The sequence below is a fragment of the Halomonas sp. GT genome (assembly GCF_002082565.1).
Classification (GTDB): domain Bacteria; phylum Pseudomonadota; class Gammaproteobacteria; order Pseudomonadales; family Halomonadaceae; genus Vreelandella.
In genome coordinates, this window is the sequence record NZ_CP020562.1 from 2008864 (window position 1) to 2239549 (window position 230686).

Annotated in this window: 219 protein-coding genes and 2 tRNA genes; 94 read left to right on the forward strand and 127 right to left on the reverse strand. The window is 50.2% G+C overall.

The window, feature by feature from the left end:
- The first annotated feature begins 26 nt into the window (after positions 1 to 26).
- From ppnN to B6A39_RS09425, 3 genes are all read left to right on the forward strand, one after another.
- On the forward strand, positions 27 to 1409 hold the full coding sequence (gene ppnN, locus B6A39_RS09415) for a nucleotide 5'-monophosphate nucleosidase PpnN (RefSeq protein ID WP_083004503.1): 1383 nt from the start codon (positions 27 to 29) through the stop codon (positions 1407 to 1409).
- Between the two features lie 70 nt (positions 1410 to 1479).
- Complete coding sequence (locus B6A39_RS09420; RefSeq protein WP_083004507.1) at positions 1480 to 2205, forward strand: sulfite exporter TauE/SafE family protein; 726 nt, start codon at positions 1480 to 1482, stop codon at positions 2203 to 2205.
- Positions 2206 to 2329: 124 nt separating this feature from the next.
- Entirely contained in the window at positions 2330 to 2530 is a 201-nt protein-coding gene (locus tag B6A39_RS09425) for a hypothetical protein (RefSeq protein ID WP_083004510.1), read from the forward strand.
- A gap of 105 nt (positions 2531 to 2635) precedes the next feature.
- Here B6A39_RS09425 and B6A39_RS09430 read toward each other — a convergent pair whose 3' ends face one another.
- The gene (locus B6A39_RS09430; RefSeq protein WP_083004513.1) at positions 2636 to 5386 is read right to left on the reverse strand and encodes a cation-translocating P-type ATPase; all 2751 of its coding nucleotides are present in this window, start codon (positions 5384 to 5386) and stop codon (positions 2636 to 2638) included.
- 548 nt (positions 5387 to 5934) lie between these two features.
- On the opposite strand from B6A39_RS09430, the gene B6A39_RS09435 reads away from it, so the two are divergent.
- On the forward strand, positions 5935 to 6624 hold the full coding sequence (locus tag B6A39_RS09435; protein WP_198036770.1) for a Crp/Fnr family transcriptional regulator: 690 nt from the start codon (positions 5935 to 5937) through the stop codon (positions 6622 to 6624).
- Between the two features lie 36 nt (positions 6625 to 6660).
- Here the strand turns inward: B6A39_RS09435 and B6A39_RS09440 are convergent, their stop codons facing one another.
- Together B6A39_RS09440 and B6A39_RS09445 are read right to left on the reverse strand one after the other, a co-directional pair.
- The gene (locus tag B6A39_RS09440) at positions 6661 to 7692 is read right to left on the reverse strand and encodes a GGDEF domain-containing protein (RefSeq protein WP_198036771.1); all 1032 of its coding nucleotides are present in this window, start codon (positions 7690 to 7692) and stop codon (positions 6661 to 6663) included.
- A gap of 4 nt (positions 7693 to 7696) precedes the next feature.
- Positions 7697 to 8212, reverse strand: coding sequence for a hypothetical protein (locus B6A39_RS09445; RefSeq protein WP_083004524.1), 516 nt, complete (start codon positions 8210 to 8212; stop codon positions 7697 to 7699).
- 800 nt (positions 8213 to 9012) lie between these two features.
- On the opposite strand from B6A39_RS09445, the gene B6A39_RS09450 reads away from it, so the two are divergent.
- Together B6A39_RS09450 and B6A39_RS09455 are read left to right on the forward strand one after the other, a co-directional pair.
- A complete protein-coding gene (locus B6A39_RS09450) occupies positions 9013 to 9372 on the forward strand; it encodes a hypothetical protein (protein ID WP_083004527.1) in 360 nt (119 codons plus the stop codon).
- A gap of 82 nt (positions 9373 to 9454) precedes the next feature.
- Positions 9455 to 10207, forward strand: coding sequence for a VIT1/CCC1 transporter family protein (locus B6A39_RS09455; protein WP_083004531.1), 753 nt, complete (start codon positions 9455 to 9457; stop codon positions 10205 to 10207).
- Positions 10208 to 10235: 28 nt separating this feature from the next.
- On the opposite strand, the gene B6A39_RS09460 is transcribed toward B6A39_RS09455, so the two are convergent.
- Together B6A39_RS09460 and B6A39_RS09465 are read right to left on the reverse strand one after the other, a co-directional pair.
- The gene (locus B6A39_RS09460; RefSeq protein WP_198036772.1) at positions 10236 to 10964 is read right to left on the reverse strand and encodes an EAL and HDOD domain-containing protein; all 729 of its coding nucleotides are present in this window, start codon (positions 10962 to 10964) and stop codon (positions 10236 to 10238) included.
- A complete protein-coding gene (locus B6A39_RS09465; protein WP_083004538.1) occupies positions 10939 to 11454 on the reverse strand; it encodes an EAL domain-containing protein in 516 nt (171 codons plus the stop codon). The genes B6A39_RS09460 and B6A39_RS09465 overlap by 26 nt, the downstream gene beginning before the upstream one ends.
- Positions 11455 to 12127: 673 nt before the next feature.
- On the opposite strand from B6A39_RS09465, the gene B6A39_RS09470 reads away from it, so the two are divergent.
- On the forward strand, positions 12128 to 13477 hold the full coding sequence (locus B6A39_RS09470; protein ID WP_083004540.1) for a site-specific integrase: 1350 nt from the start codon (positions 12128 to 12130) through the stop codon (positions 13475 to 13477).
- 43 nt (positions 13478 to 13520) lie between these two features.
- Here the strand turns inward: B6A39_RS09470 and B6A39_RS09475 are convergent, their stop codons facing one another.
- The 5 genes from B6A39_RS09475 to B6A39_RS19140 all read right to left on the reverse strand — a co-directional run bounded on the left by B6A39_RS09475 (position 13521) and on the right by B6A39_RS19140 (position 16328).
- Positions 13521 to 13739 carry a type II toxin-antitoxin system Phd/YefM family antitoxin gene (locus B6A39_RS09475; RefSeq protein WP_083004544.1) on the reverse strand — a complete coding sequence of 73 codons (219 nt, stop codon included), beginning with the start codon at positions 13737 to 13739 and terminating at the stop codon, positions 13521 to 13523.
- 470 nt (positions 13740 to 14209) lie between these two features.
- Positions 14210 to 14286, reverse strand: a tRNA-Pro gene (locus B6A39_RS09485).
- Between the two features lie 125 nt (positions 14287 to 14411).
- Positions 14412 to 15221, reverse strand: coding sequence for an inositol monophosphatase family protein (locus B6A39_RS09490; RefSeq protein WP_083004551.1), 810 nt, complete (start codon positions 15219 to 15221; stop codon positions 14412 to 14414).
- A gap of 95 nt (positions 15222 to 15316) precedes the next feature.
- Positions 15317 to 15772, reverse strand: coding sequence for an anti-virulence regulator CigR family protein (locus B6A39_RS09495; RefSeq protein WP_083004554.1), 456 nt, complete (start codon positions 15770 to 15772; stop codon positions 15317 to 15319).
- 133 nt (positions 15773 to 15905) lie between these two features.
- Positions 15906 to 16328 (reverse strand): pilin, encoded by a 423-nt coding sequence (locus B6A39_RS19140; protein ID WP_083004557.1) that lies wholly within the window; start codon positions 16326 to 16328, stop codon positions 15906 to 15908.
- 244 nt (positions 16329 to 16572) lie between these two features.
- Here B6A39_RS19140 and pilB point away from each other — a divergent pair, with 244 nt between their 5' ends.
- The 6 genes from pilB to B6A39_RS09530 all read left to right on the forward strand — a co-directional run bounded on the left by pilB (position 16573) and on the right by B6A39_RS09530 (position 22499).
- Positions 16573 to 18327, forward strand: a complete 1755-nt coding sequence (gene pilB / locus B6A39_RS09505) for a type IV-A pilus assembly ATPase PilB (protein WP_083004560.1) — start codon at positions 16573 to 16575, stop codon at positions 18325 to 18327.
- A gap of 8 nt (positions 18328 to 18335) precedes the next feature.
- Positions 18336 to 19565, forward strand: coding sequence for a type II secretion system F family protein (locus B6A39_RS09510; protein WP_083004564.1), 1230 nt, complete (start codon positions 18336 to 18338; stop codon positions 19563 to 19565).
- A gap of 61 nt (positions 19566 to 19626) precedes the next feature.
- Positions 19627 to 20472 (forward strand): prepilin peptidase, encoded by an 846-nt coding sequence (locus B6A39_RS09515; protein WP_083004567.1) that lies wholly within the window; start codon positions 19627 to 19629, stop codon positions 20470 to 20472.
- Positions 20473 to 20511: 39 nt separating this feature from the next.
- The gene (gene coaE, locus B6A39_RS09520; RefSeq protein ID WP_083004570.1) at positions 20512 to 21108 is read left to right on the forward strand and encodes a dephospho-CoA kinase; all 597 of its coding nucleotides are present in this window, start codon (positions 20512 to 20514) and stop codon (positions 21106 to 21108) included.
- A gap of 108 nt (positions 21109 to 21216) precedes the next feature.
- The gene (gene yacG / locus B6A39_RS09525; RefSeq protein WP_083004574.1) at positions 21217 to 21450 is read left to right on the forward strand and encodes a DNA gyrase inhibitor YacG; all 234 of its coding nucleotides are present in this window, start codon (positions 21217 to 21219) and stop codon (positions 21448 to 21450) included.
- A 176-nt stretch (positions 21451 to 21626) separates the two neighbouring features.
- Positions 21627 to 22499, forward strand: coding sequence for a DNA replication terminus site-binding protein (locus B6A39_RS09530; protein ID WP_083004577.1), 873 nt, complete (start codon positions 21627 to 21629; stop codon positions 22497 to 22499).
- A 27-nt stretch (positions 22500 to 22526) separates the two neighbouring features.
- On the opposite strand, the gene B6A39_RS09535 is transcribed toward B6A39_RS09530, so the two are convergent.
- The gene (locus B6A39_RS09535; RefSeq protein WP_083004581.1) at positions 22527 to 22874 is read right to left on the reverse strand and encodes a hypothetical protein; all 348 of its coding nucleotides are present in this window, start codon (positions 22872 to 22874) and stop codon (positions 22527 to 22529) included.
- Positions 22875 to 23244: 370 nt separating this feature from the next.
- Here B6A39_RS09535 and B6A39_RS09540 point away from each other — a divergent pair, with 370 nt between their 5' ends.
- Positions 23245 to 24078, forward strand: coding sequence for a helix-turn-helix transcriptional regulator (locus tag B6A39_RS09540; RefSeq protein WP_083004584.1), 834 nt, complete (start codon positions 23245 to 23247; stop codon positions 24076 to 24078).
- Between the two features lie 77 nt (positions 24079 to 24155).
- On the opposite strand, the gene B6A39_RS09545 is transcribed toward B6A39_RS09540, so the two are convergent.
- The 8 genes from B6A39_RS09545 to B6A39_RS09580 all read right to left on the reverse strand — a co-directional run bounded on the left by B6A39_RS09545 (position 24156) and on the right by B6A39_RS09580 (position 35205).
- The gene (locus B6A39_RS09545; protein ID WP_009724762.1) at positions 24156 to 24530 is read right to left on the reverse strand and encodes a histone-like nucleoid-structuring protein, MvaT/MvaU family; all 375 of its coding nucleotides are present in this window, start codon (positions 24528 to 24530) and stop codon (positions 24156 to 24158) included.
- 285 nt (positions 24531 to 24815) lie between these two features.
- The gene (rpsA, locus tag B6A39_RS09550) at positions 24816 to 26492 is read right to left on the reverse strand and encodes a 30S ribosomal protein S1 (protein WP_009724761.1); all 1677 of its coding nucleotides are present in this window, start codon (positions 26490 to 26492) and stop codon (positions 24816 to 24818) included.
- Positions 26493 to 26676: 184 nt separating this feature from the next.
- Positions 26677 to 27366 (reverse strand): (d)CMP kinase, encoded by a 690-nt coding sequence (gene cmk, locus B6A39_RS09555; protein WP_083004588.1) that lies wholly within the window; start codon positions 27364 to 27366, stop codon positions 26677 to 26679.
- Positions 27356 to 29647 carry a bifunctional prephenate dehydrogenase/3-phosphoshikimate 1-carboxyvinyltransferase gene (locus B6A39_RS09560; protein ID WP_083004591.1) on the reverse strand — a complete coding sequence of 764 codons (2292 nt, stop codon included), beginning with the start codon at positions 29645 to 29647 and terminating at the stop codon, positions 27356 to 27358. Before B6A39_RS09560 ends, cmk begins: the two co-directional genes overlap by 11 nt.
- 11 nt (positions 29648 to 29658) lie before the next feature.
- Positions 29659 to 30750 (reverse strand): prephenate dehydratase, encoded by a 1092-nt coding sequence (pheA, locus tag B6A39_RS09565; protein ID WP_038484667.1) that lies wholly within the window; start codon positions 30748 to 30750, stop codon positions 29659 to 29661.
- Between the two features lie 5 nt (positions 30751 to 30755).
- Positions 30756 to 31859, reverse strand: a complete 1104-nt coding sequence (gene serC / locus B6A39_RS09570) for a 3-phosphoserine/phosphohydroxythreonine transaminase (RefSeq protein ID WP_083004595.1) — start codon at positions 31857 to 31859, stop codon at positions 30756 to 30758.
- Positions 31843 to 34617 (reverse strand): DNA gyrase subunit A, encoded by a 2775-nt coding sequence (gene gyrA / locus B6A39_RS09575; RefSeq protein ID WP_083004599.1) that lies wholly within the window; start codon positions 34615 to 34617, stop codon positions 31843 to 31845. Before gyrA ends, serC begins: the two co-directional genes overlap by 17 nt.
- A gap of 153 nt (positions 34618 to 34770) precedes the next feature.
- Positions 34771 to 35205: an acyl-CoA thioesterase gene (locus tag B6A39_RS09580; RefSeq protein ID WP_083004602.1), complete on the reverse strand. Its 435-nt coding sequence runs from the start codon at positions 35203 to 35205 to the stop codon at positions 34771 to 34773.
- A gap of 170 nt (positions 35206 to 35375) precedes the next feature.
- Between B6A39_RS09580 and B6A39_RS09585 the strand changes: the two genes are divergently transcribed.
- The 13 genes from B6A39_RS09585 to B6A39_RS09645 all read left to right on the forward strand — a co-directional run bounded on the left by B6A39_RS09585 (position 35376) and on the right by B6A39_RS09645 (position 48884).
- Positions 35376 to 36314, forward strand: coding sequence for a recombination-associated protein RdgC (locus B6A39_RS09585; protein WP_083004605.1), 939 nt, complete (start codon positions 35376 to 35378; stop codon positions 36312 to 36314).
- 58 nt (positions 36315 to 36372) lie between these two features.
- Positions 36373 to 37554: a 1-acyl-sn-glycerol-3-phosphate acyltransferase gene (locus tag B6A39_RS09590; protein ID WP_083004609.1), complete on the forward strand. Its 1182-nt coding sequence runs from the start codon at positions 36373 to 36375 to the stop codon at positions 37552 to 37554.
- A 231-nt stretch (positions 37555 to 37785) separates the two neighbouring features.
- Entirely contained in the window at positions 37786 to 38067 is a 282-nt protein-coding gene (locus tag B6A39_RS09595; RefSeq protein ID WP_009724752.1) for a hypothetical protein, read from the forward strand.
- Positions 38068 to 38166: 99 nt separating this feature from the next.
- Complete coding sequence (gene metG, locus B6A39_RS09600; protein ID WP_083004612.1) at positions 38167 to 40203, forward strand: methionine--tRNA ligase; 2037 nt, start codon at positions 38167 to 38169, stop codon at positions 40201 to 40203.
- Between the two features lie 92 nt (positions 40204 to 40295).
- Positions 40296 to 41897 (forward strand): sensor domain-containing diguanylate cyclase, encoded by a 1602-nt coding sequence (locus B6A39_RS09605; RefSeq protein WP_083004616.1) that lies wholly within the window; start codon positions 40296 to 40298, stop codon positions 41895 to 41897.
- Complete coding sequence (gene rsxA, locus B6A39_RS09610) at positions 41894 to 42475, forward strand: electron transport complex subunit RsxA (protein WP_083004619.1); 582 nt, start codon at positions 41894 to 41896, stop codon at positions 42473 to 42475. Before B6A39_RS09605 ends, rsxA begins: the two co-directional genes overlap by 4 nt.
- Before the next feature lie 5 nt (positions 42476 to 42480).
- Entirely contained in the window at positions 42481 to 43083 is a 603-nt protein-coding gene (gene rsxB, locus B6A39_RS09615) for an electron transport complex subunit RsxB (protein WP_083004622.1), read from the forward strand.
- Positions 43070 to 44749 carry an electron transport complex subunit RsxC gene (rsxC, locus tag B6A39_RS09620; RefSeq protein ID WP_083004625.1) on the forward strand — a complete coding sequence of 560 codons (1680 nt, stop codon included), beginning with the start codon at positions 43070 to 43072 and terminating at the stop codon, positions 44747 to 44749. Before rsxB ends, rsxC begins: the two co-directional genes overlap by 14 nt.
- The gene (locus B6A39_RS09625) at positions 44746 to 45786 is read left to right on the forward strand and encodes an RnfABCDGE type electron transport complex subunit D (RefSeq protein ID WP_083004629.1); all 1041 of its coding nucleotides are present in this window, start codon (positions 44746 to 44748) and stop codon (positions 45784 to 45786) included. Before rsxC ends, B6A39_RS09625 begins: the two co-directional genes overlap by 4 nt.
- Positions 45783 to 46430 (forward strand): electron transport complex subunit RsxG, encoded by a 648-nt coding sequence (gene rsxG, locus B6A39_RS09630; RefSeq protein ID WP_083004632.1) that lies wholly within the window; start codon positions 45783 to 45785, stop codon positions 46428 to 46430. The genes B6A39_RS09625 and rsxG overlap by 4 nt, the downstream gene beginning before the upstream one ends.
- A complete protein-coding gene (locus tag B6A39_RS09635) occupies positions 46427 to 47128 on the forward strand; it encodes an electron transport complex subunit E (protein ID WP_083004636.1) in 702 nt (233 codons plus the stop codon). Before rsxG ends, B6A39_RS09635 begins: the two co-directional genes overlap by 4 nt.
- Before the next feature lie 15 nt (positions 47129 to 47143).
- On the forward strand, positions 47144 to 47782 hold the full coding sequence (gene nth, locus B6A39_RS09640) for an endonuclease III (RefSeq protein WP_083004639.1): 639 nt from the start codon (positions 47144 to 47146) through the stop codon (positions 47780 to 47782).
- A gap of 31 nt (positions 47783 to 47813) precedes the next feature.
- Positions 47814 to 48884, forward strand: coding sequence for a hypothetical protein (locus B6A39_RS09645; protein WP_083004643.1), 1071 nt, complete (start codon positions 47814 to 47816; stop codon positions 48882 to 48884).
- A gap of 15 nt (positions 48885 to 48899) precedes the next feature.
- Here B6A39_RS09645 and B6A39_RS09650 read toward each other — a convergent pair whose 3' ends face one another.
- Complete coding sequence (locus B6A39_RS09650) at positions 48900 to 49958, reverse strand: tRNA-queuosine alpha-mannosyltransferase domain-containing protein (protein ID WP_083007885.1); 1059 nt, start codon at positions 49956 to 49958, stop codon at positions 48900 to 48902.
- A gap of 154 nt (positions 49959 to 50112) precedes the next feature.
- Between B6A39_RS09650 and B6A39_RS09655 the strand changes: the two genes are divergently transcribed.
- From B6A39_RS09655 to B6A39_RS09670, 4 genes are read left to right on the forward strand one after another with little or no spacing between them, the layout of a single operon-like run.
- The gene (locus tag B6A39_RS09655; RefSeq protein WP_038484719.1) at positions 50113 to 50487 is read left to right on the forward strand and encodes a response regulator transcription factor; all 375 of its coding nucleotides are present in this window, start codon (positions 50113 to 50115) and stop codon (positions 50485 to 50487) included.
- Positions 50484 to 52544 carry a 3'-5' exonuclease gene (locus tag B6A39_RS09660; RefSeq protein WP_083004647.1) on the forward strand — a complete coding sequence of 687 codons (2061 nt, stop codon included), beginning with the start codon at positions 50484 to 50486 and terminating at the stop codon, positions 52542 to 52544. The genes B6A39_RS09655 and B6A39_RS09660 overlap by 4 nt, the downstream gene beginning before the upstream one ends.
- Positions 52541 to 52744, forward strand: a complete 204-nt coding sequence (locus B6A39_RS09665; RefSeq protein ID WP_083004651.1) for a hypothetical protein — start codon at positions 52541 to 52543, stop codon at positions 52742 to 52744. Before B6A39_RS09660 ends, B6A39_RS09665 begins: the two co-directional genes overlap by 4 nt.
- A gap of 2 nt (positions 52745 to 52746) precedes the next feature.
- Complete coding sequence (locus B6A39_RS09670) at positions 52747 to 55515, forward strand: sensor histidine kinase (protein ID WP_083004655.1); 2769 nt, start codon at positions 52747 to 52749, stop codon at positions 55513 to 55515.
- Between the two features lie 3 nt (positions 55516 to 55518).
- Here the strand turns inward: B6A39_RS09670 and B6A39_RS09675 are convergent, their stop codons facing one another.
- The 3 genes from B6A39_RS09675 to B6A39_RS09685 are packed head-to-tail and all read right to left on the reverse strand — an operon-like array spanning position 55519 to position 58277.
- On the reverse strand, positions 55519 to 56646 hold the full coding sequence (locus tag B6A39_RS09675; RefSeq protein ID WP_083004659.1) for a DUF294 nucleotidyltransferase-like domain-containing protein: 1128 nt from the start codon (positions 56644 to 56646) through the stop codon (positions 55519 to 55521).
- A gap of 30 nt (positions 56647 to 56676) precedes the next feature.
- The gene (locus B6A39_RS09680; RefSeq protein WP_083004662.1) at positions 56677 to 57003 is read right to left on the reverse strand and encodes an HlyU family transcriptional regulator; all 327 of its coding nucleotides are present in this window, start codon (positions 57001 to 57003) and stop codon (positions 56677 to 56679) included.
- Between the two features lie 53 nt (positions 57004 to 57056).
- Positions 57057 to 58277: an argininosuccinate synthase gene (locus B6A39_RS09685; protein WP_083004665.1), complete on the reverse strand. Its 1221-nt coding sequence runs from the start codon at positions 58275 to 58277 to the stop codon at positions 57057 to 57059.
- Positions 58278 to 58486: 209 nt separating this feature from the next.
- Here B6A39_RS09685 and rnt point away from each other — a divergent pair, with 209 nt between their 5' ends.
- Positions 58487 to 59155 carry a ribonuclease T gene (gene rnt / locus B6A39_RS09690; RefSeq protein WP_038484741.1) on the forward strand — a complete coding sequence of 223 codons (669 nt, stop codon included), beginning with the start codon at positions 58487 to 58489 and terminating at the stop codon, positions 59153 to 59155.
- A 199-nt stretch (positions 59156 to 59354) separates the two neighbouring features.
- Positions 59355 to 60614 carry a 6-phosphofructokinase gene (locus tag B6A39_RS09695; protein ID WP_083004670.1) on the forward strand — a complete coding sequence of 420 codons (1260 nt, stop codon included), beginning with the start codon at positions 59355 to 59357 and terminating at the stop codon, positions 60612 to 60614.
- 88 nt (positions 60615 to 60702) lie between these two features.
- On the opposite strand, the gene B6A39_RS09700 is transcribed toward B6A39_RS09695, so the two are convergent.
- Positions 60703 to 62418 (reverse strand): bifunctional protein-serine/threonine kinase/phosphatase, encoded by a 1716-nt coding sequence (locus B6A39_RS09700; protein ID WP_083004673.1) that lies wholly within the window; start codon positions 62416 to 62418, stop codon positions 60703 to 60705.
- 257 nt (positions 62419 to 62675) lie between these two features.
- Between B6A39_RS09700 and ppa the strand changes: the two genes are divergently transcribed.
- The 8 genes from ppa to purH all read left to right on the forward strand — a co-directional run bounded on the left by ppa (position 62676) and on the right by purH (position 71576).
- A complete protein-coding gene (gene ppa / locus B6A39_RS09705; protein WP_009724723.1) occupies positions 62676 to 63206 on the forward strand; it encodes an inorganic diphosphatase in 531 nt (176 codons plus the stop codon).
- Positions 63207 to 63426: 220 nt separating this feature from the next.
- Entirely contained in the window at positions 63427 to 65304 is a 1878-nt protein-coding gene (gene dsbD, locus B6A39_RS09710; protein WP_083004676.1) for a protein-disulfide reductase DsbD, read from the forward strand.
- Between the two features lie 296 nt (positions 65305 to 65600).
- Positions 65601 to 66062 carry an acetyl-CoA carboxylase biotin carboxyl carrier protein gene (accB, locus tag B6A39_RS09715; RefSeq protein ID WP_083004679.1) on the forward strand — a complete coding sequence of 154 codons (462 nt, stop codon included), beginning with the start codon at positions 65601 to 65603 and terminating at the stop codon, positions 66060 to 66062.
- Between the two features lie 30 nt (positions 66063 to 66092).
- Entirely contained in the window at positions 66093 to 67433 is a 1341-nt protein-coding gene (gene accC, locus B6A39_RS09720; protein WP_030072764.1) for an acetyl-CoA carboxylase biotin carboxylase subunit, read from the forward strand.
- A 130-nt stretch (positions 67434 to 67563) separates the two neighbouring features.
- Positions 67564 to 68475 (forward strand): 50S ribosomal protein L11 methyltransferase, encoded by a 912-nt coding sequence (gene prmA, locus B6A39_RS09725; protein WP_083004681.1) that lies wholly within the window; start codon positions 67564 to 67566, stop codon positions 68473 to 68475.
- Positions 68476 to 68574: 99 nt separating this feature from the next.
- Positions 68575 to 69615, forward strand: coding sequence for a tRNA dihydrouridine synthase DusB (dusB, locus tag B6A39_RS09730; RefSeq protein WP_083004684.1), 1041 nt, complete (start codon positions 68575 to 68577; stop codon positions 69613 to 69615).
- Complete coding sequence (gene fis / locus B6A39_RS09735) at positions 69612 to 69935, forward strand: DNA-binding transcriptional regulator Fis (RefSeq protein ID WP_038484762.1); 324 nt, start codon at positions 69612 to 69614, stop codon at positions 69933 to 69935. Before dusB ends, fis begins: the two co-directional genes overlap by 4 nt.
- A 60-nt stretch (positions 69936 to 69995) precedes the next feature.
- Positions 69996 to 71576 (forward strand): bifunctional phosphoribosylaminoimidazolecarboxamide formyltransferase/IMP cyclohydrolase, encoded by a 1581-nt coding sequence (gene purH / locus B6A39_RS09740; RefSeq protein WP_083004687.1) that lies wholly within the window; start codon positions 69996 to 69998, stop codon positions 71574 to 71576.
- A gap of 172 nt (positions 71577 to 71748) precedes the next feature.
- On the opposite strand, the gene B6A39_RS09745 is transcribed toward purH, so the two are convergent.
- Together B6A39_RS09745 and folE are read right to left on the reverse strand one after the other, a co-directional pair.
- Positions 71749 to 73206, reverse strand: a complete 1458-nt coding sequence (locus tag B6A39_RS09745) for an NAD-dependent succinate-semialdehyde dehydrogenase (RefSeq protein WP_083004691.1) — start codon at positions 73204 to 73206, stop codon at positions 71749 to 71751.
- 119 nt (positions 73207 to 73325) lie between these two features.
- Positions 73326 to 73877: a GTP cyclohydrolase I FolE gene (gene folE / locus B6A39_RS09750; protein ID WP_083004695.1), complete on the reverse strand. Its 552-nt coding sequence runs from the start codon at positions 73875 to 73877 to the stop codon at positions 73326 to 73328.
- 298 nt (positions 73878 to 74175) lie between these two features.
- Here folE and B6A39_RS09755 point away from each other — a divergent pair, with 298 nt between their 5' ends.
- On the forward strand, positions 74176 to 74769 hold the full coding sequence (locus B6A39_RS09755) for a hypothetical protein (RefSeq protein WP_083004698.1): 594 nt from the start codon (positions 74176 to 74178) through the stop codon (positions 74767 to 74769).
- A 53-nt stretch (positions 74770 to 74822) separates the two neighbouring features.
- On the opposite strand, the gene B6A39_RS09760 is transcribed toward B6A39_RS09755, so the two are convergent.
- Together B6A39_RS09760 and B6A39_RS09765 are read right to left on the reverse strand one after the other, a co-directional pair.
- The gene (locus B6A39_RS09760) at positions 74823 to 75797 is read right to left on the reverse strand and encodes a serine/threonine protein kinase (protein WP_083004702.1); all 975 of its coding nucleotides are present in this window, start codon (positions 75795 to 75797) and stop codon (positions 74823 to 74825) included.
- A 33-nt stretch (positions 75798 to 75830) separates the two neighbouring features.
- Entirely contained in the window at positions 75831 to 76550 is a 720-nt protein-coding gene (locus tag B6A39_RS09765; protein WP_083004705.1) for a ComF family protein, read from the reverse strand.
- A gap of 86 nt (positions 76551 to 76636) precedes the next feature.
- On the opposite strand from B6A39_RS09765, the gene B6A39_RS09770 reads away from it, so the two are divergent.
- Both B6A39_RS09770 and B6A39_RS09775 read left to right on the forward strand, forming a co-directional pair.
- Positions 76637 to 76721: transfer RNA gene (locus B6A39_RS09770), tRNA-Leu, on the forward strand.
- A gap of 244 nt (positions 76722 to 76965) precedes the next feature.
- On the forward strand, positions 76966 to 77700 hold the full coding sequence (locus B6A39_RS09775) for a hypothetical protein (protein WP_083004708.1): 735 nt from the start codon (positions 76966 to 76968) through the stop codon (positions 77698 to 77700).
- Positions 77701 to 77842: 142 nt separating this feature from the next.
- On the opposite strand, the gene B6A39_RS09780 is transcribed toward B6A39_RS09775, so the two are convergent.
- The 7 genes from B6A39_RS09780 to B6A39_RS09810 all read right to left on the reverse strand — a co-directional run bounded on the left by B6A39_RS09780 (position 77843) and on the right by B6A39_RS09810 (position 88981).
- Positions 77843 to 78565 (reverse strand): hypothetical protein, encoded by a 723-nt coding sequence (locus B6A39_RS09780; protein WP_198036700.1) that lies wholly within the window; start codon positions 78563 to 78565, stop codon positions 77843 to 77845.
- On the reverse strand, positions 78558 to 79607 hold the full coding sequence (locus B6A39_RS09785; protein ID WP_083004714.1) for a GSCFA domain-containing protein: 1050 nt from the start codon (positions 79605 to 79607) through the stop codon (positions 78558 to 78560). The genes B6A39_RS09780 and B6A39_RS09785 overlap by 8 nt, the downstream gene beginning before the upstream one ends.
- A gap of 270 nt (positions 79608 to 79877) precedes the next feature.
- Positions 79878 to 80135 carry a hypothetical protein gene (locus tag B6A39_RS09790; RefSeq protein ID WP_083004718.1) on the reverse strand — a complete coding sequence of 86 codons (258 nt, stop codon included), beginning with the start codon at positions 80133 to 80135 and terminating at the stop codon, positions 79878 to 79880.
- Between the two features lie 34 nt (positions 80136 to 80169).
- A complete protein-coding gene (locus B6A39_RS09795; RefSeq protein WP_083004721.1) occupies positions 80170 to 81129 on the reverse strand; it encodes a phage tail fiber protein in 960 nt (319 codons plus the stop codon).
- 12 nt (positions 81130 to 81141) lie between these two features.
- Positions 81142 to 87669, reverse strand: a complete 6528-nt coding sequence (gene gpJ, locus B6A39_RS09800) for a TipJ family phage tail tip protein (protein ID WP_083004725.1) — start codon at positions 87667 to 87669, stop codon at positions 81142 to 81144.
- The gene (locus B6A39_RS09805) at positions 87666 to 88247 is read right to left on the reverse strand and encodes a tail assembly protein (RefSeq protein WP_156886216.1); all 582 of its coding nucleotides are present in this window, start codon (positions 88245 to 88247) and stop codon (positions 87666 to 87668) included. Before B6A39_RS09805 ends, gpJ begins: the two co-directional genes overlap by 4 nt.
- Positions 88248 to 88258: 11 nt before the next feature.
- The gene (locus B6A39_RS09810; protein WP_083004731.1) at positions 88259 to 88981 is read right to left on the reverse strand and encodes an NlpC/P60 family protein; all 723 of its coding nucleotides are present in this window, start codon (positions 88979 to 88981) and stop codon (positions 88259 to 88261) included.
- 83 nt (positions 88982 to 89064) lie between these two features.
- Here B6A39_RS09810 and B6A39_RS09815 point away from each other — a divergent pair, with 83 nt between their 5' ends.
- Positions 89065 to 89331: a hypothetical protein gene (locus B6A39_RS09815; RefSeq protein WP_083004735.1), complete on the forward strand. Its 267-nt coding sequence runs from the start codon at positions 89065 to 89067 to the stop codon at positions 89329 to 89331.
- 75 nt (positions 89332 to 89406) lie between these two features.
- Here the strand turns inward: B6A39_RS09815 and B6A39_RS09820 are convergent, their stop codons facing one another.
- Genes B6A39_RS09820 through B6A39_RS09830 form a run of 3 tightly spaced genes read right to left on the reverse strand, consistent with a single transcriptional unit; the run spans position 89407 to position 93925 of the window.
- Positions 89407 to 90105 (reverse strand): phage minor tail protein L, encoded by a 699-nt coding sequence (locus tag B6A39_RS09820; RefSeq protein ID WP_083004738.1) that lies wholly within the window; start codon positions 90103 to 90105, stop codon positions 89407 to 89409.
- Positions 90102 to 90452, reverse strand: coding sequence for a phage tail protein (locus tag B6A39_RS09825; RefSeq protein WP_083004742.1), 351 nt, complete (start codon positions 90450 to 90452; stop codon positions 90102 to 90104). Before B6A39_RS09825 ends, B6A39_RS09820 begins: the two co-directional genes overlap by 4 nt.
- Before the next feature lie 2 nt (positions 90453 to 90454).
- Entirely contained in the window at positions 90455 to 93925 is a 3471-nt protein-coding gene (locus tag B6A39_RS09830; protein ID WP_083004745.1) for a tape measure protein, read from the reverse strand.
- 173 nt (positions 93926 to 94098) lie between these two features.
- Here B6A39_RS09830 and B6A39_RS09835 point away from each other — a divergent pair, with 173 nt between their 5' ends.
- Positions 94099 to 94590 carry a hypothetical protein gene (locus tag B6A39_RS09835; RefSeq protein WP_083004749.1) on the forward strand — a complete coding sequence of 164 codons (492 nt, stop codon included), beginning with the start codon at positions 94099 to 94101 and terminating at the stop codon, positions 94588 to 94590.
- A 52-nt stretch (positions 94591 to 94642) separates the two neighbouring features.
- Here the strand turns inward: B6A39_RS09835 and B6A39_RS09840 are convergent, their stop codons facing one another.
- From B6A39_RS09840 to B6A39_RS09940, 22 genes are all read right to left on the reverse strand, one after another.
- The gene (locus B6A39_RS09840; RefSeq protein WP_083004753.1) at positions 94643 to 95011 is read right to left on the reverse strand and encodes a DUF1799 domain-containing protein; all 369 of its coding nucleotides are present in this window, start codon (positions 95009 to 95011) and stop codon (positions 94643 to 94645) included.
- The gene (locus tag B6A39_RS09845) at positions 94981 to 95325 is read right to left on the reverse strand and encodes a hypothetical protein (protein WP_083004757.1); all 345 of its coding nucleotides are present in this window, start codon (positions 95323 to 95325) and stop codon (positions 94981 to 94983) included. The genes B6A39_RS09840 and B6A39_RS09845 overlap by 31 nt, the downstream gene beginning before the upstream one ends.
- A 14-nt stretch (positions 95326 to 95339) precedes the next feature.
- Positions 95340 to 96275 (reverse strand): phage tail tube protein, encoded by a 936-nt coding sequence (locus B6A39_RS09850; RefSeq protein WP_156886217.1) that lies wholly within the window; start codon positions 96273 to 96275, stop codon positions 95340 to 95342.
- On the reverse strand, positions 96235 to 96444 hold the full coding sequence (locus tag B6A39_RS09855) for a hypothetical protein (RefSeq protein WP_083004764.1): 210 nt from the start codon (positions 96442 to 96444) through the stop codon (positions 96235 to 96237). Before B6A39_RS09855 ends, B6A39_RS09850 begins: the two co-directional genes overlap by 41 nt.
- A 16-nt stretch (positions 96445 to 96460) precedes the next feature.
- A complete protein-coding gene (locus B6A39_RS09860) occupies positions 96461 to 96868 on the reverse strand; it encodes a phage tail terminator protein (RefSeq protein ID WP_083004767.1) in 408 nt (135 codons plus the stop codon).
- Positions 96865 to 97467: a hypothetical protein gene (locus tag B6A39_RS09865; RefSeq protein ID WP_083004771.1), complete on the reverse strand. Its 603-nt coding sequence runs from the start codon at positions 97465 to 97467 to the stop codon at positions 96865 to 96867. Before B6A39_RS09865 ends, B6A39_RS09860 begins: the two co-directional genes overlap by 4 nt.
- Before the next feature lie 9 nt (positions 97468 to 97476).
- Positions 97477 to 97782 (reverse strand): head-tail joining protein, encoded by a 306-nt coding sequence (locus B6A39_RS09870; RefSeq protein ID WP_083004774.1) that lies wholly within the window; start codon positions 97780 to 97782, stop codon positions 97477 to 97479.
- The gene (locus B6A39_RS09875; RefSeq protein ID WP_083004777.1) at positions 97782 to 98075 is read right to left on the reverse strand and encodes a hypothetical protein; all 294 of its coding nucleotides are present in this window, start codon (positions 98073 to 98075) and stop codon (positions 97782 to 97784) included. Before B6A39_RS09875 ends, B6A39_RS09870 begins: the two co-directional genes overlap by 1 nt.
- Before the next feature lie 67 nt (positions 98076 to 98142).
- The gene (locus B6A39_RS09880; RefSeq protein ID WP_083004780.1) at positions 98143 to 99183 is read right to left on the reverse strand and encodes a major capsid protein; all 1041 of its coding nucleotides are present in this window, start codon (positions 99181 to 99183) and stop codon (positions 98143 to 98145) included.
- 45 nt (positions 99184 to 99228) lie between these two features.
- Complete coding sequence (locus tag B6A39_RS09885) at positions 99229 to 99579, reverse strand: head decoration protein (RefSeq protein ID WP_083004783.1); 351 nt, start codon at positions 99577 to 99579, stop codon at positions 99229 to 99231.
- 39 nt (positions 99580 to 99618) lie between these two features.
- Positions 99619 to 100842 (reverse strand): S49 family peptidase, encoded by a 1224-nt coding sequence (locus B6A39_RS09890; protein ID WP_083004787.1) that lies wholly within the window; start codon positions 100840 to 100842, stop codon positions 99619 to 99621.
- Positions 100843 to 100881: 39 nt separating this feature from the next.
- Positions 100882 to 102540, reverse strand: a complete 1659-nt coding sequence (locus B6A39_RS09895) for a phage portal protein (protein ID WP_083004790.1) — start codon at positions 102538 to 102540, stop codon at positions 100882 to 100884.
- A gap of 3 nt (positions 102541 to 102543) precedes the next feature.
- Positions 102544 to 102765: a hypothetical protein gene (locus B6A39_RS09900; protein WP_083004794.1), complete on the reverse strand. Its 222-nt coding sequence runs from the start codon at positions 102763 to 102765 to the stop codon at positions 102544 to 102546.
- A complete protein-coding gene (locus B6A39_RS09905; protein ID WP_232318689.1) occupies positions 102762 to 104687 on the reverse strand; it encodes a phage terminase large subunit family protein in 1926 nt (641 codons plus the stop codon). Before B6A39_RS09905 ends, B6A39_RS09900 begins: the two co-directional genes overlap by 4 nt.
- A 22-nt stretch (positions 104688 to 104709) precedes the next feature.
- A complete protein-coding gene (locus tag B6A39_RS09910; protein ID WP_083004800.1) occupies positions 104710 to 105264 on the reverse strand; it encodes a terminase small subunit in 555 nt (184 codons plus the stop codon).
- Between the two features lie 118 nt (positions 105265 to 105382).
- Positions 105383 to 105562 (reverse strand): hypothetical protein, encoded by a 180-nt coding sequence (locus B6A39_RS18910; RefSeq protein ID WP_442906224.1) that lies wholly within the window; start codon positions 105560 to 105562, stop codon positions 105383 to 105385.
- Complete coding sequence (locus tag B6A39_RS09915) at positions 105522 to 105953, reverse strand: hypothetical protein (protein WP_083004805.1); 432 nt, start codon at positions 105951 to 105953, stop codon at positions 105522 to 105524. Before B6A39_RS09915 ends, B6A39_RS18910 begins: the two co-directional genes overlap by 41 nt.
- Positions 105950 to 106273 carry a phage holin, lambda family gene (locus B6A39_RS09920; protein ID WP_083004808.1) on the reverse strand — a complete coding sequence of 108 codons (324 nt, stop codon included), beginning with the start codon at positions 106271 to 106273 and terminating at the stop codon, positions 105950 to 105952. Before B6A39_RS09920 ends, B6A39_RS09915 begins: the two co-directional genes overlap by 4 nt.
- Before the next feature lie 25 nt (positions 106274 to 106298).
- Complete coding sequence (locus tag B6A39_RS09925) at positions 106299 to 106877, reverse strand: N-acetylmuramoyl-L-alanine amidase (RefSeq protein ID WP_198036701.1); 579 nt, start codon at positions 106875 to 106877, stop codon at positions 106299 to 106301.
- A 258-nt stretch (positions 106878 to 107135) separates the two neighbouring features.
- On the reverse strand, positions 107136 to 107513 hold the full coding sequence (locus tag B6A39_RS09930; protein ID WP_083004813.1) for a hypothetical protein: 378 nt from the start codon (positions 107511 to 107513) through the stop codon (positions 107136 to 107138).
- A 245-nt stretch (positions 107514 to 107758) separates the two neighbouring features.
- Positions 107759 to 109222, reverse strand: coding sequence for a primase-helicase family protein (locus tag B6A39_RS09935; protein ID WP_083004816.1), 1464 nt, complete (start codon positions 109220 to 109222; stop codon positions 107759 to 107761).
- The gene (locus tag B6A39_RS09940; RefSeq protein ID WP_083004819.1) at positions 109222 to 110256 is read right to left on the reverse strand and encodes a PriCT-2 domain-containing protein; all 1035 of its coding nucleotides are present in this window, start codon (positions 110254 to 110256) and stop codon (positions 109222 to 109224) included. Before B6A39_RS09940 ends, B6A39_RS09935 begins: the two co-directional genes overlap by 1 nt.
- Before the next feature lie 64 nt (positions 110257 to 110320).
- On the opposite strand from B6A39_RS09940, the gene B6A39_RS09945 reads away from it, so the two are divergent.
- Genes B6A39_RS09945 through B6A39_RS09955 form a run of 3 tightly spaced genes read left to right on the forward strand, consistent with a single transcriptional unit; the run spans position 110321 to position 111703 of the window.
- Positions 110321 to 110833, forward strand: coding sequence for a hypothetical protein (locus tag B6A39_RS09945; RefSeq protein WP_083004821.1), 513 nt, complete (start codon positions 110321 to 110323; stop codon positions 110831 to 110833).
- 48 nt (positions 110834 to 110881) lie between these two features.
- On the forward strand, positions 110882 to 111400 hold the full coding sequence (locus B6A39_RS09950) for a hypothetical protein (protein ID WP_083004824.1): 519 nt from the start codon (positions 110882 to 110884) through the stop codon (positions 111398 to 111400).
- A gap of 12 nt (positions 111401 to 111412) precedes the next feature.
- Complete coding sequence (locus B6A39_RS09955) at positions 111413 to 111703, forward strand: hypothetical protein (protein ID WP_083004828.1); 291 nt, start codon at positions 111413 to 111415, stop codon at positions 111701 to 111703.
- 2 nt (positions 111704 to 111705) lie between these two features.
- Here the strand turns inward: B6A39_RS09955 and B6A39_RS09960 are convergent, their stop codons facing one another.
- The 3 genes from B6A39_RS09960 to B6A39_RS09970 all read right to left on the reverse strand — a co-directional run bounded on the left by B6A39_RS09960 (position 111706) and on the right by B6A39_RS09970 (position 112855).
- Positions 111706 to 111912: a TraR/DksA C4-type zinc finger protein gene (locus B6A39_RS09960; protein ID WP_156886219.1), complete on the reverse strand. Its 207-nt coding sequence runs from the start codon at positions 111910 to 111912 to the stop codon at positions 111706 to 111708.
- Positions 111905 to 112414: a phage regulatory CII family protein gene (locus B6A39_RS09965; RefSeq protein WP_083004835.1), complete on the reverse strand. Its 510-nt coding sequence runs from the start codon at positions 112412 to 112414 to the stop codon at positions 111905 to 111907. The genes B6A39_RS09960 and B6A39_RS09965 overlap by 8 nt, the downstream gene beginning before the upstream one ends.
- 189 nt (positions 112415 to 112603) lie before the next feature.
- Positions 112604 to 112855 (reverse strand): hypothetical protein, encoded by a 252-nt coding sequence (locus B6A39_RS09970; RefSeq protein ID WP_083004840.1) that lies wholly within the window; start codon positions 112853 to 112855, stop codon positions 112604 to 112606.
- Between the two features lie 88 nt (positions 112856 to 112943).
- Here B6A39_RS09970 and B6A39_RS09975 point away from each other — a divergent pair, with 88 nt between their 5' ends.
- The 14 genes from B6A39_RS09975 to B6A39_RS10035 all read left to right on the forward strand — a co-directional run bounded on the left by B6A39_RS09975 (position 112944) and on the right by B6A39_RS10035 (position 123186).
- Positions 112944 to 113576, forward strand: coding sequence for a LexA family protein (locus B6A39_RS09975; protein ID WP_198036702.1), 633 nt, complete (start codon positions 112944 to 112946; stop codon positions 113574 to 113576).
- A 9-nt stretch (positions 113577 to 113585) separates the two neighbouring features.
- On the forward strand, positions 113586 to 114590 hold the full coding sequence (locus B6A39_RS09980) for a DUF4062 domain-containing protein (RefSeq protein WP_083004848.1): 1005 nt from the start codon (positions 113586 to 113588) through the stop codon (positions 114588 to 114590).
- Between the two features lie 79 nt (positions 114591 to 114669).
- Positions 114670 to 114861, forward strand: a complete 192-nt coding sequence (locus B6A39_RS09985) for a hypothetical protein (RefSeq protein WP_083004852.1) — start codon at positions 114670 to 114672, stop codon at positions 114859 to 114861.
- On the forward strand, positions 114858 to 115187 hold the full coding sequence (locus B6A39_RS18915; RefSeq protein WP_156886220.1) for a hypothetical protein: 330 nt from the start codon (positions 114858 to 114860) through the stop codon (positions 115185 to 115187). Before B6A39_RS09985 ends, B6A39_RS18915 begins: the two co-directional genes overlap by 4 nt.
- A complete protein-coding gene (locus B6A39_RS09990; RefSeq protein WP_198036703.1) occupies positions 115184 to 115504 on the forward strand; it encodes a phage antirepressor KilAC domain-containing protein in 321 nt (106 codons plus the stop codon). The genes B6A39_RS18915 and B6A39_RS09990 overlap by 4 nt, the downstream gene beginning before the upstream one ends.
- Positions 115505 to 115594: 90 nt before the next feature.
- Positions 115595 to 115948: a hypothetical protein gene (locus B6A39_RS09995; RefSeq protein ID WP_083004860.1), complete on the forward strand. Its 354-nt coding sequence runs from the start codon at positions 115595 to 115597 to the stop codon at positions 115946 to 115948.
- A gap of 57 nt (positions 115949 to 116005) precedes the next feature.
- Positions 116006 to 116809: a DUF2303 family protein gene (locus tag B6A39_RS10000; RefSeq protein WP_198036704.1), complete on the forward strand. Its 804-nt coding sequence runs from the start codon at positions 116006 to 116008 to the stop codon at positions 116807 to 116809.
- Between the two features lie 68 nt (positions 116810 to 116877).
- A complete protein-coding gene (locus B6A39_RS10005; RefSeq protein ID WP_083004867.1) occupies positions 116878 to 117123 on the forward strand; it encodes a hypothetical protein in 246 nt (81 codons plus the stop codon).
- Positions 117120 to 117731, forward strand: coding sequence for a hypothetical protein (locus B6A39_RS10010; RefSeq protein WP_083004870.1), 612 nt, complete (start codon positions 117120 to 117122; stop codon positions 117729 to 117731). The genes B6A39_RS10005 and B6A39_RS10010 overlap by 4 nt, the downstream gene beginning before the upstream one ends.
- A complete protein-coding gene (locus B6A39_RS10015) occupies positions 117728 to 118132 on the forward strand; it encodes a hypothetical protein (protein ID WP_083004874.1) in 405 nt (134 codons plus the stop codon). Before B6A39_RS10010 ends, B6A39_RS10015 begins: the two co-directional genes overlap by 4 nt.
- The gene (locus B6A39_RS10020; RefSeq protein WP_083004877.1) at positions 118129 to 119850 is read left to right on the forward strand and encodes a DNA cytosine methyltransferase; all 1722 of its coding nucleotides are present in this window, start codon (positions 118129 to 118131) and stop codon (positions 119848 to 119850) included. The genes B6A39_RS10015 and B6A39_RS10020 overlap by 4 nt, the downstream gene beginning before the upstream one ends.
- Positions 119851 to 120095: 245 nt before the next feature.
- Complete coding sequence (locus B6A39_RS10025; protein WP_083004880.1) at positions 120096 to 121253, forward strand: site-specific integrase; 1158 nt, start codon at positions 120096 to 120098, stop codon at positions 121251 to 121253.
- Positions 121254 to 121479: 226 nt separating this feature from the next.
- Positions 121480 to 122109, forward strand: coding sequence for a hypothetical protein (locus B6A39_RS10030; protein WP_083004883.1), 630 nt, complete (start codon positions 121480 to 121482; stop codon positions 122107 to 122109).
- Positions 122110 to 122148: 39 nt separating this feature from the next.
- Entirely contained in the window at positions 122149 to 123186 is a 1038-nt protein-coding gene (locus tag B6A39_RS10035; protein WP_083004886.1) for a hypothetical protein, read from the forward strand.
- 103 nt (positions 123187 to 123289) lie between these two features.
- Here the strand turns inward: B6A39_RS10035 and B6A39_RS10040 are convergent, their stop codons facing one another.
- Entirely contained in the window at positions 123290 to 124051 is a 762-nt protein-coding gene (locus tag B6A39_RS10040; protein ID WP_083004890.1) for an SDR family oxidoreductase, read from the reverse strand.
- A gap of 229 nt (positions 124052 to 124280) precedes the next feature.
- Between B6A39_RS10040 and B6A39_RS10045 the strand changes: the two genes are divergently transcribed.
- From B6A39_RS10045 to B6A39_RS10060, 4 genes are all read left to right on the forward strand, one after another.
- Positions 124281 to 124751 carry an FxsA family protein gene (locus B6A39_RS10045; protein WP_083004893.1) on the forward strand — a complete coding sequence of 157 codons (471 nt, stop codon included), beginning with the start codon at positions 124281 to 124283 and terminating at the stop codon, positions 124749 to 124751.
- Between the two features lie 230 nt (positions 124752 to 124981).
- Complete coding sequence (locus B6A39_RS10050) at positions 124982 to 125275, forward strand: co-chaperone GroES (protein ID WP_009724706.1); 294 nt, start codon at positions 124982 to 124984, stop codon at positions 125273 to 125275.
- A 58-nt stretch (positions 125276 to 125333) separates the two neighbouring features.
- Positions 125334 to 126977 (forward strand): chaperonin GroEL, encoded by a 1644-nt coding sequence (gene groL / locus B6A39_RS10055; protein ID WP_083004896.1) that lies wholly within the window; start codon positions 125334 to 125336, stop codon positions 126975 to 126977.
- Positions 126978 to 127132: 155 nt separating this feature from the next.
- On the forward strand, positions 127133 to 127867 hold the full coding sequence (locus B6A39_RS10060; RefSeq protein ID WP_083004899.1) for an RNA methyltransferase: 735 nt from the start codon (positions 127133 to 127135) through the stop codon (positions 127865 to 127867).
- 89 nt (positions 127868 to 127956) lie between these two features.
- Here the strand turns inward: B6A39_RS10060 and B6A39_RS10065 are convergent, their stop codons facing one another.
- The 4 genes from B6A39_RS10065 to fabI all read right to left on the reverse strand — a co-directional run bounded on the left by B6A39_RS10065 (position 127957) and on the right by fabI (position 132981).
- Complete coding sequence (locus tag B6A39_RS10065; protein WP_083004902.1) at positions 127957 to 129303, reverse strand: Na+/H+ antiporter family protein; 1347 nt, start codon at positions 129301 to 129303, stop codon at positions 127957 to 127959.
- 180 nt (positions 129304 to 129483) lie between these two features.
- Positions 129484 to 130719, reverse strand: coding sequence for an acetate/propionate family kinase (locus B6A39_RS10070; RefSeq protein ID WP_083004905.1), 1236 nt, complete (start codon positions 130717 to 130719; stop codon positions 129484 to 129486).
- A 2-nt stretch (positions 130720 to 130721) separates the two neighbouring features.
- On the reverse strand, positions 130722 to 132149 hold the full coding sequence (locus tag B6A39_RS10075; protein ID WP_083004908.1) for a bifunctional enoyl-CoA hydratase/phosphate acetyltransferase: 1428 nt from the start codon (positions 132147 to 132149) through the stop codon (positions 130722 to 130724).
- A 58-nt stretch (positions 132150 to 132207) separates the two neighbouring features.
- Entirely contained in the window at positions 132208 to 132981 is a 774-nt protein-coding gene (gene fabI / locus B6A39_RS10080) for an enoyl-ACP reductase FabI (protein ID WP_083004911.1), read from the reverse strand.
- A gap of 356 nt (positions 132982 to 133337) precedes the next feature.
- Between fabI and B6A39_RS10085 the strand changes: the two genes are divergently transcribed.
- The 7 genes from B6A39_RS10085 to B6A39_RS10110 all read left to right on the forward strand — a co-directional run bounded on the left by B6A39_RS10085 (position 133338) and on the right by B6A39_RS10110 (position 138616).
- The gene (locus tag B6A39_RS10085; protein ID WP_083004914.1) at positions 133338 to 134732 is read left to right on the forward strand and encodes a GntP family permease; all 1395 of its coding nucleotides are present in this window, start codon (positions 133338 to 133340) and stop codon (positions 134730 to 134732) included.
- Positions 134733 to 134795: 63 nt separating this feature from the next.
- Positions 134796 to 136004, forward strand: a complete 1209-nt coding sequence (locus B6A39_RS10090) for an MFS transporter (RefSeq protein WP_083004917.1) — start codon at positions 134796 to 134798, stop codon at positions 136002 to 136004.
- Positions 136001 to 136132 carry a hypothetical protein gene (locus B6A39_RS19145; RefSeq protein WP_269747918.1) on the forward strand — a complete coding sequence of 44 codons (132 nt, stop codon included), beginning with the start codon at positions 136001 to 136003 and terminating at the stop codon, positions 136130 to 136132. Before B6A39_RS10090 ends, B6A39_RS19145 begins: the two co-directional genes overlap by 4 nt.
- Positions 136133 to 136266: 134 nt before the next feature.
- Positions 136267 to 137031, forward strand: coding sequence for a DUF1538 domain-containing protein (locus B6A39_RS10095; protein WP_083004919.1), 765 nt, complete (start codon positions 136267 to 136269; stop codon positions 137029 to 137031).
- Positions 137031 to 137846: a Na,Li,K/H(+) antiporter subunit UmpB gene (gene umpB / locus B6A39_RS10100; RefSeq protein ID WP_083004920.1), complete on the forward strand. Its 816-nt coding sequence runs from the start codon at positions 137031 to 137033 to the stop codon at positions 137844 to 137846. Before B6A39_RS10095 ends, umpB begins: the two co-directional genes overlap by 1 nt.
- Entirely contained in the window at positions 137836 to 138189 is a 354-nt protein-coding gene (locus B6A39_RS10105) for a P-II family nitrogen regulator (protein ID WP_083004922.1), read from the forward strand. Before umpB ends, B6A39_RS10105 begins: the two co-directional genes overlap by 11 nt.
- Before the next feature lie 10 nt (positions 138190 to 138199).
- The gene (locus tag B6A39_RS10110) at positions 138200 to 138616 is read left to right on the forward strand and encodes a CBS domain-containing protein (RefSeq protein ID WP_232318690.1); all 417 of its coding nucleotides are present in this window, start codon (positions 138200 to 138202) and stop codon (positions 138614 to 138616) included.
- On the opposite strand, the gene B6A39_RS10115 is transcribed toward B6A39_RS10110, so the two are convergent.
- From B6A39_RS10115 to B6A39_RS10125, 3 genes are read right to left on the reverse strand one after another with little or no spacing between them, the layout of a single operon-like run.
- On the reverse strand, positions 138606 to 139544 hold the full coding sequence (locus B6A39_RS10115) for a metal ABC transporter permease (protein ID WP_332308440.1): 939 nt from the start codon (positions 139542 to 139544) through the stop codon (positions 138606 to 138608). The two genes, B6A39_RS10110 and B6A39_RS10115, sit on opposite strands and share 11 nt — an antisense overlap.
- Positions 139545 to 139558: 14 nt before the next feature.
- Positions 139559 to 140383 (reverse strand): metal ABC transporter ATP-binding protein, encoded by an 825-nt coding sequence (locus tag B6A39_RS10120; protein ID WP_083004926.1) that lies wholly within the window; start codon positions 140381 to 140383, stop codon positions 139559 to 139561.
- 6 nt (positions 140384 to 140389) lie between these two features.
- Positions 140390 to 141310 carry a metal ABC transporter substrate-binding protein gene (locus B6A39_RS10125; RefSeq protein ID WP_083004927.1) on the reverse strand — a complete coding sequence of 307 codons (921 nt, stop codon included), beginning with the start codon at positions 141308 to 141310 and terminating at the stop codon, positions 140390 to 140392.
- A gap of 153 nt (positions 141311 to 141463) precedes the next feature.
- Between B6A39_RS10125 and mntR the strand changes: the two genes are divergently transcribed.
- Complete coding sequence (mntR, locus tag B6A39_RS10130; RefSeq protein ID WP_083004928.1) at positions 141464 to 141940, forward strand: manganese-binding transcriptional regulator MntR; 477 nt, start codon at positions 141464 to 141466, stop codon at positions 141938 to 141940.
- A gap of 14 nt (positions 141941 to 141954) precedes the next feature.
- Here mntR and B6A39_RS10135 read toward each other — a convergent pair whose 3' ends face one another.
- The 3 genes from B6A39_RS10135 to B6A39_RS10145 all read right to left on the reverse strand — a co-directional run bounded on the left by B6A39_RS10135 (position 141955) and on the right by B6A39_RS10145 (position 144019).
- Complete coding sequence (locus B6A39_RS10135) at positions 141955 to 142671, reverse strand: RES family NAD+ phosphorylase (protein ID WP_083004929.1); 717 nt, start codon at positions 142669 to 142671, stop codon at positions 141955 to 141957.
- Positions 142665 to 143063, reverse strand: coding sequence for an antitoxin Xre-like helix-turn-helix domain-containing protein (locus tag B6A39_RS10140; RefSeq protein WP_083007887.1), 399 nt, complete (start codon positions 143061 to 143063; stop codon positions 142665 to 142667). Before B6A39_RS10140 ends, B6A39_RS10135 begins: the two co-directional genes overlap by 7 nt.
- Positions 143064 to 143254: 191 nt before the next feature.
- Positions 143255 to 144019, reverse strand: coding sequence for a DUF3750 domain-containing protein (locus tag B6A39_RS10145; protein WP_083004931.1), 765 nt, complete (start codon positions 144017 to 144019; stop codon positions 143255 to 143257).
- Between the two features lie 282 nt (positions 144020 to 144301).
- Between B6A39_RS10145 and B6A39_RS10150 the strand changes: the two genes are divergently transcribed.
- On the forward strand, positions 144302 to 145765 hold the full coding sequence (locus tag B6A39_RS10150) for a carbohydrate porin (protein ID WP_083004935.1): 1464 nt from the start codon (positions 144302 to 144304) through the stop codon (positions 145763 to 145765).
- A gap of 258 nt (positions 145766 to 146023) precedes the next feature.
- Positions 146024 to 147064, forward strand: coding sequence for a LacI family DNA-binding transcriptional regulator (locus B6A39_RS10155; RefSeq protein ID WP_083004938.1), 1041 nt, complete (start codon positions 146024 to 146026; stop codon positions 147062 to 147064).
- On the opposite strand, the gene B6A39_RS10160 is transcribed toward B6A39_RS10155, so the two are convergent.
- The 8 genes from B6A39_RS10160 to araD are packed head-to-tail and all read right to left on the reverse strand — an operon-like array spanning position 147050 to position 156464.
- Positions 147050 to 147805: a sulfite exporter TauE/SafE family protein gene (locus B6A39_RS10160; protein ID WP_083004942.1), complete on the reverse strand. Its 756-nt coding sequence runs from the start codon at positions 147803 to 147805 to the stop codon at positions 147050 to 147052. The two genes, B6A39_RS10155 and B6A39_RS10160, sit on opposite strands and share 15 nt — an antisense overlap.
- Positions 147805 to 149826: an alpha-glucosidase gene (locus B6A39_RS10165; protein ID WP_083004945.1), complete on the reverse strand. Its 2022-nt coding sequence runs from the start codon at positions 149824 to 149826 to the stop codon at positions 147805 to 147807. Before B6A39_RS10165 ends, B6A39_RS10160 begins: the two co-directional genes overlap by 1 nt.
- A 41-nt stretch (positions 149827 to 149867) precedes the next feature.
- Entirely contained in the window at positions 149868 to 150635 is a 768-nt protein-coding gene (locus B6A39_RS10170; protein ID WP_083004948.1) for an SDR family NAD(P)-dependent oxidoreductase, read from the reverse strand.
- Between the two features lie 8 nt (positions 150636 to 150643).
- On the reverse strand, positions 150644 to 152092 hold the full coding sequence (locus B6A39_RS10175) for an NAD-dependent succinate-semialdehyde dehydrogenase (protein ID WP_083004952.1): 1449 nt from the start codon (positions 152090 to 152092) through the stop codon (positions 150644 to 150646).
- Between the two features lie 43 nt (positions 152093 to 152135).
- Positions 152136 to 153017, reverse strand: coding sequence for an SMP-30/gluconolactonase/LRE family protein (locus B6A39_RS10180; RefSeq protein ID WP_083004954.1), 882 nt, complete (start codon positions 153015 to 153017; stop codon positions 152136 to 152138).
- A complete protein-coding gene (locus tag B6A39_RS10185) occupies positions 153010 to 153915 on the reverse strand; it encodes an aldose 1-epimerase (RefSeq protein WP_198036705.1) in 906 nt (301 codons plus the stop codon). Before B6A39_RS10185 ends, B6A39_RS10180 begins: the two co-directional genes overlap by 8 nt.
- Position 153916: 1 nt before the next feature.
- Positions 153917 to 154720 carry an HpcH/HpaI aldolase family protein gene (locus B6A39_RS10190; RefSeq protein ID WP_083004958.1) on the reverse strand — a complete coding sequence of 268 codons (804 nt, stop codon included), beginning with the start codon at positions 154718 to 154720 and terminating at the stop codon, positions 153917 to 153919.
- Positions 154721 to 154733: 13 nt separating this feature from the next.
- Complete coding sequence (gene araD / locus B6A39_RS10195; RefSeq protein WP_156886221.1) at positions 154734 to 156464, reverse strand: L-arabinonate dehydratase; 1731 nt, start codon at positions 156462 to 156464, stop codon at positions 154734 to 154736.
- A gap of 352 nt (positions 156465 to 156816) precedes the next feature.
- Between araD and B6A39_RS10200 the strand changes: the two genes are divergently transcribed.
- From B6A39_RS10200 to B6A39_RS10210, 3 genes are read left to right on the forward strand one after another with little or no spacing between them, the layout of a single operon-like run.
- The gene (locus B6A39_RS10200; protein ID WP_083004961.1) at positions 156817 to 157368 is read left to right on the forward strand and encodes a TRAP transporter small permease; all 552 of its coding nucleotides are present in this window, start codon (positions 156817 to 156819) and stop codon (positions 157366 to 157368) included.
- A gap of 3 nt (positions 157369 to 157371) precedes the next feature.
- Positions 157372 to 158661 carry a TRAP transporter large permease gene (locus tag B6A39_RS10205; protein ID WP_083004963.1) on the forward strand — a complete coding sequence of 430 codons (1290 nt, stop codon included), beginning with the start codon at positions 157372 to 157374 and terminating at the stop codon, positions 158659 to 158661.
- Positions 158662 to 158693: 32 nt separating this feature from the next.
- On the forward strand, positions 158694 to 159755 hold the full coding sequence (locus tag B6A39_RS10210; protein WP_232318691.1) for a TRAP transporter substrate-binding protein: 1062 nt from the start codon (positions 158694 to 158696) through the stop codon (positions 159753 to 159755).
- A gap of 220 nt (positions 159756 to 159975) precedes the next feature.
- Here the strand turns inward: B6A39_RS10210 and B6A39_RS10215 are convergent, their stop codons facing one another.
- The 30 genes from B6A39_RS10215 to B6A39_RS10360 all read right to left on the reverse strand — a co-directional run bounded on the left by B6A39_RS10215 (position 159976) and on the right by B6A39_RS10360 (position 197984).
- Positions 159976 to 160917 carry a glycosyltransferase gene (locus B6A39_RS10215; RefSeq protein WP_198036706.1) on the reverse strand — a complete coding sequence of 314 codons (942 nt, stop codon included), beginning with the start codon at positions 160915 to 160917 and terminating at the stop codon, positions 159976 to 159978.
- A gap of 80 nt (positions 160918 to 160997) precedes the next feature.
- Entirely contained in the window at positions 160998 to 162209 is a 1212-nt protein-coding gene (locus tag B6A39_RS10220; RefSeq protein ID WP_083004977.1) for a CDP-glycerol glycerophosphotransferase family protein, read from the reverse strand.
- Positions 162210 to 162249: 40 nt separating this feature from the next.
- Complete coding sequence (gene tagD, locus B6A39_RS10225; RefSeq protein WP_083004979.1) at positions 162250 to 162711, reverse strand: glycerol-3-phosphate cytidylyltransferase; 462 nt, start codon at positions 162709 to 162711, stop codon at positions 162250 to 162252.
- 27 nt (positions 162712 to 162738) lie between these two features.
- Positions 162739 to 163659 (reverse strand): glycosyltransferase family A protein, encoded by a 921-nt coding sequence (locus B6A39_RS10230; RefSeq protein WP_083004981.1) that lies wholly within the window; start codon positions 163657 to 163659, stop codon positions 162739 to 162741.
- Positions 163660 to 163748: 89 nt separating this feature from the next.
- Positions 163749 to 164972 carry a glycosyltransferase family 4 protein gene (locus B6A39_RS10235; RefSeq protein WP_083004984.1) on the reverse strand — a complete coding sequence of 408 codons (1224 nt, stop codon included), beginning with the start codon at positions 164970 to 164972 and terminating at the stop codon, positions 163749 to 163751.
- Between the two features lie 143 nt (positions 164973 to 165115).
- Positions 165116 to 166321, reverse strand: coding sequence for a DegT/DnrJ/EryC1/StrS family aminotransferase (locus tag B6A39_RS10240; RefSeq protein ID WP_083005000.1), 1206 nt, complete (start codon positions 166319 to 166321; stop codon positions 165116 to 165118).
- Positions 166314 to 167390, reverse strand: coding sequence for a hypothetical protein (locus tag B6A39_RS18985; protein WP_198036707.1), 1077 nt, complete (start codon positions 167388 to 167390; stop codon positions 166314 to 166316). The genes B6A39_RS10240 and B6A39_RS18985 overlap by 8 nt, the downstream gene beginning before the upstream one ends.
- Entirely contained in the window at positions 167383 to 168006 is a 624-nt protein-coding gene (locus B6A39_RS10250; protein ID WP_083005003.1) for a sugar transferase, read from the reverse strand. Before B6A39_RS10250 ends, B6A39_RS18985 begins: the two co-directional genes overlap by 8 nt.
- Positions 168007 to 168035: 29 nt before the next feature.
- Complete coding sequence (locus B6A39_RS10255) at positions 168036 to 168947, reverse strand: phosphoribosyltransferase family protein (RefSeq protein WP_083005006.1); 912 nt, start codon at positions 168945 to 168947, stop codon at positions 168036 to 168038.
- A 25-nt stretch (positions 168948 to 168972) separates the two neighbouring features.
- Positions 168973 to 170355: a UDP-glucose dehydrogenase family protein gene (locus B6A39_RS10260; RefSeq protein ID WP_083005009.1), complete on the reverse strand. Its 1383-nt coding sequence runs from the start codon at positions 170353 to 170355 to the stop codon at positions 168973 to 168975.
- Between the two features lie 51 nt (positions 170356 to 170406).
- Complete coding sequence (locus B6A39_RS10265; protein ID WP_083005013.1) at positions 170407 to 171489, reverse strand: NAD-dependent epimerase; 1083 nt, start codon at positions 171487 to 171489, stop codon at positions 170407 to 170409.
- Between the two features lie 53 nt (positions 171490 to 171542).
- Positions 171543 to 172736 carry a hypothetical protein gene (locus tag B6A39_RS10270; protein ID WP_083005016.1) on the reverse strand — a complete coding sequence of 398 codons (1194 nt, stop codon included), beginning with the start codon at positions 172734 to 172736 and terminating at the stop codon, positions 171543 to 171545.
- Positions 172737 to 172951: 215 nt separating this feature from the next.
- Complete coding sequence (locus B6A39_RS10275) at positions 172952 to 173800, reverse strand: hypothetical protein (protein ID WP_083005019.1); 849 nt, start codon at positions 173798 to 173800, stop codon at positions 172952 to 172954.
- Between the two features lie 2 nt (positions 173801 to 173802).
- Positions 173803 to 175812 carry a polysaccharide biosynthesis protein gene (locus tag B6A39_RS10280; RefSeq protein WP_083005023.1) on the reverse strand — a complete coding sequence of 670 codons (2010 nt, stop codon included), beginning with the start codon at positions 175810 to 175812 and terminating at the stop codon, positions 173803 to 173805.
- 70 nt (positions 175813 to 175882) lie between these two features.
- Positions 175883 to 177022 carry a hypothetical protein gene (locus B6A39_RS10285; RefSeq protein ID WP_083005026.1) on the reverse strand — a complete coding sequence of 380 codons (1140 nt, stop codon included), beginning with the start codon at positions 177020 to 177022 and terminating at the stop codon, positions 175883 to 175885.
- Between the two features lie 38 nt (positions 177023 to 177060).
- Positions 177061 to 178878: an ABC transporter ATP-binding protein gene (locus tag B6A39_RS10290; protein ID WP_083005030.1), complete on the reverse strand. Its 1818-nt coding sequence runs from the start codon at positions 178876 to 178878 to the stop codon at positions 177061 to 177063.
- A 6-nt stretch (positions 178879 to 178884) separates the two neighbouring features.
- Positions 178885 to 181143, reverse strand: coding sequence for a polysaccharide biosynthesis tyrosine autokinase (locus B6A39_RS10295; protein ID WP_083005033.1), 2259 nt, complete (start codon positions 181141 to 181143; stop codon positions 178885 to 178887).
- Between the two features lie 42 nt (positions 181144 to 181185).
- Positions 181186 to 182337, reverse strand: coding sequence for a polysaccharide export protein (locus B6A39_RS10300; RefSeq protein ID WP_083005036.1), 1152 nt, complete (start codon positions 182335 to 182337; stop codon positions 181186 to 181188).
- Positions 182338 to 182989: 652 nt separating this feature from the next.
- Positions 182990 to 183436, reverse strand: a complete 447-nt coding sequence (locus tag B6A39_RS10305) for a low molecular weight protein-tyrosine-phosphatase (protein ID WP_083005039.1) — start codon at positions 183434 to 183436, stop codon at positions 182990 to 182992.
- Positions 183437 to 183489: 53 nt separating this feature from the next.
- Positions 183490 to 184200 carry an ElyC/SanA/YdcF family protein gene (locus B6A39_RS10310; RefSeq protein ID WP_232318692.1) on the reverse strand — a complete coding sequence of 237 codons (711 nt, stop codon included), beginning with the start codon at positions 184198 to 184200 and terminating at the stop codon, positions 183490 to 183492.
- Between the two features lie 28 nt (positions 184201 to 184228).
- Positions 184229 to 185461 carry an O-antigen ligase family protein gene (locus B6A39_RS10315; protein WP_083005045.1) on the reverse strand — a complete coding sequence of 411 codons (1233 nt, stop codon included), beginning with the start codon at positions 185459 to 185461 and terminating at the stop codon, positions 184229 to 184231.
- Between the two features lie 491 nt (positions 185462 to 185952).
- On the reverse strand, positions 185953 to 186849 hold the full coding sequence (gene menA / locus B6A39_RS10320) for a 1,4-dihydroxy-2-naphthoate octaprenyltransferase (protein WP_083005047.1): 897 nt from the start codon (positions 186847 to 186849) through the stop codon (positions 185953 to 185955).
- A 401-nt stretch (positions 186850 to 187250) separates the two neighbouring features.
- Positions 187251 to 188240 carry a GTP 3',8-cyclase MoaA gene (moaA, locus tag B6A39_RS10325; RefSeq protein ID WP_083005051.1) on the reverse strand — a complete coding sequence of 330 codons (990 nt, stop codon included), beginning with the start codon at positions 188238 to 188240 and terminating at the stop codon, positions 187251 to 187253.
- 112 nt (positions 188241 to 188352) lie between these two features.
- Positions 188353 to 189615, reverse strand: coding sequence for a molybdopterin molybdotransferase MoeA (locus tag B6A39_RS10330; protein ID WP_083005053.1), 1263 nt, complete (start codon positions 189613 to 189615; stop codon positions 188353 to 188355).
- Positions 189612 to 190190: a molybdenum cofactor biosynthesis protein B gene (moaB, locus tag B6A39_RS10335; protein ID WP_083005056.1), complete on the reverse strand. Its 579-nt coding sequence runs from the start codon at positions 190188 to 190190 to the stop codon at positions 189612 to 189614. The genes B6A39_RS10330 and moaB overlap by 4 nt, the downstream gene beginning before the upstream one ends.
- 30 nt (positions 190191 to 190220) lie before the next feature.
- Positions 190221 to 191042, reverse strand: a complete 822-nt coding sequence (locus tag B6A39_RS10340; protein ID WP_083005059.1) for a peptidylprolyl isomerase — start codon at positions 191040 to 191042, stop codon at positions 190221 to 190223.
- A 44-nt stretch (positions 191043 to 191086) separates the two neighbouring features.
- The gene (gene narI, locus B6A39_RS10345; RefSeq protein ID WP_083005062.1) at positions 191087 to 191779 is read right to left on the reverse strand and encodes a respiratory nitrate reductase subunit gamma; all 693 of its coding nucleotides are present in this window, start codon (positions 191777 to 191779) and stop codon (positions 191087 to 191089) included.
- A gap of 13 nt (positions 191780 to 191792) precedes the next feature.
- On the reverse strand, positions 191793 to 192605 hold the full coding sequence (gene narJ, locus B6A39_RS10350) for a nitrate reductase molybdenum cofactor assembly chaperone (protein ID WP_083005065.1): 813 nt from the start codon (positions 192603 to 192605) through the stop codon (positions 191793 to 191795).
- Positions 192598 to 194160 (reverse strand): nitrate reductase subunit beta, encoded by a 1563-nt coding sequence (gene narH, locus B6A39_RS10355; RefSeq protein WP_083005068.1) that lies wholly within the window; start codon positions 194158 to 194160, stop codon positions 192598 to 192600. The genes narJ and narH overlap by 8 nt, the downstream gene beginning before the upstream one ends.
- On the reverse strand, positions 194157 to 197984 hold the full coding sequence (locus B6A39_RS10360; RefSeq protein WP_083005071.1) for a nitrate reductase subunit alpha: 3828 nt from the start codon (positions 197982 to 197984) through the stop codon (positions 194157 to 194159). The genes narH and B6A39_RS10360 overlap by 4 nt, the downstream gene beginning before the upstream one ends.
- 311 nt (positions 197985 to 198295) lie before the next feature.
- On the opposite strand from B6A39_RS10360, the gene B6A39_RS10365 reads away from it, so the two are divergent.
- Positions 198296 to 198742 carry an Rrf2 family transcriptional regulator gene (locus tag B6A39_RS10365; RefSeq protein WP_009724656.1) on the forward strand — a complete coding sequence of 149 codons (447 nt, stop codon included), beginning with the start codon at positions 198296 to 198298 and terminating at the stop codon, positions 198740 to 198742.
- Between the two features lie 6 nt (positions 198743 to 198748).
- Here the strand turns inward: B6A39_RS10365 and B6A39_RS10370 are convergent, their stop codons facing one another.
- On the reverse strand, positions 198749 to 199960 hold the full coding sequence (locus tag B6A39_RS10370; RefSeq protein ID WP_083005089.1) for an NnrS family protein: 1212 nt from the start codon (positions 199958 to 199960) through the stop codon (positions 198749 to 198751).
- A gap of 158 nt (positions 199961 to 200118) precedes the next feature.
- Between B6A39_RS10370 and hmpA the strand changes: the two genes are divergently transcribed.
- Positions 200119 to 201291, forward strand: a complete 1173-nt coding sequence (hmpA, locus tag B6A39_RS10375; protein ID WP_083005093.1) for an NO-inducible flavohemoprotein — start codon at positions 200119 to 200121, stop codon at positions 201289 to 201291.
- 45 nt (positions 201292 to 201336) lie between these two features.
- Here hmpA and B6A39_RS10380 read toward each other — a convergent pair whose 3' ends face one another.
- From B6A39_RS10380 to B6A39_RS10390, 3 genes are all read right to left on the reverse strand, one after another.
- Complete coding sequence (locus B6A39_RS10380) at positions 201337 to 201723, reverse strand: SirB2 family protein (RefSeq protein ID WP_083005096.1); 387 nt, start codon at positions 201721 to 201723, stop codon at positions 201337 to 201339.
- An 11-nt stretch (positions 201724 to 201734) separates the two neighbouring features.
- The gene (locus B6A39_RS10385; protein WP_232318693.1) at positions 201735 to 202157 is read right to left on the reverse strand and encodes a ribonucleotide reductase subunit alpha; all 423 of its coding nucleotides are present in this window, start codon (positions 202155 to 202157) and stop codon (positions 201735 to 201737) included.
- A gap of 77 nt (positions 202158 to 202234) precedes the next feature.
- On the reverse strand, positions 202235 to 202804 hold the full coding sequence (locus tag B6A39_RS10390; RefSeq protein ID WP_232318694.1) for a hypothetical protein: 570 nt from the start codon (positions 202802 to 202804) through the stop codon (positions 202235 to 202237).
- Positions 202805 to 202980: 176 nt separating this feature from the next.
- Here B6A39_RS10390 and B6A39_RS10395 point away from each other — a divergent pair, with 176 nt between their 5' ends.
- The 6 genes from B6A39_RS10395 to B6A39_RS10420 all read left to right on the forward strand — a co-directional run bounded on the left by B6A39_RS10395 (position 202981) and on the right by B6A39_RS10420 (position 211315).
- Positions 202981 to 204879, forward strand: coding sequence for a type IV pili methyl-accepting chemotaxis transducer N-terminal domain-containing protein (locus tag B6A39_RS10395; protein WP_083005103.1), 1899 nt, complete (start codon positions 202981 to 202983; stop codon positions 204877 to 204879).
- A complete protein-coding gene (narL, locus tag B6A39_RS10400; protein ID WP_083005107.1) occupies positions 204879 to 205547 on the forward strand; it encodes a two-component system response regulator NarL in 669 nt (222 codons plus the stop codon). Before B6A39_RS10395 ends, narL begins: the two co-directional genes overlap by 1 nt.
- A 238-nt stretch (positions 205548 to 205785) precedes the next feature.
- On the forward strand, positions 205786 to 207378 hold the full coding sequence (locus B6A39_RS10405; RefSeq protein ID WP_083005110.1) for an antiporter: 1593 nt from the start codon (positions 205786 to 205788) through the stop codon (positions 207376 to 207378).
- A 91-nt stretch (positions 207379 to 207469) separates the two neighbouring features.
- Positions 207470 to 207928, forward strand: a complete 459-nt coding sequence (locus B6A39_RS10410) for a universal stress protein (protein ID WP_083005114.1) — start codon at positions 207470 to 207472, stop codon at positions 207926 to 207928.
- Between the two features lie 57 nt (positions 207929 to 207985).
- Positions 207986 to 209479, forward strand: a complete 1494-nt coding sequence (locus tag B6A39_RS10415; protein ID WP_009724646.1) for an MFS transporter — start codon at positions 207986 to 207988, stop codon at positions 209477 to 209479.
- 924 nt (positions 209480 to 210403) lie between these two features.
- A complete protein-coding gene (locus B6A39_RS10420; RefSeq protein WP_083005118.1) occupies positions 210404 to 211315 on the forward strand; it encodes a LysR family transcriptional regulator in 912 nt (303 codons plus the stop codon).
- Here B6A39_RS10420 and B6A39_RS10425 read toward each other — a convergent pair.
- Both B6A39_RS10425 and B6A39_RS10430 read right to left on the reverse strand, forming a co-directional pair.
- On the reverse strand, positions 211305 to 211706 hold the full coding sequence (locus tag B6A39_RS10425; RefSeq protein ID WP_083005122.1) for a RidA family protein: 402 nt from the start codon (positions 211704 to 211706) through the stop codon (positions 211305 to 211307). The genes B6A39_RS10420 and B6A39_RS10425 overlap by 11 nt on opposite strands.
- 757 nt (positions 211707 to 212463) lie before the next feature.
- A complete protein-coding gene (locus tag B6A39_RS10430; RefSeq protein ID WP_083005125.1) occupies positions 212464 to 213372 on the reverse strand; it encodes an AraC family transcriptional regulator in 909 nt (302 codons plus the stop codon).
- Between the two features lie 261 nt (positions 213373 to 213633).
- Here B6A39_RS10430 and B6A39_RS10435 point away from each other — a divergent pair, with 261 nt between their 5' ends.
- The 6 genes from B6A39_RS10435 (at position 213634) to B6A39_RS10460 (ending at position 218185) form a co-directional block, all read left to right on the forward strand.
- On the forward strand, positions 213634 to 214356 hold the full coding sequence (locus B6A39_RS10435; protein ID WP_083005129.1) for an SDR family oxidoreductase: 723 nt from the start codon (positions 213634 to 213636) through the stop codon (positions 214354 to 214356).
- A gap of 26 nt (positions 214357 to 214382) precedes the next feature.
- Complete coding sequence (locus B6A39_RS10440; protein ID WP_083005133.1) at positions 214383 to 214865, forward strand: carboxymuconolactone decarboxylase family protein; 483 nt, start codon at positions 214383 to 214385, stop codon at positions 214863 to 214865.
- A 2-nt stretch (positions 214866 to 214867) separates the two neighbouring features.
- Entirely contained in the window at positions 214868 to 215215 is a 348-nt protein-coding gene (locus tag B6A39_RS10445) for an Atu4866 domain-containing protein (RefSeq protein ID WP_083005136.1), read from the forward strand.
- A 44-nt stretch (positions 215216 to 215259) separates the two neighbouring features.
- Positions 215260 to 215532 (forward strand): EF-hand domain-containing protein, encoded by a 273-nt coding sequence (locus tag B6A39_RS10450; RefSeq protein WP_083005139.1) that lies wholly within the window; start codon positions 215260 to 215262, stop codon positions 215530 to 215532.
- Positions 215533 to 216197: 665 nt separating this feature from the next.
- Entirely contained in the window at positions 216198 to 216872 is a 675-nt protein-coding gene (locus tag B6A39_RS10455) for a response regulator transcription factor (RefSeq protein ID WP_083005143.1), read from the forward strand.
- Entirely contained in the window at positions 216869 to 218185 is a 1317-nt protein-coding gene (locus B6A39_RS10460) for a sensor histidine kinase (RefSeq protein WP_083005146.1), read from the forward strand. Before B6A39_RS10455 ends, B6A39_RS10460 begins: the two co-directional genes overlap by 4 nt.
- A 162-nt stretch (positions 218186 to 218347) precedes the next feature.
- Here B6A39_RS10460 and ampC read toward each other — a convergent pair whose 3' ends face one another.
- From ampC to B6A39_RS10510, 9 genes are all read right to left on the reverse strand, one after another.
- Entirely contained in the window at positions 218348 to 219535 is a 1188-nt protein-coding gene (gene ampC / locus B6A39_RS10465; RefSeq protein ID WP_083005149.1) for a class C beta-lactamase, read from the reverse strand.
- Positions 219536 to 220003: 468 nt separating this feature from the next.
- Positions 220004 to 222235, reverse strand: coding sequence for a prolyl oligopeptidase family serine peptidase (locus B6A39_RS10470; RefSeq protein WP_083005153.1), 2232 nt, complete (start codon positions 222233 to 222235; stop codon positions 220004 to 220006).
- Between the two features lie 1126 nt (positions 222236 to 223361).
- Complete coding sequence (locus B6A39_RS10480; protein ID WP_083005159.1) at positions 223362 to 225323, reverse strand: 2Fe-2S iron-sulfur cluster-binding protein; 1962 nt, start codon at positions 225321 to 225323, stop codon at positions 223362 to 223364.
- Between the two features lie 81 nt (positions 225324 to 225404).
- Positions 225405 to 226028: a glutathione S-transferase family protein gene (locus tag B6A39_RS10485; RefSeq protein ID WP_083005162.1), complete on the reverse strand. Its 624-nt coding sequence runs from the start codon at positions 226026 to 226028 to the stop codon at positions 225405 to 225407.
- Positions 226029 to 226154: 126 nt separating this feature from the next.
- The gene (locus B6A39_RS10490; protein ID WP_083005166.1) at positions 226155 to 227063 is read right to left on the reverse strand and encodes a LysR family transcriptional regulator; all 909 of its coding nucleotides are present in this window, start codon (positions 227061 to 227063) and stop codon (positions 226155 to 226157) included.
- 2 nt (positions 227064 to 227065) lie between these two features.
- Positions 227066 to 227959 carry a LysR substrate-binding domain-containing protein gene (locus B6A39_RS10495; RefSeq protein WP_232318696.1) on the reverse strand — a complete coding sequence of 298 codons (894 nt, stop codon included), beginning with the start codon at positions 227957 to 227959 and terminating at the stop codon, positions 227066 to 227068.
- A gap of 324 nt (positions 227960 to 228283) precedes the next feature.
- Positions 228284 to 229024 carry a CPBP family glutamic-type intramembrane protease gene (locus B6A39_RS10500; RefSeq protein ID WP_083005173.1) on the reverse strand — a complete coding sequence of 247 codons (741 nt, stop codon included), beginning with the start codon at positions 229022 to 229024 and terminating at the stop codon, positions 228284 to 228286.
- A 10-nt stretch (positions 229025 to 229034) separates the two neighbouring features.
- Complete coding sequence (locus B6A39_RS10505) at positions 229035 to 229271, reverse strand: hypothetical protein (RefSeq protein ID WP_083005176.1); 237 nt, start codon at positions 229269 to 229271, stop codon at positions 229035 to 229037.
- A 245-nt stretch (positions 229272 to 229516) separates the two neighbouring features.
- Positions 229517 to 230476: an AraC family transcriptional regulator gene (locus tag B6A39_RS10510; RefSeq protein ID WP_083005180.1), complete on the reverse strand. Its 960-nt coding sequence runs from the start codon at positions 230474 to 230476 to the stop codon at positions 229517 to 229519.
- Between the last annotated feature and the right edge of the window lie 210 nt (positions 230477 to 230686).

Sequence of the window (230686 nt, forward strand, 5' to 3'; positions counted from 1 at the left end):
CAATATGATTAGGGACAGCCAGACTAATGACGCAACTCCCAGTACCGCGCGCCACCATTTCCAGCATTATTTCCCCGGAAGGAAGCCTCGAAGTGCTTTCCCAGCATGAGGTTAACCGCTTAAAAAGCACGTCTAAAAGTGGCTTGCATGACCTGCTACGCCGCTGTGCACTTGCGGTACTTAATTGCGGCAGCCCAACAGATGATAGTTTGGCCATTATGGAGGCCTATAAAGACTTTGATATTGAAGTCCTACAGCAAGACCGCGGCATCCGTCTTAAGCTAACCAATGCTCCCGCCGAAGCCTTTGTTGACGGACGTATGATTCGTGGTATACGTGAACACTTATCATCAATTCTTCGCGACATAGTTTATGTTTACAACGAAATTCAACACCACAAGCGGTTTGATTTAACCACGGGTGAAGGCACAACTAACGCAGTGTTTCATATCCTGCGCAAGGCTGGCACGCTGAAGCCTGGACGTGACCCAAGTTTGGTAGTGTGCTGGGGTGGCCACTCGATTTCCAGAGAAGAGTATGAATACACCAAGGACGTTGGTTATCACCTTGGCTTGCGAGATCTAGACATCTGCACCGGCTGCGGTCCTGGTGCCATGAAGGGCCCCATGAAAGGGGCTAACGTTGCCCATGCAAAACAGCGCCGTAAAGATGGTCGCTATTTGGGTATTTCTGAGCCTGGTATCATTGCAGCCGAAGCACCCAATCCAATCGTTAACGAGCTGGTTGTCATGCCAGACATCGAAAAACGGCTCGAAGCATTCGTGCGTTTAGGGCACGGTATTATTGTTTTCCCCGGAGGTGTGGGTACTGCAGAAGAAATTCTTTACCTTCTAGGAATTCTGCTTCATCCAAGTAATCACGATATTCCTTTCCCACTCGTGTTTACCGGCCCAGCTGATTCAGCCGAGTACTTCCAGAAAATAGATGAATTCTTAGTTTATACGTTGGGCGAAGATATCCGCCGCTATTACACAATTATCACCGGCAATCCAGTGGCCGTCGCACGCAAAATGCGTGAAGAAATTGACGAGATCGCAGACTTCCGCCGCAAGCACCAGGACGCTTTTTACTATAACTGGCGTCTTACCATTGCGCGTGACTTTCAGGCCCCCTTCGAGCCCACCCATGAAGCTATGCGCGGTCTCGCGCTTCATCGTCAGCAACCTACCCATGAACTAGCGGCTAACTTGCGTCGTGCCTTTTCTGGCATTGTGGCAGGTAACGTTAAAGAGCCGGGCATTCGAGCAATTGAAGCCCATGGGCCTTTTGAGTTAACCGCTGAACCAGAGCTTATGCAGCGCTTAGACGAGCTATTAACCTCATTTGTCGCCCAAGGACGCATGAAACTTGATGGGCAAGCTTATACGCCCTGCTATGTTCTAAGATAACTAATTTAGCAATATTAGTATCTATCAGGCACAGCCAATTTGCTGTGCCTGATCCGCTAGGGAACTCACTGTGATTATTGCTTTTTTAACGCTAGTTGCAGCAGGCATCGTCAAAGGTGCAATCGGTTCTGGCGTACCAGTCATCGTCGTACCTGTACTCACTATGCTTTACGACGTGAAGCTGGCTATTGCCGTGTTGATTGCGCCCAATTTGTTCAGCAATGTTTTACAAGTATGGCAATATCGGCACCATCTGTTACCGCTGCGCTTTCTCGCCGCCTTCTCTCTATCAGGTGGATTAGGCATTGTGCTGGGCACATGGGGCTTAGTCGTGCTATCACCCACTCTTTTATCGCTCGGCGTGGCGGCATCGATCGTGCTCTATTTAGTTATCAAGATAGCTAGGCGAACGCTCGCCCTTCCTTTCGCTACTGCAAACCGCATCGTGTTGCCCGTCGGTTTGCTCGCTGGCGTTCTGCAAGGCGCGGCGGGGATGTCAGCACCCGCGTCTGTGACGTTTTTAAACGCAATGCAGTTAGAGCGTCGCGTGTTTATCGGCTCTATCTCTGTTTTTTTTGTTGCCATCACCTGCGTGCAAATACCCGCGCTGCTGAGTGCAGAAATACTTACACTGGAACGCACACTTTATAGTTTTATAGCACTATTCGTTATTCTCGCTGCCATGCCGATCGGCGCACAGCTCGGCAAACGCCTGCCACACCGTTGGTTTGATAATCTCATTATGCTGTTACTGGCAGGAATTGCAGTCAAAATTATTGTAGATGCTGCGCTTTAAACGATGACTACCGCCTCACTGGGCAGGAATGGTGTCTAGGCGCTACACTGATGAGGTAATCGTTACACCTTGTCCAGGCGTCAATAACAAGGTGCTAACTACCACCAAGGAAAGGATAACTAGTATGGAAATGATTGACCAACTGCGGGATGGAAAAACCAAGGCGTTCGCCAAGCACTGCTTTGAACGCTACTCCCCAGAAGAGCTGAATGCTGCCTCAGAAGGGTCGCCGGATCAGGATGAAATGGCGCACTGGGATATTACCGCAGGCCAATGGGAGGAAGCTGTCGCAGCGGCTCTTGCTGATCACAAAGCGCAAGGTTAAATAAGCGCTACCAACGAGCCCATATAAAACGCCACCTACAGCGGTTTTCAGTTGCTGTAGGTGGCGTTTAGTCTGTGCCTTAGCGTTGCTCAGTTTGTGCTTAACTTAGTTTGTGCTTAACTTAGCTTGAATCTGCTTAGACTTAAGTATACGCCACACCATTTTTTCCACTTCGATTAGCAGATAAATCACTAAGCTACCGATGAAAATAGCTATCCAATGCGTCAGGCTTAGCCCTTCACTTCCAAAAATAAGCTGCATAAAGGGCAAGTATGTAAACGCCATTTGGAGCAGCATCACCATCGCGATGGCGATCCATACCGGTCGGCTGCCAAAAATACCGGCAAACGACAGCGTACTGTTGATTAAAAAGCGGCTATTGATTAAATAGGCAGCACTGCCAGTGACCAGCATATTGACCGCCCCTGCACGCGCTAATGCTTCGTTGCCGCCTTGGTTGAGTATCCAAGAGAACATTCCGAAAACGCCAACAAGCAGCAGTACAGAGACAAAAATCACCCGCCACAATAAAAAAAGATCAAGTAGCGGTGCTTTAGGGTCTCTTGGCTTGCGCGCCATTAAGTCTTTTTCCCCCCTCTCAAACGCTAATGCCAAGCCTAGCGTAATTGCCACTACCATATTCACCCATAATGCCTGTAACGGTGTTACCGGCAACACTGAACCTGACAGCACAGCCAACATAATCGCCAAACCCTGAGCGCCGTTAGTCGGAAGAATAAAAGTGATCGTTTTACGGATGTTATCGTAGACTTTGCGACCTTCTTCAATAGCACTGACAATGGTTGCAAAGTTATCGTCTGCCAGTACCATTTCAGAAGCATCTTTCGCTGCCTCAGTCCCCTGCACACCCATAGCAACGCCGACATCAGCACGTTTTAAAGCAGGTCCATCATTTACGCCATCCCCGGTCATGGAACAAACCCCGCCCTGCGACTGCATCGCCTTAACTAAACGCAATTTGTGCTCGGGTGATGCCCGAGCAAAGACATCAATCTCTAAAATGATATCTTCTAACGCTGTATCGGACATCGCTTCAATTTCTCGCCCAGTAAGCGCTTTCTGGGTTTGCGCAAAACCAAGTTGTTTAGCAATAGCCAGCGCTGTTGAAGCATGATCACCGGTAATCATAACGGGACGAATACCCGCTTGTTGGCAACGCTTAACCGCCTCAATCGCCTCTTCTCTTGGCGGATCTAGCAAGCCAATAATTCCCAATAAGCGCAACCCGCCTTCAATATGGTGATGATCAAGCTCATCCATTTCAGCAGCAGGTTTATCCGCAATAGCTAGAACGCGTAAGCCTCGCGAGGAAAGCTCGTGAATACGCTTTTCCCATTCATTACGATCAATGTCGACAGCGCCTTGCGTGGTAGCAACGCTGTCGCACATTTCTATCAAGCGATCAGGCGCCCCCTTTACGATGACACGCTGGCCATCCGCTTCTACATGCAGAGTGGCCATGTACTTAAAGTCTGACTCAAAAGGGATCGCATCTACCCGAGGAAACTGCTGGCGCACCTCTGACGTTTTTATACCTGCTTTTTCACCGGCAACCACTAACGCGCCCTCTGTCGGGTCACCAAAAATCTGATACTGTCCCGTCTGCTGATGCAGCTCAGTGTCGTTACACAATATGCCCGCACGTAAAAAATCACTTAACGGATAAGAGCCATCCATATCGACAGGCTCTGTTTCTTTTTCACCGCTGGCACTCAATCGATAAAAAGATCCTTCGGGTGAGAATCCAATACCCTCGATGAGAAACTGCTCGTCACCCAGCCATATCGCTTGGGCCGTCATTTCATTGCGCGTCAAAGTGCCCGTCTTATCTGAAAAAATTGTCGAGATTGAGCCCAACGTTTCTACAGCAGGAAGCCGACGAATAATGGCGTTGCGCTTCGCCATGCTTTGCACACCAAGCGCGAGCCCAATGGTGACAATGGCGGGTAGCCCTTCGGGAATCGCGGCCACCGCTAGACCGACAGCAGCCATAAACATATCCGCAGCGGGTTGATCGTGAATAAGTGTGCCTAATAACGCGGTAATGGCTGCAGCACCTAAAATAAAAACTGCGAGCACCCTGCCTGCACGATCAAGCTGCTGAAGCAGCGGTGTCTTGATTTTTTCAACACCACGCAGAAGTTCTGAAATTTTACCGATTTCAGTGTGGCGACCCGTCTCAACAACCAACCCCCGAGCATTGCCTTGCACTACAATTGTGCTGGCAAACGCCATGCTGCTTCGTTCCGCAAGATCGGTATCTGCATTCACTTGGTCAGCTTGTTTCTCTACAGGAACCGACTCTCCTGTTAATGCAGCCTCGTCGGTGCGAAAGCGCCGCGCTTCAATAAGACGAACGTCCGCAGGTATCCGATCGCCACTCTCCACCAGCACAATATCCCCTGGCACTAACGCTTCGGCAGGAATGGTAGTGCGCTTACCGTCTCGTAAAACATTGGCCTGGGGGGAAAGCATGTTGCGGATGCTATCAAGTGCCTGCTCAGCTTTTCCTTCCTGGATAAAACCAATTAGCGCAATCACGGCCACTACTCCCACAATGGCCGCCGCATCGATGACATGCCCAAGCAGGAAACTGGCAATAGCAGCAACCAGCAGTATAAGAATTAAAATATTGTTGAGCTGATCCAATAAGCGCCGATACCAAGGACGCCCCAAAGCCTGCTGAAGACGATTCGGCCCGTAGCGTTCTAAACGCAAATGAGCCTCTTCCGTGGATAGGCCGTCGTCAGTGGCGGTCAGCCACTCAAGCGCTTGATTTATCGAGGCACTATGCCACTCTGGCGAAGATTTCGCGGGTGTTTGAGGGTTTTCCATCCATAAGCTCCCTTGTTAACTATACCGTCAGCTTACCGCAGGTTGCTGCGCTGCAGTACTGCTGTTACCTATTAAATAACAAGGAAATGATTCAACGCAAAAAATGCTACTCAAGCAGGATTAAAGCATTGGGTGTATTAAGTTGAATATTTTTACCGTAACGTTTTTTGATTTATTTTTGCCAATCAAAATGTCACTACGTCATAAATAATGCTACGTGATTGGGCTAGTAACTCAAATTCGAAAATTGACTTTCACAATGGTTATACAAAAAAAAACACCTGTAGTAGAAAATAAATTAAAAATCATACTGCTGAAAATTTTTTTCATGCTTAGCTAACAAATAAGAAAAAATACTACTAAATTAAAGGAATGGTCAAAATATTGTAATATTAAAGATATCGTATAAAATCAAAAAATAATTCTAAAAAATACCGACCATGAGCTTATAAATCAAACACTTGAAAACTCACCTTAATTTATATTAAAAATTCTACAAACAAAATTTGTTATAGAAAATGTATATTTTCACAAGGAGGGTTATTAAAATGAATACATCTTTTACGTCTTCGAATAATAAAAGCATTTCCGCTTCACCCTCATTTAACGATTTAAAAACACTTCTAACGTTTTCTCAACCTTTATTTACTCTACGCAAAAAAACAACACTAATAACTAATGGTGAAAAATTCAAAGGCTTATATCTTGTTCATAGTGGACTGTTAAAACAAAGCCAATTAAAAAAATCCTCAGAAAATGAGATAATTACACATTTTTTCTTCCCAGGAGATCTGATAGGACTAGATTCAATTTGTGAAGCGCATTATAGTGGCTCTGTCACATCGATAGAAACATCTGGTCTATCATTAATAAAATTCAGCAAAATAGAAGACCTACCAATAACAAAGACAAGTCATATCCAATTATTAAGAATTCTAAGCAGGTCGATGCGTAATGAACACAATCGCATGTGGCGTACACTAAGCCAGTCATCAGACTCTAGATTGGCGTATTTTTTTATTACTATGTCTAGTAAATTTCGTGAACAAGGATATTCTCCCAACGCTTTCAGGCTACCCATGTCGAGACAAGACATAGCAAATTATCTATGCATGGCTTCAGAGACAGTTAGTCGCATTATTAGCCGGTTCGAAAACGAGGGGCTACTTGCGGCTAATGGCCACGAATATTTGATATTAAACCCTGAAGGTTTAGCTAACATAGCCGAAAAAACATAAAAATATCACACTGAAAAATACTATAAAGGCCGAAAATTAAGCTGAATATTTGACTGCAATTGATTCAATTCTATTTCGCCCGCTACGTTTAGCTTTCAGAAGCAAATGATCAGCACGATGAATTAGTGCTTCAATACAAACATCATCACGCTCTAGCTTAGCAATACCGATACTTATAGTAAGTTTAACGCTATTTAAGGCTTCTCTCAATCGCTCGGCTATTAGCATAGCACCGGAAACATCTGTTTCTGGCAACACAATTATAAATTCATCACCACCATATCGGCCTACATGGTCACAATCCCGTACTGTTTCAAGGAGCGTTTTTGCGACTTCTTTAAGTGCTTCGTCTCCCACAGGATGACCCTGCTCATCATTAATTGCCTTGAAATGGTCAAGATCGAGCATCATCAAGCATAGAGATAGTCCATACCGGCGAACACGCTTAAACTCAGCATTAGCTAATTCTAAAAGATAGCGGCGATTATATGAACCAGTGAGAAAATCGTGGTTGGCTAGATAAAACAGTTCCTCGTTAGTAGCCATTAATTTAGCAGTCCGCTCCTTAACTTGCCTCTCTACTTCATTTTCGATATATTTATTAACCTCATTTACTGTATTATTCAGATTCTTTTCGTAGATAATTCCAAGCAAATGTGACAGGGAACTCTGTGCATCAGAAATTGGCAATAAAACCAGCTGGCTCCCTCCCTTAAGGCTTTTCTCATAAATATTTTTAACAGGCGACTCATAACACGCAGATGTACACTCCTCTATACATTGAGCGCAGCTTTCTACTACTTCTTCACTAACCGTTTTTGAGAAAAAATAACCAAGGTGCTTATTTTCAAATTCAATTTCGCAACTTAATCTATCATTTTTAGATGGATCTATTGCTATTATAATAAATTTATTTTTTTCGATAATTTGTACAAAAAACATCTGTCTAGGAAAAAATCCAAGCAGATTTTCCATTATTAAAAAAGCATTACTACCAAACTGATTTATATTTCTTAACGCACTCCAAAATGAAAGCATGGCCACTCCCCCCTTATTAAAAAAACTCATGCACTTATATTTCATTTATTTTAGTGGTATTCAGCTCTAAAGAGTCAGACTTCCAACACTCTCTATACTCTTTAATCACCTTCAACTCATTATTTTTTTGGTTTACGCAATTCCACAATGCTTTATGCAGTTCAGGTGTAGCATTTGTTTCCAATAGGCGATTGAAAAAAACATACGTTTCGCTAGCAGATTCTTCAGCATACTCAAGTAAATGCTGCCCCATACGTTCGTCTATGACAAAAAAATGTCGACTGCTATTTCTGTAACAGCTTGGGAGCTCCCAAGCGGGAGGATCATTCACGCAAGCATCTAGCCCTAACTGCACAGCAGCTTCATGAAGATTGCTAAGACGGTGCACACACTCTAACCCAATTGAGCTCATTAAACGGCTAACAGAAGGGTCAACAGGAAGAAAGCTAAGAGCCAACCATCTATATCGATTAAGTTCCATAGACTCATGGGAGTGCGCTAAATCGAGCTGCTCATAAGGTAGAAAATTAGGAAATACTATCTTTTCCATATACTTGTTTCTCGCTGTGAACTAAGTAGGTATAGAGTCATGAATAGCCCTATCGTAGGTCGAAACAAACTTTATTTTCTATGACATTTGTCAACTTTATTAAAAAATATGAATACAGTACACCAATAACGAAACCAATCATATTTTCGTATTATTTTTTAACTCATCAAATTTAGGATTTTATAATTATTCTAACAAAAATATTAATTAAGCATCACCGGTTTGATGTTATTCAAATTAAAACATATAGTTACAACGAAATAATGAGTAATTTCACTTATGTACTAACTATAAAAACCAGCATCGACCAAACGTAATCATTACGTAGAAGCTTATTTTCTTATCGCTTGATGTTGGCGTAAACGATGAGCACAATAATTTAATTGAACAAAATCTAATAAGCGCTCTGCTCTTCTCAAAAGGCCGTAGGTTACACTACGTTTTAATACAGAAGCCCACATACCCCACTTCTCAATTTGTACAAAAACAATACAAATAAGCTGTAAAAATAATTTATGGAAAAAAAGCAGATCCTACCTGTATAAACAATTGAAATATGGAGCAAAATAAAATGCATAGAGATAGCTCTTATATAACACATTTTAATAGCAAGCTAATCAATCGCCTGACCAATTATCACCTTAGTAGCCACTCGATATAGCTTGGCATAGAGCAAACCAAGTTAGATCTTATTGCATGAAATACAAAAAGTGACCAACGTCAAATGAATCGCTATTAATAACAAACTCCATGCTAAGCACGGCTATGCTATTTCAAACGGCACATGAGGAACCAATACAATGACAACATTACTGTTTCCAAATCTGACAGCAAAGCCCGTCAGCAACGAGTCTATGTTGGTGCTTTGGTATCAGCCTTGGGTGGAAACCACGCATTCGGCCGCCAAGCTACAACGTATCTGGCTAGAAGCGGCCAATGAAGCACTTCGCCATGAACTGGATTTTATTTCAACGGTGGCTCCCATATACAGCAAGCTAACCTACTGCATGCTCGGTTTTGAAGGACCCCAAACCCCGTCATCAATGACAACTTGCTACCACAATATTGCAGGAGATATGACAGAAGCTACTTTCAACCGAATGCGAAAAGTATCTGAACTCAGCGAAGATTTACGAGAGCGAATATGGAGTGAGCTCTGATCTGGGTAGTAGCTAAGCTAACATAAGGGCTGTTAGTCGTTATTAAACGGCCCTTTTACCCAAAAAAGCATGAGGCATCGACATGCCAACCCCAAGTCGTGAAAGCCTTCTTCGCGACCATCACCCTGATGCAGTGCGTAAGCGACTAGGCACTCCAGTAAAAGCATCAACACTGCCTGATGCTGTGCTCGGCGGTATCGATGGTTGCGTGACGACCTTCGCGGTCGTATCAGGGGCATTTGGTGCAGGTTTCTCACCACAAGTAGCACTTGTACTTGGTTTTGCTAACTTACTCGCTGACGGGTTTAGTATGGCAGTAAGTAATTACGAAGCTGGGCAAGCACAGCTAGCTCAAATCGCCAGTACTGAGCGCACCGAACGACAGCATATTGATCTGGTGCCTGAGGGCGAACGCGAAGAGATTCGCCAAATTTTTCAAGCCAAAGGGTTCGAAGGAGAACTTCTTGAACAAGTAGTGGAAACATTATGCCGGGAACCCGATAGATGGGTGACCACTATGTTACAAGAAGAGCATGGCCTTTCATCTGTTGGACTTAACCCTCTTCGCGCAGCGTTAGTTACCTTTGGTGCTTTTTTGATAGTGGGCGCTCTGCCGTTACTTCCATATACAGTATCTAACTTAGCAACCATAACGCAGTTTTTAGCCAGTCTAGGACTGGCTGGCGGCGTATTCCTCGCGATTGGTATGCTCAAAAGCGCCGTCTACGGCCTACCGGCCTGGCGCTCGGGCCTGCGTACTCTCTTCATGGGCACCACCGCGGCTGGGCTCGCCTTTGCAACAGGCTATTTCGCACAGAGTCTATTGGCAGTTTAGGCCTATGAGCCCTACCTAGCTAAAATAATCATAGTGTTTCAGAAAGCTTCACAACCTCAATTGCATGCCTGCGTGCCTGACAATATAGATCCAGCCAAGATGGCTCTAATAAGTCTATGCGCTTTAACATCACACACCGCTCAATCTTACGTGCTAATTTAAGCTGCTTACCAAGAGTTCCTGCCTCCTTGACAACTGCGTCAGCTATCGCGTTACTGACATTAACAGATTCGATAAATATTGAAGGCTCAATTTTGAGTAGTAAGTCAACACCCGACATTAGCCCCACTAGATAAGCATCAGCTCCCCGATTGCCTCGAACTCGGTGCGTTTTTGTCAGCAGTTCGCACAAATGAGCGCGTGTAAGGATTAGCTCAGCATGTTCTCGAGTACTGTCTTTCAATACACCAAAAACCAGCATCCAGCGGCGAAGATAGTCTAACCCTAACCGAGCAATCACATCGTGCACGCTTTCGAGGGGAACATGGCCGCGGTAAAGTGGGCTATTAGCAATTTTGAGCAATTTAACGGCGAGATTAGGGTCTGCAGACACCATTTCTGCAAGCTCACCAATGCCTACATTTTGATTGGATAGCGCACTCAGAATTCGTGTTAACTGTAACGAAGACGGAGGCAGTACTTTGCCATAAACGATAGACGGTTTAGCAAAATAATAACCTTGGAATAGCTCAAAACCCGCATTGTAATAAATTTCGTACTCTGCTTTGGTTTCAACGCGCTCGGCAAGCCATGTCACTGAATAATGGGAGAGCGCTTGTTTTTTTTCTGAGAACTTCCTGCGGATTGGCGCCCAACGTATCGACCTTTATATAGGAAGCAAACTCAAGAAGCGCATGCCAGCTGGGCTTAAACTCAAAATCATCCAAAGCAAAGCGAAATCCTTGCTGGTGCCAATGACGCACACTTTCGACAAGCGCTTGTGTCGGCTCTATGCGCTCAACGAGTTCAATGACTACGTTTTCAGGCGGCACAGGCAAAAATGCTCGCGACATAAGAAAATCGGCCGACACATTAATAAACACCAGTGTTTGAAAATGACTAATCTGCTCTGTGATACCTGTGCCGAGGTTATAAAGCAGCTCAGTGGTCGCCTGTTTTTCACCAATATCAAAAACGCTACGATTATCGTCGCTTCGATATAGTAACTCAGCAGCAACCATTTTTTGGTGACGATCAAAAATAGGCTGGGCTGCCATAAGTACTGCAAGCGACATTTGTTCAGCCATAACTTCTCCATTGCACTCGACTCGCAATCCCTATGCGCTAGTCTGCTTAAAGGCGGTAATGTACCTTAATTAGTTTTATTTAGCATATAATATTGATTGGTTAATGGATGCTGGCTGAACGAACGTCATAGTTTAGAATGAAAAACGTTACAGGATTAGTGCTTCATAACGCTCGACATAGGGTGCAGCGCTGGTCAACTTAAAACTGACAAGCAACTCCACGGAGGGCCTTTGAAGACAATACAGAAGAAAGGTGTAGGCTAGCCATTCAGCAGTTATGCAGATAACAACATAAGTTATATAACTGTTCGTGTAGCGTTAAACTTAAAACCAAAAACGGCCACCGCTGCAATAGCTAAGTGACCGTTTTATATGTTTGGTCGGAGTGACAGGATTCGAACCTGCGACCTTTGCAACCCCATCCTGCTAGCGCTACCTTAGGCGCCCAAGCCCCACCACCTCCTATCAGCTATAAGATATTGTTCTTAATAATCTTTTGAAAGCCTCACTATAGAAGCGCTATGTTTGAGTTGGACACCAGACGCAGCATTTACTAATCCAAAATCGCAATATTGGCGCATTTGGGATTTGTAATGGACGACTCTACGAGCCGTCCACTTCGCCAAGCTTAGGCGTCCACCGGGACTAACACCTTCGCTGAGGCTCAAACGGGATGACAAATTTTTCACTTAAGAGAAAGATCACGGAATCAGCAATTAAGCATGCTCAAAGCAAGGGCATTCGCACTATCCACGACATCGAAATTAGTGGTTTTATGTGCACAATTTACAGACGTGACCTCATAACGTTCTCGTTTCGCTACCGCTCAAAACTGACTTCCAAGCGGCCGGTCATGAAGATTGGCCGATACCCATCTGTATCTGCTGACGAAGCCAGAGAAATCGCAAAAAAAATGTCGCTGGGACTGGCCAAAGGAATAGAGCCTAGGCTCGAAGAAGATGCCGCCATCAAGGCTCAAAAGCATATCGAAGAACAACAACGCCTGCAGGATGCAACGATTATCAAAGTATTCCTTGATACCGTTTATCGGCCACACAAAGAGCGTATGAAACGAGGCAACGAAGACCTTGAAAGACTTGATCGTCATTTTAAGCCCTGGTATCAGAAACGCATGCCTGAACTCAGCAAGGCTGACGTAACTAGGTGGCACCATGAGCTTGAAAAAACAGGCTTAGCGTTTCTCACCATCAAACGTTCCTACGATGTGCTTCAAAATATGCTTAACATCGCAGTTGAAGAAAAATTCATACATGAGAACCCAATCAAGAATGTAAGGCTTAAGAGACCAGTCGCTGGGGATGATCAAGGTATTGATGCTATCCGCTCCCGCCGTGCTTTAACGGACAGAGAAATCGACGGACTCTTTAGGGGGCTTGCCATCTATACCCAAGACCGGAAGGACATGCGGCGACGTTCACGTGCGAAAAAATCTAACCGTCACCTTCCCGACTGGGATCATCTGACCTATGTCGACTATGTGGTTCCGGCAATTCTCGTTATCTACCATGCTGGTTTTCGTCCAGGTGATGTCTATGGATTACGCTGGGAGAACGTAAATTTTGAAACACAAATTATTACCAAGGTCATTGAGAAAACAGCACACCACAGCATACGACCAACCAGCTTCCCTATTTCGGAACCACTCTTGGAGGTTTTGCAGGCTTGGTGGGAGCAAAACGGGCGGCAAAGAACTGGCTATGTCTTTCCGTCACCTAAAACCGGCCGCCGCTTATCTGCCAGTGCCCTAGGACGACATCCTTGGGCAGCTGTCAAAAAATTTGGGGGGTTAGATGAAAACCTTGACCTATATACGCTGCGCCACAATTTTGCATCCCAGCTCATTATGTCAGGGGCCGATTTGATGACTGTTATGAAGCTAATGGGGCATAGAGATATTGCAACGACCATAGAGCACTACGGCCACTTAACGGCAGACCACATCCGCAACGCTCTAGATGCTTTGAATCGTCCCGCCAAAGCAAAACCGCCATTCAAATACTGAAGACCTCAACAACCTCTGCTCTAGTGCTATCAAGAGCAGAGGCTCAGTTATTCATGCCATCGAGCGGAGCATCCCATCCCTCAACATAATCAATCTCATCTTTCATGCAACCATATAGCTGTTCTACATTGTTTTTATCAGCATGCGGCACAAGCTGAACGCAAGATTCTTCACTCATAGAAATGATGACCTCTTCGCCTGCGAGAGCTTTCCGGATAAGGGAATAAAGTTGTTTTTCTGCCGCGTGAATAGACACTCTCATAATTTACAACCACCAAGTAGCATGGGCTCATCTATACATTGTGGTAGAAGAACCACCAGAGTGCGAGCAGCAGCATCCGACCGAAACATGCTCAACCAGCCAGCTGCATTTATTGGTTGGTTCCAGAGGCTAGCCGTTGTGTCTGGCAGTGGCCGAAGAATATGAGAGGCATTGGAAGCCTGATCGCTACTCAATAGCATCAAGGCAACTGTTGAATGAGCAAAAAGGCGCAAATGATCTAGTCAAGCGCAATGTAGGCGTGGGCGATATTATGGAAAAGTTAGTAGTTTTGCAGTCCAAGCTGTTCGTAAAACAGAAGGGAAACTATTCACTTAGTTCTTTGATCATGTTAAAAAAAAGCCAGCACGGTGGCTGGCTTTCTTCGGCGTCCATCTGGACTAGCAATGGATTACCGAGTCATGTTGCGGTTCATTAAGACTTTCTAGGATACCGCAACTGATTGAATTCTTTGGTCGGAGTGACAGGATTCGAACCTGCGACCTTTGCAACCCCATTGCAACGCGCTACCAAGCTGCGCCACACTCCGATGCCTTGGATATCAGCAAATGTTAACTAACATCGTTTGCCTCAAGACGGTGCGTATACTAGCGCTTTCTTAACCAAATGAAAAGCTCTTTTTGCGCTTTCTTTTCAATTGCTTGCCGCTAGCCCTTAATCAATGCTCTTGAGTAGCAATGCCATTGCATCATATACCTTAGGCGTCGTTACAAGCAGTTGTTCTGGATAGAGATCAGCGGGAATGCCGTCAGGCACCTCAGATAAATGCCCCACTTTCGCACCTGCTTCGCGAGCAATGACCCAGCCCGCGACAAAGTCCCATGGTGAAACGCTTTCGTAATACGCATCTAAACGCCCGCAAGCAACATCACACAAGTCAATTGCGGCTGCGCCATTGCGGCGAACATCCTGACAGTTCGTCAACACAGCTTCCAAACGGGGTAAAAGCTGTTTGCGAGCATCTTTATCGTAGGGAAAACCGGTGGCTACCAGGGTACTTTCCAGCGTATCCGCTTCACTTGGCTTGATCGGCTGCTGATTGCAAAACGCACCTAACCCTTGTGCGGCACTGAAGGTATCACCCAAGAAAGGTGCGTGAACAACGCCTACTTTACCAACGCCGTTTTCTATCCAGCCTATCGACACCGCCACATGCCGCAGACCTTGGGCAAAGTTGACGGTCCCATCGATAGGGTCTACCACCCACAGCTGCTCGACGGGGGTATGCAGCGCACGCTCGGGGCTCAGTTCTTCACTCAGCTTGGCTTCACCAGGAAAATGCTCCTCCAGGCGTTGGCTAATTAGTGTATCAACTGCCACATCAACATCGGTAACCAGCTCAATACCGGCTTTTAAACGTTGACTGAAGTCTTGCTGTTCACGGGCGCGGCGTATCATATCGCCTGCCTCCTCCGCAATGCGTACTGCTAGCGCCAGCCGCTCTTCTAAAGTGTAGGTCGTCATTCACGCTCCTTACTTGCTGGTTTTACATTGCCTAAACATAAGCCCAGCTTAAGCGGTGGCGCATGGCATTACCATGACAGCGGAAGAAACCATTTTTAACGAAGCGCATCTACCAGCACATCAACAACGACGCGAGTAGCGGCTTCAATGAGTACGACATCAGCACCAACACGCTCCCATTCGTAGCCGGGATATTGGGGAAGTTGAGATGCCAACGGACCATCAAAGCGTTTTGCAATTCCCGGAGGAAGGGGTTTACCGCGTTCTAAGTTACGCTGAATACCCGGCGGCAATGGCTGGGCACGCGGTGCATCGTATTGCCGCAACAGGCGTATCAGTTCACGTTCGTTGATACGAGGAAGATCCACAACGCGTTCATCGCGATGGCGCCGCTCATGTCGGCCTATATCCTGTCCGCCACGCTGACGATCGGCGTGTTGACCGTTGTCTCTAGCGCCATGGGCGGGCGCGTGGGCAGGCTGTGCAACTGCTGCCACCTGCCAAAACAGGGTGCAAACTAACAAGCAAGCGCTAAGAGGGATTGATTTCATCATCGGCTCCTTATGATCAGGAGCGTTAAGTGTAGAGAGTAAATGCGCAGGCAGTGTGGACGCTTGATATTAATAACGAAACCCCACGCAAAGTGGGGTTTAATAATCGTCTCAGCCGTTAGAACGTTTGGCTTTAATCATCTTCGCGTACAATGCTGCCGTCTGAATTGAGAGTTACATTAACTCCACGATCTGTAACCAAACCCAGAGTGGTTCCATCACCTGCGTCACCCTCAATTATAGAAATAAGTGTTGGATTATCTTCCTCAAGAGCCACACCGTCTGAGTCATCATCACCAGCAGTAAGGCAGGACTGAAATGTGAAAGAAAAATCAGTCTCTTCATTAAACGTGCTGGCTGCAGTATAACCGCTTCTAAAAGAACTCAGCTCACCCTCACAAGCAGCTGCAGATGCGCGATCCAAATAATTACCATACTGCGGCACGCCGACAGCAGCGAGCACACCAATAATCGCGACAACAATCAGCAGCTCGATCAAGGTGAAACCACGCTGCTTGAAACGGCGGGGTTGGTGCGTTTGAGTAGGTTGCATCATAAGAATCCCTTGCGGTTATTGATCGTTTATTAGTGTACGGAGCGGGCCAAATCGGCTTAGAGAAACACATCTCACATTATCCGACCCTTTCCGTATTAGCAATGAACGATCTCATGCTTTTATTACTCGCTATTCAACCCTTTGATCAATGACAGCATCACCCTTTCGTTGGGGCATGCGAGTACCTTGCGTAAGCTGAATATGGTACAAGGTGGCTTACATTTGCCATACCGCTGAGATCGCTATGAGCCAATCTGCCCCAGAGTCTACGCTGAGCCATGCGACCTTACATGGCGGCCTGCGCGGTATCGCTAAACGGCTGGTGAAACATGGCGTGCTGACCGATGCTCAGGCGACTGTCGCGGAAAGCACGGCAGCAGAGCTTGAAGTGTCGCTGTTACAGCATGTGGTCGATAGTGGGCTAGTAGAGTCAGGCGCAGCAGCACTGGCCGCTGCCTGGGAGTATGGTTTACCTGTTGTTGACCTAGATGCCATCCGTATTAATGCACTGCCTCCTGCCAACGACTACCCCGTTAAAATATTAGAGCGCCTGGATATTCTTCCCCTGGCACGCCACGGGCATCGTCTAACTGTTGCGGTGCCCTACCCCGCTACGCTTACCCAGCTGGATGAGCTGCAATTTGCCACTGGGCTAAGCGTAGATGGCGTACTGGCGCCCGCTGACCAACTTAAAAACACCCTAACGCAGTATCTGGCGCAAAATGAACGCAGCATGCTGGATGAGCTGGAAAACGTCGATGACGCCGTCAGCGCGCTGAATATTGTTCAGCTTGGCGAGGATGAGGCGACCTTTGATAAAGCGGTAAAAGATAGCGAAGACGCCCCTGTCGTTAAATTCGTTAATAAAATACTGTTAGATGCCATCAGTCGTGGCGCTTCCGATATTCACTTTGAGCCTTATGAAACCCAGTACCGGGTGCGCTTTCGCATTGATGGCATGCTAATTGAAATTGCTCGTCCGCCTTTTGCGTTACGTCACCGTATTGCGGCACGTTTGAAAATCATGTCTCGGCTGGATATTTCTGAACGGCGACTGCCTCAGGATGGCGCGATCAAGTTACAGCTTTCACGCACCCGTTCAATAGATTTTCGGGTGAACTCACTGCCCACCGTATTCGGTGAAAAAATAGTATTACGCCTGTTAGACCCGGCCTCTGCCCAGCTTGGTATCGAACAACTAGGCTTTAGCCCGGAACAACAAGCCGCCTACGAACATGCGCTAAAAAAACCCCAAGGCATGATTTTAGTTACCGGGCCGACGGGTAGCGGTAAAACAGTGACGCTTTACACAGGTATTAATATTCTCAACCAAATCGAGCGCAATATCTGTACCGCTGAAGACCCGGTAGAAATTAAAGTGTCCGGCATCAATCAGGTTAACGTTCTCCCTAAAATTGGCTTGAACTTCGCTAGTGCTTTGCGCGCCTTTCTACGCCAAGACCCTGACGTGGTGATGGTAGGTGAAATTCGTGACCTGGAAACCGCCGAAATTGCCGTAAAGGCAGCCCAAACAGGCCACTTAGTGCTATCTACGGTACATACTAACTCAGCTGCTGAAACGCTAACCCGGTTAGCGAATATGGGCGTCGCCTCCTATAACATTGCAAGCTCCGTTAGCTTGATCATTGCCCAGCGCTTGGCGCGTAAGCTGTGCAACCTGTGTAAAACACCCGCTAAGATTCCGGCCGAAGCGCTGCGTAAGGCTGGCTTTAGCCAGCAGGATATTCGCAATGGCACAATTTATTCGCCAGTTGGCTGCAAACAGTGCACCCAGGGCTACAAGGGGCGTATTGGTATTTATGAAGTAGTGCCCATTACCGATGCCATGCGCCAATTGATTATGCGTGATGGTGATGCGCTGGATATTGATCAGCAAGCCCGCCGCGAAGGCTACCCCAGCCTTCATCAGCGTTGCTTGAGTCGCGTACTGGATGGCAGTACCAGCTTGGAAGAAGTTAACCGCATCAGCAAGGAGTAACGCGCGACATGGCTAACGCTAAAGCACGCCGCACAAAGCCAGCGCCGCTACACCGCTGGAAGTGGGAAGGCAAAGGGCCACAAGAACGAGCCATGCGAGGCGAGCTAATTGGCCGTACTAAACCCGAAATCATTGAACAACTCGCTAAGCAGCGTATTGTCGCCACTAAAGTTCAAAAACGCAGCAGCTTTAGTGGACGCGGCAAAGTAACCAACGTCGACATCATGATTTTTGCACGACAAATGGCCACCATGGTGCGGGCAGGTATCCCTATTCTTCAGGCGTTACAAGCCGTTTCTGAAAGCCTTAAAAAACCCGCGATGGTGGCACTAACCCAGCAAATCATGGAAGACGTCTCCTCTGGTGACAGCCTTTCCAGCGCCATGGCAAAACATCCCAAACAGTTTGACCGCCTGTTTGTTAACCTGGTCGATGCAGGGGAGCAAGCTGGCGCACTTGACCAGATGTTGGAGCGGATAGCCAGTTATAAAGAGAAAGTTGAATCACTCAAAAATCGTGTCAAAAAAGCACTCTGGTACCCTACTGCGGTGATGACCATCGGTGTCGCCGTTACCATGCTGCTGCTCATCAAAGTCGTGCCTGAATTTGAGAGTATGTTTCAAGGTTTTGGCGCAGAGCTTCCGGCACTCACTCAGTTCACGGTTAACTTATCAGACATGGCCCAGACGTACTGGCTACAAACACTTGGCACACTAATCGGCAGCATCACGCTGTTGAAAGCTGCAGCGCGACGCTCACCACGCGTTGCTTATCAGCTAGATAGTTTAATGCTTCACCTGCCTATCCTTGGTGATATTTTGCACAAATCGGCTGTCTCTCGATTTACACGTACCTTAGCGACTACCTTTACTTCAGGCGTGCCACTTATTGAGGGACTCGAAACTGCTGCAGGAGCAGCGGATAACCGCGTGTATATCAAAGCTATTAATGAAGTGCGCCAAGATGTAACTACCGGGCAGCAGCTGCATTTTGCCATGCGTATGACCAATCGTTTTCCAGCGCTAGCCGTTCAAATGGTGAGTATTGGTGAGGAAGCCGGCTCGCTGGATGCCATGCTTAACCGGGTCGCAGATTACTACGAAGAAGAAGTCGATAACAAAGTAGACGCCCTGACCTCGTTAATGGAACCAATTATTATCGTTGTCCTTGGTGCGCTAGTGGGCGGTGTTGTTGTCTCCATGTATCTGCCTATTTTTGAAATTGGCACCGCACTGTAAATACACCGTTCACTGGCAATTTCCAACGCATACACGAACTTCCCCAAACTATAGGAATACCATGGGTTTACCGCCAAGCTTTTACCTCTTTTTTGCTTTACTGATCGGCCTCTGCTTGGGCAGTTTTCTTAACGTTGTCATCACTCGTTTACCCGTTATGCTGATGCGCCGTTGGCGCAATGAAGCACGCGTCTCTCTTGAGCTAACCGAAGAAACGTCTCCCCGCTTTAACCTTGCCACTCCAAGGTCAATGTGCCCACGCTGTGAACAACCGATTGTTTGGCACGATAACCTACCCTTAATAGGCTGGCTAAAAAGATGTGGCAAATGTGCCCATTGTCAAACACCCATCAGTGTACAGTACCCACTCGTTGAGCTAATGGGCGGCGTGCTAGCAGTCACGATTGTGGCTTTGCATGGCCCGACGCTAAGCGCACTGTTTATCTATGGCGCTTGTTTAACGCTACTTGCTTTGGCAGTGATCGATTTTCGTACCTATTTACTCCCTGATATGTTGACCCTACCGTTGTTGTGGGCTGGCTTAGCCTATCAATTGTTCTTTCAGCCTCTGCTGCTCCCCAGTGCTGTTATCGGCGCGATGGCAGGCTATCTTGTGCTTTGGACCTTTTACTGGGTATTTAAGCTCATAACAGGTAAAGAAGGCATGGGATTTGGGGATTTCAAATTACTGGCCGCCCTTGGCGCTTGGGTAGGTTGGAGCATGTTACCGCTGGTGCTTATTTTATCAGCAGGTATTGGTGCAATAGTAGGACTAGCCGCTCAGGCTCTATCTCCTCGACTGCGTGGCCAACCTCTTCCCTTTGGCCCCTTTCTTGCGCTAGCGGGCTGGATTTGTTTACTTGTGGGCAACGAGTTAATGGCACTCTACACGTCGTTGCTTTATTAATCCAAACGTCAGTTTTGTTCAATCTTTTGGGGAGCATGCATGATCATTGGGCTAACAGGTGGTATTGGATCGGGAAAGTCTACCGTTGCCCGTGCGTTTGAAGAACTCGGGGTTGGCTGGGTAGATGCCGATGATGTCGCGAGAGAAGTCGTTGCCGTTGGCGAACCTGCGCTAGCCGCTATTGCCGAACACTTTGGTGAAGACGTATTGAACTCCGACGGAACACTGAATAGATCAGCACTGCGCACCATCATTTTTGAAAATCCTGCGCAACGGCAGTGGTTAGAATCGGTCACTCATCCTAAGGTACGAGAACGCCTTCTTTTGCATCTTGACCGCCTACAGGCGCAGTCGCCCTATGTCTTGTTAGTGTCTCCTCTGCTTTTTGAGTCTGGCCAAGATAAACTGGTTCATCGTACGTTAGTCATCGATGTGCCCGAATCGCTGCAATTAGCGCGTACGCTTGCCCGGGATGGGGTGAGTGAATCCCAGGTGCGTGCTATCCTCGCCGCCCAACTTCCACGTGAAGAACGCCTTGCTAAAGGCAATGATGTCATCGATAACAGTGGTGACCATGCGGATATGATGCGCCAGGTAATCCAACTGGATTGTCGTTATCGCGCCGAGTGCACTTAACGACGTGCTTGAGCAGCACCTGAGCAGCACTTAAGCACATATTTAATACAGCACTTGATACCGCAATTGATCCCAGAAATGGGAGTACTTTTGAAACAGGAGATTGTCATGCCTACGCCAGCAAATGATTCACCGCTAGAGGTTGCTTGCCCTCAGTGTGGCAAGAAGGTTATCTGGGGGCCAGAAAGCACTTATCGCCCCTTTTGTAGCAAACGTTGCCAACTGCTTGATTTAGGCGCTTGGGCGGAAGAGTCGCATCGCATTGCAGGTGAATCTGCCATGGATGAAGCAGACTTAGACACCTTGCTTGCTCAAGCAGATAGAGACGCACCTCTTTCTTAAAAAATGCCGTAGAGTTAAATCATGACCTAGGTTTAAATACTGGATGAGGTTTAAATACTGAAGTAGACATTTGTTAATTGATTTTTTTAGTTTCTTTTAGCTGTTATCTAAGAAAGTGTTGTTGAGTGAACACCGCTGAGAGAATGTCGCTTTAACCGCTTCAAGGCCCACCCTACATGACTGACGCCACGCTGCCTCTATATCATTTACTGCATGAACTTGATATCCACTTTGACCAGCTGGTGGCCACCATTGAGCAGGCTGCAGCGCTATATGAATCAAATAAACCGCCTACTTGGCGGTTTCATCATGACGTTAGCGAGCCTATTTGGTTGCGGGATGCACTGCTGGACATGTGGCATCAGCAGGGACAGGATGGCCGCGAAACGCGTAATTATATAGCAGTCATTGCTGCTAACGATGATTTATTAGAAGCGTGTCATCAAATTAACCACGCAAAAACAAACATCAGCGATTTACTCTCACGCATTAAGCAGTCTCATCCAAACGCATTGAACGATGCCAAGTCTCGCTTACCTAACCGCCATCCACATGTCGACGAAATACTTCGTAAAAGCGGATTTGCAAGACTCCACCTAAAACAGTGCTGGCGACAACTCCCTATAGCCCCAGCGCCGGTATCCAGAGTTAGGCTAGCGTGGTACAGCAGCGGTCGCTCAATCAAAAGAGTCAGCGTTCAAGAGGCTGAGCAAAAATTATTGCAGCTAGACAGCGATGCACCACATATCCGCATACAACTACGCAAGCTCGCCAGCATTCCAAGTGGAGAAATATTGGCGCAGGTACAGACCCAAGCCCCTTTAATGCGCGCTAATCTGTTTTTTGTCGAACCGCTTGCGGATGGACACACGCGACGAGCGCTTAATATTGCATTGCCGTTAATTGTGCCCGCAAATGAAGGTCGATTACCGCATCTAAAAGCGCCAGCGGAAACGCCTCCTGCTACTCGCACAAGAGCTAAGCGGCGCGACGAAAAACTAGAAGACGACGTATATTTACCTAGTTTACGTATCTTTCGGTATCGCTAACCAGCGACCACACCTTATACGATCACGTTATTTACTTACTACAGGCACGTCATCAAGCGTCCATTTACTAGACTCAAGCAGAGCATGTATGACCTCACCAACATCTCGCTCAGACAAATCAAATTCCCTAATCAGCGCTTTTAAGCGTTGATCAAACAAGCGATCTTGCTCATGCGAGCGGGCTGCTTCGTCTGCTGCGTGGTCATCTGCCTCTAACGCCGCAATTGAACGTACTGGCGGTCCCGTTGGAATATCGAAATCGCTGTTAGGATCTTCTAACTGGCGCAGCGCCTGCGCGAAGGCATCATCCAACTCACGAAACTTACGTAGCTTTTCACGCTCATCGAGCTGTTTTTGAACCTTTTGATATTTCATCGATGTTTCATTTACACCTTACTTGAAATGGATGACAAGTCTGCTGAAACAGACCTTTTTCCGGCAAAACTGTGCCCAAACGCTTAAAACGACTGAGCAAACTTGCCTTTGCTCTCTCTTGCCAGCATAAAGGCACCACAGCTTAGTAATAAATAAGCTGCCCCCGATATAAAGCAGAATGCTCCTTCTGGAAGAGCATAAAAACGACCAGTTAAGCAACCTAAGGTCGCGCATAGGGCGGCAAATTCATCTAGTAGGCAGGAAGCAATGTTAATCGCCTATCAGATTACTAGCAACGCGAGCACCGGGAGGGTGCATTACAGGTGAGATGAGTAACGACCTGTACGACTCAAGCATAGGAGGCCAGATAATGTTCAATGCAATGATGCGAGCTGAGATCTGGCTGCAAGACACACTCGATAAGCCGTTAGGAATCGAAGACCTTGCTAACCACTTAGGATACTCAGCATCACAAGTACGCCGACAGTTCCGCCACTGCTTCAACATTTCGCCTAGCGCTTACCGAGAAAAAAGGCGTCTTGAGCGAGCCGCCGTGTTACTTTCACTCACCACACAAAATATAGCGCAAATCGCTATTCGTTGTGGATATACCAATCACTCTTCTTTTTCACGCGCGTTTCAGCGCCGTTATCAACTACCGCCGCGCGAATACCGCCAAGCGGTTAGCAGCATGTACCGTCTGAACAGGTCTGACAAAAACATTACGATTAATATTGAAAAATGCCGACCTGCACATGTTGTTTTAATGCGCTTGTACCAAGCACCAGAACGCATTCATGGGCTAGGCAACACAAAATATCATGCTAACCACTTACAGTGCTTACAAGCCCAGCTAAGCGCTTCTACCCCAGCCATGGTACTGCCAGATCTCTTGTCAGAAAAAGTGAAGGCCATTGTAGAAGAACCTGCACTAAATCACACTAGAACTGACATCGGGCTCTATCTTGAGAATAGAGATACTGCCAAACATCTAGCGCTACCTGTCACCTATCGACGGGTGGACATTCCTGCCCGCTATTATGCGAAAACATGTTTCGATAATATTTCACAATTATCTTATATAATGTCTGAAACGCTAGTGGCACTAATGGATAAAAGAAATCGGTTAAATATCAGTGGTGATGCACCGCAAGTATTATGGCAACCCCATCATATTGAGCTGAGAATACCTTTAACTGCCTAGCTCACCCTGTATAGTTTTTGCCGTTCCCAACAAACCAAAACCGGCACTTCTTTTAAGAAATGCCGGTTTAAAACGACTTAGTCTTCCATGCGCTCTAGCCAAGACTCGACGGCTTCATCACCATGCTCGTCTTTCCAGCTACGCAGGCCTTTATGGTTACCGCCGCGGGTTTCAATTACTTCACCGGTATGTGGATTTTTATAAATCTTTAAACGGCGCTTACGACGTGTAGAAGATGCTGCAGCACCTTTGGATCCACGCTGATCAGCGTTAGGGTCCAACAATGCAATGACGTCAGAAGGACGCTTACCAAACTCGTTCATTAGCGCTTCAAGCTTAGCTTTAAATTCAAGCTCGCTCTTCAAACGCTGATCACCTTCCAAGCGTTGTAAGTCTTCTTGCAGTTGTTTTAGCTGCTGTTCCTTTTGAATATACTCATTTAATAGCGACATAGGGATTCCTTTTAGCATAGGTTTAACTGCGCGAGTTAATCAATCTATCAACTCAATACGCACGAGTTCAGGATGCGCGTACATTATTGCTGCAAATGCGCTAGCTGACAATAGTCTAGTTGATTTTGGCTTAAATACTAATCGATTTTTATTGTTTACTTTGAACTATAAAAACGCGCTTTACACTCAAGTCAAACATAGGCTATTTATCTATTTCAAATCATTCAAAAGCATAAAAAACGCCGCCCTAATGGGCGGCGTTTTCACAGGCTATCAACTACTTAATTAGTCTTGGCCCATCTGCTGCTTGATTAGATCACCGATAGTGGTCGGACCACCTGCTTCCGGCTCTTGATCACGCAGTTTCTTCAGATTTTGACGAGTATCATCTTGCTCTTTCGCTTTAACCGACAGATTAATCTGACGGCTCTTACGATCAACGCTGACGATACGCGCTTCAATGCTGTCGCCTTCATTCAGCACGTTACGGGCATCTTCAATGCGATCAGCACTGATTTCAGACGCCTTGAGGATAGCAATAACATCAGTCGCTAGCTCAACGTGTGCTTCTTTGGCATCAACTTCTACGATACGGCCTGTAACGATGCTGCCTTTGTCGTTAACCGACAGGTATTCAGCTACTGGATCGGAATCCATTTGCTTAATACCTAAGGAGATACGCTCACGCTCAGGATCGATTGAAAGAATGACGGCTTCAGCTTCGTCACCTTTCTTGAAGTTACGGACAGCTTCTTCGCCAGTTTCTGTCCAAGAGATATCAGACAGATGAACCAGACCATCAATACCGCCTTCAAGGCCGATAAAGATACCAAAGTCAGTGATTGACTTGATGGTACCTGAAACACGGTCGCCCTTGTTGTATTCAGCGTTGAAAGTTTCCCAAGGATTAGCAGTACACTGCTTGATGCCCAGAGAAATACGACGACGCTCTTCATCGATGTCAAGAACCATAACGTCAACATCATCGCCCACTTGGACAACTTTAGACGGATGGATGTTCTTGTTAGTCCAGTCCATTTCTGAAACGTGAACCAGACCTTCGACGCCCTCTTCCAGCTCAGCAAAGCAGCCGTAGTCAGTCAGATTAGTGACGACTGCGTGCACTTTGGTGCCTTCCGGGTAACGGTCTTTGATGTTGACCCAAGGATCTTCACCCAGCTGCTTAAGACCTAGAGATACGCGGTTACGCTCACGGTCAAACTTCAACACTTTGACGTTGATCTCGTCGCCAACAGCAACGATTTCAGACGGATGCTTAATGCGCTTCCACGCCATATCAGTGATGTGCAGCAGACCATCAACGCCGCCTAGATCAACGAATGCACCGTAATCAGTCAGGTTCTTAACGATACCTTTGATTTGCTGACCTTCTTGCAAGGTTGCCAGCAGTGCTTCACGTTCAGCACTGTTTTCAGCTTCCAGTACAGCACGACGCGAAACAACGACGTTGTTGCGCTTCGGGTCAAGCTTGATGACTTTGAAGTCTAGCTCTTTGTTTTCCAGGTGTGCAGTGTCACGAACCGGACGAACGTCAACCAGAGAGCCCGGCAAGAAGGCACGGATAGAGTCGACGTCGACTGTGAAGCCGCCTTTGACCTTACCGTTGATCACGCCCTTGACGACTTCGTCTTTCTCGAAGGCTGCTTCCAGAATCTTCCAAGCTTCTGCGCGCTTGGCTTTTTCACGGGACAGACGCGTTTCACCGAAGCCATCTTCTACGGCTTCAAGTGCAACGTGCACGTCGTCACCGATAGCGATGGTCAGTTCACCGTTCTCATCGCGGAATTGTGACGCAGGGATCTGACCTTCAGATTTCAGACCAGCGTTAACGGTAACCCAGTCACCGTCAATGTCGACAACCTGAGCCGCGACAATTGCGCCTGGCTCCATGTTGATGTCGTTAAGAGACTGTTCAAACAGTTCAGCAAAGCTTTCGCTCATGGTTTTCCTACGTGATCAACGTTGTTGAGGCATAAATGCCTTCTCCGTACCACCAGCAAGTACGGGCCTAATGTCATTCTGCTTTTGGAGGTGTTAGCGCTGGTTAGACCTGACCGGGCTCTCTGATATGGAGTAATCGCCCTGCCACGTCGTGACACCTTTCCAAAAACGCCGCAAGGGAGAATCAGGTGCCGTTTACCATGCCACGCTGGGCCAGCAATTCGGTCAACTGATCAACCACTTCCGGTATGCTCAGGCATGTGGTATCAAGCGTTATGGCATCATCTGCCGGCTTGAGAGGAGCCACACTGCGTTGCGTATCGCGTGCATCGCGCGCCTGAATCTCCTTTAAAAGACTCGATAGACTAGCACTCACCCCTGCTTCCTGCAACTGTAGATGCCTCCGCCGAGCCCGCTCCTGCGCACTTGCGGTCAGAAAAATCTTCAATGGCGCGTCAGGAAATACTACGGTTCCCATATCACGGCCGTCGGCCACCAAGCCTGGCGATTGTTGAAAATTTCGCTGACGCTGAAGCAATGCTTCACGGACTAGAGGAAGGGCTGCCACACGGGATGCGCGCTCACCGGCCTGTTCTGTGCGTATCGCCCGGGAAACGTCTTCACCTTCTAAAAGCGTGCGAGGCTGCCCATCGAGCACTGGAAAGGCAACATCCAGCTGTGCGGCAACCAACGCCAACGACGCCTCGTCATCCAAGGCCACGTCATGCTTTAAAGCTGCCTGAGCAGTAAGCCGGTAAAGCGCACCACTGTCTAATAGGTGCCACCCCAAACGTTCAGCAACTAACCCACTGATGGTGCCTTTACCTGCACCACCCGGTCCGTCAATCGTGAGCACAGGGGCTTTAATCGGCATTAGCTCCCTCCACACTTACATGCATACCGATACGCTGTGACAATGCCACAAAATCAGGGAAAGAGGTGGCCACATTCGCACAGTCATCGATAATAATCTCATCGCTTGCACGCAAAGAGGCAATTGCAAACGCCATGGCGATCCGGTGATCACCTAAGCTATCAATACGACCGCCGCCATAGCTCGCCACGGCATCGTCAGCATTGCCAACAATATCAATACCATCTTCAACAACCGTGTGCTCAACACCCAAAGTCACTAGCCCATCGGCCATCGCCTGAATTCGATCAGACTCTTTGACCCGCAGCTCCTCAGCGCCGCGCAAGCGCGTTTTACCTTGCGCGTTTGCAGCCGCGATAAACAGTGCGGGAAATTCGTCGATAGCAAGCGGCACTTGATCAACAGGGATATCAATCCCTTTTAAAGGCGAATAGCGAATACGAATATCCGCCACTGGCTCACCGCCTACTTCGTGCTCATTCTCAAGTGTTAAGTCAGCCCCCATAAGGCTGAGGATGTTAATCACGCCAATGCGCGTTGGGTTAATACCCACGTGTTCAAGGGTAATATCTGCCCCTGGCGTAATGGCTGCTGCCACTAAGAAGAACGTGGCAGAAGATATATCAGAAGGGACATCTATCGGGCCTGCCGTTAGCTTACCGCCTCCCTGGAGCCAACAAGTATCACCCTCGCGCGAGACCTCATAGCCAAAACCATTAAGCATCCGTTCGGTGTGATCGCGAGTAGGTGCTGGCTCACGAACGCGAGTCTCGCCTTCGGCGTACATACCTGCTAATAGCAAGCAGGATTTCACCTGCGCACTGGCCATCGGCATGTCATAGTAAATACCCTTCAATGCTGCGCCACCTTTAATCTTGAGTGGCGGGCGGCCCCCTTCATCGGTGTCGATAGTCGCACCCATCAAACGCAGAGGGTCCGCGACACGTCCCATTGGCCGCTTGGTTAACGACTCATCACCGGTTAGCTCACTATCAAATGCTTGGCCTGCCAATAATCCCGCAAACAGGCGCATGGCAGTACCTGAATTCCCCACGTACAGCGGGCCTGCCGGGGCTTTCAAGCCATGCATCCCTACGCCATGGATAGTAACTCTCCCCTGATATGGACCCTCAATGGCAACACCCATTTCACGGAAGGACTGCAAAGTCGCGAGGCTATCCTCACCCTCTAAAAATCCTTTAACTTCGGTAACACCCTCTGCCAAGGCACCCAGCATAATTGAACGATGGGACATTGATTTGTCGCCTGGCACGCGAAGACGACCTTGCGCCTGGCCGCCCGGCTGCACCCGATAAGTCACTTTACCGTGTGGTTGCATATGATATTCCGCCTGATAGCTGGTTTTATTCAATAACGTATCGAAATAATGGCGTGCATGGCTGGCACGATCAAACGTTGCGATAAGGGCATCGCTATCGCCGCTTTCTACCGCCTGTCGCAACCGTGTGAGGCCTGCCTCAAAATCATCTAACGACGACAAGACGGCGTCCCGGTTGGCAATAAAGATATCTCGCCACATAACAGGGTCGCTGCCAGCGATTCGGGTAAAATCACGAAACCCACCGGCAGCATAGCGAAAAATTTCTAACCGCTCGTCTTGACGCGCCAGCGTATCGACCAGTGAAAATGCCAGTAAATGAGGCAAATGACTGGTACGTGCCAACACTTGGTCGTGCCGCTCTACACTCATTTGCAGCACATCTGCACCAGCGGCACTCCACAACGCTTCAACCCGCGCAAGCGCTCCTGCGTCGACATTCGGTTCCGGCGTTAGAATTACTTTGTGATTGATATAGAGGGTGGGATCTGCAGCTGCGACACCACTTTTTTCAGAACCAGCAATAGGATGACCCAGTACCACTGAAGGAGGCATCTTACCGAACGCACGAACAGCACAGTCACGGATCGTTGCTTTCGTGCTCCCCACATCAGTAATCACCACGCTTTCAGACGCACGGTGAAGAGCCCCCGACAAGGTAGACAACACACTCTCCATGGCTAATACCGGCACGGCCAGAACCACCATGGAGACGTCATCAAGCAGTTCTGCTAGCTGTGCCCCCCCCCCATCTATCAACCCTAACTCGATCCCCAAGGCGATTTCTGACGCATTGGAGTCGCACGCTGAAATTTGCCCTTTAAAACCTGAATGCCGCAGCGCGGCTGCCAGAGACCCCCCGATCAAGCCAAGCCCAACAATCAATAAATGTGACTCTTGGCAAGATGACCTAACGTCAGCGCGACTATCCAACACTTGCAAAGTACACTCCGTCACAGCACGCCTAAAGGATAGGAGCCAAGTACACGAAGCTCAGAAGCACGAAGCCTTACTTCTTCGAGCACTGCTGCTACCTGAGGCTCATCTCGATGCCCTTTGAAATCGATAAAGAATACATAATTCCAAACACCAGTACGTGAAGGCCGTGTTTCGATCCGCGTTAAATCAATACGGTGGCGATGGAACGGCTCAAGCAGATCATGCAGCGCACCGGGCTGGTTGCGCATAGCAACAACAATTGAGGTTTTGTCCTCGCCGGATATCGGCACATCTTGATTACCAATAATCAGAAAGCGCGTAGAGTTATCAGGTCGATCCTCAATTTTTTCAGCAATGCGTTCTAAGCCATACAGCTTAGCAGCCATGTCTCCGGCGATCGCCGCACTGTGCCATTCTGTTTTGACTAGCTTCGCGGCCTCTGCATTAGAAGAAACCGGTACCCGTTCAGCATGGGGGTAGTGAGCATCGAGCCATTTACGGCACTGGCCAAACGATTGCGGATGAGAGTAGATCCGCGAGACCTTATCACGACGCGTAGTTTCGCTAATTAACAGATGATGGTGGATACGAAGAACCACCTCGCCGCAGATCTTGATCGATGAGTCCATAAAGGTGTCGAGCGTATGATTGACGACTCCTTCGGTAGAATTTTCTACCGGCACCACCCCGTAATGAACGGCGCCTGCCTCTACTTCACGAAAGACTTCATCAATCGCCGCCATCGGCATACTGACAGCGCTCTCGCCAAAGTGTTTAAGCGCGGCCTGCTGGGTAAAAGTACCCTCAGGGCCTAAGTAGGCAACTTTGACCGGCTGCTCCAGCGCAAGACACGCCGACATAATTTCACGAAATAACCTCGCCATCTCTTCTGAATCTAGCGGGCCTTGATTCAACGACATAATACGGCGCAACACCTGCGCCTCTCGCTCAGGACGATAAAATACAGCGTCTTTATCTTGAGCAAGTTTAACGTGTGCCACCTGCTGGGCGCAGTTGGCGCGCTCACTAATCAAGCGCAGAATATCGCCATCCAACTGGTCGATACGTTGACGTAAGTCGTCTAAATTAATCGGCGTATCGGACATGATGGTTAGCCTCTTCGTTGTTCAAAGTCCGCCATAAAGGCGATTAGCGCATCAACGGCCTCTTCAGGCACCGCGTTATATAAACTCGCACGCATGCCGCCAACACTACGATGGCCCTTCAGGTTAAGAAGCCCCGCCTCGTCAGCTTCTTGCAGGAATACGTTGTCTAAACCACTATCGGCTAGCACAAACGGAACATTCATGCGGGACCGGTTACGGCTAGCAATGGGATTACTATAGAAATCACTGGCATCAATAGCAGCATAAAGCTTCTGCGCTTTGCGCTGGTTTATATCATCCATCGCCTCTAAGCCACCGATGTCATCCTTTAACCACTGGAAAACAAGGCCTGCCAAGTACCATGCAAACGTTGGCGGCGTGTTGACCATAGAACCTGCGTCCGCAAGCATCTGATAGTCAAACAGCGACGGAATGGAGCTAGGCGCTTTACCAAGCAAGTCATCACGGACAGCGACCAGTGTTAAGCCAGCCGGGCCAATGTTTTTCTGAGCTCCCGCGTAAATCACTCCAAACTGCGTTACATCGATAGGGCCAGATAGAATGTTCGAGGACATATCGCATACCAAAGGCACATCAGCACCATCTGCGCGCTGCACCCTTGGCGTATAGTCGAACTCTAAACCACCGATGGTTTCATTTGAGGTGTAATGCAAGTAAGCAGCATCGCTGCTAATCGCCAGTGCATTTTCATCAGGTACCGCCGTATGGCCATTGGATTCACTGCTCGCTGCCACATGACAGTTAAACCCTAAACGCCGGGCTTCACTAATCGCCTTTTTACCCCAAATGCCCGTTTGGATAAAATTGGCGCTTCCCCCTTGTCCAAGTAAATTCATCGGCAGCATCGAAAACTGCATGCTGGCACCGCCTTGCAAGAAGAGCACTTTGTAGTTGCTGGGAATGTCGAGCAACTGACGCAAGTCGGCTTCTGCACGGTCCGCAATAGCGACAAACTCATCACTACGATGGCTCATCTCCATGACAGACAGACCGCGCCCTTGAAAGTCCAGAAGCTCGTTGCGCGCACGTTCAAGCACGGCAACAGGCAGGGCCGCTGGCCCTGCACAAAAGTTATAATGACGTGTCATCGGTTCCCTGTTCCTGTTCGCCATCGTCAGCGTTGTCTGGCTTGCCTGGGTCAATTGTATCGCTATCAACGACATCAGTATCAGCCGCGCCGGTGTCTAGGGCGTCTGCTTCTGAAATATCTGACTCAAGCTCATCTATTTCGGCAGGCTCGTCCACACGGACAGTTTTAACTAGTTTTTCTTCTTTACCCAGGCGAATCAGCATAACCCCCTGAGTATTTCGCGAGGTCGTGGACACTTCTTCAACCCGTGTACGGACCAAGGTGCCACGATCAGTGATCAGCATCATTTCATCGCTGTCATAGACTTGCATTGCGGCTACCAGAGCGCCATTACGCTCGCTGGTTTGCATGGCAATAACGCCCTGCCCACCACGACCACGCAGCGGGAATTCTTCCAGGCGCGTACGCTTGCCGTAGCCATTCTCACTGGCCGTGAGAATATAGATTTGACCTTCCGTTTGAGCATTTTCGGTCGCGACAACCTGACTATCAGCATCTGCGTCAACGTCATCTTCTGCGTCAATTTGCTGGCTCTTAGGAATGATCAAGCTAATAACTTCGGCCGCCCCCGCCAGGCGCATGCCGCGCACACCACGGGCGGTACGGCCCATAGCGCGTACATTGCCTTCTTCGAAGCGGATAGCCTTACCGTTAGAGGAAAGCAGCATGGCGTGATCAGAGCCAGACGTAATAGCAGCCCCCACCAAACGGTCGCCCTCTTCCAAATCAATGGCAATCAAGCCAACACTACGTGGGCGAGAGAACTGCTCAAGACTGGTTCGTTTAACAGTCCCTTTCGCCGTGGCAAAGAAAATGTAGTGCTCAGGATCGTAATCACGTACCGGCAAAATGGCGTTAACGGCTTCGCCTTCTTCAAGCGGTAGCATGTTGACCAGCGGCTTGCCTCGAGAGCCACGACTGGCGTTCGGCATCTCATACACTTTCAGCCAATACACCTTACCCCTGTTAGAGAACAGCAGCACAGTGTCATGGGTAGATGCGACTAGCAGGTGTTCAATAACGTCTTCATCTTTCATCGCAGTGGCTGATTTACCTCGTCCACCACGGCGCTGAGCCTGATAATCAGACAACGGCTGAGTCTTGGCATAGCCTGAGCGGGAAACAGTGACCACCATGTCTTCTTCAGCGATTAGATCTTCAATCGACAAATCAAGATGGCTCGCCTGAATTTCTGTACGGCGGTCATCGCCATACTGTTCACGTACAGCATGCAGCTCTTCTCGAATCACTTCCATCAGACGATCTGGAGAAGCCAGGATGGTCGTAAATTCCGCGATTTTCTCAAGAATCGACAAGTATTCGTCTAACAGCTTCTCGGTTTCAAGACCTGTTAAGCGATGCAGACGAAGCTCGAGAATTGCCTGAGCCTGCGCGGGCGACAACCGATATTCCGTCGCCGCTGTATTTAGACCAAACCCTTCATCTAGCTCTTCAGGCTTACATGAGGTTGCGCCAGCGCGTTCCAACATCGCGGTAACCTGCCCAGGCTTCCACGTTTTAGCCAACAATTTTTCGCGCGCTTCAGAGGCATTGGGAGATGCCTTGATAAGCTCAATAACTTCATCAATATTGGAGATGGCAACTGCCAAACCTTCCAACAGATGCCCACGTTCACGGGCTTTTTTCAATTCATACAAGGTACGGCGAGTAACAACTTCACGGCGGTGGCGAATAAACGCCTCAAGCATCTCTTTTATGTTCAGAGTACGCGGCTGGCCATTTTCCAGCGCCACCATGTTAATCCCAAACACATTTTGTAATTGTGTTTGCGCAAACAAGTTGTTGACGACGACATCGCCCGATTCGCCGCGCTTGATCTCGATCACCACGCGCAGGCCGTCTTTATCAGACTCATCGCGGAGTTCAGCAATGCCCTCGATTTTCTTCTCTTTTACCAGCTCAGCGATTTTTTCGATCAATCGCGCTTTATTCACCTGGTAAGGCAGCTCAGTGATGATAATGTGATCTCGACCACTCTTATCATCATGCTCAATAGTGTGGCAGGCACGCACATAGATACGTCCACGCCCGGTGCGGTAAGCGTCTAAAATACCCGCGCGACCGTTGATAATGCCCCCGGTAGGGAAATCCGGCCCAGGAATGTACTGCATGAGGTCATCGACAGTGAGCGTGTAATCATCAATTAACGCCAGACACCCATCAATTATTTCCCGCATGTTATGGGGCGGGATATTAGTAGCCATGCCCACTGCAATCCCTGACGACCCGTTAATTAACAGGTTAGGAACTTTGGTTGGCAGCACGGCTGGAATGCGCTCAGTGCCGTCGTAGTTATCGACCCAATCGACGGTGTCTTTTTCCAGGTCAGCGAGTAGCTCGTGGGCAAGGCGTGCCATGCGCACTTCGGTGTAACGCATGGCAGCCGCGTTATCACCATCAATAGAACCAAAGTTACCCTGACCATCCACCAGTACGTGACGCATGGAAAAGTGCTGGGCCATACGAACGATAGTGTCATAGACCGCACTATCACCATGCGGATGGTATTTACCGATGACATCGCCGACGACACGCGCCGACTTCTTGTACGGTTTATTCCAATCGTTGCTCAGCTCGTGCATGGCAAAAAGCACGCGCCGGTGAACAGGCTTGAGGCCGTCACGCACATCGGGAAGAGCGCGACCGATAATGACACTCATCGCGTAGTCGAGGTACGACTGTTTAAGCTCGTCTTCAATATTGACGGGCAAGATTTCTCTGGCGATGTCACCCATGAAAGTCAGATCCTTTGCACTGCATTGGCACTGCGAGAGTTGAAAGCGCTTAAAAAAGCCGCCCTTGATACCACACCAAGGCGGCGCGCAGAGTCAGCACCATCATACCACTGCATAAGCACCATGGGCAGTCAGTGGCAACGGCATTACGCTTTACGCTAAAAAGGTGTCTTTATTGACCACGAGCCCCTCCAGCACCTCTCGCACGTCTCCTTCAATAGAAGCTGCCTTATTGGCCTTCATATCTAGTAGCACGAAGGTCAAATCCGCCTGGGCTACCAGCGCACCATCTTGACGCATAATACGATGATGACAAACCGCGCTACGCTCTCCCACGTCGACGATACCGGTCATAATCTGCAAATCATCGTTCTGAACAGCGGCCGCTCGATAATCAATATTCAGATTGACCACGACAAATGCGCGCCCAGCCTTATGAAGTTGATTTATCAGACGCGGATGGTCATCAAAAAAAGCCCAGCGGCCCTCTTCCATGAATTCGAGATAGCGCGCGTTATTGACGTGGCCATATCCGTCCAAATGGTAACCACGCACTCTCAGCGCCACACTGGATATCGCTGAAGACATAACTTCCCCTTTTTTTAAAGTCTGTTTTTAAAATCTGTGAATTATTCATCGAACAGCTCAAATCAAACACAAGTTTTAAACCAGTGCAACAACAAGGCAATCCCTCAAGGCGCTGGTAGGAAAGGCTTGGTTTCGCCATAATGTGCCACCTTTTAAATAGGATTGGTGACATGTGGTTTAAGCACCTACATTTGTACCGCGTTCATAGCGCTCCTGAGCTAGATAGCGAAACACTGGCGAGCGCACTAGACGAACATGCAGCCAAGCCGCTAGGCAATGCGGATGCGCGCCGATTAGGGTGGACAGCACCGGCAGGCCGATTGGGTAGTGGCCAGCGACTACATGAAATTCAGGGTCATCGGCTACTTTCTGCTCTACGCCAGGAGCGCTTACTGCCTGCTTCTGTGGTTAAAGAGGAAGTTGACGATAAAGTCGCTGATATCGAAGCCAGCGAAGGTCGCAAAGTAACGCGCAAAGAAAAAACGGCGCTAAAAGAGCAAATCACTGAGGAACTAATGCCCCGCGCATTTGTTCGCAGTCAGAAAATCGATTTATGGTGGGATACGCGTCGGCAATTAATTGGCGTCAACGCCAGCTCTCGTACACGGGCAGAAGATGTACTGGATCTACTACGTGAAACGCTGGGCAGCTTGAAAGTAACGCCGCTCACATCACAAACACTGCCTATCCGTGCGATGACGCAATGGCTGGGTGAAGCGGAAAGCCGCCCTGCGGATCTTTTGCTAGGAGATCAGGTTGAGTTAAAAGCCAAAGGCGATGATGGCGTACTGCGCGCTCGCCAAGTTGATCTAGACAGCGACGAGATCCAGCAACTGCTTGAAAGCGGACGTCAAGCCAGCAAGCTCGCGGTTAGCCTGGAAGGCCGTTTAAGCTTTGTTCTGCATGATGATCTAGCGCTGAAATCATTACGTTTTGGCGATGCATTAATAGAGGAAGCTGATCACGCAGATGATGGCGACGATGCACTTGCTCGCTTAGAAACTGATTTTATTTTGATGGCGCAGGCACTTTCTGACGATATTCCTCGCCTAATCGAGTGGCTGGGTGGTGAAGCTCAGCGCGAAGCTGCTGCGCAGCCAGACGCTTAATTCAGCCGTTAGCCTGCTGATATAAACTGTTTATTTCTGCCTATATCCAACGGATCGCATGACTCATCACAACAACGCACTTAACGCTGACACCGCCAACGACCCTTGGGCTGACATTCGCCCCTATATGGATCATGAGGTGGCCCATGTTCTTGAGCGCCTATCGCATGATAGCGAGCTTTTAAATGCATTGACTCAGTTCAGGCTCCCACGCATGGCCAAGTGGGCGCCTCCCGTTGCCCGCGCTTTAGCAGGCCATGCCGTCCGTCGTGAAGTAAAGGGCGTTACATCCGTTTATGACTTCCAGATGCGTATCGCAAGCTATATGGAACGCATGATTCGTACCACCACGGATGCCTTCGACGTCTCAGGACTTGATAAGCTCGACAGCGATAGCGCTTACCTGTTTATAGGCAACCACCGCGATATATCGCTAGACCCCGCCTTTGTAAACTATGCGCTTTACCTGGCTGGTCGCGATACAGTGCGTATTGCGATCGGAGACAACCTCCTGAAAAAGCCATACGTCACAGATCTAATGCGGTTAAACAAAAGCTTTATTGTACCGCGCAGTGCCCGAGGCAAGCGTGCCATGTTGGCAGCATATCAGCAGTTATCGGCCTACATTCGTCACTCAATTACTGTTGACCAGCACTCTATTTGGATGGCGCAACGAGAGGGGCGTGCTAAAAATGGCATTGATCGAACCGACCCCGCCATCATCAAAATGCTGACCATGGCCAGACGCAACGCTGATCGAGACATGGTATTTGGTGACGCCATCGCCGAGTTGAAACTAGTGCCGGTATCGATTAGCTACGAATACGACCCTTGTGACCAACAAAAAGCCCAGGAACTCCACGATATCGCTACAGAAGGAAGCTACGCAAAAAGCGAATTCGAAGATATTCGCTCTATCGTTTCAGGCATCACGGGCTCTAAAGGTCGAGTGCAACTGCGTTTTGGTAGCCCAGTAGGCGCTGACATGGCAACACCTGATGAAGTGGCAGCAGAGATTGACCGCCAAGTGATCGGCGGTTATCGCCTGTTTCCTAGTCATTATTTAGCACTGGAAGCCCTAGGCGAATCACCAGAACTCATTGCCCGCAAAACGATAACGCGTCAAGACAGAGAGCGTTTTAACGCTCGGTTGGCTAGCATACCTGAAGCACTGCGGCCTTATTGGTTGGAACAATACGCCAACCCCGTCAAACACAAGGCGGGGCGCCTGAGCCTTTAAAGCGCAAGGGTACGGTAACTATACAGACTGGAACTATACAGACTGGAACTATACGTACTGGAAACATACAGACTGGAAACAAGCGTACTGGAACAGCGTGCTAGTAAAAGCAAATAGACTGCATCCAATGCTTCCAGGAACCCATGCTCAGCTGCAAAAAAAGTGCTATGGTCAAAGCATTCATTGGTCTCGCTTGAACATCCCTCAAGCGCGGTCTTAAGGAGAACTCCAATGTCCGCATCAGAAATTCAAAAAACGCGTATTATTAATGAACTGCGCGGTTTTATTCGCAAGCTGCTACAAGACCCAAAAATCCTGGAACAATCCCTAGCGATTGCTCGGCAGCAGCTAGTAGAGGGCAACAGCCCTGCCGTCATGGCCAAAATTGCAAACGAAATTTCCGACACTACTAGTGTCCATATTCCCGAAGACCCTACTGAGCACTCTGAAGCTGACAAGCTTTTTTTAGAGCTTCTGCGGGAAGTTGTTCAGGAAGAGCAGGCGCTCTACTAGTGGAGAAGTCGCTGTAAGCAGCATGTTGACGTTACCGGCGAAGCGCTCCCCTACTTCGCCGTCTTTATTTGCACTGCCTAACCGGAATTATCATTCGCCATGTCAAATACTGCCCCGCGCAACATTTTGGTGACAAGCGCGCTTCCCTATGCCAATGGCGCTATTCACCTGGGACACCTTCTTGAGTATATCCAAACCGACATTTGGGTGCGTTTTCAAAAAAGTCGTGGACAGCAGTGTTACTATGTTTGCGCCGATGACGCCCACGGCACCGCCATTATGCTGCGGGCTGAGCAGGAAGGTATCACGCCCGAAGCCTTGATTGAGCGCGTTTCCCAAGACCATCAGGAAGATTTCGCCCGCTTTGGCGTGGGATTTGATAACTATCATTCCACCCATTCAGAAGAAAACCGCTATTTTAGCGAACTGATCTATACTCGCCTGCGTGATAAAGGCCATATTGCCACCCGCGATATTGAGCAAATGTTTGATCCGCAAAAGGGCCTATTCCTAGCTGACCGTTTTATTAAGGGCACGTGTCCTAAGTGTGGTGCCGATGATCAATATGGCGATAATTGTGAAAAGTGCGGTGCAACTTACACGCCTGCTGACTTAATTAATCCTGTCTCAGCTATTTCTGGGGCAACACCAGAAGTACGTAGCTCTACGCATTACTTTTTTAAGCTGCCAGACTTTGCTGAATTTCTTCAGCAATGGATTAATGACGGCCATGTACAGCCGCAAATTCGTAACAAGCTGATGGAGTGGTTCGAGTCGGGCTTTAATGAGTGGGACATCTCCCGAGATGCGCCCTATTTTGGCTTTGAAATCCCTGATGCTCCAGGTAAATACTTCTATGTCTGGCTAGATGCCCCCATTGGCTACCTAGCAAGCTTCAAAAACCTCTGTGATCGGGAAGGTATCGACTTCGATACCTTTTGGAAAAAGAATTCCGACGCAGAGGTTTACCACTTCATTGGCAAAGATATTGTTTATTTCCATGCCTTGTTTTGGCCTGCCATGTTGCATGGTGCAGACCTTCGTACGCCCACTGCGGTCAACTGTCACGGTTTCTTAACGGTAGACGGCGCCAAGATGTCAAAATCTCGTGGCACTTTCATCAAAGCCGCTACTTACGCTGAACATTTAAACCCAGAGTACTTACGCTACTATTTTGCCGCTAAATTAACGTCCAAAGTGGATGACCTGGATCTTAACCTCGACGATTTTTCTGCGCGGGTTAATTCTGATCTGGTAGGAAAAGTTGTCAATATCGCCAGCCGCTGCGCCGGCTTTGTGAAAAAACTGGGCGGCGGCAAGCTGGCTGAACACTGTGCCGAACCACAAATGGTTGCGCGTTTTATCGCGGCTGGCGACGAAATTGCTGACGATTTTGAAGCGCGTGAATTTAGCCGGGCCATGCGCAAGATTATGGAATTGGCCGACGAAGCCAATACGTACATCGCCGACAAGGCCCCCTGGGCACTAGCCAAGCAGGGAGGCCATGATGCCGAAGTGCTGGAAATTTGCTCAGTAGGCATCAACTTGTTCCGTCAGTTGATGGTCTATCTTGCGCCAGTGGTGCCAACCATGGCTGAACAAGCACGTGAATTCCTGGCTATTGAGTCCCTCGACTGGGACAGCCGTAACATTGTGCTAGTTAATCATTCAATCAACAAATTCAAACCATTAATGACGCGGGTTGAACGGGATAAGATTGACGCTATGATTGAGGCATCCAAGGAGGATTTGGTGGAAGAACAGAAGCTAAAAAACACCCCCAAAGGCCCCCTGGCGGAAGAACCAATTACGTCAGAAATTAGCTTTGAAGATTTCGCTAAAGTTGATTTGCGCATTGCCCGCATTGCCAAAGCGCAGTACGTTGAAGGCGCTGACAAGTTGCTCCAGCTTACGCTAGATTTAGGGGGTGAAACCCGTAACGTGTTTTCGGGTATTCGCTCGGCTTATTCACCAGAAGCACTCGAGGGCCGCTTGACTATCATGGTGGCTAATTTAGCTCCTCGTAAAATGCGCTTCGGTTTATCAGAAGGCATGGTATTAGCATCTGCTAACAAAGAAGGCATTTATCTACTTTCCCCCGATGCCGGTGCGGAACCAGGACAGCGTGTAACTTAATTAGGTATACTTCGACAAAGGGGCTGAGCACGCAACCTCAGCCCCTTTTTCATGAATTCATGCTGATATTTTAACCCTACTGAGTTCGCTATATGCACCAGCGTATCCCACGCTCATTGCGTTTTCGTTTTTTCGCTGCCCTTGGCGGATTACTTCTATGTGCAATAGCCGCGCTGGCGGCAATAAGTGCATGGCTTATATTTCCGGCACTACAAGCAGAAGAACGGGCTATGGTAAAACGGGAGCTGGACCGCGTTGAACGTAGCTTTGAGTTGGATCAACAGCAGCTACATGCGCAAGTACGGGACTGGGCTCATTGGGATGATACTTATCAGTTCATACAAGGAGACTATCCACGCTATGCAGACGTCAACTTTAGCCAAGAAATGTTTGAAGACATGCGCTATCAGCTCATGGCGTTTTTCACAACCAGTGGAGACGTCCACTTTCTTGCTGGAATAAATCCAGTAACAGACGCCTACCAGACATGTAGAGCCCCTATCGATGACTGCAGTTGGATGACCCCATGGGTAACCAATATGCAGGCAGCCATTGCCGATAATAATACAGATCAAATTAGCATTTATGCTGACCTCCCCCCTGCAATAATGGCCTCTAGCCCTATTTTACGCACTGACAAAAGTGGCACAGCAGCCGGATGGTTATTTAAGACGCGCTCATTGGATGATGATTGGTTGGCGTTTATGGAGGTTTATACAGGGCTACCTATCACCCTCAACCTCAGTAAGGAGACGACTCCTATCAGCGACACTTTCAGCTTCTCTGGCAATACGGTATTTGCCGAACGTTACTTCCCTACATCGAGCTCTCTCAGCCCTGTATCGTTAGGTGTAGGCATTGAGCTTAATCGTACAAGTTATTTAACCAGTTTAACCACATTTCGTTATGTGCTGTTATGGACCGCTGGCTTGATGATCATGGTCATTGCCTTGGTATTACTGCTTCTTGAGAAAATTGTGCTAAAGCCACTACGTTTGCTAACTCAATTTACTCAGCAAGTAGGTATTGATGGGGCGGATGCCCATGGGCTTACCAAACGCAACGATGAGATAGGGTTACTGGCACGTACGTTTCAAGAGCAATTCGCCTGCCAGCAGCAGCTCAATGCCGAGCTGCTGAAGCTATCCACCCATGACGCACTTACGGGCCTACCTAACCGCCGGCTTTTTGATCAGCGACTAGAAACGGCCTTTTCAGACGCTATCTCAACACCAAGTGAATTAGCGGTTATGATGTTGGATATTGATCACTTTAAGCTGTACAACGATCACTACGGTCATCAACGAGGCGATGAATGTTTGCAGCAAGTTGCTGGCGCGTTTAATAGCATCGCAACCAAATTCAACTTCCTAATTGCTAGAACGGGAGGGGAGGAGTTCAGCGCCATCTTGCCGGGAGTTTCTCCAGATTCTGCCAAGGGCATTGGCGAGCAACTGACGCGAGCAATAGACCAACTTCAGCTCCCCCATGCCACATCACCCGTGAAGCCTTATGTAACGGTAAGCGTTGGTATCGCTACACTGAAAGATAGCAAATCGCCTTCGCCAAGCGCCGTAATGAGTACAGCCGACCAGGCGCTCTATCTTGCAAAAGCAGCCGGAAGACATCAGGTTGTGCTGTTTAAACCACCTAAAGCCAGTAACACTCTTTCTGCGCACAATACGCCGCTATGAATGAACTCTTTCTGATTTTGATCAGCACTGCGCTGGTCAATAATTTCGTTTTGGTGCAGTTTTTAGGGCTTTGCCCGTTTATGGGGGTTTCGAATAAGCTTGACTCTGCCATGGGTATGTCGCTAGCGACGACGTTCGTACTCACATTGGCATCTGCCGCTAGCTATGTGGTCTATCATGGCTTACTTGTGCCCTTGGATGTTACCTATCTGCGCACCATTAGTTTTATCGTTGTTATTGCTGCCGTCGTGCAATTTACCGAAATGATGGTGCGCCAACTCAGTCCCCTACTGCATCAAGTGCTGGGGATTTTTCTACCGCTGATTACCACTAACTGTGCGGTACTGGGTGTCGCCCTGTTATCGCTTAACCGCGAGCTGAGTTTCTTTCATACTACCCTTTATGGGCTGGGTGCAGCGCTTGGGTTTTCGATGATTTTGGTGCTGTTCGCAGCGATGCGCGAGCGTTTGGCCAATGCTGATATACCAACCCCTTTTAGAGGTGCCGCCATTGCTATGGTCACAGCGAGCCTTATGTCACTGGCCTTTCTCGGTTTTTCAGGATTAGCACAGGGGTAACCGCCATGGGAGACATATTTTCTTGGTGGGGCATTCTCAGTGCAGTGGGTGTGTTGACAGGAATTGGAATAACGTTTGGGGCACTACTGGGTATGGCCAGTGTGCGCTTCAAAGGGGAAGAGAACCCGTTAGTAGAACAGATTGATGCACTCTTACCACAAACCCAATGTGGCCAGTGTGGCTACCCAGGCTGTCGGCCGTATGCGGAAGCCATCAATCAGGGCGATGCGTTGAATAAGTGCCCGCCTGGCGGCGAAGCGACTATTCACGCATTAGCAGACTTATTAGGCCGAGAGCCTGTGCCACTGGATGGCGAAGCAGCTGCCGAAGATACCGTCGCATTTATTCGTGAAGCCGAGTGCATTGGCTGCACTAAGTGCATTCAAGCATGCCCGGTAGATGCCATTATTGGCGCTGCAAAGCAAATGCATACAGTGATAGAAGATGAATGCACTGGCTGTGATTTGTGCGTTGCGCCCTGCCCCGTAGACTGCATTGATATGTTGCCCAGAAGCAAGCCCCTCAACCAATGGCAACCTGTCGTCACCACCGCACCTTTAATCGCCAGCGATCGCCAGCTAACCAGGAGCCAGCATGCCGGCCTATGAATTTCCGGGCGGCATTACGCCGCCCGAACGAAAAGATCGCTCGAACCAATCGCCGCTTCGCAACGCGGCTCTGCCTACCCAAGTAACACTTCCGCTCAAACAGCATTCGGGTAACCCCGCGATCCCCTGTGTTGCTATCGATGATAGGGTTCAGGTGGGTAGCCTAATTGCCCAGCGAGACGGCATGGTATCGTCTAACTTGCACGCCAGTGTTAGTGGGACAGTGACTCACATTAGTGAGAACGCCATCACCATCGACGCCGATGGCTTAGATCGCTGGCAAGTGCTGCCCTCTCTTGACTGGCGTAGCGAAGACCACCAAACGATCATTGCGAGACTAGACAGCTGCGGGCTAGTGGGCCTTGGTGGTGCAGGCTTTCCCGCTTATATCAAAGCCCAAATAGCCGATCATCATCGCATTGATACACTTGTCGTCAACGCCGCCGAATGCGAGCCGTATATCACAGCAGACGACTTGGCTCTTCGCCGCTATCCAACTGACATAATGGAAGGCGCGCAAATGGTCGCAAGGCTCTGCGGCGCACATCAAATTGTGGTGGGTATTGAAGATAACAAGCCCGAAGCGATCCATGCATTAAGAGAGGCGCTTTCTCACTTTCAAAAGTCTGACTGCCAGCATCCAGTGAGCATAACGATGAAGGTCATAGAGACCCGTTATCCCAGCGGTGGTGAGCGCCAATTGATCAAGAAATTGCTTAACCTTGATGTTCCCAGTGGCGGCCTTCCCGCCGATGTCGGTGTCCTCTGCCATAATCCCGGAACACTGTTGGCAGCGTTGTACGCGGTGCGTGATGGTAAACCGTTGGTCGAGCGAATCGTCACCTTAACGGGAGACGCCATCAGCAAACCAGGCAACTACTGGGTGCGCCTTGGCACATCTGTTGAAACGCTGCTTCAGCAGGTAGGGGTAGCAAACCAACAACTTCATCAAGTCATTGTGGGCGGCCCGATGATGGGCTTACCGCTCTCAACACTTGATGCGCCGGTGATCAAAACGACAAACTGCTTAATCGCAGCCACTCGTGAAGAACTTCCTCCTACCCCCAGTGAATCTCCTTGCATTCGCTGTGGCGCTTGTGAAAGCGCATGCCCTGTTCAGCTTCTTCCACAACAGCTGCATTGGTATGCCCGTGCAGAGAACGATGGCACATTGGAGAAACTTCACTTATTTGATTGTATTGAGTGCGGTGCCTGCAGTTATGTTTGCCCTAGTTATATTCCATTAGTGCAAGAGTATCGTTCAGCAAAGCAGCGTATTCGCATTAAGCGCATTGAGACTGCCAAAGCCGATCACGCTAAACATCGATTTGAATTTCGACAGGCTCGACTGGCGCGCGAGGATGCCGAGAAGCAAGCTCGCCGCCAAGCCAGACAGGCACAAAGCCGTCAGATGTCAGGTAGCTCAAAGGTAGCCGACAGTGCCACGCCAGTGGTTGATTTGCGCAGCTTGCGCATTGCTCAGACCGCCGCGAAAGCGGCAGTGAGAAAAGCTGAAAAAACCCTCGCAAGGGCCGCAGCACAAGACCCAAGCCAGCGCCACGATGATTTAGAAACTCAACTGGCCACCGCCCAAGAAAACCTTAAGGCAGCTGATACTCGGCTGGCTGAAGCTCGCGCCACGATGGCACAACAGGAATCGCCATGAGCATGATGCACGCCTCACAGCTAACGACTAAGTCATTAACACCCACCGCCCATCTGATGCGATGGGTGATCGTCGCCACCGTGCCTGGGCTTGCCGCAATGACGTTTTACTTCGGCCTGGGCGTTATTAGTAATGTGCTTTTAGCAGCCCTGTTTGCACTCGGCGCAGAAGCGCTGGTGTTAAAACTTCGCCAGCGCCCGTTACAGCCTGCGCTTAGAGATTCAAGTGCAGTATTAACCGGCGTACTGTTAGGTGCATCGCTACCACCTGCTAGCCCCTGGTGGCTCATTGGGATAGGCGTTATTGCGGCCATCGTGGTTGCTAAACAACTGTATGGCGGTCTAGGCCAAAACCCTTTCAACCCCGCCATGGTGGGTTACGCGCTGTTATTAGTGTCGTTCCCCACGTATATGACGTTATGGTCACCTCCGCAGCCATTTATCTCTGAAAACCTATGGCCCCAGATAACTGGTACCTTATCGGCTTCCACACTTGATGCGCTAAGTGGTGCTACGCCGCTAGATGCCTTTAAACATAAAGGTGAAACGGTACTGGCCAGCGAATTTTGGGCTAGTCAGCCTTTACCTGAAGGGACATTGAACGCTTGGCGCAACATCGCGCTAGCCTGGTTAGCAGGTGGACTGCTATTAATTGCCAAACGAATTATCAGTTGGCACATCCCTGCTTCGATGCTTGCTAGCATGGCAGTGCTCGCCACGCTTTTTTATGCCAGCGACCCAAGCCACTTCGCTTCACCACTGTTTCACCTAACCACAGGTGCAGCAATGTTCGGTGCATTTTTCATTGTCACTGATCCCGTCTCGGCAGCGACTAGCCGCCGAGGAAAACTGCTTTTTGGCGCGGGCATTGGCGCGCTGGTCATGATTATTCGCACGTTTGGCGGCTACCCCGATGCGGTGGCATTTGCTGTTTTACTGATGAACTTATGTGTTCCACTACTGGATATCTATACTGTGCCACGCCCTACGGGCCAACCTAAATCACAGCAGCATGTAAAGCACGGTGACTCACCATGACACCCAAACAAGCCATGCTTCGCGGCGCTTTTGCCTTAGGAATGTTCTCATTAGTCACTGCAGGCAGCGTTGCGTTGACCCGAGCGGTGACTGCCGAGCGTATCGCTGATCATCAGCTAGCCTATCAACACCGCCAATTGCAGGCTGTACTACCTGCCGCATTAACAGATACAGCGGTTCAAACGGTTTTAGATGGCGTATTCAAGCTTCCTGACCCGGAACAATTGGGGCACCGCGAACCTCAATATGGATGGTACGTCCAGCGCGATCATCAGCGGGTCGTCATCCTGCCAGTCGTTACTCGCCAAGGTTACAATGGCGAAATTCGGCTACTGGTGGGCATTGACCAACAGCAACGCATTACCGGTGTACGCGTTACCCAACACCAAGAAACCCCTGGGCTTGGAGATGACATTGAGCACCAGCGAAGTGACTGGATAACCGAGTTTAATGGCTTGAGTTTAAACAGCCTGCCTCTGGGTGGATGGGCAGTACGTAAAGATGGTGGCCACTTTGACGCATTTACAGGCGCCACCATTACGCCACGTGCAGTCGTTAACGCCGTACAGCGTGCACTGAGCTATGTCGCCGAAAACGCCGCTAAAACAGAACTCCCTATCACTTTTGAAGAGTCTATCCAATGAGTCAGTGGCGCGAACTAGCTCGAAACGGGCTATGGTCAAATAACCCGGCTCTCGTTCAATTACTGGGGCTATGCCCTTTGCTGGCAGTCAGTGGTAGCGTCGTCAATGCACTCGGACTGGCATTCGCCACCCTGCTTGTCATGGTCGGCGCCAGCACCACCATTTCGTTGATTCGCCACCAGGTTCCCAGCGCAGTAAGACTACCCGCCTTTGTCATGGTGATTGCCGCCTTTGTTACCTGTGCTGAGCTTTTAATGGCTGCATTTGCCTATTCGCTTTACCAAGTATTGGGGATCTTTATTCCGCTGATTGTTACTAACTGCGCCATTTTAGGGCGTGCAGATGCGTTCGCTTCCCGCCAGCCAGTACTACCAGCTGCCATCGATGGCTTTATGATGGGCCTGGGGTTCGGTGCCGTATTAGTTTTGCTAGGAGCACTACGCGAATTGCTTGGGCAAGGCACGCTGTTTAGCGATATGACGCTGCTATTTGGGCCTGTGGCTACCAACTGGCAACTCACCTTCGTAGATGATTATCAGTTTTTGTTTTTCGTGCTGCCGCCCGGGGCTTTTTTCGTTGCGGGGCTATTGATTGCGTTAAAGAATGTGCTTGATCAACGCCGTAGCGCTCGCGCGCAGCCTGCTCAAACAGCGCCCCGAATAGATCGTCGAGTACGTGTTACTGGCACTATCAAATAACCAAGAGAGCATCCTATGAATGCCCAAAAGCGTCATGAAATTTTTGCTCGTCTACAGGCAGAGAATCCTCATCCAACGACTGAGCTAAACTGGAGTACGCCCTTTGAACTGCTGGCCGCGGTGCTGCTGTCTGCTCAAGCGACGGACGTTGGTGTTAACAAGGCCACTGACAAACTTTTCCCTGTGGCCAATACGCCTCAAGGGGTTATTGATCTGGGTATCGATGGGCTAAAGAGTTACATCAAAACTATTGGGCTGTTTAACACTAAAGCCGAAAACCTGATGAAAACCTGTCACTTGCTGATCAATCAACATGGTGGCGAAGTACCTAAAACGCGTAAGGCGCTGGAAGCCTTGCCTGGGGTTGGGCGAAAAACCGCCAATGTGATCCTAAACACTGCATTTGGCCAGCCCACCATCGCCGTAGACACGCACATTTTTCGAGTTTCTAACCGCACGGGTATCGCCAAAGGCAAAGATGTCGTTGAGGTTGAGCAAAAGCTACTACGCCATGTTCCAAATGCATTTAAACAGGACGCCCACCACTGGCTGATTCTTCATGGGCGCTATACATGCATCGCACGCAAACCACGCTGCGGCAGCTGCATTATTGAAGACCTGTGCGACTATAAAGACAAAACCGAACTTGCTTAAGCCCGCTGGTTGTTAACGCGAGAAAATTAAGATGCCAATCCCTGCCAAGCTTCTTCATGACCAGCCTATTGCCCAGCGAATTGAGGCGCTACTGGATCTCTCCAAACAGCACGCTGCGCATTTTTGTAGCCCTGGTGCTTGGCTGGCTCGGCAACGTTATATGGCACAGCACCCCACCTCAATAGTGGTGATGAAGTGCATGGATGGTCGCATTCATATTCCTCACGCCACTCGCACACCGCTTGGGATTATTACGCCATTTCGCAATTTAGGCGGTATTTTCGATTTGGGCTGGCCCTATTTGGGGGAACTGCTCACCGATGCCGTGATAGGGGCTGCTAGTAATGGGCACGCCACCTTAATGTTGATCACTTATCACTTTTCGAGCGGCCATCAAGCACGTGGTTGCGCCGGCTTTAACTGCGACACCGATGCTGCCAAGGCCCACGCCTACGCGATTGCCGAACAAGCAGGCCAGCTGTTTGGCAATGACCATCAGCAGGTTTATCCGCTAGTGTGTGGCTTTGAGACTGACAGCGATGCACTCATCATTCACGGGCTCCACGGTGATGTGCTTGATATACGCGACTGGCATGGCCAACCTGCTGAAGACTTACCGGCAACACTAGCCAACGTTTGCCCCGACATGCCAAAAGAGATCCAGCGTGATTTGCTTCCTTTGCTAGAAGGTAACCTTGCCCATATGAGTGAGCTACATGGTGTTAAGCGTGAGCTGGACATTGAGCACCGCGAATGGGTCATCTGCATTGGTCGTGGGTTTGATTTTCTACACCTTCCCAATACCGCGCTGATTATCGGCCCTTATGGCCCTGATTTAGCCGAACCCATTGGCACCGCCGCCGCAATCATTGACGCAAACATGCAGGCCGGCAGAATTCCTGACGATGGCTTTATGCTGCTAGCCTCAACACCCTATCAGTACACCGGTGTAGATCGAGCGCGCGCCGAGCTTAAATCGCGCTTCTTATCAGACTTCGCTGAACATGTCATTCAGCGTGAACACCCTACCCTTGCCAAAAAAATGCGCCGCCATACAGCGGTAGTGCATTGGCCGACCCGGCGGTTGGACTCACTGACTTGAGTCTTCTGACGTGGATCAATGCCCCATCAAAAGCGCACGATAAGCGCGACGCCATTCAGGCCACTGCCACGGCTGAGTATTCAACAGTGTTGGTTGGCTAGCGGGATCGGTTAACCAAGCGTGGAGTCGTTGGTAAAGCCCCTCTTGCGTGCCATCAAAGCGATAGTCATTCGGGTATAATTCGGGGAAACACAGCCTGTCTGGCACTAGCGGAATCGCCCCGCGCTGAGCGGCTTCCATAATGGCTAAGCCTTGGAACTCGTGCCACGTGGTTGAGACCACAATACCACCGCCGGTGAGCAATGCTCGGTACTCCGATTCTGGCTGTGGCCCCCAGCAAATTGTGTGCGACGCCAAGCGCTCTTCTGCCTCTTCAAAAATAGCGGGTACATCACGAAATCGCTGCCCAAGCACCGCTAGTTCAAAAGGAACCTGCTGCTCACTCAGTTTGAACAGTACTGCAAAGAAATCGTTGGGATTTTTATCGTACTCCCAACGATGATTCCAAATAATCCGCCGTGGGTGTGGGTTTGCCTGAGGAGAAGCCGCTAGCGGCATTATTGGCACAGGCAACACGTTTGACTGTTGGCGTAAACGCTCTAACGGTTTAGCTGCTGGCAGGTTTTCAGGCATCTTTTTTAAGAACCGCCGCGCGCCGTCGAAAAAAGAGTCACGGTTGTAGGCAGTATTAAACACCAACGTATCCGCCGCCAACGCCGCGTACAAATTAACCATTTTGGCCTCTACCTGGGAAGTTTGATCGCTAGACTCTGGGTAGGCAAACTGGTTTTCATGAAAGTAAACAATCTTTCTGGCACGCCCTAAATGAGGGAATAAGCCAACGAGCGTGGCAATATCAACCATCGAAGTGGCTAACACAACCTCATAGGGTTCACTGAGTGTCTCATACTCTTTTAACCACCAACTCAGTGGATTACCGCGGATTCGCCACGAGAAATGGCGTGGCGGCAAGCTAAGCAACGTCCAAGAGACATTATTTACTTCTGTCATCAGACTCTGTGCCCAATAGCGATGACTAACAGCCTCATAAGCAGACAACAATAAAACGCGCATAAATACCTTAATAAAAAGCCCATTAAACAACGTAAAAAGTAGCCGCTTAATGAGAGACTTTACGAGCATTCGGCCAAGGTCGTCTTGGCCTAACCTGTCGCGCTACATACACTCTAATCAAACACCTAACAACGACCCCTTTAGGGAGGGCATCATGGCCAAAGTACTCGTGGTCGACGACGAGCCCAATATTGTACTGTCTCTGGAATTTTTAATGGAGCAGGCAGGCTTTCAAGTTGTCACCGCCTACGACGGAGAAGCAGCACTTGAACGTATCAACGATTCAGCCCCCGACCTGCTGCTGCTTGACATCAGCCTGCCTGGCATCAGCGGTTTTGATGTACTAGAGCATCTTCGCCGTTCAGAAGCGACTGCCCAACTGCCGGTCATTATGCTGACCGCACATGGACGAGATATCGAACGCGAGAAAGGCTTAGCGCTAGGGGCTGATGACTACATTACCAAACCTTTTTCGACCCAGTCGTTAATTGAAAAAGTTAAATCACTGCTCAATGGTAACCCGCAATGACCCGTGACGGGCTCCCTAAACGTCAGCGACTCATTGGCCTATGGCTGCTACTGAGTGGTATCAGTTTGCTGGGGGGCGCTATTTTTGCTGCGTGGCTGGATGCTCAGCTTTCTCCAACTGGCCCTACCCGTTTAGCACTCTGGCTGGGCAGCTTTTCCGGCGGCGCGACAATTTTTTTAGTTGGACTGCTGCTAGAACGCATGCTGTTCACTCCTCTACGCCATTTACAGGTTCAGCTAGCTAGATTAGTGGCAAACCCAGATGCGCGTGACGAACACCCGCCAGAAGGCTGGCTGAAAGGGCTTGGCCCTGACCTGCGAAGGGTGCGTGAGAGTTGGCGCATTGACCGCAATCAATTAGCCACGGCTCATGCAGATGGCGCACGTAGCGCCGCAAAAATACGTCGTGAATTAGAAACGCTACTGCAAGTACTCGAAACTCCCTTATTGCTATGTGACCACCACCGCCGCTTGATGCTATTCAATCAAGCCGCTGAAGACTTCTTTGTCGATAATACGGCACTGGGCTTAGGCAAACGCTTAGAGGCGCTGCTGCCCGTTGCCAGCCTGCAACAAGCGCTTAGTCAACTACCAGCGGATGGTTCGCCCCGTGAACTGCTTGCCCCCTGTGATAACCGCTGGTTAAAAGTTGTGCTACGCCGAGTTCCTGGCAGTGACGGGGAAACACTACTAACGTTTAGCGATGCAACCGCGTCCTGGTCAAATGAAATGGGTGTCAGAGCCGAGCTCGCTACCAAGCTCCCCCTACTACGCCAACATACGGCAAGCCTAACCAGTGCGGCGGATGCACTCATACAACTGCGCCACAATGGCTCGGATAACCCCACATTACGCCAGCGGTTCGAACAGGTAATTCAAGAAGAGAGTGCCACTCTTGGAAATAATGTCGGTCAAATCGGACAGCTATTGGACGACTTACAACACCAAGGTGAGCGCTTGACGCCCATGTGGTCGAATGATTTTTGGCAAGCCTTGGATGAACGCTTAGATCCAGCGCATCGACTCATCACCCCCGTTGGCATGCCTGCATGGTTTAAAGGCGACGCACCGGCACTGATTGTTCTTTTTGATTCCTTAGTGAAGCATCTTAATTCTCACCTTCCGGTTAGCCATTTTGAAGGTGAAATATGCCTTGGCAACAAGCGTGTTTATTTGGACTTAATTTGGCGAGGCAGCCCCTTACCAGAGCATGAGCTAGCGAAATGGCGTCGCCAACCCCTGCCGTCGCTACCACTTAATCCGCTGGTGTCTGACGTACTGCGTCAGCATGCGAGCGATATTTGGAGCCTTGCAGACGATGATGCTGTTCATGCGCGCCTGCGCCTGCCGCTACCAGCAATGGAGCGCGTTGGAGCGCCTCGAGAAACCGCTCCTCCGCGACCAGAGTTCCATGATTTCGGCATTGCAGACTTGCCCCCACCCGATGAGGAATTGGCTAACCGCTCGTTGCGTAGCCTTGAGGTGGTTGCATTTGATACTGAGACCACAGGCCTTGAGCTTCGCCGAGGGGATACGGTGATTAGCCTAGGGGCTTGTCGGGTGGTTAACGCTCGCCTGTTGGCCAGCGAAGTTTTTGATCAAAAGGTAGATCCAAAACGTCCTATACCTCCTAACAGTACGGCGATACACGGTTTAACTGATGCTGATGTAGCCGGCGCACCGCCCCTTGATATTGTCCTAACGCGCTTTCGAGATTACGTCGGTGAAGCGGTTCTATTAGCGCATAATGCCGCGTTTGATATGCTCGCCATTACTAACAAAGGGGTTGTATTTGATTTGCCTGTCATTGATACCTTATTGATATCAAGAGCATTAGACGAAGCGCTAGATGGGCATGATTTAGATACGTTAGCACAACGATACGACCTTACGTTTCCACCTGGCACTCGCCACACGGCGCTTGGAGATGCCCGTGTAACCGCTGAATTATGGCTAGCGTTGTTACCCCGGCTTGAAGCACGTGGCGTGGACACGTTAGAGCAGTTGCTAGCTCTGCAGGCCAATGCATTTGATCGCCAGGATGCCAGCGCCTCATGAAATCTCCAGGCTCACGCAAATTAGAGCGTCTAATCGCGCTATTCGCCTTAGCAATTCTACTCTTCAGCCCCCCGCTGATTATCATGGTTGACCGGCTCACCTCTTTAAGCATGAGCTGGCTACCGCTTTATCTCTTTATTGCTTGGGGCGCGGTAATTGGCCTCACCGTGTGGTTAATGGAACAACGTTCAGGACGCTGATCATGCGTACAGATGCAGTTATTCTAGGGACGGCATTTGGCTATTTGGCGCTGCTGTTTGTCGTCGCCGCGTGGGGCGACCGACGTGCCGAGCAGGGTCGATCATTGATTGGCTCGCCCACGGTTTATGCCCTCTCAATTGCCGTTTACTGCACTGCATGGACCTTTTATGGCAGCGTGGGACGCGCAGCAGACCACGGCCCCAGTTTCCTGCTTATCTATCTCGGCCCAACCCTGGCGATGCTTCTCGCCCCTGTCGTCATTCGCAAAATGGTACGCATCGCATCCCGCCAGCGCATTACTTCTATTGCTGATTTTATTAGTGCTCGTTATGGCAAAAGCACCAGTTTAGGCGCACTCGTTGCATTAATGGCACTCATTTGTATAACGCCATACATTGCACTGCAGTTAAAAGCGATCACCGTTAGCCATGCAGTACTGGTGAATTACCCCAATACAGCGGATGCCACCCTGGTTGATGAGCGTTTCTGGCTGGATAAATCGCTTTGGGTCGCCTTAGTACTTGCGGTTTTTATTATTCTTTTCGGCACTCGCCATCTCGATGCAAGTGAACGACATGAGGGAATGGTCGCTGCTATTGCCTTGGAGTCACTGGTAAAGCTAATTGCTTTTATGGCCGTCGGTATTTTTGTGGTGTTTGTGTTGTATGAAGGCCCCAGCGCGCTATTTGCCAGCGTCGCCACGATGCCTGACGTGGCAGAAAAAATGGGATTGGAAAGTGTACCAGGCGGTGCCACTGGTTGGGCCGGAATGCTAATACTCGCTTTTCTGGCCTTTTTAACTCTGCCTCGTCAGTTCCAGGTGTTGGTTGTCGAAAATGTCGATGAACAGCATTTAGCCAGGGCGAGCTGGTTATTTCCTCTTTATATGCTGCTCATCAATCTGTTTGTTATTCCTATCGCCTTTGCTGGCCTTCTATTAGGTGCTGGCGCGGGTGATTCCGATAGTTTTGTGCTGACACTGCCCCTTTCTGCTGGGCTTGAAGGATTACCCTTGCTCGTATTTATAGGTGGTCTTTCAGCAGCTACCGGCATGGTAATTGTAGAAACAATTGCACTTTCTACCATGGTGAGTAATCAGCTCGTTATGCCCTTACTACTTAGAACACAACGCCTTCACTTGAGCACGTCTGGCGAGTTGGCAGGTTGGCTGTTGGGCATTCGCCGCATTGCCATTGTGCTGATCCTGCTACTTGGCTATCTATATCACGCGCTGATTGGTGACTCCTACAGCCTTGTCACTATCGGGCTTGTCTCATTTGCGGGGGTCGCACAATTTGCCCCAGCCCTGTTGATTGGCCTTTACTGGCGCGGTGCAACTCGCCAAGGAGCTACCGCTGGCTTAATCGCAGGCTTTGTAGTTTGGTGCTATACGTTACTGCTGCCAGGCTTTGCCCAATCCGGTTGGTTAGATGCAACGTTTCTGACTCAGGGACCTTGGGGTATTTCATGGCTGATGCCTTACCGCTTATTTGGCCTGGAAGATTGGGATATTTACTCCCACGCACTGCTGTGGAGCATGTTGGCAAATGTCGGCTTACTGATTGGCGTGTCACTTTTTACCCGCCCGACGCCACTCGAACAAACCCAAGCTGCCCTTTTTACTGAAGCCTTACATCCTAACTTGCAAACGACCTCGTTATGGAGAGGACAGACGACTCAAGGCGCTTTAAAAGAATTACTTATTCGCTACCTTGGCAATCAAGTCACCCATCGCGTGTTTAACCAAAGCATTAATAAAAGCGACTATCGCTCTGACGAACCTGCAACGGCTGATTTGATTACCCGTTCAGAGCAGGCGCTTGCAGGCTCACTTGGCAGTGCATCAGCGCGCGTACTGATCAATTCAGTAGTGCGCAGAGAAGCACTGGATCTTGAGTCAATTTTGAGCATTTTAGACACCACGTCACAAACCCTGGAGTACAACCGTCGGCTAGAACAAAAATCTCAAGAATTAGTCGCCGTAAGTGACGAGTTACGCAGCGCCAATGAACAGCTGCGCGAGCTTGATCGCTTGAAAGATGAATTTGTCGCCATGGTGAGCCATGAGCTGCGAACTCCCCTAACCTCGATACGTGCCTTTGCCGAAATATTACGCGATAGCGATCAATTACCCGATGAAAAACGCCAACATTTTCTGGGTGTTATTGTCCATGAGAGCCAGCGCCTTTCGCGTTTAATCGAAGAAATTCTTGATCTTGCGCGCTTAGAGAGCGGTCGCTTGACGCTGCACCCTGTCACCCTTGACCTAGCTGCCCTAGCGAGGCAAAGCATCGATGCAGTTGCCCGTTTACATGAAGATCGAGGTATTACCCTCGATATCAGTTTAGAGGCTGACCCCGCCATGGTGGTCGGTGACCAAGACCGCTTGGAGCAAGTCATTATTAATCTGCTCGATAACGCTAGTAAATTTGCTGACCGCCAGCATCCTCAAGTGCGGCTGGCACTTTATCGGCACCGCAATCATTTTCGGTTAAGCGTTGAAGATAACGGGCCAGGTATCAGCGCTGATGAACGTGAACGCGTGTTTGAGAAATTTCATCAAATACAGCAAAGCGGAGAGACACCACGCGGTCGCCCTAAAGGCAGTGGCCTTGGTCTGCCAATTAGCCGCGGGATCATCGCCCACCTTGGCGGGCGGCTCTGGGTGGAAGACGCTAAAACTCTGGGTGGTGCGTGCTTAACCCTAGAACTGCCAGCAGCCCCTAAGGAGTCCACCCTAGATAACTCTTCGCAGCTTACGGGGGAATAGCCGTTATAAGCGTTTCACTTGGTTAACAAACGCTTTTATTTGCTGCAAATCAAACTTCAGCAGTAATCGCTCATCATCACGAAGACGTCGGAGGTCCACCCATCCATCTGCTACCTGCCCATGGGACTTATTATGGCGCTGCTGCTCTAGAAGCAAGTACTGCATACGCTTAAAAGCGGCTAGCAGTAAATCCGATTGCTCCTTCGTCAGTGCATGAGTGAAATGGGCGAGTGCCGTTAGCCGTTCACGTGTGCCTATCTCACTTCGCTGGTAACGCACACAGAGCAATCGGACAGCGCTTATTAAGGGCATCAATCCTTGATGCTTAAGATCGATTGCTTGGTCATAGGGGGCAGCTAACCCAGGATGTGAAGCAATACGACCAAACCGGTCAAGCGCCACCGGCAACTCATCTAACAACGCAGTCATTTCATTCATGAACAAAGGTGCACTTGAGAGGGTTGAACGCACCCGTTGGCCTAACGTTTGTGCAAGCCCAACATTCCCTGCCACAGGATAAAAATCGAGCCATATATTAGTTTGCTGCACCCGCTTAACCTGACGGTCAGCACTCCAAATTTCAAATTGTTGCTGCCATTCGCTCAAACGCTTACGCCACATTGGCCAACGCGCCATGACATGGCCACGACAAAGCGGAATGCCAGCTTCATCTAAGCGTTGTGTAAAGCGTTCGCCTAACGCCTGAAAGTAGCCATCAATTTCAACGTGTCGAGCGTCAGGATAGTCATCAATAATCAGCGCATTGTCCTGATCAGGCCCAAGCAAACTTTCAAAGCGTGCCGCCGAGCCGAGCGTAACAACACAGTAATCCACGGGCGGTTTCCCCCACCCTTGCGCCTGCATCTCATCTAGCGCGGCTGCAATCGATTGACGATAAAGCCAAGAAATGTGGTCACTAATGAGTTCGCTAATACGCCAAGCAGGCAAGTCATAACGCACCAATGTCTCAACAAAAGAGAGCTGTGCGGCATAGGCGTCAGATAAGGATGGATTAAAGAGAGAGGTATTCGTGTAAAAATCGCGAAGTGGAGCACTTAGCGCTGATATATCCAATGAACCATGATGACATACCAAGGAGCGCCAAGGGGAAGCACGATATACCATGTGCATACTCCGCTCCTCAACTAAACGAAACGCTTGCTAGGCTTCACTAGCATTACGAGGATCAGCCGAAAACATCTCCTCACCCACTTCATCAATAAAACGCTGCGCTTTAGCGACCATCATCGCATCACAGGCTTCACGCCCTGGCAGCATGTCAGAGCGTTCAAAGCGGTGCTCGTGAGTAACGCCTTCGCCATCTAACTTACGAATCCAACCACTAACCCGAAATTGTCCGCTTTGATTATCAGGCTGAGACACAATTAAATACTCTTTATATTCAACTGGTTCAGCCGCTTTGGTGCTTCCTTCCGAGGCGCCAGCCTCTCCACCACCCAACAGGCCAGAAAATAGTTTTTTAAACATTCGGACTCCTCCGCAATCAAAGCGGCCAGACGTCGCCTGGCCGCTTAGCATGCTTAGCTCTGTTGACGACCTTTACCGGCAGCAATCCGTAGACGCAATGCATTCAGCTTAATAAAGCCTTCTGCGTCTTTTTGATCGTAAGCCCCCGCATCATCTTCAAACGTTGCAATCGACTCATCAAACAACGACTGCTCGGACTTACGCCCTACAACCGTTGCATTGCCTTTATAGAGCTTCATGCGAACAACGCCCGATACGTTTTTCTGTGTTTCATCGATCGCCGCTTGTAGCATACGACGCTCTGGACTCCACCAATAACCGTTGTAGATCACTTCAGCATATTTAGGCATTAGTTGATCTTTCAAGTGCGCTTCTTCACGGTCAAGCGTCAGCGACTCAATGGCGCGGTGAGCGCGGAGCATGATCGTGCCCCCTGGTGTTTCATAACAACCACGGGACTTCATACCGACATAACGGTTTTCAACGATATCCAGGCGGCCAATACCATTATCGCCACCTAGTTTGTTAAGCTTTTCAAGCACTTCATGTGGCTTAAGCGCTTCACCATCAATAGCGACGATATCGCCATTCTCAAACGTCAGCTCTACATAAGTCGGCTGCTCAGGCGCGGCTTCAGGAGAAACACTCCAACGCCACATGTCCTCTTCTGCTTCGGCCCATGGGTCTTCCAAAATGCCGCCTTCATAAGAAATGTGCAGCAGGTTGGCATCCATGGAGTACGGTGATTTTTTCTTTTTATTAGAAAAATCAACGGGAATCTTGTGCTCTTCGCAGTAGGCCATCAACTTCTCACGAGAAGTGAGATCCCACAGACGCCAAGGAGCAATAACCTTCACGCCAGGTTTGAGTGCGTAGCCACCCAGTTCAAAACGAACCTGATCGTTACCTTTACCCGTTGCACCGTGAGAAATGGCATCAGCGCCCGTCTCATTAGCAATTTCAATTAAGCGCTTAGCAATCAAAGGGCGAGCGATAGAAGTGCCGAGTAGATACTCGCCTTCATAAATGGTGTTAGCTCGGAACATTGGGAATACATAATCGCGAACAAATTCTTCGCGAAGATCTTCGATATAGATCTCTTTAACACCCAGTGCTTGAGCCTTAGCGCGTGCGGGCTCGACTTCTTCACCTTGACCGATGTCGGCTGTAAAGGTCACTACCTCGCAGTTGTAGGTCTCTTGCAACCACTTGACGATAACGGATGTGTCCAGGCCGCCTGAATACGCCAGCACAACCTTTTTGACATCGGACATTCTTTGCTCCTTGTTCATGAAAAGTAGTTCACCCAACAACACCGCGCTAAGCGCAGTGTAATAACATAAACTACGAGTATAGCGCTCTCAATGCTCAGCGAATACCGTCAACGACGCCTAAGGGGTAAAGCTGCTAGAATCATACCCAACAAAGGGGTTGCTTTAACCGCTTATTCTAACTACTTACTCGCTTTACTAAGGAGAGCTGCATGAGCGAGGCATTTGCCCGCGAATTGATGGCCCAACGTTTTCGCAGTTATCTGCCGGTTGTCATTGATTTAGAAACGGGTGGGTTTAACGCCCAAAGTGACGCAGTACTCGAAATTGCCGCCGTGACGCTCACCATGGACCCTGACGGTAATTTATTACCTGACGCCACTTACGCGTATCACATTCACCCGTTTGAAGGCGCGAACGTAGAACAATCTGCCCTTGATTTCACAGGCATTAATCTAGACGACCCACTGCGTCGCCAAGTTGCGCTAAGCGAATCTGAAGCGCTAGGTGAAATTTTTCGTCCCATCCGAAAATCAATCAAGGCACATGGTTGCTCACGGGCAATACTTGTTGGTCATAATGCTGCCTTTGATCACGGCTTCCTAAATGCGGCGGCGAACCGCTGCAGCGTAAAACGGAATCCATTTCACCCATTTTCCAGCTTTGATACAGCAACCTTGGCAGGCTTTGTATACGGCCAAACAGTGCTTGCTCGTGCGTGCCGTGCGGCAGGTATCGAATTTGACAACAAGTCCGCCCACTCGGCCCGCTACGATACCGAACGCACAGCAGAACTCTTTTGTGCGATGGTCAACCGCTATAAAGACTTAGGCGGATGGCGGCTAGCTCAGCAGGAACAAGAGCTGGATGACAGTGAGTAATGAGCCCCAAGATGCACCCACTGAGGCTTTGCGCTAAACTTCGCCGCTGCAAACCCCGCGTTTGCACAATTTTATATAGAAGCGTGCTCTAGCATTACACGCGTCTAAACGCACAACGATTAACACAGGCAAAGGATAATTATTGTCCTTTGCTTGACTACTGTTTTAACCATCCGTTTTCAGGAGATGAGACGTTTCCATGGCCCAGCATAATGCCTTTTACGCCCAGTCCGGTGGCGTTACCGCCGTCATCAATGCCAGCGCCTGCGGCGTTATCGAAGCTTGCAGACAAGCGCCCGACCAGATTGGCAAGGTATATGCCGGTCATAACGGCATTATCGGCGCCTTAACGGAAGACCTCATTGATGTGACACAAGAGAGCGATGAATCGATTGCCGCCTTGCGCCATACGCCTGGTGGTGCATTTGGCTCTTGCCGCTATAAACTGAAAGACATTGATACTCACCGTGCTCAATATGAACGCTTAATCGAAGTCTTCAAAGCCCACGATATTCGCTACTTCTTCTACAATGGCGGCGGCGATAGCGCAGACACCTGCCTTAAAGTGTCCCAACTGTCTGAAAAACTCGGCTACCCGCTAACCGCGATTCATGTACCGAAAACTGTTGATAACGATCTGCCTATTACCGACAACAGCCCCGGGTTTGGTAGCGTTGCCAAATATATCGCCACCTCGACGCTTGAAGCCTCATTGGATATTGCGTCTATGTGCGCCACATCCACTAAAGTATTCGTCCTTGAAGTGATGGGCCGTCATGCTGGCTGGATTGCAGCTGCAGGTGGTTTAGCGGGTGAAGGCGAAAGCGAGCCGCCTCACCTGATTATCTTTCCTGAAGTATCGTTTGACCGTAAAGCGGTCATGGCGCGCGTTGAAGAGTGCGTTCAGAAGTACGGTTATTGCGTCATCGTTGTCTCTGAAGGCGCACGCTATGAAGATGGCACTTTCCTTGCCGATGCCGGCAATACGGATGCCTTTGGGCACCGCCAGTTAGGCGGCGTAGCACCAACGCTGGCAGGGATGGTGAAGCAAGACCTGGGTTACAAGTACCACTGGGCAGTTGCTGATTATTTACAGCGCGCGGCGCGCCACTTGGCCTCTAAAACCGACGTTGAACAAGCCTATGCAGTGGGCCGCGAGGCGGTAACATTAGCACTTGCAGGCAAAAATGCCATGATGCCCGCCATACGCCGTATTTCACAGGAACCCTATCAGTGGGATGTCATCTCGGCGCCGCTGTCACAAGTGGCTAACCAAGAAAAATTCATGCCACGGGATTTTATTAGCGAAAACGGTTTTGCGATTACACCCGCTTGCCGAGCGTATCTCTCTCCGCTCATCCAGGGTGAGGATTTCCCTCCGTTTGAAAACGGTCTGCCTAAAGTCGCTAAGCTAAAGCTCGCAAAAGTAGAACAGAAACTGCCTAAGTTCACGCTATAAATAGTTAGCGTGTTACAAAAACGGGGCGATGAAATCATTCATCGCCCCGTTTTTTATGGTTAGCTTTTATTAAGTTAGCAACGTTTAGCTATCGCAATAGCCAGGAAAGTACCAATAAGAGAAGCAGAATACCCGCCACCCCCTGCCAAAAACGCCGTGACTCTTGGCGAGGCTCCTCACGGTTGGGCACGCGCCCTAACGGCACTCTTAAGGCATGAAGAAATTCAGATAGACGTCTAAAACGTAGTGCTCGCTGAGGGTCTAGTGCACGACGTAACGCATCATCAAGCTCAGTCGATATTTCTGGATTGGTTGTCCGGGCACTACGGTAGCTGAGCTCTTCAAGATCGGTGTGGCTACGCAGACGATTAGGCGTCAACGTATAGGGCAACGCCCCTGTCAGCAACCAATAGACTGTTGATGCCAATGAATACTGGTCACTGCGTCGACCTACGCTATCACCCAGTGCGTACTCAGGGGCCGTATGCTCATTAAAACCAATTTGGCGGAGTAGCTCGCCCGAGTGACGATGGCCATCCACCTCGCGCATGTGGCAGGCGCTGAAATCGGCCAACACAAGTTTGCCGTGAGGATCAATCAGAACATTATCAGGGGTAATTTGCTGATGAATGATATCTCGATGATGCAACGCTTGAACCGCTTTACCCAGTTGATTGGCGATATCCAGACGCTGCACCAAACTCGCTTGTGGGTGCCGTTCTGCCCATTGGCGGAGCGTTTCACCTTCAACGTGCTGCATTAAGTAATAAAGATAACGGCGTGGCCGTGATGACTGCATTACTTTGACGACAAAGGGTGAATTCACACGCTCTACCACCCATTGCTGCAGTAAAAAATGTTCCAAATAGGCATTACGCAAAGAGAGTTCTGGGCTAGGTGCTTTCATCACCATTTCACGTTCTGAATAGACATCACGAACGCGATAAACTCTAGATTGCGCATTCCGTGACAACACCGACAGCACTTCAAGCCCATCAAATCGTTCTCCTGGCGTCAGCTCAGGTGGGATAGGCAGGTCACCATAAATAAGCCCGGGGTGATCTTCAGACTCCTCCGGCAGCTCATCAATACGCAGCAACTGAAAGCAAAATTGATCACCTCCATACCCCCTGTCTTGGGCACGCTGTTTTGCTTCGCTTGCCAAGCACTCACAGGCAGCGTCTAGATCGCTAGCATTTTGGCGGATCAGGCGAACGTAATCAGATGGCATTAAGGTGCCACGGACGCCCTGGGTAGTGAAAACAAAGAAGTCGCCCTGTTTAAGCGGCAGATGGGTATAGTCAATATCAACACTACCATCCATCCCCAAAGCGCGTGAGGGGTAACGATAGCCACCAACATCGGTCACATGGTCGCGGGTTAGCTGCTCGAACTCAGCGCCTCGTAATCGGAAAACTAACGTATCACCCATATGAAATAAGTGCGCTTCACGCTCGCGAAAGACCATCGCTGATAGCGAAGATACGAAACTTCCTTCTTTGACATGCTGGCTTTGGCTGTAGCACCAGCTGTTGAGAGCACGAAGTACCCGAGTTGCCGACGTTTTCGTATCCCAATGGTCAGGCGTAGAGTAATAATCAGCCAAAAAACCACGAACACTTAAATCACCCGCCTGTTTGGCCATGGTGTTACGAGAAATTGAGTCACTAATAACTGCGCAACCCCCTTTCACTTTCAACAGCTGCGCATCAGGCAACCGCACCGACATGGAGCTACGGTGTAAGCGCCTATCAGGAGCCACAAAGGCTTGGCCATAACTAATTAGTAACTGGGCGTGCGCCAACTCATCCTCCTAGGCTTTAGGCTCTTCATGGGAACCACACAGCGGTTATGATACACGCTGATCAAGAGAAGCGATGCCCGCCAAACGTCGCGAAGGCGAAAAACGGCGCTTATTTTAGGATTCATAGGCCTTGTTAACGGCACACACCTATGTCGCATTGGTAATCCACTAGCCAACTTCGTATAATTCTTCGCCATTAATGCAATGCATCAACTGCTTAGCCTTCGCACTACACAAGCCAAGCCAAGGAATAAACGATGAACTTCGATAACATCCCCGCTGGAAAGGATCTGCCCAACGATATTTACGTGGCGATTGAAATTCCCGCTAACCACGCGCCGATTAAGTATGAAATCGACAAAGATATGGGCGCCCTTCTGGTTGACCGCTTCATGGCAACCCCCATGTTTTATCCGGCTAACTACGGCTTCATCCCCCACACCCTGGCCGATGATGGCGACCCGCTAGATGCTTTAGTAGTTACCCCTCATCCTGTGGCTCCGGGCAGCATTATCCGCGCTCGCCCTGTTGGCATTTTGAACATGACCGACGAAGCAGGCGAAGATGCAAAATTGGTATGCGTACCGCACCCCAAGCTGAGTACTCTGTATGATGATGTTCAAGAAGTGACTGATCTTCCTGAACTGCTACGTCAGCAAATCGCTCACTTTTTCGAGAACTATAAAGACCTCGAAAAAGGTAAGTGGGTAAAAGTAGAATCTTGGGAAGGTGTTGAAGCGGCACGCAAAGCGATTGAAAAGTCAGTCGCGGCTTACCAAAAAGCTTAAACCTTCAGGTTGAGCTATAAGGCCAGACCGCACTTCCTTTTAAAGGCTGCCCATGTGGCAGCCTTTTCTATTATCTGCCGTTTAATTCCGAGACCTGAGATTTAACATTAACGGAGCATGAAGAAGCGCGTCACGTCACCGCAGCATCTACGCTGACATCACAAGGTAGGATATGCTATTTCAAAATCTCCCTGATACGTCTGCGTAAGGATACTTCGTCTTGTCTTTTAAGCGTTTAAGCCTGTTACTGTTACTCTGCTGGCTTCCCCTGCTAGCCCATGCTCAGTGGTTTTCTTCTTCCAGTAATCAAAGCGATTTTTTACCTGTTCTAGAAGCCTTTCAGCCTACCGCTTGGCATGACGGCAGCGCCATTTATATTGGTATCGATATTGCTGACGATTATTATTTATACCGCCACCAATTTAGCATTAGCAGCAAAACGGATGCAGTGTCCCTTGATGAACCACTACTTCCCCAAGGAACATTCACAAATGATGAGTTCATGGGCGATGTCTATGTTTTTCGTGACACGTTAGTTTTTGAAACTCCGTTCTCTTCACCCTACAGTGGCCCAATCGATATTGAGCTGACGTTCCAAGGCTGTGCCGACGCAGGGCTTTGCTATCCGCCAGAAACTATTTCGCTTGAAGCCTTAGAGTCATCTCCCCCCACTGCCTTTGCTGACTGGGACGGTTCAGATCAAGTACTGTCAGGCACAGAGGGCAGCGATGACCAACAAATTAGCCAAACCGCGGGCACCAATAGCAACACTGAATTTTCAGCCCCTCAAAGTGAAGATAGCCGCTTTAGCGCATTGCTCGGCAGCGCCAGCCTGCCTCTAGCATTAGGATTATTTTTTATCGCTGGATTGGGTCTTACTTTCACGCCCTGCGTACTACCGATGATACCTATTTTGTCTTCAATCATCGTAGGACAAAAACCAACCCGGCCCCGAGCGTTTGTTCTCTCCGCAAGCTATGTTTTGGGCATGGCGTCCACCTACGCGCTAGTCGGTGTGTTGATGGGTCTGTTTGGCGCGGGATTAAATCTTCAAGCCCACCTGCAATCAGCGCCAGTTCTGATTACCTTTGCTGTTCTATTTACGCTATTTGCCTTAGCTATGTTCGGGGCGTTTGATTTAAGAGTCTCGCCACGACTAGCTTCTAAAATTGATGGGTGGCAAGCACGTGCTCAGCAAAGCGGCCCTGCGGGCTTAGCCCTGGCAGGCGCACTATCGGTATTAGTTGTTTCGCCCTGTGTTACGGCTCCACTTGCCGGAGCTTTGGTGTTTATTTCCTCGACAGGAAACGCTGCCATGGGGGGGGCTGTTTTATTTGCACTAGGTCTAGGCATGGGTGTCCCACTGCTATTAGTGGGCACCTTTGGGGCAACGATGCTACCCCGATCAGGCGCTTGGATGAACGGCGTTAAAATTGCTTTCGGATTACTGTTATTGGGCGTTGCCATTTGGATGGTTGAACGATTAGTACCGCCTTCGATGGCGCTTCTGCTCTGGGCAGCGCTAGCCATAGGCAGCGCACTCATGCTGGGTGCCTTAAATATGAATCAGTCACAAGGCTGGCCTAAAGCACGACAAACCTTAGGGCTGATGTTATTGGCATGGGGCATTGCCCTTGTCATTGGCGCTGCCCAGGGCGGAAGCAATCCACTCCGCCCCTTAACGGTATCAAGCTCCTCAATGGATAGCGGCACGCCGCAAGCAACACTTGCTTTTCAGCAAGTTAATGAACTGAGCGCACTTGAAACCGAGCTCTCTGCAGCCGCGAGCGCCCAACAGCCTGCCTTTGTTAATTTCACTGCTGACTGGTGCATCTCCTGCAAGCTAATGGAGCGCGATGTTTTTCCAGACCCCAATGTGGTCGCTGCATTGAACGATTTCCACCTGATTGAGGTCGATGTCACCAATACGGATGCGCAAAGTCGGGAACTACTAAACCGATTCAACTTATTCGGTCCGCCAAGCCTACTTTTTTTTAGCCAGGGCGAAGAAGTACGAGATGCGCGCATTCAAGGCGAAATAACGGCTACCCAGCTGGTACAACATCTGGAAACCTTACGGCGCTGGCAACAAGGCTGAACTCAGGCCTACGGACACCTTGTGTCGCGAACGTCGTCAAACAGTTGTTTAAATAACGAATAACGAGCTTATATCGGCCTCCACTAGACATGCCCGTACTTTTTCGGCAAACTTCGCAGCCATATCAGCTAAAATCTTCATGTTTTAGGTCTTAGCACCGGGTAACGTTCAACATCGTGCAGCGTTCTCTTCATTTTCATATTAGGTTTACTGCGCTGTAACAGCGCTCAATGCAGTTGGCAATACTACACTCGACTGCATTGCGATTAACTTTCATCACTTTTGGGGCAACAGGTATGGATATTCGTAAAGTTAAAAAACTGATTGAACTCCTCGAAGAATCAAACATTAGCGAAATTGAAATTCAGGAAGGCGAAGAGTCTGTCCGTATCAGCCGCCATCCTAATGGTGCAACGTGGCAGCCTCAGCAGATGCCACAGTACGCTCAAATGCCTCCTATGCAGCAGGCGCCAGCTCAAGCCGCACCAGCTGCTGAGGCAGAGCCTCAAGGCGTAAGCTATCAAGGCGAAGCCGTTAATTCACCCATGGTAGGCACGTTCTACCGTAGCCCAGCACCGGGCGCAAAATCGTTTGTGGAAGTTGGCGATACGGTTAAGCAAGGCGATACGGTATGTATCGTTGAAGCAATGAAAATGATGAATCAAATTGAAGCTGATCGCGACGGCGTCGTCGAGGCCATCCTAGTGGAAGACGGAGAGCCGGTGGAATTCGATCAACCTATGATCGTCATCGCTTAATCTTTCAAAACAACACGGGTGGATTCTCCCATGCTGGACAAGGTACTTATCGCAAACCGCGGCGAGATTGCCCTTCGTATTCTCCGAGCTTGTAAAGAGCTAGGGATTAAAACCGTTGCGGTTCACTCCAAAGCTGACCGTGAATTGATGCACGTCCGCTTGGCCGACGAGGCGGTCTGCATTGGCCCCGCTTCCTCAGCACAGTCGTACTTGAATATTCCTGCATTAATAAGCGCTGCTGAAGTAACGGATTCAAGCGCCATTCATCCTGGCTACGGCTTTCTCTCGGAAAACGCTAATTTTGCTGAGCAAGTTGAACGTTCTGGCTTTACCTTTATTGGCCCACGCGCAGAAACTATCCGCCTGATGGGTGATAAAGTTAGTGCCATTGAAGCCATGAAGATTGCTGGCGTTCCTACCGTGCCTGGCTCAGATGGCCCCCTAGGTGATGATGACGCCACCAACCTAGCCACGGCTCGCCGCATTGGCTATCCGGTTATTATCAAAGCCGCTGCAGGTGGTGGTGGCCGCGGCATGCGGGTGGTTCACACTGAAGGCCATCTGCTTTCAGCCATTACTGTCACTCGCACTGAGGCGCATTCAGCGTTTGGCGATGGCACGGTTTACATGGAAAAATTTCTTGAGAAACCCCGCCATGTAGAAGTCCAGGTACTAGCTGACGGTCAAGGCAACGCTATTCACCTTTATGATCGCGACTGCTCTTTACAGCGTCGTCACCAAAAGGTTCTGGAAGAAGCGCCAGCCCCCGGCATTGATCCGGAAGCGCGTGCTAAGGTGCTAGAAGCCTGTCGCCAAGCGTGCCTCGAGATCAACTATCGTGGCGCGGGTACTTTTGAATTTCTATACGAAGACGGTGATTTCTTCTTTATTGAAATGAATACCCGTGTACAGGTAGAACACCCTGTCACCGAGATGGTCACTGGCGTGGATATCGTCAAGGAACAGTTGCGTATTGCCTCTGGGCTTCCACTTTCGATTCGCCAAGAAGACGTAAAAATCAGTGGCCATGCCTTTGAGTGCAGGATCAATGCGGAAGACGCGCGTACATTTATGCCATCCCCAGGCAAAGTCACCCTGTTCCATGCCCCGGGTGGTCTTGGCGTACGTATGGACTCTCATCTGTACACTGGCTACACCGTACCGCCTCATTATGACTCGCTTATCGGCAAGCTGATCACCTGGGGAGCTGATCGCGAGATTGCCCTGACGCGTATGCGCAATGCCCTAGATGAGCTGCTGGTTGAGGGGATCAAGACCAATATTGATCTGCAAAAAGATTTGGTGAGGGATAGTTATTTCCGCCAAGGCGGCGTCAACATTCACTATCTTGAAAAGAAACTCAGTAGCTAATACCAGAAATTAATATCTGCAAAGGCGCTGAGCTGAATAGATAGCTGATAATACTCAACGGGGTGGCCATAGCCACCCCGTTATTGTTTTTTACCTTTGCGTGAATGCACGTACGCAGTGGAGATTACCGATGCCCTGGCTCCAACTCAAAGCCCACGTTGCTCCAGAACAAGCCGAATTACTAGAAGATTTATTATTAGAGGAAGGTGCGACAGCCATTGGCCTTCAAGATGCCCACGATGATCCTGTCTTCGAACCAGAGCGAGGCACCACCCCGCTTTGGCAAGATACAATCCTCACTGGCCTATATGACGACTTAGACGGCGTTGAAGCCATGCTTGAGCGCATTCAAGCCGCTTGGTCTGAGCAAGTCCCCGGCGAACCCTGTCCAGACATTGCGTATGAACTATTAGCCGATAGAGACTGGGAAAGAGAGTGGATGGATGACTTTACGCCGTTGCGAATGGGCCAACGGCTATGGATTGTGCCAAGCTGGCATGAGCCGCCAGAAGCAGATGCCGTCAATCTCATTCTTGACCCTGGTCTTGCCTTTGGCACTGGCACCCACCCCACGACGGCTCTTTGTCTGGAATGGCTGGATAGCCTTGCGGTTAGCGGCGGACTGGAAGATAAAACCGTCCTGGATGTGGGCTGCGGCTCAGGTATTCTTGCCATTGCCGCGCTAAAGTTAGGGGCAACCCACGCCGATGCTACTGATATAGATCCACAGGCACTTCAGGCAAGCCGTGATAACGCAGCGCGCAATCAGATTAGCGACGCACAATTGTCCCTTTACTATCCCGAACAGCTAATCGAAGGCCACTACCCAGTCGTCACAGCCAATATTTTAGCTGGCCCCTTGGTTGAATTAGCCCCAATGATTGCGGGCCATGTAGCCCCCGGCGGACAAATAGCGTTGTCTGGCATTTTAGCGAACCAAGCGAACGAGGTCTTACAAGCCTATGAAGCTCAGGGCTTGATAATGGAGGAGCCCACAATTCGCGAAGGGTGGGTTCGCCTATCAGGCTATCGCGCTGTTTAATCTAGCCAACGGCCTTCACCCCATCGCCGAGTAGGCGTATCATACGCCCCCTTGAAACGCCTACTCGGCGATTTTTATCTGTATCGACAGCGCAGCATAATGACCACACAAAACTTTCAGCCACCAATGATTGGGCCTCACCAGCTAACCAACCAAGTTATCTTGGCGCCGATGGCTGGCGTTACCGATCGCCCATTTCGCCAACTTTGCAGGCGGTTAGGTGCAGGGTGGGTGGTCGGTGAAATGGTGACAGCCGACCCCGCTCTTTGGCATACCCGAAAGTCCAAGCTTCGCATGGATCACCAAGGCGAACCCGCCCCTAGGGTTGTACAAATTGCCGGGGGAGATGCTGAAATGCTTGCAAATGCTGCGCGTCTTAACGCCGAACTAGGCGCTCAGGTGATTGATATCAACATGGGATGCCCAGCCAAAAAGGTCTGCAATAAGGCTGCTGGCTCTGCCCTAATGCGTGATGAAGCTCTAGTAGCTGAAATTCTTGACGCCGTTGTTAAGGCCGTTGATATTCCGGTTACTTTAAAAATTCGCACAGGGTGGTCTGCTGAAGCTAACAATGGCCTACGCATTGCAAAACTCGCGGAATCCGCAGGCATCCAAGCTTTAGCGGTACATGGACGTCATCGAGAGCAGCGCTATACTGGATGGGCTGAGTACGACACTATCGCTGAAATAAAATCGCATCTGACGATACCGGTTATTGCCAATGGGGATATTACCAGCCCTCAAAAAGCCAAAGAGGTATTGTCATATACAGGTGCCGATGCAGTAATGATTGGCCGCGGAGCGCAAGGCAACCCATGGATATTCGAGCAGATTACACACTATCTTGCCCATGGAGAACTACTAACGCCCCCCACTCTTGATGAGCGCCGAAACGTTCTCAATGAGCACTTACAAGCCCTGCATCTGTTTTATGGCGATACAATGGGTGTTCGCATAGCGCGTAAACACCTAGGTTGGTACTTGAATGAAGACCCGCGCTTCAACGAAAAACAGTATTATCTGCTGAAGCAGCAATTTAATGCGCTTGCCACCCCAGCATCGCAATTTGATTGGATTAATGATGCCATGACGCAGGACGCTGCAGGGCGTCTGCTAGCTAAAGGAAGCCATGCTGCATGACTGAACGCGACCTGCTTTCGAACGAGCTCTCTCACCGCCTTTCAGGCACTCTGGCGGACCCCGCCGCGAGCGTACCACCTCAACCACTAAGAGAAGCGGTTGAAACAGCGATACGCCGTTACTTCGAGCATCTCGATGGCAGCCAAGCAACTGACCTCTACGCGATGGTGATGGCCGAAGTAGAAGCGCCACTATTAAGCTGCGTAATGGAACATACTGAAGGTAACCAAACTCGAGCCGCGGATGTACTGGGCTTAAACCGTGGCACATTGCGCAAAAAACTTAAGCTCTATGGATTGATTGAAGGTGACGCCCCATAAGGGGCGTTGTTGTTTGTAATTTTAGACGTTAATTCCTTGACTCTGCACACGAGCACTCTAATGGCTGATAGTACTGCTACCCCCGTCCGTCGCGCCCTTTTGAGCGTGTCCGATAAAACCGGCATTGTTGAATTCGCCCGCGGTTTAAGCCAGCACGGCGTAGAACTCCTTTCGACTGGAGGAACCTTCCGACTGCTTCAGGAAAACTCCGTTCCTGTTAAAGAAGTCTCTGAGCACACTGGTTTTCCTGAAATCATGGATGGTCGTGTAAAAACACTGCACCCCAAAATTCATGGTGGAATCCTTGCGCGCCGCGGCCAGGATGATGCAGTGATGGCAGAGAACGACATTACTCCCATCGACATGGTGGTCGTTAATCTTTATCCGTTTGCAGCCACTGTCGCCAACCCAGACTGCACACTGGAAGACGCCATCGAAAATATCGATATCGGCGGGCCGACCATGGTGCGCGCATGCGCAAAAAATCACGCCTTTACCACCATTGTGGTAAATGCCGATGACTATGCACGGGTATTGGGAGAGCTGGCTGCGCAGGACGGTCAAGTGAGCGCTGCTACCCGCTTTGATTTGGCCGTGAAGGCATTTGAACACACTGCCGGTTATGATGGCGCCATTGCCAATTACCTTGGCCGTAAAGTGGCTAGCGAAAACGCAACGTTTGCTCGCACCTTCAACCTGCAATTAGACAAAAAGCAGGACATGCGATACGGAGAAAACCCGCATCAGCAAGCAGCTTTTTACGTGGATCCCCAAGCAAGCGAACCCAGTGTCGCCACTGCAAAAACTCTGCAAGGTAAGCCACTTTCCTTTAATAATGTGGCTGACACAGATGCGGCATTTGAGTGCGTTAAAGCATTTGAAGAAACTGCTTGTGTCATCGTCAAGCATGCCAACCCTTGCGGTGTAGCCATTGGCACCACTGCACTTGAGGCATATGAAAAAGCCTTCGCTACCGATCCGACGAGTGCTTTTGGCGGCATTATTGCGTTTAACGTGGCGCTAGATGCCGAAACCGCCCGGGCAATTATTGATCGCCAGTTTGTTGAAGTTATTATTGCACCTGGCGTGAGTGATGAGGCAACTGCCATCGTGGCAGAGAAGCAGAATGTACGCCTGCTTGATGTGAGTGCCCACTGGCCTGGCGAAACACAGCCTGCTTTTGATTTTAAACGTGTCAACGGCGGACTCTTGGTTCAAGAGCGCGATCAGGGCATGGTAACCCGCGAAGAGCTGACCGTGGTTAGCGAACGCGCTCCATCGGAGCAAGAACTTCGCGATCTAGGTTTTGCTTGGCGAGTCGCTAAATTCGTTAAATCGAATGCGATTGTATATGCAAAAGAGGGTCAAACAGTGGGCGTTGGCGCAGGCCAAATGAGCCGCGTTTACTCAGCGAAAATAGCGGGCATTAAAGCGGCTGATGAAGGCCTTTCAGTGCCAGGCTCGGTCATGGCGTCAGATGCATTCTTCCCTTTCCGTGATGGTATTGATGCCGCCGCAGCCGCGGGTATTACTGCCGTTATTCAACCCGGTGGTTCCATGCGTGACCAGGAAGTAATTGATGCCGCTAACGAAGCGGGCATTGCCATGGTATTTACTGGCATGCGCCACTTCCGCCATTAATCGCCTTGCCATCATAAAAGAACGAGACGGCAACTGAGTCGTTATGCAACTCGATTAGCTATATGAACTTAGCTATATAACTTGAGTAGCTATAAATAGGCCCCGTTGGAAAAATCCAACGGGGCCTATTTGCTGGCTATGCTATCTATAATGGTACTACTTGCGCCTGCGCTTAACCTAGATCAATACACAGATATTTTGTCTCAAGGTACTCTTCCAAACCTTGATGCCCACCTTCTCGCCCAAGACCAGACGCTTTTACACCACCAAAAGGTGCCGCGGCATTAGAAATAAGGCCGGTGTTAATTCCCACCATGCCGTACTCAAGTGCATCGGCGACACGCCAAACACGCCCCAGATCTCGTGAGTAAAAATAGGAGGCTAAACCATACTCGGTGTCATTAGCCATTTCGATAGCAGTTTCCTCTTCATCGAAGGGAAAAACCGCTGCTAGAGGACCAAAGGTTTCTTCGTGTGCCACCTTCATCTTATCTGTTGCAAAGCTAATCAACGTCGGAGTAAAGAAGTTTCCACCTAGCGGATGCGGATGACCACCTAGCAGCAACTCAGCCCCATTATCGACTGCATCCTGCACATGCTCGCTCACCTTTTTGACCGCGTCACCATCGATCAAAGGACCAATGTTAATATTGGGCTCAGTGCCATTACCTACGTACAGCTCACTATTCATAGCAACCGCCAACTTCTCACAGAAGGCGTTAATAACGCTGGACTGCACCAAAAACCGATTAGTGCATACACATGTTTGACCAGCATTACGAAATTTCGCAGCCATGGCACCCTCCACAGCGGCATCAAGGTCTGCATCTTCAAATACGATAAAGGGGGCATTGCCACCGAGTTCAAGTGATATTTTTTGTACATGCTCAGCCGCCTGAGCCATGAGCTTACGGCCAACTTCCGTAGAGCCCGTAAAAGTGATTTTGCGCACTTTGGGAGATTGAGTAAGCGCGTTGGCAATATCAGCCGCACGGCCTGGCACTACATTGAACACACCACGGGGAATGCCCGCCCTTTCTGCCAACATGGCAAGGGCCGTTGCAGAAAATGGCGTCTGGCTTGCGGGCTTAACGACGATTGTACAACCCGCCGCTAACGCAGCGCCTGCTTTACGCGTGATCATAGCAGCCGGAAAATTCCAAGGGGTAATAGCCCCCACAACACCAACAGGTTGCTTTGTCACCACGATACGCTGGTTTGATTTAGCAGCGGGAATAGTCTCTCCGTAGATACGACGCGCCTCTTCTGCAAACCAACGTAAAAAGCTGGCGGCATAAACAATTTCGCCTTCCGCCTCTTTTACCGGCTTGCCTTGCTCGTAGGTCATGAGCAAGGCAAGATCATGCTTATGCTCCAGCATGAGATCATGCCACTTCAACAGCAGATCAGCTCGTTCTTGGGCTGTCAAAGCACGCCAAGCGGGTAACGCAGCATCTGCTGCATCGATGGCGCGCTCAGTTTCAACTTTGCCCAGTCGTGGCATATCACCAACGGGCTCGCCCGTCGCAGGGTTTAAGACATTAATTTGCTCACCGCTGTCGGCGGCTACCCAGCTACCATCGATATAGGCAAACGGGCAATACAGCTGTGTTTCTTTCAGCGCTTCCATGACAGACTCCTGACCAAATATTGGCCTCACGGGCTCATTGACCTGTTCATGCTAAGACGAAACCGCGCATTTAACCAAATCTTTGCCATGAAATCTGTCAAAGGTTCTCAGCCAATATTTCAACTGATTAGCGTTAAGAACTCCTGCCGCGTTGCTTGGTTACTGCGGAAACCACCCAGCATCACAGAAGACGTCATGCTTGAATTTTGCTTTTCCACACCGCGCATCATCATGCAAAGATGGCGTGCCTCAATCACCACAGCGACACCTCTTGATTGCGTAACTTGCTGCACTGCCTCAGCAATTTCACGCGTCAAATTTTCTTGAATTTGCATGCGCCTAGCGTACATATCAACAATACGGGCAAACTTCGAAAGCCCTAGTACTTTACCGCTGGGAAGATAGGCAATATGGCATTTGCCAATAAATGGCAGCAGGTGGTGCTCGCACATAGAGTACAGCTCAATGTCTTTTACAAGGACCATTTCATCTGTTTGTGACTCAAACACCGCACCATTAACAATCTCCTCAAGTGATTGCTGGTAGCCAGCATTCAAGAACTGCATTGCTTTTGCCGCTCTTTTTGGCGTATCGCGCAGTCCTTCACGGTCAGGGTTTTCGCCAATTGCCGCGATAATGTGGCGGTAGTGTTGAGCAATGTCGTCGGTCATTTGAAGCCTCATCGAAACTGTACGTGCTAGCCATTGGAAAAACGCCTGGACTACTAGCGCGTTTAATCAATAGCGAAATATTGCTATCTATTAATAGCTGAGAGTTGTGCGCCAATCATGTACAAAAAATATACGCGAAACAACTTTTGCACAATAAAAAACACCACATACCGTTATTTTAACGCACCTAACCCTGCTGTGGCAGAGTGCCGCGCACCCCCCTTTGAGACTATTTAAGCTGTGCTATCATGAACCGAACTAGTCAGCTTAATTCGCAGCGCTCATCTGAGAGTTCCTTATGTCATTCAAATCCGCACCGTTTTTCTTAACCGCCCTATTGGGAACTGCATTCGCAACACCTTTGCTAGCCGCCGAACAGACATTAACACTACCTAAAGGTGCTAGTGTCGGTGTCGAGGTTATCGAAGAGTTTGCTTTTACTGACAGCCAATCGCGTTATGAAGATATCCTACTTCATCCCACTCAAGCTGACGGTGCCTCTCATGAGCTACCTGAATACTGCGTTTTAGTGGCGAATGCACAGCTCACCAATGGTCGCATTCGCATTACTACCCAAGACGCGACCTGCATCGAAACACACAACGATGAAAGCGCTATTTTTACAGGCTCATTTAGTGCGGGAGCGTATGCAACAGATGGTCAGTACGGTCTTGCCTGTGACGAGTCGTCTTGCACTATATCGCCAGGCCAAGCATTTGTGGTTACACTCGATGAAAATATCGATATTAAGGCTCAAGATAATCCTTCAGCGGAAATTAATGCTGCTCGACGAGAGGCTGATGGAGAAGGCGTCGCTAATCCTATCCCATCAGATCGCCCTGCCCCTGATACAAGCGCCGAAAACCCGCGTTCCGTCAATCAACCTGACTAGAACTACGTCACTCATCGTCAATGAGGTCAATACTCAACAACTGGTGTAATGTTTCATGCTAGCCAAATAGGCTGTTCAAGTTGTAACACTTGTTGCTCAAGCTGGCGGATGTGTTGATCCCAATAACCGCTATCCGCCAGCCATGGAAACGCACGAGGAAACGCTGGATCATCCCAGCGAGAAACAAGCCACGCGGTGTATCGAATAAGGCGATATGCCCGCAACGGCTCGATTAGCGACAGCTGTTTTTGCGGAAATGTTTGCTCTTCTTCATATCCTTCAACAATTTCACTTAGTTGTGCTCTCCAACCAGTTGGATCATCAACAGGTAACAGCATCCATATATCTTGAATAGCGGGTGCCATAAGGCAATCGTCAAAATCCACCAAAGTAAATGCTTCATCTCTTCCTAAAACATTACCCAAGTGACAATCACCATGCGTTCGAATCATTTGATCACTGGTGATGGGGTACTTTTCAAGATGACGAAGAATTTTCTGAACAACGTTGTGATAGGCACGTTGCTGATGCTTGCTAAGCCTACTACTCTCGATAACTCGGGCCTCTGCATCATGAATATCGTGCTGCCACTTTAATGTTGGCCGATACTGAAACGCCGTTTGTGATGACACTGCATGTAATCGGCCTAACGCATTACCTAATGCAAAAAGATGCGAAGGGTTGTCTAACTCAGGCGCTTGACCACTACATTGAGGGTAAAGCGTGAAGCGAAATTGTTGGTAAGTATGGAGTGATTTGCCATGCTGGTCCCGCCAGGGCGCAACAACGGGCACAGCAGCAGCAGCCAACTCTTGAAGAAAATCGTGCTCTTCCTGAATGACCTCATCTGCCCAACGCCCAGGACGATAAAATTTCACAACCCATCGCTCACCGTCATTGTCACGAAACATCAGCACTCGATTTTCATAGCTATTAAGTGCAAACGGCTCGACAGCCGGCCAAATCCCAACTGACTCCGCAGCAGACATCACTGTGTCCGGAGAAAGTGTGCTAAATGGGTGTGACATATACCGCTCCTGTGCAATTAAGCATGCATTCTATCAATTATGTACCAGAGGTGTTCGAGCAACTGTCCAAATATCGACACGTTTAGCCCCAGCACGAAGCGCTTCTTCAGCAAGTGCTTGGCAGGTCGCGCCAGTAGTAACAACGTCGTCAATAATCGTGAGATGTGATGGGAGCGGACCCTCAATATGAAAGGCGCCTACTAAATTGCTTGCTCGCTCCCTTCTGCTTAACGTCCGTTGAGAAGGCAGCTGCTGACTACATTCAGCCGATAACACGGGCAATTTGACCCGTTTGCCTAGTTGATGAGCCAACCAGTGAGACTGATTGAAGCCACGCTGCCGCGCTCGAATAGTATGCATCGGCACAGGCAAGAGACCTCCTCCCAAACAGCTAGGTGATTTAGTCATCATCAGCTCTACCAGCAACATGCCCGCACGGGGCGATGCATTAAATTTAAAATCATGTACCAGATCACGTACCGGCCCTTCAAATAAAAGCTCCGCCGTTGCGGCGGTAAACGCCGGAGGGTTCTCTCGACAGTGGACACAAACAGATTGAACGGATGCTATGTCCCCAACATCCAAAGGCTCTTTACACTGCCAGCAAGCATTCACATTCCACGGCAACTGTTCAAAACACTCCTGACACCAACCACCACTGGTTTGCCCGGGAGAAAGGCAAAACGCGCAGTAGCCTGGCAGCCCCTTTTTGGCCCATGTGCTTACACAATGCACTAACCGCGTCACATACATACTTCCCCCAGACTGGTTTAATTAACAATTTTGATGACACATCGTTGACATTAATACGAATGCTGTTAATATACGCCTCGTCTTCAGCGGATGTGGTGGAATTGGTAGACACGCTAGATTTAGGTTCTAGTGCCGTAAGGTGTGGGAGTTCGAGTCTCCCCATCCGCACCAATTACTTGATTGTTTTCAGCAACTTAGCTTCGAGCAACTTCTGAAAATGGTCACGATATAGCCCACATTAGGCATATCCTAGTCGGTTTTTTAGTCAACATTAAAAGCACCCCTTGGGTGCTTTTTTTGTGTCTGCAACTCCAGAGGCGTTTCAGTCACTGACGACCCGTAAGCCGCGCTGGTTATCCGCGCTTAGCCTGATATGCTATGAGATTCATTTCGTTGATTAAGCTGGGCGCCTACGATGAGTTTTATCCCGAGCTGTGATCACAGAGAAGATGCTATCAAATCTCTCTCTGAAATATATGCGGTATCCACTGAGAAAATCGACAGAGCTCTTAGAGAGCCCCAAGCGCGAGAAATCGCAGAGTTTCCTTCTGAAATTGATGTGCCAAATCTCCTATTTGTGATGCACTACCTGCTGAAAGCTTCCCCTCGTGCCGACATTACCCACGCTTGTTACTACCATTCGACAAGCTACTCTGGCTGCCCTTCATGGTTTGATGAAGGACTACTTGGCTCATCGCAAGCTGTGGAGCGCTTTCTAGACAAAATCAGCGATTGGCTCCCTCCTGAGAAGCAATTGGCTGCAAAGCAGGAGTTTAGGAAAGTCGTAAATCTTCGCAGCGAGGACGAAGGCTCCACCGCCGAAATGTGCGGCCCCTACGCATGGAACACGTTCACCGCTGCCAGCTCTAGCCCAAGCGGAATTAACTATCGGGTTCCAGAGGCGCTATTGTCTTCCAACTTTTATGGGAACGAAGAGTTAGCCGACGACCTGAGGGGAATCATCGAGGAGCGGCTGAAACCCGTCGTAGTCAAGTTCAAAGGAAAAATTTCAAACTTTGATACCTACTGTGCAACGCTCTGGGCATATTTACTATCAGATGATGGTAAGTTCAATCTTACTCATACATTCATGGGCAATGGGCTAGCTATACCTAAAGATGACATCGTTGCGCTGATGAACGTCCCATAATACGGGACCTGGGGAAAAGGAGGCCGCCCATAGGAATTCTGATTTTCACTGGATGCCCCCCCAAACTGCACCTTCTGTCGTCGTGAAGGTTATACCTTAGCTCAGCTCTCAGGGGGCAAACTCACACTCAACAAAAAAGAGTCTATAACTTACAATAATTATCTAAAAAAGACGTTAGCCAGGCAGCTCCAAACTCATCATTCATGTGACCATAGTCATTTTCCGGATGAGTTTCATCATCAAATTTATCCCCTATTGAAAGCCGCTTACTCCCTTTAGAAAACGAAGGGTGAGTAAATCTACCGCTAACAATTGTATATGACGGTTGCGCCACTAGCTCGGAGTCAATGCTTGAATAAACAAAATCATTCGCCACTTCTAATCCAAAGAGATACGCTTCCGGTTCAACTACTTTAAACTCTACTCCCCTAAAAGCACCAAGTGGATTGTGGCCAACAAAAACTGTTTTTTCAGTCAGTTCCCTAATTTTCCTAACTAAATTAAAAGATAGAGTTCCATCCACATGATCAAAAGCAGCTTGTTTTAGAACAGCAAACGAGTAATGCCTCTTTGGACTTATAAACAATCCCCTAGCACTCAGCCCATAGACTAGAAAAATATCATATTCATCAGGATCAATTAATTGCTTCCCACCTGAAGTAAATTCTAAGGATTTTTTAAGCGCCTCAGTTTCAGGAATCAACTTTCCACCATCAGCAACCAGTCCTTCCAGACTTTTTCCCCTAGAGGCAAAAAAAGTTATAGTTGCAGATGAATGACGATCAGGCATTGATTTCCAAGCTCTTTTCAATGCGCCAACATGGCTATTTCCAATCACACATATTTTCATATCAAAATCACCCAAATGCGTTAAGGAGCTCTTCTTCACAAACAGCATCAGATACCTTGCTACTTTTGGCTTTACTAGCTTTTAATTTTTTTGCCACTTGGCTGCCAAACTTAGATTCGAGGCAAGAAAAGAAGTGATCCATAACAAAATTAACACCTACTGGGTTTACACTTCTTTGATTAGGCTCAAAAAACATTCCTTTGAAGACTGGACTGTTAATAATTTCATAAGAGGGAAAATAATCAACGCTCTTTTGATTTCTTGCGGCTTGACCAGCAACAGCCCGGAGAATAGACTTTGATTCCATAGTTGCTATAAGAACATTATTATCTGAATTAGTTGCTGTTAGTGGCACTGGGGAAACTGTCAGTATAAACTTAATCCTGGGATTTTCTTTACGCATTAAATTCATGGCTATATTTAAATTTTTTATTACATCACCAAATTGCTGATTCTTAAAAACGTGCTCACCTTCTATATATTCACCGGCTGCCGTACCAGGGCACATAGGATATTCATAACCATTTTTGGAATTAAACCAACTCTCAGTTAAACCTAAAGTAAAAACGAAGAAAGTTGATTGCTTGATAGATTCGCGAAACGCTAAGACTGTCTCCATTTGAGACTTCCTAAGTTCGTCGATACTAGCAAAACCGCCCGGTTCAACTACAGGTCTAAAAGGATCATAATATCTACCTTCTTTTTCCCACACTTCATCAGGGATACTCTTCTCCCCTAAAGCCCACTCGACCCACTGCCTAAGAAGAGAAGTGGTATAAATATTACCTGTTCGAGCTGAGAAAATCTCATAGTTAAATTTTTTCCTATTTTCTGAAGAAAGTCCTCCGGGTGGTAACTCAGTTATCAACCAATTAAACCCTCTTGACTTTAATGCATTTCCTATATGCTGTGCAAAACATGACCCAAAAGTTGTAACCTTGCTGTTCGTAACTATATTGAACTTAGGATCCCATAGATCCGAAATATCAAACATTGATTTGCTAGCCACAGCTTTTTTCCAAAATGCCTTTTCTGGCAAACTGCTATAGGGATTCATATACAAGAGCACTCCACTCAAATCTGGTTAAACCTACTGTTCATCATATCATGCCAGCTTTCGCGAGACGAAGTAAAACTCAGTGATCAGCAGCATCTCCGCCTAACATGCAGACCTAGCCGTATTCTCTCCTATCTGCCGTTTATAGTGCTTCTAGCACCCTGCACGGCGGTCCATCGATGGAAATGCCTCGATAAAAAAAGCCCATGGCCTCGTCTTCTTTCCAGTCCGTCAGCCTAAACTCAGTGACCAGCTCACTTTTCACGCCGATCAGCGCTCTAGATACGCAAACTTCACCTGCTGATACCCCACTCGACGCTCTACGCCGCTCTCCACGTTTTTCACGACCACTTGGCCAAACGAGTGCCGTGGATACTCCTGCACTTCATATCGGCCAACGAACTCGGGGCCTGATTTAATGGCTACCTCAACTCCCGGCGGCAGTTCTTTCTGTAGCGCGGCGTCCATTTTTTCACGCGCATCACGGGCGGCATCGTTCAGCTTGTCGATATTTGGAAATTCAGACATTGGGTAATCCTTTTTTTAGGCACAAAAAAACCGCTTACGCGGCGTCGGTGGGTTCAGCTTGCCCCGGTTCCGGCATACTCAAACGCAGGTCAATCCAGCGGTCGTCGGGTATATCCATAGGGTCGCCCGCAACAACAGCAACCGCGTCAAAGTCAAAACGACGGCTAAACGTGCGTACGGTGATCGTCCCATCCTCTGCCTGCTCTGTTTCTATAAAGCAGAGACGATTGCCGTTTGCATCCTGCGGGATCTCTATTGTCCAGCCCTCAGTGGCGAACCCCAGTGATCCGTTAATGGTGTAGACGCCAACGTCATCGTGAGTCGCCATAACCCCCTCTGCTTCGACATTAGCAGCGCCCGATCCAGCTGACATAAAGCCTTGTTCCTCGTTCAGCGCTACAGCTGACGTGTTGGCTAAACGAAAAATGGGGGACGCAGATTTGATAAATCCGTTTGAATCAACAGTGGTGTTCGCAGAATCTAGAAAATAGCGCCAACCTGATACATTTCCATCTCTTATCCTGGCGTAATGCACATTGCCAGAGTCGGGAAAAACTAGGCGATAATTTCTGTATGCAGTGCCAAACACTGCAACGACACCTTGGGTGGATACACCTGTAGGCCTGTCCGAAACGGTGACACCATTGCCGTAGGTATAAATCCCGCCACCAGGATAGTTAGTTCCGTTAGGTAACAATTCACTTGAAGTGTAATTTTCGTATGTAGGACCAATGCCGTACTTGCCTTCGGTTAGTAATCGCCCGCTGCCAGTGGTTTCACGCCCCGCTACATTGACAATCTGCAGCGCGGTTTGTAGCGCCGATAAGTTGCCAATCGGCGCACTAGATAGGTCATCAATCAGCGCCAAATTGCCAAGCGTGCCACTCTGGCCAACGTTAATGCCGCCCTTTAATACATTGGCTAGGTCTTGAGCGAGCCGCCCAACTTCAGCAAGCCATTCGTTTGTTTGATCATAGTTCGTGGGTGTGGCCATGTGGCCTCCTTCTTAGCGTTTAATACCTTTTACAGTCATATTTCGACCATAGGCAGTTGCTTTGTTTTTCCCTGATGTATCACGAATAGCAAAAGCGACCGATGTCACATTTGCTGGTATCGTCCTCATAAAAACTTTACCTGGGACGTTCCATTGAGCCCCAACGCTCACTCCTGATGATGTAACAATCGTATTGGTTGCCCACACTACCGACTCCCATAAGGGGTCATTAAAACTTCCAAAATCATCGGTTCCAGGCGTATAGACCTTCATTTCAATAACGCATCGGTCAGTTTCTGAAGTGCCCGCAAATTCGATGGTGGCTGACGCTGTCACCTCTGCCAACGTCCCTGGGCTGTCGTACTGTACGTTCATTACCGTAGTCCAACTGCCTGTTAGCGGAGTAGGGCCATTCGATTGCCCGCCAACCGGTACAGTCACAGCGTTTCCCGCTAGCTTTAGCGTAGTTACGGCAGCGTTCTCAATCTGAGCGTTCTTAATTAAAACGTTCTTTATCTGCGCCCATTGAACTTCCAGCTGCTCTACAGCAATGAAAGCAGCTTGTAGTTTGTCGTTTTCAAATACTAAGCTGCCAGTGCTACTTCTAAGCTTTGTAATCGTTAGTGCGTCAATAAAGGCTTCGGGCATGATGACGCGCCCATCACTCACCACAAACGCGGTCACCAACTGATTGTTGACTGGATTTAGGATGGCGAACTGATTGGCGATACCGATGATTTGTGCTTCCTCTCCGGCTACCTGAACACCAATCACCCCCTTTACGCCGTTGACATTAACCGTCGTAACGGCCTGGGCGACGGCCCCAGACACAGGATCGTAGACGGCTGACAACTCTTGTTGAACGGATGCCAACTCATCATCAACAGCGACCTCAAACGCATCAATACGACCTGCTAACGCCTGCTGATCATCACTAAGCGCAACGATAGTGGACTCAGCGGTGGCCAACCGCTCGTCGGTGGCGGCTTGGTACTGGCTAACGTCACTCGCTAACGACTGCTGATCATTAGCGAGTGTCGTTAACGTGTTACCTACCGATGCCGCGTTATCTTCGAACTCGCTACGTAATGCCTGGTTAGTACTTGCAAGAGCAGCATCTTCCGACGCCCTGGTGGTTTCTTCCGTCGCTACCCTCGCATTAACGCCATCCAATGCCGACTGCATCTGAGACGATGTAGCCGCCAGCGCTTGGGTATCGTCAGCCAGCGTCGTGATCCGCTGCTCAAAATCCGCCGTAGAATCGTTATAAGCCGCACTCAGGCTGTCCAACGTCTGCCCTATCGACTGGGTTTGGTTTACCAGTGCGGTAATGCTCTGGCTAACCTCAACGCTACTGTCGTCGTATTCCGAGCGCAGCGTGTTAAGCGCACTGGATAGCGCTTGATTGGCATTCGTTAACGCTGTGAGCTGCTGATCAACGGTCGCTTTGTTGTCACCGAATACCGCCGATAACTCGATAATCCGTTGGGCTAACGACTGTTCTTCATCCATGCGCACCACGTTTTCAACGTCAACAATAGCGTTGCCCAGTGCGTTCTGGGCTTGCAGTGATGCGTTGTAAACGGCCTGGGCTAGCTCATTCAGCGCGATCGTTTGCGTGTTCTCGCTTGCCGTCGCGGTATTGTCATCCACGTCCGAGCGTAGAGCGTTAGCCTGCTGGGTGAGCGCTTGGGTGTCGTCAGCCAGTGTCGTTATCCGCTGTTCAAAATCCGCCGTAGAATCGTTGTAAGCGGCACTCAGGCTGTCCAACGTCTGCCCTATCGACTGGGTTTGGTTTACCAGTGCGGTAATGCTCTGGCTAACCTCAACGCTACTGTCGTCGTATTCCGAGCGCAGCGTGTTAAGCGCACTGGATAGCGCTTGGTTGGCATTCGTCAACGCTGTTAGTTGCTGATCAACGGTCGCTTTGTTGTCACCGAATACCGCCGATAACTCGATAATCCGTTGGGCTAACGACTGTTCTTCATCCGTGCGCACCACGTTTTCAACGTCAACAATAGCGTTACCCAAGGCGTTCTGGGCTTGCAATGATGCGTTGTAAACCGCTTGGGCTAGTTCATTCAGCGCGATCGTTTGCGTGTTCTCGCTTGCCGTCGCGGTATTGTCATCCACGTCCGAACGCAACGCGTTGGCCTGCTGGGTGAGCGCCTGCGTATCGTCAGCCAGAACCGTCAAACTGTCCTCAGCGGTGGCCAACCGCCCATCCGTCGCGGCTTGGTACTGACTAACGTCACTGGCCAACGATTGCTGATCATTAGCGAGTGTCGTTAACGTGTTACCTACTGATGCCGCGTTATCTTCGAACTCGCTGCGTAATGCCTGGTTAGCACTTGCAAGAGCGGCATCTTCCGACGCCCTGGTGGTTTCTTCCGTCGCTACCCTCGCATTAACGCCATCCAATGCCGACTGCAGCTGAGATGAGGTGGCCGCCAGCGCTTGCGTATCATCAGCCAGCGTCGTGATCCGCTGCTCAAAATCCGCCGTAGAATCGTTATAAGCCGCGCTCAGGCTGTCCAACGTCTGCCCTATCGACTGGGTTTGGTTTACCAGTGCGGTAATGCTCTGGCTAACCTCAACGCTGCTGTCGTCGTATTCGCTACGCAGTGTGTTAAGCGCACTGGATAGCGCTTGATTGGCATTCGTTAACGCTGTTAGTTGCTGATCAACGGTCGCTTTGTTGTCACCGAATACCGCCGATAACTCGATAATCCGTTGGGCTAACGACTGCTCTTCGTCAGTACGCACCACGTTTTCGACATCAACAATGGCGTTACCCAAGGCGTTCTGGGCTTGCAATGATGCGTTGTAAACCGCTTGGGCTAGTTCATTCAGCGCGATCGTTTGCGTGTTCTCGCTTGCCGTCGCGGTATTTTCATCCACGTCCGAGCGTAGAGCGTTAGCCTGCTGGGTGAGCGCTTGGGTATCGTCAGCCAGAACCGTCAAACTGTCCTCAGCAGTTGCCAACCGCCCGTCGGTGGCGGCTTGGTACTGGCTAACGTCACTGGCCAACGATTGCTGATCATTAACGAGTGTCGTTAACGTATTACCTATCGATGCCGCGTTATCTTCGAACTCGCTACGTAATGCCTGGTTAGCGGTAGCGAGGGCTTGTGTGTCGTCTGACAGGGTCGTGAGCTGCTGCCGAATATCCGCAATGGCACCTTCATACTCTGTACGTAATCCCGTGATACTACTGCTCAGCGATTGCGCCGTGTCTGACAACAACGTGATTTGCTGATCAAACGCAGCAGTCGTGTCATCGTATTCAGTGCGTAGCTGTGTCAGAGAGGCGGCAATCGCTTCTGTGGTGGTCGCCAACGTGGTAAGCCGTTCCGTCAGCGACGCGCTGGCGGTCTCCAGTTCTGCGCGCAGCGTAGCAATACGCTGGGCTAACGCCTGCTCTTCGCCCACACGCACGACGCTTTCTACATCCATGACCGCATTGCTCAGCGCCACCTGAGCCTGCAGGCTGGCGGTCTGAATTTGCTGCTCCAGTGCGACAAGGTCTAAATCGTCGAGCGCTTTTTGAGCCCGAGTAATGGCGTCACTCGCGGTTTGTTGTGCAGCGAGTGCACTGCTGCCCGCACCACTGGCAACATCCATTGCCGTTTGTGCATCAACGGCCGCTTGGTCGGCGGCTGCCTGGGCGGCATCTACACCCACGCCATTCGCCTGAGCCTCAGCAAGGGCTGCCTGAGCTTCAGCTAACGCATCACTCGCTGCTAATTGGGCGCCTTTGGCATCAGTATCTGCTTGATCCGCAGTGGCTTGCGCAGCGGTTACCGCTACCGCATTCGCTTGCGCTAAATCCAATGCTTCCCGGGCGTCATTCAGTGCATTATCAGCAGTTGCTTGGGCCGCATCTACCCCGTTTCCAGCGGACACTGCAGCGTCCAACGCTGCCTGAGCATCAGCAATCGCCTGAGTTGCTGATTGCTGTGCAGCGTCCACATCCTCGCTGACACTACTGATAGCATCGTTAACGTTGTTAACGTCATTTTCGAACTGATCAACGATGCCGCCTGGCTTGCGTAGATCCTTATCCACAGCACCCAGAATGTCGTCGAAATCTTCTGCAGTGGTCGCTTGCACGGGAAACCAGCTCGATACGCCGTAAACGTTCACGCCGCGCACGTAGTAGTAATACGTAGTCGCCGACTTCAGGCCCGTGTCAGTAAGTACCGTGGCCACGCCAATATTGATGGCGTTGCTTTCGATCATGGCCGTCTCTAACGCCACCTGACTGCGCCAAAACTCCCACACTTGGCCAGGGTACTGCCCTTTGGGGCGCAGAGTAACGCTAAATGTGCCAACTTCAATATCGACGCTGTCGGGCGGCACAGGTAACAACAGACCTGTGATATTCGTGGTCAGTGCAGCCCAGGGCGAAGCGGTACCAATCCCCGTCACACCTCGCACCCTAATCATCCACTGCCCAGGCTCTACATCGCGTAGGTCAATACTGGTCCCACTTTCCGTATAGACAGTTCTCCAGCGCAGGTCGCTAGGGCCTTGCACTTCGACGATGTAGCGCAAGACGCGTGGATCGTCGCTGGGCGTCCAACTGATCGTCATGCCCTGGTGCTCGGTACCGCCTGCCAGGTAGGTGAACGCTTGTGCGGTAATGCTGTAGGGCGCGACAACTGGGCCGGTGGGCAGCAGCGAGTAGCTGGGCAGTTCAAGATCAATACCCAGCTCGATGCGAGCATATTTCGTTGGGTCATGCTCAAGCGCAGTGATGTGGTATTCAAGGCGCCCTTTTTCATCAGAGCTTTCAGAATTAGCGAGCACACGGAATTGGCGTGGCTCAACCGACTGACTCGATAAAATCCACATAGCACCGTTTACGGGCACAGCAGACAACGGCTGGGATAGTTGAACTTGGGGGCCATTGAATGACCCAACGGGCCGACGCTCTGGACGTCCGTTGGGCAACATCACATCAATAAACCAGCTATTTCCGTTAGCCTGCTCAGGTACTTGGTCTAGTGTAAGTGAATCAAGCCCCGTCGCGGTTAGGCGACCACCGAGACGCGCGCCGGCTGTCGATGGGTCAGAGATTTTAATAATGTCGCCAGGTCGAACATCCGCATGGTCAACGCTACAGCGATAAGAGACGGTTTCTGTCTCGGCACGCTCACTGGCTAAAATCCATTTACCCAAACGGTGCGCCTGAGCACGACTAGTGCACGCTACGGCATCAACATCAATCTTCCGATACCCAAACTGCTCAAGTGCCTCCGAGTCCTCGACAACTTCAACGCTTAATTGATACTGATCATCGGGGTCGTTGTAGCTGACATGAGCGACTGAATGGCGGGCTTTAAGGGCTGTGCCTTCGTAAACAAACTCACCATCAATGACGTTCGCCGGCGTCACCAATTTAACGGGGTCACTAGGCATATCCGCCACTGGCATAACCGTATTGGTTCCCCAATACGTCATACCACGAAAGGCGCTGGCAAGCGTATGCAGTGCACGCATGGCGTCGACTTCATCCGCCATAACAGTGTTAAACGTAAAGCGAGGCTCTTCGCCACCAAAGCCGTCAGGAACAAGCTCATCGCAATACTGAGCGATGCGGTAAAGCTCCCATTTATCGACGTTACGCAAACCGGCGCCATAGCGTACTTTCATGGCCACGTCGTAATAACACCAGGCAGGGTTATCACTCCACGCTAACTTGAAATTGCCGCCCCAAAAGCCTGAGTAGGCGCGCGTTTCCGGGTCGTAGTTATCTGGCACCTGAACAACCAGGCCATATACTTCGTAAGCACGTGGCGGAATTTGATTACCAAATTGCTGGGCATCTACTTCAACCCCCACCAAAGCGCTGTCAGGGTAGCTCAGCTTCGCATCGGTAATGGTAGTGAAGTACGCCCAATAGGTATCATTCTGCTTTGTTGCTGTGTCATCGTCGTGAGAAATTCGACGCAGGCGAACATCCCATGGCCCAGCCCCGTCTAGCTCAATACGATAGCTACGCTGGTAAGGACTAGTGGTTTTACCCTCAATCGTATCCCGCCGTTTTTCTTGCCAGCTGCCATTCTCCAATCGAACATCAATCGCGAGCTCAACAGTCGTACCCAACAAGTCACCATTATCAACATTCTGATAGCTGAGCGCTGGCAGTTGTATGGTCACGCGAACAGCATCGACACCCGGCGTATTAATGGTGCGGATAACTGGTGACCCTTGCTTTACTTGCGCAGATACTTCAGTGGTCGATTCAACAGCAGGGAATCCCGGTATGTGTGCTTGGTCGGGCTCTCCGTTGCGGGTATGCACCGTAACGCCTTCAAAGTTCCAGTCGCCATTTGCCGCCTGCAATGGCGTGCCATCGAAATAGATTGACTGCATACCGTTGACTAAGCCGCCAATCGGGCCTTCACCTAGCAAGTCAATAATGCGGGCCTTGGATGTTGCACGCAAAGTGTTCGGCGCTTCTTGGGGTGTACGTTGGCTACCACCGCCGCTGCCCTTACCACCGCCGCCAGCACCTTCAATTAACTGTTTCATGCATCCAATTCCTCAGCGGACATACCCGCACTAACAACGACACTCCCCACGAGCACACGACCATAGATCAGCGGCACCGGGAGCCCTTGCGTTGACGTATTTACTGGCCCATTAAATAAAAATGATGGGCGCTGGTCCGGCGTCTCTCGCTCGCTGTAATTGCTGCTAGGTGATGGGGCGAGCATTGTAGAAACACCACCCAACGCCAGCGCGGTACCAAAGGTAGCCAATCCCCCTTTTGTGATAATTCCAGCACCAAATACACCCGCACCTGGCACTAGAAAGCTGGCACCTATAATTGCAGCGCCTGCTAGCACCTTGCCCACACCATCACTACCTGCGCCCTCAATCGCTGGCATCAGGTGCAATGCATCCTGCTTTCCTAACGCCAGCGTCAAGGCCTGCTCATCCAATGCAGTACCTTTTTCAATACTGCCCCGCACCACTTGCCACTGCCCTTGTGCTAATGCGTCACGAAGCCCTACTAACTGGGCACATAAGGCGCGCACCACTTCAGCGGTATCACGCGCCGCCAATGAAAAAGGCCCGCCGAAGCGAGCCTTTAGGGAACCGTGCAAGTGACATTCAATCATCTATCTAACTCGCTATGTCGACACCAATGAGTGATATACGGCAGCCAGCGGCCAATAGGCTCACGCACTGAAAGTCGTGATGGATCTACCGGGAGCTTGCCGCAGGGGTGGTGCAGTGCTAACCCCCGCTCCAATACGATGCCACCGTGGCTAGGCACTGGGCTGCGCAGTTGGGCTAGCCACATGTCACCAGGGCGCGCCTCGCTCTGTTCAATCATGCGAAAGCCCGCCTCAGCGAAGCCATCACGGTAAAGATCCTGGCCGTTACGCCACCACTCCCAAGAACGTGGGTACTCAGGCAGCGTGACGCTGTGGCTTTCTGCGTAGTAGTCGCGTATCAATCCGTAGCAATCCGCAATGCCATGAACAAACCCCCGCCCGATCAGTGGCGGACGTTCGTTATGCCCCCACCAACGTATCGGCGTTGTCTGCTCGCCATCGGTGGCCACGATACCCCACGGCACGCCGCTGCTGATTTGCCCACGCATATCAGCCTCACTCGGGCAGTCGGGATAATCCGGGTGGCTGTGCACCACCGCCAGCAGACCTGCCGATTGCGCTTTGACCATCTCCAACTTGCCCACGCGAAACGTAGCGGTTGGATCAGTGGCCACGTTCTCGACCTGCTGGCAGCCCTGGGCAGTGATGAGCCACACCGCCTCATTGGGGTAAGTGGCTAATGCGCCGGCGCGGATGCCTTCAGCGTATTGATTAAACACCAGCCACCTCCGCCAATTAAATTTGATAAGAATTCGTCTATAAGCAATGCTAAGCCGTCTTAAATAAACAAGAGGATTTCGATATGTCGCAGCAACCCGACCACCTGAACCAAATCATCCAAACCTTGGTGTTCATGGGAATGTTTATGAAACAGACAGATAGTGACACCGCTAAAGCTTTTTTAGGTGGAGCAGTCATCGCCTGTCAGCGTGACGGGGAAATGGGTGATGACATTCCACAGCTTATTTTTCAGAAGGTTTTTCCAGGCGAGGAGCTCCCAACGGTAGTCTCATCAGACATTTTCGAGACGATTCAACGTCGCCAACAGGATCAATCAAAAGGCGAGTAATAAAAGCCTCAGAAAGAACAACAGCGCCTTTTTCATCAACTTTGTAATTCTGCGATTGCATAGCAGTATTCCTTTTTAGACTCGGCCAACACCAGGAAAGGCGCGGGTTGGCAACACGCCGTTTTGCCCAAAGCGCAAGCGGCAATCACTCAGCCCCTTGCCGCACTTGTCGTCACCAGGGGCTGCAGCGCTTCCGCTGGGCCCCCATTCGCCAGTGCCCGCGTAGGGGCAGGTCACGCCCTCATAGCGGTACTGGCTGCCGTCCCACCAGCGGTAGCGGTGGGTGCATGTCCGAAGCACCTGACGGGCTGGCACTTTCTTCCCCTCTTGATCCATATCAACAGAGAGCTCAAATGTGATCGTTGTTCGGTTCTGTGCTTGCTTACGCTCAATCACATAATGATCTTCGGGGAACATCGCTTCGGGATCTGGATCGCTACCATCATCCAGATGCTTACGATACGTTCGCCGCCTCACCACAGGCACTCCGATTAAATCATCGGCACTCAACACTAGGCTGAGAAAAGCCAGATCCATAGCGGTGATGGTTAACATCGGGCGGGCAGCGGCGCCTTGTCCACTCCACGAAAACCCCTCTGCCTTAATCGGCATTGGTTGGTATTGGTACCCGTTAAACACTGCAGGCCCACCGTTAACAGGCTCAAGGCAAAACCTAAGAAACCCCTCTCCGTAGCGCCTGCAATCCAATTCAAAGAGCGGCACAATCGCATCCTGCGTCAGCTGCTGCGTTTCACGTGCAATGATGCCACTCATGGATTCAGATCCTCTTTGAAGGCGGCGGTGATGTTCGCGTGACGCGCCGATGTAGGCCGCGCTCCTGATAGTTCGGTGCAAATGTAACGCCGGGGCTGAGACTCCCAGGGTGGCGTCCACCAGAAAGGGATCAAGTTGAGCCGAGTGTTCAGGAACTCATACAACGTGTCGTATTCGTCACGCTCCAGAAGCGTCCAATTCAAGGCCCAATCGGTTCGTTTATAATTGATGCCACTGGGTCGCCGCTGGCTGTAACCGTCACCGAACTGAACAACGTCAACGTTAGCTACCGGCTGAGGCTCTGAACTGAAGTCCGGCGGAATCGCCGGCAGTGTTTGATAACTCATGCTTACCCCGTGTACAGCAAGCCACCGTAGCGCCGTTCACGCTGCAGTACTTGGATAACCTTGGTTTCAACGGCATCGCCAATTTGCTGCCCTTGCCGGGCTGCATCGTTATCTGACATACCCGGCGCTGCTTGAACTGTCACCGGCACCGAGAGCTGCAACACCTGGCTCTTACTATTCGACACATTATTGGAAACAGCCCGCTTCTCTCGGGAAAGAAAGCGGTCCAACTCATCGGCCTGCTGGCTCATCATGACGCGTTGGCCCTGATCCAACAGCCAAGTGCCTTCTTTGGGTATCCGATCAACACCAGCATGCGACATACCTACAGGCTGAACTGCCTGTAAGGCTGCTTGCAACGTGCCGGTTTCCATCACGGTTTTAGCAACGATAGGAATATTGCCGGGGAAAGGCGCACTCGCCCACGCCTGGGATATTGCGTCATAGCTAGACACCAACGTGCTGGCTAACGAATAGGCTTTCTGTACTGCAAATAAACCCTGGTAGACTGACGACTGCTCACCAACAAATGTTTTAGCCAAACCGGCTAGATCGCCATACATGGCTGCGTTACCCGCTAAACGTGCCTGACGAATCTGACGATCATAATGCGCTTCAGCGTCCGCGTTTTTCCTCTGCAACTCAGCAAGCGCCCTCTGAGCCTCAGACTGCACGCCGTACTCTTCTTTTTTAAACTCTCGCAGATCCTCAAGCCGCTGCTGATATTGCTCTCGATAACGGTCACGCTCTTGTGACATGCGAGCGGCTTCACCAAACGGGCCGGAAACTGACGCATCTAGTGATGTTGGCACCTGCAAACCACGCGTGGCCACGTTGCCCAGCTCTCGCTCCAGCTGCTTAGCGGCCAAATTGCCAAGGCCAGGATCTAGCATCTCAATCGCCATCGAGTCGCGCTGCAGCGTTTTCAGGCGCTCAAGATCGGGCACGTAGGTATTAATCAGCGATGAGCGTCGTTCCAGCAGCGAAAGCTCTTCGCGCAACTGCAGCAGGTTGTCTGCCTGCGCTTGATTGAGGTCGCGCAAATTGCCGCGCTCAAGTTCATAACGCAGCTTGGCAACTTCACCAATTTCACCATGAAGGGCTATATCACGTTGCAGTGTTTCCAGTTGGCCATCATAAAGCCCCTGAACACGTTCCATTTCCCGTTGACGTTCGCGAAGCGCAGAAGCGGCCATTTGCTCGCCCTTGCGGGCAGCTGCGCTGGCCTCCTGCTCTGCTTTGCGACGGGCTTCTTGATCGGCTTCCCACTGGTCTCGGAAACGCTCAGCTTCGACAATAGCGGTGGCAATTTCTGGTGGCACACCGCCATCTTGGGAAGCAATCCAGCGGCGCGCACGCCCCTCATTGCTTGGATCCATCATTTGTGCAATGGATTCATTGACGCGCTTTAGGTAGTCATTAGCCGCCGAGCGATTACCTTCCATCGCCCTTGTCTGGGCGTCGATGCTGCTGGTGGTCGAGGTGAAGGCACCTTCAAGGTGTCGCTGTCGTTCTGCTAGCCCATCGGCGGATTGTGCTGATGTATCGTAACCAGCCGCTAAGCCATTGACTGTATTGATATGCGAGTCAGGAACTATAAAGTTATCTTTAACTAGCTCAGCCAATGTTCCCGCTTCACGAATACCGTCCCGAACCTCATCAATAGCGGTGCGTAAATTCTTGTAGCTATCAAGACCTCGTGGTATCGCAAAGCTTTGTGTAAGCGTATAGATACGGCCCAATGAACGGCGCATCTGCGCTTCCTGATCCTCAATTTCACTGGCGATGTTTTGCATCGTCATATTGCGCTGCGCAAGTGTCAGTTTTTCAAAAGATGCAACGGCGTCATCTGCTGACGTTGAGAGATCTGAAATACTTTGCCTAGTAGCTTTGGCCTCGCGTGAGGTCTCTGTCATACCCATGACAAGCCGAGAAAGCCCGTAAGTCGCCAATAGCGCGACGCCTGCAGGACCCCCCATTAATGCCATTGCTGCACTGGCACCGCGCGTCGCTACAGCCATCGAGCCATGCGCCACAGCAGACGCACGGGCGGCAACACTTTGTGCCACAGTCGCAGTTGTCGCAGAGGCTGTTGCTCTCGTGTATTCGATCTTAGCAAGTATAGCCATGCGTGTAGCGGACAACTCTGTTGCTTTGGCCTGTGCCAAACGGGCATTTGCAGCAGTGAGTTGGTTAGTGGTAGCCAGTTCGGTGCTGTTTAGCTGTGCAATCCTGCCCTGAACCTGCATTCTTCCCGCAGCACTTGTCTGATTTTGTAGGCGCTGCGCAGCTAACGCCTTTTCTGCAGCCAGTTGCGCATTCAGACGCTGGAGGCGCTGTACATCTTGCGTGGCTTCAGTGCGCTCATTCACAGCACGCTGCTGAGCCCGCTGAGCCTCAAGGGCAGCTTGTGCCCGCTCTGCAGCTTCCCTGCGCTGGGCTTGCATAATGGCCGCTTGATCAAGTTCAGCGCGGCGCTTAGTGGCTGCAGCTGCCATGCGCTCAGATTCAGTACGTTTCACAACAGCGGCTGCGTACGACCCCATGGCTTGCACGCCACGGCCCGCTAAAATAACGCCCGCCGCCATGCCTACTTCCGCCAGGGTTTCGATGTTATCGGCAGCTAATTCAATGCCCGCCGCTAACACGCCGGTGGCTGAATGCGCTTCGTTCGCTTGGCCGATGTACTGCATCCAGGCGTTATTAAACACCACCCTGGCATCTTCAACCGAGGTGGGCATGCGCTCCAGCTCCTCGACCATGGTCGCCACCTGACCTGTCAAGGCGGGCATCACAACGTTTGCCGTCAACTTTCCGGCAGTTGCCATTTCGTTGAGTTCACGCGTGGTTACCCCCAGCCCTTCCGCCAGCGCTTGCTGCAAGCGCGGCGCGTTCTGAATCACCGCGTTGTAGGCGTCGCCCTGCAACTTGCCGGCGATCATCGCCTTGCCGAACTGGTCGATCAGTGAGGTCGAGTCTTGCGTTTTGGTACCGCTAATAACCATCCCCGCCGAAAGTGCTTCGGTTAGATCCAGCACATCCCGCGTGGCAAAACCAACTTCTTTCAGAGGCCGCACGGTATTGACGAACAGCTCTGAAATATCCATCAGTGGCTTGTAGGTGTTGCGGGCGGTCTGCATCATTCGCTGCTGCACCATGTCGTACTCGAGCGTCGATTCAGTCACCAGCCGAATTCGGGACGCCATTTGCGAGTACTCATCAGCGGTACCAATCACATTGCGCGCAGTGAACATGCTCGCCAGCGCCACACCAGCGCTTAGTGCTGTGTTCTTTAGAAACGCAATTTGATGGCTAGTGTCTTGAACGTCTTTACCGAATTTCTGAGAGCGCTGGCCGCTATTATCCAGCTCTTTGCCCAAACCCGTGACTTCATCACGCATTTGACGCATGACGCGAATGCCTCCGCTGGCGTCGCCATTAATAACAAACCGGGTCTGCATTTCGCGCGACATAGAAATACCTCAAATAACGGGCGTAAAAAAACACGCTTAAGCGTGCTGGATTATTAGCTTCAAAGTTATGCCGATTTTTACGTCGGCTTTCTAATAACTTTCTAGATTTCACTAATCAAATAATTCATTATTGGCAACGCAAAGCGCACTTAACTTAAAAAAAGGGAACATAAATGAGAAACAAAGTCATATTGACAGCTGTTTCAGCAATGCTCTTAGCAGGCTGTGCTGGGCCCTCATATCAGCCTCCATCTGACCAAGAGAAAAACTACTCTCAGATCTACAATGCTGATTTTGATAAAGTTTGGGAAGCAACCGTTGATTGGTTCGCCATCAACAATATTCCTATTAAAAATATTGAGAAAGATTCAGGAATTATCGGCTCAGACTACAGCCTAGGATCTAGCTATACACAGGTTGATTGTGGCGTAATTAGCCCTGGTGACATGCATGTAATGTTTGATCAAACAGTGGTAGCCAATATTAATGTGCTAGTCAGGGAAACCAGCAGTGGCGCCAATGTTCAGCCTAATGTGTTTGGAAGCGGTACCTTTATGATTCGCGATGTGCTGAACAATATACCTCAGACAATGCGTGCCGATAGATGCGTTAGTACTGGCGAACTTGAGAACAGCTTGCATAGGCACTTAAGCAACAGCATCTAACATGGTCCCTTGGTCTGCTAGCTTCTGCTATCAGGCCAAGGGCTTAATAATGTTATCTATTCAATACCTCACGTGCCCCGCCCTCAATCACTCTCACCTGGGCAATACAGCCACGCCGATCTTCTACGCCACACAGCTCCATGGCCGTGGTGACGCTGGACAACTCTAATCCCTGGTAATGAACACCGCCAATGCCGGTAATTACCCGCCACTGGTTATCACACGTGCTGTACACCTCCCACGCTTGCAGATGCTCGGGCCATATTTCTACCTCATCCGGCTCCATGTAACGCTCCACCGTGGCTAGGGCAATTCCAAAGGCAGCCGCGTCACTCTCAAGCGATGAGGAACCCCCTTGGCCGCCTACTGCCCAGTGGCGGCCAAGGGCGGCTAGTTTTTTGCGCGGGCCTCTGGGCCGCATTCCTGAGCGGTTACCCAACTGTTAATCAAGGCGCGGCGAAAAAACGTTAGCTCCATCAACCCTTCCAGCAAGTCGGGGGTAAATTCTAGCGGCTTACCTTTGTCATCTTTCAAATCATCCATGCTGATCAGATCACGCTCTACCAGGGCACTATCGTCCATCTTGCCCAAATTGAGCTGCTTAGACGTTTCTCGGTAATCACTAAAGGGCAGCAGCTTCCAAGTCGCGTGGATCGTGCTGGGCTGCTCTTCATCGGGCACGTGGATCTCTACCGGTACCCGATGCGTAGCGTATTTTTTAACAACAAAGGCCATATACGATGCTCCTTTTAGGTGAAAATCATGGCGACTTCGTCATCGCTTTGGTCTTCGATGTAACGAGTACTCATGGTGTAATTCAGGATACCGCTAGCATCGTTACGCGAAATTGTAGAGAGCTGCACCTTGGTACCGACAACTTCAACAATATTGCCAGGCGTGGTGCCATGCTTGATAGACACTTGGTCCTTAGTAACCCCTTGGTGGCTTTCAATCGCTTGAAAGTAGTTTTTGGTAGCAATATTGGGCGCTTCGATCTCAACTTGACCTGTCACGTTACGGTCAGTGATTAACACGTTTTCGCAGCCCGGTAGGTTGCGCGCGACCACTTCGTTACCAAGGTTAAGTGACAGCGATTGCAGACACCCTTGATAGCCATGCACATTTCGCCCGGGGGTGTTTTGCTTGTTAACCGCGACTTCTTCGGAAAATGCTTCTGGCTGCTTGTTAATTGCTTCCGCTAACTGCTCTGGGCGTTTGTATAACCCAGTGAGCGTGAACTGAAGCGTTGGGTCTTGCTTAGCGGTAAAGTTGGCTTCAACCGTACCTCGCACACCAGGCACTTTCTGTACTTGCCCATCCTCAACAAACCATACGCAGAAGCTCTCGCCTTCTTCCGTGGCGGGCAAATACGTAACGCTTTCACTCGCAACGATGAGCTCAGCCAAACCACAGGCCCGTAACAACATGCCAAAAATGGGTGGTGTGCCTGCCGTGCCTGAACCCGATAATGGGATAGTGGTTGTCACCGTTGTATACGGCGCCACGTTAATTTCAGGCTGAGCGCCAAAAGTTTGTTTTTGACGCTCACGAGTTACCCGGTCGCCTTCATACGGGTTACTGTCAACTTCGGTTGTTAGCAGCAGTTTGGCGTCTGCTATGTCGGCACCAACGCCATAGCTAGGCTCAGGCGCTACCAGAAGCATCCGCTTGCGTGTGCGAAGCATGAGCCGTCTCCTTTTGTTCGTTACGGGATTTACGCTGCTTGGAAGCAGGCGCTTGGGTATCTTGCGGAAGCTCTTTAGGTAGGCTTACCTGTTGGCCACTTCCGCTATGAGCGACACGCACGGGCTCGCCTCCGCGAAGCACGTAGCTGCCACCGGATCTAATGGGCATGGGATTAACTCCTGGGTTAAGCGGGGGTGCTGACCATGTGGGTATCGGTCTCCCAATAAGAGATCCACCACACGATAGAGCCTTTAATGTCTTCGACTTTGCCGCTGTGGAACTGCAACGGGTCGTGGCGCGGCCCCGCTTGATAGCCAAACAGAGCATCGTAAAGCTCTTGCTTCCGCAGCCGGAAATCATCTTTACGCGCGACCAGCCACACGCCGTAGCGCAGCTTTACCCGCTGGCGGGGGCGCAGGGTTTCCGCGTCGCCGGTGGCAGCCTCTGCAACCAGGTAGGGGCATGCCATGGGCAGCTGTCCGTTGTAATCGTCTAATGGCGTGTGAAACCACGCCTCTTCCACGCTGGATAGCTCAGGGCATAGCTCCTGTATGCGTTCAATCAGTTGATCGATAATGTCGTATTGGTTCATTTTTTCGCGGCCTCACGGCTTAGCAGGTAGTCCATTTGCTGGCTAAATTGCCGGGGCAGGTCGTCTCTTACCATGTCTTGTGCGGCATCCATAACACGTTGATTGCCGACCATTTCAGGGATTGACGGCCCAAACCGCATGAGCGGATCACTCTGGTTATCTGCCTTGTCTCGACGTCGCAGAATATGCCCTTTGGCGTGCCAGCCGCCTTGTACTAGCTGCCTGCCGTTATCCTTGCGGATACGCACCGTCACGCCACGACGGCGGGCAACCCGACCTTTGCGGGGGCCAGACTGCACCTTTCGGCCACTGCTCACCGGCACCCAACGCCCACGCGGTTTGAACTGCGCAAGTGGCAAACGGCGCCCAGTGTAGAGAATCGCCCGAGATGCATCTCGGTTAACGCGCTGTATCTGCATACGGCGACGAATGTCACCGGCGCTAATGTCGTAAATATCCCGCGTGTAGCGACTGATAAACGTGGCCGCTTTGCGTGTCGATCCGTTGACACTGCGGTCAAGTGCCTTATCGACAATTTTAGGGTCGTAGCGATTACGCAGCGCCTGCAGCTGGCGTATATCAAACTGTAGATTCGGCATAACCTCCTCCTACGTCACCCAAAGGCGACGTACATGGCCGTCATCCTCAAGCACTTCCTCCACAATCCATGTTTTGCCGGGCGCTTGGATAGTGTCGCCTTGATTACTGGAAGGCACATCGGCAACCATTACGCTGATCGTGTTGATGCGCCCTGCTAGTTGCTGATCGGCGCTGTAGGGTTCCCAGTTACGATCCAGCACCACCAGCTTGCCTAAGAGCACCGCGCCACCCGTTATCTGATAGTCAGCAAGAAAACCAGCATCTTGAAAGATGCTGGTCATATCGCTGCGCACTTCATCATCAAAGGCGCTCATCAGGCGTCACCGGCACCACTGCCAGAACCTTCTCCAGTACCGGTGCCCTCGCCTTTGCTGTTTTCGTCATCACCGGTACCGCCTGCAGGATTTTCTGGCGGGGTAGATGAGCGCTTGGCTTTACTGGTGCCCTTGCCCTTGGCAGGGGCACCCAATTCAGCGATCACGCCCGCATCCACCAGGCGTTTCTCTTCGGCGGCATCCTTGGGCTTATAGGGCTGACCAAGCTTAGCGAGAACTTCTTTACCCTTTTCGATCTGCCCACGCGCTACCACATACTGTTTAGCTGCCATGACAACCTCCGCTGCTTATCTAGAATTGACTGTCCAGAAACAAATCACCCCGCACTTTGCGGGGTGGTTAGACGACTTTGGCGTAAACGAAAGCGTCAGGTTCGTGGAAGCCGGGGATGGGAGCGGACTGCATCATCAGCCAGCGAACACCGGGATCCTTTTCAGTCCAGCTTTTCGGGTAGCGATCGACATCGAACAGGCCGCCTTCAATTGCTTCCACATCTTCGATAGCTCCATACAGCATGGAGTTACGACTTGAAGTGGTACCCACGATCAAACCGCCGGCGGGAATCATTGGCTCATCTTCCAAACCACTGTCATCCTCTTCACCGTCCGGTGTGAACCATTCGTCATAGGAGTACAGATCAAGGCCAGGGTCATTGATGTAGCCCAGGTAGGTCACGCCATCCGGTAGCTGTTCAGGCTTGATCATGCCCATATCAACGCGGCGGGTATTAAGCTTTTTCAATACCTCTTCGCTATCCAGAAAAGCATCCGCCGCTTCCGCGCTCATCACACAGGCATTGGCAGTACGGCCACTTTTCTTCGAGACGCGACGCTTGTACTTCCGCAAATCAGCAATCGGATCAGCACCGGCTGCTGTCCAAAGCGTGGCTTCGGTCACCAAGTTTTCGGCATCCATTTGATAGTCGATGATGTCATTAACGCCATCACCGATGACATGCACCTGGCCAGTAGTAAGCGCCCGCGCAATCATCCACTCTTCGCGGCGACTGATACGATCATCCAGATCCTGCATATCGCGGCCCAACTGGTCACCTGCACGCTCCAATGGCGTACGCGCCGAGTAGATATGTTCACCTGCTTGGCGGGTTAGCAGGTTTCCTGCACGCGTCGGCATTTTCGGCTTAACGTAAGCAGGCTTGTAGCTACGCATTACCGAACCGGTACGGTCAACCACTGACCCCGGGCGATTGGGCCGGACAAAGGGGGCCATGCGGCGATTACCCTTAATGATGTCAATATCGATATGCTCAGTCGGTGCCACAATCGGCTCGGCACCAAAGAAGGTCGCCGTCAGGAAACGACGCGGGCGCGGCATACGCTCCACCGCCGCCAGCATCGTGCGGAGTTCAAATAAGTCCATGGGGTTCTCCCGGAGTAAATTAAGAGGGTTTCGCTAAGCGCTTGCTTAGTGAACGAACAACGACCAGCGGCGCAGTGCTTTGCGCACCGACTCGATGGTGTGGCCCTCGCCAAGCGTTAGCGCCGCTGAGCGTAGGTCTCCGGTCAGCATTACTTCCGCAGGCACCGGGCCATCGGTTGCGTCTACGTCTTCCCAGAGGACTACGCTGGGCGCTTCACTGCCATCAGCGGCGGCGGACGCGCTCAGCTTGTACTCTTCGTCGGCAGTGACTTCACCAAGTACACTGCCCTGTTCTAGTACTTCACCCGCTGCAATCATCACTGTTGCGAATCGGATCGGGAATTCACCGCCAACCAGCTGACGGTGCCGGTGGGCTGTTTGCGTCATGCCAGGCATGGGCTTGCTCCTATCAGTAAAGGATATAGTGCTGGCTTATTACTTAGCCCAGCGCTTGGAAATGGCGTCCACCGCCTGGGCACGCTCAGTTTCGGCGGCATCGCCATCCTTAGGCGGCGTGGTGGTACCGGCTTCAGTGCTGTCGGTTTTAATGCTTTGCAGGCTGATGCCGCGATCCGCAGCCGCTTTGAATAGCGCCAGGCCGGTGGCTTCTACGCTGTCGCCATTGGCCAGGGCCGCCGCGACTTCTTTTTCAAAGCCAGGCATTGCCAAGGCTTGAATGCCGATGCAGCGCTGGCGTTCAGCCTCAGCCGCTTCAGTACGCAGCTTGTCGGTATCGACGGTTTCAGCCGCGGCGATTTGAATAGTTTTAGGGTCGGTACCGGCCTCGATCGCTGCCTGCAGCTCTGCCGTGGTTTTCACGGTGGTCATAGTGATGCTCCTGGGTTGGTTACTGGCAGAGGAACCGGCCAGTTCGGCAATAAGGGATTCAAGGGATCCAAGGCGGTCAGCCATACCCGCTTCGATGGCCAGCGCACCGGTAGCAATACCACCTTGGCGGAAACGGTCGTTGACCTCTTCGCGAGGGATGCCGCGGTTGCGGGCCACCTTGTCGAGAAACACGCTGGCCAGCTCATCAGTTCGCGCCTGCAGCTGCGCCATGCCCGCTTCAGTCTCTAGGTCAGGCCGCTTGTTGGGCGCGTTGCTGGATACGATTTCGTAGCTTTTCTCACCGGGGCGGTCTTCTCGTTTACGCAGGCTCAGTACTACGCCAACGCTGCCCAGCTGCGCGGTATCATCCACCACGACTTCATCGGCGGCGCTGGCTATCCAATACATGGCGCTTGACGCTTGCCCACCGACATACGCTTTGATTGGCTTAGTGCCACGCGCCTGAAAAATCATTTCCGACAGCTCATTGATGCCAGTAGCTTCACCACCGGGGCTGTCAGCGTTAATGACAATGGCGCGTATCTGTGGATCATCCAGTGCCGTTTGAATATCAGTCGCCAACACTTGGGTACTGGTGGCTCCGCTGACTTCAGTGAACAGGTTGGCGTAACGGAAGATCGGGCCGGTTACCGGGATCACCGCCACGCCATCGCGTACAGTGACGCTTCGGGTGTTATCCAGCGAGCGGCCTAAGCGCGTTTCTAGTGCTTCTACATCGCCCTGACGATCAGCCACCGCCATTACGGTATCGAGCGCTTCGCTGGTGATCAGCCACGGGCGACCCGCCGCTAGTTCCAATGCGGTTCTCATTAATCATCTCCAAAGGAAAGCCCTGCTCAGTAGCAGGGCTTAGGCGGTGTGCTGTGGCTCAGGTTTATCATCGTCTTCATGAACTTTACCGCCGATATAGAGCGGCACCCGATCTGCGTTTTTACGCTTGATCTCGCGGGCACGGTCTTTGTGAACGTCTTCCCAGTCCTCACCGTGCAGCGCCATCGTTTCCAGGTGTTCGTTACTGGTGCCGTTGGCGATGCGTTCCGTCGCGGCACGGGCGTCAATCAGTTCGTTGAGCGACCCTAACGGCTCACCAATCCAAAGCGAGCGAACATAGGCTCGGCGCTTTGCCGGGTCTCGGTACCCAGGCAGCGTGATCATTCCGTTTGCCACCATCTCATCAATGACCAGCTCATAAATCGGCTGGCACCACTGCACGGTCAAATGGTGACGGCGTTGTTTTACGAACTTGAACAGCTGGTTGAACGCCGCACGAGCTGCGGTGTAGCTAGTAGAGAAGTGCATTAAAATGACTTCAGCAGGCTGCTCTAGTGCTGCGCCAATCTGTTTCACGACGGCCATGAAGAACGGATCAAACTCAGGGTTTGGCCGGTTGGAACTAATCGGTACCGGTGTGGCGCCATCTTCCAAATCCCAGACTGCGCCTTCGCCTAACGTCAGGTTGTCCCCTTCCGGTTCATGGTCGCGGTTACTCTGCACCACTGGACGCGCTGGTTTATTGGGATCGTTGCTCTGCTCATCCCACATTGTGGCTGCGCCGCCAATTCCCTGCTCTTCTTCTCCGTTTTGATGCGTAATGGCCACCGTGAACATCGCGCTGATAACAGCGGCGGTTAGCTCTGCCTGGCTGAAGCGTTCTAATTTCTGCAGTGCCTCCAGGATCGGTGCCAGGTAAGGAACGCCACGCACTTGGCTGGGGCGGTCCTTTTCATTCATTAACTGCAGTATCCTCCGGCGCCCAGTTTCGGCGCCGAACACGGGTACCCAGTCCCACGTATGACGGGTTAGTTGATCGTTCGGGTAACCGCTACACAGCCGCACATGGGTTGGCCTGCCTAGCCGATCCACACGAATGCCATCTTGCTCGTGTTCCGTGTTTAGAATGTTTGAGGGATTGCCGATACGTTCGGCTTCCACTAACTGCAGCTTTAAGCCAAACAGACCGCCTATTCGTTTATCAAACGGCGTGAAGCCAAACACATCGCCACTGGCAAGCGCACTGACAAAGGCCAGCCGTTGCTGCATGTAGAAGTCCATCGTGGCTTCCGCATCGCATTCGTTTGGGTCCTGCGCCCAAAGGGCGAAGCCGCGTGCCAGTTGATCATTGAGGGCGTCGGTGGCGTCGTCATCCAGCCCTAGCACTTTGCCGTCTACATTCGGGCGAACGGTTAACCCCATTCCCACTACGTTGGTAGCGGCACGGCTAATCGCAGCACGGCCAAGCATGTGGTTGCGGTAGGCATCCCGTGACCGGGCAATCAGCGTTTCCCGCTCGCTGGTCGGCGTATCCTGCCGGGGGCTACCCAAGCCGGGGATCCAGCTCAACATGCTACGGATCATGCGGCTAGCACCGCGGTGGCGGGTCTCGCTGCCCACGTTCGCTTGGCTGCTCGGCTGGGTTTTCTTTAGGCGTTGAATCTCCTCTAGCGCTTGCTGGGCTTGAGTCTCTGCTAGCTTCGCCCGGGCGCTGCCTAAATTTGGAAAAATGCCCATTGCTTAAAACCCCACATAGCGAATGCGGTTTCGCCCACGGCCTGATGCTGCTCGCTTCTCAAGAGCCGCCATTTTTGCGTAATGACGCTCCATGCGTTCAAGGGTGAAAATATTAGCTCGCGTATATTGCCTACCGTTGAAGCTCCATGACTGTGAGCCGGTTAGCAGTTTATCGATCGCTTCACGTACTTTAATGAGGCGTTCGGCATAGGTCTCGGTGCTCATAAGCTGCTCTTCCGTGTGACGCGGCGTCCACGCCGCTTGCCTGTAGCTTGCGGTGAGTGTATCGCTGCCGGTGATTCAAACAGGGTTGTTTGGGTTAGCGTGACTTCGAGACGGTCCCAGTCGCTTGCCTTTAACACGTGAGTACGACAGCTACGCGCCGCGTGTAGGGCGTACACTTCGCAATCCAGCGCTTCGTTTGGCTTGCCTGCTTTCTTCTGCCATACGCGTTTACGTGGGTTTCTCGGATGCGGCGCTTTTACTTCCGCTGTCAGCTGTTCCCAGTAGTCGGGGCGAACATCTTGGTACCAGTGCATTCGACCGGGGCCAGTGCCCTTAAGCCGTATGCGGGCGTCAATCAGATCCTTAGCTTTATGGGTACCAACGATAAACGGGCGAAGGCCGTACTTATCGGCCTTTGTGTTTTTGCTATTCGTGTCGTCTGAGATTTTCGGCCGGCTGAAGATCTCTTTGTTCTCGCTATTCAGCGAGGCACCTTTGACGGCCATAACGCCGTGCCGCTGACGTGCTCGCACGTAGTGATAAATAGCATCACTGGTGTGGCCGTCTGAGCTATCGATACCCACTGCAGAAACCCGAAGCGATGCACCACTCTCATGTTCAAAGCCGGTGGTCATGAGCTTGTCTAGCTCTTCATATACCGGATCGGCTTTATCCATCGTGTTGCCGTAGAGCTCGCCCCAGTAGATCAGCCAGCTTTCTTCGCCACGGCCCCAGGCGCGTATTACCACCGCTAGGCGGTCGTGTTGCACATCGATACCAGCCGTGAGCAGCAAGCCACCACGGGGGATGGTTTTCTCTGCATACTCTTCGGCGCGATCCTTTAGCTCATCAACTTCCGGCGCATCACCTTTGAACTGATACGCCAGGCCCATTGAACTGTTGGTGAATACGATCAGGTCGCTAAAATCGCCCTGCTCAGCGTTGTGCTGTGCTGAAAGCCACTTCTCCATCAACTTCGCAAAGCGAGAATCGGGGAATGTGCTTAGCAGCTCATTCATGTAGTAACCGGCCACACCGCGAAACTCAGCGGTGGCTACCCATTTCCCTTTACGCAGGTTGGCGTTCTTATCACGATCGTTCCACTCGCTACCGCAATGCGGGCAGGCGTAAACGGTTTGCTCTGGCCGGAATGCGCCATAAATGGGATGCGGCTGCTCAGCCGTCGTCGGGCATACCAAGTTATCGAAACTCAGTTCGTGCGATTCACCACAGTGATGGCACGGCACCAGGCAGCGGCGCTTGTCGCTTAACTGCATTTCCGCTTCGATAGAAGAGATACCCGCGATGGTGGGTGTTCCACCGATGATGTACTTCTTACGACCACGGCCGTAGGTTTTGCCACGCTCTTTGAGCAGCAGGATCGAATCACCCTGCCCCTTTAGATTTAGGTTGCAGTCGTCAGGCTCTTCGACAAAGCCGCGGGGGCTGGGCGTCGACTTCACCGACGATGGTGAATTGGAACCCACCAACTTCAGGAAGCCGCCCGGGAAGCGCTTGAACTGCTGGCGTTGCTGCAGCTTTCGCGAGCGTAGGTCTATTTTGTTGCGCAGCCGTGGTGTTGCTTCCACCATCGGCTCAAATTTTTCCGCTACGTACTCTTTAGCGGCACCGTCTTTGGGGAACAGGCCGATGATCGGAGAAGGGTCAATGTCGATCCAGCGGCCAAGGGCGTTACCTAAAACGCCAGATGTCCACGCGACCTGTGCCGATTTCTGACAGCACACCTCTTCAACGTTGGGATCGTCGATCGCTTCCAGCGGGCCACCGGGCAATGCCAGTGCCGGCGTAACGTGAATGCTATATTTACCCGGCCTGGCTGTTTCAACTTCACTCATCCAGCGGTGTTTGTTTGCCCAATCCATAGTGCCAATACGTTCTGGCGGGGCCCACTTTTTTGCCAACTTGTTTGCCCATCGCGCAGCGTTACGCTTCAGCGCTCTCCGCATCTTCCGGTTCAAGTTGGCTGCTGGATTCATAGTTACTCAATGTGCTTAACGCATCTTCGATATGGCGGCGGATCACAGACACATCCACCTCTTCGCCCAAAATCGCCGTTAGCTCAGCAGCCAACGCATCGGGCATGTTAAACAACAGTTCAGCGCGGGCAGCTTCCACCAACGCGTCATACTCAACATCCAAGTCTTCGGGCATGACTAGAACGTCATCTTCTTTCAGCATCTCGCGTTCAAGCTGGTCACCGCGCAAACGGTCGAGGCGATCCTTCGCGGATTCGCGGCTAGTGTCGTTAGCACGAACCATCAACCAAGCCATCACTTCAGCCGGTGAATACTCGTTGCTGGCACCACGGCCAGCGGACACCGCCACTGGCAAGCCTTTTTGCTGCCAGTCAGTCAGCGTCCTTTCGGAGACTTCAAGCAGCTCAGATAACGCCCGCTTGTTTAACGATGCGGGCAAGCCAGCAGCGTGCCAGTTCAGCAACGCCAGCTGACAAACGTTGATCAACTCAACTGACGTCATGCTGCTAACCTATTGATGATCAGATAAAAGTAAGGAAGCCATGCACACTTTTTAGCTGCACGAATTCCGCGGCTATCGTCCCCCGTATACCGCGCTACCTAGCCAGAAGGACCCACGGTTATTGCTCACCTGCCGAACCCGGCTTAAGCAACAGCTGATAGACAGATGCACGGTCAGCATTGGCACGGCGGCGCAGTGACTCATAGTCAGCCAACAGCTGTAGTAGGTCGCGGTTGTGAGACACACGGCGCTGCGGCTCACTCAATGGCGTCACCAGATGCGCGGGCACTTCCGGCATCACCAGCACTGGCACTGTCACCGGCTTCGGGGAGCTCGCGCACCCAGTCGCCAACAGCAGCAGGCAGAGGCTGCCCAGCCCAATCACTAGTCGTTGCATCGTCTCTCTCCAGTTGCTGGGCCGTCTGGCGCATCATGTCTACTAGCTCAGTGTCACGCTGCAGCTGCTCATCACGTGCTGATAGCACGGCACTCAGTGTGTTGATTTGCTCACGCTGCCAGCGCTGGTGTTCCTGCAGTATCTCTACCTGATCGTGTGCCCGAGCTAATCGCGTCTCGGTTGCCGATAGCTGCAACGCATACTGCCGCGCCTGCATGCCCGCAAAGATCGTGATGCCCAGCAATCCGGCGACCATCCAGCCAGACAAGTTGCCTAAGATGCGCTTAATCATTTCAGCCACCTTCCAAGGGTCTTATCAAAGATTTGATCCGCACGTTGCCCGAACCACTCAGTTCCCTTGAAAGCGACCACGCCGCCGATAGCAGCAGCTAAATTTGCAGGTAGCCCCCAATACTGCAAAACAGGAAATGCCGTGAGCGTCAGGCAGCCGCAAAGCACAGCTTCCAACCACGACTGCCGAGCCTTGTTGCCCGCATGTAGCCCTCGTACTAACGCCACTACGAACGCCAAACCAGTCGCATACAATTGAGGCCAAACCAGCGCGATGTACGTCAACAACGCCTGCCATAAGTTAGGGTCACGTCCCGGCATGAGAAGACTCTTTATTGAATGAATGTCACGCCGCCCGCGCCGCGTCCGCGATCACGCCTGCCACCGCATCAACCAGCGCGTCATAATGCTGTTTGAACTGGTACAGATCGTTAGCGTTAGATAAGAAGAACAACTCATGAATAATGCCGCCGCCGTCACTCACGAACGCCAAGCGCTCGTGGTACCCAGCGTTCTCAGGCTTAGCCCCACGGTTGGGAATGCCTAACAAACCAGCAGTCACACGGCAAAGCTCAGCACCCAGCGGCTTGTTATGAGCGCGGGATAACGTCTCAACGCCGGTAGCACCTGGACCACCACCGTTGGTGTGAAACTCAATCGCAATATCAGCCGCATTAGCGATCGGCACTGCATCACGCAACGGCAGGTTCTCGCCGGGGTCGCCATCCAACACATGGCGGATACCCAAGCCATCTAGCCGCGCACTAACATCATCCCGAAACTGCAGAACGATATCGGCCTCTTTATAGCCGTTGGCAACGATCCCCGGCACCGTGTCGCTATGCCCTGCTGAAAGCATCACTGTGTTGCGTTGGGGTGACCGCTGAGGCACCGCGTTGACGTGATCAATCCACCGCATGCCCATTGGCCTTCCTCCTAAAATTAAAATGCCCCGCACAGCCGAAGCCATGCGAGGCACCGCCCACCACGGACGGGAGCACTTGTTGTCTAGCGCCCAACAAAAAGCCCCAGTGGGTGGCTGGGGCTTCTAGGTGGCGCAATTACTAGACGATAGCTGAATGGTGGCCCTTGACTGCGGTGGCATCAAGCCGTTTTTAATGCCAAACGATAAATCCAATTACAGCGTTAGGCATGGTTGGGCAAGCATCGAAAAACTTAATGATTAACGTCTTTTTGTTCGCTTACTACGGTTACGCAGCTGGGCTCTGATCTCGATGTGCAGCTTGTGGAGGCGATCGTAGTACGTGCGCTCAGCAAGTCCGAGACGTGCCGCCTTTGCATCGTTGTAGCCATTCCACAGGTAATGCTCGTGGGCCAACACCTGAAGCTCATCGCTCAGACCGTTGACGGCCTGCTGGACTTCCCATGCAGCATCATCCATATCACCTAGCCCGAGCAGATCACGCGAGCCCTTCGGGCCACCGCTAGGCATCACGCCGCCGAACTCCGCCAAGCGTCCCAGAGGTGAGCATTGACGCATTCCCCGCCCTTTCAGCTGATCGGCCCAGTGCTGTAGCAATTCGTCGATTTCCTTGATCATAACGGCCTCTGTCTGACTGTCTGACTCTTTGTCTGAATATCTGTCTGATTAAATTCATTATATTAATTAATAACTTATTTAATTATTCAGACATTCAGACAGAAATATAAAGGGGTTAGTAATGTGCGTACGCGCGCGCATGGGCTACTCGGATAAAGTCTGTCGGACTGTCGGAAACCGCATAACGGCGGGATTCTTGCGTCTGAAAGTCTGTCTGAATGTCTGTCTGACTGTCGGAATCATCATCAAGTGGCCTCATGCTTTACTTCCACCCGGAAACGGAACGCCCGCGCCTGCTCAGCCGCGAAGTCAGGCCAGCCCTTCTTACCGATCTTGTCCGCATACTCAGGCGGTACGAACAGCCGCGTCGTTTTGAAGTCGCCGCTGCTGGCTGGGTAACGAATATCCCGCCGATCCCTTAGCATGTCCCTTGCTACCTCATCGCAGAACCAACGCTGCTTAGTCTTGAACTCATTGGTGTTCTCGCACCATCGCAAAAAAGCCTTCCAAAGATCCGGCACTGCCACCACCCCATAAGGCAAATCTGGGATATCACCATTGCGCCACTCATAAATAAAGAAGCGCGCAGGCGAAAGGCTAGAATCGATCAGCCGTTGCTTCGCCTCAGAAAGTGGCGGCTTGGTATGCGGCTTGAAGTCGTCTAATGGCAGGTTCAGCAAGTAATGGTAAAACGCCTCGACGCCACCCTGGTCAATTTCATCGGCCAGCTTCTCGAAGTAGTCCGCCGGCGGCACATTCTCAACATGCAGCACGAAATAGCGCCGATCCCCCAGATCAAGCTCCAAGGGAACCGTAGAGTTAGACAGAAATACGAAATTCACATGGTTTTGCTCACTGCGCAGCGGCATGTTCTTTTCATTGATCTGGAGCTCATCGCCCGTTACTACGTGCTTGAGAACGCCCTTGTAATGCGCCTTCTCAGCCCTGCTTACTACCTCCTCAGCCAGCGCGAACAACCGCCGTGACTGCCAGCCCGTAAACTGGCTTTCCAGCTGAGCCTGCCCAATCGTGACACCATACTCGCCATAGATACGCTTTAAGATGCCCTCGAACAACAGCGACTTCCCCGTACCTTCAGCACCATGCACCAGAACTGCGCTCGCCATCTTGGTACCAGGCTGTTGAAGCGGTAATGCCATCCACTTCATCAACCACCAAAACTCTTCCTCACGCTTACCGCATAGCCGATAGATATGGGCGCGAATTAACTCGCAGCCATCGGCACCCCGTTCGTCTGGCGTCATCTTGAAACCGTCATACAAGTTCACGTTCAAGCGCGGATCCACTTCCTCAGTCGGGTCAAACACCACATCTTCGGCAATCATGCGCCACGGGTGGTCCTGCCACTCTTTGAACGTCTCACGACCCACCGCTTCACGAACATGGGGCACTCGGATCAACTTGCCGCGCATGCCATCCCAGATTAAATCCGTGCCGTAAATCAGCCGAAAGTGGCGCAGCATGTCATCTTTACGGATGCGAACGCCATACTGGCTTTCCCCCTGCCCCTCCGGCGTGTGCGTGGGCGCGCTATCCTGCCCTTGACCTATTTCACTGGTACCGCACTCCAGAGAGGGGGCGATGGGGAGAGGTTGACTACTATCGTTAGCCGCCTCAAGCGCAGAAAACAACTGTTGCCTTACAGCATCCAAGCCCTCAGCAACATGCAGGTCATTCCAATCAGCCATTACGCAGCCTCCTGGCTCAGCTGGGGAAACACCGCCACCGCATGCATGGCTTGCGCGATCTCCTCGGCTTTCTTGCGACCAGGGTTATCCTTCACTTGCGGATCATCATCACCGCAAATCACCAAGCGCGCCTGTTGATACAGCTGCCCAAGCAGTGGCACAACGCGCTGCAGGTTACCCGCATCAAGAGCAACAGCCACAGGCCACCCCGTCGCCATGTGAATACTGGCCGCCGTTGCGTAGCCTTCAGCCACCGCCACAACGTCAGCTTCACTCGCATCACCAATGCGGTGCCAAGTGCCTGCCTTCCGGCCATACTTCGGAAACAGCTTAGTGCCATTAGGCTTAATCAACTGAATGGAGACCACCTTGCCGTTAACATCACGCAGTGGTATCACCACATCGCCCTGCTGAATACGCATAAATGAGATATGGTCGGGGCGCGGCTGGGGCAAGTCATCAAAAAACCGTTTCACCTCCATGCCCGGCCACACATCCGCACGTTGCGCCTGGTCGTCAATGCTGATAACCACCGAGCAACGCGGGAACCACACGCCAAACGCCCCCACCTGCTTAGCGTCCAGATACGCAGATTGTCCTTCCCGCACGCAGTGCTTTTTGATGAAGTGGCGGCACGCCATGGCCACCGCGTCCCGCATCGCTTCACGGCGCTGTTCATCGGCCTCGATCTCGGCTTGGCGAGCTTTGCGCCGAGTTTCCTGCTCAGCCTTCATCCGCTTGCGATCGGCGGCAGTCATCTCTTTGCGTTCCCGCTTCCACCCATTCTGCTGTGCATGGTGGATAATGGTGCCCATGCGGTTGTTGCCCACCTGCAAGCTACGCCATACGCTTTGCGCATCCTTCGCGTTGTAGCTCTCCCCGCCCTGACTCCATTCATCCCAGGCAAACCAGCCATCATCGCCGTACTCGGTTTTGACGGCATTACCGATGTTCACCCACGTCTCGCGGTCATCTGCAGGAATGTGTGTCAAAGCTAAGCGTAATTCGTTTATGCTAAGAAGATCAGTCAGCATGACACCCCCAAACAAAGCCCTGTGGACTAGCTTTAGTCAGCATAAACTTTTGGAATGAATGAACATGGATCGCAAAAAATATTTGAAAATACTGAATTTTCTTAACGACAGCTATATGAGCACTAAAGCCTTGAAGCCATATGAATTGAATATGAGCTTCGACGATATGAACACGTCGGCTTTCTATCTGCAGGAGCATGGCCTCGCTGAATTTACTGGCATAATTGAGTCCAAACGCGCAGCTAGCCATGTAGAGGCTGTGGGCGGTGATATTGAACAGCAGATCTACGGCTCTATTACGACCAAGGGGCTTGATTATTTGAAGGAAGATGGAGGATTGACAAGCGAACTCAATGTTCAAGTGATCAGACTGGATGCCACCACAATTCAACAGCTGATTGACGCTAAAATCATCCAGAGTACTTCTATTCCAGAGCATGAAAAACCGGCCCTCCGTGAAGCCCTCAAAGGCATGAAGGAAGAAGGCCTGAAACAGCTCACTACTCGCTTGATCAGCTACGGTTTGGATCAGGGAACCGTCACAGCTCAGCAGCTTAGTCAATGGTTGACCAGTTGAACTGCAATTAACAGAGTGCCCTTTACTCAATGTATGAGGATGTTTTCGATGAAGCACCTTGATCGAGGAAGCCAGCGTGATTTGCTGAATCAGCTTGCAGAAAGGTATCCGGAGCCGGCTGATCACTTCTTTGATCAAACTGATCTCCACCACCCCGATAGCGTGAATCTGCATTACCTTGAAGGGCATGGCCTGGTGGAACTCGGTAGAAGTGATCCTTTCAGCCTCAGACATACTTATGGTGAGAGAAAATTCAACGGCAACAAACCTAATGGAAGTGTTCGCATCACTGAAGCGGGTATGGATTTCATACAAGACGATGGTGGTCTCTCCGCCATCCTCGGTACTGTTACCGTTAAACTTCACGTAGATACGATCCGCGACCTCATCGAGTCGAAGATCAATAACAACGAGGACATTACGCCAGATAAGAAGTCCAGCCTGATAAACAGCCTTCGAAAAATGCCTGAAGAAGTAATGAGGCAACTGACACAAAAGTTGATAGGGTACGGGCTTGATCAAGCACCCAGCGCTTGGGGAGCTATCATCAGAGCACTTGAAAACTAACGGAGCCTTGATATGAGCGAGAAAACTTCTGATCTGCAAACATCTATTCTCAACTACATCAGTGAGAATAACCACGCTCATAATTGGGTGCCCATTGAACCTGAATCGTTCGAAGAGCGACCACTCGCTGAACTGGTTTCCTCCTGCAAAAAGCTTGAAGATGCAGGACTGTTGGAAATGGATTACCCAGCAGCTAGCCTTTTCGCAATCAAACCCGGCGGCGAGCGTGTAAGCATATCCGATCCGAACTCCACATTGCTTTGTGCGATCACAGTGAACGGTATTCGGGAAATAAATAGCTAGCATCACCGCTTCTCCCTTCTCGTTTGGCACGGCACACACGTAACCACACCAGGCAGACGCTCACGGCGGGCGGCAGGGATCTCCTCGCCACAATCCACGCAGTCAATTACCTCAGTTACGCTGGCAGGCACCGCCGCCTGCTGGCGACCCTTCAGCGCCTGCTCTAAACGCCACTCCATGTACTCAGTTGCAACATCAGCGTTATCCATGGCGCACCTCCCCATCGAACCGTTGGGCACTCACTAGTAGCGCCTGCACCGAACCAATAAGCTGGCACTTGAGCTTTTCCAATTCCGCTTTCTCATGATCGTGATAAGTACCATCGCGGCGATGCTCACTGATCCGAGTGATCATTTCAGACACCTGGCTAGACAGGTTCGCGACGTAGTTCAGCAACTGCTGTTCGCTACACTCGCTACTCTCCTCGTCGTATTCAAACCAATGCGCGTTCGGTACCAGCGATAACAGTGAATCCAAGATGCGCGGGTCACGCGTCGCTTCAAGAACATGCTCTAAGTCGTCAATGCTCAGTTTGTGGTTATCGGCGTTGGGGTTAAGGCGATGCTGCAGCGTGGTGGCAGGCAGCCCGTAAACGGCCGCAATGGCTTTGCCGCCGCCGGGATAATCACGCGCGGCGTGATACATCGATAAATTGAGGGGCAGGATTTCGCGCTCAGCGCGTTCCCGCGAGGTGGGCCAGATCTTAGACATGGCATTACTCCCGAAACGTTGCCATGCAACCCACCCGCCAATCGGTTATATTGGGGATGTGTCGCATTTCATTGCATTGGTTTGCGCACAGCAGAGCGGGCCTGTGGTGGGCATCTAAACCGCTCTGCACCTTCGCCGGGGAGTAAACCTGTGGTGGGAAGATCTCCCCGGCACCTCTAAAGCTGCTGGTTAGGCGGCTTTTTTGTTTAATTCTTCTTCAGTCACACCGTAATGCATTAGCACCTCAGATAAGGACACGTTGCCTTCACTGGCTATTGCAAGCTTGCGCATATACCTCAATGAAGCTGCCTTTCTGGCTTTGAGCACATGCACTCTCAAATAGCCTACTGAAGTATCCACACGCGCAGCATAAGCTTCCAGTGGGTTCACGCCTCGCGCATCAGTACGGTCTAGCTCTCGAAGATAGTCATATAATTTCATAGCAGCCTCGATACTACCTATATGGTATTGGCTTATCAATACCTAAATGCTCGTTTACCTTTTAGGTAATGTCAAGGAAACTTGGCTCATGGATATCAAAACTACGCGCCGCATGCGCGTTCAGAGCCTCATCAAAGAGCGCGAACTCACCCTTAAGGCTTTCGCAGATAAAATTGACAGAAGCCAAGGCCAGGTAAGTGCCATAGCAGGAGCCTCAGCCCACAAGGGTATTGGGGACGCATTGGCACGTCATATTGAAAACTGTCTCCACCTTCCTCACGGTCACCTTGACCAGCCAATTGCAGACAGTAACGCCTCGGTCATTACAACCACGACCTCTCGCCAGCTACCTGTGCTTGGCCTCGCATCGGCAGGGAAGCTAATGGAAAACATTCAGGAAGCGAACGTCACAGAGTATGTAATAGCTCCCGGCCCGACTGGCCCACAAGCTTTTGCCCTAAGGATCGAAGGCATCAGCATGGAGCCGCGCTTTCAAGAAGGCGACAAGATCGTTATCGATCCCGACCTTGAATGGAAGAATGGCGACTTTGTTTATGCCATGCGCATTTCGGATAACCACGGCACCTTCAAACAGTTGCGCTGCGAAGACGGCGAAATGTATCTCTGTGCGACTAATCCTAGTTTTGAGCCTCGCTACACCCGTATGGATGGGGAATGGACTATTTTAGGTAAGGCGCGCTGGCGTGTAGAAGATCTATAAGGAACAACCATGGCTCGTCCAAGAGTATTTATTAGCTCCACATATTTCGATCTAAAAAACGTACGCTCAGACCTAGAACGGTTCATTAAGGAAATTGGCTATGATCCAGTACTTAATGAACGAGGGAACATACCTTACGGCAACCAGTCAGAGCTTGAGCAGTACTGTTATAAAGAAATCAACAATTGCGATATATTGATCTCAATCGTTGGAAGCAGATATGGCACCGGATCTCGTCTTCATGATGCATCAATATCTAACCAAGAACTAAAACAAGCAATTGATTTAGGAAAGCAAGTATATATATTCATTGATAAAACAGTCCATGCAGAATTTAGAACGTACGAAAAAAACAAAAAAAATGAGAATATACAGTATGCTGCGGTTGACAACCCCAAGATATACAAGTTCATAGAGGAAATTAGTAGCTTACCAATAAACAATAATATTGCTGGCTTCGAAACCTCAAGCGACATAATTTTTTATTTAAGAGAGCAATGGTCAGGCCTATTCCAAAGACTTCTTAGCGAAGAGGCAAAGAAAAAAGAACTACAAGCAATTGAAGATATTAAATCAGCGGCTAAAACTCTCGAACAACTAGTAACATTCCTAACTAATGAGAGAAAAGAAACTGATTCAACAATAAAAGAAATACTCCTTTCTAACCACCCAGCATTTTTAGCAATAAAACAAAAATTATTAATTCCATTTAGAGTTTATTTCACCAACCTTGATGAGCTTAACGAATTATTGTCTGACAGGGGATTTGAAGACATAAACATTCCAGGAATAGGGGAAACAGATTCGCTAGAATGGTGCGATTTTGGATCAAGCAAACTGAGTACAGTAAAAATTAGCAGTAATTTATTTGATGACCAAATGAAACTAAATATTATCACTCCTGAAGAATGGGATGACAGCTGGGTGCAGGTACATACACAGACACCTAGACGTCTAAGAGATGTATCTGTTCCTCCAGCTACATCAGATTTTGATGACGAAATACCTTTTTAAATACCCAAAAGGTATTTACAAAACACCCATTTGGTACTAGCCTAGCTCCTTACACGCCCACCACGTGTAGGAGAAAGCTATGCAAACCCATGCCCCAACATGCCGGGTGATCATGCACCCGGCCGCAGGTAACAGCCACATCGCCATCGCGGCCATGCAACACGTCACAGGTCGTGTTGCTGCCCGTATCGCTAGCAAAAAATCCCGTACTATCTATCTACTCACCCCTGAAGAAGCGGCAAGATTGCGCCGCCAGGGTGGTGCTGCATGAATACCGTCACCCAACTCCCCGCCCCAGTGCTAACGCAAGCACACCGCGATGCCATGGCCTACATCCAAGCTCTGGCAATCACGATCAGCATGCAAGGCACTTATGCAGTAAGCATTGAATACTCTGGTCAAGTTCATGAGTTCAGCGCCCATGTGTTGCTGTTTAGCGAGATAGAGCAGCGGAACTTCAAAGCGCTCACCACTATAAATGTACAGCTCCCGGGCCGCTGCTCATGGATGGGCGCTCCCGCGCTGCAAGAGCTACAGACCATGGCACTAATACTGGAAGGTTTCCTAACCCCACCTACAGGAGACGACGCCGCATGAACGCCCCCCAACACCCACCGCCCGCCCGCGTACTCGGCCAGCGCTACACACTTCAAGAAGCGGCCGCACTGCTGGGCACTGGCCGCAACACGCTGTGCAAGCAACTACGTGAGATCGGCATGCTGGATGCTTCCAACGTGGCCACCCGCCCGCACACATCAACTGGCCGCTTGGTGGTTGAGCTAAAAGCCTATGAAAACCCAGGACTAGGCACCGAACGCCCCTACGGTAAAACGCTGGTCACAGAACGCGGCCTGCTCTACATCGCAAATCGCCTAAGCATCCGCATCCAGCGTGAAGCCGCCAACGACAGCTGACCTATAACCCCGTTTCGCGACGCTGCCAATGCAGCGCCGAAAAACCACGGCCTAAAGGCCACACCACCACGTAGATAGAGGAAACCAATCATGGCTAACGAACCTACCTCAACCGACATTAACGCCCTGCTCGACGATCTAGACGCCGGCATCTTCCGCGAAAAGCTAGCCCGAGCCCTAAGTGATGCCGCTGCTGGTTGCGTCGCTCATGGCAAAGCCGCTGACGTCACCATCAAGTTCAGCCTGAAGCAGATCGCGGACAGCTCCCAAGTCGATTGCGCCCACAAGCTCAGCTATGTAGTGCCCACCGCCAAAGGCAAGCGCTCTGAGGAGAACACCACAAAAACGCCGCTATACGTCGGCCGTGGTGGCAAGCTCACGCTGTTCCCCGAAAACCAGGGAAAGTTTGAGTTTAACGAACAGCCCAACACCCAGCGCGCCTAACCAGCGCACTGACACACCCAAAACCCACCAACGCAAACCAATGCAAGAGGAATGACCATGGACCATCAAGCCATCGAAAAGATTGAAGCCCTCGTTCACGCGGCACAGATCGGCAACCCGGGCACCGATGCCCCTACGATGTTGGTACCGAAGGGCTACGAGCTGCAGTCGCTAGAAAACTTTCAACAATCGCCCGCCCGCTTCCGTGGCAGCTTCACCACCAGCTCGATTGAAGACTACGCCGCCTACGTCAACGAAGAGGATGAATCACGCGTCTTCGTCAACGTGGATGCCATGTCGGCCAAGGCGTTTTTCGACTTGGGCAACGCCGTCGATCCAGGCCACGGCGACCACACCGCCACGCTCAGCCTGGATAAAACCAGCGCCTTCGTGGCGTGCCTGAACGCCCACGAAAGCGCATTCGGCCAGAAAGAGCTGGCCCACTGGATCGAAGATTGGCACCACTGCATCACCGGGATCGACAGCAATGGCCAGGAGATGACCGCTCAGAAGCTCGCCGCCGCCGTCCGGCGCATCGAGATCAAGGCCAGCTCCGAGCGCGTGTCAGAGGATCGCGACTGGGGCAGCAGCCGGTCAGGCATGGACGCGCTAGATGCCAGCGCAGGTGGCAGCACACCCGACATCATCCGCTTCCACTGCCTGCCGTATGAGGGGTTGTCGTATCGCACGTTTGAAATTCGCGTTTCTATTCTCACCGATGAGACCAAGCCGCGACTGAAGTTGCGCATTATCGGCTTGGAAGCTGCCAAAGAAGAGATGGCGAAAGAGTTCAAAGAAGTGCTCGCCGAAGAACTAGGCGAACACAGCACCCTGCTACTCGGCGCCTTCAAGAAGTCGTAAGCCCACCCAGCAACACCCCGCCGCTGCCCACCACCAGCGACGGGGTCCCACCAACGGAGAGCAAACCAATGCAAACTGCACAATCCACAAACCAGACGTGCCCACAATACCCACAATTCAAACTGGTGGAGTTTAACAAGGTTCGCCAAATGCGCGGCACCGAAGCTGCCAGGATTGAGATTATCTATGCCGAAGGCGACCACGATTGGCTCTGGATGTCTGCCGGCGACCTACACGGCAACATCCGCCAGTTTGGAGAGCATGAAGCTTTAACCGAAGCACTCAAGGCCTACGGCCAAGGGGGCCGGGAATGAGCTACGAAGCTTGGCGTATTACTTTTCAAGACAGCGAGCAGGCCGCGAAAGCGGCCTATGAAGAATCACAGCGCTGGGAGCGCATGTTTACCATGGCGATCAACAGCATCGTTGAGCTGACTGAAGCCGCAGGCATCCGCAAAGAAGATCAACTTACGGGCGGCACGATCCAGGCTCTCAACGCTATCGATAAACTTAAAGAGCGTAGAGATAAGTGGAAAACCCGAGCGCTGGAAGCTGAGCAAGGTATTCGTGAAATGGTCGCCAAAGCAGCCAATAACAAACTTGAAGGCTACCGAGAACTAGGCAGGAAAGCAGCTGCCGCTGAGGAAGAACGCGATGCGTTGGCAGCGCATGTTGAGCGGGCAAAGGCTGCTGTAAAGCAGCTTGAAAACGATTGCTTTGCTGAAGATATAGAATTTCCCGAAATGTTTGATTTTCTAAGAGATGAAGATGAAACACCCGCCACCAGCCAAGCCCGCCGCGATGCGTTAAAGCTAGCGGAATTTATCGAACAACATGCCGAAAACCTGGGGGCCTGTACGCGTAATTATGCGGATAAGCTAGCTCACGACCTTCACCTCCAAGCTAATGGAGGTGGCCAGTGAAATTCTCAATGAACGGCTTCCGCCGCCAGTTTAGCGGGGATGTTAAAGAGCTCCGCTTTATCATCAAAAATGTAATTAACGATGAGTGGTATAGCAAAGAAGAGCTAGCCGAGGCGTTGAACGCTGTTGTACAGCATAGCAATGTTTTGAACTGCATCTATTCATCCACCGATCCCGACTTCACAGACATGAGCGATCTGGAAGTTGAGCACCTTGATCTGGATGAAGAACACCAGGATGAAGAAGCGCACCAAGAATCAACACTATGCTCAGAATGCGATGGAGATGGTGCTGTTTTTGGTGTTGAGTGCTGTATCTGCGATGGAAAAGGAAGGTTAACTGCTGAAGAAGCAACACAGTTCTACAACGAGCGTAGCCAAGTCGAAGGGTATGCCCAATGAAACGACAACCTCCCCACTGGCGCACCCAGTACGCCCTCGACTACGAAGGCGAAATCAACGTCGATCTATTCGCCGGCGGTGGCGGTGCCAGCACCGGATTAGAGATAGGTTTGAAGCGACCTGCGCACGTCGCCATCAATCACGATCCCGACGCCATCAGCATGCACACCGCCAATCATCCAGGTGCAGACCACTATGAAACCGATGTGTACGAAGTGGACCCGATTGCCGCCACGCATGGGCGCCCGGTTGGCTGGCTGCATGCCAGCCCGGATTGTACCCATCACAGCCAAGCCCGTGGCGGGCAACCACGCAAACGTGCTATCCGCTCGCTAAGCTGGGTCGTTCACAAATGGGCAGGCCTAGTGCGCCCGCGTGTTATCTCACTGGAGAACGTCGAGCAAATACTGCAGTGGGGCCCACTGGTCGCCAAACGCTGCAAAGAAACCGGCCGTGTAATGAAAATCGATGGCACCGTAGCCGCTCCCGGTGAACGAACGCCGATCAATGAACAGTTCCTGGTACCGGATAAGAAACGCCGGAGCCAGAATTGGCGGCACTTCATCGGGGGCTTACGGGCACTAGGTTATGAAGTGGAGTGGCGTACTATCGCCGCTTGTGACTTTGGCGCCCCCACAACACGCAAGCGTTTATATCTGATCACCCGCCGAGATGGCCAGCCCATCGTCTGGCCGACACCGACTCACGCCCGCAAACCCGCCAAGGGCCAAAAGCGCTATGCATCGGCGGCATCGTGTATTGACTGGTCAGACCTTGGCAAAAGCATCTTCAACAGACCCCGCCCGCTAGCAGAGAACACACTGAAACGCATCGCAAAGGGCATTGATAAGTTCGTGATCGGCGCCGCTGAGCCGTTCATTGTGCCGATTGCCAATTACGGAACCGGTGAAGTCGTTCAGCCTATTAATGAACCGCTACGCACTATCACTGCATGGCCTAAAGGCGGCAGCTTCGCGGTGGCTTCGCCCTGCTTAGTTCAGCTCGCCCACGGACAAGGAAAACCCGGTGGCGTCCAGCGCTGGGGAATTGGCAGCCGCGACATTGAAGAACCTATGAACACAATCACGGCCAGCAGTGGCATGGCAGTGGCCACTGCATTCATGGCACAGATGAATGGCGGCTTTTATGAAGGCGCTGGCAGATCCGCCGATGACCCACTAAGCACCATCACCGGTCGCGGTACCCAACAACAGATCGTCACCGCCCACTTGATGGTTCAACGCCAAAACCAGCACGGTGCCGACGTAACCGAACCACTCCAGACAATTACAGCAGGCGGCCTTCACCATGGTCTAGTGAGATGCACGCTCTCCCAAGAGGTAGAAGAAAGCGCCCTGCAGGTCGCCGCGTTCCTGATGCGCTACCACAGCACCGGCGGCCAATGGGCAGACCTGCACGACCCGATGACCACCGTGACCACGAAAGACCGGCTTGCCCTGGTGACCGTCTACATCAAAGGCACGCCCTACGTGATCGTGGATATCTGCCTGCGCATGCTCAAGCCCCGCGAGCTCTACCGCGCCCAAGGCTTCCCAGATAGCTACATCATCGATCGCGGCCACGATGGCAAACCGTTCACCATTACCGCGCAAACCCGCATGTGCGGCAACAGCGTCAGCCCGCTCCCCATGGCAGCACTCGCCGCCGCTAACGATCACCAGGTAGTAGAGCTCAACCACATGGAGGGCGTGGCATGAAGACACTAGGAGTTGGCATTAAGCCCGAAACGATGCCAAGCCAAAGCGCACCCTCGACCTGCACACTATTAGGAGGCGGCAATGCTACCGATTGATCACGTCACCATTGAACGATTCAGCGAGCTCACCGGCTACAGCGAGTTTGCGATCAGATCAAAGATCAAGCGCGGAGATTGGCGCCTAAACGAACAGTTCTTTAAAGCGCCTGACGGGCGGGTTTTAATGTCACTTGAGGGATACGCACAGTGGGTAACCAAAGGAGCAACCAAGAAGGCGTCCGCGCTGCGTCCAGCAGTAGCATCGAAATCGACTTCTACTACCAGGGCACGCGCTGCCGCGAACGACTCAAGCTCCAGCCCAGCCCCGCTAACCTGAAAAAAGCGGCGCAACATCGCGCCGCGGTAATTTCATCGATCGACGCCGGCACGTTTGATTACCAAGTTACCTTCCCCCGCAGCAAAAATGCACGCAAGTTCATGCGCCAGGATCGGCTTGATACTTACCTGCGGCAGTGGCTCGATCTAAAGCGGCCCACTCACAAGGCCTCAACGATCAAAACCTACACCACTATTATTGAGCGGCAATTGATCCCTCAGTTCGGCAAGCTTCTACTTGCCGAAGTCACACGCCCCCAAGTGCGCACGTGGGTAGCCTCGCTTAGTTGCGGCAACAAGCGCTTGGCCAATATCGTGATGGTTCTGCGGTCGGCGCTAGACGATGCCGTCAATGATGAACTTCTCGATTCAAACCCTCTCCACGGCTGGCACTACCGCTTGAAAGAAGCACCAGGGCCAAAGAAAGGCCCTGATCCTTTCACACGTGAAGAGCAAGCGGCGATACTCGCTGCAGCGCGAGACAATATACGCCCACTGTTCCAGTTCGCATTCTGGACAGGCCTTAGACCGAGTGAGTACATCGCGCTGGAATGGGGTGATATCGATTGGCACCGTATGGAAATAACGGTGAACAAATCCATTACCACCGCAGCAAAAGGAGAAGCCGAAGACACAAAAACAACTGCAGGCAGACGCACAGTCGCCCTGCTACCACCCGCCACCCAGGCGCTCAAAGCACAAATGCAATACACCAGGCTTCACCCCAGTGGCCGCATCTTCTTGTGGCCACGCAGCCAGAAGCCACTCAGCGGCGACAACGATATAAGAGAGAAGCTTTGGCGCCCGGTTGTGATCCGCTCAGGTGTTCGCTACAGAACGCTCTACCAGACGCGTCACACATACGGTTCGATGATGCTATCCGCAGGCGAGCCGCTAGCTTGGGTCAGCAAGCAGATGGGGCACCGAGACGTGGTGTTCACCGCCCGCACCTACGCACAATGGATACCCAACACCTCCCCCGAGCTGGGCCTTCGCGCAGTCGAGATGTTCGGGGGTAGTCAGCTTTAAGTCAGCATGTTAATGTAAGTACCTGAATTGGTGTGGTACAGAGAAAGTTCGAGTCTCCCCATCCGCACCAATTTAAAGGTCTTTACCTTCGAAAAATTCGGTAGCTTTATGCTAACCGAATTTTTTTGTTTTAGACCTAGTATTACTCAACCAGCTGACCTCAACTTCTTTTTGAGCTACGTTAGCAGTTATCAATGCCGCTTTGATTTGAGAAGGATCTCAACCCATGGAATGGCTTAAAGATAACGCCCAAGCAATATCTGCGATTGCCAGTATCTGCACCCTTCTTGTCTGGGTATTTTATGCCCAACTGCTTTACAACGGCTATGTCCGCCAGCGACGCCCCAGGATTATCGTCAATCGAGGCAAGGGGGTTGGCAAAGACGCGTTATGCTTGATAAGCAACATGAGCAGTGAAGCCATTTATATTCAGCATTTAGTTGCTGTATTACATACGAATGAGCACTGCTATGAGCTTGATGTTGTGGAATATCAGCAGCAAAGCGGTGATGATGAAAATGCGGAGTATCGGACACACCAAGGCCCTCTAGCATCGGGCGATTATCTTCACATACAATCCTTTGGTGCTATCGTTCAGCAGCTTATCAGCCATTATGACATTGATGAGCATTTTTTAAGGCAACAAACGCCTCAGCTTGAAATACGCGTCATCGCTATTTATGGCTCTGAAGACATGCCTGTCGGTGCATCGCGGTACTTTAAATTAAACTTAACTGCTGACTCGCTACACCAGCTAACCCCGCTGCAAGTCGACACTAAACGCATGACCAGCCGTCGAGAACGTAAACGCGTACTGCAATGGGCTAAAGGTATTGAAATGTACAAAGCAAAATAACATGTCGCATTCGGACAATACTTTTCTAGGAACCCATCGATGAAACCAGTGCTCGCGGTCCTCTGCCTTGGCGTATTTTGTGCACTGTCGCCACACTCTTATTCTGCTGAAACCTCTGATACTGAAGCTTCGACTACAGAGACCTATGCTGCTGAGGAAGATAGCGACTTGCCCGAGTGGGCCGAAACGCGCGTTGAGCCATTTCGAGCACGCATTGGCAATTGGGTAGACAACACATCAAGAAACATTGACTCGTTTTTTGGTGGTGATCAGTCAGCTTCCGCTGATAACAGATCTTACCTCCGCCTTGGCCAGGAAATTGACTGGATGGAAGGCGAAGGCACTAACGGTGACATTAGCGTGCGTTATCGCATCGATCTTCCCACGACAGAAGAGCGCCTTCGGTTAATCATCGAAAGTGATCCTGAAGAATCGCAAGGCACGCTAGCTGATCAAGGCTCTGGGCGGCTCTATAACGACCAGCGTGATCGCAGAACATCAACATTCGGCCTTGATTGGTTAGAAAGCAGAGACAAACGTGAGAACTGGAGTAACCGCTTTGGCGCTGGCGTTCGCCTGCGCCTCCCTCTTGACCCCTATGTCCGCTTTACCAGTGAACGCCTGTGGGACTTTAAGGATAGCCCCTGGCAGCTACAATCATTTAATCGACTATCCTGGTTTAACAACTCAGGTTATTCAGCACGTACTGAGTGGGATCTTGGCCGCCCGCTTTCCACCAACCGCCACTTGCGATTTATCACCAATGTGCAATGGCGCGAGGAGGAAGATACGCTTGAGTACAGTGAGGTAGTGCAGCTAAATCAGCGTTTGAACCGCCGCAGCGCGCTTCGCTATTCAGCTATCGCCATCGGTGAAAGTCTGTCTAACCCGCGAATGACAAACTACTACCTGCAAACCCGCTACCGCAGAGATATCCATAAAGGAATACTGTTTGCAGATGTCATTCCAGAACTGCATTTTCAGCGAGAGGTTAGCTACGATCCGCGCTGGGCGATGACATTACGAGTAGAGATGTATTTCCAGCGCGAGCTTCAGAGAGATTACTTTCATTTCTAGCCATTAGTGACCCAAAGCTAACACGCGATAGGCCACTGGCAGTTCAGCCAATGGCCTACTATTTAGATGCAACTGCCAATAGCAATAGCTAGTCTCTTATGATCTAAAGCCTCAACCCACCGTCACACTCGATAATTCGCGCCGTGAAGTAATCATTTTCAAAAATGAAGGCGACACTTTTCGCGATGTCATCTGGATTGCCCAATCGATTAAGAGGCACACTGGAAGAGATTCTTTCCAACATATCGGGTCGCATGGAAGCTGTCATTTCGGTCTCAACAAAGCCTGGCGCCACAGTTCCGGTACGAATGCCGTAACGAGCAAGCTCCTTACCCCAGGTAACTGTCAACGCATGAACACCAGCTTTAGCAGCCGCGTAATTACTTTGCCCCATATTTCCCGCTCGGGAAATACTTGAAATATTGATAATAACGCCCTGGTGCCCTGCTTCTACCATCTGCGTTGCCGCTTCCCGCCCGCACAGGAAAACGCCCGTTAAATTGACATCAAGTACTTTCTGCCAAGCGGATAGCGACATGCGTTTCTCAACTACCCCTTCTTTTGCTTTAATAAGCAAACCGTCGTCAGTAATCCCTGCATTATTAATACAACCGCCTACCGGTCCCATGCGGACTGCAATGTCAGCAAATGCCTGTTGCACTGACTGTTCATCAGCCACATTCGTCACAAATGCGTGCGCTTGAATATTTTGAGACGCTAACGCCGATACCGCCTCATCCAATGCTTCTGCACTCATATCCAAAAGCGCCAACCGGGCACCTTGTTTACCTAGACGCTCCGCCATAGCAAAGCCCAGGCCGCGGGCTCCTCCGGTTATCGCGATCACTTTATTAGTTAGGTTCATTTAATTCTCCTTAGGCCGATACTTGTAAAGACCGATACTTTAAATTGCTTGCTAAGCGCTACCTATATCGCCTCGTAAAATGGCGTCATTGTGCACTGCAGCATAGAAGTTATTGAGCAAAATATCGAGCAATAGAACGCATGCACAAGCACGCTAGCCGAATGTTGGCTGCTTGTTTTCGTGAATTCTGCCACCATATTGTCGAATTACGTTTGTTATGGAGTCTGTCATGCCCATTCTTATTTTTATATCGCTGTTTACGTTAGTTGATTTTGTACTACTGTTTACAATCGGTAGCCAAATTGGTTTGTTAACCACCCTGCTACTGGTACTGGGCACTGGTTTTATTGGGCTACACCTAATCCGCAAAGAGGGTGTTTCCACACTTGCGCGCGCGCAACAGCGTATGCAAGCAGGTGAAATTCCTTCTCAAGAACTGTTTACAGGGGCCGCACTGATTTTCGGTGGCGCATTACTTTTGGCCCCAGGCTTTCTCTCTGATGCGCTCGGCATCGCTTGTCTAATACCTAACGCTCGCCAGCTCATGTTCAAAGCCCTCACTTGGTTGGGCTTAAAAGGCGCCACTGGTCAACAACAGCATGCCCGTCACGAGCAAGCCAATGCATCTCGCTCAAGCGATCAAGAAGGGCCGATTGAAGGCGAATTTATTAGCCGCGATGAAACAGCAAGACGGCGCTGAAGCCTCATTCAAGAAGAATGTCAAAAAACCACATTTTTTTATCGCCTGCCCCTTGAAAGGCTACGAGCAGCCCCCACTTTTGAGTCAGCACACAAGTTCGGCGGATGCACTAGCTTTCGCCATTAACATGAAGGTGACTTACCTTCACTTTTCGCGGGCAAGAGGCCCACGAAAATCTCATTTAGCTAACTGCCCTTATGGGCTTTGACGATACTCAGGAGAACGTGAGCATGAATATCCGTCCTTTGCACGATCGCGTCGTTGTTCGTCGCGTGGAAGAAGAGCAGAAAACCGCTGGCGGCATCGTGCTTCCGGGCAACGCCCAGGAAAAACCCACTCGCGGTGAAGTCCTGGCGGTTGGTAATGGTCGCATTCTCGACAACGGTGACGTTCGCCCGTTGGACGTTAAAGTTGGCGACTCGGTGATTTTCAAAGACGGTTTCGGCGTTGAGAAACAAAAAATCAACGGCGAAGAAGTTCTGATCATGAGCGAAGCCGATATCTTGGCAGTTGTCGAAGGCTAAATCTCGCCTCGATTACTTACTTTTCCTTTTAAATTTCAATGTTTAGGAAATAACGAACATGGCAGCTAAGCAAGTTAAATTCTCCGATGATGCTCGCAAACGCATGGCACGTGGCGTTGACGTTCTGGCCAACGCAGTAAAAGTTACCCTCGGTCCAAAAGGCCGTAACGTGGTACTGGACAAATCCTTCGGCGCGCCAACCGTTACTAAAGATGGTGTATCGGTTGCAAAAGAGATTGAGCTGAAAGACAAGTTCGAGAACATGGGCGCTCAGATGGTTAAGGAAGTTGCTTCCAAAACGTCTGACGCCGCAGGCGACGGTACTACTACAGCAACTGTTCTGGCCCAAGCAATTGTCGCAGAAGGCTTAAAAGGCGTTACTGCGGGTATGAACCCAATGGATCTTAAGCGCGGCATCGACCAAGCGGTCAATGCGGCAGTCAAAGAGATCCAGGCAATGTCTGTTCCTTGCACCGACACCAAGTCGATTGCTCAGGTAGGCACAATCTCGGCTAACGGCGACAAGCGCATTGGCGAGATCATCGCTGAAGCGATGGAAAAAGTCGGTAAAGAAGGCGTCATCACCGTTGATGAAGGTCGTGGCTTTGAAGACGAATTGGAAGTCGTTGAAGGTATGCAGTTTGATCGCGGCTACCTCTCGCCCTACTTCGTGACCAACCAAGACACCATGGCTGTTGAGCTGGAAGACCCTTACATCCTGCTCGTAGACAAGAAAATCTCCAACATCCGCGAATTACTGCCAGTGCTGGAAGCGGTTGCTAAGCAAGGCAAACCGCTCGCAATTATCGCTGAAGATATCGAAGGCGAAGCGCTAGCAACGCTGGTAGTGAACAACATGCGCGGCATCGTTAAAGTTGCTGCCGCTAAGGCACCTGGCTTCGGCGACCGTCGCAAAGCGATGCTACAGGATATCGCTATCCTGACTAACGGCACCGTGATTTCTGAGGAAGTTGGTCTGACGCTTGAGCAAGCGAACCTGGATCACCTGGGTACCGCTAAGCGCATGACGATGTCTAAAGAAAACACCACCATCATCGATGGCGCTGGTGTCGAAAATGACATCGAAGCACGCGTTAACCAGATTCGTGCACAAATCGAAGAAACCTCTTCTGATTACGACAAAGAGAAGCTGCAAGAGCGCGTTGCCAAGCTGGCAGGCGGTGTTGCTGTTATTCGCGTCGGTGCGGCTACCGAAGTAGAAATGAAAGAGAAGAAAGCTCGTGTTGAAGATGCGCTGCACTCAACCCGCGCTGCAGTAGAAGAAGGCGTTGTACCTGGTGGCGGTACTGCACTGGTTCGCGTCATGGCTAAAGTACAGGGCCTGACTGGCGACAACGAAGACCAGAACCATGGTATCAACATGGCGCTGCGCGCTATGCAGTCTCCGCTGCGTCAGATTGTTACCAATGCCGGTGAAGAAGCGGCTGTTGTTATCAACCGCGTGAAAGATGGTGAAGGCAACTTCGGCTATAACGCACAAACGGGTGAGTACGGCGACCTGTTCGAAATGGGTGTTCTAGACCCGGCTAAAGTAACCCGTACTGCACTGCAGTCCGCTGGTTCTGTCGCTGGCCTGATGATCACCACTGAGTGCATGATTGCTGACGATCCTGAAGAGAAAGACGCTGCTCCAGACATGGGTGGCATGGGCGGAATGGGTGGCATGGGCGGCATGATGTAATGCAACCCTGAGCCTATCGCTCTGACGTTTAACGTCGATAAGAACCCCGCCACGGCGGGGTTCTTTTATTTGACAATACCCCACCCACCTCTAACGGTCGTTAAAATCATGCTACCATCAGCGCCTTTATCCGGCAGCTGTAGGTCTTCATTACCGTGCTCTCCAATATTCGCATCGTACTAGTGCAAACCTTCCACCCAGGCAACATTGGCGCTACTGCTCGCGCGATGAAAACCATGGGCTTATCCGAGCTCTTATTGGTTAATCCGCGCGCATTCCCAGATGACGAAGCAACTCGCATGGCCGCAGGTGCAACAGATGTACTTGAAAATGCCCGGTGTGTAAGCACCCTTGAAGAAGCAGTTAGTGATTGCGTACAAGTGGTCGGTGCAAGCGCAAGGCTCCGCAGCCTGCCTCTCCCGCATTTCGATGAACCTGATGACATGGCGCAGCAGGTAATTGAGAACGCCGCACAAGCGCCGGTTGCACTCGTATTCGGGCGTGAGCGCTCAGGTCTCACCAACGACGAAATACGTTGCTGCACACACCAAGTCAGCATACCTGCCAACCCTGAATACGGTATTTTAAATCTATCACAGGCCGTGCAGATTTTAGCGTATGAAGTACACCGTGCTTGGCGGAAGCGCGATGATAGTCACTTCATGTACCAACGGCCACTTGAAGCCACGCCGCCCAGCCGCGAGCAGTTTGTGCACTTCCAAGAGCACCTTGGGCGGTTGATGCAGCAAAGTGGCTTTCTTACCCAGCCCCATGCCCGCACTGAAGAACAACTTCAGGCGTTGTTTTCCCGTGCTCAGCCCAACCGTAAGGAACTCTCCTTACTCCGCGGCCTACTGAGCGCTTTCGAGTCGCACCTACCTAGGCAATAATCAGGGTTTTAGCATAAAAAAGGGCAGCTAATGGCTGCCCTTTCTAGTTTCTAAACTGATCTTTAAAAAAGCAGTCGGTGAAAAAACACTTAAAGCGACATCGCTGCCAGCCACCCAAATGCAATCAGCGGTATATTGTAGTGCAGGAAGGTAGGCACCACGCTGTCCCACATATGATCATGCTGGCCATCAACATTTAGACCTGACGTTGGCCCCAGCGTGGAATCAGACGCTGGCGATCCCGCATCGCCCAGTGCAGCCGCCGTACCAACCAGTACAACCGTCGCCATTGGCGAGAAACCGAACTGCACCGCCAGCGGTACAAAAATCGCTGCGATAATGGGAATGGTTGAAAACGATGAGCCAATCCCCAGGGTAATAAACAAGCCTACCAGCAGCATAACAAACGCCGCTAAACCGCGGTTATCACCAAACAGTTCAAACGCACCTGTCACTAGCGACTCGATATCCCCTGTCGCCTTCATTACTTCTGCAAAGCCCGCTGCTGAAATCATGATGAAGCCGATCAACGCCATCATGCGCATACCACTGGTAAATAGATCGTCTGCTTCACGCCACTTAAAAATGCCGCCCAGCGAAAGCAAACCAATCCCCACTAGCCCACCAATAATCATAGAGCCGGTATAAAGCTGTAAACCTAATGCAGCCACAATAGCCACGCCCGACATCACCAACCCAAACGTATGAGGCTTTGCAGGCGAATGACCTTGGTGGGCATTAGTCGACACTAGATCTTTATTAGTATATTCACGCTGCCCACGGTAGCTGAAAAAAAGTGCTACGAGCAAGCCAATCGCCATTCCGCCTACCGGAATAGCCATTGCCATGGGCACCATTCCCCGCGTAATTTCTAAGCCCAGTGACTCGCCGGCGCTATTTAAATTTGCCAGTAGAATATCATTCAAAAAGATCGCGCCAAATCCTACAGGTAGCAGCATATACGGAGCGGTTAACCCAAAGGTGAGCGCACACGCCACCGCGCGGCGGTCAAGCTGGAGACGATTCATTACCACTAACAACGGCGGAATCAGCACTGGGATAAACGCTATATGCACCGGAATGGCGTTTTGTGATGAGATAGCCACTAAGAGCACTGCAACGAGCAAAAACACCTTTACCCGTGCTTGATGTGCCGCAGTCGCTTCTTTCCCCAACATCGTAATCAGGCGATTGGCCAACATATCGGGCAGCCCAGAACGGGAAATTGCCACCGCAAAGGCTCCCAACGTGGCATAAGCAAGGGCTACTTGCGCGCCTCCACCAACACCATCATTGAATGCACTGAGCGTTTCATCCAGTGACAGGCCGCCAACCAAGCCGCCAACCAGCGCACCTACAACCAGTGCAAACACCACGGATACCCGAGCAAGCGAAAGCGCCACCATGACTAGCACAGCAAGAATTACCGCGTTCATTAAGATTCCCAGTTAGATAAGTGAGTGAGCTTACAAAAGCTGGGGATTCTATCAGATCAGTGGTTTATCGGTAGCGGTAATGACAGTAGTAATCACCACGACATGACAGCACTCCACCCTCTCTACGGTCAGTGTTCCAAGTAATTACCCTGGCATCAGGTGCCAGAGTTAAGACGCTGATTAATCCTCGCTTTTGAGAAGCGCTAGGCAATCACTGGCTATCACTCGTTCTTCATCGGTTGGAATGACCCAAACGCCCACACGGCTACTCGGTGAAGAGATGCAACAGGCATCACGCGTATTGGCTTTTTCATCAAGTTGCATGCCCAACCACTCACACTGCACCACAATACGTGCACGCACGGATGCAGCATGCTCACCAATACCGGCGGTGAATACCAATTGATCAAGCCCGCCCAGCGCGCCAGCTAAGCTGGCGATTTCCCGCGCGGCGCGATAGCAGTAAAGCTCAACAGCCTCTTCGGCTTCAGGGGCATCACTTGCAAGCAGCTCGCGCATATCGCTACTGATCCCGGAGACACCAAGCAGTCCTGAACGCTTATATAAGAGCGTCGACACGTCCTCGACACTCATTCCTTCATGACTAATTAGGTGGAGCACCAACCCTGGGTCCAAAGCACCAGAGCGCGTGCCCATCGGCAATCCATCAAGCGCGGTAAACCCCATGGTTGAGGCTACGCTGACGCCATCGCAGATAGCACACATACTGGCACCATTACCTAAATGCGCCACCACCACCCGTGAACGGGGTGCATCGCTAGGTAAAACAGTGGGCAGCGTGCGCTGTATATAATCGTAGGAAAGGCCGTGGAAGCCGTAACGTATCAACCCCTTGGCAGTCAATTCCCGCGGCAGAGCAAACTGCCGAGCCACCCAGGGTTGATGAGCATGAAACGCGGTATCGAAACATGCGATCTGTGGCACATCTGGCAGTTGCGCCATCAGTAATTTGATAGGTGCAAGCCCATGAGGCTGATGCAGCGGTGCTAAGCTTAAAAATTTTTCCAACTCGACCACGTCATTAGCGCTTAACCTAACCGCCTCATGGTAAGTTTGGCCGCCATGAACAACGCGATGCCCAATGGCAACCAGGGTAGTTTTATCCTCACGCTGCTCAAGCCATGCCATCAACTTTGTGATGGCCTCTTCATGGTTTATTGCCGGGGTTAGCCCCAGTGCCTCCAGAGCTTGTAAACCATAGCGATGCGGGGGCTGCCCAGGTTCGCGATGCGCTAATGACACGCGACATTGCGACGTTGCCAAGCCCGAAAAATGGCCGCTGTAGGCGAGCGTCAACGCCTCCTGAGTTCCACCGGCAGCGCCTTCAGCAGTGATATGATAAAGAGCAAACTTGACGCTGGAAGAACCACTGTTAAGCACCAGTATTTCCTGCATGGTTATGCTCCTGAAGGGCTACTTAGTAGGCTCCGGCGCTGATAGTCAGCTAGTAGTAACGCTAATGCACTGGATGCCATACGCGTCAATGCATCATCCGCGCGGCTTGTCAGCATGATCGGTACCCTAGCGCCGACGACAACGCCCGCCCCCGTTGCATCCGCTAGGTGAGTAAGTTGCTTCATCAACATATTGGCTGCTTCAAGATCTGGCGCGAGTAGGATGTCGGCGCGCCCTGCCACTGGCGAAACAATACCTTTGGTTCTTGCCGCCGCTTCTGAGACGGCATTGTCGAAAGCCAGCGGCCCATCTAAGGTGCCACCGCTAATCTGGCCACGTTCAGCCATCTTACACAGGGCCGCCGCATCAATCGTAGACGTGATTTTGGGATTGACGGTCTCGACAGCAGATAGAATCGCCACACGGGGATTGTCGTTACCCAACGCGTGAGCCAACTCAATCGCGTTTTGAACAATATCGCGTTTTTCAGCCAGCTTCGGATAGATATTGATCGCCGCATCCGTGATCAACAATGGTCGCGGGTAGGTTGGCACATCAAAGGCCATCACATGACTTAGGCACCGCTCGGTACGCAACCCGGTCTCGCGCTTAAGCACTTCACGTAAAAGCTCATCGGTGTGCAGCGCGCCTTTCATCAACGCACCTACGCGGCCCTGACGTGCTAATGCCACCGCTTGTTCAGCAGCCGCGTGACTGTGGGGAACATCCACTAGCTCAAATGCGCTGATATCCACCTCGGCTTTTTCAGCAGCGAGCTGTATTTTCCCTTTGGGCCCAACCAGCACAGGAATAATTAAACCTTGCGCCGCTGATTCAACCGCTCCACAAATGGCGCTTTGGTCTACCGGATGAACGACTGCGGTAGGCATTGGCTCTGGATGATCGGCAGCGGTTAAAATCTCATGCAACCTACCACGCTCGGTTAAACGCACTTTGGGCAGCAACGCGCGAGGCCGCTGAATTTTTTTAATCGGTGCCAATACGCTAGCGTCACCTTCAATGACCGTATCACCGCGTTGATTTTCGCAGCGGCAGGCAAAGGTGATCCTATGATGCTGATCATCTTTTTCGATAGCCCGCACGGATACCCGCAGTACATCCCCCAGCCTTACAGGTGCCTTAAACTGCAACGACTGGGTAAGATAGACCGTGCCCGGTCCGGGCAGCTGGGTTCCCAGCACAGTGGATATCAGCGCGCCGCCCCACATGCCATGAGCAATGACTTCCTGAAAACGGCTGCTCTTAGCAAAGTCGCTGTCGACGTGTGACGGATTAATGTCACCTGACATCACAGCAAACAGTTTGATGTCCTCCATGGTCAGGCGTTTTTCTAGGTGGGCTTCATCACCGACCGTTATTTCGTCATAGGTGCGATTTTCAATTAGATCATTAGCGTCATTGGCCGACATCGAGTGACTCCTTTAAACCACGTCCTTAAACTAGGAAACTTCCTTAATCACCCATACGTTAGAAGCGAATATGGTGGCCTGCATCTACGTAGTGGGTTAATCCCGTCAGTGATGCTCCAGCATCAGAGGCGAGATAAACGACAGCATTGCCGACATCCTGCACGCTGGCCAGGCGACGTAATGGTGAGCGCGTTTCGCCGTCATAGGCCAACTCGTCAAACGCCTTAAGTCCAGATGCTGCCCGTGTACGGATAGCGCCAGGTGATACTGCATGAACACGGATACCTTGAGGACCAAGCTCGGCAGCCATATAGCGCGTGGCAGACTCCAATGCAGCTTTCACAGGGCCCATTAAGTTGTAGTTATCAACGACCTTTTCGGCTCCGTAGTACGTCATGTTGAACAGAGATCCGCCCTCTTTCATCAACGGCTCGGCATGCTTGGCCATGCGAATAAAGGAGTGACAGGAGATATCCATAGCGAGTGCAAACCCCTCTTTGGAGCAGTCAACTACTCGACCATGTAAGTCATTAAGGGGGGCATAGGCAATCGAGTGGACGACAAAGTCTAGCCGGCCCCAGCGCTTGCGCGCACGAGCGAATAACGCATCCAACTGATCATCGTGTAGCACATCACACAGCATGAGTTCCGGCTCTCCCATGTCGCCTACCAGCGGTGTCACAAACTTTTCGGCATTGGGAGAAGCGTAGGTCACTAAGCACTCAGCACCAGCGTAATGCAGCGCTTGAGCACAGCCAAAAGCGATACTGTCTTGATTAGCAAGGCCCGCAACAATCCCGACCTTGCCTTGCATGGAAAAAGGGTTCAGCACCAATGACCTCCTACTAATCAATTATGAAAAATAAGCCTACACCAACAAATGAAGAGGTTCGTCGGTATAACCCACACTCACCTGTCTAAACTTAAGCATTATTTATGTCGTTTAAGCGTCGCTAACAAACCCGGACCATGTGCGACATAAGCTTACGACTTTAGTCAAACCGCACTTGCTGCTTTGCAACATACTACCTAGTATGCCGCCCTCAACTTATTACCGACACTGCTAATTTAAGGATACATTTTTACTAGCACTTTTTAACCATGTTGCTAACCATGCTGTTTTTAAAGTCATCGCTTTAACAACCACGTCTTCAAACACGCCGTTTTAATCATATTTTGGGAGCCTGTATGGGCATGCTAGCGATCATTATTTCCTTAATGCTATTGATGTTTTTTGCTTATCGGGGTATCTCCGTCTTGTTACTTGCCCCACTTATGGCATCACTGGCGGTGTTACTATCAGGCGATGTGGCTTTTCTGCTACCGATCTACACCGACACCTTCATGAAAGCGCTTGGCAACTACGTTATTCAGTTCTTTCCGTTATTTCTATTAGGAGCACTGTTTGGCCAATTAATGGCGGATTCGGGAGCAGCGCAGTCAATCTCAAATGGCATCGTTAATCGGCTCGGCACCCATCACGTGGTACTGACTGTCGTTATTGCCTGTGCGGTGCTGACCTATGGCGGGGTATCACTCTTTGTTGTCGCCTTCGCTATTTATCCCATTAGTCGTGAGTTATTTCGCCAAGCAAATGTACCTAAGCGCTTAATACCCGCGTCTATTGCGCTGGGATCTTTCACGTTTACCATGACAGCATTACCCGGCACCCCTTCAATTCAAAATGCTATTCCCATTCCTTACTTTGGTACGAACAGCTTTGCTGCACCAGGGCTAGGGGTTATTGCGGGAGTGATTATGCTGGGTTTAGGTATTTTCTACCTTCAGACACGCGTTAAAAAAGCAGCGGCGTGTGGTGAAGGTTATGGCACGCACACAGAGCGAGAAGCAGAACCCACTGATGATGCTGACACATCGCCAACCATGGCACTGCCTATTGCGTTGATTCCACTGGCAATGGTGATCGGTCTTAACGCGCTATTTACTTACGGCATCTTCCCAGCAATGGATCTTAGCTTTATCAGCGACGCCTTCGAAAACGTAACGCCTAGCAGACAAACAGGGTTATGGGCCATTTTAATTGCTCTACTCAGTGCCTCAACATGGTTAATTATTACTCGCTGGCGGTACTGGCAGGATCTAAAGGCAACGGTAAATCAAGGGTGTTTCGGCTCACTTCTTCCCATCTTCAATACTGCTTCTGAAGTGGGTTACGGAGCGGTTATCGCAACCCTGGCAGGGTTCGCCATCATTCGTGACGCCGTACTCAACGTCTCTCCAGGTAATCCACTGATATCCGAAGCCATGGCCATGAGCGTACTCGCAGGTATTACAGGGTCTTCATCGGGCGGACTTTCCATAGCTCTACAGACTCTTGGCAGCGAATATCTGGCAATGGCAGAACAGGCGGGCATCAGCCCAGAGCTCATGCATCGGGTAGCGACCCTTGCAGCAGGCGGTATGGATACGTTACCCCACTCTGGCGCAGTGATTACGCTGCTGGCTATCTGTGGGCTAACCCACCGCCAGTCTTACGCCAATGTGGCAATGGTCACTATTGTGCTGCCTATCGCAGCGCTGATCAGTGTCATTACACTTGGTACGCTATTTGGAAGCTTCTAAAGATAGGTAACCCGTGAGATAGTTAGTTAACGCGTTAACAAACTACATAATAAGGGACGTAAAATGGTATTGCCGCGACATCGCACACTACTCTTTATCGTGCTAGCAAGCTTGGTTATTTCCACTGCTATGGGTCTTCGACATGGTTTTGGGCTTTTCCTTGAGCCGATGAGCAGCGATTTCGGCTGGGGACGCGGCGTGTTTGCATTTGCCCTTGCGGTTCAAAACCTTATTTGGGGGCTCTCACAGCCTTTCACCGGTGCGCTGGCTGACCGTTTTGGAGCGGCGAGAATCATTGTCGTAGGGGCCATTTTGTATGTGACGGGACTGTGCTTTATGAGCCTTTCCACCAGCGCACTAGGCATGACGCTAAGCGCTGGATTCCTCATTGGCCTAGGTCTATCTGGCACTACATTTTCAGTAATTTTGGGCGCAGTGGGACGCGCAGTAGCTCCCGAAAAACGCAGTATGGCGATGGGCATTGTGAGTGCCGCTGGCTCTTTTGGACAATTCGCGATGTTACCCGGCACACTGGGACTAATTGAGTGGCTTGGCTGGTCAGCAGCTCTTCTAGCTATGGGGGCCATTGCTGCGCTGATGATCCCTCTGGGGGCGATGTTAAAAGACCGTCCAAGTCCTAACGCGCTGGGCGATTTAAGCTTACGCGACGCACTCAATGAGGCGGTCGGCCAGAAAGGGTTTTGGCTACTGTGCCTCGGGTTTTTCGTTTGCGGCTTCCAAGTTGTATTTATTGCGGTCCATCTGCCTGGGTATTTATTTGATAATGGACTGGCCGTTCAGGTGGGTACCACTGTGTTGGCACTGGTTGGCTTGTTTAACATTGTGGGTACCTACACGGCAGGATGGATGGGAGGAATTTGGTCAAAACCGCGTCTACTAAGCTGGTTATACTTAATTCGCGGCGCGATAATTGCCGCTTTTGTCATGTTGCCGCTGACCACTACTAGTGCCTATGTATTCGGTATCGCCATGGGCCTACTATGGCTTTCAACCGTGCCGTTAACCAATGGCATTGTGGCGTCTGTATTTGGTGTTCGCCATTTATCCATGCTGGGCGGCATTGTATTCTTATTTCATCAGTTAGGATCATTTATGGGTGTCTGGCTCGGAGGGTATCTCTATGATCTCACTGGGCATTATGACACTGTCTGGAAAATTGCCATTGTGCTCTCATTGGTCGCTGCTGGTCTGCACTGGTTTATTAGCGAAAAGCCATTGGCACGAAACATTGCTCCTCAGGTGATCTCATGAAGCAACTAACAGCGCTTGCACTGTTAATCGTATTAGCAACGCTACTGCTGGGTGGAGCGGCGCTAGCCTGGTGGGGCTGGCACTCTTTAGATGACTCCCTGCTGCTATTTGGCAGCAGGCTTTGCTGAGAAGCCCAAAATCCTGAGCTGAGTCACGCTGGTCACTATTTTTTTACTTTACACTAGCCGCTTAAAGGCACGCTTACTAGACACCCGCCAATTCATAACAACTATTTATAAGCCCCGGTGAAAATAAACGCTCAATGAATATCGTTACCTCGCTAGCACACCAGCTTAAAGACAGCCTTAGAGACCTATTACCTGTTGTCCTGGTTATGGGCTTTTTTCAGATTGTCGTCATACGCCAGCCGCTACCCGATTCACTCGCCCTTTTAGATCTAGTGCTAGGGCTCGTGTTTGTTGTAATGGGACTGACTTTATTTATCAAAGGCCTCGAACTAGGGCTTTTCCCACTAGGCGAAAATCTAGCACGCGCTTTTGTGCAAAAGGGATCGGTATTTTGGCTGCTGCTATTTGCGTTTGCGCTTGGTTTTGGTTCAACCGTTGCTGAGCCGGCACTTATTGCAGTCGCTGCCCGCGCAGGCGAAGTGGTCTCAGAAAGTGGCTTAATTGCGAATACCAGCGATGCTCAGGTTTCTTTCGCTTTTACCCTTCGTATGGTGGTGGCCGTTTCTGTTGGCACTGCAGTCGTTGTCGGTGTATTGAGAATCTTCAAAGGCTGGCCTCTTCACCTGATGATTATTGGCGGCTATATCATTGTCTTATTGCTGACACTGGTGGCTCCTAGCGAGTTAATCGGTATTGCTTATGATTCCGGCGGTGTTACCACATCAACCATTACTGTTCCGCTCGTTACGGCGCTAGGCGTGGGGCTCGCATCGACGATTAAAGGACGAAACCCAATGTTGGATGGCTTTGGCCTTATTGCGTTTGCATCAGTCATGCCCATCATTTTCGTGCTGTTATTTGGAATTTTTGGCCTCAATTTAGTCGCAGGGAATTCTTGATGAATTTAATCACGACCTTTTGGGACACTCTGCGAGACATTCTGCCCATCGCTGCCATTATTTTTGGCTTTCAGTACATTGTAATTCGCAAACCCATTAAGCGCTTACCGCAAGTGTTGGCTGGCTTTTTCATGGTTTGGGTTGGGCTATCACTCTTTCTTGTGGGGCTTGAGCAGGCGCTATTCCCTATGGGGGAATTAATGGCTACACAGTTAACTAATTATGATTTCTTACCCGCTGTTACAGAAGGCGCTCAGCGGCACTGGAGTGATTACTACTGGGTATATATATTTGCTTTTGCGATTGGTGCGAGCACAACCATTGCTGAGCCGTCGCTTATTGCTGTATCTATCAAAGCTGGCGAAATTTCGGGTGGAACAATAAATCCATTTATGCTGCGCCTTGCTGTGGCGCTAGGCATGGCATTTGGTATCACTCTCGGTGTATGGCGTATTGTGATGGGTTGGCCACTTCAATGGTTTGTTTTCGCTGCTTATTGTTTGGTCATAGTGCAAACTTTGCGCTCGCCCAAGTCAATTATTCCCCTTGCTTTTGATTCGGGCGGCGTTACTACCTCGACCATAACCGTGCCCATTATTGCAGCACTAGGGTTGGGGCTGGCGTCATCAATACCCGGCCGAAGCGCGCTGATGGATGGCTTTGGCATGATTGCTCTAGCCTGCTTGTTTCCCATCATTACAGTAATGGGATACGCACAGATTGCTCAGTGGAAAGATAAACGCAAGCAACCCACTAACAACCAATTTGATAGCAAAGCTCCGTCGTCTATTAAAGGAGATGAAAATGCGCTTTAAACTAATTGTAGCGTTAGTCGAGGATGAACTAAGCGACGATATTCTTCAGGCCGCTCGCGATGCCGGTGCTACAGGTGCGACGGTGATCAATAACGCACGCGGTGAGGGCCTCAAAAAAGCACGGGGTATTTTCGGCATGGAAATTACGGCTCAGCGAGATGTGTTGCTTTTTTTAGCTGAAGAGCACATCAGCCGTCATATTCTTCAAGCCATTGCTGATGTTGGTGAGTTTGATGAAACATCCGGCACAGGCATTGCGTTTCAGATTGATGTGGAGGATGCCTTAGGGGTTACGCATCAAATCAAATCTCTTTCTGAAACGCTAAATCAGCCTTTAGGGTAAGGAGCTTAAAATGTCGAACGCCAAAGCCAATATGACAGAGCGCACGGTAAAGGATGTCATGCATTCTCACTATGTAACGACGGATGGTTTATTAACGGTTGCGGATAGTATTACTTTAATGCGCCAACACAAGGCCAGCGTCATCATCATCAATAGGCGTACGGAGCACGACGAATTAGGCATCGTTTTACCCTCTGATATCGCTAAGAAAGTACTCGCACCTAACCGCCCTGCCGAACGTATCAATCTGTATGAAATTATGAGCAAACCTGTTGTTAGCGTTCGCCCTGAGATGAATGTCCGCTACTGCGCTCGGCTTTTTGACCAGTTTGGCTTATCACTCGCGCCTGTTGTTAATGCAAACCAAGAAGTACTCGGCATCGTTGATTACCACCAAATGGTACTAGGATGGCTGACTAACCCTTGAAATGGCCAATCCTACGATGACGCCATAAACGCATTAATACGCCGTGCCTGGGTGAAAACAACAGCGCTAGGAAAAAGCAGCAGGTCGCTACTAGCACAATGGTGCCACCAGAAGCTACGTCCAGCGCAAACGAAAGCCATAGCCCAAGCACAGCGGAACCAACGCCCACTGCCATTGAAATTATCAGCATTGTTTTAAAACGGTCGGTTAGCAGGTGGGCTGTTGCCCCAGGCGTAATCAGCATCGCCACCACCAGAATAATCCCGACGGTTTCCAGGCTAGCAACAATGGTAAGCGTTAGTAACAAAATCAGCCCATAGTGAATGACACCCGTATTAAAACCGAGTGCTTGCGCCTGCGTTGGGTCGAAGGCATATAGCATTAATGGCCTGAAAGCGAGCCACACCACTAATAGAGCAACAATGCTTGCCGCCAGGGTAAGTAATAACGCCGACTGCTGAACACCCAGTACATTCCCAAATAAGATATGCATCAAATGGGTACTGGAGGCAATTTTACTAATCAGTACGATGCCAAGCGCAAAAGCCCCTGTAAACATAATGCCCATGGCCGCATCTGACTTAATTCGAGTGTGGCGCTCAATGGCCCCTATTCCTAACGACGTTAACGCTCCCGTTACGAATGCACCAATAAAGAAAGGCAGCCCAACCAAATAAGCGATGGCAACACCGGGAAGCACCGCATGAGAAATTGCATCACCCAACAGCGACCAACGCTTCAGCACGACATAGCATGAGAGCATGCCACAGATAGCCCCCACCATCATCGACGTTAGTAACGCTCGCTGCATAAACGCATACTGAAACGCATCAGAAATGCTGTCTGGGAGGAGATTAACGGGCACCATAAGCGCTGCAATCAACCCACTGACGACGGCGCTACTTAACGTATCTAACGGTTGTAACATCTCTATTGTGCCCATTACTTATGTGCCATCGCAGTATCTTTAACATGACGGGAATAGTTGTTTACTGACTGCTCAATGGAACTGACGGCTAGTTCAGCAAGCTTCGTATCATTCAGCATCTCGTCTGGGGACCCTTCACCACGAATAAAGCGGTTAATCAGTACCACATGGTCCACATAACGACGTGCGCCCGGCATATCATGGGTGACCATCACGATGGTCCTGCCGGCTTCACGCTCGCGTTTTAATACATCCAAAATAAGCTGCTCACTAGGTGGATCAACCCCCGCCAAAGGCTCATCCAGCAAAAGGATTCGTGCGTCTTGAGCCAGTGCTCTAGCCAGCAAAACACGTTTCTTTTGGCCGCCAGAGAGTGCCCCAATAGGGCGTTCCGCCAGCGCCAGCATATCGACATCGCTTAACGCTTTCTGAACGGCTTGGTGATGGCGGGCAGACTGCCAACGAGCAGGTAACAGCTGCCGCCACAAAGGATCTTGGCGCATGTGGCCATAACGCGCGCTCATGACGGTGTCTCTAACTGAGATAGGAAAATCCCACTCAATCGCTTCGCGCTGGGCCATATACGCAATACTGCCCGCCTTACGATGGCGTTCAATCGCTTCACCAAACGCTTCTATATGCCCCCGGAGCGGCTTCATGCTACCCGTCAAAATATGAAACAGTGTCGACTTGCCCGCACCATTCGGCCCAACAATGGCGGTCCATTGGCCAGCAGGAAACGCTAGACAAATATCTTCCAAAACAGGCTGGCGCTGATAGGCTGCATAAAGCCCCTTTACTTCAATCGCAGCGTTCTTACCTGTATCTGACGTGGTCATATAAACCTACTCGATTGCCAAGTAACGACGCAGTAGCTCCACGTTATGGCGTTGCATTGAAAAGTAATCGGCAGCTTCACCATCCGGCTCACTTAATGAGTCAACGTAAAGCGGGCCCGCAACAGGCAACCCTGTATCACGAGCAATACTGGTCACATGTCGATCTGAAATGGTGCTTTCCCAAAAAAGGGCCGCTGGTTGACGTTCGTTGATCATGTCAATCACCCGCATCAGCTGCCGAGGAGAGCCTTCCGTTTCAGCATTGGTTCCCCAGATACCATCGTGCTCAAAGTGGTAAGCATCCGAAAAATAAAGAAACGCCGCTTCGCTTGAAAGCAGCACCCGGCGCTCTTCTGGAATCACTTCAAGTGCTTCTTGTAGCTCAACGTGTAGCTCATGGAGTTGATTCTCAAGCTCCGCAGCACGCTGCTGAATAGTGTCCGCTTTGTGCGGCAAGCTATCTTCAAGCACGTTGGCAATTGCCTGCACGTAAGCACCCGCTGCACGAGGATCCATCCATAAATGGGGATCAACATCGCCTTCCATTTCCCCCGTTACGATAGATTGGGTGGGGTACTCTGACGCTTCAGCAACCGCCACAATGGGCACATTGTCAGGAACCGTCGCTTCAACTTGACGCATCCATTGCTCCAACTGATAGCCGTTGTAAAACACGACATCGGCATCTTCTAACGCGGCAAAGTTATCGGGTGTTAACTCCCATTCATGCACCTCCGCATTCACAGGGGTAAGCACGGTTACGTTGGCATCATCCCCCGCCACTTTCTTAACCAAATCACCCAACACAGAAAATGTGACCGCCACATTGATAGGTGCCTGATTCAACTCTTCCGCCTGTGCAGAGGTCACAAAGCCTGAAACGGCTAAGGAGGCACTTAGCATTAACCAGCCATACTGCTTGGTCATTATTTCTTTCTCCTGTGCTAGGATCCCAATAAGTACAACTGTAGCTCAACAAAAAAGCTTTATGCAAATAGTTTAGCCTTGGCTAACAATTATCTAAAAAAATGAGCTACCATCACCAATTAACGTTTCCACTAACCTTGATAAACTTTGCCAATGAGTGAATACCAACAGCAACACTCTCCTACCGCATACGGCCAAGATGGAGATGCGCTACCTCCCGTGGAACAGCATGCACAGCAGTATGAGGCGGTGCGTAATGCCCACGAAACGGAACTGATCGAAGATTATGTCGAGTTAATAGGCGACTTATTACGCCACCGTGGAGAAGCGCGCGCAGCGGATATTGCTACGCGAATGGCTGTTAGCCAAGCTACCGTCTCAAAAATGATTCGCCGCCTGAATGAGCTGGGTCTAGTGACAAGCAAGCCCTATCGCTCGCTCTTCTTGACCGAAGAAGGTCAAAAAATGGCCGAAACTTCCCGGACGCGTCACGATGTAGTGCTGCATTTCTTGCGTGCTCTTGGAGTTGATGACAGCACAGCGCGCATTGATGCAGAGGGCATGGAACATCATGTTAGTGATAAAACGCTCACTATAATGCAGCGCTTCACCGAGCAACAGCGAACATAATTACCCTACTGAATTCACTTTATTGGCACCGCTGAGAGGCGATTCACTTGGGCTATATGCCCGTTCCAGATCATCTCAATATGAGTGGTCTGGATAATATCCTGGACGAACTTTGGCGTCATTAACGCCCAGCAAGTGGCACCTGGTTGCCGAACCGAATGATAACGCAGACCAGTACATTGCTCTTTGCGAATCTCTCTGCCTAACGTGCGCGCTGCTCGATAATCGTCGGCATCATAAATGACATGGGACGGTTGAAGCACTAAGCCATCACGACATGCTATTTCATCAAACATGCACTTAAGCCCGCGGAAGATAAACCGTTCAAAATGTAACGATGATACGTTTTTCCAATAGATTTCCTGATGGTGCCTCACTTCACTGATTGCCGTTGGTAATGCATCCGCAATATAAAGCACACCAAAGCTGCCGTCGCTAAAGCGGGAACCTTCGGGATTAACGTGGGTAAAAGGCGCTGTCGCATAAGAGCATCCACGGATACCAAAGGGAATTTGGTTGTGAGGAATGAGCCCTAAATCGCCAGCCTCGTTGCGAAGCCTTGGATTCGTCAGCGCCTGTAGGGCATAAAGCGCTTCAAACTCATCTAAGCTCGCAACATCGTCAAACAGCTCAATGGGAGGAAATTTACTGTTGACTAAGCGATACCCCACCACCTCTTTCGATTTACAAAGGGGCAGCGAACCTTCGCTTATTCCCGCCGAGCCTACCACTGGGCGCCTCGCAAGCTATCAATACGCTTAAATGTTTCATAAAGTGCTGCGAAATCCCCAGTACCAATCACCTCAAGAGGCGTGCGCCCGTTAAAGTAAGCATTGTGATTTGCCATGGATACAAACCCGTAAACATTATCAGGGTTTTCAAACAGCATTCGTAGTGCCGCATGAATATTAAGCAAATAACTAATTCTCGCCAATTGGTCACTGTCTAACTTGATCTCAGCCAAATCTCCCCGCCGCGCTCGGGCATAGCTACTGTGAGAGACGCGTAGAATAGATTCGCCCTGCTCACCTGTCGCCCGCCATTTATCCAAAATACGCACAGCGGCTTTCAAACCAGCCGCAGCGGCGACCTTGTCCTGAATAACATTGCTGGCTGTCTGCATAAGCACCTCGCACTTTCCTGCACCTTTCTACCCACAACTACTAAATTATAGAATATGTGCCTGCAAATAACCAATCTGCAAATACATATCTATAAATATTATATCTGTAAATACTGTATCTACAAACATAGTTTAGTTGAAAGGACGATCCACCACATTGCGCAACCTTACACTTATCAGGCACCTACACGTCAGCCGTTATTCCCCATCACTTTTGCTGGCATACCAAGACGGCCTATTCCAGGCAGCTTTATAGCAGGACGCATGAAATCAATGCCCGCGCTCAGTCCCAGCAGGTTAATTTCCACCCCCTCTTCAAGCGCAAACATAATACCCACAACACCACCAAGGGACAGCTGATAGCCAGACCCACTGGGCGCGGTGGTAGCTACACCATTAAACAAATAATCTTTACCTATCGCGGTTGTCGGCAAAGCAACGTCTAAACCGTCAACTTCTCTTATTACCCAAGCAATAAAACTATTGCTATTAGGGCCTGGCCATACCCGGTAAAGTTCTGCTTGCGGATAGCGCGCAACAGCGTCAGCAATTCTGGGGATCAAGCGTGACGCCTCAGCACCGCGGTAATCAGCCAGCAGTTCAGGTAAATGACCAAACCAAGCTCTGTCAGGAATATCTATTGACGAGACAACGGTTGGCCGACGCCAGCTCAACACCTGATGAAGACGATAGTCCGCTGCTCCCTCTACTTTCGTCGCTATCCATATATGAACACCAAACGCTCCGCGCCAGTTATAAGCACGGGCGGCATACACCTGTACAACGGCCTCTTGAACCTGCATAGGGTCCGGTGCCAAACCTGCTGAAGAGCGATCAAGAGACGACCAGTGTCCGTCGGTATTCACTTGATTACTCGCTAGTATCCAAACAGGCCCAGCAAGCAGCAGTGCTAATAACGCGACTAGCCCAAACAGCCAGCGCAATAGGGTTTTCATGGCAGTATCCAGAACAGTACGAAACTTTTTATACCCTTGGGTAACGGCATATCGCAAGGCGCCATATCAACGATATCCGATAATAGAAAACCCATTTAAACGTCTCCCATATTTAATAAGAAGTAACCCTCAACGACCACTCTAGGGCTTATTGCATTAATGAATAATTATTAAATCGACTAAAGTCTACTATCAATAGATTTTCGTAGCGCTACGATATGCAAATCGTAGCGCTACGAAATAGACAACAACAACATCTCTCATCAGCAAAGGATCGACGTTATGGTTTTCTACTTCAGGACCTTACCTATTGCAGCTGCCGTCGCGCTGGCGACTGCTTCGTTTTCACTTCAAGCAAACGAGACGTCGGTTGAAGCAAGGCTTGCTGAGTTAGAACGTCAGCTAGAAGCTACCCGCGCAGAGCTAGCGGCACAAAACACAAGCTCGCCTGTGGCAGACACTGAAACAAGAATTTCTGCCCTTGAACGTCGCGCCTCGGGGCAAGAGGGTTTATCACTCAGTGGTTACGCGCGCTCAGGATTACTTTTAAGTGATGAAGGAAAAAGCATCGGTGGTGGTCCTTATGTTACGCCGGCTGGGCCATTAGGCGGTGCAGTGGGCCGCTTAGGTAATGAACCTGACACCTATGTCAACGCAATGTTTAACTTACGCCGTCTGCATGATAATGGCGCAACCTCGCTGTTCCGGGTTGCGATTGCTGATTCGGTGACAACGAGTAATGATTGGACTTCAGAAGAGTCACAACTCAACGTTAGGCAAGTGTATGTTGAGCTGGATAATCTACCCAGTTTCACAGGTGCTTTCGAAGATGCTTCTATTTGGGCAGGTAAACGCATTGACCGCGATACCTTTGACATACATTGGCTAGATACGGACGTTGTATTTTTAGCTGGTACGGGTGCCGGTATTTACGACATGAACTTCGGTGACAACTGGCGTTCAAATTTCGCGCTATATGGCCGCAGTTTTAGTGACTTCCCCGTCGGTGAACGCGACGACCCGGGTACCGGCGATACTGATAGTTTGACACTGAGCAGTAATAATTACGTCGGTAATTGGCAGTTCATGGTGAATGCCATTTCCGCGGCTGACAACGATGACCGCTTAATAGAAAACGGCGATACGGCTGCCAATAGCGGTGCTCATGGGATGGTTGCCTACCATGGAGATTCTTTCTTTGGCCTATCAGAAGGTAATTTTAAAGTGGCCTTATTACATGGCCAGGGACTGGGCGCCGAGGTTAAGCGAATAGGCGCCAATGGCGATCTATTAGACGATGCACAAGCGACTCGGCTTGCGCTATATGGCACTACCTACCTGTCTCCCAACTGGCGTTTAGCACCATCAATACTTGCAGAAGTAAGCGATGACCGCTTTGCAGAAGGTGATAACTATCGTTGGGCAACAGTGAACGCCCGGTTAGCCAACGAAATCACTAGCAACTTTGAAATGCAGTATGAGCTCAGCTATCAATTTATGGATCTTGATCCAGCTGGCTATAAAGGACGCAACGCTGTCAGCGGAAATTTTGGTAAAGCGACGATCGCGCCCACCTTTAAACCTGACGTAGGCGGCTTTTGGAAACGGCCAGAAATTCGTTTATTTGCTTCCTATACTGACTGGAGTGAAGAGCTCAACCGTTATGACAGCAATGATGCCTTTGGTACTGACACCTTCACTGGCGGCCAGTGGAGCTTTGGGGTACAAGCGGAAACATGGTTTTAGGCCTTTTTTCTGAAGCACCCATATATCTAATGCGCCCTGTGTTCTAAAGCGCCCTGTGTCATTAGATGTCGACAGCTAGCTTACTGTGCATTGTTAGACCCGCTTCCCCATGGAAACAGCCTTTCCATGGGGTTTTTTATTTCCGCCCAGGTTCGGAGCCCTAGGAAAATATAGAATTATGTTATGATCAAGTAACTTAAAAATAAGCAACATAACTCTCTTTCTAGTTATAGTATTAATCTAAGGAAGCCTTTCTCCATGTCTAACAAGCTGCGCGCTAGGCGCTCTACTCAGCGTGTCACAATGAACGACGTGGCCAAACTTGCCGATGTTTCGGCAAGCACTGTCTCTCTTTATTTACGTAAACCGGATGAAGTTTCTGTTCAGCTCGGAAAGCGTATTCAAGGTGCTATTGATACGCTCGGCTATGTTCCTAATTTGATGGCGGGTGCATTAGCGGCGGCACGGACGCGAGTCATTGGAGTCGTTGTTCCGTCCATGGTTAATGCCATATTCGCCTCTACGGTTAATACCATGCAGCGAACACTAGGCGCTAAAGGATATCAGCTCTTATTGGGTCATAGTGACTATGCAGAAGCTGAAGAAGAAGCCGCGGTAAGGACGTTTTTATCCTGGTCACCAAGCGCTATGGTCTTAACTGGATTGACCCATAGCCGCGAAACTCGCCGTATGCTGAGTAACTCTGATGTTCCCGTAATAGAGATGTGGGAACTAGGATCGAATCCACTTGATACGCTGGTAGGGTTTTCACATCATGACGTCGGATACACCCAGGCTCGCCACCTGATTGAGGCTGGATGTCGACGCATAGCATTCATTGGCACTCGGTTAAGTGTCGATGAACGCGCAAAACAACGTTGTAGCGGAAGCGAAAAAGCTATTCACGATTTACTTGGTAAACACCATACACGTGTTATCGACTGTGGCCCTGGCCGCATGGCTGAAACGGCGAGCCTTGCATTTGCAGAGCTCATTGCAAGCCACCCCGACACCGATGGCATCGTGTTCGCTAATGATATGCTTGCCCTTGGTGCTTTAGGCGAAGCACAAAGGCAAGGTATACGAATTCCCGATGATATTGCGATGATTGGTTTTGGTGATATGGATTTCAGTAACTGCACTCTCCCCCCGCTTTCTACCATTCGACCGCCACGGGAGGAGATTGGCGAAGCCGTCGCTCAGAGTGTTCTGCGAAGAATACAGGGGCTCCCTCAAGAGCGGCAAATAGACATTGGCTTTGAGTTATTGCAGCGAGAAAGTAGCCTACGCGTTAAATAGTGCTGATCCGCAAAGGCTTAATCCAGAAGCAAATAGCATTAAAAAGGCAACACGACGTAAATTAGCTTCCGTCAAAGGAGGCGGATAACGCCGTCCTAGCCAAGTAAACAGCACCACGACCGGAATAGCGACAACGGCTAATAATAGAATATTAGTGTCTAACCGCCCTTGAACGCCGACAATAACCAAACGCTGCAAAGAGTTAATTGCAAAGATAAGTAAAAGGCAGTCACGGATAACTGCCAAGCTTAGCGGCTGTCGATAAAAATGAAATACCAATGGTGGTCCCGAGGTAGAGAACATTCCCCCCATAAAACCAGACAGGCCGCCAAAGAATAGAAAAGAAGCGCGGCTTGCTCTGGTTTTTCTCGGCAAAGGATGTACCACTAACATTAGGCTGCTAATAAGAATAGCCACACCAAGTATCAGTTGCAGCCAATGCACATGTTGACCACTTAATGCATCCAACACCCAAACACCAAAGATAAGCGTGACAAAGCCACTTAACGAACACAGCAGTACTATCTCACGATCTAAATTGCCCATATTCCGATAAAGTGCTAATGCACAGTTAAACAGGCTGAGAATACTGATGAGAATGGCAACTATCGCTACCGGTGCTAGACCAGACAGCACCACGCCCCCCATAAGGATTAAGCCAAAAGCAAAACCGGTGACTGTCTGGGCATAGGTGGCAAGTGCCACCCAGCCTAGTAACATAAGCATATCAGGGACTGCCATTACGCTTGCCCTGCCAGTGCCGCAAATAAAGCAAGCCAATCACTATCGCTACGATAAAAGACCGGCGGCTTTCCAAAGGGAGCAGGCACTAACACATGCTGGCCTCCGGCATAGTGTTTACCACTCCAAAGGTGAACCCACTCTACCCCCTGTGGCAAATAGACCGACCAATCAAGATGCCCAGCCTGATGCACCGGCGCCACCAACAGATCAGGGCCTAACAAATACTGGTCCTGGATGTCGTAACACTCAAGGTCAGACTCGAAGTGCAGGAACATCGCGCGTTGCACCGGTATTCCAAGAGCGCTGCCTTCAGACCCCAACTGCTTTAAATAGGGCGAAAGAGAAACATATATCCGGCTCATCCGGGCCAAATGAGCAGCGACTTCAGCATCGTCGAACCATTGGATATTTTCGGTAGGCCGATTTGATTCATGAGTACGCATCACCGAGGTAAAAGCAGCCATTTCAGCCCAACGCATATGCAACTCGGCATTTCGTGTATTGCCAAACAAACTGGTATAACCACCAATGTCACTGTGATGGAAAGCATTGCCCATTAAACCCGATGAGAGCGCAGCGCAAATAACGGTACCCAGACCGTCATGGCGGGAGAAATCCACCGACTGATCACCCGCCCAAAGCAAGGGGCAGTAGGCTTGCACGCCGCTGTATCCCGCCCGCATAAAGAACGTGGTTTCATTGGTCAGCCCTGATTCAGCAATTGCCTCTGCATTAATCTGGGCCCAACGTACTGGCCAGCGGTTATGCTCTTGCTTTGCTGAGATACCATTGCTTAGCTGGACGTCTATCGGAAGGTATTCACCAAAATCAGCCATCCAACCACTAAGCCCCAGCTCAAGCATTTCACGCTTGATGATAACGTCTTTGAACCAAGTGCATGCAGCTTCATCAGTGAAGTCCACCACGCCACACTTAAATTCGCCAAAATCAACAAGTGCGGTGCTGCCCTGCTCATCGGTCGCTAAGTAACCCGCGGCTTCCGCTTCTGAGAAAAGTCTACCATCGACGCATAAGTATGGGTTCACGTATCCTAGAAAGCGTACGTTTCGCTCACGCAACTCAGTAATCAAACGGTCAAGATGTGGATAACGTTCAGGCTGCCAGCGCCAGTCCCAGAACAGCCGTGTACCAAAACTTGTTTCCCTGACACCGGTCCAGTCCTCACACCACAAAGCCGATACTGCCATGTCCTGATTAAGCGCTTCCGTCAGCATCGTTTCCGCGTGGGCCTGCCCTCGTTTGAGACCTAAAATGACGCCGTTATACACCCAATCTGGCAGTTGCGGCTGTCGACCAAACGTAGCGCTGATCTTTTCAACAAGCGCTAGGAAAGTTGGCGCGCTCCGTAACAAGATTGTTGCAGGCACTCCCCACACCTGTAGCTCATGGAAAGTATTCTGGCGGAAATCAAAATCTGCATAGTCGTACGTTTCAATATGGCAGAAATAGCGCCGAGAAGAGACAAAGGTAGGCTGTGGGTAATTAGTGTTGTAATAGTCGCCCCCGGCACGATTAACCACATCAGACTGCCAGGTAACGTAAGTGGTTTTGTCTCGCCCTACGCCTGGTTCAGAGGTCCAAAGAGGGAAGTGACGCCCCCGTAGATTGAAATAGGACATCTGCTCGCCACAGCCCCATACATGCTCTTGCTCATCCGCTGCCAACCGCATCCAAAAGCGATTAATATCATTAGCGGCGCTCTGGATATCGAGCTTTATGCCATCTTCAAGTGACCGTAACTGGAACGACAGCTGAAGCTCATCATCTTTGTGACGGCGCAATTCGAGCTGCACTCCTGCTTCACCGTCTGTCACCGTTACATGGCGCAGTGCCTCCCGACTCTCAAGATAGTCCTGTATCTCAAAATTACCGCAGTACATCTCCATTTTTTCACGCCCATAGCCTATAAAAAAAGCCGGTGACTCAGGCGTATGTACAAGAAGATCTTCACCACCCATGCTCAGGCGGAGTTGATCGCGTTGATAGGTGACTTGCATAGAAGCATCCAGAGTGTCGGTGACGCCTAAGCGCCTACCGTTTAATTAAGAGTAAGACCAGCGTCAACAATGAAATTTTGACCCGTGCAACCGCGACTTTCATCCGAGCCTAAAAATAGCGCTAGCCGCGCCACATCGTCTGCTCTTAGCCGAAACTTCAGTGCTTGCTGATCTAGAAAGCGCTGATTTACCTCCGGCGTTAGCCACAGCCGTTCCTGGCGCTCTGTTAAAATGGCGCCTGGCACTAATGAATTAACTCTAATGCCATGTTCACCAAGCTCTTGCGCTAAAGTGCGCGTTAAACCGTTAATAGCCGCTTTGGCGGCCGTATATCCCACCATCCCAGGCCGCCCCCTCATCCAAGAGATAGAACCTAAGTTAATCACAGCACCTTGACCTTGTGCTTTCATCGCTGGCAGTACAGCTTGAGTAGCAAAGACATGATGGCGCAGATTAATAGCCTGGCAGTTATCCCAATATTCTGGGGTTAACTCTTCAAGGGAGTGTCGATCATCAAGGCCAGCGTTATTGAGCAATACCTGAGTTGGCCCTTGGGCAACTTCAATGTCGGCAATAACTGCTTGCAACCGCGAGATATCCCGTACATCGCACACATAAAAACACGCTTTTTCACCCAATTCAGAGGCTAGTTTGTCACCTGCTGTCCGATCAATATCAAGAAAGGCAACGTTTGCACCCTGAGCAATATAGGCTCTAACTAGTTCGGCCCCGATCCCCGACGCGCCACCAGAGATAATAACGCGCTTTCCGTTAAGCGACTGATAAGTCACATCACGATAATCGTTCATGAATTACCTCACTCAATCGCCATATTGATATACTTGGTTTCGAGGTAATCCTCGATTCCTTGCCGAGCACCTTCCCTGCCAAGACCTGACTGCTTAACACCACCAAAAGGTGCTTCACAGGTAGAAACATGGCCGTTATTAATACCTACCATGCCATAATCCAGTGCTTCAGAGAGCCGCCAGGCACGGCCTAAATCTCGGGTGTAGCAATAAGCGGCAAGGCCATATTCTGTCGCGTTCGCAAGGCGAATAACTTCCGCTTCATCCTGGAAGCTAAACACAGGTGCCAATGGACCAAAGGTTTCTTCGTTGAAACAGTCCATCTCAGGCGTCGCACCGGTAATAACCGCTGGCGTCAGAAAGTTGGCCCCTTGGCGCTCACCGCCTTGTAACAGCGTAGCGCCTTTCGCAACCGCATCATTGAGTTGTTCCAACACCTTATCAGCAGCAGCGGCATCAATAAGCGGCCCGACCTGAACGCCTTCTTCAGCGCCGTTACCAACCTGTAACTTGGCGACTTCCTGTGAAAGCCTTGCTGCAAAAGCATCGTGAATACCTGCTTGAACGAAAATACGGTTGGCGCAAACACAGGTTTGACCCGCATTGCGGAATTTCGCCTGCATTACCCCTTCGATCGCTTTATCCAGATCAGCGTCGTCGAACACGATAAAGGGCGCGTTACCACCAAGCTCCATAGACACTTTCTTAACGGAATCAGCACACTGCCGAAGTAATAATTTGCCAACGCCAGTGGAGCCAGTAAACGTCAACTTGCGTACTTTTGGGCTCTCGGTCATTGCACGCCCAATAGCCCGAGCATCACCAGTCACTACATTGACAACCCCGTCTGGAATGCCAGCACGTTGGGCCAACAAAGCCATCGCCAATGCGGAATAGGGGGTTTGGCCAGCAGGCTTGATAACAATGGTACAGCCTGCCGCAAGTGCGGGTCCTGCCTTCCGGGCAATCATCGCAGCTGGAAAATTCCAGGGCGTAATGGCTGCACACACACCAACAGGCTGTTTAATGACAAGCAACCGGCGATCACTCTGAGGGCTAGGAATGACATCTCCATAAGCACGCCGCCCTTCTTCAGCAAACCATTCAAAAAAACTGGCGGCAAAACCGATTTCGCCACGAGCCTCGGCAAGGGGCTTCCCCTGCTCCGCCGTCATCAGCGCCGCTAGGTCTTCTTGGTGCTCAATCAGTAGATCGTGCCAACGACGTAGTAGCGAACCCCGCTCTTTAGCTGAGCGCGCCTGCCATGCTGGCAACGCCTCTTCGGCGGCATCAATTGCACGCAATGTTTCTGCCTCACCAAGGCGTGGCACACGTCCCAGAACACTCCCATTAGCTGGATTAGTCACGTCATCAAACTGGTTATCATCAGCGCCAATCCAGGCACCGCCCACTAGGCAAGCGTCGCGCTGAAGAGTGGCGTCTTTTAATGTAATCATTGTCAGTTCCTCGACATTGTTATCAGTAGCTAGGTACTTTTCTCTAGCCTAAAAAGAGAGGCTCGCGTTGACCGGCAACATCGACCCGTAAAGCAAACAGGTTTCCAGATTCAGGATAAGCCTTGAGTTCATCGGCGGGTCGACCGTGGCGTGCTGACGTCACGTATAAGGTTTTCAAATCTGGCCCGCCAAACGCACACATCGTCGGACACCTTGCGGGTACCATATATTCAGCAACGATCTCACCTGCGGGTGACAGGCGTGCGATGCGCCCACCTTCGTAAAGGGCTGTCCAGTAATACCCTTCTATATCTACAGCGGCTCCATCAGGGCGGCCATTGCCAAAAGGAAATTGATGAAAGATCTCTCTTGGGCCAACCAGCCCACCACTTTCAGGATCAAGCGGATAGCGGTATATCACATGGTTGGGTGTATCAGAGTGATAGGCCCAACGCCGATCAGGACTGAAGGCCACCCCATTGGAGACTTTAATGTCACCTGCCAAGTGCTGGCAGCTCAGGTCCGTATCAACTCGAAACAACGAGGCAGCTGGCGTATCGCGTGGCTCATGAATGGTGCCTGCCCAGAAACGCCCCCAAGGGTCAACGCGCCCATCGTTAAAGCGGCTAATAGTGGTATCTGCTACTGGACGAGCAAGACAGTGGGTTAGCTCGGCTTGCTCATCGAGTAACCATAAGCCAGATCGAAGACCTGCAATAAAGCCCCCGCCTTCACGCCGTCCGACACAACCAATGTTTTCAGGTAACGTCCAGCGGCGATTTTCACCCGTGAGCGGATCGAAACGATTAAGGCTAGGCGCTTCAATATCAACCCAATAAAGCGCTTGCTCATCTTCCGCCCAAAGAGGGCATTCGCCTAATGCGGCCTGAGCGGGAAAAACGCTCTGAAAGCTAGCATCAACCATGATCTTCCTCGAGGATTAGTTGCAAATGGCAGGAGAAGCGCTCTCCTGGGGCGAGAGTCCGCATCCCTTGTGCATGGGGTCTGTCACTATTTAAAGCGGCATTAGCATGAGTTACTGGCTCAAGCGCAAAAAAGGTCTGATTTTCTGGTGTAAAGAGTACTAGATGGCGAAGCGCTTCAGAGGCAACGAGCGTTAGCCGCAGCCGATATTCTGGCCAATAGATTTGCGCCCGCTGTGACCAACCGACAAAGCAGTTGTCTACGCCAGGCCATTTCAATGGGCGCAATTGGCTAAAATTCCACTCATCTGGCGGTGTGACCTGATGCGTGGGAAGTTGCCTCGCATCATTCATCCATACAGCCGCAGCAGAAAACTCAAGCTGCACCTTTGGCGTGCGCTGAAAATAGGGGTGCCAGCCCAAGCCTGCTGGCATCGGGCGGGTATCGAGATTTTCAAGACTAAGCGTCAGGCTGACGCGGCTGGGGCCTAACGAAACCTCTTGAGTCACCTTGCAGTCCCACGGCCAGTCGGTATCTGATAAATGGTGTAGCACTAAGGTAGCTTGGTCTTGGCTCTGTTCATCAAGGCTTGGCTGATCTTGACGATCCAACTCCCAGGCCCGCTGCCAGGCAAAACCGTGCAGGCTATGGGGGTGGTTACCGAAATTAGGTTGTAGTTGAACCGTATCACCCTGCCATTCAAAAGCAGCATCGGCGATTCTGTTTGAATATGGTGCCAACACGTAACCGCCACTATGCCGAGGCCCTTCGGGCAGGCTATCGCGATCTGGCATTAGCGGCCTGAGCAGATCTTGGCCTTTCCAGCGCAAATAGGAAAAGGCACCACCACAATGAGGATGTAGGCTCGCTTGCAGATCGCCATGGTGTAACGGAACCATATCAATACACGCCGCTATCTGCTGTATCAGCAACTTGGCCCTTAAGTGCTGCCACATACTCTTTGGCACGTGACATCATCATGCTCATATCAGAACCAACAGCCACAAAACTAAAGCCTTGAGCGCGATAGCTGCTTACTAATCCCGGTTCCGCGCCAACGATTCCACATGGCAGCCCCAGTCGCTGACTATCCGCTACCGCCGAAGAAATCGCAGACTGAACCTCAGCGTGTCGAATGTCGCCAATACGCCCCATGGCTGCGGAAAGATCACCTGGCCCCACGAACAAACCATCAATATTCTCGACGGCCGCAATCTCCTTCATAGCCGCCAGCGCTTCGGGCGTCTCTAGCTGTAAAATGACGGCTATTTCTTCATCAGCACGCTGCAAATAATCCGCTACGGTGCCATAGCGGCTGGCTCGGTGCACAGCTGCAACGCCGCGACTTCCTTTGCCGGGGTAACGGGTTGAGTTAACGGCTTGCACCGCCTCTTCAGCATTTTGTATGTAGGGAAACATCAGGCTTTGTGCGCCGCTATCGAGTACGCGCTTCACCATGACCGGATCATTCCAGGGAAGCCGAACCACGAGCTCCGCCGGCGTTCCTGCCACGGCCTGCATAATGGCGATCGCTTGAGGAACATCAACGGGTACGTGCTCCATATCCAGCACAAGAAAATCAAAACCTGCCCAGCCGATTGCCTCCGCCACATTGGGACTTGCCGTCATTAACCAGGTACCTACTGGCACCTTGGCAGGATCACGAAGCCACTGTTTAAAGCGGTTTTTGGGAAGCTTTGCCATATTATTGTTCTCCTTAGAAAATTTCCGGCTCTTTTTGTTTTTGACCGCCCTGCAAAATATCAAAATCACAGCCGAGATCAGCCTGAGTCACGTGTTCTTGGAATAGGGCGGTGTAACCACGGTCAATACGGGGGCTTGGCGCCTGCCAATGTTGGCGTCTAGCTTCTAATTCGGCTTCATCCACCAGCAACTCTAGACGTCGAGCGGCGACATCAAGCTCAATTTCATCCCCATCACGCACAAAGGCGAGAGGCCCACCTACCGCCGATTCTGGTGCAATGTGCAACACGCAAGTTCCATAATGAGTGCCGCTCATGCGTGCATCGGAGAGGCGCACCATATCCCGAACACCTTGCGCAAGGAGCTTTTTAGGAATGGGTAAAGCGCCCCACTCGGGCATGCCTGGCGCCCCCTTCGGACCTGCCTGCCGTAACACCAAAACACTGTCTGCGCTGACATCCAGCTCAGGATCGTCAATACGCGCCACCATATCGGCGTGATTTTCGAAAACAATGGCACGACCGCGATGCTTGACCAGTTTCGGGTCGGCAGAACTTGGCTTGATAACCGCCCCTCTGGGCGCCAGATTGCCACGTAACACGGCCAGAGCAGCGCCCTCACAAACCGGGTTATCCAATGAACGAATAACGTCGTCGTTGTAGCGTTCAGCGCCCTCTAAATCATCACCTAGCGTGCGGCCACTAATGCTTTTGGTAGTGAGATCAAGGTGCTCAACAAGCTGGGACAGCAAAGCGGGAAGGCCGCCCGCATAGTAGAAGTCTTCCATCAGATACTGCCCCGAGGGGAAGATATTCGTCAGCACAGGAATGTCACGTGCGACAGCATCCAGATCGTCCAGAGTGAGTTCAACGTTCGCCCGCCGAGCAAGCGCAATCAGATGAATAGCCGCATTGGTGGAGCCGCCTAATGCCATATAACATTTGGCACCATTGAGGAAGTTGGCGCGGGTAAGGATGTCGGAAGGCTTGAGGTCTTCCCAGATCATCTCAACAATGCGACTGCCACAGCTAGAGGCCATGCGTATGTGCGCCGCATCAGATGCGGGGATGCTGGAGGCTCCAGGCAGCGTCAGCCCCATGGTATCGACAATCGATGTCATGGTGGAGGCAGTCCCCATGGTATTGCAGGTACCATTTGAACGAGTCATTCGCGACTCAAGATCAATCCAATCATCCTGCGAAATATTGCCGCTTCGCAACTCATCCCAATACTTTCGGGTATGTGTTCCGGCCCCTAAGGTTTTACCTTTCCATTTGCCGTTTAGCATTGGGCCAGCTGAGCAGAAAATGGCGGGGATATTCATACTGATAGCGCCCATCAACAACGCAGGGGTCGTTTTATCACACCCCCCCAGCAGCACCACACCGTCAATGGGATGACTGCGCAGCAGCTCCTCGGCCTCCATCGCTAGAAAGTTGCGATACAACATGGTCGTCGGCTTCACCAGCACTTCACCAAGCGACAGAGCAGGCAACTCCACAGGGTAACCACCGCCTGCCCACACTGCCCTTTTCACTGCCTCAGCGCGATCTCTCAAGTGAGCATGGCATGGGCTAAGGTCGCTCCAGGTATTGATAATGCCTACTACTGGCTTACCCATGAACTCTTCACGCCGTAAACCCATTTGTTGCGTACGTTGCCGATGCGCAAAACCACGCATATCTTGCGAGTTGTACCAACGCTGGCTGCGTAGCTCTTCAATCTTGCGTTGTGTTCCATTCATCTGCATTGCCTTCCTGTCATCGAGGGCGGGCAATGTGAATACTGCCCTCAGCTATATTTTCGTAGCGCTACGAAAATATAGCTAAACCTTTTTCATATTGTCAACCAAGCATAAGAAAACTGGATTCTAAAAATATTAATTGGCCAATTTTCTTTGTTTTCACACATTATTAATTACAAACCATTAAAAATAATACCTTTGTCTAATGAGATATCATTTAGGTTACTTGACAGCTTAACAGCACCCAATTTACTATTTTCGCAGCGCTACGATGAACTATCCAATAATAATCGAAGGCACAGTACACATCTATAGTATTCATCTATAGAGCCACTGCCTTTTGGAGCCGCTTATGCAGAAGCTTATCGCTCTACTAGATCGCTTTAACGGGATCTCGACTCGCTGGGCAGGCTATGTAGCTACCCTGCTACTCGCCACCATGCTAGGCATCATGGTTACCCATGTATTTTTTCGCTATGTCATGAACGACAGCTTTGGTTGGACCGAAGAACTAGCCCGCTACATGATGGTATGGATGGCTTTTTTATTTTTTCCTGCCGCTCACCGCCAGGGGTTAAATGCCAGCCTAGAAATCGCAACCAACTGGTTTAAAAACGCTGCCCCATGGCGCTTACTTCAGTTGTTGCTGGAACTATGCGTATTAGCAGTGCTCATTTGGTGCCTAAAACTAGGGTTTGACCGTGTAGAGCGTGGCGCCACCACCGTGAGCCTTTCTCTCGGCATCAGCATGTCTTATGTCTACTTGGTGTTGCCATTGAGCTTTGCCCTAACCAGTCTAAGTTCCTTAGAACGTGTGCTGCGTTTGAGTTACGGCCTCTTCTCTCCTCGCGCCCTGCTATATACGCAGGATCAGCCCAACGCTGATAGCAATACAGAGGTATAACCTATGACTTTTGCCTATCTGTGGATTTTCCTCTTCCTGCTAATTGCAGGCATGCCTATTGTCTTCCTAATGCTTTTTGCACCCGGTGTGAGCCTGCTGCTAGAAGGCAGGCCTATGTTCCTGAACCTGCTCTTCCAGCGCCTCTTTGCTGGCATAGACAGTTTTCCTTTAATGGCGCTTCCCTTCTTTATTTTGGCGGGAGAATTGATGACCGCTGGCGGGGTCACCTCCCGAATAGTTCGCTTTGCTGAAACACTGATTGGCCATCGGCGTGCAGGGCTTGGTCAGGTATCGGTCGCCTCTTCCTTGATGCTTGCTGGTGGCTCCGGCTCTGCTGTTGCAGATGCATCTGCCATGGGATCAGTGATGATTCCCGCTATGAAGCAATCTGGTTATACCAATCGATTCTCTGCTGCAATTACTGCTGCATCGGCGGTTATCGCAAGCATCATTCCACCTAGCGGCATTTTTATACTTTACGCTTTTATCATGAATGTGTCGGTAGCTGGCATGTTCGCCGGGGGCGTGATACCGGGTATTCTTATTGGCGTAGGTCTAATGATCACCATCGCTATTATGGCGCGTTTTAAAGAGTTTCCCGAGCCGCTTCCTAAAGCGAGCTGGGCTGAAAAGCGACAGGCTTTTGTCACCGCCTTTATGCCACTATTAACGCCGGTCATTTTAATTGGCGGTATTGTTGGCGGCATTTTCACCCCTACGGAAGGCGCAGCTGTTGCCGCATTCTATGCCTTAATTCTTGGCCTTTTCTTTACGCGTGAAATTAACATTCGTGATCTACCCAGGCTATTTGGTAAAGCTGCCATTAATTCTGCGGTAATTTTGCTATTAGTCGGCGCTGCAGTTGCCTTTGCTTCTTTAATTAGCCTTAAAGGAACTCCCCAACTCGTTAGCAACTTTATACTTTCAATTACCGATGACCCCCGTCTGTTGTTTTTCCTTGTCGTCGCATTCCTATTAGCGGTTGGCACCATCATGGACGCAGGCCCTGCGATACTCATCCTTGGCCCCATTCTTGCCCCCGTCATGGTAGGCATCGGTGTCGACCCAATTCATTTCGCAGTGGTAATGAGCATTTCCCTAATCATGGGGTTAATCACTCCACCGATGGGACTGGTACTTTTTGTAGTGAGCAGCATTAGCAAGGAGCGTATCGAAAAGATTGCTTGGGAAATGATGCCACTATTCCTGGTGGAGATTGCCATTCTCTTCACCCTTGTCTACATCCCCGATCTTATTTTGGCTCTGCCACGGTTCTTTGGGTATGTCGCATAACCTTAACTTCCTTCCTTAGGAGAACAATGAAAATGATGAAGCAAGCTAAGACAGCTCTAACAACTCTGTTCCTTGGTGCCACACTCGGCAGCGCTAGCATTGCCCAGGCAACAGACCTTAATTTGGTATTTCTAGCCAATGAGGAAGACCAAGAATACGACGCTGCCCAGGTGTTCAAAAACTATGTTGAAAGCCGTACCGGCGGTGAAGTGAATGTCAACATCTTCGTCGGCGCACAACTATGTGGTTCAGCCAACGAGTGCTTTGAAGCCATGCAAGCCGGTATTGTTGATTTATTTACCGCGACGGCAGGAGGCGTAGCGGCTATCTATCCCCCCATTCAAGGTTTGGATATCCCCTATGCATTTCCAGATGATCGCACAGCGATGACAATGCTGACTGACCCAGAGTTCACCGGTTTTCTACGTGATGAACTATTGGAAGCCAGTAACGATTCCATTCGTTTGATGGCCATGACGCAAACGGGAGGCTGGCGGAATATCGTCAATGGCGAACGTGAAATCCGCACACCCGCTGATGCTGAGGGTCTTCGCTTCCGTACGATTGAATCACAAATTCAGCAAATTATGGTACGCGAGATGAACGCATCTCCTACCCCGCTACCATGGCTTGAAGTTTATACTGGCCTGCAAACGGGTGTCGTTGACGGAACGCTGAACTCCATTTCTGACATTACAAACATGAACTTTCAAGAAGTTATTAAGCACATGACGCTGGATAACCATGCCTACATGTCATCCATGTGGCTGATGGGAAACCAGAAATTCCAATCACTAACACCAGAACAGCAGCAAGTCGTGGCAGACGGCGCGGCAATGATGTCGGTCATCCAATTTGGCATTCAGCCTCGTAAAGAACTTGAAGCCTATCGGATCTGGCGAGAAGCAGGTGGCGAACTCTATACCCCCACCAGTGAAGAGATGGAAGAATTCAGAGCATTAGCTGAGCCAGTGCGGGAATGGTACCTGGAAAACTTTGACGAGGAAGGTGAGCGTTTTATTGAGGAGTTTGAGAACGCAAGGGAAAGAGCCCAGCAACGTGTTGATGCAGACCGCGAATCAGTAATGGGTTAGTTTTAACAGGCTAATAATTCACGTCCAACTAGTTTAAAGGCGCATTCTTATGCGCCTTTTTTTACAGATAAACCCGCCGCACGCCTAATAAACATTTTCAACGTTAGTAACACTTAAGTAAAAAAAATGCCTCGCCGGATATTTTTTAAATATTCGGCGAGGCATTTCTAAAAACAATATCCTACTACCACGTGCCAATCATTAATCATAGAATATAGCGTTAGGATCTTTCTGGCTTAGCCAAGCCAAGAATTAGTGCCAACCTGTACGTTGCTGAATAAGATTTGAAATAATAACATAACAGGTAAGCCAAAAGTCTCTCTGTAAAGGTCAACTCTTTTTCTGAAAACAACTTTAGCGCTCTCATTGGGGGGAAATAGCCTTTAGCTAAAATTATAATAAAACTTTTTTTCGAATTCTTTTTCATTTTATTCAACTGCCCACCCATCACTCGCCTTCGTTTTTTAAGAATATCCTTTATATTTGAGCGTGCAGGATGGTTCACAACAACCTCCTGGGCGTATTCAACAGGAATACCTTTATCGTTTGCACGCACTCCCCATTCATTGTCACCACCGGACATGAGGCTATCGTTAAAATATCCAACTATTTCAAAATTTTTCGACCAAGTGACCATATTAGCAGTTACCGCCCCCCCTCTATTAGCATAGCGTTCTTGATCAAACCCAAAAGCCTTTTCATAAATTTCAACAAGCGTCAGCTTTTCAGATTTAAAGAAAAGTTCTACCTTACCAGCAACTCGTTCTGCACCTTTATCGAGTCGATTAATAGCTGCCTCCAGCCAATATGGATCAGGGATACAATCAGAATCAGTAAACGCAACTATCTCACCTCGCGAAATCTTTAATGCGGCATTTCTTGCTGCATACGAACCTGGTTTCGCTTCTTTGATCATGATAAAGTTTTTGGGTAAGTGAAAGTCCGCTGGCGGAGAGTCATCAGGAGCATTATTAACAATAATGACTTCAAAATCATCTTGAGCAAGCGACTGGTTCTCTAATGCAACAACACACTTTTTTAGACGTAACCAATCATAATAAGTAGGTATAATCACAGAAACCCTAGGAGGCCTAACTCGAGTACCTCCATTGGCATCGTCACTTACCTGCCTGCTTTGCATCTCTTTTTCATAAAATGACATTTCACGCCCCCACGAGATCATTGAGAAGCTATCTTTATTCTATATTCAAACTATGTACTCATTTTTTCATTTACATTCGTTCAGGCATGGCTGATGACTTCGAGACGACAGCTGTTACGCAGATGAGAGGTGACCCGCTCACACACTCGGCCATCGTTCATAGCGGCATGTCGAGCTACAAAATTTGCTAAGCGCTGGTGATGAACATTTTCAACCAAAGAGTCCCAGGCTTCAGGTAATTGTTCCCAAGACTCAATCACCGGGCCTGGCGCGTCAGCAAGATAATCTCCATAAACCCCCACATCAAGGTTGAGATAATCGTCCAGGTCAGGTGCCATTAGAATGATGGGGCGATTCAAACAAGCATAGTCGAACATCAAGCTTGAGTAGTCAGTGATAAGTACGTCCACTGCCGGAAATAAAGCATTTACATCTGGAAATATACTGACAGGCGCTTCACGAATACTAGCATTCTCCTCCATTAACGCTTGCACACCGCTCATTTTCAACGAGGTGTGCCCACGGATGAGTAATAGCACTCGGTGCTTTTCAAGCCATGGTAATAATGCTTGTAGGCGCTTCCCCTGGGACACATCAAGCCCCCCCTTGCCCTGCATTCTAAGGGTCGGTGCATATAGCACTACCTTGTCATACGCTGAAACATCAATGCCAGCTTGTTGCAATAATGTTGACGCATTTTCTTGGAAGGCATTCCAGCGAGGATAGCCAAGGGCAGTAACACGATCACTCGGTAAACCAAAAGCAGAGATCATTCGCTCTCGGCCGACATCGGAAGCCACTAATACTTGCTGAGGCCTACGCTGTCCAGGTAGAACCCGACGCAGGTAACGATCAAACACTACGGTAAAAACGCCAAGCCGGGAAGAGCGAGCATCCTGAACCAAGCGCTTAAGAGGGGTTCCATGGGTTAGGTTGATTAGCTGCCCCCCAAAGGATGCATGCGCATTAACATCTTCAGCCGAATGAGTGACAAGAAACAGTCGTGCACGCAGCGATAGCAGTATTCCTTTGGCTGAGTAAGCAATATAGGCTTCTCCACCCTCTTCACGAACTCGCTTAACAACCTCTTTATCATGCGCAAGCCATACCGCTCGCAAGCTAGGCTCATGATCACGTACATGGCGATACAAATAGCTTGTATTGTCAGCGAACTGACGCCCATGCCAAGCACCAAATATCCATAAACGATCATTGCGAGGGTAGCAACCTCCGACCAGGCACAGCGGTAACCATGCCAGCTGTTTTGCTAAACGAAGTGTGTATGAAGACATTGTGATTTCCTTGGCACTATCACCATCAATCAAATGAACATTAACCGAAGTCTTTTCTTAACGTATCGAGCACGTCGAAGGCATTCATTAACTCATCACGGGAAACGCTATAAAAAGGGTTAAGTGAACGTTTCAATTGAGTTGTAGAGACGCCATCGGTACGTGGTAGATATACCACTTCGCAGTGAGGCGAAAGAAAGTCAAAGTGGCCTTTCCAATCATCACCAATGGCAAAGGTGTCGACCGAATAGCGCTGAATATCCTGAATCTTTTGCTCCCAGTCGGTCTCAGGAATGACTTGGTCGACATAGCGCAATGAGCGGACAATTTCAGCGCGGTGTTCAAATGGAATCAGCGTGCGCTTGCCCTTAAGAGTGTTGAACTCATCTGTTGAGATCCCCACTACCAAACAATCTCCCATTTCAGCCAACCGTCTTAATAAATTCAGATGGCCAATATGAAACATATCAAAGGTGCCATAAGTAATTACTGTCTTGGTCATGATTGCTGCCTCCTTTGCTTGCTCAGATTATTTAATACGGCTACGCAACTGATCATAATAAGGCTGAGGCACTAATAATGAGATAGTATGTAAGAATAAACGCAGGTTCATCCCACCCAGTCTTAATGCTTCTAAATCCAAGCGCACTGATTGGCCAACTTGCTTCTTCTCAACGGCCCAAGAAAGAACTTTACGGTTTATTGACAAACGCAATTGTCGCCGCTCACTACGCTTTAATCTGAACTCATATTCTTTAAAAAGATCAACGCCAGGGTGTAACCCAATAAGGTTTTTTTTATCACGAGTAATATCGCTGTTTTCAAGAAGCCATAAAGTAGTGACATTATCGTTATAGTGAATTGCTTTTAATTCGCAAAGCACTTTTAACCAGAAATATACATCGCCACCTCGACGATAAAGCCCGGCAGGGAACCCACCCAGAGATAAAAAACGCTCACGTGAAATACACGCACCGTTCATATGAATAAAGTCGAAACGTGCAAAGAATTCTAAGGCCTCCAAGCGGGTCAGGCGACCACTAGACACACCTTTAATTCTAGGTAAATACCGCTGACCTTCCATCTTCTGATAAGCATTGACATATAACTCGACATCAGAATATTGACCAATTGCATTGGCAAAACATGACAAATGATCTGATAACATAATGTCGTCAGCATCAAAAAAAACCAACCACTCACCTGTTGATTTATCTGCCCCTAAGTTGCGCGCAGCATATCCCCCTGGTCCTGGAGAATGACGTTGAAAAAGCCTTAATAAACCCGCCTTTTCATACCGTTGCAAAACGCCAAGGGATCCATCGGTAGAACCGTCATCTACTGCAATCACCTCAAAATCTTTGAAATCTTGCCTGTATATACATTCCAATGAATCACTTAAAGTGCTCACCTTGTTATAAACAGGTATGATCACTGAGAAGAAAGCCATATTAATAGGTTCTCGCAAGTGGGTTAAGAATTATTTTTTAATGAGCAAGTCACTTTTCCCACTAGACCGATAAGTCCTAGGAAATAATCTTATATTCTCGAGGCTTCATTGATAGCATCATTATTTACTAGTTCTTTCTCTTGGCTACCCGTAACTGGGCTTTTTATTTTCATCGAATGAAGCATTACAGCATTAACCTTATGAACATCGTACCTGTCTTTAGCAATTTCAAACGAACGTCGCCCCATGGTTTGCACTAGAGCAGGACTATCAATGAACGTCTGCATGGCAGCCTCAAGCGCATCGACATCTCTAACGGGTATTAAGTAGCCATTGTCGCCCTCAATGACAGTCTCACGGCATCCAGGCGCATCGGTTGTAATCACCGCCCGCCCCGTTGCCATGGCTTCTAACACGGAACGAGGTGTGCCTTCCCGATAATAGCTGGGAAGTACATAAACACTGCAATCTGCTATTGCCGGGCGCACGTCATTAAGCCAGCCTAAATGATGAATCGAGCCTTCTTTAACCCAGGCATCCAACTCTTCCCGGGTAATCGTATCGGGATTACTATCAGTGTCACCGGCCAGTTGGAATACTATCTCAGGGTGTCGCTGTTTGATTCGGCGTGCAGCATCAGCATATTGGCGCACTCCTTTATCGCCCAGCAGGCGAGCAATCAGTAAGAATCGCGGTGGACCGGCCGGTAAAGGAGCTACCGTAAAATGATTCATGTCTACCCCTGAACCATTGAGAACCTGCGAAGGCACCCTCTCATGCAGTATCCCCAGTTCGCGAAACAAAGCATCATCATCAGGATTCTGAAAAAACACCTTGTCTGCTCTATTGAGCGCCGCCGCATATAACCTACGCACGACTTGATAGACTAGAGCACGCTTGCCCCTGGCCTGACTAGCAAATGCGTAACCTAGCCCAGTAACTAATGCATAGCGGCGAGGAACGCTGGCCAGCCAGGCTGCTAGTAGTCCGTATATAACTGGCTTGATCGTGTAACTAAGCATCATTTCTGGCCGTATTTTGCACATAAGACGATAAAGTGCGTACAGCGTTAAAGCATCGCGCCACGGGTTTAGCCCATTTCTCTGCATCGGAAAGTCGTGAGCAACGGCCCCCCAGGCTTCAAGTTGCTGGCGAGTAGTCGTGTCTTCAATGAGTCCTGGAGCAGCTACATGTACGTCTAATCCAGCCTTTATCAAGGCTTGCACCAATGGCCCTCGAAAATTAACCAACGAATAACTTGTGCCCGATATCAGCAAAAAACGTTTATTCGATGTAGCGACCTTCGGCTTCATAAAAGCTCCTTAACAAAACACCCAGCCACACGTAGATTGAGTGCTCGTTTGCCGACATTAACTATTTTAAATAGTGAGTATTGAATATAGGTAGTTTTAAAGACAGCTGACTTTTTAAACTCTGGAAGGCTGGACAAAAATGGTTAAACAGCTAATGCCATGACCTCTTTGAGCACTTGGCATGTCTTATTAATTTCTTCCTGAGAAAGTGTCGGGTGGCACAAAAACATCAGACTTGTTTGACCAAGCTCTTGTGCAACTGGCAAGTTGTTTTGGGGCTGCCAGCCAGCGTTTACAAAGGCCTTTTCGAGATATACTTCAGAGCAGCTGCCTGAAAAACAAGGCACTCCTCGTTGGTTGATATCGTTCAGGATACGGTCGCGATTCCAACCAGCCTGAAGCTGATCCGGATTGATAAATACATAGCATTTATAAGCAGCATGGTTGGTATCTTGCCTGAGTACTCCAGAGGCCATATCTAAGCAAAAAGCAGGAACACGCAACCCTTTGCAATCAAGCGCTGCTTGCCAGATACGTTGAGCATTCATTTGGCGAGTCGCACTCCACTCAGGCATACGTTCAAGTTGAATACGGCCAATGACGGCCTGCATTTCGGTCATACGCCAATTGGTGCCAAACGTGTCATGCAACCAGCGGAAGCCCGGTGGATGTTCTTGCACATAAACAGCGTCCCAGCTCTTGCCATGATCTTTATAAGCCCACATTCGTTTCCAAAGCGCGGTGTCATTGGTAGTGACCATCCCCCCTTCACCACCGGTGGTCATAATTTTGTCTTGGCAGAACGACCAACACCCCACATGACCTATTCCTCCAACGCTTCGACCTTGGTAACGAGCGCCGTGGGCCTGAGCACAATCTTCGATTACATATAGCCCGTATTGCTCTGCTAACGCCATGAGTTCCTGCATTTCGCAGGGCCATCCCGCTAAATGCACAGCAATAATCGCGCGAGTGCGCGGGGTAATTTTTTCAGCGACCGTGGCGGCAGTGATATTTTGAGAGTCGCGATCAACATCAGCGAAAATTGGCACAGCGCCAGCATTAGCAATGCAGGAGGCAGAAGCTACGAAGGTACGAGAGGTCACAATCACCTCTTCATTTTCTTTTTCGCCAATACCCAACCCTTTTAGAGCTAAGTCTAGCGCGTTAGTGCCGTTTGCTAACGCGATGGCATGCTTGGACTCGGAAAAATGAGCGAATTCCTTTTCGAATTCAACGCATTCCTTCCCTGTCCAATAGTTCACTCTGTTGGAAAGCAGTACATCCTGAACAGCCTGGGCCTCTTCCAGAGTAAAAGAAGGCCAAGGAGAAAATGGTCCGTTAAGCATGGCTGGAACCCATATCCAATAGATCTTTTTCATTCATGACAACTGGCTTTTCATCCACATCTCTGAGGAAGATAGTTCCCGTAGGAAATTCATAATGTTTGTATGCGTGTGAGAAGTTATCTGGATTAAGACTCACCTCAAGATAGTCTAGAGGCAAATTAGCACCTGCTTTAGCCAAAGAAGAAATAAAAGCAACAAACCTTACATTTATTTCAGTTATCATTGGATTCCCCTGCGCATCCTCTTTGAAATCCACTGTAAACACCCCATTTGCTTTCGATTGATAGTGATTAAAAAATGAACTAATCGCATCATTAGCAATGTTAACAAGCTGAGTATCATTAATCATACGTCCAAATGCAGTGTTGCCAGTTATTCCTGAAGGGGCGACCTTAGACATGATATACGTTACTCTCTCGGCACAAGCGGAGCGTAAAATCTCACCATCTTTATATATAACCTTACACGCAAGGTTCCTTCCAGGTAGAAATTCGGATGCAATAAACTCTTCAATGAGAGGATTAATTTGCATCCATTCATCAAGTTCCTTTTCACTTGTAATTTTTAAAGAGCCTAGCCCACTTGAACCAATAGTACCGCGCACCCAGAAAGGATAATCAAGCGTCAAATCATCGTTTTTTAAACCGTTCAAAAAGGTGCAATAACGGGGTATATAAGACTTACTCACTAGAACTTCATGTAGCTTTTTCTTATCTATTAGTGCTTCGATTGGCTGGCTTGAGGAAATAAATGTTTTACAAGGCAATCCTTCACCTTCTTTTCGCTTCGACCATGCCACTACTTCAACTTCAGGCAATACAACCGCAAATTGAATCTGATGACGATCAATTATTTGTGAGATTTCTGACCAGTAACGTTCATCATCAGCCCTAGGCACTAAATAAGTATGATCATATGAAGATTTATCATAAAGGCCGATCGCTAATGGGTTAGCATCAACACCAATAAAACGATAACTATCATTTCCAGAATCAAGGACAGACCTGATAAAACTGCGTGGTGTTGGCCCGCCGACACCAGTGACAAGGATATTAATTTTTTTAGCCATTTTGTTCACCTTTGTCGTTTTGCAGCTTTGATTCTTTGAAGTTTGGCATCGCTACATCACCTGAGTAACTAATACCTTCGCGGAAAAAAACTTTTTTAACTGTCAATAGCAAAATTTTTATATCTAAAAGCAGCGTCTGGTTATCTACATACCAAATGTCGTAATCAAACTTTTTTTCCCAAGAGATACCATTACGACCATTAACTTGGGCCCAGCCTGTCACGCCGGGACGAGCTTCATGTCGACGAGTTTGGTAGGCGCTATAATAAGGTAAATATTCCATTAATAATGGCCTGGGACCGACCAAGCTCATATCACCTTTCAGCACATTCCATAATTCAGGTAACTCATCCAGACTGGTAGCACGTAGACGTCGGCCAAAAGTAGTCAGCCGCTCTTTTTCTGATAATTTTCGACCTTGTTCGTCATAGGCATCACGCATAGATCGAAACTTGACTATTTCAAATGGCTTGCCGTTTAGCCCTGGACGATATTGACGAAAGAGAACTGGCGTGCCTAGTTTATAGCGTACAAGCAACGCTATAACCACTAGCAATGGTGACAGCAATACCAACCCTATTAGTGAAACAGCAATGTCAAACTGTCGCTTAATCATGGCACACCTATTTATAATTTTTTAAACAACTAAGATCTTGACCTTAAATTCAGCAACTTCCATATCAGCAACTTACCCAAGGCTTTCATTTCTTTATATTCCAAGCTTACTCCGGGATTATAAATCTGACTACTAGCTTGGCAATAAACGGGCTTATTAGATTCTTTATTTATCATCTTTGCTTGTTCAGAATTACCTTCTATGTACAAAAAAGCAGATGAGCTTTGAAAGGCATCTGACTTGATTTTTGATTTGGAGAAATCATCTAAACTATCAAAATCAACATCATCACTAACCATAACTAAATTAGAAAAATTGATTCCATTCATTGTTAACCAAGAAACTACCTCTTCACGTTGCGAAGCGGGACGACAAGAGACTATCGTGTGTATTTTTCCAGAAGGTAGATAACGAGGCTTCATTAACATTAACGGCTTATTGTTAATTTTATCTATTGAAATAACACCCTCTAGAGAAACACAAGCGCCTTCTACTATTTTATGATGAAAAATATTCCATTCAAAAACTCTAGGCAAGGGCACAAATTCAAGAACAATATCTATGTCCTTTCTTACTGGCTTATTGGAATATATAGCGAGTGTGGTCACACGATTTTTAAGAAAAACAGGAATAGGCTCCATCTCTTTTCTTAAGGATTCTCCACTCAAAATGCTATCATCAACCAATAAAATTCTTTTCGCATCCCAGGGATGCGTTATATTTTTTTTCAGATCTCTTGTCACACCTCTCTTTAGTGGTAGATTACTCACTAAAGAAGCAATGTCAGTACAATTAATATTCAACGCAAGCGAAATAATATAGGCAGGTATCATTCCACTTCTTGGTATACCCACCACCAAATCCCAATCACCCGATATCTTATCGAAGTTTTTATTAATATCACTATTTAAGTCAGCATAAGATTTAAAGTGAATCTGCATCTAAAATGCCCCCTTTATTTTTTGTTCAATCACTTATTTTTTCAGTTATGAGGGGCGACATCTCAAGAACTAGCGGTAATACATTATGTCTTCCTACTGAGTAATAGTTAAACCCTTTTGCTGCCATTCGGTGTGGCTCATAAAGATTTCGACCATCAAATATAGTCGGCTCCGATAACTGAGCTTTGATAAGCTCAAAATCAGGTGCTCGGAAGTTCTGCCACTCGGTAACAATAATCAACGCATCAGTATTTTTTAACGCAGTTTCTTTGGTTCCACAAAGGGTTAAATGCTCACGACTTCCATAGATTCGCTGTGCCTCTTCCATAGCTTCCGGATCATAAGCCTGCACCTTTGCACCTGCCTCCCATAGTGCCTCCATAAGTACTCGGCTGGGCGCATCACGCATGTCGTCCGTATTGGGCTTGAAGGAAAGCCCCCAAATAGCAAACGTTTTTCCCTTTAACTGTGCATTGAAGTGCTGGTTTATTTTCTGGAAAAGGGTCGTTTTTTGCTCTTTATTACGTAACTCCACCGCTTTGAGCAGCTTGGCGTCAAAGTTAATACTATTTGCAGTGTGGATAAGCGCCTGTAGGTCTTTTGGAAAGCAGGAACCACCGTAGCCTACCCCGGGGTAAATAAAGTGATAGCCAATGCGGGGATCCGATCCGATTCCTTGCCGCACAGCTTCAATATCGGCTCCTAGTAGCTCGGCTAAGTTTGCCATTTCATTCATGAAACTAATTTTGGTAGCTAACATGCAGTTAGCGGCATACTTTGTGAGTTCAGCGCTTTTTACATCCATCACGATAACTTTGTCGTGATTGCGATTAAAAGGCGCATACAGCTCTCGCATGACTTCAATAGAAGCATCGCAATCAGTACCTATAATGATACGATCTGGCTTTTGGCAGTCTACGACAGCACTACCTTCCTTGAGAAATTCAGGATTGGAAACGACGTCAAAACCGATATCATTTCGCCCCCGCCTTTTCAATACTTCTTCCATCGCGGCACGCACTTTGTCGGCGCTACCCACTGGTACAGTGGATTTATTAACGATAACTTGGTCGCGTTCCATGTGTTCAGCGATTGTCGTAGCCACGTTGAGCACATAGGTAAGATCCGCACTTCCGTCTTCATCAGGCGGTGTGCCCACGGCCACAAATTGAACCTGACCATGTTGGATCGCGGCAACCGCATCGGTAGTAAATTCGAGCCTTCCGGCAGCGTGGTTCTCTTTTACTATCGACTCCAACCCCGGCTCATAGATGGGAATAATACCCATTTTAAGTTGTTCAACCTTGTTGGTGTCCACATCTACGCAAACAACGTGATGGCCGACTTCAGACAAAATTGCACCTTGAACCAGGCCAACATAACCCGTTCCGAAAACTGTAACGTTCATTGGAGTTCCTGCTAAGGTTGGGTGTACTAAGGAAGAAATAAGAAGTTCATATCACTTAATTAAGCCAGACACTTTGCTTACAGCATCAGTAGAGACAGTCGTTGAATATTTTTTTAATGAGTAGTAGTCACGATACCAAGAAATGAAATTTTCTATACCCTTAAAGATTGGTGTAGAGGGTTTATATCCCACCCTTCTTTCTAATTCACCTGAGTCTGCATACGTATCTAGCGCATCTCCCGGCTGTAGAGGCAGCATTTCTTTAATGGCTTTTTTACCTAGCGCCTTTTCAATGGCTTCGATATAAACGCTGATCGTTACCGGATCGTTATTACCTATGTTAAACAGGCGAAACGGCGCATTACTGGTAGCAGGATCGGGAGTGTCGCTATTCCATTCTTGGGCAGGTGTGGCGATGTCGTCACTGGCACGAATAATTCCTTCTACAATGTCATCTACATACGTAAAGTCGCGTGTATGGTGACCATAATTAAAAACCTGAATAGGCTCATCGGCCAAAATGTTTTTGGTAAATTTAAAAAGTGCCATGTCTGGACGACCCCACGGCCCATAGACAGTAAAAAACCGTAGACCTGTAGTCGGCAGTCCAAATAGATGACTATAGCTATGAGCCATCATTTCGTTTGCTTTCTTGGTGGCCGCATAAAATTGCAAGGGATGATTAGCGCCTTTATGCTCGGAAAATGGCATTAGCGTGTTGGCACCGTATACGCTGCTGGTACTGGCGTAAGTCAGGTGCGCAACTTTAGCGTAGCGACACGCTTCTAATATATTGGTAAATCCAATTAAGTTACTTTCCACATAACTAAGGGGGTTTTCCAGTGAGTAACGCACGCCAGCCTGGGCAGCAAGGTGAATAACGCGATCAAAACGGTGCTCTTCAAAGCATGTTGTCACGGCTTGCTGGTTAGCTAAGTTGGCACGAATTGAGAGGTAGTTACTTCCTGTCTCAACTGCCGTATGGTCAAGTATTTCGAGGCGAGCTTCTTTTATCGCAGGGTCGTAATAGTCATTAACGTTATCAAACCCGACGACGCTATCTCCCCGCTCTAGCAGACGCTTAGCAGTGTGAAAGCCGATGAATCCAGCATGGCCGGTTACTAGAATCTTCATACAGTGACTCCATGACGAGACAACCGTGAGCAAGAGGAAGGAAAAGAGATAGATCAGTTACGAACAAGTCGCTGAATATGTTGCCAACTTACCCGCCGCAAGCCATCTAAGGTTAAAGGCACCAGTGCCAGTGAACGCACCATGGTCAGCACCGGGCGCGGAAGCTTGTTCAAACATAGGGTTCTAGGTAATCCTGTGTAGGGAAACCAGCGCTCATGATAGGAGCCCTGATGAGCCGAAAGCGGTAAATCCCCCTTAAAACGTGATGGCACGTCATACCAAGCATAATTGCCCTTCAAACTTTCTATCTCGTCAGTGCCAGGCTGCAGAAATTCGAAATCAATAATTTTAAGTCCCTGGCAAGGGTCATAAATCAAGTCTTGAGGATTTAGGTCAATGCATTCGTAGCCAAGACGTCGGTAATGCAATATAACCGCTCTGACACGCTCAATTGTCCAGAGAGGTAGTAACCCATGTGGTGAGAATGGTGCACGTGGAGAAAGGATACGCTCCATACGATTGGAATAGCGTTCAAACACCAGGTAATGAGGCCCTACTTCTAGCAATCGCGACACTTCAGGTAATGATGCGCCTAGTTCACGGGCTTTTACTTCACGCTCTAGATACCGCTCGCGCCCTGGGCGAAAAGTTTTGCATATCGCTTCAGTGCCGTGAAAATCCACCAGCTCTACTTTGGCTCGACATACCTGCTTACTCAAGTCGGCTAGCACTGGATAAGGGGTGCGAAACTCCATGTTATAGCGCTGAGCTGTTGCGCGTATTTGGCCGATCTGCTGTGGAACTATCTTCTTTAAGTATTCAAGTGTCTGAGTGGTGTTACAAGACAAATACAGTGGACTGAATTGTTCTTGACTGCTGCGTCCATCGTTGGCCTGCTGAGTTAGTAATGTCTTCACAGTAAGCAGTCGTACATTATCAATTCGGCCTGGTGTCTCCCTTGAAGAAGGTTGTTCCATCACAGGATGAACATCGTGCACTACTAAAAAATAAGCTGGCAGCCCCCCATTTCCCGGCCAATCCAAAGGTGCCTGTTCACTACTATCAATCCACTTTGCCAACGCTTTCCGCTGACCTTCATGAATTGGTAGATCGCACAAAATATTGAAACCGTAGCGATCAAGCAAGCTTCGCAAGACATCTAAATATGCAAGCCCTCGCTCCCTAATTAGAAAAACAGCAACGCCAGCTAACCACTCATTTTTCTCAATATCGCGTTGTTTATTCATCGTAGCTTTTCTCCTTTAAAGCTAAAGGGAGTGACGCAAATAGATATGATAAGAACCTTTATAAAGGCTTTTATAAATAGCTTTATATAGACCTCTATAAAAAACCATTAAAAAAACCAAGTCTGTAAAATCGTCAAAGAGAGAGGCAAAAAAACTCAAGAAGATATGGAAAACACCTTAGACAGGGTAGTTTTATTAAGAAGTTATTTTATAAATTAATCGGCAAAGTAGTCATCGAATACGTTGAGGGCTGTTTCTTGACTAAATAGACCCGAGGTCACTGTAGGCCAAAGAGCAACGTCTTCACGCCGAATAAAACGCTCCACCCGAATAATAGCCCGCGGCGCTCCTAAAGCACTGATCACCGCGTAACGATGCTGGCCTCCATGCACAACCCAGCGCCAGCGGCCATCTGAGTGCGTCAAAACGCTCGCCCGGATGTCTCCATCAGTGCCGTCATGGCGACAGATCCCCTGACGTCGAATTGATTCAAGTACCCGAGCCAAACGCTCAACCTCAACTTCAAGCTTATCTTCGCTGACGGGGCCACAGAACTTCCAACCCGCATTAATGTCCAGGCGTTTGCCTAATATTCGGGTATTTTCACGTAATTCAGTTCGCTGGCGTTTAATGCTTTTCTGCGCTGCATTGTGGGAGTCCCATGGGGAGTAAGCCTGCCAGGGAGGTACATCGACTAACTCGCCCGCTTGATCAGAAGGAACTCCCAAAAATTCGGCGGCATTGGCTGGCTGCCAGTTAGCATAGAAAACACGGAGGGCTTCACGGAGCAAGTCGCGCTCCCTGCCAGGATTATCAAATGCCTCCTGCATCACATCGTGTAGGAAACGACGATGACCACTGAGATTGAACAAGCCAAACCCCCACTCCATAGGCGCTTCAAGGAGCAGCTCCCTGCCAGGATAAAGATAATTTAACTCAAGAGGATTGCTCATATGCCTACGAGCATCCACTGGCCGAAAATGTTTCATCGATTGAATATGCAACCCCGCACGCTCGGCCTTTCTGAGCATCCACACTTTGATGGACAATGAGTCGATCAGCATTTTTAGCTTTCCTTGGTCACAGGATTAAGTGCGGGATTAAGAACTGGATCGAGTCGGGCCATAGACGTTAAGAGGTGATTCGTATTTAAGCGTTGGCCCTGTGGCTCGGGGGGCGAAGCTTGACGCGCTGCCCATACTAAGTCCGCTATGTCGTCTAAGGGGTGATAATCTAATGGGGCCGACTGTAAAAGTTGGCGGATACGCAAATGGTCAGTGTCTATAAAAGCCTGCTCTAATTCTTTTAAAAAGGTTTCAAGCCTTGGCCATTCCCAAAAGCGCTCTTTTGAGGTCATTATCCGGTCGTGACGCGTCCGCCTGACGTCATCGCCGATTAACAGCTCTTCGTATAACTTTTCTCCAGGTCGCAAGCCGGAATAAACGATCTCAATATCACCTTCAGGGTGTTCGGCATCCCTCACTTCAAGCCCTGAAAGCCTAACCATATTCATTGCCAAATCCAGAATACGGACCGGCTCTCCCATGTCGAGAACAAATACCTCTCCGCCTTCGCCCATGGCGCCAGCCTGGATAACCAGCTGAGCGGCTTCGGGAATCGTCATAAAATAACGGGTGATTTCAGGGTGTGTAACCTTGATAGGACCGCCCTGCTCAATTTGCTTGCGAAACAACGGCACAACAGAGCCACTTGATCCCAATACATTTCCAAAACGCACCATGCAAAAACGTGTATTTGACTGTGCGTGAGCGAAAGCTTGGCAAATAAGTTCAGTCAATCGCTTGGAAGCACCCATCGCATTGGTGGGGCGAACGGCCTTGTCAGTGGAGATAACCACGAAGGTTTCGACACCGGCTGTCATTGCCGCCTGAGCCAGATTTAAGGTGCCAAAGACGTTGTTACTGACCCCTTGGACAAGATTAAACTCAACCATCGGCACATGCTTATAAGCGGCTGCATGGTAGACGGTATGCACCTGAAAGCTTTCAAATACTGCTTTGAGGCTACCTGCATGCTGAACCGAAATAAGCAGTGGCTTTAGTTCACAGCGTGAATGGGTCGTTTCAATTACTTGTCTTAACTCCTGCTCAATGGCGTATAGGGCAAATTCGCAGTTGTCGACCAGTAATAGTCGTATGGGATTCTGAGCAAGGATCTGACGGCATAGCTCACTGCCAATTGATCCCCCTGCGCCAGTTACCATAACCGCCTTATCTCGAATATTGGCTTGCAGCAACTCGGGGAAGGCAGGCACCGCGTCTCTACCCAATAGATCTTCTAGCGCCACGTCATGAAGCTCGCTAATTTTTGCTCTCCCAGCAATCACGTCGGCGCTACCGGGAATTGTTTTCAGGGGAACAGACAGGCCGGAAAGCCAATGTAATATCTCGCGGCGTCGCCAACGAGGAGCGCTAGGAATCGCCAGCAGAACCATGGCAGCCTGGTACTCTTGCACCAAAGCAGCAAGCGCAACCGGTTGGTGCACCCTCAGCCCTTCGACCATGGAGCCTTCTAGCCCCCGCCAATCATCTACGAAAGCCACCGGTTCATACTCACCACCATGTCGAAGCGCATCAACCAATTCACAGCCAGCCGCTCCCGCCCCATAGATCACTACTGGCTTGCGTTGACGACGCTGGCTATAGCGATACAGTTCACGTATAAAAAAACGCAGGCTACCAATACCTAATAATAGGAGGAGCGTATAAATGACGACGACGGATAGTCCGACAATATGATCAACCATATAACTTACCGGTACCACTAACAGCGCTGACGTCACGACGACCATAGCGACAGTTGGCACAGTGACATGGCTCATATAACGAATCACTATTCGATATAGCCCCAGCCAATGGAAAAGCAACAGACTTGTTGGCACTAACAGGCCAATCGTCATCCATAGGGAGCCATCTCTTAGTGGCTGCAAATTTTCCAAGTGAATCATCGTTGCCAGCTGTAAACTACTCGCTACAGTCACACCATCCAGCAAGACAAGTACTCTGCGTTTTATCCAGCGGGGTGTCACCGACAACGATTTCATTAAGCTATCCATGATTTCCCCTTTTTTATTCCTTGCTGGCGTTACGTGCTAGCTATTTGGCTACATGGGTGGCAATGTTATTTCAGCGAAAATCAGGCATCAGCCGATGATGAGAAGCGACGATTGCGCCTTGGCGGTATAGGTGCCAGCACAACACTAGCACCAACCAAAATAGCGTCGCACGAAGGCCATTATGAGTAGTGGAATAGATTAATGGCCCAGCTACTCCTGCCCAGACATATAGCGGTGCTCGTCGTAACGCGATAACGATCGTCAATAGAAAAAGCCCTAGTCCTGGCAACCCATAGGCAAATAACATGTTGACGAAAGAGGAGTGAATTTCATGCCCGTCGTAGGGAGCAAAACGCTGACGTTCAGCCTCCCCCGCACCTAGAATGGCGTATTCAGGAAAGTTCGTTAGTCGGTCAAATTTGCGCTCTTCATAGACGCTGTCTACTTTGCTTGGCGCTCTGTCCATGCGCGCCTCTAAGTTGCGCAACACTTGTCCATCCGAGCTGATATTGGCAAACAAAACACCCAACAGTAGCAACGGCAGTAGTAGTAGCAAGCGCGCAAAATGCTTAATTTGGCGGGCATTGGCCATGGCCCATCCAATCAGGACCAAGACACCTCCCCCCATTGCTGCAAGCGATGACGCTGCTAGAATCCCCAACACGCCGGAAGCTAGCCCAGCCAATCCCAAAAGCCTCATCCGCGGATGAAAATCATCAAGCATCAATAACACCACCACGCCACATAATGAAAAATAAGCGAGCTGGTTAGGGTTATTGAAACTTCCCGTTGTGCGATTAACTCCCATCGCTAACTGCAACAACACCTGACTACCCGCGATCAATAGCGCGATTGCTACACCGTTACGGATAAGCCCTGTAGCGCGTTCGCCATATACGCTAAGAAAACGTAATAACGCCATGCCCACTAGGAAATTAAACAGGAAAAACTGAGCAGGTCTGAAAAAGGTGGTCGTTCCCAAAATCAGCGTCCAGCTAAGGCAAACCATCAACACCCACAGCACCATCATTCCCCAGCATATAGCGAAGGGTGAAACTTTCAGGTGTTTATCACCTAGTGACATCAACAGCATTACACCCACAAAACCTATCAAGACAAAATCAGTCAGCTGCGGTCCACCACTAGGAAACAAATAAAGACTACTTAATGAAAGACCCAAAAACAGTAGTAGTGCGCCGATTAAGTTCATGGCGATACCCTTTTGTCTATCTTTGAAGAGACGACTGGCTAGAGATTCGCCATCATCTGGAAGGTATGATTACGGCTGGCCAAGTCGTCGTAAGTGCCAGCATCAATTACCTGCCCATCCTCAAGCATATAAATGATGTCGCACTCCTTAACGGTCGCTAGACGATGGGCAATCATGATGATCGTCATCTGACCGGAAAACCGCTGAATGTCTTCCATTACACGGCGCTCGGTAATGCCATCCAGCGCACTCGTTGCCTCGTCAAACACCAACACTTTAGCTTGCTGATAAAGGGCACGGGCAATCCCCAAGCGTTGTCGCTGCCCTCCAGATATTTGAACGCCGCGCTCACCTATGCGTGTTTCGAGCCCCTCAGGGAATCTATCAAGCAGATCATCCAGTTGCGCCATACGCAGAGATTCTTTAACTCTCTCAACATCAATATCCTTGCGCTCAATAGCAAACGCGACGTTTTCAAGAATGCTGGCATCGGATAAGAATATTTGCTGAGGCACAAACCCGACCCCTGCTTGCCATTGCCGTAAGTTCTCGTGTGTTAAGGGAACACCATCAATCAGCACTTGACCTTGCTGGGGCTCAATTAAACCGAGTAATAAATCCACCGCGGTACTTTTACCACTACCAGAGGTTCCAACTAGCCCCACCATCTGGTTGACGGGGATCGTTAGCGTGAGCCCATCAAGAGCCAAAGCCCGCGTTCCTGGATAGTCGAAGACCACATCCTGGATTTTTATCTCTTGCTGAGGTACCCAGGGCGTTATTGGTGCAGCTGGCTGAGTTTCATTAATGGCGGTATCGCCGTTTTCCGTCTCATCACGACTGGCGATCAAGTCATCACGAATGGCGTTATAGGCGGCTAAGTTGCCGCGAATTTTTGTAAGCGAGGTATATATCTTTTGAAAGCCGGGTAGCATTTTGAAGCCTGCCAGCGCATAGATAGAGAGTGCTGGCAAAATTGCCCCGAGATTACCCTCGTAAAGGTTAAGCAGATAAAGCACCAGCACAATAACCGAACCAAAAGCCACCAATTCAATGGCATAACGCGGGGCTTCACTTAGCCCCTGCGTCACTCCCTCCCCACGCGCGATAGAATTGCAGGCATCATCAAAGCGTTTGGTAAAACTTGCCTGTCGATGCAGTAAAAGTAGATCTTTAATGCCTCCAAACCCTTCACTCATCAATTTAAAACGCTTAGATTGCGCTCTGGAAATTCGTCTTCCGTTGCTAATAAGAAAACGTCGAACCGTTTGGTAAAGCAATAAATAAGTCCCAAAAAAAACCACCACACCCGTTATTGCCACCAATGGGTTATAGAGAAAAATTGCTAAGGTCATGAGTGATACCATGATCAACTTAGCATTAAGCTCCATAACAGGATTGATGATCTTGATAGACACTCGCTGGACTTCCGCAGATACCTTAGCAGTCAGGGCGCTGGTATTGTGGTTGGAATGAAACAACCAAGGTTGGTGCAAGTAATAGCGGTAGAGGCGACTTGAAAGCTCTGCTCCCACTCGGGCGCTGTAGAGGGCCAGCCGCCACGACGTATAGATAGAGAGCAGTGCCGCCATCAACAGAACGCCAAGCACCATGGCACCCAATAAACTTAAAAAAGCCCTAGGACTTTGCATATCGGTAACGCTATACGCCATAGCAAGCCAACCATCGCCCTGGAGCTTACTCATGTCCCCCACGACCGCCATAAAAGGTCCAATAGCGATGACCCCAGCAATTTGTGCCAGCGCCATACCGATAATCAGCACCTGGAGTCTCAATAATTGGCGCCGTTGTTGCTGCGTCAATAATGAATAGAGTTCGCGCAATTGCTTCAGCATCTTGGATCACCGGTAAGCATAGAGGTAGCTGCCATAGTAGCCATGACGGCTGTTGGTCGTTTTCTTAACGCCGTTTAGGATTGCACCTTTAACATTCACGCCAGCGCTCTCCAGGCGACGCTTAGCAGCCTTAATTTCTCCGGGAGGATGGCTGTCGAAGCGGACGACCATCAAACTAGTTCCCGCCAACTTACCCACCACCGTTGCATCAGTTACCGCAAGTATGGGTGGCGTATCTACGATCACTAAGTCATAGCACTGGCTCATGGCTTCAAGGAAATCGTGGAAGCTTTGTTGCATCAACAACTCCGATGGATTAGGCGGCACACTGCCCCGTGCAACATAATCCAATCCTTCTAAGTCGCTATGGCGAACAGCTTCTTCTGCATCGATTCGTCGAGCCAGCAACTCAGAAAGGCCTTTAACGCCTTTGCTGTGAAACGCATGGTGCAGATGTCCACGACGCATATCGGCATCAATCAGTAGAACTCTTTGTCCCGCCTGAGCACAAACAGCGGCCAAATTAGCGGCGACAAAGCTCTTACCAACCCCTGGACTCGCACCAGTAATCATTAAGCGGTTGTTGTCCGATTCGAGCATCGCAAAATAGAGGCTAGTTCGAAGACCACGCAACGCTTCCACTGCGATTTCGGCGGGTTTTTTAATCGCCAGCAAACCTCGGAAAACTTCCTGAACCTTTTTAGAACGGCGCGGGCGAATTCGTTCGGTAAGGCCTGCTTGACCGCCTGAATCTGGTAGCGTTGCATAGACAGGCAACCCCAACTCTTCCAGTTGCTCGGGAGACTTAATCGCGCGACTCAGTAACAAACGCACGACCACCAGCATCGTGGCCAGCAACGCGCCTATCAGTGCACTGACAGCTGTTATCAGAGGAATGCGCGGTGCGATAGTGCCGGGATTGAGAATAGCGGCATCGAGGATGCGCACGTTACCCACCGTACCGGCCTTAACCAAACGCATTTCTTGAAGTTGATTGAGCAATTGAACATACACTTGCTGATTGACCTGACTGTCCCGAGTCAAGCGCAGCACTTCTTGTTGGGTTTCAGGCAATTCATTGACCTGGGCATTGAGACGATCACGCTCTGCGACAAGCTGAGAGCGTTGCCTTAGTAAGGTTTGGTAGTTGGGGTGCGAGGGCCGATACCGCTCAGCTAAGTCGGCCTCCCTCATAGCTAGTTCGTTAAGTTGACTCTCTACCTCCACCACACGGGTGAGAAGATTTTGCGTCTCGAACGTTAAGTCGACCGAGTCACGCTGCGCCCGATAGTCATTGAGCATTCCCTCGGCATTGGACAACTGGTCCCTAACTTGGGGAATTTGCTCGCCAAGAAAGGCGATTTGTTTCTCTGCTTCTTCAGAATGACGTTGCACATTCTGAGTTAGAAAAACCCCTGTTAGGGTGTCTAGGGTCGGCTGGATCTTACTGCGATCCGCACCACTAAGCATGAGTTCATAGACGCCTGACTCAGTGCCTCTCGGCATAACCTCAAAACGGCTTTCAAGGTTTTTTATCGCATTGAGAGAAGACATACGCGTCAAGCTGAATTCAGCACCAGGATGGGCAACTGCCTGACTAATAAAAAGACGATAACCTAAGGCGTCATCCTGAACGGTTTCCCCAACGTTGCCGATAAGCACCCGCTCATCTTCCAGCCATAACTCAAAGTTACCCTCTTCCTTTATGCGCAGTATGTGTTCGCTACCCACATGCTCATCGGGCACAGAGAAGCGTGAGACACGCACAGACTCGTTGGCCCACACATAAGGATTTTGCCAGCGACTCTCTTCTCCCATTCCTAGCCATTCGCGCATAAAGGCTGGGGTTAGGCTTTCAATTAAATCCTGACTAACCCCATGATTGACAAGAAAATCCCCTATCACTGGCAATCGTCTCGGCTCAACCTTAATCGCTAGGTCTTCTCGTTCAGCTGTTTCCCCAAGCACCATACGTGACCGCAATATTTCGAGTTCTGCGGCGGTAGGATTACCTGGCTGTTGCTCACCCAATGACTCCATAAACGCCAAGTTAGCCCCCCGACTCTCTATCTGGACCAACGCGTCAGCTTGATAAATACGTGGCTGAGAGCTGGCGTAAAAATATCCAGCCAGGAGGAAAAGCCCTGTTATCGCTACGATAAACCATCGATGGTCGGAAAGTGTGTCGACCAGCTTGCGCAAATTGAGATCATCGCTCTCCTGAGGGCCAGATGAGGACGATGGCGGATGAGGAAAGTAGTTCATGGTCATGCCTCGCTATTCAGAAATACTATTCAAAATAGCCACTTAAAGCTCGCTGGCATCACTGGCTACCGTTACAACATTACCCGGCAGACTGACTGATGGCAGCAGCAGAGAAATGACCGAGTTCCAACGAGCCAATGGCGCTGACGTCACGTACACCACATCCTGAGGCTGGAGAGGAAAGCGAGTACCCAGCAATAGCCGTGTAGCATCCCTGATATCTAACTGATAAACAGTGGCGAACTTTTCACTACCTGGTGGGTTACCGCGCACTACAAAAATTCCTGAAGGTTCAGCACGGCTTTCGTTCACACCACCTGCCCTGCCTAATGCATCCGTCAAGGTGATCCGTTCATTGCCAAGGGCGATTGCACCAGGACGTGTTACCTGCCCCATCACAACGACGTTCTGGTTCTCCATAGTAGGGACATGAAGCAAGTCGCCATCACGCAGCAAACGATTCTGCGTCATATCCCCCTGACGCATCATTGCATAGAGTGAAATGCGCTCTTCGCTACCATTACGGCTCAACGTCACGTTACGCCAATCGGCATTTTCTCGCGCTCCGCCTACTGCACTGATAGCATCCAGAATCGTCATCGGCACAATGGTTAGCGGTAATGTGCCAGGGTTTGCGACAGCGCCACTGATATAGACCTTTTGGGAATTAAACGCTGCGATGCCAACTTCCACTTGCGGATCATTGATCACATTGGCTAGACGTCGAGTAATAAGGTCACGCACTTCATCAAGCGTCATTCCCTCTACCCTTACACGCCCCACATAGGGGTAAAACATAGTGCCATTGGGTCGTATCCGATTACCGGTTTCCGCTGCAGAACGCTCGGAACCAGCAGGAATAGTCAACTCAGGATGGTCATAGACAATTACACTTAAAATATCACCAGGCCCTACCCGATACTCGTATCCAGGAGCCACTGGGTTCAATGTTGGGGACGGAACCCGTGATGAAGCATCCCTTTCAAACATCGCATTCACCAAATCGGGAGTGATCTGCTCAACATCTACTCGCCCATCCAACGACTGCTCAAGGTTATCCTCATCAATATGGCCACCTGGGGCCATAGCGCAGCCACTGAGGACTCCCAGGAGCACGATCAATACGAGGTAGTGGGCTAGTCGAACTGGATTTCTTCTAGGTTCCACTGTTTCTACTTCATTGAAATTGTTCATGCTTGCTCCCTTTGCTTTTGTCTAGCCACGCTACCGCCCGAGGATTTTGATCAGGCATTTCCCAGAGCCTTATTGAACACTGCCAAGGCGACGCCAATCGCGTCTTTCCACGAGGCATAACTACCAACTCGGTAATTAATTTTAATGTTACATAAGAATACAAAAAGATTAACTTTATTTACATAACTACTGAAGGGTGAAATAACTAGTACATTTTTGAGCAGGAAGGCATGCTTATACCGTAGTAAAAACAGCAAAAAATCTAGGTCATTAGGGTCGTAAAAAAAGGAAAACCAGTATCATTCCAAAATATTATTATTTAAAATCAACAACCTATAAAACATAAACAATATTTAACAGTATTGTCATTATATGTTTACAATACTTATATAATCGAAAATGGCGTTTTCTAGACGCTGGGGCCTTATGTAACAGAAACGTTACAAAAATATGGTTTGCTTATGGTTGGGGCATTACGTGTATAAGTTCTTAATTAGAAAACAATGAGACTATTAACATTCGTTCGCTGCATAGATAAAACTCAGCGAAAGAGGAAAGAGGAAAGAGGAAAGAAAAATCTCAGAGGGAAATCTAGCAGGCCGCCGTCGAAGCTTAGGAGCGGAAACCCTATTTGGCATGAACAGTATCTATGTCAAGCTTTTGGGAGTTTTTCAGCCCATAGAAGACTCGCGTCTTTTAATAGCGTATGCACATGCTCAAAGACTTCTAACGTCTTTCTAAAAGGATCAGGAATATCCTGTCCTTCACCGTTATTCAGCCAGCGCCCAAGTAATAGTGTCTTACCCAACGCATGCGGTGCTTGCTTAGCTAGAGCACGACGTTGGCCTTCCGTCATAACTAAAATAAGATCTGCTTTCTGAATCATTGCCACTGTCAGTTGGCGTGCACGGTGGCGACTAACATCCAGGCCATCCGATTCAGCCAACTGTTGCGCAAACGATGACACTGGCTCACCTTGCAACGCACCTAAGCCGGCAGAACTAATCTGATAGCTGGGAAGTTGCTGCCTAAGGATGGCTTCAGCAACAGGGCTACGGCAGATATTGCCAGTACAAACCACCAAAATATGCTTGAACATGAGTTACTTGCTTCCTTAACAAGGCCAAACATTGAGGCTTCAAAATATTGTGTTTAGTGTTCCCACCGAATAGCAAGCAGACCCAAAGCCTCGTAAATAGCACGTTCGGTTTTGCGTAGTTCACGTGCAGAAGGTATCCAATACGCGACGCCTTGCCTATGCCCAACTAGGTAATGCGTGGGTGCCGCGACGGGGTACAAACCAACTTGCTCGAAATGCTGCATTGCACGTGGCATATGCGATGCGGATGTTACTAACACGATGTGGGCACCTTCACCGAGCAATGCCCTCACTGCCCTGGCCTCTTCTGCCGTATCTTTCGGCAATACCAACTTCACTATCCGCCCTGGCGGTACGCCCAACGACTCAGCGGCTTCGGCATAACCATGGGCTATCGTCATTTCCGAATTTGTACCACTTCCTGAGACAATTAACGGCAACGCAGGTCGCAAATACCAAAGCCGAAGGCCCTCCATCAAACGTAGCCCCGAGCTGTCACCCAGCTTTCCAGTTATTGACCAAGGCTGGTCTGGTTGCCACCCGCCTCCAAGCACAACTACAGCATCTATTGCTGTGTTTTCTGGCCAAGCCTTCAAAGCCCCATATTGGGTCTCTAAGGGCTTAAGGAGGTTATCTGATACTGGCGCCCACGCTGCTAACAGTAACAAAACCATCGAGACGACAATCAGGTGATTACCTAAGCGATGCCTTCCAAGCTTACGAACCACACACCCAGTAACAAAGGTGATCGTCATTAAGGCCATGGGCATCACTATTATTGCCGCCATCGTTTTAATTAGCGTGTACATAGCGACTATTTTGTGAATATTTTTCAGGAACCTGAACCCATAGGAAAGCCATCCAGCTAATATATACAGCTATACCTGCTGGGTAAGCGAAAAAAGAATAGCTCAAACCAAAGCAGATAAAGGCAACTGTCAGCAGTACCCCAGCGACAGAAATAGTTTTATGCGCTGGATTTTCACTGCGCAAACCTGGGATAAAATGCCATAAAGACACAAGGTAAAGCCCAAACACCATCAACATACCAAGTAGCCCTCGCCGCACCCAGGCATCAAGTAGATCGTTATGCGCATGCCAGTAATTACCTAATTTCGGGCTTAGAACCCCTTTAGCTTCTAGCGCTTGCATTGCGGGTTGATAGCCTTGATGTCCGTAGCCCATGAATGGGTGCTCACGTATTAACCACAAGGCACCACGGTACATTTCCAAGCGAGCCCCTACGGAACCAATATCTGTTCCCTCAATGTAGTGGTGCACATCAGCCACCGCCTTATTCACCCGCCTTTCTACACCGCTTTGCGGGATGACATATGCCAACACTATCACTGCCACAACACAACAAATACCCAACCAACGCCATGCTGCTCGCCACTGATGCGCATAACTGTAATAAAATACCCCTATCGCTAATGGCAGGGCTAACCACCCACCCCGTGTACCTGAAAGTGCCGATGCCAACCCTCCGCCTGCGACGCCTCCCAGTAACAGTAAAAACCAACAAAAACGCGACCTTTTTTGATGCCAAGCCCAGCTAAAACCAGCTAGACATAGCAGTGCGCTCAATAACGCGAAATTACCGAAGAAAATGGAGTGTAACGGCGGGTGCCCTGTCGCTCGCGTCAATCCAACCCCAAATTTTTGCCACGCAGCCCATCCGCCAGCCCCTAACCCGCTTAATGCCAGTCCCGCCCACCATGCCGCAGGCCGTGGTGTCACAGCACGAACCATCAACACAACCAGCGCAGCGAGCCAAGCGGCACCAGCCAACGGCAACGCCTGCCGCAAACTGTCATGCCATACGCCAATCACCAAGTCGACCATACCCAGTCCGATGATCAACACGAATAAAAGGTGGTCACCACGCCTACTCGTATGCTCTCTAGAGCGCCAATTTTGTGTTTTTTTCCAAGTAAGACTTCCCCATATAAGCGTAATCACCAGTCCCAGCCAATAACCTAAAGGCACCAACAACGGTAATGTGGTGATTGCGATAGCCTGCATAAAACATTTGCCTTGTCAGTGTTACCGGGATGAAACCTCTAGCTTGTTTACGCAACCTCGATAGCCTTCTAAATACGTGCACACACATTGTATTATTTACTGCCACAGTATTGCTGGCAATTTTGCTTTATCAAAATTAATTAATAAAGTACGCGTAAAAACCTAAGTACCGACATTGATTGTAGGGGGATTGCCCAATTAAAAGAACACTGTTGATCAGCTTAACCTTATCGATAGTAAAACAGGCTGACGAGGGCTTGAGAATAACGAGCCTGCCACATTAACCAGTAAAGCTTAACAACATCACACGCACACGATTACTAAGCCAATTATTCGCAGGCGGCAAGAACCCAAGCGCGATGACAATGCTCACTGGAAACTTACTACCTGCGGCTTCTTTAACCCGCCCCTTTCCCTCTTCTTTGCAGTGAATAAAAACGCACTGAAAGAAAACAGGACAGCAGCAATTATTGATCCACATGTGTTGTTGCTTACGCAAAACGTAAAATCAACCAGACGGCTATCGCTAAAGAATAGAGCGCTGCCTTTCCCAGTACAGGATTGAGTGCCGCCCCATCTCGCTGCCAAAACACTACATTTAATCCTACGCCTATCAAGCCCAGGCAGCCCCATACTGCCCAGCGCCAAACGTCTGTTGTTAAAGGCAGTGAGACTATCCAAGGGGCGAGCGTTAAGAAACTAAATAGCCATCGGTTAGCTCGTGGTCCGAGACGCACTGCTAGTGTCCGTTTACCGGCCCGCGCATCAGTAAAACGGTCACGAAGATTATTAACGACCAAAATGGCAGCCACGGGTAGTCCCATTAGCAATGCGCTGATGATGGCTCTTTCATTTACTGGACTTTGTTGGGCCAGCAGGCTACCCAACACGGCCACTGGGCCAAAAAACAGCCAGACTGCCACTTCTCCTAATCCCAGATTGGCATAGGGCCTTCTACCACCGCTGTAACCCAGCACACCAAGCAACGCTAGCCCGCCAAACACCCACAATAACCAATGCCCAAAGGTGGCCAGCCATACGCCAGTTACTAAGGCAATTCCTAGCATTAGCAGCAGTCCTATCCGCAGCTCACTAACTCCTAACAAGCCAGACTGAAGTGCACGTGCTGGCCCTAAACGATCGTGCTGATCGACGCCCGAAAGCCCATCAAAAAGATCATTGGCCAAATTAACCGCAAGCTGTAGCGCTAATGCACTAACTAAGCATAAGCACGCGGTGAGCCAGGAGAAATGGCTTGGCAGGACTAACGCCTGCCCTAGCAAAATGGGGCCTAACGCTGCAGGCAAAGTACGCGGACGAAGTGCTTGAATCCAGATAGCCAGTTTGTTGCTGGAAAACTCATCTTGAAATGGCTTAGTACGCGTCATTAATTGTCTTCTTTTGGTTATTGATCATTCCTGGGGCATAGCAGCGATTCTAAACTCGTCCTATTCAATTAATCTAACAAATGTAATGCTTCGCTTCCCGTTATGACAAATGAATTTTAGCGCATAAAAAAGCTCAAAATTAAAGAAAAATTAGAGCAATTTTTTTATGCGAAGAAGACAGAGTTAACAACGGGACACGACAAAGCATCCTTTCGCAGAACCACTGCAAAAATGGATGAAATCAAGAGGAAATTTATGCCAACTTAAGGAAGGTCGATTCATAGGCTATCTTAAAATCCTCTTCACCGAAGCTCCTCATCTTAAAAATATACTTAGATCACTTCTTAGACTCTATCAAGCAGATACAGTTTGAAGTGAAAACTGCTTTCGGCAATGCTGCACTAACCGCCAGTTGCATTCATGAACCGCAAAACCTGAACCTCACCATCGGTCGTAAAGTAATGGCGCTCTGGCTTTTTCTTCATTGCCGCCACAATGCTGGCTTTAAGCCGCTGGATATCACCTGGATAACGCCGCATTACAGCGCGTAAATCCACCGAGTGCTCATTGCCCAAACAAAGCAGTAGCCGTCCTTCCGCCGTCACTCGAACACGATTACAAGCAGCACAAAAATTGTGGCTATGGGGAGAGATAAAGCCAATGCGTGACTGGCTGTCTACCATACGATAATAACGGGATGGCCCTAGGGTGCTCTCGGTGGTGGGTAGGAGTTGATAATGGTTTTCTATGGTCTCGCGTACCGCATCAGTGGAAAGAAAGGTTTCACCACGGTTATGCTCGCTGATAGCGCCCAGGGGCATCTCCTCGATAAAGCTGATATCGACTTGTTCATCCCGGGCAAAGTTTACCAAGTCGATAATTTCGTCGTCATTACGCCCCTTAAGCAATACAGCGTTGAGCTTAATCGACTGAAAACCAGCGCGGCGTGCGGCACGGATACCCGCGATCACTTGGTTTAAGTCACCTGTTCGGGTTAATGCTTTAAAACGCTCGGGCTTGAGCGAGTCAAGGCTAATATTGAGCCGATGTAGCCCGCCTTGGCGCAAAGCATCGGCATGTTTGACCAGCCCTGAGCCATTGGTGCTCATAGCTAGCTCGCGCAGGCCCTCCAATTCACCGAGTTTTTGCACTAGCGTTAGCACGCCCTGGCTTACCAGCGGCTCACCGCCAGTTAGACGGATTTTTTCCACGCCCAGCTCGACGAATGCCTGCGAAAGGGTGGCTATTTCCTCAAGGGTCAGCAATTGGGCTCGAGGCAGGAAAGTCATCTCCTCGGCCATGCAATATACACAGCGAAAATCACAACGATCAGTTACCGATATACGCAGGTAACGCACCGTACGGCCAAATCCATCGACCAAGACGCTCATAGTGAGGGCTCCTCTACTTGAGAACTAACCAGCTGTATGTGTGGCTTGTGATCTGAAGACATACCCTCTCCTATAAACTACCAAGGTCAGTGGCCACGGCTGGAAAAGTGATTCAAGCGGCGAACTGATTGATGGGGTAGTAGTGATACGCCTCCCCTTCTGCCACATCGGTTTCGGCGTTAATCATTAAATAACCATCAGCTTGGCTAGCCGCACCAAGCATATGCGAGCCCTGCCCACCTGCTAACTGCGCCACGGGACTCCCCTGTGACCAATCCAACACTACCCGTAATAGCTCGCAGCGCCCTTTGGGCCCACGCTGAGAGAAGCCCGCTATTACTGGAAAACACTGTAGCGCAGCTAAGTGCCGACCCTGCATAGCATGAATAAACGGCAGCGCCAGCAGTTGCCAGCCCACCAGCGAGGCCACAGGATTACCCGGCAGTGCCATTAACGGTGTGCAAGTGGAAGGCTCAGCACCTAGATAGCCGAATGCAAAGGGCTTTCCGGGTTTCATCGCAACACCATGAAAATGTAGCCCACCGCGCTGCTCGATCACCGGACGAACGTGATCCTCCTCGCCTACCGAAACACCACCGGTGCATATCACCACATCTGCAATGGTTTGTGCGTGCTCAAAGGCCCGGTGCAATGACTGTGGCGAATCAGCGATGACGCCCAGATCCAGTACATCGCACTGCGCTTGTGCGAGCAGTACGTTAAGCATGGCGCGATTGCTGTCGTATACCTGTCCCGGAGATCGCACCGTGCCTGGGGCAATCAGCTCATCGCCGGTTGAGAGCAATGCCACCCTTAGGCGCCGCTTGACGGCAACGATATTGATCCCGTGGCTTGCCAGAAGCGCAATCGACGCTGCATCAAGAAACTTACCCGCAGCGAGTAGCGGGGTTCCCATGCTGATCTCCTCGCCTTGACGGCGAATATTAGCGCCTAGCACCAAGCTACCCTCAAGATGTATATGCCCGCGCTTATCAAGGGTTACCCGCTCTTGAGGCACCACAATATCCGCCCCTATGGGTACCGGCGCGCCGGTGAAAATACGCGCGCAGCCCCCTTCGGGTAGCAGCATGACACCTGCGCCAGCTGGCACGCGTTGAAGAATGGGCAGGCCTGCACCGCGAGGTGCCGCTTGGTAATCAGCCAGACACAGCGCGTAACCATCCATAGCGCTATTGTCCACACCTGGCATATCAAGAGATGCAACCACCGTTTCTGCCAGCACTCGCCCCGCCGACTGGTCAAGGGAGACGTTTTCTACGGCATTAATCGGCGTGGCTGCGCCAATAACTCGTTGGCGGGCATCAAATAAATTTAACAAGCCGGGCGTGACTATTTCTGCGCAGTGACAGTTCATAAGCGCTCCGAAACATGCGACGTCTTTTCTACTTGACGACCACTACAAGCAGGAGCAGAAGGCAACACCATTGCTACAAAGTTGCAGGGCCGAGTGCGGGAGTCCAACTGCAATGAGATGATTTTTTCCCACGCCAATTCACATGCTTTGGGCGAACCGGGCATCGCAAACAACAAAGTCTGGTTGGCAACCCCGGCCACCGCCCGAGATTGAATAGTCGACGTGCCAATCGTTTGCAGAGAGTAGTAGCGAAACAGCTCGCCATACCCCTCAATTGCTTTGTCAAAAAGAGGAACTAACGCCTCAGGTGTGGTATCGCGAGCAGTGAAGCCCGTACCGCCATTCACCAGGATCGTCTGAATTTCGTTACGCGCAATCCATTCCGAAACCACAGCACGAACCTGATAAATATCATCAGGCACGATGCGCCGCTCCATTAAGTTATGGCCGCTTTCAATAAGATGCGCGGCGAGTAAGTCACCACTGCCATCCTCATCGAATCCACGCGTATCGGAAACGGTTAACACCGCGATGCCAAGCGGAGTGAAAAGTGCATCTACGGGAACATGGGACATCAAGCCTCTCCTATTAGCGTTTCTATTGCTCTATTGCAGCAAGCTGCCGCCAGCATCGTCATCCAGCACAATCCCTTCAACGCCTATTTCGCTCTCTAACATCAGCAAATAGTGACGCAGCGCACGTCGAGTTGCCTGCTCCCGTAGGCTATGGCGAACTCGGTCGATAACCTGATCGAAAGGTAACGTCCGGCCTTCTTTTCGTTCGTCAATACTGACCACATGCCAGCCATAGCGAGACGCCAAGGGGCGCTCATGGAGACCTGCGGGCAGGTGCTGCAAAGCGCGATCCAACTCTGGAACGGTTTGCCCCGACACTAGCCAACCCAAATCACCATCCAGCTCTTTTGAAGGGCACACGGAGTGGTGTTGAGCAAATTCGGCAAACCGTTCGGGTATCTCATTAAGCTGTTCGAGTAGCTTCTCACCAAGCTGGTAAGCGTCGTCGCGACCCTGGGAGTCATCGGGTGCAGCCGCGAGCAGGATATGCCGAACGCGTAACTGCACCGGCTCACTGAAGCGCTCTCGGTGGGTGTCAAAAAAGCGCTGGCAATCTGCTTCCCCCGGTTCCGGCACCTCAAGCTCCTGTTCCAGCAAGGCAGCAATCGTCGCATCTTCCTGCGCTTCGCTAACGTCCTGTGCCGATAGTAGGCCCAGGACGCTAGCACGCTGGCGAAGCAGCTCTCGGACCACCAGCGCACGGGCCGCCTGAAGCTGAGCCTCCCCCGCTGTTTCGGCGGGGTGATACTGCATCTCTAACGCAATCGTTGCTTCATCAATAGGGGTGTCGCCGACACGTACCGGAGGCGCAGCGACGCCCCCAGGTAGCTGTTCGATATCAATCATCTGCATGTTATTTCTCCTCTATATAAAACTGAGCGTGCGGAGAGCTGTTCTCAGCCGCGGCGGCGGACAAGCTGATAGCGCCGGGTTACATAGCCAAACGGCGCGCTCCACACATGCACCAAGCGGGTAAAAGGGAACAACAGGATGATGGTTAAGCCGATAAAGATATGCAGTTTGTAGATCCACGACACTTCCTGCATGTAGTCCGCTGCGCCGCCGCTGAAGAAGACTATCGACTGTGCCCAGCTGGAGAGGGTTAGCATCATTTCACCGTCCATATGGCCTAGCGAGAAGATGATGGTCACCATGCCAAGGCCCGCCTGCAAAACGATCAACCCCAGGATCAGGGTATCCATCAAGCTGGAAGATTGACGCACGCGTGGATTAAAGATGCGCCGATATAGCAGCATGGCACCGCCCACCAGGCACATGACACCGGCAATACCGCCCACCACGATAGCCACTAGCTGTTTAGTACCGGCGTGCAGAAACGGCGCGTAAACCCAGTGCGGTGTGAGCATGCCTACCAGATGGCCGAAGAAAATCACGATAATACCGATATGAAACAGGTTGCTGCCCAGGCGCATATTCTTTGAAGAGAGCATCTGGCTAGAACCGGTCTTCCAGGTGTACTGACCATGATCGAAGCGGAGCAGGCTGCCAAGCAGGAACACCGTGCCAGCGAGATAGGGGTAGTAACCGTAGATCAGATGGGTTAAATAATGCGCAATCGCGTCATACATGGTGATTCTCCTATTAACGATCGGCGGAAGGAGCGGAAGAGGCATTTAAAGACGGGGCAGGCATAATGCGTACCGGCTGGCTCTGAACGGTGTGTTTGCGCTCAGCCAGTCGGCGACCTTCAGCAGACTGCAGCGCACAATCCTCATCAGAGGTCGCTGAGAAACGCACCGCTTCTTCTTCCCATACAGCGTCTAATGCTTCGGGGGTGTTGTCCGGCGCTTCTTTTTTGACCTGGGGCCGATGCTCCTCGACATCTCCCTCGGCGCCGATTAATGCCAATAGTGACAGCGGTACCAGCGCGTGATCCGCTCCCCGCTCCTCCAGCCGTGCCGTCAGCAACGCCAGGATATGGCGTATTTCGCCCAGCCAGCGGCCAATCTCGGCGTCGTCGCACATTGAAAGGTATTCAAGAAATACCGGTAGATGATCGGGCAGTTCACGGGCATCCAGCTCGAAACCGGCCGCGCTGTACTCGGCCATAAGATCCACCATGGCCTGGCCACGGTCACGTGATTCACCGTGTACGTGTTCGAATAACAGCAGCGACGTAGCCCGCCCCTTATCGAACATGGCGACGTACTCGGCCTGCAGCTCAAGCAGGTCGCCCTCTTGGAGACGCTGACACCACTCCATTAGTGACGACTTGAGAGCCGCCCCCAGGCGGCGCTCGGCATTGAGAATTTCGATGAGTTCGCCGCAGGCATCCTGCAGTTCCTGGGTCGGGTAATCGAGCAGGCGGGCCAGTACGCGTAGGCTACGCATACCCTGTAGCGGCTCGAACGACGGCTCTACCGGGGTCGGCGATTGGGTAGCGGCTTCAGTCATGACGAGACTCCTCAAGTTGTGGCTGCGGATCGAAGACCTCTACCGGTTTCACCAACACGCTGGTCTGCTTACGGCCATTAAACAGGTTGGGCTGGCTCTCACCGTGGCAACCATCACCAAAGGTAAAGCCGCATCCTCCCCGTTCCGGGAAGGCTTCGGTGGCCATTTCCCGATGGCTGGTGGGGATCACAAACCGATCCTCGTAGTTGGCAATGGCCAGGTAGCGGTACATCTCCTCTACTTGGGCGACGCTCAGCCCCACGGCATCGAGCACGTCGGCGTTGGGGGCACCCTCTACGTGCTTGCCGCGCATGTAGACACGCATCGCCATTAAGCGCTTGAGTGCCAACACCACGGGCTCCTCTTCACCGGCAGTCAACAGGTTAGCCAGGTACTTCACCGGGATACGCAGTGATTCAATCTTCGGCAGGATGCCGTCAAACTCGACATGCCCCGCCTCAGCGGCGGACTGAATCGGCGACAGCGGCGGCACGTACCACACCATCGGCAGCGTGCGGTATTCCGGGTGCAGTGGCAGCGCCAACCCCCAGTCGATAGCCATCTTGTAAACCGGTGAGGCCTGGGCGGCTTTGATGACGTTATCCTGAATGCCATCCCGCTTGGCCTGGGCAATCACTTCCGGATCGTTGGGATCTAGGAAAATCTCGCACTGGCGGTGGTAGAGGTCACGCTCATCCGGGGAGCTTGCCACTTCCTCGATGCGATCAGCGTCATACAGCAGCACGCCGAGATAGCGAATGCGGCCCACACAGGTCTCGGAGCAGATGGTCGGCTGACCGGCCTCGATACGCGGGTAGCAGAAGATGCACTTCTCGGACTTACCGCTTTTCCAGTTGTAGTAGATCTTCTTGTAGGGGCAGCCGGAGATACACATCCGCCAGCCACGGCACTTGTCCTGGTCGATTAGAACGATGCCATCCTCTTCCCGCTTGTAGATTGCACCGCTCGGGCAGGAGGCGACGCAGGTGGGGTTCAAGCAGTGCTCGCACAGGCGCGGCAGATACATCATGAAGGTGTTTTCGAACTGGCCGTAAATATCTGCCTGCACCTTTTCGAAGTTGGCGTCTTTGCGCCGCTTGGCAAACTCGGTGCCGAGAATCTCTTCCCAGTTCGGACCCCATTCGATCTTTTTCATACGCTGACCGGAAATCAGCGAGCGCGGACGCGCCACCGGCTGGTGCTCACCGATCTTGGCGGTATGCAGGTGTTGGTAGTCGAACGCGAACGGCTCATAGTAGTCATCCATTTCAGGCAGGTCGGGGTTGGCGAAGATATTCGCCAGCACCCGCCATTTGCCACCAATACGCGGTTCAATCCGACCGTCGTTACGGCGCATCCAGCCGCCCTTCCACTTGGCCTGGTTCTCCCACTCTTTGGGATAGCCGATACCGGGCTTCGTCTCGACATTGTTGAACCAGGCGTACTCCATACCTTCGCGACTGGTCCAGACATTTTTGCAGGTCACCGAACAGGTGTGGCAACCGATACACTTATCAAGGTTGAGAACCATGCCTACCTGGGAACGAATCTTCATTTCACGGCCTCCTGAGCACTGTTCTTGAGAGCACTGTTCTTAAGAGCCACGTTCTCCTGAACACTGTCATTGCCTTCACCATCCAGCCAGTCAACGTGTTTCATCTTGCGCACTAACACGAACTCATCGCGGTTTGAGCCGACGGTGCCGTAGTAATTAAAACTGTAAGAGAGCTGCGCGTAGCCGCCGATCATATGGGTTGGCTTGGGGCAGACACGGGTGACCGAGTTGTGAATACCGCCCCGCGTACCGGTGACCTCAGAGCCAGGGACGTTCACGTTGCGCTCCTGGGCGTGGTACATCATCACCATGCCCGCTTTGACCCGCTGGCTGACCACTGCCCGCGCGGCAATCGAGCCGTTGGCGTTGTAGACCTCGATCCAGTCGTTGTCCTCGATATCGATCTCAGCCGCGTCTACCTCGGAGAGCCACACCACCGGGCCGCCTCGGTTAAGCGTCAACATCAGCAGGTTGTCCGAGTAAGTGGAGTGAATGCCCCACTTCTGGTGCGGCGTGAGGAAGTTCAGCGCCTTGCTCTTGAAGCCGTTGTCGGCGGGAAGCTGGAAGCCTTTGGCCGCCTTGGTATCGATGGGTGGGCGATAGACCAGCAGGCTTTCACCGAAAGCGCGCATCCAGGCATGATCCTGATAGAACTGCTGACGACCACTCACGGTGCGCCATGGAATCAGCTCGTGAACGTTGGTGTAACCGGCGTTATAGGAAACATGCTCATCCTCAAGGCCAGACCAGGTCGGGCTGGAGATAATCTTGCGCGGCTGGGCGACAACATCGCGAAAGCGAATTTTTTCATCAAACTTGGGCCTCGCCAGGTGGGTGTGATCACGCCCGGTAATCTTGGAAAGCGCATCCCACGCTTTTACTGCCACGGCGCCATTGGTTTCCGGTGCCAGGGTCAGAATCATCTCGGCGGCATCGATAGCGCTGTCAATTAACGGGCGGCCTTTATGTGGGCCATCCAGCTTGCGATGGTTAAGTTTGCCCAGCAGCTCGACTTCCGCATCGGTATTCCAAGCGATGCCCTTGCCGCCGTTACCGATGCTTTCCAGAAGTGGCCCTACAGAGGTGAAGCGCTCATAGGTTTCGGGATAGTTGCGCTTGACTTCAATCAGCGATGGCATGGTCTTGCCGGGAATTGGCGCGCATTCGCCCTTCTTCCAATCCATCACCGCCGGCTGGGCCAACTCTCCTGGCGAGTCGTGCTGCATCGGCAGCGTGACCAGGTCGGTCTCTTCGCCCAGGTGGCCTACACACACCTTGGAGAATGCTTTGGCAATGCCCTTGTAAATATCCCAGTCGCTGCGCGATTCCCAGGCTGGGTCGGTGGCGGCAGTCAAGGGGTGAATAAAGGGGTGCATGTCAGAAGTGTTAAGGTCGTCCTTCTCATACCAGGTCGCCGTAGGCAGCACGATATCCGAGTAGAGGCAGGTGGTGGACATGCGGAAATCCAGCGTCACCAGCAGGTCGAGCTTGCCTTCCGGCGCCTCGTCACGCCATACGACTTCTTCGGGCTTCTGGCCGCCGAAGTCGCCCAGATCTTTACCCTGAATACCGTGGCGAGTACCCAGCAGGTACTTGAGCATGTACTCATGGCCCTTACCGGAACTACCCAGCAGGTTGGAGCGCCAGATGAACATATTGCGCGGGAAGTTCTCTGGCGCATCCGGGTCTTCCGCGGCAAAGCGCAGCTCACCGCTCTTAAGCTGCGCAACGGCATAGTCGGCTGTCGACATAACCGCGGCTTCGGCTTTTTTCGCTAGGCGTAGCGGGTTAGTGTCCAGCTGTGGTGCTGACGGCAGCCAGCCCATGCGCTCAGCACGCACGTTAAAGTCGATCAGGCTACCGGGGTAATCCTCGGCCTTGGCCAACGGCGAAAGAATTTCTTTAATCTCAAGCTTCTCGTAGCGCCACTGGGAGGAGTGACTATAGAAGAAGGAAGTAGAGTTCATGTGGCGCGGCGGGCGCTGCCAGTCGAGGCCAAAGGCCAACGGCGTCCAGCCAGTCTGCGGGCGCAGTTTTTCCTGACCTACATAGTGAGCCCAGCCGCCGCCGCTCTGGCCGATACAACCACACATGACCAGCATGTTAATCAGACCGCGGTAGTTCATGTCCATGTGGTACCAGTGGTTCATACCGGCACCAACGATGATCATGCTACGGCCGTTGGTTTTATGGGCATTGTCAGCGAACTCTCGAGCAATGCGGGTGCACTGCTCTGCTGGGACACCGGTGATTTTCTCCTGCCACGCGGGGGTATAGGGGCGGATCTGATCAAACGAGGTCGCGCCATCATCTTCGCCGTCGCCGACAAAGCCACGGTCGATACCGTAGTTGGCACACATCAGATCAAAAACGGTGACCGCCAGCATGTCGCTGCCATCGGCTCTCTTAAGCCGTTTGGCGGGCAAATTGTGGAACAGTAGGTCATCGGCGGCGCCAACACCGGCCCCTTTGACGTGTTCAAAGTGCTCGTGCTCGATGCCACCGAAGTAAGGGAACGCCACGCGCGCGACGCTATCGTGGTGGTTGGCCAAACTTAGTAACGGCTTGATTTCAGTGCCTGCGGCGTCCAGCGACTCCAGATTCCACTTGCCCACTTCATCACCGGTTTCGCCCCAGCGGAAACCGATGGAGCCGCGCGGCACCACCAACTGGTCACGGGTTTCGTCCCAGGCAACGGTTTTCCACTCGGGATTGTTTTCCTGGCCCAGGGCAGCATCAAAATCACTGGCACGCAGCTGGCGACCCGGTGCGAAGCTGCCATCTTCACGCACTTCCAGTTCCACCAGGAACGGCATGTCGGTATAGCGGCGCACATAGTCGGTGAAATAGGCGCTGGGGTTCTCAAGGTGGAATTCCTTGAGGATCACGTGCCCCATGGCCATCGCCAGGGCGGCATCGGTGCCCTGCTTGGCGGAAAGCCACTCGTCGGTCAGCTTGGAGACTTCGGCATAGTCCGGGGTGATCGAAACCGTCTTGGTGCCCTTGTAGCGCACTTCGGTAAAGAAGTGGGCATCCGGGGTACGCGTCTGGGGCACGTTGGAGCCCCAAGCGATAATGTAGCCGGCGTTGTACCAATCAGCGGACTCGGGAACGTCAGTCTGCTCGCCCCAGGTCATCGGTGACGCCGGCGGCAAGTCACAATACCAGTCGTAGAAGCTCATGCAGACGCCACCAATCAGCGACAGGTAGCGGCTACCTGCGGCGTAGCTGACCATCGACATGGCAGGAATCGGCGAGAAGCCAATGATCCGGTCGGGGCCATACTGCTTGGCGGTGTAAACGTTAGAGGCCGCGACCAGCTCGTTGAGCTCGTCCCAGTTACCGCGCACGAAGCCGCCCATGCCGCGAGCACGCTTGTACTGTTTGGTCTTGGCGGGGTCTTCGACAATAGACGCCCAGGCATCTACCGGGTCTGGGTTAGCCTTGAGCGCTTCACGCCATAGCGCCAGCAGCGGCTTGCGAACCAACGGGTACTTGAGGCGGTTGGCACTGTACAAATACCAGGAGTAGCTAGCACCACGTGGGCAACCACGCGGTTCATGGTTGGGCAGGTCTGGGCGGGTACGGGGGTAGTCAGTCTGCTGGGTTTCCCAGGTAACTAAACCGTTTTTAACGTAGATTTTCCAGCTGCAGGAGCCAGTGCAGTTCACTCCGTGGGTGCTACGGACAACTTTGTCGTGTTGCCACCGGGCACGGTAACTATCTTCCCACTGGCGGGATTCACTGCGTAATTCGCCATGCTCATTAGCAAAGGGCTCGCGGGACTTACGGAAGAAATTCAGCCGATCTATGAAGTGACTCATGGTCGATCTCCAGGCTCCTCGGAAATTTGCGTACCCGCTAGGCGGGCTCCATGGAGTGGATTCTGCGTGATCGACAAGGGAATTACTGCGTGATTACCTCCATATACACCCTATCTACCCCCAAGGTGATAGAGCGGCCAACGTAAAGGAATAGACGATTGGCGCTGTTGAAATTACACCGTGCTTGAATGCTAGCTGTAGCGGAGCGGAATATGCTCACAGGCCTTCAACTACGTTTACATTGCAACTCACTGAACATTCATACAACATGCTTTTTATAGTTGGATTACTCTCGGAGCAAAACGCACTCCATGCACCTCACCCGATTCACTGATTATTCGATACGCGTATTGATCTTTCTTGCTACCAAGGGAGAGGAGCGCTCTACCATTCACGAGATTGCCGAGACGTTTAATATCTCACGCAATCATTTGATGAAAATTGTTCAAGAGCTAAGTCAAAAGAACTACGTTACCGCCATTCGTGGCAAGAATGGCGGCTTACTGCTGACGCGGGACCCCGCCACCATTGGGTTAGGGGAGCTAGTACGCGAGATGGAGCATGACATGGCGTTAGTGGAGTGCTTTCATAGCGACAATGCCTGCATCATTACGCCTGCATGTCGCCTTCAACCGATTCTTAATGATGCACTGTCAGCATTTATAGGTGTGCTGGACCACTATACGTTGGCCGACCTACTAGGCAATCAACAATCTCAACTGGCGCAGCTTATGCGCATTCCTACCGTCAGCGCTTAGCACACACTAGCCATCCTGCCCATCGACTCGCGCCTGCATCAACGGCAACGTGTAGTGCATGAGGAATATTGCATAGGCCAAGCACCAGAAGATGATGCTCAGCGTGTAAGTCCAGTGGGTGATCTGGGGAAATAACACCAAAACGGGTGAGCGCATTAAGGCGGCCATTAGCATTAAGCCCAGTGCTACACCAATACCAGGCAATGTGCGTATGGGGCGGCCCGTATGACCTAGCGAAACCCTGGCCATCATGGCTAGCATCATGGTGCCCATGCCGCCAATGGTCAGAGCGTGCACGGCAAGTTCAACGCGCATCAGCCCCATAAGTGCCAAGCCCCACATGATTAGTCCTAGCGGAATGCAGGCATAGCTACCGTGGAGCCCCCAAAGTAAAGGTTCGCGCCAACTATGCACCCCACCCCAGCGCGCCATGCGAACACTATTAGCCAACGCCGCTAAGAACATCACCCCCGCCATTAATGAAGCAGGCATGGCAACTCCTTGTAAGACAACCAGCTGCAGCATGACTACGCCAGCCGTGCTAGCCAGCGTCACTCCTTCGAGTAAAGGAATAGGTTCAGGCTTGGTGCGGCTCAAACGATTGGCGGTAAACATGGCAATCACACGCCCGCCAATGACTGTCATCATCAGTGTAATTAACAGCACGGCTAAGTAGGCAGCTTGGCGGATCAGGTCGGCATCACCTTGCATGACTCCTAAGTGCATCGCCAGATTAGCAATGGCAAACAGCAACAGCACAGGTGCAAAGATCAAGTTGCGCCAACGCTTTGCGGTGATAACGAGACGCGCCATAACCACGGCAACTACTGGCAGAAATGCAAGGTCAACCGTCAGCAGCATCCACTCCGGCAGCCCCATGGGGAAAGCCATCAGCACCCTACCTAATAGCCATAGCACCACCAGACCCAGTAGCGGCCCTCCGTTTAAACTCGGCAATCCTGTCCAGTTACGCACAGCGGTTAGTAAAAACCCCGCTACCACCGCCGCGGCAAAGCCAAACAACATTTCATGCTGATGCCAGAACACCAGACCGCTATAAGGTCGCAGCAAAATAGTGCCGTGCCAGAAGGCCAACCACACCAAGAGGGACACCACACTAAACAGCGCGGCCAGCAGAAAGAAAGGCCTGAACGCCAGGCGCATTAAGGGTAAATGCTCAAGCTTAGAAGCAGGCTGGGATGAGGTGGTCGTTGGCATGGCGTAATCCCGACTAATTTACTTGGAAATATGAGTGTGCGCCTAGACATCAACAAAGACCATGACATGCATCAAAAATACATCTTATAGCTAGCTTTTGTAGACCCATATCATTAAGATGCATTTTTAATGCACCTTAATGTGGCGAGGGAAAAACAGTGCTAACTCATGAGCAAGAAACACTAATCAACGCGACCGCTCCCGTCGTGGCCGAACACCTGAATGCGATTACCCAGCGCTTCTACCCGCTGATGTTTAGCCGCTATCCAGAGGTCAAACCGCTTTTTAATGAGGTACACCAGCAAAGCGGCGGCCAGCCTCGTGCTCTCGCCAACGCCGTGTTGGCCTATGTTCAATTGCGCAGCAACCCTGCTCAAGCGCGCGCAACCCTTGATGTTGTGGTCAGCAAACACGTCTCGTTAGGCATTCTTCCTGAGCAGTACCCTATTGTCGGTGAGTGTCTGCTAGCCGCCATTGGCGAAGTGCTCGGTGATGCTGTGACACCAGAAATAGCCGATGCCTGGGGCGCTCTGTATAACGAACTCGCCGCCCTTCTCATCGACCTCGAAGACCAGCGTTATCGTGAGTTTGAGCAGCGCCCGGGCGGCTGGCGGGGTACACGCCGTTTCAAGATTGCCAGCACCCAGCAGGAAAGTGCTTTAATTCGCTCTTTTATTCTTGAGCCCGAGGATGGGGAGCGCGTGGCTGACCATGAGCCAGGTCAATATATCGGCGTACGTTTGACCATTAACGGCGAACTGGTCTATCGGCATTACAGCCTTTCGGACACACCGAACGGTCGAAGCTACCGAATCTCGATCAAACGCGAAGAACAGGGCCAAGTCAGCCGCCATTTCCATGATGTCTTACAACCAGGCGATACCCTGGAACTGTTACCACCAGCGGGTGACCTTACCTTGGTTGAGGGTGACGAGCCCCTACTGCTTGCCAGTGGCGGCGTTGGTCAAACACCTCTACTCCCCATGGCACGCCATGCTTTGTCCCTTGGACGACAAGTCACCTATCTACACGCTGCCTTGGATGCCGAGCATCAGGCTTTTAAAGGCGAACTAGAGGCGCTGCAGAGCGAGTATCCTCAACACCTTCAGGCTGTCCGCATTCATGAACGCGGCAACGAAGCCGAGCATATTGGTCGTATCGACCGCAGCTTATTAGCTCACTACCTGCCTGACCTTAAGACACGCTGCTATTTCGTCGGCCCTCAAGGGTTTATGACAGCGATTAACAGCGCTTTGTCTGAACTGGGGGTCGACGAGGATCGCCGACACTTCGAGCACTTTGGTCCTTCACGCCCGCTCGGCGCAGCTTAATAATGCTCAGTTAGGGTTATCATTTCGAGATAAGAGCCAAGCCTCTCAGGCCAACCAGGATAAAGGGCTGTGATGAACAGCAGCCCCCACCATATAGGTAAAGATGGCCACTGCCACTACCGCGGCTAGGGCTCGAACCGCTGGCGTTGCCCCGCGTTTAATCGCAATGGTGCCAACACCAATATAGGCCAGCAGCGCTAGCAGCTTGGCGCCAAGCCAAGGAAGCTGCCAGGGCCATACGGAAAGTAATACCATTAAAGTCACCCCCAGCCCCAGCAAAGCCGTATCAATAAGATGGGGAAACACCTTGACCCAACGGGCGTTGAGTCGGGGACTTTCTTGCACCGACCACCAGGCGCGCACTACGAAAAACGTAATACTCAGCGCAGCGGCCGTCATGTGCAGGTGTTTGATAAGGAAATAGTGCTCCATGGTACCGGCCCCTAGCCAACATTAACCGCATTGCCGTGATGATCGAAGGCAAGATAGGCGGTGATATTACCCATTTGCAGCGACTGCATCATGTGCTGGAGCTGCCGCTCAATCTCGGCATCATCTTTTGGGTCGTCCATGGCAGCGGTGAAGACTAGATCCCATTCAATCTCGGTACGGCGAGACTCATCGACCAACGCCGCCATACTGGTCAATTCCTCCGTCGACTTATCTACGCATACCACAGGCACCAACACTCCTCCTTCACCCTGTTCGAAGCGACGACGCTGGTCAGCATCAGGGAAATCAGGCAGCTCTGCGCGAACAAACACAAACAGTAGGCGCTGGAGCTTAGGTTGTTTACGCGCCTCCTGTAGTAAATCGGCAAACGTGGCTATAGTCATAAAATCGGTGGTCATAACAACTGTGGTCATAAAATGGGCCTTATCGCTAGTAGTTAAGAATCAGTAGACAAAAATGAAGAACGAGTAGTTAAGAGTAATAGGTGGTGTTACTCGGGTGACTCTGCGAAAAGCCACAGCAGCAGCATTACCATAAACAAAGGGATCAACAGACTAAGTGGCGCCGCACGCCAACCATAGGCCTGGACTACCAGAGGAGCCATGCGCAGGGAAAGCCCTAAGCCTGCCGCTAAAGCCACACAAAGGGCGATACAAAGACATACCCAGCGACCAGGCATCCAGCCTTGAGCGTGGGCGATGCCTGTTGTAATCACCGAACCTCCCAATCCAAGTCCAGCCCCCACCATCAAAAACTCCCAAGGTTGGCTAGCCAACCCAAATCCGCCCAGCGCCAACGCTAGCCCCAACAATAGCCACTGCATTAAGCGGCAGATGTCGCCCCATTTCGCGATATACCAGGCCGGCCACGCCAACAGCACACCACTCATCAACGGTACCAGCACATAGACAGGCTGCTTTGCGAGTAGAGCATAAAGGGCCCAGCTAGCCACCGCTAAAGCGCTTGCCAATGGCATAAGCAGCAGCGCTACCAGCAACTGATAACCATTGACTGTTTGTGTTGATGTCTCCGACGTGGGCGGTGGCACGGGTGATGGCATGGCATTTCCCAGCGAGGGTATAAAGACGTCGGAAGACATGCCAGAATTGTCGGTAAGTACTGGGCGTAGGTCAAAAGGCATCGGAGGTAGCCCGGCTACCCCCAAAGGAATAGCCCTCGTATCGGAATGCAGACAATGCCACACTCCCTGACCTCTTCCGCGCTATCGGAAATGCTATGAAATTACTTCAGCGCTCCCTGGTTGCTCGCATCATTGCGTCTCTGCTTGCCATTGGCGGGATGGCACTCATCAGCATCACCCTAACCATGGCAATGTCTAACAGTAGCCGTGGCGATGCTGCCGCGATTAACGTCGCTGGCTCATTACGCATGAATGCTTATCAAATCATGGGAGCCTTACAGCGCCTAAAGTATGCCCCAGAGGAGACAAATCAAGAGCAGCTCAAAGGTCTCATAACACGCTTCGATGAACGTTTGCATGGCACAACGCTTCAACAAACGATCCCCAGTGATGATCGTCATGAGCGCCGCCATCAACTGGAAAAACTTCAGAACTACTGGCAGCACTCACTGCGCCCCGCACTAGAGGCTCCGGCCGATGCCACAGCGCTTGACCTCGTTACGTTAGAAATGATGATCGTTGCGATGGTCAGTGACATTGAGGTGCTAGTAACCTATCTGGAGCAGAGCACCGAGGCCAAGGTGAGGCTGTTGGGGATGATGCAAGTGCTCTTCCTGGTACTGATCGCCATCGTGGTTTCGATAGCTCTTTACGATGTTCGCTACAACCTGGTAGTCCCTTTGCGTCAACTAATGGTTCTTGCCCGTGAAGCTGCCCAGCGCAACTTCAAGCCACGTTCAGACCTCCGCGGCAGTGATGAGTTGGCTTTGCTGGGCCACACCTTTAATAAGATGTCTACTGAGCTGGCAACAAGTTACGCCGCATTGGAAGACAAGGTGTCGCGCAAGAAGCAGGAGCTTGAGCGCAGTAATCAGGCGCTACGAGTGATGCATGATGCTAGCCGTTCGCTGTATGGCGGCGGTAATGACCTTTGCTCCAGCGCAGCACCTATGTTGCGAGAACTGGAAAAGCTGCTGGATATCGGACCGATACGGCTTTCCCTAAACGATCCTTTCGACCAGCGGGTAATGCCAGTTTTGGAAACCCACTCACGTAGCCGACCAGAGTATTGCCGTGACCAGGATTGCCACGCTTGCCTGATCGACCCCCGCCCCTTGGAGATGGTGTCTAATAATCAGTCCCAATGCTTACTGCTACCTATCAGCGTTGGCGACACGCTGCTAGGCACACTCGAAGTGTGGTATCCCCAGGAGCGTCTCAACGATAGCACCCATCGGCTGCTCACCATGTTAGCCGACCAGCTTGCTACGGCGGTGTACCTGCAGCGGCGTATCGAGGAGCAACAGCACGTCACGCTGATCAACGAGCGAACCATCATTGCGCGCGAACTTCACGACTCGCTAGCCCAATCGCTTTCTTATCTTAAAATGCAGGTTGCTCGACTCGAACGCATGCAGCAAAAAGAAGCTACCCGAGAGGCGCAGTCTGAAGTATTCGACGAGCTGCGTACTGGATTGAACAGCGCCTATCGTCAATTGCGTGAGCTACTCACCACCTTCCGACTCAAACTTGAGGGGCCGGGGCTGCAATTTGCCTTACGCCAGACCGTCGAAGAATTTAGCCAGCGCATGGAGGTAACGGTCGAGCTTAACTATGATGTACCGCCTTACCTACTTAACCCCAATGAAGAAATTCACGTGCTGCAGATCATTCGCGAGGCGCTGGCCAATACCCACAAGCACGCTAAAGCCCACTGGGCTGGGGTCACTGTGCGTTTCGCCGATGCGCGCCTGCTAGTGCGTATTGAGGATGACGGCATCGGCCTGGAAGACGATAGCTCGCCACCTATGCACTACGGTTTGGTGATCATACGCGACCGAACAACTACCCTGAACGGAGAGTTAAGTATCACCAATCGCCCTGCTGGGGGGGCCAGCATTGAGGTAGCCTTCACCCCGTTGACCGCTCGCTTAATTCAACAGCAGCCTGTTACAGCTGCCTCAGACTCTCACTTAGGTACAGGGACTTCTTAATGACGCTGACCACTGCCAACGACACACCCGCCAGCTTGATGATTATTGATGATCACCCACTACTACGGCGTGGCGTCGCTCAATTGCTTGAGCTAGAGGACGATCTTGAACTGGTTGGCGAGACGGGCGACCCTGAAGAAGGCATTGCACTGGCCCTCAAACGTGAGCCTGACTTAGTGTTACTTGATTTAAACATGCCGGGCGTCAATGGCTTAGAAGCCTTGCGCCGCCTAAGGGAAGCCAACTATAGCGGTCGTGTGGTGATGTTCACAGTTTCCGACCATGAGGATGATGTGGTCGCGGCACTCCATAACGGTGCCGACGGTTACCTGCTAAAGGACATGGAGCCTGAAGACATGGTTCGCCAGTTGCGTCAGGCTGCTTTGGGACGCATGGTCATCAGCGAAAGCCTGACCGCCCTACTCGCTGAAGCGCTGCGTAATCAGCGCAATGCGCCCACCACCCCCGATATTCATAGTCTAACGCAGCGTGAACGTGAAATTCTGCAGCAACTTGCTGGCGGACTCTCCAACAAACTCATCGCACGCAAGCTGGATATTACCGAAGGTACGGTCAAGGTTCACGTCAAGCATCTGCTCAAAAAGCTCAACTTACGTTCACGTGTCGAAGCCGCCGTCTGGGCAGTTCAGGCAGGTATCGATCACTAGTCGATTCTGAGTGGTTACCTCCAAAGATTCACAGAGTACTTCTGCCCTGACCCGCCTTTACCACCCTCCGATTTTTTCTCTTTAAAATCAACGAATCCAGGCTTTTCAGCGACTACCTCTCAAGAGGTATGTCGCTGATTTTACTGCCATTTACACCTATTCCCCAACTTCTTCCTCAAGCGTATCTTGCTGTTTAACTGCTACATGCAGATAGGTTTGATGCCAAGGGGAAATCGCCATGAGTAAGAGAAACGCCGACATTGAGAAGTGGGATGTCGAAGACGCCCAATTCTGGGAACAGGAAGGCAAGCACATCGCCAACCGCAACCTATGGATATCCATTCCCAGCCTGCTGATGGGATTCGCTGTCTGGATGATGTGGGGAATGATTACCACCCAGATGCAGAACCTGGGTTTTTCGTTCACGGTTAACCAGCTATTTTCACTGACCGCGCTTGCCGGTCTAGCAGGTGCCACACTGCGCATCCCAGCATCATTCATGATCCGCATCGCAGGCGGGCGTAACACTATCTTCCTCACCACCGCGCTATTGATGATCCCCGCTGCCGGTACTGGTATCGCCTTGATGAACCCAAGCACGCCGTTCTGGGTATTCCAGGCGTTGGCGTTACTTTCGGGTATCGGCGGGGGTAACTTCGCTTGCTCAATGAGCAACATTTCCACCTTCTATCCCAGTAAGCAGCAAGGCTACGCCCTGGGCATGAATGCTGGCCTCGGTAATTTCGGCGTCACTACCATGCAAATTGTGATTCCGCTGGTAATGACAGTTGGTATTTTCGGCGCTATGGCCGGCTTGCCGATGGAATTGCAAAGCGCTAGCGGCACGTTGATCGGCCGGATCGAAGCAGGTACCGATACCTGGATCCAGAATGCTGGCTTTATCTGGCTTGTATTTCTGATCCCGTTAGCGTTCGCCGGTTGGTTCGGCATGAATAATCTCCGCACTATTACGCCCAACCCTGGTTCGCCGCTGGCGGCTTTCAGCAAAATATTAGGCCTCTACGGCGTCGGCATGGTGACCGCGATTATCGGCATGTTGGCTCTCAGCTGGCTTAATATGTGGATTGCCCTGCCGCTAACCATTGTTCTAACCCTGGTGTTGTTGCGCCTGATTCCTGGCGATATCAAGCCCAATATCCAGAAGCAATTCGCGATATTTTCCAATAAGCACACCTGGTCAATGACCATTCTCTATATTCTGACCTTCGGCTCCTTTATTGGCTTCTCTGCAGCCCTACCGCTCTCTATCAACGTCATCTTCGGCAACATGATGGAAGCCAGTGCCGATGGCACCCTGATTCGCGTGGCCAACCCAGAGGCGCCCAGCGCCTTGACCTGGGCTTGGATAGGCCCTTTCGTGGGCGCTCTGATCCGTCCGCTGGGCGGATGGATCTCCGACAAAGTGGGCGGCTCCATCGTTACCCAAATAATCTCTGCGATCATGGTAGTCGCCTCTGTCGCCACCGGCTACGTGATGATGCAGGCCTATAACACCAACGATCCTAATCAATTCTTTTGGCTGTTCCTGCTGCTATTCATCGTGTTATTCGCCGCCAGTGGTATCGGCAACGGCTCTACCTTCCGCAGCATCGGTGTGATTTTCGACCAGCAGCAGAAAGGCCCGGTACTTGGCTGGACCTCTGCCGTCGCTGCCTATGGCGCCTTCATCGCCCCGCGGGTAATGGGTGAGCAAATTCAGGCCGGCACACCAGAACTTGCCATGTATGGCTTTGCTGTCTTCTACGCCATCTGCCTGGTCATCAACTGGTGGTTCTATTTACGTAAAGGTGCCTACGTTAAGAACCCATGAGCTACGTTACCCCCCCTAAATAGGGCTTGCTTCTTTACGTCCGGAGCCAAGCTCCGGGTCTTTACCCCCTACCCCACTGTGGGAGGACACCATGAAAATCATGATCGCCTATGACGGTTCGCGAAACGCTAAGCTGGCGCTCGCCCAGGTCGTCAATATGTTCCGCTGTAACCAACCTCTGCTGGTGCTGGTCGGCGTGGTTGAAAATCCACTCGACGCTACCGATAACAACGAAGCGCTTTTTCAGCAGGAGCAGGATGAGGTTAAACAGCACCTTCAAGAGGGTGTGGCGTTCGCTATCGGTGAAGGGTTCCAAGCCGAACAGCTTCTCGCCGAGGGAGATGCGCGCAAGATGCTGCTTCAGGCTACTCGCAAACTCTCGCCAGACCTACTGGTCATTGCACGCCATAGCCATCAACCGGATGGCGGCATCATCGCCAAGTCATTGACTTACTTCGTTGATGAGCTCGACTACATGACTTTCGGCAGCGTCAGTTCGTTCCTGGCCCGGCGCGCTGAGTGTCCCTTGTTGATCCTACCCAGCCCTTGAGCAGCCTCTACCCCTACTTTGGTACAGCCCACCTTTGGGACACAGGACAATACGACCATGAAAGTTTCCGCTGTATTCAAGTTTCGCAGCCCCGAAATTCGGGCCTTGCACCTGACCTGGATTGCCTTTTTTATTACCTTTTACGTGTGGTTCAACATGGCGCCGCTCGCGTCGAGCATGCTCAAGAGCGTCGACTGGCTAACCACGGACGACCTCAAGCTGTTCGCCATCTGCAACGTCGCCTTGACTATCCCCGCCCGCATCATCGTCGGCATGGCATTGGACCGGTTCGGCCCGCGACGGGTGTTCTCGGTACTTATGGTGAGCATGTCGCTACCGGCGTTGGCATTTGCTTTCGGTAACAGCATGACGCAGTTGCTTGTGGCGCGCCTGGTACTTAGTTCGATTGGCGCCAGCTTCGTGGTCGGGATTCACATGACGGCGCTGTGGTTCAAGCCAAAGGACATCGGCTTCGCCGAAGGCTTCTACGCTGGCTGGGGTAACTTCGGCTCCGCCGTCGCGGCCATGTCGCTGCCGACCATTGCCCTGAGCATGTATGGCGGCCCCGATGGCTGGCGCTGGGCAATCGCCCAGAGCGCTATTGTTATGGCAGCTTACGGTGTTTACTACTGGTTCGCGATTACCGATGGCCCGGATGCTCAGGCTCACCGTAAGCCACGCAAATCCGCTGCCATGGAAGTGAGTTCCTGGGGCGATATGATCAAGCTGATCATCTGGACGATCCCACTGGTTGGCGTACTCGCCATTCTGGTCTGGCGTATTCAGTATATGGGCTACTTATCTGTTACCGGTGCGACCATCGCTTATCTCGCCATTATCGCTATCGTCATCTATCAGATTGTCCAGATCCTGAGAGTCAACCTACCGATCCTGCGTAAGGGTGTACCGGAAGATGATAAGTACTCGTTCAACAGTGTGGCGGCACTTAACAGCACCTATTTTGCCAACTTCGGCGCTGAACTCGCGGTGGTATCGATGCTGCCCATGTTCTTTGAGGAGACCTGGGGCCTGAATGCCGCTACGGCTGGCCTGATTGCTGCGTCATTCGCGTTCGTCAATCTGGTGGCGCGCCCCATGGGCGGCATGGTTTCCGACCGCATGGGCAACCGGCGTTTTGTAATGCTGTGCTACATGTTTGGCATTAGCGTTGGGTTCTTACTGATGGCTTTGCTCAATTCAAGTTGGCCACTGATTCTGGCCATTGCGGTGACCATCGGCACCTCGATATTCGTGCAAGGGGCCGAGGGAGCAACCTTCGGTATCATTCCCTCCATCAAGCGCCGCATCACTGGGCAGATATCCGGAATGGCCGGCGCTTACGGTAATGTTGGCGCGGTGGTTTACCTAACCATCTTTACGTTTGTCACTCCATCGCAGTTCTTCTACATCATCGCCACCGGCGCTTTCATCAGTTGGGTTATCTGCTTGGTGTGGCTCAAGGAGCCAGAAGGCGCTTTCGATGACGAGTACTACGTCTCTTCTGTTGATAGAGACATCGAAGAACAGGCTTTACAGAATGCCAAGCACTAAACGTTAGGATTATCTGTAGCATCAAGGCACTGTTCGCGTCGACTGGATCCGGACAGTGCCATGATGCTAATCCCCTCGGAAAACTAGAATGCTTATGAATAGAAAATTTCTAGGAAACCTCTGATTAACTATTTCCACGCTATAGCTCTTTTGACGTGAGAGTGGCAAAGCTTTTAATAGATCACGACAAAACACTCTTTCGCAGAACTACTGTAAAAACGGGCGATATCAATAGGTAATTTATGCGAACTTAAGGAGGGAGCGATAACAAAATGACATAACTTTCCCACTTTTAAATGACATAAAATAAAACGAATGTTTTTTGCTAAAAAATTTACGTAATTAAATAACATTGGAAAATAGAAATACCTCCTTCAGCCTCCAGGTTAGATCACAGCGCGGTGTGTCACTGTCGCTGAGGCGTACTCAACCCATAGCGGAGCAGTACAAATGTATGGGGATCCCCGCTTCGGCTTCGCCCAAAAAGCCAATGATCTGTTCATCTCTTAAACGCTTTTTTTATGTCCAATCTCCTTACTCATAAGATCGGACTCTAAAGTGTAGTGCTGCTCAATCAGGGGGTGACGTCATCGTGCATAGGCTATAGCAAAAGAGAAGAAAAAAGGTACCTTTTTACCTCATGGTTTTCACTCAAGCTTTCGCGACTAGACTGAAGAAGCACCAGGCTAACTGTATGATGTAGTTGAGAATGAGTTGGCGCACGTGATAGATAAAAAGGCTGAAGCCGCCTACCGTCGTGGAGATCTCTTTGAGAAGCGGCGTAACATGAAGCAGGATTGGGCTAATTACCTTTAAATCATTTATTGGTTATGCAGGCAATTAATATCATAGCATTATTTGGCTATACTCACTTTCAAAATTAAATTAGCAGTCATTAACCGGATTCTTAGGGATATAGCGCTTATGAATCAATTACTAGCAATGCGTACGTTTATTCGCGTATTGGAAACTGGCTCATTTAGCCGAGCGTCGGAGCAGTTAGCTCTTCCTCGTTCAACAATTAGCAAGCTAATATCTGATCTTGAAACGCATCTTGGCACTAAGCTGCTAAACCGTACCACCCGAAATGTCGCCGCAACGATGGAAGGCATGGAGTATTACAAGGAGGCATTTCGGCTCATAGAAGATATGGATGCTGTAGACAACGCGATGCGAGCTAACAAATATAAGCCACAAGGCCACATACGCGTTGATGCGCCTGCTACATTCGCAACGCAACTCCTTATCCCTGCCCTGGCAGATTTTCAACATCACTACCCTGATATTACCGTTGCACTAGGCATTAGCGATCGAGCGGTTAATATTATCCGTGAAGGTGTGGATTGCGTCATTCGCGCGGGCCGTTTAGATGATCTAGCGATGGTGGGGCGACATTTGGTTGAGCTCGACTATGTTACCTGTGCTTCGCTCAACTACATTGAAAAGTATGGAATACCCCACCATCCCCGCGAGCTTGAAACCAAGCATACACTGCTGGGCTATTTTACCGCCAACACCAGCCAACCAATGCCTATTGTGCTTGAAAAAGGTTCCGAGCGGTTTGAAATGAGCGGAGGAAGCTATAGCGCTAACGACGGTAACGGCCTACTGGCGATGATGTTAGCTGATCTAGGCATAGGTCAGCACTTCGTCCGCTGCTTACAGCCTTACATCGACAATGGCAAGATAGTACCCATACTGACCGACTGGACTCGTCCGCGCATGGAGTTTCATATCCTTTACCCGCCGAACCGTCATCAGAGCACTCGTTTAAAAGTATTTATCGAGTGGTTACTAGCGACCTTTAACGATAGCCACCTACATTCTAAGCAATAATCGCTGTTACCCGAATTTCAATGCGCATGGTCGGTAAACCTAGCGCCTCAACACCCGTTTGCGTCCATATCGGAGCATGGTTTGGCATATAATGCCGGTATAGCCGTGTCATTGTTTCATTCACTTCTGGCGGAAAACCACCTACGTGGTAAGAGTTCACATGAATCACGTGCTCCCAGCCGGCACCTGCCGTTTTCAAAGTGCGCTCCACATTACGAAAGGCCTGCTCAATTTCTTCTTCCAGCGAAATGGGTATTTGAAAATCATCATCCCAACCGCCCTGCCCTGATATCTCCACGCGATTATCGACTTTCACCGCCTGCGAGTAATTCAGTAATTCCAACGCTTTCTCGCCGTAACCAGACGTCACAAAAAATTGAGGCTTACTCATGTTGCTCTCCTAATGAATCAACGTAAATTAGATAGTAAAGAGAAAATCTAATGTGAAGAAGACACAAGAACTGACATCAATGTACATGAATATGGACAATCTTCATGACTTTGCGGCAAAGTCTGACGGGGCGTTTGGCGGAAATAATCGATTGCTGCCCGCGGGAAATTCTCGTTTGGCGATTATCGGGCAATACACGGCGAGAGTGAGGCCTATGGCCTCATCCATGAGTTCATGTCGCAATGTACATAGCAACCAACCGAGCTTGTCGGACGTTTCTTCCAAATATTGTAGTAGGAATGCATCTAGCAGAATCGATTTAAATCGCCAAGTAAAACCAAAGATATTAATAGGCACTGAATGCAACTAGAACGAAGATCGGACATAGTGGTCACATAGACTATGTGGCGAACCTACAGTAAGTCATTCTAAAAATATTTCAAACACTTTAAGCTTTGTGCTTCACACACACAAATATATTATTATAAACCAATAAAACCATGAAACTTACGCAACAAATTATAACATTACTAGTAAAACTAGATTAATCACTAAATAAAGCTTAACAATGACCATAAGAAAAGATAATCAGATATCGCAGTGATGACAACTCCACCAACTTATAACCAAATAATTTATTCAAAACGGTTTATTTTAAATACCTTCCATGTCGAATACCTATTTTATATTTACTGTTTATATCACATGAGATAAAAAATCTTAGTAGCAAGAAAATCAGCCTCGCTGACATATGTTTTCAATGTGGCAACGTCAAATCTGATATTCTTTCAGGTGGCAAGAGAGCCAGCGAGGCTTTCATTTCACGTACTTCTTCTCCAGGTGGCCGACCAAAGAAACGCTTAAACTCACGGCTAAATTGGGACGCACTTTCATATCCCACCTTAGCACCTGCAGCAGCAGCAGATAAACCATCGCGAATCATAATCATTCTTGCTTGATGAAGACGCGTAGATTTAATGTATTGGAGCGGCGAAGTTTGGGTCACTGACTTGAAGTGCACATGAAAAGACGCTGCGCTCATGCCTACATCGCTTGCGAGTTCCCTAATCTCTAAAGGGGCTGCATATTCTGAGTGAATACGCAGCAGCGCCTTGGCAATCTTACCGAATTGGCCTTGTTGGGCCAGTCCCGCCCGAACGCTCCCCCCCTGTTCGCCGGTCAATATCCGATAATAAATCTCCCTCACAATATTAGGCGCCAGTAGTTGTGCGTCTACAGGTAGCGCCAGCGCCTCAAGTAACCTGAGTGTCGCATCCGCCATGGTGTTATTGAGCGGAGAAGAATACATGCTTCGTGGTGCACAGTTAGCTCTTACATTCATTTTGTCAAGTATGAATACCAGCTCAGCTACTACAGACATGTTTAGCTGAATCGAAATGGCCAGTAGTGGCTCCTCGCAGCTGGCCTCAGTTGTGGAAGCAAAAGGGAGCGGAACCGATAGCACCAGATAGTGCATAGCATCATAGAGATACACTTCTTCGCCCAAATAGCCTCGCTTGCTTCCTTGGCACACAATCACGATGCTTGGCTCATACAGCACCGGGGTGAGTTTCAACGGACGGTCCGAGCGCATGAAACGTACTTCGCTAAGCAGCGACTGTGTATACCCCTCATTTGGCGCTAGCTGATAGAGCAGCTCTATCATTCGCCTATGGGAATTCAAAGCAGATTGCACCAACAATTCATAGCCCTCACTATTTATATAGAAGAATATTTAGGCAAGTTTTTAGACAAAGTGCACGTCAAAAATATCATTTCTATAGGATCAGGCAATACTGCAATAGAAATTGCACTATCAGCTTTCACTGCTCCTCCCTAGGCTTACAGCATGACCTTTTTGCTCACGAAACAACTTTCTTAGCCATGCAAGAGGGTCATCCCAAGTTCCTCCTAAGGAGTTATTCTGATGAGCAAAGTAATTCTAATCACCGGTGCCAGTAGCGGCATTGGCGAAGCAACCGCACAACAGCTGGCCAAACAAGGCCATCATCTAGTCATTGGTGCGCGCCGCATTGAGCGCCTCGAGGCACTTGCACAAAGCATCCGGTCCGAAGGCGGCAGCGTAGAGTGTCGATCACTAGACGTCACCCAGCGCGAGGAAGTACAGGCTTTTGCCGATGCCGCTCTTAATTTCCATGGCCGCATTGATGTAATCATCAACAACGCTGGCGTCATGCCACTTTCCCCTTTAGCTTCCCTAAAGGTAACTGAATGGGACCGTATGATCGACGTCAACATCCGCGGAGTAATGTATGGCATTGCCGCCGTGCTGCCCACCATGCAGGCACAAGGCAGTGGGCATGTAATTAATATCTCTTCTATAGGGGGCCTCTACGTAGTACCCACCGCCGCGATCTATTGCGCTACAAAATACGCTGTACGGGCAATTTCCGATGGATTACGTCAGGAGCATGACAATCTGCGCGTTACATGCGTTTATCCAGGAGTTGTGGAGTCTGAGTTAGCTGACTCTATTACTGATGTTGGTGCGGCTGAAGCGATGAAAAATTTTCGCCAGATCTCTCTCAAGCCACACGCCATTGCCGCAGCTATTGACCATGTTATTGCCCAACCCGACGAAGTGGACACCAGCGATATTGTAGTTCGCCCCACCGCAAGCCAAGCATAAACAGCTAAAACCTGAGGATAAAGACAATGCTTTTACGCACTACACCAGCAGTTAAAACTTTTACCAGTCTTCTTTTTGCTACAACGCTACTCTTATCCTTGTCAGCAGAGGCTACCACCACTGAGGAACGCAGTGAGCGAGGAAAAGCAGTAATCCTACATCTCAATAATGGTGAAACCCAACCAAACCTTGAGGCCATGCGGCAGGAATTTCCTTTCCTCGCCGAGGCAACGGAGGCCTATGCCTTAGGCGATGTTTGGGGAAGGAATGTACTTGATGATCGCACACGACAAATCGCAATGGTCGCATCAATGGCATCCCTGGGTGAAATTAGCATTATGCGCGTTCACGCCAACTATGCATTGAATATTGGCGTGTCAGAGGAAGAGTTGAAAGAAGTTGTTTATATGACAACAGTGTCGGCAGGCTTTCCGCGTGCTATTGCTGCCTCGCAAGCACTTTCACAGCTATTTTCGGAGCGAGGTTCAAATGTCCAAACAAGAGATTAGCGATGTTTTCTAAAATAAATCTACCATATGCAGCACTACTGTACACGCTGCTATTCAGTATGTTAGCGAATAGTGCTGCAGGTGCAAAATTTATTTCTGGAGATCCAAACATGACAAATCACCCATATATAGGCATGTGGGTTACTGAGGATGGCCACATACGACATAACCTGCAATCGAATGGCCGCTATGTAGAAGCCCGGGGTAAAAGAGAGAGGGCCTACGAAGGGCGCTACCGTGTTACCGGCAATTATATAGAGTATTGGGATGATACGGGATTTACTGCAGACGGAGAATTTATTGATGGCGTGCTTTATCACGCCGGAATGGTACTAACAAGAAAAGAATAGCATCAGCATTATTCATATTACTTACCACTAAAAGGAAAAGATCTATGAAAAATCAAAAAGGTGCTTTATTACTGTTGCTTGCATTATTTTCAGGTACTGTCTACGCCGAAAAAGGCTCTCAAGCCCATGAACCTTTGGTACCTAGCTCTTCAGGCTCAGTGGTCCAGAATACATTTGAGCGGCTCGACTCCAATGGTGATGGCTACATTACTCAGGAAGAGGCTAAGTCAGGAACATTACCTAAAATCTTCTTATTTATGGATCAGAATCAGGACGGTAAAATTTCTCCTAGAGAATTCCATTATCGGGCACATTGAGCCGTCTTAACATCATCTAGATTATTGCTAACTTATAATAAAGGAGAGAGTCTAACTCTCTCCTTTATTTCATCGATGAAGATAATCATTGCAATCATTAAAAGGAATATATCCTAGCAGCATTAAAAATGCAGAATCAGCATCTTAAAAACCAAAAAACCTTTTAAGTTAAGGAAAAGAAACCACTCAACCATCCTCTTATGATACCTCTGGCAGTTCAAGAACTCACTCTAAACTTCCCTATTATCAGCTCCTCACGAATTGGCAGGCACAGGGCGCTTTTGATGAAAAAAACTGAACACAACTCAAAAAGATGACAAAAATAAAGCAGCAGTGAAAGTTCTTAAAATTGGAAAGCGGAAAATTTTATACATTTTTTTAGAATCCACTATAACAGTATAATTATTTTCAACGATCAATAGGTCTAACTCATCAATCCATATATGACTTCTCGAACAAAATAAAGAGTATTTTAAATACAATCAATTAATTGCCACTTGCTTGAACTTGAAATCATAGACAACGTTTTTCAAATAGGACTTCCTAATTTCTATCAAAAAATTTCTGCTAGAATTGCAATGTTGCTGCAATTTAGGTCCTGTAAATTATGACATTTTGGTGTCTCGCCTTGGTGAGCGCACTACTACATGGCAACGAGGTAAATAGTGAGAATCCTATTAGTTGAGGACGAGCTGCAGTTAGCTGATATGTTATGTGCCACTCTGGAGAAAGAGCTATTCATTGTCGATCATGCCCATTCATTGGCAACGGCACAAGAAGCAGCGACTCTAGCCTCTTATGAACTAGTCTTGCTGGATCGGAGTCTACCAGACGGTGACGGTTTATCGCTCGTCCCATACCTTCGAAAGCAACATCCTGGCTTACCTATTATTGTGCTCAGCGCGCGTAGTCAAGTATGTGACCGAGTAGTTGGGCTTGACAAGGGTGCAGATGATTACCTTGTCAAACCTTTTTCACTTGACGAAATGTTTGCTCGTATCCGCGCAATTAGGCGGCGCCCTGTCGACATGGCCGTTGAAAATATTCGTGCGGCTTCCCTCATATTCGATCTCTCTAATGATGAAGTCACTGTGTCTGGAAAGCGTCTAGAGCTACCACGCCGTGAGCTTCGTGTGTTAGCGGCTTTAATGAAGAGGCGAGGCAGGACAGTGCTAAGAGAGTCATTAGAACAAGCAGTATATGGTTTCAACGACGAAATTCAATCGAACACGCTCGACTCGCATATTTCTCGGCTCCGTCGCAAACTAGGTGAAGCCGAGGCAGGGATTGAAATTCATGCGATCCGAGGCGTTGGTTATTTATTACGTGAGACGCTGTGAAAAAAACTCCCTCTCTCAAAAGACCGTTAATCGTCTACCCCCTGATTTTTCATCTGATCACACTGATGATCTCATTTGCTATTCTCATTGCTGTGGCCATTCGCATCGATAGCGGTGGTCCGTATGTCGATGAGCAAATCACCTCTATTATTGCGCGAGCTATAGTACGCCAAGACGATGGTCAACTTGCCGTTAACATGACGCAAGAATTAGTGGAGCTGCGGGATACGACTAAAGACTTATGGTTCGTTTCTTCAGACGACACTGGTCAATATGTCACATTTGGGGAGGTTCCTCCCCATTATTCATCACTTATAACCAGGTTGGGTGACTTATCCTATGCCCAGCTCAGGGCTCGTGAGGCACCATACAATGTGGCTGCAGTGATTCGTAGGGAATCCGGACCAGCAGGGACGCTGACAATTCTTGGACATGGCAAGCTCAATGATTTGAAGTTTATTGTTTTTACGGCTTCCAATTTAGTAATCTTACCGATCTTTATTTTGCTGGCTATCACCTCCTGTGTTGTCACGCCATGGATTGTAAGGCGTTCATTAGCTGGCGTCTCTCGTATAGCAGTTGAAGCCGAGCAGATAGACACGATTAGACGCGGTAGACGATTGAGTGAGGAACATGTGCCATCAGAGATAGTGCCTCTTGTCGGCGCCGTAAACAATGCCCTAAGACGACTTGATGAGGGGTATGAACGTCAGCGGCAATTTATTGCATCGGCGGCTCACGAACTGCGCACTCCTATAACAATTCTAAGTATTAAAGTAGATAAAACAGTTAATAAGGATATGCTTAAACTACGTGCAGATGTACATCGTCTAGCTACATTGGCAGAGCAGCTACTCGACCTTCAGCGGCTCGATATCAATATGATTGAGGAGGAGTTAGATCTAGTCGAATTAATTAGAAGGGTTGTTGGTGACTTGGCTCCGCTGTTAATAGCATCGAACCGAACCATTGAGGTGCAAACTGATCGCAGATTACCTTGTCGAGGCGATGCGCCAGCTTTGGAACGTGTATTAACAAATTTGGTCCAAAACGCCGTTGAACATGGCGGTCGCCATATTATAGTTCGTGTAAATGGAGCTACATTTGAAGTGGAAGATGACGGACCAGGAATACCAGCTGAAGAACGTGAACGCGTTTTCGAGCCTTTCCATAGGCTACGCCCACGTTCTACTGGAAGTGGTTTAGGCCTAAATTTAGTGCGACAAGTAGTAGAACGGCATGGAGGACGCGTGTCTATAATTGATGCAGTTTGCCGTGGCACAATAGTAAGGGTCGAACTTGATAAGAGTTGATTGTTAAGCAATCATATCGAAACCTGGATAAGAAACCCTCATCCATTTCAGATGGAACTAAAAAAATAAAGCTCAGATGATCCTATTAATTTACTCACCTGAGCACAACTTACTAAAAACAATTATTGTTAACATCTAATACATAGGGTATGTATGATACCACTAATCTATTGCACCTAATTCTGACAGTATTTGAAAAGCAGATTCAACTCTTGCTTCGTTTGGATAGTTTTTGTTAGCCAGCATGACTAACCCCGTATGCTCACCGGGAATCATTACTACATAAGCAGCAAAGCCACTAGTAGAGCCAGTCTTATTAATCCAAACACTACTTCTCGGCCCCACTGGAGATTCAATCTCTTCTGCACTATTAGGCTCTAGTATCATGTCATACCCATTTCCAGTGAGAAGCGTTTCTAAGGATACTGGCAATGGGTACTCCTCCCAAACAAGTCCCTGTGTCATTTCACCGATTTGGTACTGTCCTTCTTGGGTCGCATCAATTGCTCTTTGAAGTGTATTGTCCAGATTGAGCATACCAAGATTAGCTTGGACGAATTTTGCAAGATCGGTTGCCGTAGTTTTAATACCGTAAGCTTCGTCATCGAGCAAACCAGGTGACACACGTACTGATTCACCGTCTCGATTCTCACCCATAGCATAATGCTGTGCTTGGTCTTCAGGGATACGATACCAAGTATTTTCGAGTCCTAAAGGTATAAATAGCTCGTTGTGCATCGCTGAGACGAAACTATTTTCTATGCTTGCAGCTGTAGCAAGCCCCAGTAGACCAATACTTAAATTTGAATAAGTACGACTTTCGCCAACCTTCTCTGAAGGTTCCCATTGGCGATACCACCTGATCAGTGATTCGTGATCAGTCGCTTCATCAGGTACAAATAATGGAAGACCTCCGCCAGTATAAGTGGCAAGGTTTTTTCCTGTGATTTCGTCAAAGGAGCTACCTTGCAGCTCAGGCATGAAGCGACTTATTGGAGCGTCTAAAGAGAACTCTCCCCTAGCATCAGTAAGTGCAGCTAATGTTGCAGTAAATAGTTTACTAAGCGAGCCAATTTCGAAGATTGTGTTATCATCGACTGGTAAACTTTGATTGCTTTCTGCAACACCATAATTCGCAATGACTGTATTGTTTGGACGTACAATTGCCACTGCCATACCAGGAATATTGTATTGCTCCATAAGTGATTCAACTACTGGATCAATGACGGAGTGGACATCGTTTTCCACAACCTGTGCAACAGCAACATTAGACCCACCTAAAAATCCAAACAACATAAAAGCCTTTAGCTTATTAATATTGCAGATTTTTTCTGTAAATAAACAGATCATTCACATACCTCTCTTCATATATATTGGTTGGAAATTAACCACAAACACCCTTATACAATTCATAGCACAATATGTATTACAGGCGCTTTTAAACATTATAAAAAATATAATTTCGCGTCACAGCTTAAAATGGTAGTATTACTAGAACGCAAATTAATTCTTCAGAATTCTCTTAAAGAAGTAATGCAGTATAAAATGCCCTGGTGAGACAACTGAGACAAGTTCCCAACCCTGATTGCCTAAATCGTTCATTTTAGCACCATCAAGAGTTTCTTCGATGATTAAGTATTCCCAGATCATAATGCTGCTCCTATTAGCTTCTTAAAATCTCACTAAGTACAACATCAGGCGTGCTTACATATTCAACAACCACCTCATACGCCTGAGTCGCCTACAAATGATTAAAATCCTGTTTAAAACGCATCGTATAAACATTTTTATTGAAAGATTTTTATGCTCCCCTTTTCTTTAGTCAACATCTGCGATTTTGAGTCCGGTCCAGTGAGCGGCGAAAGCCCACATATCGGCAAATTCTTCGATAACCATGTCTGTCGGTTTGCCTGCCCCATGACCAGCGCGGGTTTCAACACGCAAGAGATGTGGTCGATCGCCGATATCTGCGGCCTGTAACGTCGCTGCGTACTTGAACGAGTGAGCCGGAACAACCCTATTGTCGGTATCCGCTGTAGTGACAAGAATTGCTGGGTAGCGTACGCCCTCGAGAATCGTGTGCAATGGCGAATAGGAAAGCAAGGTATGGAAATCATCTTCATTTGATGGACTTCCAAACTCCTCAACCCATGTGGAACCACTTGTGAATTTATCGAACCGCAACATATCGAGCACACCTACACCAGGTAGAGCTACAGCAAACAAATCGGGGCGTCGATTGACTACAGCCCCTATCAGCAGACCGCCGTTGGATTCGCCATGTATTGCGAGTCCGTCGGAAGGGGTGATGCCTTGGTCGATTAGATACTCGCCCGCGGCGATGAAATCGTCGAATGAATTCTCTTTGTTACCGCGTCGGCCGTTATGATGCCAAGCTTGGCCGTATTCGCCCCCTCCACGAATGTTTGCTACGGCATAGACGCCGCCCTGCTCTACCCACGCCATTGCAGCGGGTGAAAAATGCGGAACCATGCTAATCCCGAAGCCACCATAGGCATTGAGCATTGTCGGAGCCGGACCTTCAATACCACTGCGGTAGACAACAAAGAGGGGCACCCGAGTGCCATCCTTGGAAATATAAAAATGCGGCTCAACGACGATTGTATTCAGATCCAACTTGATCTTTGGCTCGGCCCAAACTGTGGTGTGGTTTGCATCCACATCTAGTCGCAGAACTGTTAGCGGAGCATCGTAGCTAGTAAAAGCGAAAAATGCTTCTTTCTCGCCCGGACGTCCGCGGACTATCCCGGTACTGCCTGGCCCTGGTAAAGGTACAGCACCATCGAAAGTCCCATTCAACTGGTAAAGCTCGACCTTGGATTGGACATCAATCGTGTAAGTTAAAAGCACCCGATCGCCCAGAATCGCAGAACCACCTTCGCGCAAAACGGCATCAGGCCTTTCAGGAATTAGTTCGTAAAATTCGTGCTGCCTTTGCGACAGATCTATCGTTACAACCCGGCCCCTAGGTGCATCTTTCTGCGTTGCAAAGAAAAGCTTCGTGCCGACGTTTCCTAACAAAACCCAACGGTCGCCATAGCTTTCAACGATGGTTCTCGCGCGCTGATCACCGGAGGTGAGATCGGTCACCGTCACCGCAACTCCCCCAGTCAGTGCGGAAGTATAGATAATAAGATAGCGGCCATCCGACGTGACATCGGCAGTGTGCAGTAGTGGTCGGTCCGTCGTCGGTGCATGCACGATTTGATCTTCCGACTGCGGAGTACCAATCCGGTGAAAGTAGACGGCGTGACCTTCTACGCTGGCGCTAAAATCTGCATCCGATGCAGGCTCAGGAAATCGAGAATAGTAGAATCCTGATCCATTGGGATGCCAAGCGATAGTAGTGAATCGAGCCCATTCGACACTATCGTCTAGTATCTCCTTCGTAGATGTGTCCATCACACGGATGGTCCGCCAATCCGACCCGCTGTCTTGCATGGCAAAAGCAACAAACGCGCCATCAGCGGAAGCCGCCCATTCAGCTAGAGCCATGGTCCCGTCTTGGGACCAAGTATTGGGATCGATAAGCATTTGGTTCGCCCCATCGGCACCTTGACGCATCAAAAGCTGAGGCTGATTATTGAGGCCTCCACTACGGGTAAAAAAGTATCTGCCTTTACGCTCAATCGGTGGCGTCAAAGTTTCATGATCATACATAGCCGTCAGGCGGCGTTTGAGCACGGCTCGACCGGGTAGATCTTCCAAATAGGGCGCCGAAAGCGAATTTTGCATTTCGATCCATTGGGCTACCTCAACATCTCGGCGTGGGTCGTTTTCTAACCAACGAAATGGGTCTGAGATCGTGACACCAAAATGTTCCTCCTGTATGTCGATTCGACGTGTTTCCGTATAGTTCATCTGCGGATCCTCCTCTGCAACAGCCGGAGCGGTGAAAATGACAAATAAAGTCACGGCGCATCGAAAAAGTTGTATCGTTAGCTTGAGACGTTTCTTACGTACCGATATTTTTCCGTGCAATGCGCTGGTGAGTGTGAACCCAGAATTCCAAGCTGATTTTACTGTCATAGCTAGTTCCCTTGTTCTCTCAGGCTGCGCCAGTCGGTGCTACCTTAAGTCAGATGCCACCTACAGGCGATGGCATCAAAAATTGGCAGTCTCTCGACTACCCGGATCGATAAAGCGATCCGGGTAGTCGCGCCTTCTGAAATCTCGGACATCCCGATATTGATGACCAGTCTGAAATCCTTGTAAACGAGGCGCAATGTGGCCGCTTTAACAGGCCTTCTATTTTTGAATATATTGTCTAAATATCATTGAAAGCTTTTTATTCTCAGCATTCCCTTCTATTAGGGTCACGATCACAACGCTGTTGACGTGCTCTATCGGACATAATCTGAGCGTCTCTAGCAATCTCTGAGGTAATGCGGGTTCGCTCCAGCGATTCACGCTGCTTGACATCGCGCCTGTGTTGCTGTGTCAACATGCATTCACTATATGCAGCTGAGCCGTACTGCGCTCCAAAGCTAGAGCATGTATTGGCGTCTTCCTGAAAGTTGGCTTGTTGACGCTCAGCATTTGTAACGCATCCTGATAGGCTGACGCTGCAGATCAAAGCGGCTAGGCTCAACGGCAACAAGAATCGGCGGTCTGAACGATAACTATTAGGCAGCATCTCAAAGCACTCCTTTTAGGTAAGCTTAACAATTCAGCTTGGGAAATAATTCCCAAACCGCGTCAATGGAGATTATCCTGGAGAAAGATTGCGTGAACATTGAGTAGTTGTAATATCTCAAGTCTTTTACTTCCCTATCACCTCACCTTATATACACTCAGAATGCCAAAACTATTGAAAATCATAGAGGTAAAATCAACTGCCTAAGCAAATGAATAAAATGATCTATTTCGTAAACCGAGCCGATTTAGTCATATCGCTACTTCTTTAGAAAGCGAGAAAAATTTACACGGATTTATCATACTCCAGGACCCGCAAAGTCATGAATTTCTATGCACAGCCAAAGGCACTTAATTTAAAAGCGTACTTAAAAGTGCTAACGATGAATCCATCACCAGGATATAAAGCTAATGGATACTGTATACAATCCTACGAGACACCAGCAGCTTAACTAATATTTATTATGCAGCATCTCTTGTACGCTTTCTTATTTTTAAGTTAGTTAAAAAAACAGATGATCTAAGCAGACTGGAGTACAATTTCTATATTCCCTGATCGTGCCGATGGACGGGCACTGCATAGTAAAACTTTGTTTTTGGATGCTAATATAGCTTCTGGATATGTCACCTCACCTGCGGCCAACGTACACTCGCACACTCCACAACTACCGCTGCGGCACCCATAAGCGGGCTGTAGACCGGCTTTCTCGGCGGTTTCTAGCAGGCTTTCGCCGGGCTGCCATTGGGCAACAACGCGTTGATGAGTAAAACTAACGCCCACTGGCTGTTCGGCGACGGGCACTACGTACGCCTTGGTAAGCGCCGAAGGGCCGAATGCTTCGGTATGTATATTTTCGGTCAAAAATCCAAGCGCTAGCGCCTCCTGATGGTAGCGCTGAACAAAGGCAGCAGGACCACAAAGATACAGCTGCAACGCCGATACCTCATGATCAGTAACAACCGATTTCAGCGAAACTCGGCCTGGAACCCATCCATTAGGAGCATCTTCTGACCCCGTCAAGTGACGTCTTAAATGCAATCCGCGCGCCTGCAGGTCGAGCAACTCATCCCCGAAAGGTGCTTCGGCCACATTGCGCACGCTGTGAATCAACGTCACCGAACCACGATCTGCATCGATTAACTCATGCGCTAGGCTTACTAAAGGCGTAATACCGATGCCACCACCCAGTAGCACCCAATGGTCACTCTTCGAGCCGCTGGTCTCCACAGTAAAAGATCCCGTTGGTTGGCTGACGGCTAACTCCGCCCCCACGTTTAGCGCTTTGTGTAAGTAACGAGAGCCTTCACCGTCTGCCTTGATACTGATGCGATAGATTGTTTCGCGGCTACTGCCCGATAATGTATAGCTGCGCACCAGCGGAGTTCCATCTAAGCGAGGCACACGCAGCGTAATGAATTGCCCCGCTTTAAAAGGTACTAATGCTTTTCCCTGCAAATAGAAGGAACGAATCTCAGGCGTCTCCTGCACCACGTCCACCACCCGAACGCGCTGCTGAGCGGAAGGTTTAAGCGGTTGCCAAGGCCCAAGTGAATCCGCTTCGACAGCCAATTCATTCGCATAGCTACGCCAGCGCATGATGCTCGGCCGCCACACGATATGTCTTGGTGTCAAGGACCAGTAACGCTCAGCACCAGGGTAATGCGCCCCGACTGTTTCCTCATCCACAAGCCGTGCCTCACCAGATAGATGAAGCATATCTCCACTGGCAAAATCAGGTATTACCAAGGCTGCGCGCCCGTTAGCCAATACATTGCCCAACGTATTGAAGAAGCGGTTGCCCGAAAAGTCTGGAAGAATCAGATCAGCCCCCTGACGACGTATAAAGCCCGCTCGTCCACCGCGATGGGAAGCATCCACCTGCAAGCCCTTTTCGGTATGAGCGTAGCTGCCTACGAAAGCCGTGAGTGACCGATCAATATGTGTTAGCACCGGCTCAGGCAACTTATCAAGAGACGAGTCACGCATAGTCAGCACCGTCCCAGGCTGAGGCAGCACCGACTTCATCGTTGACCAGTCATGAATGTACTGGGGGCAATTGCCAAACGCATGAGTTACTTCAAGATGCCAATGGCCATCTGAGCCTCGCAACAAGCCGTTTACCCGGTTACGGCGGCGTGTATGCAGCTCAATGCCCAGCAACCCCAGGCTAGCACCGCTAGTAAGCAAAGGTGCAATAGGGTCATCAGAAGGCGGCACTGCGTTTAATTCGAGCCGGCTTTCATCAGGCGCATTCACAAAACCCGGCGCCCCTTCCAGTAGAGTCACCCAAGGCCAGTCCTCAACATCTACCGCTGCTACCGACACAAACGGCAACTGAGGGAAAAATTGCTGAAGCTGGGACGTTAAAAAAGGCCGCATTACTTTGCTACCAATCTCTGCCATTTGTTGCTCTGCACCGATTAAACGCTGCAAGGCGACCTCGCCCGAATGCCATGGGCTATTGGTATCGGCATTGTTCACTCTCGACTCCTAACGGGAAGGTTACCCGCTCCACACTGAGACTTTATATAGGTTGGCTTAGCCATTAAGTCTAACTTAACCTTAATTCAGCAATCCCACCTTGGTCACGCCCATTGGCACGAAGCCTTCCAGTGCTTCGATGCGCTGCAACCAGGCGCGTATATGCGAGTATGGTTCTAAAGACACATTGCCTTCCGGCGCGTGAGCTATATAGCTGTAGAGAGAAATCTCAGCCAGGGTGGCTTGGTCGCCCGTAAGGAAGTCTTGCTGTGACAAATGCGCATCAACAATCTTGAATAGCTCATGCGCATCGGCAATAAGTGGTTCAGGATCGAAAGGAGCATTAAAGACGGTGACCAAGCGAGCCTTCATGGCCGAATTTGCCAATGGCCCAGCCGCCACGGATAACCAGCGCTGCACCTGAGCTTGTTGGAACGGGTCATTTGGCAGCCAGCGACCAGCACCATAGCGACGTTCGAGATAGACCAAAATGGCATTGGAATCGGACAGAATAGCGCCTTGGTCATCAAGCACCGGTACCTGGGCAAAGGCGTTCATATTTAAGAAAGGCGCTGACTTATGCTCACCTGCTGCAAGGTCGATCTCAACGAAGGTGGCGGGCAACCCTAGCAGCGAAAGCATTAGCTCAATACGGTGACAGTGACCAGAAAGCGCGTGACGGTAGACCTTAATAGTACCGGACATTCTTAGCTCCTTAATGAGCAGTTTCAAGACTTAATAAGCATTAATCATGAACTGCTATTTTGAGCTAGAACAAGCACGACAAGAATAACGATTTTAGGCAATAGAAAATTGCTTAGATTGAAATAATCAATCCAGCAACTGTGTTCGTAGCCAGGGGGTCGCTAGCTCTAAAAACGCTATAACACTCGTGGGTGCCCACAGACCAAAAGCGTAGGTTAACGCTAGAGAATCAGCCGCTGGCCAAAAAGCTGTGAGGACAGGCTCAAGCAGGCCCTTCTCGCAAGCCTGACGCGCTTCTAATTGATAGCATCGCACAATGCCAGCACCATCAGTGGCCGCCTGAACCGCTGCCACACTAGAGTTCACGCTCAACTTGGGCTGAAAACGAATGGAGCCATCATTAGCCAAGTGCCAAACCGGCGCCTGCCCCTCCTTTGGACAGTGAATGAGATCGTGTCGAGCCAATTCTTGCACGCAATCAGGCCGACCGGCTTTATCCAGATAACTGGGGCTGGCAAAAAGACCAGTACGTAAGCAACCAAGGGGTCTGGCATATAGAGTTTCGGAAAGGGGTTCAAATGCTAAGCAGATGTGCGCTTGAACCCCTGTATCTTCCAAATGAGAATATTCATCAGCTTGCAAGTAGATCTTTAACTCAGGATACGCGGCTTGCATCATCAGCACTAAAGGCAGCATTAGTGGCTCTATTAACGCCTGAGGTGTCTGCAAGCGTAACGTGCCGTTGAGCTCTAGGTGCTCATGACAGGCATTGGTTTCAGCGTTGGCCACTGCGTGTATTAGCTCATCGGCATGTGACCTCAATTGCTCACCCGCTGATGTCAATGAACTTCCAATAGTTGACCTATTGATTAAAGCAACACCTAAACGCTGTTCTTGCACGCGCAGCAGGCGATGAAGTTTAGACTCCGAGAAACTACACGTTTCAGTAGCTGACTTCACACTACCGTGCTTAGCAACGCTAGAAAGTGCTAATAAAGCCTCAAAACGTAACGCTGATTCAGGGAAAAGTGTCATGTTCAATCACGATAGCCAAGCGCTGGATCTGAACGTAATCGCTTGACAAGAAAATCAACAAAGGTGCGAACGCTAGCAGCGCGCCCACGGCCAGCAGTTACCCAAATATTAATGGGAATGGCTGGCGGCTCAAAGCGTGTTAATACTCGTCGAATTTTACCTTCTGCCTCACTAGCAGCCGCTTGGTAGGACAAAAGCCTAGTAAGCCCTGCACCCGATTCAACTGCTGTTAACGCTGCATGGGTAGCGCTGATGAACAGCCTCGGTGATGGCGTCACTTCAATGCGCTTACCCTTCTCATCAAACCACCATTGATTGCCGAAATGGCAGCCTTGAGCCACCACTGTAGGCAACGTCTCCAGCTCATGTGGGTGCTGGGGCTCGCCATACTTTTTTAACCAGGAGGGACTGGCGCAGACCACATGACGAACTTCACCCACATGTACAACCAAATGCTGGCATCCCTCCGGCACATGACCAATTCGTACCGCGACATCAATGCTTTCCTCTTGCAAATTTACCGGACGATCAATGAGCTGGGCGCGGACTTGCACGTCGGGATATTGTTCTAAGTATTTAACGATTTGAGGCGTGACATAATATTCTCCGAACAATACAGGGGCGGTGACGCTTAAAAGTCCTCGTGGAGAAAGATAACTGCCAGTAGCGGAAGCTTCGGCCTCTGACAGTTGCGCAAGTATTTGTTGAGCATCCATTAGATAACGTCGACCAGCATCAGTTACGCGCACCTGCCTTGTCGTGCGATATAACAAAGCAATACCCAACCGAGCTTCAAGTGCCGCCACCACGCGGGTAACGCGAGGTGGCGACAGCTCAAGCTGCCGTGCAGCGACTGAGAAGCTCTCTGACTGCGCTACTGAAGCAAAAATGCGCATCTCTTCGAATCTATCCAAAGCAAAACCATAATCAACAGTTAATTTTAATCAGCCCACACATTCTACACCCCTATAATTAATAACATAATTACATGTATGAGCAACATTGACTCTTCGGTGGTCCGCTAAACTTTTTCGAATAATCGACTTGGATAAGCAAGCGGTGGGGAAACATCGGGCCGGAAACCCAACAGCTTAAAATTATAATCTTCCAGTGCAAGAAAGCACACATAGAGATTATCACGGCTTCCCCTCATTGCTTCACAGGAACAATGGATGCTCACCTTATTTCAGGGCAGAATATAGTGTTAAGCAACATACGGCTCAACCAATAATGAAATAGGCAACAAGATGTGCAAGTATGTGTGCAATAATTGCAGACTCTAGCCCATAGCGCCAAAAGAGATACCCAGCGATCATACCGAAAAGCGAATTACTAAAAACAATGTAAGCAATGACGCTCAAAGAAACGCTTCCTATTCCTGCAACAATAACAGGAACATGTGACGCTCCAAAAAACAAAGCACTTATAATAATACAAAGCCATACTAAAGCACTTGATGGGTAACCCTTTCCTCGCTGTAGAGCACGCCATGCAACCCAAATAAAAGTCGTCATTAGCCCCCAACGAATGAGCACTTCCTCTGTTATTCCGCCATAGAGAATACGCGCTAGCAATGGTATAGAGCTTGCCTGATTCGCAACGCTAAGCTCTCTTGGAGAAAACTCATAAAAGGCGATAACGATAACTGCACCTAACAGGCCACCAACAACTCCTGGAAGCAATTGAGGAGTAATGGCAGATACCATGGCACTCGGTCTAGCTCTCTTGACCAGTGCAGAAAAAAGTGGAGCATCCAGCCCTACCTTCACACTTAGCAGTGTTCCGATTCCAGAAGCCAGAAGTATCAATACAGCACTTTGAAATACTGTAGCGACTTGTAAGACTTGAAGCGAAATATCGATATCCTCCAAGTCTACAAGCAATGGCAAGGCTAACCAGGATATAGCTAAAGCACCTGGCATGGCAATCAGTGCAACAATAAATGCTAGTTTCCAATTCATAGCCAACTTCTCATTTAAACAAAACAAGCCCCAAACTCATTGAGCCTGAAAAAATATAGATAGAAGCAATGCCTTGTGATTCTAATCGAGGTTTTAAAAACATCAGCAGCTCACCAAGAGTATTCTGATCGTCCTGACCATCAATAATTGCTTCTGCCCAAACAGCTTCAAAATTTAGACCTGCTTTCTGTAAAGACAGAGGCAGGCGAAACCCCATGAATTTATTCACACCTTCATGGTCAAGCATTTTATCCAGACGTCCAAACCTGTCCAGATTTCTATCAGCATTGAAATTGCACGTCTTCCCACGGTGTAGCCACTGGCGTTGCTAGAAGCTGCGGATTAAGTCATATATAGAGCCAAGAAATTCAGCTCAAACCAGATGTGTTTTTACATTTTTTTTGACAAAACAGACCCAACGTCATCCTAAACCTGTTTTAACCACCAGGGTGCGCTTCTTTCTTTTGCAACGACTAGCCATCACACTACTATTTAGGCGGGCTGCGACCCCGCGTATGCCCCTCGCAACTGGCTAACGTCAGAGCGAGGTGGTGCGCCGAACATGCGGCTATATTCTCGGCTGAAGTGGGAAGGGCTTTCATAGCCTACCCGATAGCTTGCGGTGGCCGCCTCGAGCCCCTCCGCCAGCATCAGCCGTCGTGCCTCATGTAGTCGCAGCTTCTTCTGGTACTGCAGGGGCGACATGCGTGTCACTTCTCGGAAGCTGTGATATAGCGTCGATTCGCTCATGTTAACGGTCGCTGCCAATTCACGGATTTTGAGTGGCTGGGCATAGTGCTCTTTAAGTGTGTAAATAACTTGCGCAATCCGATTGGCCTGGGAGTCTGAGGCGGCAAACCGACGCATGTGTGGGCCCATTGCGCCCATTAATGCCCGGTAGATTAACTCTCGTCGTGCCAGCGGTGAAAGCACCTGAATATCTTCTGGGGAGTCGAGTAGGCTTAAGAAGCGATAGAGCGCGCCCTGCATACGGGCATCCATTGGAGCTGATTTTAACCCGCAATTCATCTCAGAGCAGATACCATCACTCCCCGCAGGCGGAGCTTTGTCCCCCAGTTCCAGTATCAGCCCTGCTACCTCCTGAGGATCCACCGAGACCTTTACTGCCAGAAAGGGTTTTTCTGGGGAGGCATGGTCAATCCTGCCTACTACTGGTAAGTCAACGGCACTCGCCATGTAGCTGGGGCCGGTGTATACGATCTCCTTGTCACCCAACAACACAGTTTTGCTGCCCTGAATGACAAAGCATAGGCATGGTTCATAAACAGCGCAGTGAAAACTAGTAGGGGCGTCAGTGCGCACTAGTTGAACCTCGGCAATCGCCGTGTCCTGAAGTGCTTCCAGGGGCGACCAACGGCGGACGATTTGGCTCAATTGCTGAAGCAGCCTGTCGCTGCAATGGGTGATCTGTTCAGGCGCGATAACGGTCACGGGCTCTCCTCCTTAACAGTTTGCAGTATATGCCCTCGCTTGAGGAATCGAAGGCTTTTCGGTTGGTTTTGCAGAATCAGGCAAGCACCCCGTAGAAACCGACAATTCGCACTAAGTGTCATCATGCCCATGCACCGAAATAGGTCGTTATCTCGCCTCATCCTCTTATTTACGCTTTCACTCGCCACGACAGAATTAGGCAATCTTCCC

Excerpts from the sequence above, each read along its gene's own strand:
- B6A39_RS09595 (WP_009724752.1), top strand. The coding sequence starts at position 37,786 with ATGTCCGCATCAGAAATTCAAAAAACGCGTATTATTAATGAACTGCGC.
- B6A39_RS09970 (WP_083004840.1), bottom strand. The coding sequence starts at position 112,855 with ATGAAATTATATGACTATCTTCGAGAGCTAGACCGTACTGATGCGCGA.
- B6A39_RS09515 (WP_083004567.1), top strand. The coding sequence starts at position 19,627 with ATGGGTTTACCGCCAAGCTTTTACCTCTTTTTTGCTTTACTGATCGGC.
- ppa (WP_009724723.1), top strand. The coding sequence starts at position 62,676 with ATGAACTTCGATAACATCCCCGCTGGAAAGGATCTGCCCAACGATATT.
- B6A39_RS10260 (WP_083005009.1), bottom strand. The coding sequence starts at position 170,355 with ATGAACGTTACAGTTTTCGGAACGGGTTATGTTGGCCTGGTTCAAGGT.
- B6A39_RS09830 (WP_083004745.1), bottom strand. The coding sequence starts at position 93,925 with ATGTCGCGCGAAATGCAGACCCGGTTTGTTATTAATGGCGACGCCAGC.
- B6A39_RS10265 (WP_083005013.1), bottom strand. The coding sequence starts at position 171,489 with ATGAAGATTCTAGTAACCGGCCATGCTGGATTCATCGGCTTTCACACT.
- B6A39_RS10085 (WP_083004914.1), top strand. The coding sequence starts at position 133,338 with ATGGGCATGCTAGCGATCATTATTTCCTTAATGCTATTGATGTTTTTT.
- narJ (WP_083005065.1), bottom strand. The coding sequence starts at position 192,605 with ATGACTGAAGCCGCTACCCAATCGCCGACCCCGGTAGAGCCGTCGTTC.
- dusB (WP_083004684.1), top strand. The coding sequence starts at position 68,575 with ATGACCACACAAAACTTTCAGCCACCAATGATTGGGCCTCACCAGCTA.
- moaB (WP_083005056.1), bottom strand. The coding sequence starts at position 190,190 with ATGTCCCATGTTCCCGTAGATGCACTTTTCACTCCGCTTGGCATCGCG.
- B6A39_RS10395 (WP_083005103.1), top strand. The coding sequence starts at position 202,981 with ATGAAATTACTTCAGCGCTCCCTGGTTGCTCGCATCATTGCGTCTCTG.
- B6A39_RS09815 (WP_083004735.1), top strand. The coding sequence starts at position 89,065 with ATGTCGCAGCAACCCGACCACCTGAACCAAATCATCCAAACCTTGGTG.
- B6A39_RS09585 (WP_083004605.1), top strand. The coding sequence starts at position 35,376 with ATGTGGTTTAAGCACCTACATTTGTACCGCGTTCATAGCGCTCCTGAG.
- B6A39_RS09435 (WP_198036770.1), top strand. The coding sequence starts at position 5,935 with ATGAATACATCTTTTACGTCTTCGAATAATAAAAGCATTTCCGCTTCA.
- folE (WP_083004695.1), bottom strand. The coding sequence starts at position 73,877 with ATGACCGACGACATTGCTCAACACTACCGCCACATTATCGCGGCAATT.
- B6A39_RS10290 (WP_083005030.1), bottom strand. The coding sequence starts at position 178,878 with ATGCTGAAGCAATTGCGCGAACTCTATTCATTATTGACGCAGCAACAA.
- B6A39_RS10020 (WP_083004877.1), top strand. The coding sequence starts at position 118,129 with ATGAAACGACAACCTCCCCACTGGCGCACCCAGTACGCCCTCGACTAC.
- B6A39_RS09895 (WP_083004790.1), bottom strand. The coding sequence starts at position 102,540 with ATGGGCATTTTTCCAAATTTAGGCAGCGCCCGGGCGAAGCTAGCAGAG.
- fis (WP_038484762.1), top strand. The coding sequence starts at position 69,612 with ATGACTGAACGCGACCTGCTTTCGAACGAGCTCTCTCACCGCCTTTCA.
- B6A39_RS10165 (WP_083004945.1), bottom strand. The coding sequence starts at position 149,826 with ATGCAAGTCACCTATCAACGCGATCAACTCCGCCTGAGCATGGGTGGT.
- B6A39_RS09890 (WP_083004787.1), bottom strand. The coding sequence starts at position 100,842 with ATGAGAACCGCATTGGAACTAGCGGCGGGTCGCCCGTGGCTGATCACC.
- B6A39_RS10340 (WP_083005059.1), bottom strand. The coding sequence starts at position 191,042 with ATGCAGATGATTGATATCGAACAGCTACCTGGGGGCGTCGCTGCGCCT.
- B6A39_RS09680 (WP_083004662.1), bottom strand. The coding sequence starts at position 57,003 with ATGTTTAAAAAACTATTTTCTGGCCTGTTGGGTGGTGGAGAGGCTGGC.
- B6A39_RS10205 (WP_083004963.1), top strand. The coding sequence starts at position 157,372 with ATGACTTTTGCCTATCTGTGGATTTTCCTCTTCCTGCTAATTGCAGGC.
- B6A39_RS09470 (WP_083004540.1), top strand. The coding sequence starts at position 12,128 with ATGACAAATTTTTCACTTAAGAGAAAGATCACGGAATCAGCAATTAAG.
- rsxC (WP_083004625.1), top strand. The coding sequence starts at position 43,070 with ATGCCGGCCTATGAATTTCCGGGCGGCATTACGCCGCCCGAACGAAAA.
- B6A39_RS09675 (WP_083004659.1), bottom strand. The coding sequence starts at position 56,646 with ATGCACATGGTATATCGTGCTTCCCCTTGGCGCTCCTTGGTATGTCAT.
- rnt (WP_038484741.1), top strand. The coding sequence starts at position 58,487 with ATGAGCGAGGCATTTGCCCGCGAATTGATGGCCCAACGTTTTCGCAGT.
- B6A39_RS10105 (WP_083004922.1), top strand. The coding sequence starts at position 137,836 with ATGCGCTTTAAACTAATTGTAGCGTTAGTCGAGGATGAACTAAGCGAC.
- B6A39_RS09695 (WP_083004670.1), top strand. The coding sequence starts at position 59,355 with ATGGCCCAGCATAATGCCTTTTACGCCCAGTCCGGTGGCGTTACCGCC.
- ampC (WP_083005149.1), bottom strand. The coding sequence starts at position 219,535 with ATGATCTGTTTATTTACAGAAAAAATCTGCAATATTAATAAGCTAAAG.
- prmA (WP_083004681.1), top strand. The coding sequence starts at position 67,564 with ATGCCCTGGCTCCAACTCAAAGCCCACGTTGCTCCAGAACAAGCCGAA.
- gpJ (WP_083004725.1), bottom strand. The coding sequence starts at position 87,669 with ATGAAACAGTTAATTGAAGGTGCTGGCGGCGGTGGTAAGGGCAGCGGC.
- B6A39_RS10275 (WP_083005019.1), bottom strand. The coding sequence starts at position 173,800 with ATGCTGATCGACTCATTGTCCATCAAAGTGTGGATGCTCAGAAAGGCC.
- B6A39_RS10000 (WP_198036704.1), top strand. The coding sequence starts at position 116,006 with ATGGACCATCAAGCCATCGAAAAGATTGAAGCCCTCGTTCACGCGGCA.
- B6A39_RS09930 (WP_083004813.1), bottom strand. The coding sequence starts at position 107,513 with ATGATCAAGGAAATCGACGAATTGCTACAGCACTGGGCCGATCAGCTG.
- pheA (WP_038484667.1), bottom strand. The coding sequence starts at position 30,750 with ATGTCCGATACGCCGATTAATTTAGACGACTTACGTCAACGTATCGAC.
- B6A39_RS10050 (WP_009724706.1), top strand. The coding sequence starts at position 124,982 with ATGAATATCCGTCCTTTGCACGATCGCGTCGTTGTTCGTCGCGTGGAA.
- B6A39_RS09760 (WP_083004702.1), bottom strand. The coding sequence starts at position 75,797 with ATGTCACACCCATTTAGCACACTTTCTCCGGACACAGTGATGTCTGCT.
- B6A39_RS10370 (WP_083005089.1), bottom strand. The coding sequence starts at position 199,960 with ATGCCAACGACCACCTCATCCCAGCCTGCTTCTAAGCTTGAGCATTTA.
- B6A39_RS09530 (WP_083004577.1), top strand. The coding sequence starts at position 21,627 with ATGACTGACGCCACGCTGCCTCTATATCATTTACTGCATGAACTTGAT.
- B6A39_RS09880 (WP_083004780.1), bottom strand. The coding sequence starts at position 99,183 with ATGGACTTATTTGAACTCCGCACGATGCTGGCGGCGGTGGAGCGTATG.
- narL (WP_083005107.1), top strand. The coding sequence starts at position 204,879 with ATGACGCTGACCACTGCCAACGACACACCCGCCAGCTTGATGATTATT.
- B6A39_RS09995 (WP_083004860.1), top strand. The coding sequence starts at position 115,595 with ATGGCTAACGAACCTACCTCAACCGACATTAACGCCCTGCTCGACGAT.
- rsxA (WP_083004619.1), top strand. The coding sequence starts at position 41,894 with ATGAATGAACTCTTTCTGATTTTGATCAGCACTGCGCTGGTCAATAAT.
- B6A39_RS09605 (WP_083004616.1), top strand. The coding sequence starts at position 40,296 with ATGCACCAGCGTATCCCACGCTCATTGCGTTTTCGTTTTTTCGCTGCC.
- B6A39_RS09940 (WP_083004819.1), bottom strand. The coding sequence starts at position 110,256 with ATGCTGACTGATCTTCTTAGCATAAACGAATTACGCTTAGCTTTGACA.
- B6A39_RS10410 (WP_083005114.1), top strand. The coding sequence starts at position 207,470 with ATGAAAATCATGATCGCCTATGACGGTTCGCGAAACGCTAAGCTGGCG.
- B6A39_RS10250 (WP_083005003.1), bottom strand. The coding sequence starts at position 168,006 with ATGATTAAGCGACAGTTTGACATTGCTGTTTCACTAATAGGGTTGGTA.
- rsxG (WP_083004632.1), top strand. The coding sequence starts at position 45,783 with ATGACACCCAAACAAGCCATGCTTCGCGGCGCTTTTGCCTTAGGAATG.
- B6A39_RS10010 (WP_083004870.1), top strand. The coding sequence starts at position 117,120 with ATGAGCTACGAAGCTTGGCGTATTACTTTTCAAGACAGCGAGCAGGCC.
- B6A39_RS10435 (WP_083005129.1), top strand. The coding sequence starts at position 213,634 with ATGAGCAAAGTAATTCTAATCACCGGTGCCAGTAGCGGCATTGGCGAA.
- B6A39_RS09475 (WP_083004544.1), bottom strand. The coding sequence starts at position 13,739 with ATGAGAGTGTCTATTCACGCGGCAGAAAAACAACTTTATTCCCTTATC.
- B6A39_RS09775 (WP_083004708.1), top strand. The coding sequence starts at position 76,966 with ATGAGTTTTATCCCGAGCTGTGATCACAGAGAAGATGCTATCAAATCT.
- B6A39_RS09900 (WP_083004794.1), bottom strand. The coding sequence starts at position 102,765 with ATGAGCACCGAGACCTATGCCGAACGCCTCATTAAAGTACGTGAAGCG.
- B6A39_RS09455 (WP_083004531.1), top strand. The coding sequence starts at position 9,455 with ATGCCAACCCCAAGTCGTGAAAGCCTTCTTCGCGACCATCACCCTGAT.
- ppnN (WP_083004503.1), top strand. The coding sequence starts at position 27 with ATGACGCAACTCCCAGTACCGCGCGCCACCATTTCCAGCATTATTTCC.
- cmk (WP_083004588.1), bottom strand. The coding sequence starts at position 27,366 with ATGCCGATTAAAGCCCCTGTGCTCACGATTGACGGACCGGGTGGTGCA.
- B6A39_RS09845 (WP_083004757.1), bottom strand. The coding sequence starts at position 95,325 with ATGGCCTTTGTTGTTAAAAAATACGCTACGCATCGGGTACCGGTAGAG.
- groL (WP_083004896.1), top strand. The coding sequence starts at position 125,334 with ATGGCAGCTAAGCAAGTTAAATTCTCCGATGATGCTCGCAAACGCATG.
- B6A39_RS09745 (WP_083004691.1), bottom strand. The coding sequence starts at position 73,206 with ATGGAAGCGCTGAAAGAAACACAGCTGTATTGCCCGTTTGCCTATATC.
- B6A39_RS09445 (WP_083004524.1), bottom strand. The coding sequence starts at position 8,212 with ATGGAAAAGATAGTATTTCCTAATTTTCTACCTTATGAGCAGCTCGAT.
- B6A39_RS10440 (WP_083005133.1), top strand. The coding sequence starts at position 214,383 with ATGCTTTTACGCACTACACCAGCAGTTAAAACTTTTACCAGTCTTCTT.
- B6A39_RS10065 (WP_083004902.1), bottom strand. The coding sequence starts at position 129,303 with ATGAACGCGGTAATTCTTGCTGTGCTAGTCATGGTGGCGCTTTCGCTT.
- B6A39_RS09960 (WP_156886219.1), bottom strand. The coding sequence starts at position 111,912 with ATGGATAACGCTGATGTTGCAACTGAGTACATGGAGTGGCGTTTAGAG.
- B6A39_RS10470 (WP_083005153.1), bottom strand. The coding sequence starts at position 222,235 with ATGACAGTAAAATCAGCTTGGAATTCTGGGTTCACACTCACCAGCGCA.
- B6A39_RS18915 (WP_156886220.1), top strand. The coding sequence starts at position 114,858 with ATGAATACCGTCACCCAACTCCCCGCCCCAGTGCTAACGCAAGCACAC.
- B6A39_RS09910 (WP_083004800.1), bottom strand. The coding sequence starts at position 105,264 with ATGACGTCAGTTGAGTTGATCAACGTTTGTCAGCTGGCGTTGCTGAAC.
- B6A39_RS09985 (WP_083004852.1), top strand. The coding sequence starts at position 114,670 with ATGCAAACCCATGCCCCAACATGCCGGGTGATCATGCACCCGGCCGCA.
- B6A39_RS09765 (WP_083004705.1), bottom strand. The coding sequence starts at position 76,550 with ATGTATGTGACGCGGTTAGTGCATTGTGTAAGCACATGGGCCAAAAAG.
- B6A39_RS09545 (WP_009724762.1), bottom strand. The coding sequence starts at position 24,530 with ATGTCGCTATTAAATGAGTATATTCAAAAGGAACAGCAGCTAAAACAA.
- B6A39_RS09990 (WP_198036703.1), top strand. The coding sequence starts at position 115,184 with ATGAACGCCCCCCAACACCCACCGCCCGCCCGCGTACTCGGCCAGCGC.
- B6A39_RS09865 (WP_083004771.1), bottom strand. The coding sequence starts at position 97,467 with ATGCCGAATCTACAGTTTGATATACGCCAGCTGCAGGCGCTGCGTAAT.
- B6A39_RS10090 (WP_083004917.1), top strand. The coding sequence starts at position 134,796 with ATGGTATTGCCGCGACATCGCACACTACTCTTTATCGTGCTAGCAAGC.
- nth (WP_083004639.1), top strand. The coding sequence starts at position 47,144 with ATGAATGCCCAAAAGCGTCATGAAATTTTTGCTCGTCTACAGGCAGAG.
- B6A39_RS09975 (WP_198036702.1), top strand. The coding sequence starts at position 112,944 with ATGGATATCAAAACTACGCGCCGCATGCGCGTTCAGAGCCTCATCAAA.
- B6A39_RS10185 (WP_198036705.1), bottom strand. The coding sequence starts at position 153,915 with ATGGTTCCGTTACACCATGGCGATCTGCAAGCGAGCCTACATCCTCAT.
- narI (WP_083005062.1), bottom strand. The coding sequence starts at position 191,779 with ATGTATGACGCGATTGCGCATTATTTAACCCATCTGATCTACGGTTAC.
- B6A39_RS09915 (WP_083004805.1), bottom strand. The coding sequence starts at position 105,953 with ATGATTAAGCGCATCTTAGGCAACTTGTCTGGCTGGATGGTCGCCGGA.
- B6A39_RS10180 (WP_083004954.1), bottom strand. The coding sequence starts at position 153,017 with ATGGTTGATGCTAGCTTTCAGAGCGTTTTTCCCGCTCAGGCCGCATTA.
- B6A39_RS09825 (WP_083004742.1), bottom strand. The coding sequence starts at position 90,452 with ATGAGTTATCAAACACTGCCGGCGATTCCGCCGGACTTCAGTTCAGAG.
- coaE (WP_083004570.1), top strand. The coding sequence starts at position 20,512 with ATGATCATTGGGCTAACAGGTGGTATTGGATCGGGAAAGTCTACCGTT.
- pilB (WP_083004560.1), top strand. The coding sequence starts at position 16,573 with ATGAGCCAATCTGCCCCAGAGTCTACGCTGAGCCATGCGACCTTACAT.
- B6A39_RS10200 (WP_083004961.1), top strand. The coding sequence starts at position 156,817 with ATGCAGAAGCTTATCGCTCTACTAGATCGCTTTAACGGGATCTCGACT.
- B6A39_RS09495 (WP_083004554.1), bottom strand. The coding sequence starts at position 15,772 with ATGAAATCAATCCCTCTTAGCGCTTGCTTGTTAGTTTGCACCCTGTTT.
- serC (WP_083004595.1), bottom strand. The coding sequence starts at position 31,859 with ATGACACGTCATTATAACTTTTGTGCAGGGCCAGCGGCCCTGCCTGTT.
- B6A39_RS09790 (WP_083004718.1), bottom strand. The coding sequence starts at position 80,135 with ATGTCTGAATTTCCAAATATCGACAAGCTGAACGATGCCGCCCGTGAT.
- B6A39_RS10310 (WP_232318692.1), bottom strand. The coding sequence starts at position 184,200 with ATGGCCTTAATGACGATCACCTTTGTTACTGGGTGTGTGGTTCGTAAG.
- B6A39_RS10095 (WP_083004919.1), top strand. The coding sequence starts at position 136,267 with ATGAATATCGTTACCTCGCTAGCACACCAGCTTAAAGACAGCCTTAGA.
- B6A39_RS10365 (WP_009724656.1), top strand. The coding sequence starts at position 198,296 with ATGCACCTCACCCGATTCACTGATTATTCGATACGCGTATTGATCTTT.
- B6A39_RS10505 (WP_083005176.1), bottom strand. The coding sequence starts at position 229,271 with ATGCTTGACCATGAAGGTGTGAATAAATTCATGGGGTTTCGCCTGCCT.
- B6A39_RS09870 (WP_083004774.1), bottom strand. The coding sequence starts at position 97,782 with ATGAGCGCCTTTGATGATGAAGTGCGCAGCGATATGACCAGCATCTTT.
- B6A39_RS09660 (WP_083004647.1), top strand. The coding sequence starts at position 50,484 with ATGACCCGTGACGGGCTCCCTAAACGTCAGCGACTCATTGGCCTATGG.
- B6A39_RS10230 (WP_083004981.1), bottom strand. The coding sequence starts at position 163,659 with ATGGCTTTCTTCTCAGTGATCATACCTGTTTATAACAAGGTGAGCACT.
- B6A39_RS10005 (WP_083004867.1), top strand. The coding sequence starts at position 116,878 with ATGCAAACTGCACAATCCACAAACCAGACGTGCCCACAATACCCACAA.
- B6A39_RS10300 (WP_083005036.1), bottom strand. The coding sequence starts at position 182,337 with ATGAACAATTTCAATGAAGTAGAAACAGTGGAACCTAGAAGAAATCCA.
- B6A39_RS10430 (WP_083005125.1), bottom strand. The coding sequence starts at position 213,372 with ATGATAGAGCTGCTCTATCAGCTAGCGCCAAATGAGGGGTATACACAG.
- B6A39_RS09450 (WP_083004527.1), top strand. The coding sequence starts at position 9,013 with ATGACAACATTACTGTTTCCAAATCTGACAGCAAAGCCCGTCAGCAAC.
- B6A39_RS18985 (WP_198036707.1), bottom strand. The coding sequence starts at position 167,390 with ATGGCTAAAAAAATTAATATCCTTGTCACTGGTGTCGGCGGGCCAACA.
- B6A39_RS09580 (WP_083004602.1), bottom strand. The coding sequence starts at position 35,205 with ATGTCTTCAGCGATATCCAGTGTGGCGCTGAGAGTGCGTGGTTACCAT.
- narH (WP_083005068.1), bottom strand. The coding sequence starts at position 194,160 with ATGAAGATTCGTTCCCAGGTAGGCATGGTTCTCAACCTTGATAAGTGT.
- B6A39_RS10385 (WP_232318693.1), bottom strand. The coding sequence starts at position 202,157 with ATGACCACAGTTGTTATGACCACCGATTTTATGACTATAGCCACGTTT.
- B6A39_RS10360 (WP_083005071.1), bottom strand. The coding sequence starts at position 197,984 with ATGAGTCACTTCATAGATCGGCTGAATTTCTTCCGTAAGTCCCGCGAG.
- mntR (WP_083004928.1), top strand. The coding sequence starts at position 141,464 with ATGAGTGAATACCAACAGCAACACTCTCCTACCGCATACGGCCAAGAT.
- B6A39_RS09755 (WP_083004698.1), top strand. The coding sequence starts at position 74,176 with ATGTCATTCAAATCCGCACCGTTTTTCTTAACCGCCCTATTGGGAACT.
- B6A39_RS10040 (WP_083004890.1), bottom strand. The coding sequence starts at position 124,051 with ATGAACCTAACTAATAAAGTGATCGCGATAACCGGAGGAGCCCGCGGC.
- B6A39_RS09490 (WP_083004551.1), bottom strand. The coding sequence starts at position 15,221 with ATGACGACCTACACTTTAGAAGAGCGGCTGGCGCTAGCAGTACGCATT.
- B6A39_RS10405 (WP_083005110.1), top strand. The coding sequence starts at position 205,786 with ATGAGTAAGAGAAACGCCGACATTGAGAAGTGGGATGTCGAAGACGCC.
- B6A39_RS10425 (WP_083005122.1), bottom strand. The coding sequence starts at position 211,706 with ATGAGTAAGCCTCAATTTTTTGTGACGTCTGGTTACGGCGAGAAAGCG.
- B6A39_RS10240 (WP_083005000.1), bottom strand. The coding sequence starts at position 166,321 with ATGCTTAACGGACCATTTTCTCCTTGGCCTTCTTTTACTCTGGAAGAG.
- B6A39_RS10035 (WP_083004886.1), top strand. The coding sequence starts at position 122,149 with ATGAAACCAGTGCTCGCGGTCCTCTGCCTTGGCGTATTTTGTGCACTG.
- purH (WP_083004687.1), top strand. The coding sequence starts at position 69,996 with ATGGCTGATAGTACTGCTACCCCCGTCCGTCGCGCCCTTTTGAGCGTG.
- B6A39_RS09685 (WP_083004665.1), bottom strand. The coding sequence starts at position 58,277 with ATGTCCGATGTCAAAAAGGTTGTGCTGGCGTATTCAGGCGGCCTGGAC.
- B6A39_RS09785 (WP_083004714.1), bottom strand. The coding sequence starts at position 79,607 with ATGAATCCCTATAGCAGTTTGCCAGAAAAGGCATTTTGGAAAAAAGCT.
- B6A39_RS10280 (WP_083005023.1), bottom strand. The coding sequence starts at position 175,812 with ATGGATAGCTTAATGAAATCGTTGTCGGTGACACCCCGCTGGATAAAA.
- B6A39_RS19145 (WP_269747918.1), top strand. The coding sequence starts at position 136,001 with ATGAAGCAACTAACAGCGCTTGCACTGTTAATCGTATTAGCAACGCTA.
- B6A39_RS09655 (WP_038484719.1), top strand. The coding sequence starts at position 50,113 with ATGGCCAAAGTACTCGTGGTCGACGACGAGCCCAATATTGTACTGTCT.
- rpsA (WP_009724761.1), bottom strand. The coding sequence starts at position 26,492 with ATGAGCGAAAGCTTTGCTGAACTGTTTGAACAGTCTCTTAACGACATC.
- B6A39_RS10220 (WP_083004977.1), bottom strand. The coding sequence starts at position 162,209 with ATGTCTTCATACACACTTCGTTTAGCAAAACAGCTGGCATGGTTACCG.
- B6A39_RS10490 (WP_083005166.1), bottom strand. The coding sequence starts at position 227,063 with ATGACACTTTTCCCTGAATCAGCGTTACGTTTTGAGGCTTTATTAGCA.
- B6A39_RS09665 (WP_083004651.1), top strand. The coding sequence starts at position 52,541 with ATGAAATCTCCAGGCTCACGCAAATTAGAGCGTCTAATCGCGCTATTC.
- B6A39_RS09465 (WP_083004538.1), bottom strand. The coding sequence starts at position 11,454 with ATGGCTGAACAAATGTCGCTTGCAGTACTTATGGCAGCCCAGCCTATT.
- B6A39_RS09430 (WP_083004513.1), bottom strand. The coding sequence starts at position 5,386 with ATGGAAAACCCTCAAACACCCGCGAAATCTTCGCCAGAGTGGCATAGT.
- B6A39_RS09920 (WP_083004808.1), bottom strand. The coding sequence starts at position 106,273 with ATGCCGGGACGTGACCCTAACTTATGGCAGGCGTTGTTGACGTACATC.
- accB (WP_083004679.1), top strand. The coding sequence starts at position 65,601 with ATGGATATTCGTAAAGTTAAAAAACTGATTGAACTCCTCGAAGAATCA.
- B6A39_RS10210 (WP_232318691.1), top strand. The coding sequence starts at position 158,694 with ATGATGAAGCAAGCTAAGACAGCTCTAACAACTCTGTTCCTTGGTGCC.
- B6A39_RS09540 (WP_083004584.1), top strand. The coding sequence starts at position 23,245 with ATGTTCAATGCAATGATGCGAGCTGAGATCTGGCTGCAAGACACACTC.
- B6A39_RS10190 (WP_083004958.1), bottom strand. The coding sequence starts at position 154,720 with ATGGCAAAGCTTCCCAAAAACCGCTTTAAACAGTGGCTTCGTGATCCT.
- araD (WP_156886221.1), bottom strand. The coding sequence starts at position 156,464 with ATGAATGGAACACAACGCAAGATTGAAGAGCTACGCAGCCAGCGTTGG.
- B6A39_RS10255 (WP_083005006.1), bottom strand. The coding sequence starts at position 168,947 with ATGCAGATTCACTTTAAATCTTATGCTGACTTAAATAGTGATATTAAT.
- B6A39_RS09945 (WP_083004821.1), top strand. The coding sequence starts at position 110,321 with ATGGATCGCAAAAAATATTTGAAAATACTGAATTTTCTTAACGACAGC.
- B6A39_RS10120 (WP_083004926.1), bottom strand. The coding sequence starts at position 140,383 with ATGACCACGTCAGATACAGGTAAGAACGCTGCGATTGAAGTAAAGGGG.
- B6A39_RS10420 (WP_083005118.1), top strand. The coding sequence starts at position 210,404 with ATGAATCAATTACTAGCAATGCGTACGTTTATTCGCGTATTGGAAACT.
- B6A39_RS09625 (WP_083004629.1), top strand. The coding sequence starts at position 44,746 with ATGAGCATGATGCACGCCTCACAGCTAACGACTAAGTCATTAACACCC.
- B6A39_RS10235 (WP_083004984.1), bottom strand. The coding sequence starts at position 164,972 with ATGAAGCCGAAGGTCGCTACATCGAATAAACGTTTTTTGCTGATATCG.
- B6A39_RS10445 (WP_083005136.1), top strand. The coding sequence starts at position 214,868 with ATGTTTTCTAAAATAAATCTACCATATGCAGCACTACTGTACACGCTG.
- B6A39_RS10070 (WP_083004905.1), bottom strand. The coding sequence starts at position 130,719 with ATGCAGGAAATACTGGTGCTTAACAGTGGTTCTTCCAGCGTCAAGTTT.
- B6A39_RS10175 (WP_083004952.1), bottom strand. The coding sequence starts at position 152,092 with ATGATTACATTAAAAGACGCCACTCTTCAGCGCGACGCTTGCCTAGTG.
- accC (WP_030072764.1), top strand. The coding sequence starts at position 66,093 with ATGCTGGACAAGGTACTTATCGCAAACCGCGGCGAGATTGCCCTTCGT.
- moaA (WP_083005051.1), bottom strand. The coding sequence starts at position 188,240 with ATGAGCGTCTTGGTCGATGGATTTGGCCGTACGGTGCGTTACCTGCGT.
- B6A39_RS10110 (WP_232318690.1), top strand. The coding sequence starts at position 138,200 with ATGTCGAACGCCAAAGCCAATATGACAGAGCGCACGGTAAAGGATGTC.
- tagD (WP_083004979.1), bottom strand. The coding sequence starts at position 162,711 with ATGACCAAGACAGTAATTACTTATGGCACCTTTGATATGTTTCATATT.
- B6A39_RS10030 (WP_083004883.1), top strand. The coding sequence starts at position 121,480 with ATGGAATGGCTTAAAGATAACGCCCAAGCAATATCTGCGATTGCCAGT.
- B6A39_RS10285 (WP_083005026.1), bottom strand. The coding sequence starts at position 177,022 with ATGAACTTAATCGGCGCACTACTACTGTTTTTGGGTCTTTCATTAAGT.
- B6A39_RS09935 (WP_083004816.1), bottom strand. The coding sequence starts at position 109,222 with ATGGCTGATTGGAATGACCTGCATGTTGCTGAGGGCTTGGATGCTGTA.
- B6A39_RS09440 (WP_198036771.1), bottom strand. The coding sequence starts at position 7,692 with ATGAGTTTTTTTAATAAGGGGGGAGTGGCCATGCTTTCATTTTGGAGT.
- metG (WP_083004612.1), top strand. The coding sequence starts at position 38,167 with ATGTCAAATACTGCCCCGCGCAACATTTTGGTGACAAGCGCGCTTCCC.
- B6A39_RS10330 (WP_083005053.1), bottom strand. The coding sequence starts at position 189,615 with ATGAACTGTCACTGCGCAGAAATAGTCACGCCCGGCTTGTTAAATTTA.
- B6A39_RS09875 (WP_083004777.1), bottom strand. The coding sequence starts at position 98,075 with ATGGCAGCTAAACAGTATGTGGTAGCGCGTGGGCAGATCGAAAAGGGT.
- menA (WP_083005047.1), bottom strand. The coding sequence starts at position 186,849 with ATGACGCGTACTAAGCCATTTCAAGATGAGTTTTCCAGCAACAAACTG.
- B6A39_RS09855 (WP_083004764.1), bottom strand. The coding sequence starts at position 96,444 with ATGCCCATTAGATCCGGTGGCAGCTACGTGCTTCGCGGAGGCGAGCCC.
- B6A39_RS10315 (WP_083005045.1), bottom strand. The coding sequence starts at position 185,461 with ATGCAGGCTATCGCAATCACCACATTACCGTTGTTGGTGCCTTTAGGT.
- B6A39_RS10305 (WP_083005039.1), bottom strand. The coding sequence starts at position 183,436 with ATGTTCAAGCATATTTTGGTGGTTTGTACTGGCAATATCTGCCGTAGC.
- B6A39_RS09950 (WP_083004824.1), top strand. The coding sequence starts at position 110,882 with ATGAAGCACCTTGATCGAGGAAGCCAGCGTGATTTGCTGAATCAGCTT.
- B6A39_RS10390 (WP_232318694.1), bottom strand. The coding sequence starts at position 202,804 with ATGCCATCACCCGTGCCACCGCCCACGTCGGAGACATCAACACAAACA.
- B6A39_RS09860 (WP_083004767.1), bottom strand. The coding sequence starts at position 96,868 with ATGAACCAATACGACATTATCGATCAACTGATTGAACGCATACAGGAG.
- B6A39_RS10140 (WP_083007887.1), bottom strand. The coding sequence starts at position 143,063 with ATGCAGACAGCCAGCAATGTTATTCAGGACAAGGTCGCCGCTGCGGCT.
- B6A39_RS09425 (WP_083004510.1), top strand. The coding sequence starts at position 2,330 with ATGGAAATGATTGACCAACTGCGGGATGGAAAAACCAAGGCGTTCGCC.
- B6A39_RS10075 (WP_083004908.1), bottom strand. The coding sequence starts at position 132,149 with ATGTCGGCCAATGACGCTAATGATCTAATTGAAAATCGCACCTATGAC.
- B6A39_RS10115 (WP_332308440.1), bottom strand. The coding sequence starts at position 139,544 with ATGTTACAACCGTTAGATACGTTAAGTAGCGCCGTCGTCAGTGGGTTG.
- B6A39_RS10045 (WP_083004893.1), top strand. The coding sequence starts at position 124,281 with ATGCCCATTCTTATTTTTATATCGCTGTTTACGTTAGTTGATTTTGTA.
- B6A39_RS10415 (WP_009724646.1), top strand. The coding sequence starts at position 207,986 with ATGAAAGTTTCCGCTGTATTCAAGTTTCGCAGCCCCGAAATTCGGGCC.
- B6A39_RS09645 (WP_083004643.1), top strand. The coding sequence starts at position 47,814 with ATGCCAATCCCTGCCAAGCTTCTTCATGACCAGCCTATTGCCCAGCGA.
- B6A39_RS19140 (WP_083004557.1), bottom strand. The coding sequence starts at position 16,328 with ATGATGCAACCTACTCAAACGCACCAACCCCGCCGTTTCAAGCAGCGT.
- B6A39_RS09670 (WP_083004655.1), top strand. The coding sequence starts at position 52,747 with ATGCGTACAGATGCAGTTATTCTAGGGACGGCATTTGGCTATTTGGCG.
- B6A39_RS09635 (WP_083004636.1), top strand. The coding sequence starts at position 46,427 with ATGAGTCAGTGGCGCGAACTAGCTCGAAACGGGCTATGGTCAAATAAC.
- B6A39_RS09955 (WP_083004828.1), top strand. The coding sequence starts at position 111,413 with ATGAGCGAGAAAACTTCTGATCTGCAAACATCTATTCTCAACTACATC.
- umpB (WP_083004920.1), top strand. The coding sequence starts at position 137,031 with ATGAATTTAATCACGACCTTTTGGGACACTCTGCGAGACATTCTGCCC.
- B6A39_RS10150 (WP_083004935.1), top strand. The coding sequence starts at position 144,302 with ATGGTTTTCTACTTCAGGACCTTACCTATTGCAGCTGCCGTCGCGCTG.
- B6A39_RS09840 (WP_083004753.1), bottom strand. The coding sequence starts at position 95,011 with ATGCGGCCCAGAGGCCCGCGCAAAAAACTAGCCGCCCTTGGCCGCCAC.
- B6A39_RS09820 (WP_083004738.1), bottom strand. The coding sequence starts at position 90,105 with ATGAGTGGCATCATTGCACGTGAAACGCAGCAGCTGACGCAGGATGCG.
- B6A39_RS10380 (WP_083005096.1), bottom strand. The coding sequence starts at position 201,723 with ATGGAGCACTATTTCCTTATCAAACACCTGCACATGACGGCCGCTGCG.
- B6A39_RS09850 (WP_156886217.1), bottom strand. The coding sequence starts at position 96,275 with ATGCTTCGCACACGCAAGCGGATGCTTCTGGTAGCGCCTGAGCCTAGC.
- B6A39_RS09650 (WP_083007885.1), bottom strand. The coding sequence starts at position 49,958 with ATGCGCGTTTTATTGTTGTCTGCTTATGAGGCTGTTAGTCATCGCTAT.
- B6A39_RS09980 (WP_083004848.1), top strand. The coding sequence starts at position 113,586 with ATGGCTCGTCCAAGAGTATTTATTAGCTCCACATATTTCGATCTAAAA.
- B6A39_RS10295 (WP_083005033.1), bottom strand. The coding sequence starts at position 181,143 with ATGAACTACTTTCCTCATCCGCCATCGTCCTCATCTGGCCCTCAGGAG.
- B6A39_RS10500 (WP_083005173.1), bottom strand. The coding sequence starts at position 229,024 with ATGAATTGGAAACTAGCATTTATTGTTGCACTGATTGCCATGCCAGGT.
- B6A39_RS09535 (WP_083004581.1), bottom strand. The coding sequence starts at position 22,874 with ATGAAATATCAAAAGGTTCAAAAACAGCTCGATGAGCGTGAAAAGCTA.
- B6A39_RS10160 (WP_083004942.1), bottom strand. The coding sequence starts at position 147,805 with ATGGCAGTCCCTGATATGCTTATGTTACTAGGCTGGGTGGCACTTGCC.
- B6A39_RS10145 (WP_083004931.1), bottom strand. The coding sequence starts at position 144,019 with ATGAAAACCCTATTGCGCTGGCTGTTTGGGCTAGTCGCGTTATTAGCA.
- B6A39_RS09510 (WP_083004564.1), top strand. The coding sequence starts at position 18,336 with ATGGCTAACGCTAAAGCACGCCGCACAAAGCCAGCGCCGCTACACCGC.
- B6A39_RS09925 (WP_198036701.1), bottom strand. The coding sequence starts at position 106,877 with ATGGGCATGCGGTGGATTGATCACGTCAACGCGGTGCCTCAGCGGTCA.
- gyrA (WP_083004599.1), bottom strand. The coding sequence starts at position 34,617 with ATGGGTGACATCGCCAGAGAAATCTTGCCCGTCAATATTGAAGACGAG.
- B6A39_RS10270 (WP_083005016.1), bottom strand. The coding sequence starts at position 172,736 with ATGAATAAACAACGCGATATTGAGAAAAATGAGTGGTTAGCTGGCGTT.
- B6A39_RS18910 (WP_442906224.1), bottom strand. The coding sequence starts at position 105,562 with ATGCCGGAAGTGCCCGCGCATCTGGTGACGCCATTGAGTGAGCCGCAG.
- B6A39_RS10495 (WP_232318696.1), bottom strand. The coding sequence starts at position 227,959 with ATGCGCATTTTTGCTTCAGTAGCGCAGTCAGAGAGCTTCTCAGTCGCT.
- B6A39_RS09885 (WP_083004783.1), bottom strand. The coding sequence starts at position 99,579 with ATGCCTGGCATGACGCAAACAGCCCACCGGCACCGTCAGCTGGTTGGC.
- B6A39_RS10170 (WP_083004948.1), bottom strand. The coding sequence starts at position 150,635 with ATGAACGATTATCGTGATGTGACTTATCAGTCGCTTAACGGAAAGCGC.
- B6A39_RS09590 (WP_083004609.1), top strand. The coding sequence starts at position 36,373 with ATGACTCATCACAACAACGCACTTAACGCTGACACCGCCAACGACCCT.
- B6A39_RS10215 (WP_198036706.1), bottom strand. The coding sequence starts at position 160,917 with ATGTCATTTTATGAAAAAGAGATGCAAAGCAGGCAGGTAAGTGACGAT.
- B6A39_RS10450 (WP_083005139.1), top strand. The coding sequence starts at position 215,260 with ATGAAAAATCAAAAAGGTGCTTTATTACTGTTGCTTGCATTATTTTCA.
- B6A39_RS09965 (WP_083004835.1), bottom strand. The coding sequence starts at position 112,414 with ATGTCTAAGATCTGGCCCACCTCGCGGGAACGCGCTGAGCGCGAAATC.
- B6A39_RS10155 (WP_083004938.1), top strand. The coding sequence starts at position 146,024 with ATGTCTAACAAGCTGCGCGCTAGGCGCTCTACTCAGCGTGTCACAATG.
- yacG (WP_083004574.1), top strand. The coding sequence starts at position 21,217 with ATGCCTACGCCAGCAAATGATTCACCGCTAGAGGTTGCTTGCCCTCAG.
- B6A39_RS10485 (WP_083005162.1), bottom strand. The coding sequence starts at position 226,028 with ATGTCCGGTACTATTAAGGTCTACCGTCACGCGCTTTCTGGTCACTGT.
- rsxB (WP_083004622.1), top strand. The coding sequence starts at position 42,481 with ATGGGAGACATATTTTCTTGGTGGGGCATTCTCAGTGCAGTGGGTGTG.
- B6A39_RS10125 (WP_083004927.1), bottom strand. The coding sequence starts at position 141,310 with ATGACCAAGCAGTATGGCTGGTTAATGCTAAGTGCCTCCTTAGCCGTT.
- B6A39_RS09835 (WP_083004749.1), top strand. The coding sequence starts at position 94,099 with ATGAGAAACAAAGTCATATTGACAGCTGTTTCAGCAATGCTCTTAGCA.
- B6A39_RS09795 (WP_083004721.1), bottom strand. The coding sequence starts at position 81,129 with ATGGCCACACCCACGAACTATGATCAAACAAACGAATGGCTTGCTGAA.